164 protein-coding genes, 1 tRNA gene and 1 other RNA gene (2 of these 166 only partly in view) are annotated in these 206,401 nt (G+C 63.5%); 101 read left to right on the top strand and 65 right to left on the bottom strand.

From position 1 onward, the window contains the following. On the top strand, positions 1–597 hold the 3' portion of the coding sequence (locus tag JJ896_05680) for a PASTA domain-containing protein (GenBank protein ID MBO6779126.1). The gene continues 195 nt to the left of window position 1, outside the view; 597 of the gene's 792 nt are visible here — the last part of the coding sequence; its start codon lies off the left edge, out of view; it ends in the stop codon at positions 595–597. A gap of 22 nt (positions 598–619) precedes the next feature. Here the strand turns inward: JJ896_05680 and pyrR are convergent, their stop codons facing one another. The 4 genes from pyrR to tmk all read right to left on the bottom strand — a co-directional run bounded on the left by pyrR (position 620) and on the right by tmk (position 2,758). Further along, positions 620–1,084 carry a bifunctional pyr operon transcriptional regulator/uracil phosphoribosyltransferase PyrR gene (gene pyrR / locus JJ896_05675; GenBank protein ID MBO6779125.1) on the bottom strand — a complete coding sequence of 155 codons (465 nt, stop codon included), beginning with the start codon at positions 1,082–1,084 and terminating at the stop codon, positions 620–622. Between the two features lie 45 nt (positions 1,085–1,129). Continuing rightward, positions 1,130–1,534, bottom strand: coding sequence for a hypothetical protein (locus tag JJ896_05670; protein ID MBO6779124.1), 405 nt, complete (start codon positions 1,532–1,534; stop codon positions 1,130–1,132). A gap of 91 nt (positions 1,535–1,625) precedes the next feature. Beyond that, the gene (locus tag JJ896_05665; GenBank protein ID MBO6779123.1) at positions 1,626–2,108 is read right to left on the bottom strand and encodes a transcriptional repressor; all 483 of its coding nucleotides are present in this window, start codon (positions 2,106–2,108) and stop codon (positions 1,626–1,628) included. A 14-nt stretch (positions 2,109–2,122) separates the two neighbouring features. Beyond that, complete coding sequence (gene tmk / locus JJ896_05660) at positions 2,123–2,758, bottom strand: dTMP kinase (protein ID MBO6779122.1); 636 nt, start codon at positions 2,756–2,758, stop codon at positions 2,123–2,125. Between the two features lie 154 nt (positions 2,759–2,912). On the opposite strand from tmk, the gene JJ896_05655 reads away from it, so the two are divergent. Continuing rightward, positions 2,913–4,319: a tetratricopeptide repeat protein gene (locus tag JJ896_05655; GenBank protein ID MBO6779121.1), complete on the top strand. Its 1,407-nt coding sequence runs from the start codon at positions 2,913–2,915 to the stop codon at positions 4,317–4,319. Between the two features lie 90 nt (positions 4,320–4,409). Then, positions 4,410–5,312 carry a DUF368 domain-containing protein gene (locus JJ896_05650; GenBank protein ID MBO6779120.1) on the top strand — a complete coding sequence of 301 codons (903 nt, stop codon included), beginning with the start codon at positions 4,410–4,412 and terminating at the stop codon, positions 5,310–5,312. On the opposite strand, the gene JJ896_05645 is transcribed toward JJ896_05650, so the two are convergent. From JJ896_05645 to JJ896_05635, 3 genes are read right to left on the bottom strand one after another with little or no spacing between them, the layout of a single operon-like run. After that, the gene (locus JJ896_05645) at positions 5,236–6,567 is read right to left on the bottom strand and encodes a hypothetical protein (GenBank protein MBO6779119.1); all 1,332 of its coding nucleotides are present in this window, start codon (positions 6,565–6,567) and stop codon (positions 5,236–5,238) included. The genes JJ896_05650 and JJ896_05645 overlap by 77 nt on opposite strands. A gap of 56 nt (positions 6,568–6,623) precedes the next feature. Continuing rightward, on the bottom strand, positions 6,624–8,447 hold the full coding sequence (locus tag JJ896_05640) for a choice-of-anchor B family protein (protein ID MBO6779118.1): 1,824 nt from the start codon (positions 8,445–8,447) through the stop codon (positions 6,624–6,626). Beyond that, positions 8,444–9,997, bottom strand: a complete 1,554-nt coding sequence (locus JJ896_05635; protein ID MBO6779117.1) for a choice-of-anchor B family protein — start codon at positions 9,995–9,997, stop codon at positions 8,444–8,446. Before JJ896_05635 ends, JJ896_05640 begins: the two co-directional genes overlap by 4 nt. Before the next feature lie 7 nt (positions 9,998–10,004). On the opposite strand from JJ896_05635, the gene JJ896_05630 reads away from it, so the two are divergent. From JJ896_05630 to JJ896_05550, 17 genes are all read left to right on the top strand, one after another. Next, entirely contained in the window at positions 10,005–10,781 is a 777-nt protein-coding gene (locus JJ896_05630; GenBank protein ID MBO6779116.1) for an SDR family NAD(P)-dependent oxidoreductase, read from the top strand. Between the two features lie 232 nt (positions 10,782–11,013). Then, positions 11,014–11,199, top strand: coding sequence for a hypothetical protein (locus JJ896_05625; GenBank protein ID MBO6779115.1), 186 nt, complete (start codon positions 11,014–11,016; stop codon positions 11,197–11,199). A gap of 55 nt (positions 11,200–11,254) precedes the next feature. Beyond that, positions 11,255–12,841, top strand: coding sequence for a D-aminoacylase (locus JJ896_05620; protein MBO6779114.1), 1,587 nt, complete (start codon positions 11,255–11,257; stop codon positions 12,839–12,841). Between the two features lie 107 nt (positions 12,842–12,948). Continuing rightward, positions 12,949–15,825 (top strand): TonB-dependent receptor, encoded by a 2,877-nt coding sequence (locus JJ896_05615; protein ID MBO6779113.1) that lies wholly within the window; start codon positions 12,949–12,951, stop codon positions 15,823–15,825. A gap of 255 nt (positions 15,826–16,080) precedes the next feature. Continuing rightward, the gene (locus JJ896_05610) at positions 16,081–16,452 is read left to right on the top strand and encodes an NADH-quinone oxidoreductase subunit A (protein MBO6779112.1); all 372 of its coding nucleotides are present in this window, start codon (positions 16,081–16,083) and stop codon (positions 16,450–16,452) included. Between the two features lie 41 nt (positions 16,453–16,493). Continuing rightward, a complete protein-coding gene (nuoB, locus tag JJ896_05605; protein MBO6779111.1) occupies positions 16,494–17,114 on the top strand; it encodes an NADH-quinone oxidoreductase subunit NuoB in 621 nt (206 codons plus the stop codon). Further along, positions 17,114–17,773 (top strand): NADH-quinone oxidoreductase subunit C, encoded by a 660-nt coding sequence (locus JJ896_05600; protein MBO6779110.1) that lies wholly within the window; start codon positions 17,114–17,116, stop codon positions 17,771–17,773. Before nuoB ends, JJ896_05600 begins: the two co-directional genes overlap by 1 nt. After that, positions 17,773–19,089 (top strand): NADH-quinone oxidoreductase subunit D, encoded by a 1,317-nt coding sequence (locus JJ896_05595; GenBank protein ID MBO6779109.1) that lies wholly within the window; start codon positions 17,773–17,775, stop codon positions 19,087–19,089. Before JJ896_05600 ends, JJ896_05595 begins: the two co-directional genes overlap by 1 nt. Position 19,090: 1 nt before the next feature. Beyond that, complete coding sequence (locus JJ896_05590; protein ID MBO6779108.1) at positions 19,091–19,765, top strand: NAD(P)H-dependent oxidoreductase subunit E; 675 nt, start codon at positions 19,091–19,093, stop codon at positions 19,763–19,765. Beyond that, positions 19,765–20,433, top strand: coding sequence for a hypothetical protein (locus JJ896_05585; protein MBO6779107.1), 669 nt, complete (start codon positions 19,765–19,767; stop codon positions 20,431–20,433). The genes JJ896_05590 and JJ896_05585 overlap by 1 nt, the downstream gene beginning before the upstream one ends. Positions 20,434–20,439: 6 nt before the next feature. Next, a complete protein-coding gene (nuoF, locus tag JJ896_05580) occupies positions 20,440–21,771 on the top strand; it encodes an NADH-quinone oxidoreductase subunit NuoF (GenBank protein ID MBO6779106.1) in 1,332 nt (443 codons plus the stop codon). After that, positions 21,768–22,382: a DUF4920 domain-containing protein gene (locus JJ896_05575; protein MBO6779105.1), complete on the top strand. Its 615-nt coding sequence runs from the start codon at positions 21,768–21,770 to the stop codon at positions 22,380–22,382. Before nuoF ends, JJ896_05575 begins: the two co-directional genes overlap by 4 nt. A gap of 10 nt (positions 22,383–22,392) precedes the next feature. Beyond that, complete coding sequence (locus tag JJ896_05570; GenBank protein ID MBO6779104.1) at positions 22,393–24,108, top strand: (2Fe-2S)-binding protein; 1,716 nt, start codon at positions 22,393–22,395, stop codon at positions 24,106–24,108. Between the two features lie 15 nt (positions 24,109–24,123). After that, positions 24,124–25,155, top strand: a complete 1,032-nt coding sequence (gene nuoH / locus JJ896_05565; protein ID MBO6779103.1) for an NADH-quinone oxidoreductase subunit NuoH — start codon at positions 24,124–24,126, stop codon at positions 25,153–25,155. Next, entirely contained in the window at positions 25,156–25,830 is a 675-nt protein-coding gene (locus JJ896_05560) for a ribulose-phosphate 3-epimerase (protein MBO6779102.1), read from the top strand. Beyond that, entirely contained in the window at positions 25,827–26,711 is an 885-nt protein-coding gene (locus JJ896_05555) for an SDR family oxidoreductase (GenBank protein ID MBO6779101.1), read from the top strand. Before JJ896_05560 ends, JJ896_05555 begins: the two co-directional genes overlap by 4 nt. After that, positions 26,639–27,562: a M23 family metallopeptidase gene (locus JJ896_05550; GenBank protein ID MBO6779100.1), complete on the top strand. Its 924-nt coding sequence runs from the start codon at positions 26,639–26,641 to the stop codon at positions 27,560–27,562. The genes JJ896_05555 and JJ896_05550 overlap by 73 nt, the downstream gene beginning before the upstream one ends. Before the next feature lie 30 nt (positions 27,563–27,592). Here the strand turns inward: JJ896_05550 and JJ896_05545 are convergent, their stop codons facing one another. Then, positions 27,593–28,741 (bottom strand): trypsin-like peptidase domain-containing protein, encoded by a 1,149-nt coding sequence (locus JJ896_05545; protein MBO6779099.1) that lies wholly within the window; start codon positions 28,739–28,741, stop codon positions 27,593–27,595. A 90-nt stretch (positions 28,742–28,831) separates the two neighbouring features. Here JJ896_05545 and JJ896_05540 point away from each other — a divergent pair, with 90 nt between their 5' ends. Further along, on the top strand, positions 28,832–30,052 hold the full coding sequence (locus tag JJ896_05540; GenBank protein ID MBO6779098.1) for a M20 family metallo-hydrolase: 1,221 nt from the start codon (positions 28,832–28,834) through the stop codon (positions 30,050–30,052). Here the strand turns inward: JJ896_05540 and JJ896_05535 are convergent. The 6 genes from JJ896_05535 to JJ896_05510 all read right to left on the bottom strand — a co-directional run bounded on the left by JJ896_05535 (position 30,049) and on the right by JJ896_05510 (position 35,920). Continuing rightward, positions 30,049–31,671 (bottom strand): S41 family peptidase, encoded by a 1,623-nt coding sequence (locus tag JJ896_05535; GenBank protein ID MBO6779097.1) that lies wholly within the window; start codon positions 31,669–31,671, stop codon positions 30,049–30,051. The genes JJ896_05540 and JJ896_05535 overlap by 4 nt on opposite strands. 347 nt (positions 31,672–32,018) lie before the next feature. Next, positions 32,019–32,879, bottom strand: a complete 861-nt coding sequence (gene tatC, locus JJ896_05530) for a twin-arginine translocase subunit TatC (GenBank protein MBO6779096.1) — start codon at positions 32,877–32,879, stop codon at positions 32,019–32,021. A gap of 20 nt (positions 32,880–32,899) precedes the next feature. Beyond that, positions 32,900–33,499, bottom strand: a complete 600-nt coding sequence (locus tag JJ896_05525) for a hypothetical protein (GenBank protein MBO6779095.1) — start codon at positions 33,497–33,499, stop codon at positions 32,900–32,902. A 67-nt stretch (positions 33,500–33,566) separates the two neighbouring features. Further along, positions 33,567–34,874 (bottom strand): serine hydroxymethyltransferase, encoded by a 1,308-nt coding sequence (locus JJ896_05520; protein MBO6779094.1) that lies wholly within the window; start codon positions 34,872–34,874, stop codon positions 33,567–33,569. Positions 34,875–34,928: 54 nt separating this feature from the next. Further along, entirely contained in the window at positions 34,929–35,264 is a 336-nt protein-coding gene (locus JJ896_05515) for a DUF4359 domain-containing protein (GenBank protein MBO6779093.1), read from the bottom strand. After that, complete coding sequence (locus tag JJ896_05510; GenBank protein ID MBO6779092.1) at positions 35,261–35,920, bottom strand: DUF4159 domain-containing protein; 660 nt, start codon at positions 35,918–35,920, stop codon at positions 35,261–35,263. The genes JJ896_05515 and JJ896_05510 overlap by 4 nt, the downstream gene beginning before the upstream one ends. A gap of 108 nt (positions 35,921–36,028) precedes the next feature. Between JJ896_05510 and JJ896_05505 the strand changes: the two genes are divergently transcribed. From JJ896_05505 to bshB1, 17 genes are all read left to right on the top strand, one after another. Then, complete coding sequence (locus tag JJ896_05505; protein ID MBO6779091.1) at positions 36,029–36,457, top strand: CBS domain-containing protein; 429 nt, start codon at positions 36,029–36,031, stop codon at positions 36,455–36,457. A 38-nt stretch (positions 36,458–36,495) separates the two neighbouring features. Then, positions 36,496–38,169: an arginine--tRNA ligase gene (locus JJ896_05500; GenBank protein MBO6779090.1), complete on the top strand. Its 1,674-nt coding sequence runs from the start codon at positions 36,496–36,498 to the stop codon at positions 38,167–38,169. Continuing rightward, the gene (gene pheA, locus JJ896_05495) at positions 38,169–39,011 is read left to right on the top strand and encodes a prephenate dehydratase (GenBank protein MBO6779089.1); all 843 of its coding nucleotides are present in this window, start codon (positions 38,169–38,171) and stop codon (positions 39,009–39,011) included. Before JJ896_05500 ends, pheA begins: the two co-directional genes overlap by 1 nt. Beyond that, positions 39,011–39,745, top strand: a complete 735-nt coding sequence (locus JJ896_05490) for a class I SAM-dependent methyltransferase (protein ID MBO6779088.1) — start codon at positions 39,011–39,013, stop codon at positions 39,743–39,745. The genes pheA and JJ896_05490 overlap by 1 nt, the downstream gene beginning before the upstream one ends. Next, a complete protein-coding gene (locus tag JJ896_05485) occupies positions 39,745–40,377 on the top strand; it encodes a sigma-70 family RNA polymerase sigma factor (GenBank protein MBO6779087.1) in 633 nt (210 codons plus the stop codon). The genes JJ896_05490 and JJ896_05485 overlap by 1 nt, the downstream gene beginning before the upstream one ends. Before the next feature lie 24 nt (positions 40,378–40,401). After that, positions 40,402–41,457 carry a FecR domain-containing protein gene (locus JJ896_05480; protein ID MBO6779086.1) on the top strand — a complete coding sequence of 352 codons (1,056 nt, stop codon included), beginning with the start codon at positions 40,402–40,404 and terminating at the stop codon, positions 41,455–41,457. A 69-nt stretch (positions 41,458–41,526) separates the two neighbouring features. Next, positions 41,527–44,151 (top strand): carboxypeptidase regulatory-like domain-containing protein, encoded by a 2,625-nt coding sequence (locus JJ896_05475; protein MBO6779085.1) that lies wholly within the window; start codon positions 41,527–41,529, stop codon positions 44,149–44,151. Further along, positions 44,148–44,996 carry a DUF4249 family protein gene (locus JJ896_05470; protein ID MBO6779084.1) on the top strand — a complete coding sequence of 283 codons (849 nt, stop codon included), beginning with the start codon at positions 44,148–44,150 and terminating at the stop codon, positions 44,994–44,996. The genes JJ896_05475 and JJ896_05470 overlap by 4 nt, the downstream gene beginning before the upstream one ends. Continuing rightward, on the top strand, positions 44,993–45,703 hold the full coding sequence (locus JJ896_05465; protein ID MBO6779083.1) for a RecX family transcriptional regulator: 711 nt from the start codon (positions 44,993–44,995) through the stop codon (positions 45,701–45,703). The genes JJ896_05470 and JJ896_05465 overlap by 4 nt, the downstream gene beginning before the upstream one ends. A gap of 13 nt (positions 45,704–45,716) precedes the next feature. Continuing rightward, the gene (locus JJ896_05460; protein ID MBO6779082.1) at positions 45,717–46,796 is read left to right on the top strand and encodes an AI-2E family transporter; all 1,080 of its coding nucleotides are present in this window, start codon (positions 45,717–45,719) and stop codon (positions 46,794–46,796) included. Next, positions 46,793–47,599, top strand: a complete 807-nt coding sequence (locus JJ896_05455) for a purine-nucleoside phosphorylase (GenBank protein MBO6779081.1) — start codon at positions 46,793–46,795, stop codon at positions 47,597–47,599. Before JJ896_05460 ends, JJ896_05455 begins: the two co-directional genes overlap by 4 nt. 27 nt (positions 47,600–47,626) lie before the next feature. Beyond that, positions 47,627–47,956: a DUF3276 family protein gene (locus tag JJ896_05450; protein MBO6779080.1), complete on the top strand. Its 330-nt coding sequence runs from the start codon at positions 47,627–47,629 to the stop codon at positions 47,954–47,956. Positions 47,957–47,981: 25 nt separating this feature from the next. Continuing rightward, entirely contained in the window at positions 47,982–49,085 is a 1,104-nt protein-coding gene (gene hisC / locus JJ896_05445) for a histidinol-phosphate transaminase (GenBank protein ID MBO6779079.1), read from the top strand. Between the two features lie 23 nt (positions 49,086–49,108). Further along, positions 49,109–49,723 carry a bifunctional nuclease family protein gene (locus JJ896_05440; protein ID MBO6779078.1) on the top strand — a complete coding sequence of 205 codons (615 nt, stop codon included), beginning with the start codon at positions 49,109–49,111 and terminating at the stop codon, positions 49,721–49,723. Between the two features lies 1 nt (position 49,724). Continuing rightward, positions 49,725–51,356, top strand: a complete 1,632-nt coding sequence (gene bshC, locus JJ896_05435) for a bacillithiol biosynthesis cysteine-adding enzyme BshC (protein ID MBO6779077.1) — start codon at positions 49,725–49,727, stop codon at positions 51,354–51,356. Positions 51,357–51,391: 35 nt separating this feature from the next. After that, positions 51,392–54,085, top strand: a complete 2,694-nt coding sequence (locus tag JJ896_05430; GenBank protein MBO6779076.1) for a leucine--tRNA ligase — start codon at positions 51,392–51,394, stop codon at positions 54,083–54,085. After that, complete coding sequence (bshB1, locus tag JJ896_05425; GenBank protein MBO6779075.1) at positions 54,085–54,861, top strand: bacillithiol biosynthesis deacetylase BshB1; 777 nt, start codon at positions 54,085–54,087, stop codon at positions 54,859–54,861. Before JJ896_05430 ends, bshB1 begins: the two co-directional genes overlap by 1 nt. 4 nt (positions 54,862–54,865) lie before the next feature. On the opposite strand, the gene JJ896_05420 is transcribed toward bshB1, so the two are convergent. Then, on the bottom strand, positions 54,866–55,093 hold the full coding sequence (locus JJ896_05420; GenBank protein MBO6779074.1) for a type II toxin-antitoxin system VapB family antitoxin: 228 nt from the start codon (positions 55,091–55,093) through the stop codon (positions 54,866–54,868). A 242-nt stretch (positions 55,094–55,335) separates the two neighbouring features. Here JJ896_05420 and JJ896_05415 point away from each other — a divergent pair, with 242 nt between their 5' ends. The 9 genes from JJ896_05415 to JJ896_05375 all read left to right on the top strand — a co-directional run bounded on the left by JJ896_05415 (position 55,336) and on the right by JJ896_05375 (position 67,961). Then, complete coding sequence (locus JJ896_05415; GenBank protein ID MBO6779073.1) at positions 55,336–59,466, top strand: T9SS type A sorting domain-containing protein; 4,131 nt, start codon at positions 55,336–55,338, stop codon at positions 59,464–59,466. Positions 59,467–59,575: 109 nt separating this feature from the next. Further along, positions 59,576–60,085, top strand: a complete 510-nt coding sequence (locus JJ896_05410; GenBank protein MBO6779072.1) for a hypothetical protein — start codon at positions 59,576–59,578, stop codon at positions 60,083–60,085. Continuing rightward, positions 60,082–60,558, top strand: coding sequence for a hypothetical protein (locus JJ896_05405; GenBank protein ID MBO6779071.1), 477 nt, complete (start codon positions 60,082–60,084; stop codon positions 60,556–60,558). The genes JJ896_05410 and JJ896_05405 overlap by 4 nt, the downstream gene beginning before the upstream one ends. Next, on the top strand, positions 60,558–61,373 hold the full coding sequence (locus JJ896_05400; protein ID MBO6779070.1) for a hypothetical protein: 816 nt from the start codon (positions 60,558–60,560) through the stop codon (positions 61,371–61,373). Before JJ896_05405 ends, JJ896_05400 begins: the two co-directional genes overlap by 1 nt. Positions 61,374–61,436: 63 nt before the next feature. After that, positions 61,437–64,496: an SPOR domain-containing protein gene (locus JJ896_05395; GenBank protein MBO6779069.1), complete on the top strand. Its 3,060-nt coding sequence runs from the start codon at positions 61,437–61,439 to the stop codon at positions 64,494–64,496. A gap of 106 nt (positions 64,497–64,602) precedes the next feature. After that, positions 64,603–65,085, top strand: coding sequence for a hypothetical protein (locus JJ896_05390; protein ID MBO6779068.1), 483 nt, complete (start codon positions 64,603–64,605; stop codon positions 65,083–65,085). Between the two features lie 106 nt (positions 65,086–65,191). Then, positions 65,192–65,599 carry a hypothetical protein gene (locus JJ896_05385; protein MBO6779067.1) on the top strand — a complete coding sequence of 136 codons (408 nt, stop codon included), beginning with the start codon at positions 65,192–65,194 and terminating at the stop codon, positions 65,597–65,599. Positions 65,600–65,691: 92 nt separating this feature from the next. Further along, a complete protein-coding gene (locus JJ896_05380) occupies positions 65,692–66,081 on the top strand; it encodes a BlaI/MecI/CopY family transcriptional regulator (GenBank protein ID MBO6779066.1) in 390 nt (129 codons plus the stop codon). After that, on the top strand, positions 66,081–67,961 hold the full coding sequence (locus JJ896_05375) for an energy transducer TonB (protein ID MBO6779065.1): 1,881 nt from the start codon (positions 66,081–66,083) through the stop codon (positions 67,959–67,961). The genes JJ896_05380 and JJ896_05375 overlap by 1 nt, the downstream gene beginning before the upstream one ends. A 14-nt stretch (positions 67,962–67,975) precedes the next feature. Here JJ896_05375 and JJ896_05370 read toward each other — a convergent pair whose 3' ends face one another. The 3 genes from JJ896_05370 to JJ896_05360 are packed head-to-tail and all read right to left on the bottom strand — an operon-like array spanning position 67,976 to position 73,454. After that, the gene (locus tag JJ896_05370) at positions 67,976–69,088 is read right to left on the bottom strand and encodes a hypothetical protein (GenBank protein MBO6779064.1); all 1,113 of its coding nucleotides are present in this window, start codon (positions 69,086–69,088) and stop codon (positions 67,976–67,978) included. A 29-nt stretch (positions 69,089–69,117) separates the two neighbouring features. Next, positions 69,118–70,254, bottom strand: a complete 1,137-nt coding sequence (locus JJ896_05365) for a 6-bladed beta-propeller (protein ID MBO6779063.1) — start codon at positions 70,252–70,254, stop codon at positions 69,118–69,120. Next, positions 70,251–73,454, bottom strand: coding sequence for an efflux RND transporter permease subunit (locus JJ896_05360; protein MBO6779062.1), 3,204 nt, complete (start codon positions 73,452–73,454; stop codon positions 70,251–70,253). Before JJ896_05360 ends, JJ896_05365 begins: the two co-directional genes overlap by 4 nt. Before the next feature lie 130 nt (positions 73,455–73,584). Between JJ896_05360 and JJ896_05355 the strand changes: the two genes are divergently transcribed. Continuing rightward, positions 73,585–74,772 carry a hypothetical protein gene (locus JJ896_05355; protein ID MBO6779061.1) on the top strand — a complete coding sequence of 396 codons (1,188 nt, stop codon included), beginning with the start codon at positions 73,585–73,587 and terminating at the stop codon, positions 74,770–74,772. 19 nt (positions 74,773–74,791) lie between these two features. Here the strand turns inward: JJ896_05355 and JJ896_05350 are convergent, their stop codons facing one another. After that, positions 74,792–75,949: a hypothetical protein gene (locus JJ896_05350; protein MBO6779060.1), complete on the bottom strand. Its 1,158-nt coding sequence runs from the start codon at positions 75,947–75,949 to the stop codon at positions 74,792–74,794. 165 nt (positions 75,950–76,114) lie between these two features. Here JJ896_05350 and JJ896_05345 point away from each other — a divergent pair, with 165 nt between their 5' ends. Next, complete coding sequence (locus JJ896_05345) at positions 76,115–78,868, top strand: T9SS type A sorting domain-containing protein (protein MBO6779059.1); 2,754 nt, start codon at positions 76,115–76,117, stop codon at positions 78,866–78,868. Between the two features lie 10 nt (positions 78,869–78,878). Here JJ896_05345 and JJ896_05340 read toward each other — a convergent pair whose 3' ends face one another. From JJ896_05340 to JJ896_05290, 11 genes are all read right to left on the bottom strand, one after another. Next, positions 78,879–80,534 (bottom strand): T9SS type A sorting domain-containing protein, encoded by a 1,656-nt coding sequence (locus tag JJ896_05340; GenBank protein ID MBO6779058.1) that lies wholly within the window; start codon positions 80,532–80,534, stop codon positions 78,879–78,881. A 95-nt stretch (positions 80,535–80,629) separates the two neighbouring features. Beyond that, entirely contained in the window at positions 80,630–83,680 is a 3,051-nt protein-coding gene (locus JJ896_05335; GenBank protein ID MBO6779057.1) for an efflux RND transporter permease subunit, read from the bottom strand. 87 nt (positions 83,681–83,767) lie between these two features. After that, positions 83,768–84,961, bottom strand: a complete 1,194-nt coding sequence (locus JJ896_05330; protein MBO6779056.1) for a 6-bladed beta-propeller — start codon at positions 84,959–84,961, stop codon at positions 83,768–83,770. A gap of 113 nt (positions 84,962–85,074) precedes the next feature. After that, entirely contained in the window at positions 85,075–86,148 is a 1,074-nt protein-coding gene (locus JJ896_05325) for a hypothetical protein (protein ID MBO6779055.1), read from the bottom strand. After that, positions 86,145–87,380 carry an efflux RND transporter periplasmic adaptor subunit gene (locus JJ896_05320; protein ID MBO6779054.1) on the bottom strand — a complete coding sequence of 412 codons (1,236 nt, stop codon included), beginning with the start codon at positions 87,378–87,380 and terminating at the stop codon, positions 86,145–86,147. Before JJ896_05320 ends, JJ896_05325 begins: the two co-directional genes overlap by 4 nt. Before the next feature lie 572 nt (positions 87,381–87,952). Further along, entirely contained in the window at positions 87,953–89,812 is a 1,860-nt protein-coding gene (locus JJ896_05315; protein MBO6779053.1) for a polysaccharide deacetylase family protein, read from the bottom strand. A gap of 2 nt (positions 89,813–89,814) precedes the next feature. Next, positions 89,815–92,127, bottom strand: coding sequence for a hypothetical protein (locus JJ896_05310; protein MBO6779052.1), 2,313 nt, complete (start codon positions 92,125–92,127; stop codon positions 89,815–89,817). 44 nt (positions 92,128–92,171) lie between these two features. Then, positions 92,172–92,612, bottom strand: coding sequence for a hypothetical protein (locus tag JJ896_05305; protein MBO6779051.1), 441 nt, complete (start codon positions 92,610–92,612; stop codon positions 92,172–92,174). 162 nt (positions 92,613–92,774) lie between these two features. Continuing rightward, positions 92,775–94,271, bottom strand: a complete 1,497-nt coding sequence (locus tag JJ896_05300) for a glycosyltransferase (GenBank protein ID MBO6779050.1) — start codon at positions 94,269–94,271, stop codon at positions 92,775–92,777. A gap of 32 nt (positions 94,272–94,303) precedes the next feature. After that, entirely contained in the window at positions 94,304–98,167 is a 3,864-nt protein-coding gene (locus JJ896_05295; GenBank protein MBO6779049.1) for a tetratricopeptide repeat protein, read from the bottom strand. Between the two features lie 17 nt (positions 98,168–98,184). Further along, on the bottom strand, positions 98,185–99,417 hold the full coding sequence (locus tag JJ896_05290; GenBank protein ID MBO6779048.1) for a hypothetical protein: 1,233 nt from the start codon (positions 99,415–99,417) through the stop codon (positions 98,185–98,187). A gap of 499 nt (positions 99,418–99,916) precedes the next feature. On the opposite strand from JJ896_05290, the gene JJ896_05285 reads away from it, so the two are divergent. Further along, positions 99,917–101,929 carry a PQQ-binding-like beta-propeller repeat protein gene (locus JJ896_05285; protein ID MBO6779047.1) on the top strand — a complete coding sequence of 671 codons (2,013 nt, stop codon included), beginning with the start codon at positions 99,917–99,919 and terminating at the stop codon, positions 101,927–101,929. Between the two features lie 109 nt (positions 101,930–102,038). Here the strand turns inward: JJ896_05285 and JJ896_05280 are convergent, their stop codons facing one another. Further along, positions 102,039–102,671 (bottom strand): hypothetical protein, encoded by a 633-nt coding sequence (locus JJ896_05280; GenBank protein MBO6779046.1) that lies wholly within the window; start codon positions 102,669–102,671, stop codon positions 102,039–102,041. 110 nt (positions 102,672–102,781) lie between these two features. Here JJ896_05280 and JJ896_05275 point away from each other — a divergent pair, with 110 nt between their 5' ends. The 13 genes from JJ896_05275 to gcvP all read left to right on the top strand — a co-directional run bounded on the left by JJ896_05275 (position 102,782) and on the right by gcvP (position 118,273). Next, a complete protein-coding gene (locus JJ896_05275; protein MBO6779045.1) occupies positions 102,782–104,374 on the top strand; it encodes an aldehyde dehydrogenase family protein in 1,593 nt (530 codons plus the stop codon). Positions 104,375–104,448: 74 nt separating this feature from the next. After that, on the top strand, positions 104,449–105,018 hold the full coding sequence (gene efp, locus JJ896_05270) for an elongation factor P (GenBank protein ID MBO6779044.1): 570 nt from the start codon (positions 104,449–104,451) through the stop codon (positions 105,016–105,018). Positions 105,019–105,040: 22 nt separating this feature from the next. Further along, on the top strand, positions 105,041–105,547 hold the full coding sequence (locus tag JJ896_05265) for an acetyl-CoA carboxylase biotin carboxyl carrier protein (protein ID MBO6779043.1): 507 nt from the start codon (positions 105,041–105,043) through the stop codon (positions 105,545–105,547). Positions 105,548–105,557: 10 nt separating this feature from the next. After that, the gene (gene accC / locus JJ896_05260) at positions 105,558–106,913 is read left to right on the top strand and encodes an acetyl-CoA carboxylase biotin carboxylase subunit (protein MBO6779042.1); all 1,356 of its coding nucleotides are present in this window, start codon (positions 105,558–105,560) and stop codon (positions 106,911–106,913) included. 94 nt (positions 106,914–107,007) lie between these two features. Further along, on the top strand, positions 107,008–107,391 hold the full coding sequence (gcvH, locus tag JJ896_05255; GenBank protein ID MBO6779041.1) for a glycine cleavage system protein GcvH: 384 nt from the start codon (positions 107,008–107,010) through the stop codon (positions 107,389–107,391). Between the two features lies 1 nt (position 107,392). Further along, a complete protein-coding gene (gene guaA / locus JJ896_05250) occupies positions 107,393–108,958 on the top strand; it encodes a glutamine-hydrolyzing GMP synthase (protein ID MBO6779040.1) in 1,566 nt (521 codons plus the stop codon). Further along, positions 108,955–110,376 (top strand): ABC transporter substrate-binding protein, encoded by a 1,422-nt coding sequence (locus JJ896_05245; GenBank protein MBO6779039.1) that lies wholly within the window; start codon positions 108,955–108,957, stop codon positions 110,374–110,376. The genes guaA and JJ896_05245 overlap by 4 nt, the downstream gene beginning before the upstream one ends. 159 nt (positions 110,377–110,535) lie before the next feature. Then, positions 110,536–111,336 (top strand): outer membrane protein assembly factor BamD, encoded by an 801-nt coding sequence (gene bamD, locus JJ896_05240; GenBank protein ID MBO6779038.1) that lies wholly within the window; start codon positions 110,536–110,538, stop codon positions 111,334–111,336. A 2-nt stretch (positions 111,337–111,338) separates the two neighbouring features. Next, complete coding sequence (nadD, locus tag JJ896_05235) at positions 111,339–111,905, top strand: nicotinate (nicotinamide) nucleotide adenylyltransferase (GenBank protein MBO6779037.1); 567 nt, start codon at positions 111,339–111,341, stop codon at positions 111,903–111,905. Between the two features lies 1 nt (position 111,906). Further along, positions 111,907–113,439 carry a hypothetical protein gene (locus JJ896_05230; protein ID MBO6779036.1) on the top strand — a complete coding sequence of 511 codons (1,533 nt, stop codon included), beginning with the start codon at positions 111,907–111,909 and terminating at the stop codon, positions 113,437–113,439. Next, complete coding sequence (locus tag JJ896_05225; GenBank protein ID MBO6779035.1) at positions 113,436–114,323, top strand: serine hydrolase; 888 nt, start codon at positions 113,436–113,438, stop codon at positions 114,321–114,323. The genes JJ896_05230 and JJ896_05225 overlap by 4 nt, the downstream gene beginning before the upstream one ends. Then, complete coding sequence (gene rnc, locus JJ896_05220) at positions 114,320–115,093, top strand: ribonuclease III (GenBank protein ID MBO6779034.1); 774 nt, start codon at positions 114,320–114,322, stop codon at positions 115,091–115,093. The genes JJ896_05225 and rnc overlap by 4 nt, the downstream gene beginning before the upstream one ends. Before the next feature lie 327 nt (positions 115,094–115,420). After that, on the top strand, positions 115,421–118,273 hold the full coding sequence (gcvP, locus tag JJ896_05215; protein ID MBO6779033.1) for an aminomethyl-transferring glycine dehydrogenase: 2,853 nt from the start codon (positions 115,421–115,423) through the stop codon (positions 118,271–118,273). 636 nt (positions 118,274–118,909) lie between these two features. Here the strand turns inward: gcvP and JJ896_05210 are convergent. Then, a complete protein-coding gene (locus JJ896_05210; protein MBO6779032.1) occupies positions 118,910–119,803 on the bottom strand; it encodes a hydroxymethylglutaryl-CoA lyase in 894 nt (297 codons plus the stop codon). A 32-nt stretch (positions 119,804–119,835) separates the two neighbouring features. Between JJ896_05210 and JJ896_05205 the strand changes: the two genes are divergently transcribed. Both JJ896_05205 and JJ896_05200 read left to right on the top strand, forming a co-directional pair. Then, entirely contained in the window at positions 119,836–121,824 is a 1,989-nt protein-coding gene (locus tag JJ896_05205) for a M1 family metallopeptidase (protein ID MBO6779031.1), read from the top strand. Continuing rightward, positions 121,824–122,699: a hypothetical protein gene (locus tag JJ896_05200; protein ID MBO6779030.1), complete on the top strand. Its 876-nt coding sequence runs from the start codon at positions 121,824–121,826 to the stop codon at positions 122,697–122,699. The genes JJ896_05205 and JJ896_05200 overlap by 1 nt, the downstream gene beginning before the upstream one ends. Positions 122,700–122,875: 176 nt before the next feature. On the opposite strand, the gene JJ896_05195 is transcribed toward JJ896_05200, so the two are convergent. The 4 genes from JJ896_05195 to JJ896_05180 form a co-directional block, all read right to left on the bottom strand. After that, positions 122,876–123,094 (bottom strand): hypothetical protein, encoded by a 219-nt coding sequence (locus tag JJ896_05195; protein MBO6779029.1) that lies wholly within the window; start codon positions 123,092–123,094, stop codon positions 122,876–122,878. A 342-nt stretch (positions 123,095–123,436) separates the two neighbouring features. Further along, on the bottom strand, positions 123,437–124,912 hold the full coding sequence (locus JJ896_05190; protein MBO6779028.1) for an aminotransferase class V-fold PLP-dependent enzyme: 1,476 nt from the start codon (positions 124,910–124,912) through the stop codon (positions 123,437–123,439). Further along, positions 124,909–126,387, bottom strand: coding sequence for an RNA polymerase factor sigma-54 (gene rpoN, locus JJ896_05185; GenBank protein ID MBO6779027.1), 1,479 nt, complete (start codon positions 126,385–126,387; stop codon positions 124,909–124,911). Before rpoN ends, JJ896_05190 begins: the two co-directional genes overlap by 4 nt. 5 nt (positions 126,388–126,392) lie before the next feature. Further along, entirely contained in the window at positions 126,393–126,974 is a 582-nt protein-coding gene (locus JJ896_05180; GenBank protein ID MBO6779026.1) for a DUF3109 family protein, read from the bottom strand. A gap of 96 nt (positions 126,975–127,070) precedes the next feature. Here JJ896_05180 and ruvB point away from each other — a divergent pair, with 96 nt between their 5' ends. From ruvB to JJ896_05155, 5 genes are all read left to right on the top strand, one after another. After that, positions 127,071–128,108: a Holliday junction branch migration DNA helicase RuvB gene (ruvB, locus tag JJ896_05175; protein MBO6779025.1), complete on the top strand. Its 1,038-nt coding sequence runs from the start codon at positions 127,071–127,073 to the stop codon at positions 128,106–128,108. Positions 128,109–128,133: 25 nt separating this feature from the next. After that, positions 128,134–128,484 carry a hypothetical protein gene (locus tag JJ896_05170; protein ID MBO6779024.1) on the top strand — a complete coding sequence of 117 codons (351 nt, stop codon included), beginning with the start codon at positions 128,134–128,136 and terminating at the stop codon, positions 128,482–128,484. Between the two features lie 99 nt (positions 128,485–128,583). Then, positions 128,584–130,221, top strand: a complete 1,638-nt coding sequence (locus JJ896_05165; protein MBO6779023.1) for a peptidoglycan DD-metalloendopeptidase family protein — start codon at positions 128,584–128,586, stop codon at positions 130,219–130,221. A 71-nt stretch (positions 130,222–130,292) separates the two neighbouring features. Next, a complete protein-coding gene (locus tag JJ896_05160; protein MBO6779022.1) occupies positions 130,293–131,129 on the top strand; it encodes a PD40 domain-containing protein in 837 nt (278 codons plus the stop codon). Positions 131,130–131,235: 106 nt separating this feature from the next. Continuing rightward, positions 131,236–132,624, top strand: coding sequence for a serine hydrolase (locus JJ896_05155; GenBank protein ID MBO6779021.1), 1,389 nt, complete (start codon positions 131,236–131,238; stop codon positions 132,622–132,624). A gap of 152 nt (positions 132,625–132,776) precedes the next feature. Here JJ896_05155 and JJ896_05150 read toward each other — a convergent pair whose 3' ends face one another. From JJ896_05150 to JJ896_05125, 6 genes are all read right to left on the bottom strand, one after another. Beyond that, entirely contained in the window at positions 132,777–137,564 is a 4,788-nt protein-coding gene (locus JJ896_05150; GenBank protein MBO6779020.1) for a tandem-95 repeat protein, read from the bottom strand. A 28-nt stretch (positions 137,565–137,592) separates the two neighbouring features. After that, the gene (locus JJ896_05145) at positions 137,593–141,111 is read right to left on the bottom strand and encodes a T9SS type A sorting domain-containing protein (GenBank protein MBO6779019.1); all 3,519 of its coding nucleotides are present in this window, start codon (positions 141,109–141,111) and stop codon (positions 137,593–137,595) included. Between the two features lie 297 nt (positions 141,112–141,408). Beyond that, positions 141,409–142,110 (bottom strand): response regulator, encoded by a 702-nt coding sequence (locus JJ896_05140; GenBank protein ID MBO6779018.1) that lies wholly within the window; start codon positions 142,108–142,110, stop codon positions 141,409–141,411. Further along, complete coding sequence (locus JJ896_05135; protein MBO6779017.1) at positions 142,107–145,019, bottom strand: ATP-binding protein; 2,913 nt, start codon at positions 145,017–145,019, stop codon at positions 142,107–142,109. The genes JJ896_05140 and JJ896_05135 overlap by 4 nt, the downstream gene beginning before the upstream one ends. 83 nt (positions 145,020–145,102) lie before the next feature. Then, the gene (locus tag JJ896_05130; GenBank protein ID MBO6779016.1) at positions 145,103–146,269 is read right to left on the bottom strand and encodes an alanine racemase; all 1,167 of its coding nucleotides are present in this window, start codon (positions 146,267–146,269) and stop codon (positions 145,103–145,105) included. A 102-nt stretch (positions 146,270–146,371) separates the two neighbouring features. After that, positions 146,372–146,854, bottom strand: coding sequence for a hypothetical protein (locus tag JJ896_05125; GenBank protein ID MBO6779015.1), 483 nt, complete (start codon positions 146,852–146,854; stop codon positions 146,372–146,374). A 129-nt stretch (positions 146,855–146,983) separates the two neighbouring features. On the opposite strand from JJ896_05125, the gene JJ896_05120 reads away from it, so the two are divergent. Continuing rightward, positions 146,984–147,340 (top strand): hypothetical protein, encoded by a 357-nt coding sequence (locus JJ896_05120; protein MBO6779014.1) that lies wholly within the window; start codon positions 146,984–146,986, stop codon positions 147,338–147,340. A gap of 7 nt (positions 147,341–147,347) precedes the next feature. After that, positions 147,348–147,956 carry a hypothetical protein gene (locus tag JJ896_05115; protein ID MBO6779013.1) on the top strand — a complete coding sequence of 203 codons (609 nt, stop codon included), beginning with the start codon at positions 147,348–147,350 and terminating at the stop codon, positions 147,954–147,956. A 37-nt stretch (positions 147,957–147,993) separates the two neighbouring features. Here the strand turns inward: JJ896_05115 and JJ896_05110 are convergent, their stop codons facing one another. Further along, positions 147,994–148,680 (bottom strand): hypothetical protein, encoded by a 687-nt coding sequence (locus tag JJ896_05110; GenBank protein MBO6779012.1) that lies wholly within the window; start codon positions 148,678–148,680, stop codon positions 147,994–147,996. 188 nt (positions 148,681–148,868) lie between these two features. Between JJ896_05110 and JJ896_05105 the strand changes: the two genes are divergently transcribed. Both JJ896_05105 and JJ896_05100 read left to right on the top strand, forming a co-directional pair. Next, on the top strand, positions 148,869–149,480 hold the full coding sequence (locus JJ896_05105) for a sigma-70 family RNA polymerase sigma factor (protein MBO6779011.1): 612 nt from the start codon (positions 148,869–148,871) through the stop codon (positions 149,478–149,480). After that, a complete protein-coding gene (locus tag JJ896_05100; GenBank protein ID MBO6779010.1) occupies positions 149,477–150,478 on the top strand; it encodes a serine/threonine protein kinase in 1,002 nt (333 codons plus the stop codon). Before JJ896_05105 ends, JJ896_05100 begins: the two co-directional genes overlap by 4 nt. Positions 150,479–150,700: 222 nt before the next feature. Here the strand turns inward: JJ896_05100 and JJ896_05095 are convergent, their stop codons facing one another. The 3 genes from JJ896_05095 to atpD form a co-directional block, all read right to left on the bottom strand. Further along, on the bottom strand, positions 150,701–153,385 hold the full coding sequence (locus JJ896_05095; protein ID MBO6779009.1) for a serine/threonine-protein kinase: 2,685 nt from the start codon (positions 153,383–153,385) through the stop codon (positions 150,701–150,703). A gap of 134 nt (positions 153,386–153,519) precedes the next feature. Beyond that, positions 153,520–153,930 (bottom strand): F0F1 ATP synthase subunit epsilon, encoded by a 411-nt coding sequence (locus JJ896_05090; protein ID MBO6779008.1) that lies wholly within the window; start codon positions 153,928–153,930, stop codon positions 153,520–153,522. 2 nt (positions 153,931–153,932) lie between these two features. Further along, a complete protein-coding gene (gene atpD, locus JJ896_05085; protein MBO6779007.1) occupies positions 153,933–155,432 on the bottom strand; it encodes a F0F1 ATP synthase subunit beta in 1,500 nt (499 codons plus the stop codon). A 262-nt stretch (positions 155,433–155,694) separates the two neighbouring features. Between atpD and JJ896_05080 the strand changes: the two genes are divergently transcribed. The 3 genes from JJ896_05080 (at position 155,695) to JJ896_05070 (ending at position 160,334) form a co-directional block, all read left to right on the top strand. Further along, positions 155,695–156,453: a hypothetical protein gene (locus JJ896_05080; GenBank protein MBO6779006.1), complete on the top strand. Its 759-nt coding sequence runs from the start codon at positions 155,695–155,697 to the stop codon at positions 156,451–156,453. A gap of 198 nt (positions 156,454–156,651) precedes the next feature. Further along, positions 156,652–159,165 (top strand): zinc-dependent metalloprotease, encoded by a 2,514-nt coding sequence (locus tag JJ896_05075; protein MBO6779005.1) that lies wholly within the window; start codon positions 156,652–156,654, stop codon positions 159,163–159,165. Positions 159,166–159,209: 44 nt separating this feature from the next. Then, the gene (locus tag JJ896_05070; protein MBO6779004.1) at positions 159,210–160,334 is read left to right on the top strand and encodes a hypothetical protein; all 1,125 of its coding nucleotides are present in this window, start codon (positions 159,210–159,212) and stop codon (positions 160,332–160,334) included. A gap of 3 nt (positions 160,335–160,337) precedes the next feature. Here JJ896_05070 and thiL read toward each other — a convergent pair whose 3' ends face one another. The 7 genes from thiL to miaB are packed head-to-tail and all read right to left on the bottom strand — an operon-like array spanning position 160,338 to position 167,759. After that, positions 160,338–161,396: a thiamine-phosphate kinase gene (gene thiL, locus JJ896_05065; protein ID MBO6779003.1), complete on the bottom strand. Its 1,059-nt coding sequence runs from the start codon at positions 161,394–161,396 to the stop codon at positions 160,338–160,340. A 1-nt stretch (position 161,397) separates the two neighbouring features. Beyond that, positions 161,398–162,498 (bottom strand): anhydro-N-acetylmuramic acid kinase, encoded by a 1,101-nt coding sequence (locus JJ896_05060; GenBank protein MBO6779002.1) that lies wholly within the window; start codon positions 162,496–162,498, stop codon positions 161,398–161,400. Positions 162,499–162,548: 50 nt separating this feature from the next. After that, the gene (locus JJ896_05055) at positions 162,549–163,133 is read right to left on the bottom strand and encodes a hypothetical protein (GenBank protein MBO6779001.1); all 585 of its coding nucleotides are present in this window, start codon (positions 163,131–163,133) and stop codon (positions 162,549–162,551) included. A gap of 28 nt (positions 163,134–163,161) precedes the next feature. Next, the gene (locus JJ896_05050) at positions 163,162–164,646 is read right to left on the bottom strand and encodes a glycosyltransferase (GenBank protein ID MBO6779000.1); all 1,485 of its coding nucleotides are present in this window, start codon (positions 164,644–164,646) and stop codon (positions 163,162–163,164) included. Then, a complete protein-coding gene (locus tag JJ896_05045) occupies positions 164,646–165,125 on the bottom strand; it encodes an LptE family protein (GenBank protein ID MBO6778999.1) in 480 nt (159 codons plus the stop codon). Before JJ896_05045 ends, JJ896_05050 begins: the two co-directional genes overlap by 1 nt. A gap of 22 nt (positions 165,126–165,147) precedes the next feature. Continuing rightward, positions 165,148–166,398: a sigma-54-dependent Fis family transcriptional regulator gene (locus tag JJ896_05040; GenBank protein ID MBO6778998.1), complete on the bottom strand. Its 1,251-nt coding sequence runs from the start codon at positions 166,396–166,398 to the stop codon at positions 165,148–165,150. Next, positions 166,398–167,759: a tRNA (N6-isopentenyl adenosine(37)-C2)-methylthiotransferase MiaB gene (gene miaB, locus JJ896_05035; GenBank protein MBO6778997.1), complete on the bottom strand. Its 1,362-nt coding sequence runs from the start codon at positions 167,757–167,759 to the stop codon at positions 166,398–166,400. The genes JJ896_05040 and miaB overlap by 1 nt, the downstream gene beginning before the upstream one ends. Positions 167,760–167,934: 175 nt before the next feature. On the opposite strand from miaB, the gene JJ896_05030 reads away from it, so the two are divergent. Together JJ896_05030 and JJ896_05025 are read left to right on the top strand one after the other, a co-directional pair. Continuing rightward, a complete protein-coding gene (locus tag JJ896_05030) occupies positions 167,935–168,186 on the top strand; it encodes a DUF433 domain-containing protein (protein MBO6778996.1) in 252 nt (83 codons plus the stop codon). Further along, positions 168,174–168,533 carry a DUF5615 family PIN-like protein gene (locus tag JJ896_05025; protein ID MBO6778995.1) on the top strand — a complete coding sequence of 120 codons (360 nt, stop codon included), beginning with the start codon at positions 168,174–168,176 and terminating at the stop codon, positions 168,531–168,533. Before JJ896_05030 ends, JJ896_05025 begins: the two co-directional genes overlap by 13 nt. Here the strand turns inward: JJ896_05025 and JJ896_05020 are convergent. Beyond that, on the bottom strand, positions 168,530–169,171 hold the full coding sequence (locus JJ896_05020; protein MBO6778994.1) for a riboflavin synthase: 642 nt from the start codon (positions 169,169–169,171) through the stop codon (positions 168,530–168,532). The genes JJ896_05025 and JJ896_05020 overlap by 4 nt on opposite strands. Next, positions 169,171–170,202: a bifunctional diaminohydroxyphosphoribosylaminopyrimidine deaminase/5-amino-6-(5-phosphoribosylamino)uracil reductase RibD gene (gene ribD / locus JJ896_05015; protein ID MBO6778993.1), complete on the bottom strand. Its 1,032-nt coding sequence runs from the start codon at positions 170,200–170,202 to the stop codon at positions 169,171–169,173. The genes JJ896_05020 and ribD overlap by 1 nt, the downstream gene beginning before the upstream one ends. 114 nt (positions 170,203–170,316) lie before the next feature. On the opposite strand from ribD, the gene JJ896_05010 reads away from it, so the two are divergent. Both JJ896_05010 and ruvC read left to right on the top strand, forming a co-directional pair. Next, positions 170,317–171,063: a YebC/PmpR family DNA-binding transcriptional regulator gene (locus JJ896_05010; GenBank protein ID MBO6778992.1), complete on the top strand. Its 747-nt coding sequence runs from the start codon at positions 170,317–170,319 to the stop codon at positions 171,061–171,063. Continuing rightward, on the top strand, positions 171,064–171,618 hold the full coding sequence (gene ruvC / locus JJ896_05005) for a crossover junction endodeoxyribonuclease RuvC (protein MBO6778991.1): 555 nt from the start codon (positions 171,064–171,066) through the stop codon (positions 171,616–171,618). Positions 171,619–171,632: 14 nt separating this feature from the next. Here the strand turns inward: ruvC and JJ896_05000 are convergent, their stop codons facing one another. After that, entirely contained in the window at positions 171,633–171,986 is a 354-nt protein-coding gene (locus JJ896_05000; protein ID MBO6778990.1) for a hypothetical protein, read from the bottom strand. A gap of 135 nt (positions 171,987–172,121) precedes the next feature. Between JJ896_05000 and JJ896_04995 the strand changes: the two genes are divergently transcribed. From JJ896_04995 to clpP, 7 genes are all read left to right on the top strand, one after another. Continuing rightward, positions 172,122–172,394, top strand: a complete 273-nt coding sequence (locus JJ896_04995; GenBank protein MBO6778989.1) for a hypothetical protein — start codon at positions 172,122–172,124, stop codon at positions 172,392–172,394. Positions 172,395–172,452: 58 nt separating this feature from the next. Continuing rightward, the gene (locus JJ896_04990) at positions 172,453–173,082 is read left to right on the top strand and encodes a CIA30 family protein (protein ID MBO6778988.1); all 630 of its coding nucleotides are present in this window, start codon (positions 172,453–172,455) and stop codon (positions 173,080–173,082) included. A 38-nt stretch (positions 173,083–173,120) separates the two neighbouring features. After that, the gene (locus tag JJ896_04985; GenBank protein ID MBO6778987.1) at positions 173,121–174,047 is read left to right on the top strand and encodes an ATP-binding cassette domain-containing protein; all 927 of its coding nucleotides are present in this window, start codon (positions 173,121–173,123) and stop codon (positions 174,045–174,047) included. Next, complete coding sequence (locus tag JJ896_04980) at positions 174,044–175,339, top strand: ABC transporter permease (protein MBO6778986.1); 1,296 nt, start codon at positions 174,044–174,046, stop codon at positions 175,337–175,339. Before JJ896_04985 ends, JJ896_04980 begins: the two co-directional genes overlap by 4 nt. A 165-nt stretch (positions 175,340–175,504) precedes the next feature. Then, on the top strand, positions 175,505–178,762 hold the full coding sequence (locus JJ896_04975) for a PD40 domain-containing protein (GenBank protein MBO6778985.1): 3,258 nt from the start codon (positions 175,505–175,507) through the stop codon (positions 178,760–178,762). Between the two features lie 138 nt (positions 178,763–178,900). Then, positions 178,901–180,202: a trigger factor gene (gene tig, locus JJ896_04970; protein ID MBO6778984.1), complete on the top strand. Its 1,302-nt coding sequence runs from the start codon at positions 178,901–178,903 to the stop codon at positions 180,200–180,202. A 168-nt stretch (positions 180,203–180,370) separates the two neighbouring features. Beyond that, on the top strand, positions 180,371–180,988 hold the full coding sequence (gene clpP, locus JJ896_04965; GenBank protein MBO6778983.1) for an ATP-dependent Clp endopeptidase proteolytic subunit ClpP: 618 nt from the start codon (positions 180,371–180,373) through the stop codon (positions 180,986–180,988). 78 nt (positions 180,989–181,066) lie between these two features. On the opposite strand, the gene JJ896_04960 is transcribed toward clpP, so the two are convergent. After that, complete coding sequence (locus JJ896_04960; GenBank protein ID MBO6778982.1) at positions 181,067–181,939, bottom strand: zinc-dependent peptidase; 873 nt, start codon at positions 181,937–181,939, stop codon at positions 181,067–181,069. 629 nt (positions 181,940–182,568) lie between these two features. Then, positions 182,569–182,641 (bottom strand) — tRNA-Glu (locus JJ896_04955). Positions 182,642–182,808: 167 nt separating this feature from the next. Between JJ896_04955 and JJ896_04950 the strand changes: the two genes are divergently transcribed. After that, entirely contained in the window at positions 182,809–185,223 is a 2,415-nt protein-coding gene (locus tag JJ896_04950; GenBank protein MBO6778981.1) for a TonB-dependent receptor, read from the top strand. On the opposite strand, the gene JJ896_04945 is transcribed toward JJ896_04950, so the two are convergent. Then, positions 185,220–186,296 carry a dienelactone hydrolase family protein gene (locus JJ896_04945; GenBank protein MBO6778980.1) on the bottom strand — a complete coding sequence of 359 codons (1,077 nt, stop codon included), beginning with the start codon at positions 186,294–186,296 and terminating at the stop codon, positions 185,220–185,222. The genes JJ896_04950 and JJ896_04945 overlap by 4 nt on opposite strands. 92 nt (positions 186,297–186,388) lie before the next feature. Between JJ896_04945 and JJ896_04940 the strand changes: the two genes are divergently transcribed. Genes JJ896_04940 through JJ896_04925 form a run of 4 tightly spaced genes read left to right on the top strand, consistent with a single transcriptional unit; the run spans position 186,389 to position 189,958 of the window. Beyond that, the gene (locus JJ896_04940; protein ID MBO6778979.1) at positions 186,389–187,534 is read left to right on the top strand and encodes a cysteine desulfurase; all 1,146 of its coding nucleotides are present in this window, start codon (positions 186,389–186,391) and stop codon (positions 187,532–187,534) included. Then, the gene (locus JJ896_04935; GenBank protein MBO6778978.1) at positions 187,534–188,043 is read left to right on the top strand and encodes a DUF2480 family protein; all 510 of its coding nucleotides are present in this window, start codon (positions 187,534–187,536) and stop codon (positions 188,041–188,043) included. The genes JJ896_04940 and JJ896_04935 overlap by 1 nt, the downstream gene beginning before the upstream one ends. Then, positions 188,004–189,209 (top strand): DUF2914 domain-containing protein, encoded by a 1,206-nt coding sequence (locus tag JJ896_04930; protein ID MBO6778977.1) that lies wholly within the window; start codon positions 188,004–188,006, stop codon positions 189,207–189,209. Before JJ896_04935 ends, JJ896_04930 begins: the two co-directional genes overlap by 40 nt. Next, positions 189,191–189,958: an SDR family oxidoreductase gene (locus JJ896_04925; protein ID MBO6778976.1), complete on the top strand. Its 768-nt coding sequence runs from the start codon at positions 189,191–189,193 to the stop codon at positions 189,956–189,958. Before JJ896_04930 ends, JJ896_04925 begins: the two co-directional genes overlap by 19 nt. A gap of 24 nt (positions 189,959–189,982) precedes the next feature. Here the strand turns inward: JJ896_04925 and recG are convergent, their stop codons facing one another. Continuing rightward, positions 189,983–192,094, bottom strand: coding sequence for an ATP-dependent DNA helicase RecG (gene recG / locus JJ896_04920; protein ID MBO6778975.1), 2,112 nt, complete (start codon positions 192,092–192,094; stop codon positions 189,983–189,985). A 47-nt stretch (positions 192,095–192,141) separates the two neighbouring features. Continuing rightward, positions 192,142–193,140 (bottom strand): hypothetical protein, encoded by a 999-nt coding sequence (locus tag JJ896_04915; GenBank protein MBO6778974.1) that lies wholly within the window; start codon positions 193,138–193,140, stop codon positions 192,142–192,144. Positions 193,141–193,186: 46 nt separating this feature from the next. Between JJ896_04915 and priA the strand changes: the two genes are divergently transcribed. Next, positions 193,187–195,388 (top strand): primosomal protein N', encoded by a 2,202-nt coding sequence (gene priA / locus JJ896_04910; protein MBO6778973.1) that lies wholly within the window; start codon positions 193,187–193,189, stop codon positions 195,386–195,388. Positions 195,389–195,391: 3 nt separating this feature from the next. Here priA and JJ896_04905 read toward each other — a convergent pair whose 3' ends face one another. Further along, the gene (locus tag JJ896_04905) at positions 195,392–196,948 is read right to left on the bottom strand and encodes a hypothetical protein (GenBank protein ID MBO6778972.1); all 1,557 of its coding nucleotides are present in this window, start codon (positions 196,946–196,948) and stop codon (positions 195,392–195,394) included. A 114-nt stretch (positions 196,949–197,062) separates the two neighbouring features. Between JJ896_04905 and JJ896_04900 the strand changes: the two genes are divergently transcribed. The 6 genes from JJ896_04900 (at position 197,063) to JJ896_04875 (ending at position 201,987) form a co-directional block, all read left to right on the top strand. Then, entirely contained in the window at positions 197,063–198,130 is a 1,068-nt protein-coding gene (locus tag JJ896_04900) for a glycosyltransferase (protein ID MBO6778971.1), read from the top strand. After that, positions 198,121–199,212 (top strand): glycosyltransferase, encoded by a 1,092-nt coding sequence (locus JJ896_04895; protein ID MBO6778970.1) that lies wholly within the window; start codon positions 198,121–198,123, stop codon positions 199,210–199,212. The genes JJ896_04900 and JJ896_04895 overlap by 10 nt, the downstream gene beginning before the upstream one ends. Positions 199,213–199,272: 60 nt before the next feature. Continuing rightward, an RNA gene (gene ffs, locus JJ896_04890) (signal recognition particle sRNA small type) lies at positions 199,273–199,372 on the top strand. 74 nt (positions 199,373–199,446) lie between these two features. Beyond that, entirely contained in the window at positions 199,447–200,676 is a 1,230-nt protein-coding gene (locus JJ896_04885; GenBank protein MBO6778969.1) for a geranylgeranyl reductase family protein, read from the top strand. Between the two features lie 26 nt (positions 200,677–200,702). Next, the gene (gene yajC / locus JJ896_04880) at positions 200,703–201,014 is read left to right on the top strand and encodes a preprotein translocase subunit YajC (GenBank protein MBO6778968.1); all 312 of its coding nucleotides are present in this window, start codon (positions 200,703–200,705) and stop codon (positions 201,012–201,014) included. A gap of 1 nt (position 201,015) precedes the next feature. Further along, on the top strand, positions 201,016–201,987 hold the full coding sequence (locus JJ896_04875) for a flippase-like domain-containing protein (GenBank protein MBO6778967.1): 972 nt from the start codon (positions 201,016–201,018) through the stop codon (positions 201,985–201,987). Positions 201,988–201,991: 4 nt separating this feature from the next. Here the strand turns inward: JJ896_04875 and JJ896_04870 are convergent, their stop codons facing one another. Then, complete coding sequence (locus tag JJ896_04870; protein MBO6778966.1) at positions 201,992–202,951, bottom strand: aldo/keto reductase; 960 nt, start codon at positions 202,949–202,951, stop codon at positions 201,992–201,994. Between the two features lie 74 nt (positions 202,952–203,025). Between JJ896_04870 and JJ896_04865 the strand changes: the two genes are divergently transcribed. Beyond that, positions 203,026–204,294, top strand: coding sequence for a bifunctional 3,4-dihydroxy-2-butanone-4-phosphate synthase/GTP cyclohydrolase II (locus JJ896_04865; GenBank protein MBO6778965.1), 1,269 nt, complete (start codon positions 203,026–203,028; stop codon positions 204,292–204,294). A 41-nt stretch (positions 204,295–204,335) separates the two neighbouring features. On the opposite strand, the gene JJ896_04860 is transcribed toward JJ896_04865, so the two are convergent. Further along, complete coding sequence (locus JJ896_04860; protein ID MBO6778964.1) at positions 204,336–205,577, bottom strand: dephospho-CoA kinase; 1,242 nt, start codon at positions 205,575–205,577, stop codon at positions 204,336–204,338. Then, positions 205,565–206,401, bottom strand: the 3' end of a protein-coding gene (locus tag JJ896_04855) for a hypothetical protein (GenBank protein MBO6778963.1). The gene runs 1,200 nt beyond the window's last position; only the last 837 of its 2,037 coding nucleotides appear in the window; its start codon lies off the right edge, out of view; it ends in the stop codon at positions 205,565–205,567. Before JJ896_04855 ends, JJ896_04860 begins: the two co-directional genes overlap by 13 nt.

Genomic DNA, 206,401 nt, shown 5'->3' with positions numbered 1-206,401 from the left:
GACGTGCTGCGGCTCCCCCCGGAACAGGCAGATTCAATCCTGACGGCCTCTGGTCTGGAGATGCATCAGCAGATACTGCGCAAGATGAACCTGCCCCGAAACCAGGTCATTGACCAGCGCCCGCCCAGCGGCAGCCTCGTCAAGCCGGGTCGAAGCATCTACGTGACCGTGAATACGGGTGACACCACAACGGTGCTCGTTCCGGGGGTCGTCGGTCGCTCTCGCAGGGACGTGGACGGACTGCTCCGCGAGCAAGGCCTGCGGGCAGGCCCGCATCGCGTCGACTCCATCCGCTCCACCTTTCCCGCGGACGTCATCTCCCGCCAGTTCCCTCGGCCCCGGGTGAGGGTGCCACGAGGGTCCGTGGTACAACTATGGTATAGCGCAGGCCCGAGCGCACAGTTTGTCGTCGTTCCGGACGTTGCAGGACTCCCGGCCCCGGAGGCTATCGAGCGTCTTTCCGATGTCGGCCTGCGTACGGTGATCCTCGGCCCCCAGGATGGTGTCGTCCGCGACCAGGGCCCAACCGCGGGCACCACAGTGCGAGAGGGCTCCGAGGTCAGACTGCGCACACGCGACCCGGACCCGGAAGGCTGACCTGTCCCCCCGGCGCCGAGGCCTACTCGACCACGTCCACGGACGGCCGCTCTCCAAGCGTTACCTCCACCCGCTCCCGGTGCTTCGTGGGAATCCGGCGCCCGACAAAGTCAGGCTGGATCGGAAACTCGCGGTGGCCGCGATCCACAAGCACGGTCAGCTGAATACTGCGTGGACGACCCAGCGAAACCACGGCGTCCAGCGCTGCACGAACCGTGCGACCCGTAAAGAGCACATCGTCCACCAGAATTACGTCCCGGTCCGTCAGGTCGGGTCCGGATACGTCGCGGACCTCATCGCCCGACGTGTCATCCCGCCAGGCGGATACGTCAAGGGCGTGATAAACGACCATTGTGGATTCCCGCGCCTCAATCTCGGAGACGATGGCTCGACCTACTTCGTCGCCACGCTGCAAAATGCCCAGCACGGTCAGATTGTCCGCACCCCGATTCCGCTCAAGGATCTCGAAGGCCAGGCGCCGAACCATGCGGCGAACCTGATCAGCCTGAAGAAGCTGGGTGCGCACGCCGCGCTACTGGAACATCGCCTTGATGCTTCCCCAGGTACGGCGCACTGCGGTGCTCGTGTAGTTCACCGACTTGGTGATGACCACTTCCCGAAGCCCGTTCTGGTAGATGACCTCCAGACGATAGTCCAGCTGATCTGAAGCGGACTTGTACACCTGGTCGTCGCGGAATTCGTAGGGCACGCCGATACCGTGCGCCGACAGGGCCTGCACTTTCACGAACTGCTGGTTGCTGTACGGCGTGCGGCGTGTCAGTTCGTATTCCTGCACCTCGTCCTCGGTCTCCATCTGCCACTTCAGAATGAAGTCCTGCCCCTCCGGCGTGACGTCGAAATACTCCAGCTTGACGCCGTAGCCGAAAGAGGCGGCGGTCAAAACGAGTACCGAAACAAGTAGGGGGATCAGTCTCACAGCGGGATTGCGGACGTGCAATCTGCAATTTACGGGCCTTCTCATGAGATACAACCGGGTTCAGGGGCAATACCCAGTGTATCAGCAGAATTCATGCCCTGATAACCTCGCGGCTCCGATTGGGACAGCTTTCGCGCTGGCACCGGCCATACATATGGAGAGAATGGTGCCGAATGTCGAACTGGAAAATGTCCGATACCATCTCCTGAATGGACTGAATCCGGGGGTCGCAAAACTCGAAGAGTTCGTTGCAATCCATGCAGATAAGGTGGTCGTGCTGCCAGTAACTGTACGCCGCCTCGTATTTCGCCTGCTTGTTGCCAAACTGATGGCGGGCCACAAGCTGACATTCCACCAGCAGTTCGAGCGTATTGTACACCGTCGCGCGGCTGACCTTGACGTCCTCACCGACCAGTTGCACATAGAGCTCGTCGGCATCGAAGTGTCCCGATTGCCCGTACACGGCATCGAGCACAGCAAAGCGCTCTGGTGTCTGCCGCTGCCTGCGCGTCTTCAGGAAGTCCCCGAAGATGCGGCGCACATTCTCAAGCTGCTCTGTTCCCAGGTCCGGCATGGGCGGGCGAACCGTCAGCTTCGTCCGGCTGTTCCGCCGTCGAGCATCTGTCGCATATCCCGCCGGATGTCCGTGGCGATTAGTTCGATGGCCCGTGTGCCGTCAAGGACATGGACCCGATCCGGCTCGCGCGCCGCCAGCCAATCGTACCCTTCGGCAACCCGCTCGTGGAACGGCTCGCCGGCCGCCTCCATGCGATCGTCCTCGGAGCGCCCGCGGCGCCGGTGGGCGGCTTCGACGGGTGTGATGCGTATCAGATACGTGCGATGAGGTACCAGCCCGCCGGTAACCTTGCGGTGAAACCCGTCCAGCCATCCCGGGTCTGCCAGGCCACGCCCAAAGCCCTGATAGGCCGTTGTGGAATCGAAGAAGCGGTCGCAGAGTACAAGGGTGCCCTCGTCCAGAAGCGGCTGAACGCGCTCCGCCACCAGCTGGGCTCGTGCGGCGCTGAACAACAGCAGTTCTGCAAACGGCGAGATTTCGTTCCTGGGATCCAGCAGCATTTCCCGTACTCGCTCCGAGATGTCCGTACCTCCCGGCTCCCGCACCATTTCCACGGTGTACCCCGCTTCCCGCAGCCATTCAGCGAGAAGGCGGGCCTGCGTGCTCTTGCCGGAGCCATCAAGGCCCTCAAAGGTGATCAGGCGCATACGGGAATGACGAGATTTAAGGAATCAACCGTATAAGATATTGGCGGTTAGCGGCGGCGCGGAGGTGCGGCGGCTCGCCCCATGCAGTATTTTCCGCGAACCATCGCATCTGCGGTGTATATAAGCGCTTGACCCCCAGCGCCCGTCAACCTTCATGAGCATGCTCAATTTCGGATTCGACGAGTTCGACGAGTCCAGGAATGAAGATCGCCTCCGGGACCTGGTTGCTTCCTTCGAGCACTCCGGTGAGTCGAGTTATTTCGACTCCGACTCCCTGGAAGACATAGCCACGTTCTACTACGAGCAAAGTCGCTTTGACGACGCGCTCCGCGTCATAGACCGTGTGCTCGACGCCCAGCCTTTCTCTTCGGACGGTTGGATGCGCCGCGGGATTCTGCTCAACAACCTGGGTCGCCACCAGGAGGCGCTGGACGCTTACGAGCGCACACTGGCACTCAACCCGGCAGACCTGGAAACGCTGGTCAATCGCGGAATCACGCTCGACAGCCTGGATCGGCCCGAAGAGGCCATCGAGAGTTACCAGGAGGCTCTGCAGCTTGATCCGAGTTCGGACGAAGCGCTGTTCAACCAGGGCGTGACGCTGGAGCGGCTCAACCGCCTCAAGGAGGCAGTCGGCTCGTTCGAACTGTGCGCCGACGCCAACCCGAACCATCCGGAAGTCTGGTACGAACTCGGGTTCTGTTACGACCGTGCCAACCAGCTGGAGCAGGCCATCGAGGCCTACGACCGTCACCTGGACGTAGACCCGTATTCGCACGACGCCTGGTACAACCGGGGGATTGTGCTGAATCGGGCTGGCCGGTATCGCAACGCCATCGACTCCTATGACATGGCGCTGGTCATCTCGGATGACTTTGCTTCCGCGTATTACAATCGCGGAAACGCCCAGGCCAATCTTGGCCTGCTGGATGAAGCGATCGAAAGCTACAAGCGGGTTCTCGAACTCGAGGGCAATGACGCGGCGACGAGCTACAACATTGCGCTGGCCTACGAGGAAAAACGAGAGTACCGCACGGCCATCAAGTTCTTCGAGCAGGCTATCGAAGCAGATGACTCGTATGCCGAAGCCTGGTATGGCCTCGGATGCTGCTTTGACGCCCTGGAGCGATACGAGGAGGCCCTGGTCTTCTTCAATCGGGCCGTCGTGCTCAGCCCGAACACCGCAGACTTCTGGTACGCCAAGGGCGACTGCGCCTATAACCTGCGCCGCATCGGCGAGGCCGTTTCTGCCTATCGCACTGTGGTGCGCCTGAAGCCGGAAAATCGTGAGGCGTGGCTGGACTATGCCGAGACGCTGTACGAGGCACGCCGCCCGGAAGAAGCGCTCGACGCCTATCGCCGCGCGCTGGAGCTGAAGCCTGATTGCGCCAGCACCTATTTCCGCCAGGCGAAAGCCTTCCTGTCGCTGGGTCGTCTGGAAGACGCGCTCCGGTCCATCAAGATGTCCTTCAGCCTGGACCCGCTGCAGCGCGAAAGCATGCGGGATGCCTACCCCGAACTACACGGCGACCCGCGGGTCCGCGCCGCTCTCGGACTGTAGGCGGATCCTCTTCAGACCAACCCCGTTTTCGGCGGCGGCTCGCATTCCGGGCCGCCGCTTCTTGTTGGCACCTACCCCCCGCTCTCCTGCATGCTGCAGCACCTGGCTAATTTTGTTTACGGACTCGGCATAGGCATCGCCAACGTGATCCCCGGAGTCAGTGGTGGCACCATGGCCCTGATCTTCGGCATCTACGAGCGGGTCATCGGCGCGGCTTCGCAGGGTGTAAGGGCAGGTCTCCTGCTTCTCAAGACCGATTTCGCGGGATTCCTGAGTCGGCTGCGTCAGATGCCGTGGATGTTTCTGGGCCCGCTGACGCTGGGCATCCTGGCAGCACCCTTTCTGGGTGCTTCGCTGCTGTCCGATCTCCTGGAGCGCTATCCAGAGGTCATGCGCGGTCTGTTCTTTGGACTTATCGTCGGCTCGCTGCCCATTCCATGGCTTCGCATCGGAAATCGTGGCGCCAGAACCTGGATACTGATCGTTCTGGCCGCGGCCGCCGCCTGGATGCTGTCTGGTCTTCCTACCCGCGCGGACGCGGATCCGGGCATGCTCATGGTGTTTGGCTCCGCCGCTCTGGCCATCAGCGCCATGGTGCTGCCGGGCGTCAGTGGTGCATACCTGCTGCTCATCCTCGGCATTTACCAGGCCACTCTGAACGCTCTGGAGTCGTTCGATGTGGTCTTTATCTCCGTGTTCGCAGCCGGTGCGGGAGTCGGCCTCGCGGCATTCACCGTACTTCTGAACTGGCTGCTGAAGCATCGTCACGATGCCACCATGGCCGTGCTGGTCGGCCTCATGGCCGGATCACTGCGTGCGTTGTGGCCATGGCTCTCGACCGAGTCGGAAGTCCTGATGCCGGGCTCGGGCGATGCGGTCCTGCCGGTGGTTGCGGCTGGAGTGCTGGGACTGCTGCTTACCGGGGTACTGACGTGGTGGGAGTTGTCCCGGTCAGGGTCCGAAGGGAAACAGCCTGTCCCGGAAGCTGGATAGTGCGGACTACCTGACCGTCCACGACGACTTCCACTCCATTGTTGAAGGCCACCAGGATGCGCCCTTCCGCAGCCGCGACCCCGGTACGACGGCCGGCTTCATCCGGCGGACCCAGCAGTGGAACCGCTGTCGCGCCCGGAAGGAAGGGCGCGTACCAAAGCCCGTGCGCTTGGTCCAGGGCCACCAGCCCACCGGCCCGGTCCAGATCGGCGTCCAGCAGGGGCTGCCCCACATCCACGTGACCAGCCTGGTTCAGGGCGTCCGGACTCGTACCCTCGAGAAAGATGAGATGGCCGCTGTCTCCGCCGACCGCTATCAGACCACCGTCGTGGCTGATCAGACGCACCACCTCGTGTCTGGGACCCGATAGTCCGGCCAGACGAACGGCGCTGTCGTCGGTCGGCAGCAGAATCAGCTGATCGGCCGAACGACTGGCTACCACACCCGCAGACCCTCCCGGCAGCATTCCCGCCACCATGGTCAGCCCGAAGGCCACGTCGTAGGAATGCACACGCATGTCGCGCGTCTCCAGCAACCGAACCGGCCCCGTGGGCGAGGTCTCCGGCCTCGCAATGGCCACCCAGGATCCATCCCCTCCTGTGGCAAGCTGCCCCGGTTCCGGAACCACGGCCAAGCCAGTCAGGGTGTGAGACGCGTCAAATCGCAGTATCTGTCCGGATGCGGCCAACGCGGCGAACCACGCCGTGCCATCCGGTGTCGCCGTCACGTGGGAAGGTCTGGATCCACCGCCGAATCCCAGAGCATCGAGGTCGATGTAGCGCGCCACGGCCATGTAGACCGGGTGTACGACCGCAATCAGGTCAGCGTCAGGCAGCGCGGCGAGTACCGTCGCCGCGCTGTCCGCGTACGGAATGCTGCCGTCGTCGTGGCGTGCGCCGGATGCGATCCAGCGTTTGAGGAAGTCCACTTCCACCTGTGGCACACGCTCGGCACCGTGCTCCACCGGATGATCGAATCCGAGCCGGCTCAGAATGGCACTGCGCGCGGTGTCGAACGGCACCAGAGGACCACCGCTGGCAGAACCCGAGAGCAAACCCTCCCATGAGGTCAGGTCCAGTTCTGCCGTCTGCCCGTCATGGCAGCCCGCGCATCGTTCGTCAAACAGGACCTGCACGTGACGCACGTACGAAATGTCCTCTACGGTGCCGTAGTCGGGCAGGCTGGTATCACCCAGCAGTTCGCAGCCGGCCAGCAGGCCGGCAAGCGCTAACGCGAGCAGGAAAGGTCGAGACATAGGCAGATCCATCACTTGCAGGATCGACCACATCGCCCCCGACTCTAATTCCCGGTCTACCTTGCGACAAACAGGGGCTGCACGGCCGTGAAGTTCAGTCCGGTGAAGCGCACCCAGTAGCGACCTGCAGCGAGGCCCGCCACGTCCACATCCAGTCGCAGTTCTTCCTCCGGCTTCAGGAAGCCCCCATGCAGTTCACCCACCCGCCGACCGGCCTCATCATAGAGCTCGACCGTCACGTCCTGCGCGTTGGCTACCAACAGGGAAACGCGGGCCCTGCTGCCTGTCGGGTTGGGCCAGGGAGCGGCCACGAAGTGCGTTCCGGGGACCACAAACAGTTCGTCCTCCAGCAGCACCCGGCGTTGTCCGTCTGAAGCAACGGCTACCAGGCGAACCTGAGACCGGCCCGGCGGCAATGCGCTCGTGACCAGCGAAAAGGACTGTCGGTCCAGCGCGTCTCCTCCGCCGTCAACGGAGGCCAACATCTCGGCGCTGCCGTCTTCCCGGACCAGCTCGAATTCGTAGCGGGTTACGTCTTTCTGGCGGCGCATGGTCCATTCGATCGCGACCTCATCGCCCGAAACCCGGGTCTGGAAGGACTCCAGTCGAGAAACCAGAATGCCGGTCAGGCGCAGCAGAAAGAGCCCCTCACTTCGGCTTGAAAGCGCGACAGTGCCGTCCGAGAAGTACGGGTATACCGTCCAGGCGCCGTTGAAGCTTACCTGGCTGTCGTTCGGAGTGGTGTCGAAGTAGGCTACACGGACCGGATCCTCGGGGCTGATAATGTCCATCACCTGAAGCCCCGAGGTGTAGTTGGCCTCATACAGCAGGCCCTCATGGGTATACAGATTATGGTCGATGGCCTCCGGGCCCGGATTGAACTCCAGAACCAGGGTCGGATCATCCAGGTCGGTCACGTCCCAGACCAGCGTGCGGGTGCGCGGATTTACCCGCTCGTCCCCCTCGTCGTTCTGGTAGAAGTAGCGGTGGTCTTCCGAAAGCCAGCCCTGGTGAACGTATCGGGAGGTCGGGTAGGTGCCCACTCCCAACTGCCGTATCTGGGACTTGTCGGTGACGTCGACGATGGAGAGCGCACTCTCGTTGGAGCCGATGCAGATTTCGCGTCCCTGGTGCGTGGCATCAGGGCCCGTGTACACGACGCATTGTGCGTCATGGGTGTACCCTCGGCTGAATCGCTCATCCTGGTGGCAGCCTGCGAAGACGGGGCGCACAGGGTCGCTGACATCGATCATGTGCAGGCCCAGCGGGCAGTTCCCGGACCGGGTGCCCACCGCATAGGCAAATCCCGTCTCCTCATTCATGACCACATTGTGGGCGCTGCCGAACCCTTCGTAGACCGTCGACGCCGCAAATGTCCTCGGTGTCGTCACGTTACGCAGGCGCGTCAGATCGAACACCTGCATGCCGTGATTGCCTGCACCATCTGCCACAATGAAGGCATATTCGCCACGCACCTTGATATCGCGCCAAACGCTGGCGCGAGCGCCCTGTCGCAGCGGCAAAAGGCCCAGGTAGACCGGGGCCTCAGGGTCGGTCACATCTACAAATGCCGTGGCGTCTTCCTTGCCCTGCAGCACGTATCGACGACCGGTTTCGGGGTCTTCCCAACCCCAGAGATCATTCAGGCGTGCGCTGCCACCGCCCAACTCCGCGCGCGTCAGTCTGGAGAGCAGGTCCACGTTTTCACACGGAAACGGGCCTGCGAAACCGCTGAGGCAAGGCGTTGCCGACAGGCTCTTGTACGCTCGGTCGTCCGCCTGCTCCTCCGGCCCTGCTCCTTTCCCGTCCGGAACCTGCGCCATCAGGGGCGCAGCTGACAGGAAGAGAACTGACAGAACCCAGGCGGAGACCGATTTCATTGTCGTGTGATCAGGCGTGACTCGGTATCGCCATTCAGGGTGATGTGGACGACGTAGGTACCGGCTGCCAGCGCCGAACCATGGACCGGGATGTCGACCTGGCCTGCTGCCGACCAGGCGTCGAACGCCACCGTGACCTCACGGCCCAGCATATCGGCGACCGCGACCCGCAGCATGCCGGGTACGTCCATCTCAAGCGACAGCACGGACTGCTCGGCAAAGGGGTTGGGGTAGGCACTCCGCACCCGGAACTGAGCCGGGAGCTCAACCACCGCGTCAGTGTCGACGATCAGGGAAGGATGGGTCGCCTTGAGGACAAACAGCCCCTCTCCTATGGAGGACACGACGATCGAGCCGCTTTCGAAGTAGGGGTATACCGACCAGGCTCCGGAGAAGCCGGTACCTCGGCGTGTGGGCGTGGTATCAAAGAATGCGATCTCGCGAGGCACCTCCGGCGTGCTCATGTCCAGGATGCGCAGTCCGGCCGTGTAGTTCGCCTGATACGCGAAGTCCCCGACGATATACAGGTTGTGGTCGATGGAGCGGGTGGTGGCCAGGTAGTCGGTGACGTAAACCGGATCGTCGAGGTCGGACACATCGAAGATGATCGAGCGGGCCGGTTCGCCGCCGCGCTCGTCCAACTCGTCGCCCAGCATGAAGAACCGCTTGTCCTTGGTCAGCCAGCCCTGATGGGCATAGGCCACGCCCGGGTACTCCGCCTTCGAAAGCGCCACCGGACGACCCTTGACGGTCACATCCGAAATAGACACGGCCGTCTCGTTGGATCCGAAGCAGATTTCCTGTCCCTGATAGTCCTGATCCGGACCGTCGTACTGCACGCACTGCACATCGTGCGTGTACCCCGTTCCGGCCCGCCCGGTGCCGTCATGGGCAAAACAGCCTACGAATCTCGGCGTGTCGGGGATCTGGATGTTGATCATGTGCAGGCCGCCCGCACAGTCGTCGCCACCGGAGGCACCCACGGCGTAGGCAAAACCCGTCTCCTCATTGATCGCCACGTTGTGAGCGCTGCCGAAACCGGTGTAGTGGGCGGTCATGGCAAACTCCATGGGATCGCCCGTGACCTCACGGAGCTGGGTCAGGTCGAACACCTGCAGGCCGTGCAGGCCCGCGAAATCCGCGACCACGTAGGCATGGTTCGCGTACACCTTGACGTCTCGCCATGGCGAGGGTGCAGCGCCGGAGTGTGGCAGCCACCCTACCACGCGGGCATTCTCCGGGAATGAGATGTCCACGAAACTGGTTCGGTCGTTCATGCCGATGATGGCGTACTCGGCGCCTGTTTCGGGGTCGGTCCAGCCCCAGATATCCATGACCTCTTCGGCGCCCGGGCCCAGCTCGGCAACCGGCACGAAGTCCAGCAGGTCAATTGCGTCGCAGGGGTAGCCGTCCGCAATGCCCGCTACACACGCAACGCGCTTGTTGGTGGATGCGGACTGGGCACTCACGGTCGGCAAGCCGACCAGGACGGCCAGGAGCAGCGTCGCCAGGACGGCGGGCAGGCTATCTTCGGCGCCAGGAACACGCACCACGCGAATGGGAAATCTGACTGACAAAACGGTATTCATTACAGGAGCCTCTGCCGGGATCGGCAGGGCCTGTGCGGAGGGATTTGCTGCACGGGGGGCCCGGTTGCTCCTGTGCGCAAGGCGACCGGAGCGGCTGGAGCCGGTCGCGGAAACCCTCAAGGGTACCCACGGGGTTCCCGTGCACACCATGCAACTTGACGTGACCGACGCCTCGGCGGTGCGAGACGCACTGGGAGGGTTGCCGGCGGCATGGAATCAGGTCGACGTGTTGGTCAACAACGCGGGCAAGGCGCTGGGCCGGGACGCCTTTCAGGATGCCGATCTCGACCAGCTGGACGGCATGATCGATGTCAACGTTCGTGCTTTGATCCATGTCTCCCGCCACGTGATTCCCGGTATGGTGGAGCGCGGAGCGGGGCATGTGATCAACATCGGCTCTGTGGCGGGCAAGTGGACGTATCCCGGCGGCACGGTGTATTGCGCCACCAAAGCCGCGGTGGCCGCGCTCACGGAGGGCATGAAAATGGACCTGCACGGAACCGGCGTGCGTGTGTCTACGGTGGACCCCGGGCTGGTGGAGACCGAGTTCTCCCTGGTGCGCTTTGACGGTGACGAGGACCTGGCCCGCGCGGTGTATCGCAACCTGACCGCACTGACAGCAGAGGATGTCGCCGAAGCGGTGCTGTTCTGTGCGTCCCGTCCTGCGCACGTGAACATCAACCAGGTGGTGATGATGTGCACGGACCAGAGTTCGTCTTCCATGGTGTTCCGACACAAGGGATAGCCTGCGCCTGTCCACTGGACCAGACGGTGCCGGGGGGCAGGGCGCCTGGTGCCGGGCGCGAACAAGCACCCTTGCGCCAAGCGGCAGGCGGAGCGATATTTGGCGCTGGAATCAGCTGACCCTCCCTCTCAGCTCCTTCCCGGGCCCGATGTCGCCGCAATGCATCGGGCCCCTTTTTTTGGGTTTTCGGCATGGTTTTGGACCGGATTGGGGTAATCAACCGGGAATCACCATGCCCGACTCCAAAAAACTTACCTGCCTGGAAGTCGCCAGATTGCTGGCCGGCAACGCAGAAGAAGCCGAGCGCAAGGCCCTGTTGGCTCGCCTTGCGCTGGATCCGGAGGCCCGAGAACTGCTGCGCATGGCACTCGAGGCGCTTGAGGCCGCAGAGGCAGAGGACGACCGTCAGGCGGCCTGAGCATTCCTGAAGAAGGGATCGGACCGTACATTTTGCCGCGCAATCATCGCGGCATATGAAAAAGCCCCTTCTGTTGATACTGGCGATGGGCCTGCTGCCCCAGGCAGACGCCCAGCCGGTCTACTCGGTCATTCTTGAGAACGGCCTCGTGGTCGACGGCACGGGTAACGCCTCGTTTGAGGCGGATGTGGGCCTGATCGGAGACAGAATTGGTGCAATTGGGGACCTTTCGCGCGCCCGGGCAGCAACACGGGTCGATGCGACCGGCCATGTGGTTGCCCCGGGCTTCATCGACATCCACAGCCACGCAGTGGGCTCCGGGGCGGGCGGCCCGCTTGCCGCCCGGCCCCACGCGGAAAACCTCATTCGGCAGGGCGTCACCTCGGTCTTCGGCGGGCAGGACGGGTCCTCTCCCTGGCCTGTCGGCGAGGCGCTGGCGTTTTTTGACGTCAGTCCCGCGGCCGTAAACGTGGGCCTGTTTGCAGGCCACGGCACCCTGCGCGCTCGCATTGTCGGCATGGATGATCGCGAAGCGGACCCGGACGAACTCTCCGCCATGCGGGCAGCAGTTCGGCAAGCCATGCATCAGGGGGCGTACGGATTGTCCTCCGGCCTTGAGTACGCGCCGGGCATGTTTGCCTCCACGGACGAGTTGGCGGCCCTCTCGGAAGAAATCGCGCCGTTTGGCGGCCTCTATATCAGCCACGTGCGCGATGAAGGAGGCGCACTCATGGATTCGGTCGATGAGCTGATTGCCATCTCCCGTGCGTCGGGCGCTGCGGCACAGCTTACCCACCACAAGATCATCGGCAAGCACCGCTGGGGAGGCACGGTGGAGTCGCTGGCGCGGGTAGAGGAGGCCCGCAGGGCGGGACTGGACATCACGCTCGACGTCTATCCGTACACGGCTTCCAGCACCGGCCTGACCATTCTCTTTCCTGGCTGGGCCAAAGACGGTGGATTGAGCGGGTTGCAGGAGCGGCTGGCTGACCCGCAGCACCGCGCGCGAATCCGGCAGGACGTCATCGCCCATATCCATTCCGAACGGGGTGGCGATCCGGCCACGATTGTTGCGGCCCGCTGCGGGTTTGACGACAGCCTGGCGGGCAAATCACTTGCTGACATGGCTCGTGACGCCGGTCTGGAGACCAGCGTGGAGAACGCCGCCGACATCGCGATCGACCTCGTCGAACGCGGCAGTTGTCAGGGCGTCTTTCATTCCATGGGGGAGGAAGACGTGGCTCGCGTCATGAAATCAGAGCATGCCATGGCGGCGTCCGACGGGGGCGTGCCGGCACTGGGTGTGGGTTCTCCCCACCCACGGTCCTACGGCACGTTTGCCCGCGTTCTGGCCCACTACGTGCGCGAGTCCGGCACGTTGACGCTGGAGGAGGCTGTCGCCCGCATGACCTCCCGGCCCGCCGCCCGACTCGGCCTTCATGATCGCGGGGAATTGCGGCCTGGAGCGGTGGCCGATGTGGTGGTCTTCGACCCCGAGCGCGTCCAGGATCTGGCCACGTTCCGAGACCCCCATCGATACGCCGTCGGCGTTTCTTACGTGTACGTATCCGGAGTGGCTGCGCTGCAGGACGGGGAACCGACTGGGGCGCGGCCCGGCAAATCGCTTCGAAAGGGCCGCTAGCGGCCGGTTTTCGCGGGGTTTGCGTCCTTTCGCCGGATCGCCCTATCGTGTCGGATCCGGACGGCGAGGCGCAGATCCGGCACCCACTTCCAAGACAACTCTACCCCATGAAGCACGTGCTACTTCACCCCCCTCGTGTTGCCTTTGGTTTCCTGCTGGCACTCACACTGTTGCTGGCTCCCACTGCGCATGCCCAGACCGGCAGCATTTCCGGGACGGTGATCGACGCGGAGGACCTCTTTCCTCTGGCCGGTGCCAACGTTCGCGTTGAGGACGGATCCGGGGCCATGATCACCGGAACGGCCACCGGAGTGGACGGCAACTACTCCATCTCGGTGGCGGCCGGGTCCTACACCCTGGTCGCGTCGTTCACCGGCTACTCGGAGCAGACCCGTCCGGTCCAGGTTGTCGCCGGCCAGACGGTGACCGCTGATTTCGAACTGGGAGCAGGCATCACCCTGAACACGGTCGTCGTGTCCGGATCCCGGCGTCCGGAGAAGGTGCTGAATGCGCCGTCCTCCATCTCGGTGCTGACTGCAGAGGATCTCGCCTCGGATGTGGGGACCTCATCCATTGAAGCCCTGCGAAACACGACCGGCGTCGATATGGCCCAGACGGGCGTCGACCGTCGCGAGGTGGTGCTGCTCGGTTTCAACAATGCCTTCTCGGGAGCCACGTACGTGCTTACCGACTACCGCCAGGCAGCCGTTCCGTCCCTGGGTGTCAACATCCACTCGATCATGCCGAACATCGGTATCGATGTCGACCGCGTAGAGGTGGTTCGTGGACCCGGCTCGGCGCTCTACGGCCCGGGTGTGGACTCCGGCGTGATTCATTTCATCACCAAGAGCCCGTTCGACCACCCGGGCACCACGGTGTCGGTTTCGGGCGGGGAGCGCTCCTACATGGGCGTGCAGTTCCGCCACGCGGGTGTCGCCCCGAATGAGAAATTCGGCTACAAGATTACCGGTACCTACGGCCAGGCAGACGACTGGGAGATGAACCCCGCCGATCCCATCGATGAGGTCCAGCTTCGCGGCGACGTCGTGCCCAGGAACAACGATTTCGAGAAACTCAACGTCAACTTGAGCCTCGAGTACAAGGCGTCGGACAGAACGTCGCTCTACGCCAACTTCGGCCACTCAGCACTGACGGCGACTGTGCTGTCAGGTATCGGCACCGTGCAGGCCGACGGATTCGGCTACCAGTACGGACAGGTTCGTCTGCAGAGCGGCAATTTCTTTGCCCAGGCCTATGTGAACCAGAATGATGCCGGGGACTCGTTCGTCTACGATCAGGACTTCAACGGCGACAACGTGCCCGACCCGGTGGTTGACAACGGCAGACAGATCAACCTTCAGGCACAGTACGACTGGGCCATGTCCGAGAAGCAGAATTTCATTCTCGGAGCCGATGCGGATCTGACTCGACCGGATACCGAAGGCACCATTCTCGGCAGGAACGAAGACAACGATTCGATCAACGAGTACGGCGCCTACGTTCAGTCCCAGACAGCCGTAACGCCCAAACTCGACCTGGTCGGAGCGCTACGGCTCGACTATAACGATGTGCTCGAAAGCACCACGCTGTCCCCGCGCGCCGGTTTTGTCGTCAAGCCTGCGAACAACCACTCGTTCCGCGTGACTTATAACCGGGCGTTTTCCAGCCCCGGCACGAACTCGAACTTCCTGGATATCGTGGCCGCCACGTCTCCGCTCGTCGCCCGAGGTCGGGGCTCCGCCGGGGGCTTTACGTGGGAGCGCAACTCCGCCAACCTGGGTCTCGGCGCAATCACCGACCTGCAGGCCACCAGCCTGCTGCCGACGTCGCTCGGCCAGCTTACCGCGGTCGGTGCGGATCTGACGGAGATGTACGGACTCGTTTACGCCGGACTGTCCGCGCGAGGAACGGCGGAAATCACCGCGCTTCTCAACGCCCAGGGGCTGCCCGTGAATCAGACGACCACGGCCCAGCTGGTGGCGCTCATGAGCCCGCAGTTCACGCAGGTGTCCGGGTTCACTCCCGGCGTCATGGCCAAGTTGAATCTGACCACTGGCGCTATTGGTGAGTTCGTGGACGACCTCACCGACATCAGCCCGCTGGATCAGACGACCACGCAGACGTTCGAAGTCGGCTACAAGGGGTTCATCAACAACAAGATCTCCTTCACGATCGACGCCTACTACACGAACAAGGAGAACTTTGTGGGCCCGCTGCTTCTGGAGACGCCACTGGTCATCGTGCCCAATCTGGGCAACGACCTGACGTCGGCGCTCACCAGTGGTATCGCAGGCAATACCACGCTGGTGGTCGGCGCGGCAGCCGCCTTCGGGGCCATCCCGGATCCTTCCGTCTGGCCCGCATTGTCGGACCAGCAGCGTGCGGCCATCACAGCCCAGATCTCAAGTCAGATCGCGGGCCTGGTGGTTGCTCTGGCAGAACCGGACTTCCCGTCTGCGGTGGGCATCGTACAGCCGGCTGAAAACAACCCCGGACCGGGCACGGCACCGGAGCTGATGCTGTCCTATCGCAACTTCGGCAAGGTGGACTACTACGGCGTGGACGTGTCGCTGGACTACTTCCACAACGAGAACTTCTCGTTCTTCGCGAACGCCAGCTTCGTTTCGGACGACTTCTTCGATGCGGGCGAGCTTGACGAGGACAACGAGAACCTGGCCATCGCCCTCAATGCGCCGACCATGAAGGGCAAGATTGGTGCGAAGTACTCGGCCGACTCCGGCCTGACCGCCAACTTCTCCCTCCGTCACACCGAAGGCTTCCCGATCAGTTCAGGACCGTACGTGGGTGACCTGCCGTCATTCACGCTGGTAGACCTCGGTGTGGGCTACGACCTTTCCGAGTCCGTGCCCGGCCTGAAAGTGGATGTGGGCGTGAACAACGCGCTCAATGAGGAGCATCGCCAGTTCATCGGCGCACCGCTGCTTGGCCGCATGGTCATCGGGCGCCTCACGTACACCTTCTGAGTCCAGGCCCCCCAAGGCTGCTCGGCCCCGGCGGACTTCGGTTCGCCGGGGCTTTTTTTTGCGGCCAGCGGCCGCCCGTCCAGCGCCGCCCGCCGGTCACCGCGCGTTTGCTCAATATTCAACGCCTTACGTTGATAAGCGCGGAGCCTCCCCGTAGCTTCGTAGTTGCCTTTTTCGGCCGTTTTTGCACGGCTGCAGCCCGATTTCGTGGTCCCGCCCCGTGGGGGCCACCGTCGAACCCACCACTCTGCCGAAATGCTTTCGGACTTCCTCCCGCTCCTGCTGATGCTGCTCATCGCCACCGGACTGGCGATGACGCTGCTTAAAGCCGCTGAACACCTCGGACCACGACGTCCGAATCGCATCAAGACCAAGGCTTACGAGAGCGGCATGGATCCCATCGGGACTGCCCGCGAGCGGTACTCGGTCAAGTTCTACCTCGTGGCGATGATCTTCATCGTCTTCGACGTGGAGGTGGTGTTCCTGTACCCGTGGGCGGCGAGCTTCGACGAGTTTCTAGCCGCGGGCGCGGCCGTGCCCATGCTGGGGATCGTGTTTTTCTTCATTGTGATCCTCGCCATCGGCCTTCTGTACGATATCAAGAAGGGCGGACTGGAGTTCGACTGATCGCCCCCATCGGCGGAGTCTCCGCCACAATCCATCCCACCATGTCAGACGACATCCTCGGCGGTGAAGGCTTCCTGACCACGCGCGTAGACGCCGTAGTCAACTGGGCCCGCTCCAACTCGCTGATGCCGATGCCCATGGGGCTCGCCTGCTGTGCCATCGAAATGATGGCCTTCGCCGCGCCCAAATACGATGTGGCCCGGTTCGGCAGCGAAGCCATGCGCTTCAGCCCGCGCCAGGCAGACCTGATGATTGTGGCCGGCTGGGTCACCTACAAGATGGCTCACGCCGTGCGCCGGGTCTGGGACCAGATGGCGGACCCCAAGTGGTGCATCGCCATGGGTGCCTGCGCCTCTACCGGCGGCATGCATCGCTGCTACGGCGTGGTTCAGGGTGCCGATAACTTCCTCCCGGTAGACGTTTACATCCCGGGATGCCCGCCCCGTCCGGAGGCTGTCATCCACGCCCTGATGGACATTCAGGAGAAGGTGCGCAACCAGTACTCCGTAAGTACCGACATGCACGAAGGGAAAGGTGCCCAGACCGAGCCCGTCGCCGTTCGTCCGCGTGTACTCACCCCGTCGGGGGATCAGCGCATCAGCCCCACCACGCTCTACGACCAGGATGAGACTGGCGAAGGCGGCATTGTAAAGGGGGTCTGATGGCCAAACTCGAATTCCACTTTACGCCGGTCGACAAGCCTTCCGAAAAGGAAGCAACGCAGAACCCGCACGCCAAGGACACCACGTACAATCCGGACGTGGTCGAGGCCCTTCAGAAAGAGTTTGGGGAGGCGATCGGCGAGGTGTTCCTGTATGCCAACGAGCATACGGTCTATGTGGACAAGACACGCATCGTGGATGTGTGCACGCACCTGCGCGACACGCTCGGGTTCACCTATCTGGTGGATCTGGGAGGCGTCGACATGTTTCGCGATGAGGACAGGTACGAGGTGTTCTACAACCTGGTGAACATCCAGGCCGGCAAGCGCCTGCGCATCAAGGTGCGCGTTGACGAGGAGAGCATGACCGTGCCCAGCGTCACCGGTGTGTACCGGGCGGCCGGCTGGAACGAGCGCGAGGCGTTCGACATGTTCGGCCTCAGGTTCGAAGGGCATGAAGACCTGCGTCGCATGTACATGCCGGAGGACTTTGAATACCACCCGTTGCGCAAGGAATTCCCGCTGCTTGGGGTTCCTGGATCCCTGCCGCTGCCGCCGCAGACGCCGGAGGCCGGCCTGACGCTGGATCCCTTCCCCGCCGCCCACGGCTCCAAGCCGATCAAGAGTTACCAGGAGGCCGCCTCCGAAGACGAGGACTGATGAGCGTAATTACCACCGAGGATATCGGCGAGAAGCTCAACTTCTGGCCACGCCACAACGAAGCGATCTACCGCCGCCTCGAGTCCAAGCACTCATGGCTGGAGGAGAAGAACGGCGCTCGCGAGAAGAGCGACGACCCGCTCGAGAACGAGATGGTGCTCAACATCGGCCCGCAGCACCCGGCAACGCACGGAGTGTTGCGCTGCGCGGTCAAGCTGGACGGCGAGACCATCGACAAGTGCGTCATCGACATCGGCTACCTGCACCGCGGACTGGAAAAGGTCGCCGAGAACAAGACGTACCAGGAGTTCATGCCCTATACGGATCGCATGGACTACCTGAGCCCCTACTCCAACAACGTGGCCTGGTGTCTCGCTGTGGAGAAGGTGGCCGGCATCGAGGTCCCGGAACGCGCGCAGTGGATTCGCATGATGATGTGCGAACTGGCGCGGATCTCGGCCCACCTGCTGTGGATGGGCGTGGGGCTGATGGACGCCGGTGCGGTGTCCGTCTTCCTGTGGTGCTTCAAGTACCGCGAAGACCTGTATTCCATTTTCGATGAGGTCTGCGGACAGCGGCTGACGGTCTCGCACAGTCGTATTGGCGGCATTGCGTCCGAGCCGAGCGAACAGGGTCTTGCCATGATTCGGGACTTCGCGGAGAAGTTTCCCGATACCATCGCGGGATGGAAGAAGCTGCTCAATCGCAACCGCATCTGGATCGACCGCAACGTGGGCATCGGCACATTGACGGCCGATGAGGTCATCGCCATGGGCATGACCGGCCCGAACCTGCGTGGATCCGGCGTGGCGTACGACATCCGCCGTTTCGAGCCCTACCTCAAGTACGACGACGTGGACTTCATCATTCCGATGCGCGAGGAGGGCGATTCACTGGCCCGCTACTTCGTGCGCCTGGAGGAGATGGAGGAGTCCATAAAGATCATCAAGCAGTGCCTGGACAAACTGCCGTCGGTCCGCGGAGCCATCCGTTCCGACGACGCCAAGCAGGCCTACCCGTCCAAGGACGAGGTCTACTACTCCATGGAGGGCCTCATTCACGACTTCATGTACACCGATACCGGTGTGTGCCCGCCGAACGGAGTGTGGTCCTACCACGCCATTGAGGCTCCAAAGGGAGAACTCGGCTTCTACCTGCAGTCAGACGGCACCGGGCACCCGTATCGCGCCCGCATGAACACGCCGAGCTTCACCAACCTCCAGGCCCTCGAGCCCATGATGGAGGGCGCCATGATGGGCGACATGGTGATTCTGATCGGTACCATCGACCCGGTTCTGGGCGAAAGCGACAAGTAACATGGCCGACTTCATCAAGAACCCGGTTGTCGAGCTGCCGGATCGCAACCCGGCGCCGGCGGTGCCCGCTTCGGAACTGCACTTCACGGATGCGGAAAAGAAACAGATTGCGGACTACGTCACGCTGTACCCGACCGCGGACGGGGCCATCATGCGCGCTCTTTGGCTGGCCCAGGAGAAGTTCGGATTCCTGCCGCCGGAAGTGATCAAGCTCACTGCCGAGGAAGTGGGGATTCCCTACGCACAGGCGTATGGCGTGGCCACGTTCTATACGCAGTACTACAAGCAGAAAATGGGCACGCACGTCCTTGACGTGTGCACCTGTTTCTCCTGCCAGGTCTGCGGCGGCTACGACATGCTGCACTACCTCGAGGACAAACTGGGCATCCACAAGGGAGAGACCACGTCCGATGGGCAGTTCACCATCCAGGAAGTTGAGTGCCTTGGAGCATGCGGCTCGGCGCCCATGCTGCAGGTGACCAACGGTCGCTACGTGCACAATCTGACGCGGGACAAAGTCGATGCGCTCATCGATGCCCTGCGCGAAGGCAAGGAGTGGCCGTTCGAATCGGTCACGCTGCCTCAGGACGAAGACGAAATGGAGGGGAATCGGCGGTCCGACGTGACCGTCACCGAAACGTACCAGACGCCGCCGGTCTCCGAGACGATCGCCTGATGGTGAAAGAGCGCTCCGATATGCTCCATAACGTGGAACGGCGGGCCTCTGAGGCCTCCGCCGGGACCATACCAGCCGGCCCTGCCGAGCTGGCGGAGCCCTTCGGACGTGTTCGTGCGAATCCCGACACCATCGGGTCCCCCCGACGGGATGATGGGCTGACCCGCCGTGAACGGCGAGTCAAGGACCTGCTGTTGCGCGAGCTCAAGAAGTATTCTGACTCTCGGCTGCTCTCGTACAAGGAGGTGCAGAATCTCGAGAAGGAGCTCAACGTCGAGTGGATTGACGAGCAGCTGGCGAAGATGCAGAAGCATCTCAAGCAGGGTCCGGTTGCGTTCGGGCTGGGCAGTCTGTTCTACCTGATCCTCGGCGTCATGAACTTCCTGGACTTCCAGGGCGGTGGTTCGGGCGCCATTATCTCGATGTTCTGGATCGCCGCTGCGATTGCAGCAGGCATCATCGGGCCCATCGCGGTGCGGCGGTCTTTGCGCAGGAAGATTTTCATTTACGAAGCGCTGCGGGAGCTGGCAGGCGCGGACGAAGCCGGGGTCACTCTGGACCGGGCCGTGCGCGATGCCGATCAGCTCATTTCCCGCATCGTGGACATGGAGCTGGCGGCGGAGGACCGCATGCCGGCAAAATCCATCGGACGCCAGCGCGTCCAGTAACAGCCTATGGAAGCCAACAGCTCAAAAGCCGGAGACTGGCGCAATTTTCAGCGGGTACTGCTGCCGAAGATCAAGGACCTGCACTTGCTGGAGGTCTATGAGGCCAATGGCGGGTACAAGGCCCTGCGCGAGATCCTCAGCGGCGACAAGTGGGACCCTGTCGGAGTCACCAACGAGGTCAAGAAGTCCGGTCTGAAGGGCCGCGGAGGCGCCGGCTTCCCGACCGGACTCAAGTGGAGCTTCATGCCGCCGGTCAACCCGGACATCCCTCGGTACCTGTGCTGCAACGGCGACGAGTCGGAGCCCGGTACCTTCAAGGACCGGCAGCTCATGGAGTACAACCCGCACTCGGTGTTCGAGGGCATGCTCATCGCGTCATACGCCATGAGCCTGGCGGGCTCCTACCTGTACATCCGCGGTGAGTACGCCGACTGGATCACCCACATGGAAGTGGAGCTGAAGAAGCTCTACGACAAGGGGTACGTCGGCAAGAACATCATGGGCTCGGGCTTTTCGACCGAACTCGTGATCCACAAGGGCGCCGGCGCTTACATCTGCGGCGAGGAGTCCAGCCTGATGAACTCGCTCGAGGGCAAGCGTGCCTACCCGCGGGTCAAGCCGCCCTTCCCGGCACAGAAGGGCATCTGGAACTACCCGACCACGATCAACAACGTGGAAACCCTGGCGGCCGTGCCCTACATCATGGAGCGCGGCGGCGACTGGTTTGCAAGTGTAGGCGCCGAGAAGCATCCCGGCCCGGTGCTGTACGGAATCTCCGGACACGTCAATCGCCCGGGTGTGTACGAGTATCCAACCGGGATGCTGATCACCGACCTCATTTATGAGGTGGCCGGCGGCATGCGCGGCGGAAAGAAGCTCAAGGCCCTGGTGCCCGGCGGAAGCTCCACCCCGGTGCTGCGTGCGGACATGATTGACGGCGTCACCATGGACGCCGATTCCCTGCGCGAGGCCGGCTCTATGATGGGGACCTCGGGCATGCTGATCATGGATGAGGACACCGACATGGTCGCGTTCCTCCGTCGTATCACCCACTTCTACCATCACGAGTCGTGCGGGCAGTGCACGCCCTGTCGCGAGGGCACCGGATGGCTGGAGAACATCGTCACCCGGATTGACGAGGGAGAGGGGAACATGCGGGATCTGGACCTGCTGCTGGATCTGTGCACGGAGATGGAGGGCCGCACCGTCTGCGCTCTCGCGGACGCGGCCGCCTGGCCGGTGCGACACACCGTGACCCGGTTCCGGGACGAATTCGAAGCCAAATGCAAGCCGGGCCACGTGGCATCCGGCGTAGACCTCGCCGAGGTGACCGCATGAAATCACTGATTCCCGCCTTCCTGATCCTGCTCGCCGGCTGCGTCGGAGATCACAGTCAGGAATATGACGTGCTGACGGGCTATGACTCCTTTGGGGAAGCCATCACGCCCGAGGACGCCGTGCCGGTTTCGGCCGTCATTGCAGACGGTCCGGCCATGATAGGCCACCCGGTCAAGCTGGAAGGACGCATCTCCGAGGTCTGCGAGATGGCAGGCTGCTGGCTGTCCATGCAGGTGATCGATGGGCCCATGGTGCGCGTGGATGTTCCACGCGACGAGAACGGGGCGTATGTGTTCACTTTCCCCAAAGACGCCTCTGGCCGACGCGCCGTGATTTCCGGCGTGCTGCAGGGCGATGTCGACCACCACGGAGACGCGGCGATGGCTCATCATGACTCTGACGCTGGTGAGCACCACGCCGAGGGTGATTCCGACGCCGGTGAACACCACGACGGCGGTGACCACGATAGCGCAGGCCATCATGCCGAGGGCGACTCCGACGGTCACGACCAGGACCTTCAGGGCCATTCCGAACAGGAGACCCGCGTCCTGAACGAATCTGCTTACACGCTTACTGCCCGCGGAGCGCTCATCGAGCGCGTCCGGGCCTGATCAGCACGCTATGCCTACCGTAACCATAGACGGTCAGACTTACGAGTTCGAAGGACGGCCCGGGCTCCTCCAGTTCTGCCTGGAGCAGGGCATTGAACTGCCGCACTTCTGCTACCACCCGGCCATGTCGGCTCCGGCCAACTGCCGGCAGTGCCTGGTAGAGGTTGGCACGCCCGAAATCGACCGTGAAACGCGCCAGCCCCGGCTGGACGAGGAAGGCAATCCGGTCATCCGCTACTTCCCCAAGCTGCAGACCTCCTGCACGATGGAGGTGACCGACGGCATGGTGGTCAAGTCACATCGTTCCAGTGACCTGGTCGAGCGCGCCCAGAAGGACACGCTCGAGATGCTGCTGATCAACCACCCGCTGGACTGCCCGATCTGCGATCAGGCCGGTCACTGCCCTCTGCAGATCCAGGCCTACAAGTATGGTCCGGAAGGGTCGCGGTTCGAGTTTGAGAAGGTCTCCAAGCCCAAGCAAATCGACCTGGGTCCCCGGGTGATGCTCGACGGCGAACGGTGCATCAACTGCACGCGCTGCGTGCGTTTCACCAATGAGATCTCCAAGAGTCATCAGCTCACGATCATCGAGCGCGGGGTGCGCAACTACCCGATGACCCCGCCGGGCTTCACGTTTGACGAGCCCTACTCGATGAACGTGATCGACATCTGCCCTGTGGGCGCGTTGACCTCCAAGGATTTCCGCTTCAAGGCACGCATCTGGGAGATGAGCCGCACGGCCTCCATCACGGTCTCCGGCGCCAAAGGCAACAACTGCTACTACTGGGTCAAGGACAACCAGATCATGAAGATCACCCCGCGGGAGAACCCGGCGGTGAACGAGTTCTGGCTGCCGGATGTCGAGCGTCTTGACTACCACCGCTTCAATGACAACCGTCCGGCCGGACCCGCGGTTGGAGGAGTGACCGGAGACTGGAATACGGCCTACGATGCGGCCGCCTCCATTCTGAAGGATGCCGACGCTTCACGGATTGTGTTCCTGGGCTCGGCCCATGCCACCGTTGAGGACAACTACCTGCTTGGCAGACTCGCTGCTTCCCTTGGGGCCGATGCGCCCCGTTACATGGCGCACGCCGACGCTGGTCGCGGCGACAACTGGCTGCTGACGGACGAGACCGCCCCGAACGCGAACGGCTGTGAGCGACTGGGCATGGAGCAGGCCGATGCCGCCTGGATGGCCTGGCGCCTGGAGTCCGGTGTGGACGTGCTCTACGTGTTGGAGGATGATCCGGTGGCCGCGGGCCTCGTGGACGCAGCCGCGCTTGCAGGCGTGAAGGTGATCCTGCACGCCTACAACACCACCAACCAGACGCTGCCGCACGCAACGGTATCGCTTCCGGCCGCCACTGCGGTGGAAACGGTGGGCACCTACGTCAACAGCGATGGTCACGCGCAACGCGTGCGTCCGGCCAAAGCCATCAAGGGCATGAACCGCACGCTCATGATGGAAGTCGGCAAGAGCCGCGCCGATCTGCACGGCACGCCGTTCGACAAGTGGTTTACCGAATCCAACATGGTGGACTGCCAGCCCGGCTGGGTCAGCCTGCCGGCCGTTGCCATCCGGCTCGGCCACGGCATGGACTATCGCGGTCCCAAGTTCATCATGCGTGAGGTGGCCGACAGCGTGGACGCGCTGTCCGGCGCCACCTACGAGGCCATGGGCGAACTCGGCGTTCGCCTGGAAGACGTAGCGACAACCGCCTGAACCTGACTCCCTGACATGGAACTCGCCTGGTACTGGACGGCCGCCGTCGCCTTCCTGATCATCAACTTCCTCCTGGTATCCGCCTCGGTGCTGGTGTACGCGGAGCGCAAGGTTTCCGGCTACATCCAGGCCCGCCCGGGTCCGAACCGCGTCGGCCCCTTCGGCTTTCTGCAGCCGTTTGCGGACGTGCTGAAGCTCGTCCTGAAGGAAAACATCGTGCCCCTGACGGCCAACCCGTTTGTGCACTCGCTGGCACCGACGCTGATGGTCATCATTGCGATGGGCGCCGGAGGCCTGATCCCGTGGGCCCGCGGTGTGGTGGTCGCCGACGTGGAGGTTTCGGCGCTGGTACTGCTGGCGTTGACCTCTATTTCGGTGTACGGCGTCACACTCGCTGGATGGAGCTCCAACTCCAAGTACTCGCTTCTCGGCGGCCTGCGATCGTCCGCTCAGATGATTTCGTACGAGCTGTCCATGGGCCTGGCCGTACTGTCGGTCGTGCTGCTTACCGGCTCCCTCAACCTCGTTGAGATGGTGGAGGCCCAGAACGTGGGTGGTGGCCTGCTGGGCTGGAATATCTTCCGCAATCCCATTGGCGCTGTCATCTTCATTGTGACCGCCTTTGCCGAAACCAACCGGACGCCATTCGACCTTCCTGAGGCCGAGCAGGAGCTGGTCGGCGGATACCACACCGAGTATTCGGGCATGAAGTTCGGGATGTTCTTCCTGGCCGAGTACGTGAACTTCTTCGTGGCGTCGTTCTTCATCGCCACGCTCTTCTTCGGTGGCTACCTGCTGCCGTTCGAGCCGCTGATCCTGAATGCGTTCCCTGGTCTGGAAGGCTCCTTCCTGCTCGGCGCCATGCAGGTCATGTCACTGCTCGTAAAGGCAGGCTTCTTCGCCTTCGTCTTCATCTGGGTGCGCTGGACGCTGCCGCGCTTCAAGTATCAGCAGCTGATGACGCTCGGCTGGAAGTACCTCCTGCCCATCGCCCTTGTAAACGCCATGGTGATTGCGATCATCCTGGCGGTCCTGCACGCCATCTAGATGCCGATCCTGGCGCCTTCCATTCTGTCTGCCGACTTCGGCCGCCTGGAGGCGCACTGTCGGGCTGCCATCGAGGCGGGCGCCGAGTGGCTGCACGTGGATGTGATGGACGGTCACTTCGTGCCCAACATCACGATTGGCCCTCTGATCGTACGTGCCCTTCGGGAGTTGGCGGACGAGACCGGTACCGTGCTGGATGTACACCTGATGATCGAGAAGCCCGAGCGGTATATAGACGCGTTTGCCGAGGCGGGTTCGGATATTCTGACGGTGCACGTTGAGGCCTCGACCCACCTGCACCGGACCGTGCAGGCTATCAAGGCCGCCGGCATGAAAGCAGGGGTCACCCTGAATCCCGGCACGTCGCTGTCGACGCTTGAGGAAGTCCTTCCGGACATCGACCTGGCGCTCATCATGAGCGTGAATCCGGGCTTCGGCGGTCAGAGCTACATTCCGCAGAGCACCCGCAAGATTGCCAGGCTTCGGGAGATGCTGGACCGGATCGGCTCGGGTGCTTACCTGGAAGTTGATGGCGGCGTCAAGCCCTCCAACGTAGGCGAGGTTGTGCAGGCCGGCGCAGACGTGATCGTTGCGGGAAGTGCGGTGTTCAAAGGCTCACAAGGGGTTGCGGCAAACGTGGCGGCGTTCCGCAGGGCCTGGTCCGTTCCCGCATGAACCAGATCGAAGGCAGTACCTGCGTCATCACCGGGGCCAACTCGGGGATCGGGAAAGCAGCAGCGACCGAAATCGCGCGCATGGGTGCCCGCGTGGTGATGATCTGCCGCAACCGCGAGCGCGGCAAGCAGGCCTTGCTGGAAGTGATGAAGGACTCCGGTTCCTCCAGTGTCGACCTGATACTCACGGACCTCAGTGAACTCCAGGCGGTCAAGGATCTCGCCGCGAGGCTCGCGGACGAATACCCTCAGATCGATGTGCTGGTCAACAACGCCGGCCTCTTCCGCAACAGGCGGGAAGTCACCGCGCAGGGCCATGAGATGACCTTTGCGGTCAATCACCTGGCCTACTTCACGATCACACTCAGCCTGCTCGATACGCTGAGGAAGAGCGCTCCCTGCCGGGTCATCAACGTGGCCTCCAACGCCCACCGGCGCATGAAGCTCAACTTTGAGGATCTGCAGTCCGAGAAGCGCTACAACGGATGGAAGGCCTACGGCACGTCCAAGCTGGCGAACATCCTGTTCACCTACGAGCTGGCACGACGGCTTGAAGGTACCGGTGTCTCTGCCAACGCGCTGCACCCGGGCGTGGTCGCCACCAGCTTTGGAAGAGCCGGCAACGGCCTCCTGAGCGCCATCTGGAAAGCGGCCTCCCCATTCATGCTCACCCCTGCGCAGGGCGCACGCACGGTCGTTCACCTGGCGACCTCTCCAGATGTGGAGGGCATCAGCGGCCGCTACTTTGCGAACGAAAAACCCGTTCCATCGTCTACGGCATCGATGGATACGGAAGCTGCCGCCCGTCTATGGTCCGAAAGCCTATCGCTTGCCGGCTTCGACGAAGACCCGCTACCCCGGCGGGAGTCGGTGCCTGCCTGATTCTGCTGCTGCTCGCGGCACCGCAATACGCGGTTGCCCAGGAGGACTGTTTCGACAACGCATTCTGCCTGGAGGGCGTACGCAATCAGGACGGCCAGGTGGGGATCCGCATCACGAATCTGCTGCCGGGCTCGATTACCATGCGGCTGGACATGGAACTGGAGAACATGGCCACCAGCCACCCGCTGCCCCTGGTTCTGACTATTCCCGGAGCACACACGGTGCAGCCGCTGCGGCTGGAAATCGAAGATGAATACGAGCGGTGGGGGTACCGCTTTGACGCCCAGTGGATCATGGGCACGCTCGGTCCTCGCCACGATGATTTGGCCGATTACGCACTTCCCTTCGCCAACGGAGACGTGCGCCTGGTGGGCCAGGGCTACAACGGACGCACCACCCATCAGGGCAAGTATGCGCTCGACTTCGACATGCCGGAAGGCACCCCCGTGCATGCCGCCCGCGAGGGCATCGTCATAGAGACGGAGGACCGGTTTCGCATTGGCGGGCCCGACCAGTCTCTGAAGACCCGCGCCAACTTCGTCAAGGTCCAGCACGCCGACGGCACCATCGGCAACTACGTGCACCTCAGGCACCGCGGCGTGCGTGTGCGAGTAGGCGATTCCGTCAGGGCGGGTGCCTTACTGGGCCTGTCGGGCAATACCGGCTTCACCACCGGCCCTCACCTGCACTTCGAGGTGTACGGCATTGGTCGGGACCTGCAGCGGCGCACCATTCCCGTTCGCTTCCTGACCACCGAAGGCCGCAGCGAGCTGCGTGAGGGTCAGAGCTATGCGCACCCCGCGCTCCGGGAAGCGCGTCAGAGTCCCACACGGCGCGGGCGCGGCTGGTAGCGTTGACGCTACTCGCGTATCGGCCAGGCGCTACCGCTGGCTGCTGCCCAGCTGCATGGCCAGCTGCACCTGTCGACCGTCCCGGACCACGCTGAAGCGAAGCCGGTCCCCCGGCCGGAAGTCGTAGAGCCGAGCGGCGAAGTCGGTCTGATTGGCGATGACCTCACCCTGCACCGAAACAATGACGTCGTACGGCAGGAATCCGGCATCGTCGGCCGGCGACCCGGGCACCACGTCCTCCACGAACACGCCGGACACGCTGCTCAACCCGAGCGCCCTGGCTGCACGCGGAGTGACGTTTCTGCCTGTGAGGCCGGTGTAGTAGGAGCGATCCACGAAGCCTTTCTCCCGCAACTCGTCCACCACCCGGATCACCCGACCGACAGGTACGGCGAAACCAATCCCGACGGACCCGCCGGTTTGAGATACGATGGCCGTATTGACTCCAATGACCTGACCAAGAGCGTTGATTAGCGGCCCTCCCGAATTGCCCCGGTTGATGGCCGCATCTGTCTGGATCATGTCCCGGTACAACCGTCCTTCCTGGGGGGCCAGATCTCGACCCGTCGCACTCACCACACCCACAGTCACGGTGGGATCGCTGGCTTCGAACAGACCGAACGGATTGCCGAGTGCGATGCACCATTCACCGACGATGGGCTCAGTGGCGCTGCGCAGGTCCAGATAGGGCAGCGGATCCTCCGGATTCACCTTCAGCAGCGCCAGGTCGGAGGCCGCGTCCGTACCCACCAGATCTGCCGGGTATGAGTCGCCGTTCGGAAACGCCACGGTAATCACGTCGCCCTGACCCGCCACGTGATCGTTCGTGAGTATGTAGCCGTCAGAACTGATCACAAAGCCGGAGCCGGCACCCTGTACCTGGCGCTCTCGCATGCGCTGCCGCTGTCCTCCAAAGAAGAAATCAAAGAAGGGGTCCGCGAACGGGTCCTGATAGCGCACACGCTGGATGACGCTGATCGAAACCACGGTCGGCGAGGCCGCCTCCACGGCGCGAGTGATGGCGTTCTGCCGACTGTTGGAGATCTCATCCGTCAGGCTGCCCATTGGCCGTGGCTGGGCCGGCGGAATATCGTATTGCTGGGATTGCACCGACTGTCCGCAGCCGGTCATCGCCAGCACCATCAGTAGCACACTCGTCAGTCGAAATCCGTTCTCCATGGGTGGTCGGCTGGTTGGCAGACATGCTCCTACGACAGTTTTGCGCCCGTGATTCGCGCCCTGCAACCGGGACGAGCCGTAAACTCACGCATGCTCCGAGTGAACCGCTCACGACTGCTGGCCCGCCTGGATGACCTGGCCCGAATTGGTGCCCTTGAGGGCGGAGGCGTGCAGCGGCTGGCATTCACCGAGCAGGACCTCGCTGGTCGGCGTTTCGTGGAGCACCACCTGCAACGGATGGACCTGACCCCGCGCATAGACGCCATTGGAAATCTCTGGGCCCTGAGGCCGGGCGACCATCCCGACGCCGCGCCGGTCCTCCTGGGATCGCATACGGACTCGGTGGGCAGGGCCGGTCGGTTCGACGGATCTCTGGGGGTGTTGGCAGCCCTGGAGGTACTGGAAGTCCTGCACGAGAATGCACACAGCACGCACCGTCCCGTCGGCCTCGTCTCATTTGTGAACGAGGAAGGAGTGCGGTTCATGCCGGACATGATGGGCAGCCTCTATCTGCGGGGCGATCTCGATACCGACTGGGTTCGAGCTGTTCGTGGGACCGATGGCACCACCATCGGAGAGAACCTCGACAAACTGGGCATGGCCGGCTCCGAAGACCTCAGATCCAGTTCCGTTCACGCCTTCCTGGAGCTGCACATAGAGCAAGGTCCCGTGCTGGAAGAAGTGGGCCTGCCGGTCGCCGTGGTCACCGGCGTGCAGGGCCTGCGTTGGCTGGAGATTACCCTGAAGGGCACCGCAAACCACGCCGGTACCACACCCATGGATCGTCGGCAGGACGCCGGCCTGGTGGCCGCGCGCGTGGTGGTCGCCATGCGGGAGTGCACCCAATCGATTCCCGGTCTGCGCGCCACCGTCGGGCGCCTGGTGCCCAGCCCGAATCTCATCAATGTCATCCCGGGTACGGTCGAGCTCACGCTGGACCTCAGACACCCCGAACAGGACACCCTGGACCATGCGGTCGAGCGCATGCGTGGCACAGTTGCAGGACTCGCGGAGGCCGAAGGGGTCGGCTACGACATCCACGAAACGGCCAGCGCGCCAGCGGTGCAGTTCGACGACCTCGTGGTGCAGGCCGCGCGGGACGGCGCTGCGGCCCTGGGCCTACCTGTGCATGAACTCATCTCCGGCGCAGGTCACGATGCGCAGATTCTCGCACGGCATTGTCCCTCCGGCATGCTGTTCGTGCGGAGCCGGGGCGGCGTCAGCCACAACCCCGCCGAGTACAGTTCACCCGAGGATGTAGAAGCAGGTGCAAACGCGCTGCTTCAGGCCGCTCTCAGACTGGCCGGCTAGGTACCGAGTATCGAGGCATAGCGGTTCGACGTCAGCACCGATACGGCCTCCAGCATGGACGCATCCGAGCGCATCTGGAGTCGCGAGCGCTCATTCGGGTCCAGAAGTCGGGCGCCCACTTCATCCGCCAGGCGAGCCAGCAGTGCGGGTGCCTCTTCGGCCAGGGCCTCGTCGGTCTGTCGGGAGGCCAGCGCGCGCAACTCGGTCAGTTGACCTGTGGCCGATTCCGGTGCCACGGCCTGCAGTTCGGCCAGGGCCTCGTCGAAGGATGTCGTCAGTGCGAACCCTTCCGCATCCAGCCACAAGGCGAAGCGATCCAGGGCATCGTCCGGGAGCTCCAGCCTGCCGGACGCCGAGGTCGCGGCGCGGATCGCATCGCCCTCCGCCTGCACGAGCACACCGGCAAACCGGAAGAAAGCCGCCTCCCGAAGAAGTGCCTGCTCCAGAGGACCTGCGTCCGGCATGGGCAGCGCCACATCAGGCTCTATACCATTGCCTTCGCGAACCTCCCGACCCCTTCTGGTCCGGAACGTCTGCATCGGTTCGGCACCCTCCTCGAGGGCGTCCTTGCGGATACCGCGGCCTGAGGGCGTGAAATAGCGGGAATAGGTCAGCTTTACGGCCGTGTGATACGGCAGCGGTCGTACCACCTGGACGAGCCCCTTGCCAAAGGACGGCTGCCCGACCACAACCGCCCGATCCAGGTCCTGCAGGGCGCCGGACACGATTTCGCTGGCCGACGCCGAGGCCCGATCCACCAGCACGACCAGCGGCATCTCCAGCCAGTCGGGCTCGTCCTGATTGGCATACAGCCGGTTGGATTCCGGGCTGCGGCCGCGCGTCGAAACAACCGGCGTAGCCTTGGGCACAAACAGCCCGACCAGCTTGATGGCCTCATTCACGAGTCCTCCCGGGTTGCCTCTCAGGTCAAGCACCACGCCTTCGATGGGCCTCTCCTCATGCAGGTCCTCCAGGGCACTGTCGATCTCGAAGGCGGCACCCGGCCCGAAGGCATCCAGCTTGACCAGCGCAAGATCCGTGCCCTCGATGCGCATGGTCGTCGAAACGAAACTGATGACGGGCGGCTCGCGCTTCAGCTGGAACTCGAGCTGCCCATCGCCCGCCCGATCCACAATGACCGGTACGGTTGTATCGGGCTCTCCCCGCAGGAGCTCCCGGACCTGAACAACCGACAGGCTGTCGGCGACCTCCCCATCGACCGAATGAATGACGTCACCGGTACGCACTCCCTGCAGGTAGGCACCCGTCAACGCATCGGGTGCCAGCACCGTCACCCGGCCGCCCTTCGAACCCAGATTGACGGGCACCTCACCGAGCCCGGACTGACCACGCATCTCCATGGCCACGTTGTCGGCTTCGTCGAGAAAGTCCGTCCACGGATCCAGCGTCTGCAGCATGGCATCCATACCGGTGCGCATGAACCGCTCGGGGTCCACACGTGTCATGTACGAACCGACGATTTCCTCGTACACCGAACCGAAGAGCTCGAAATTCTTCCGCATGGCGTAAAAGTCGTCATCGCGGGCGGTCTGGAATCCGCTCCAGAAGAGTGCCGCGGCCAGCACGGGCACGGCGATCAACACGGTTGGCTTGCGCATTTCGGGCGTCGATTGGCTGGTCGGTTTCAGACGGCCTCCGGCCTGCGATGATTCAGTTTCCGGCGGCGGTACTAAAAATCGCCCTGCCCGCGGCCGATACCATGGGTTCACAGCCGCTTCCCCCCGGCGGTGAAACCGGTTGACGACAATGATGACCATCACTGTGCTAGTGGTTCTGGGGGGTGCCCTCGGCGGCGTCCTGATAGGCGCGTCCATCCACGCGCGTGCCTACAACGAGGCCATGGACCGTATGACCCGCAAAGTGGAGCAGATTCCGTCCAGGTCCAGACACGCCGGCGGTGTCTCCGACAACTCCTTCGCCGATCGAGAGCCGACAGATCTGACTTCTACGCGAGAGCCTCGTTCAACTCCCGCTCGCGCCGCTTCTCTACGCCAGCTGCGATGAAGATGGAGCCCTCATAGAGCAATAGCAGCGGCATGGCCACCAGGATCTGACTCAGGGGATCCGGCGGCGTAAAGAAGGCCGCCAGAATCAGGCACGAGATCAGGGCCCACTTACGGGACTTTCGCAGCGTGTTCGGGGTGGCGATGCCCAGCTTGGCCAGGAAATAGATCACCACGGGCAACTCAAACAGCACCCCTGCACCAAAAGCCCAGAATGTGATCATCGAGAAGTACCGGGAGATATCGAACTCGTTCGTGATCTCCGGGCTGATGGAGTACTGGGCAAAGAACTGGAGGGCCAGCGGCGTGATAATCAGATAGCCGAAGCTGATGCCAAGGATGAAAAAGAACGTCGCAAAGACGGCCGCAAAGCGTAGCCCCTTCTTCTCCCCGGGATAGAGGCCAGGCTCGATGAACTTCCACAACTGGTAGACTGCGATCGGACTGCCGATGATGATGCCCACGGCAAACACGGTGCCGATGTCCGCGAAGAACTGGCCGGTGATGTTGCGATTCTGGAGCACGAACTCGACGGCATCGATCCCGAAGACTTCGTACATGAAGAACCCGGGGTCCTTGGGTCCCAGGAGCAGCACCTCAATGATCCAGCGGCGGAAGAAGAAGGCCGCGATCGTACAGAGCAGGATTCCGATGCCGGCCTTGATGATGGCCCATCGCATTTCCTCGAGATGATCGAGGAATCCCATTTCCGCGAGCCCCGCCTGTTGCGGGAACGCGCCTTCGAGGCCTTCAGGAATGGGCGGCCCGGACTGGGTCCGTCGCCCGGAGAAAAACCGCTTCATCTTGGAAGGGGCGCCCGTTCCTAGTACGAGTCCGAACTCCCCGGCTGACTGTCGCGCAGGTTCAGATCCAGCAGCGTATCGACCCAGAGGCCCTGGGCCTCCATGCGGGCACGCCCGCCGCTCCAGGTGAAGTTAAACAGCGTCATGAGGCCGTCCACGCGGAAACCATCATTTCGCAAAAGAGCCACAGCACGGCTCGCTGTGCGGCCTGAATTCAGGATGTCGTCAACGAGGACCACGGGCCTGGATCGATCGAGGGGGCCTTCCACCAGCCGCCGCCTCCCGTGTGGCTTGCGCTGCTCACGCACGAACCCACCCAGAAACGCGGGATGAGACTCCGCAGACAGCACGGAAGTAACCAGCGGGAATGCTCCGAATCCGAATCCCACCACCTGCGATACACCGCGGCTGCGAAGCCGGGAGGCCACCACGGAACCGACCTCGCGAAACAACGCGCCATCCAGCATCGGCATGCGCGTATCCAGCAACCAGCCTATCGGCTGACCCCTGGGGTCCGTGATCAGCTCCTGCTCACGCCGCACGAGCGCCCGATCATACAGGCGTCGGCCGAGATCTAGCAGCTCGGCATAGGCGGTCGAGTTCAGGGCGGACTGGGGCATGGGGATCCAGGGATCACTACAGAGTACGAACCCAAACGCCAGATTCCATGACCGCCTGCCTTACCGGTCAGGCAACCACGAAATCGTAGAGTGGGAATCGGTCACACAGTTCGCGGACCTCGTTCCTTACGGCAGTCGCCACCGATTCGTTGCCCACGTTGGTCAGAACACGGTCCATCAGGTCCACGACAAGGCGGAATTCATCTTCGCCGAAGCCCCGCGTGGTCATGGCCGGCGTGCCGACCCGAATGCCGCTGGTCACGAACGGGCTCTGCGTGTCGAACGGCACCATGTTCTTGTTGACCGTGATCTCCGCCTGGCCGAGCGCCTGCTCTGCGGTCTTCCCGGTCAGGCCCTTGCTGCGAAGGTCAATCAGCATGAGATGATTGTCCGTGCCGCCCGACACGAGGTCGTAGCCTTTTTCGACGAACGCCGCGGCCATCGCCTGGGCATTGTCGACCACCTGGCGAGCGTAGTCGTGGAAGCTGGAGTCCAGCGCCTCTCCGAATGCGACCGCCTTGGCGGCAATGACGTGCATGAGCGGGCCTCCCTGATAACCGGGGAATACCGCAGAGTCGAGCAGTTCGGACATCTGCTTCACCCGCCCCGACTTGGGCGCCACCTTGCCGAACGGGTTGTCGTAGTCCTTGCCGATGAGAATCATGCCCGCCCGGGGACCACGCAGCGTCTTGTGTGTCGTCGTGGACACCACGTGGCAGTGTGGCATCGGGTCGCTCAGCACGCCTGCGGCGATGAGCCCCGCGGTGTGGGCCATGTCCATCCACAGGAACGCACCCACCTCATCGGCAATCTCTCGAAACGCGGGGTAGTCGAAGTCCCGGGAGTAGGCGCTGGCCCCGATGGAGATCATCTTCGGACGCACCTGCAACGCGCGCGTGCGCACCTTGTCCATGTCGATGCGGCCGGCCAGAGGGCCTTCCTTCTCCACGCCGTAGTACTCGGCGTTGTACAGGATCCCGGAGAAGTTGACCGGGCTGCCATGCGTGAGATGCCCACCGTGTGCCAGGTCCAGCCCGAGGAGGGTGTCTCCCGGCTCCATGAAGGCCAGATAGACTGCGGCGTTGGCGCTTGCACCCGAGTGGGGCTGCACGTTGACCCAGTCGCAACCAAACAGTTGCCTTGCACGGTCTCGGGCCACGTCCTCCACCTGATCCACGAACTCGCATCCGCCGTAGTAGCGTTTGCCCGGGAGACCTTCCGCGTACTTGTTCGTGAGCGGAGAACCCATCGCCTCGAGAACGGGGCGGGATACGAAGTTCTCCGAGGCAATCAGTTCAAGGCCGTCGTTCTGGCGACGAACTTCCTTCTCGAGGATCTGGAAGACCTGGGGATCGGAATGCTGGAGCTGGGACATGGCGGAGCAGGCCGGTCTTGGGTGGATACCCAAAACTAACGCCTGAGGCCGCAATCAGTCCGCATTGGGGCTCGACAACTCGACGAATTGCCCGGCAATCCCAAGGAATTTCCAGGCCTCGTCAGGATCGCCGTCGGCACCGACATCCACCGTGTACACACTGAAGATCCCGTAGTCGGAGCGCTCGCTGACACGGGCCGCGAGCGAGCCGACAATGTCGGATCCGAGGTCTGTGAGCAGTCGACCCAGCGTGCGATCGCCCGTTTCTTCTCTCAGACGCTCCTCAACCCGCTGCTGGATGAACGCCTCAAATTCCGGCGTCGCAGGATTGGTCACATAAAGGAAACCAGCCACACCCAGCACGACAATCAGGCGCAGGGTCGTCTTCATCGCATCATGGCGTAGGTGAGGATGTTGGTACCCATGCGGAGGGCCGCCATTCGGAGCTGAGGACTGTCGTTGTGCACGGCCTCCGGCTCCCAGCCGTCGCCCAGATCGGACTCAAAGGTGTAGAACAGCATCACCCGCCCATCGTCATCCAGAATACCGAAGCCCTGCGGCGGATTGCCGTCGTGCTCGTGGATCTTCGGCAGGCCGTTCGGGAATTCGAAGTGGTTGTGATAGATGTCGTGGCTGAACGGCAACTCAACCAGTTCACGGTCCGGGAATACCTTCCTGATCTCCCGGCGGAAATGCTGGTCCAGCCCGTAGTTGTCGTCCGCGTGCAGGAAGCCGCCGCCCAGCAAATAGTCGCGAAGCTGGCCCGCCTCGCGCTCGGTGAGCACCATATTGCCGTGACCGGTGAGGTACAGGTACGGGAACGTAAACAGCTTCTCGGAAGACAGCTCGACGGTTTCTGCCTCCGGGGCCACGTCGATGTGGGTGTTGGCGCGGACAAACCGCAGCAACTCCGGAAGCGACTGGGGGTCGCTGTACCAGTCACCGCCTCCGGCGTATTTGACCCTGGCTACCGTGAAGTCGTGCTCGGCCTGGGCCAGCACGGACGTCGGAGTCAGGAGAAGCAACAGGAGCAGAGTGCGCATCATGACGGCCTCATACGGAGGTTACTCCGGGAGGTTTTGCGGTTCGTTCGCCTTCCGTCGCCCCGAAACCCGGCCCGCGCCTGACGCGGCCCAATTCCGTAATTTGGCGGCATGGCTACCGTCGACGACATCATGACCCACCACGTGGTTCGCGTCAACGCGGACGATCCGCTTCACGTGGTGCGGCACAAGCTGGGCAAGGGCGGCTTCCACCACCTGCCGGTCATGGACCGGGGTGAACTGCTCGGCATCATCTCCGATCGAGACGTGCTGGGGGCCCTGAGCCCATTCCTCGACTCACCTTCCGAGCGTTCCCGCGACCTGCGCACGCTGCAGAAGAAGGCGCATCAGGTCATGACCCCCCAGCCCTACACCATTCTCTCGACGGCGTCGGTGGAATCCGCCGGACAGATGCTGCTGGCCCTGGACATCTCGGCGCTTCCGGTAATTGATCTTGAAGGTTCGCTGATCGGCATCGTGACATGGCACGATCTGCTGGATCATTTCGTAGAAAGCCCCGAAGACGAAGACGCCGCCTGACGGCCACACCTGCGGGCTCCCCGCGAACCACCCCACGCATGCGCGACTACCTGTCGGCCCAGATCCTGGCCGCCCTCGATACCATGGGCGGAGCCCCGGACGGATTCGAGGTCGAATTCCAGCAGCCCAACAATCCGGACCACGGAGACCTGGCCACCAACGCCGCCCTGCAGTTGGCGCGTCATTTCCGCAAGGCGCCGCGCGCCATCGCCGACGAGTTGGCGGCCCAGGTGGAACTGGACCCGGAGCAGGTGTCCTCCGTCGAGGTAGCCGGCCCCGGCTTCCTCAATTTCCGGTTTGCTCCGGCCTACCTGTCCAACGCGCTGCGTGGCATGCTGAAGGCCGGTTCGGGCTATGGCCGCGTCGCACCGACGGGAAAGACGGCCATCGTGGAATTCGTCAGCGCCAATCCTACGGGCCCGCTGACCGTAGGCCATGGAAGGAACGCCGTGCTGGGCGACACGCTGGCTACCCTGCTTCAAACCCAGGGCTTCGCGGTTACCCGCGAGTACTATTTCAACGATGCGGGTCGACAGATGCGGGTGCTGGGCGATTCGGTCGCTGCCCGCTACAACGCGCTCGCCGACCCCGGACATGCCAGCAAGGAAATCGAGGCTGCCGGGGGCGAAACCATCACCGTGCCCGAGTCCTTTCCGGAGGATGGCTATCAGGGCGACTACATCCAGGAGATAGCGCGCACGCTGTTCGAGACCCACGGCGCCGGCCTGGATGACGCGCACGTTTTCAGACGTGCCGCACAGGAGCGCATCTTTGAGGAGATCGAAGGCACGCTCGGCCGCATGGGTATCCACATGGACGGCTACTTCAACGAGCGCACCGTCTACGAATCGGGCGCCATCTGGGAGATCGTCGATGCGCTGAAAGACAAGGGACTGGCCTTCGAAAAAGACGGGGCCGTCTGGTTCAAGACCACCGAATTCGGCAAGGACCAGGACACCGTGCTGGTGAAGTCGTCTGGCGAGCCGACCTACCGCCTGCCCGACATCGCCTATCACATCGACAAGGTGAAGCGGGGCTTCGACCGGATTGTCGACATCTTCGGGGCCGATCACATTGCCACCTTCCCGGATGTGCTGTCCGGAGTGCAGGCCATGGGGCATGCCACGGACGGCATCCACGTGGTCATCTACCAGTTCGTGACGCTGGTTCGCGGCGGTGAACCCGTAAAAATGAGCACGCGAAAGGCCACCTACGTCACGCTGGATGACCTCATGGACGAGGTAGGGGAAGACGTGACGCGCTTCTTCTTCCTGATGCGCTCCCCTAACACCCACCTGGAGTTCGATCTGGATCTGGCCAAGGAGGCCGGAGAAAAGAACCCGGTATTCTACCTGCAATACGCTCACGCACGCATCGCCAGCATCATCCGCAAGGCGGAAGAGGTCGGCTTGCAGGCCGGCGGCGAGGCCGACCTGACCTTGCTGGTGCACGAGGCCGAGGAGAATCTCATCAAGGAGCTGATGCGCTATCCGGCCGTTCTGAAAAGGAGCGCGGCCAGCTACGAACCCCATCGGCTGGCTACCTACCTGCGTGAGGTTGCCGTGGCCTTCACTCAGTTCTACGGGAATTGCCGCATCATTGGTGAGGAGGAAGGCATCGCGGTCGCGCGCCTGCAGCTGGCCCGTGCTGCCCAGCAGGTCCTGGCTTCGGGTCTGGGTGTGTTGGGGATTTCAGCGCCGGAGCGCATGTGATGGGCGCCGGGCGACGCATAGCGTTCCAGGGGGAGATCGGAGCATATTCCGAGGAGGCGGCGCTGAAGCTCTATCCCGGCGCGGCCCTCGTGCCGTGTGCAAGTTTCGACGCGGTGTTCGAGGCCCTGGAAGGCGAAGCCGTGCACGCCGCGGTCGTGCCCATCGAAAACTCGCTGCACGGCAGTGTGCACGCGAACTACGACCTGCTGCGCGACCACGATGTGCATATCCGTGCCGAATGGCAACTGCGCATCAGGCACCACCTGCTCGGGATTCCCGGGACCACAGTTGACCAGGTGCGCACGGTGCTCTCCCATCCTCAGGCGCTGGGCCAATGCCGAGACTTCCTGAAACGGGAGCTCCCTCATGCGGAGGCCGTGCCCGCCTACGACACGGCCGGTGCCGCCAAGCGCGTGGCCCAGGATGCACAGCCTGCCCAGGCGGCCGTCGCCAGCGAAAGCGCCGCCCGCGAATACGGCCTGACGACGCTTGCTTCGGGCATTGAGAGCAATCCCAACAACTATACGCGGTTTTTGGCCCTGGAGCGGGAGGCGGGCGATGGGCGAAGGCTGTCTGATCCCAAGACGTCCGTGCTCTACGTGCCGGGCAACAACATTCCAGGCGTGCTCTTCAAGAGTCTGGCCGTCTTCGCCTTGCGGGACATCGATCTCTTCAAGATCGAAAGCCGCCCGCTTGTAGGCAGTCCGGGCAAGTACATCTTTTACCTGGATCTGGCGGGCTCTGTGGCGGACGAAACCGTCAGCAACGCCATCGGCCATCTGCAGGAGATCGCCGCTTTTGTGAAGGTGCTCGGCTCCTACGAGCGCCGGCCGGCCGGCTGATGGACAAGGCACTGCGGGACGCCCTCGCGCAGGCCGAGGACCGTCACTGGTGGTTTGAGGGCCGGCGACGCATTCTCGCCGGCATCCTCCGTGGCCTCGAGGTGCGCGGACCTTTGCTGGAAGTTGGATGCGGCAACGGAGCCAACCTGGACATGCTGGCCGATTTCGGGCCGGTGACGGGCGTGGAGCCCGACCCCCAGGATCGGGCGCGTGCCGGAGCTCGCCGCACCGCAGAGGTAGTCGATGGGGCCCTGCCGGATCTGCCGGTAGAGCCGGGTCGGTATGGCGCCGTGTTGGCGCTGGATGTGATCGAGCACATCGAAGACGACGAGGCTGCCGTGCGCGGTCTCGCCCGCGCCTGCCGCGCCGACGGAGTTGTTGTCGTCACGGTGCCCGCCGGCCCGTGGTTGTGGAGTGCACACGACACGCGAAACGGGCACTTTCGCAGGTACACGCGCCGCACGCTGCGGCAGGTGCTCGAAGCGGGCGGCCTGCACGTTCAGCGGATCAGTGCGTTCAATATGTGGCTTCTCCCACTGGTGGCCGTGGTGCGCGTGCTCGGGCGCTTCGTAGGACAGGACCACGCAGGCACCGGGCTGCCCGCGCATCGCATCAACCGCATGCTGATGAAACTGCTGGCGTCGGAGTCCCGTCTACTGGCGCGTTTCGACCTGCCCGCCGGCGTCTCGCTGTTGGCCGTGGCACGCCCCATCCCTCCCGACCTTCACTCCTGATGGCCTCACGTCCGCAGACCAATGCCGCGCTTGCGCGCCTGGTGGACCGAGCACGTAAAGGGGATCGGGATGCCGAGGCAACGCTGCTGACCTCCCTGGAACCGGTAATCCGGTCCTATTTCCGACGACGTGTCGGCGATCACGCCGAGCTGGATGACCTCGTGCAGAATACGCTGCTTCGAGTCTTTCGCGGTCTGGCAGATGTGCAGGACGGACACCGCATCCGCGGTTTCACATTGAAGGCGGCACTCTTCGAATTGCAGGATCTGTACCGCGGGCGTTACGGAAGTCGAGAGGCTACGGTGCTGGAAGATCTGCCGGAGCCCTCTGTACGGCCGGAGACGTCCGGCGTACAGCTGGATCTGGACCGCGCCCTGTCTGTGCTCACGCCCAAGGCGCGCAAAATCATCGAACTGAAAGCGCTTGGTTACCGGTACGAGGAGATCGCCGGCATGGTGGACACCACCGAAGCGGCGGTCAAGATGCAGGTCAAGCGCGCCCTGGAGAAAATGCGCGCCATCCTGGCCTCGGCGGTAGCCTGGCTCCTTCCGGCCGGACTGCTTGTTCAGCTGCTGACCGGTCTTTCATTTGCACTGTTACTTTTTGCCACTGTCATGCGGCTAGAGATCTGATGGGGACCGCCCACATCACGGACATTGCACAAGACGCACCCTGAGAACGAGCTGAACGCGCGTGATTCCGCCCTTCTGGCGGAGTTCACCGATGCGCTGCGTGACCGCATGGAAGCGGCCGCGGGCGACGGTATGCTTGTGCTCGCTGCGCTTGATGCTGCCGGTGAGCAGGAAGCGATGACACCCGAAGAGCGCGGTCACCTCGAGCAGGGGCGGACGGCCTTCGACGAAGCACGCTCCCTTCACCCCGGACTCGATGCCGCCTGTGACCAGCTGCAGGAGGACATCCGGCTGTTCAACAGCATGTGGCCGGCGGACCTGGGCAAGAACCGTCGTGGCGTGCGCTCGTCTCGCCGCTCCCTGATGCGCTGGCCTGCGCGCATCGGCCTCGGCGCTTCGGCGCTGGTGCTGGCCGGGATCTTCTATCTCACCATCATGGGTGAGGTGCAACGAACCACTGTGACCGCCCCGGTCGCAGCGTATGAAGTGGTTCGGCTGCACGACGGCACGGAGGTACGACTCTCCCCCGGCGCCTCCCTCACGTTTGCTGAAGGCTCTGACTTCGACCGCCTGGTGCGCCTGAATGGGCACGCCTGGTTCGATGTCGCCGAGGAAACCCGACGATTTGCGGTTGAGACGGCCACGGCAGTGACTACGGTGCTCGGCACCCGCTTCGGAGTCGAGAGCACGGCCGAGGCCACCGAGGTAACGCTGGTCTCCGGCCGCGTCGCCGTGGCATCACGCACAAACCGGAACGCCGTCGTCGTGCTCGAGCCCGGCGAACGCACCGTTGTTACTGAAGGGCTTCCTGAGAATCCGGCGCCCGTGGACGTCAGCGAGGAGCTCTCCTGGTCGGATCTGCTTGTGTTTCGGGAGAGCAGCATGCAGCAGGTGGTCGATGTGCTCGAGGCCCGACGCGGGACGGTGGTTGAGCTGGACCGGGGTCTGGAGACGCAGCTGGTCACCGGCACGTTTGAGCCACAGCAGACCACGCGGGAAGTCCTGGACATTCTTGCAGCCGCACTCGGTGCCACTGTGAACCAGTCAGAAGACGGCCGCCTCCTGCTGGTCGCGCAGTAGGCTCGCGCGGGAACGCCGCCGAGCGTTTCATAACACGTCAGAGCCGGCAGCCACCCCTATCTTCCGCCCATGGGGCATGAGGCGGGCCGCAATTGCATTCTGATCGTAATCATGGCGCTCCTGGGTGCCATGGCCGCGCCTGCGCAGGCCCAGGAGATCCGCCTGCAGGAAACGACGACGCCGCTGGCTGAAGCGCTGGTGCGCCTGGCCGGTCAGACCTCGGTAGACCTGGTTTATGCGCAAAGCCTGGTCCAGAATGTCACGATCAGCTGTGCCTACACCGGACCGAGTGCACTCAACGCCCTGCGCTGCCTCCTGCGTGGTACCGGGCTGGACGCCCGCACGACCCGCCCAGGCCAGATTGTGATCGTCGAAGCCGCCGAGCCCATCCGGCGGCGCACGGTCTCAGGACTGGTCAGCGACGATTCGGGCCTGCCCCTTGCAGGCGCGCACGTGTTTCTCACCGACCTGAGCAGGGGAGCGATCACCAATCGCACCGGCTTCTTCACCTTTCCGGACATGCGCAGTGGATTGCACCGAGTGCGCATCTCGTTCCTCGGGTTCGCCCCGCTCGATACGCTGATTGCGGCCAGTGATCGGCCGGCCGCGATCCGACTTCGCACCGAAGCGGTGTCGGCACAGGATGTCCTGGTCGAATCCAGTGAACCCCGCCCCGGGGATCGCACTCCGTTGCCGGGCATGGTCGCGCCGCCCATCGCCCGTCTGGAACGTCTGCCGGCAAGCCTGGGCGGACAGGATTTGCTGGAGGCACTGACCTGGATGCCCGGCATCCGGCGTGCCGGTGAAGTGACCGGCGGACTGCTGGTGCGTGGCGCAGGACCGGATCAGAACCTCTATCTCCTGGACGGGGCCCCGGTGTACCACCCGTGGCACGCCTTCAGTCTGATCTCCACCTTCCAAACCGAGACCTTTCGATCCGTGCGTGTGTTTCGAGGCGCATTTCCGGCAGAATTCGGTGGCCGCCTGTCGGCCGTGCTCGATGCGGAACTGTCTGACGGTCGCGGACCCGAGCCCCGAGCCTCAGGTGCCGTCAATACACACTCCGCACGGTTTCTCATAGAAGCACCACTGTCGGAGCGCGCCTCGTTCATGCTCGGAGGCCGGAGGTCGTATGTGGATCGTCTCATTGGCAGAGAGCACCCCGTGGAGGACGACCTCGGTAGAAAGGACACACTCAAGACCGGCTACTACTTCTACGACTGGACCGCAAAGCTCGTTTTTCGTCCGGATGACCTGAGTCGGGTTTCGATTACCTCCTACCGGGGGCGGGATGATCTCGATCTCCGCCTGCCTTTCGACGTGTCGCTGGATCTCAGTTCCTGGCTTCGACCCACCGATCTGCTGTTTGAAGTCAGCGAATGGTGGCGCAACCGTGTGGTCAGCGTGCGCTATGAGCGACTGCTCTCAACGCGCTGGTACCTCACCGCCACCAGCTACGATTCCAGGTATCAGGCCCGGGAGGGAGCGTACCTGCGACCTACGCTCGCCTCCGATGTGCGCTCCACGTATGGTGTCGACATCCGTGACGCGGGACTGCGCGTGGACATGGATTATTTCCGGTCGGACCGCCACGAGTTCCGTATGGGCTGGCAGGCCGTCTCTCGGGAATTCGACTCGGACGTGGATGCACTCATCCGGTACAACCCCGACCTGTTTGAGCGCCTTCAGGAGGAAAGCAATGTGCGCTCCGTGGAGTTGTCCGGTTATGCGCAGGACACCTGGCGGCCGAGCCGACACCTGGAGGTTCTGGCCGGTCTGCGCGCGGTGGCATTTGGTTCGGACCGGCAGATCCGGCTCGAACCCCGCCTCAGCGCTCAGTGGACGCTTCACCCGCGATTGCTGCTTGCCCGAGGTTCGTTCACGCGCAGTTACCAGTACCTCCATCGCATTCGAGACCGGCACTCGTTCCTGTACGACATCGTCAGCAGCCGCTGGATTCCGTCGTCACGGTCGGCAGATCCCGCCAGGGGCACCGAGTGGGCCGTCGGGCTGGAGACTCGGCCGCGGGCCTACACGATCCGGCTGGGCGGATATCTCCGGCGCCAGCACCGCGTGCTGCTTCCGCGCGATGTCTTCCAGTCCAAGGACGATCTGTCCGGACCGGGCATCGAAGTGGGCACCCTGCTCGGCCAGTACGAACCGGGAGAGGCCCGCGCCTTCGGTGTGGAGGCCGGGCTCGGGCATGCGGGTCGGCGCTGGATGTCTCAGCTCTCGCTAACGGCCGAGCGCTCCGATGCCAGGCCTGAAACGGGCAATCAGCCCTTCCGGCCCACGCGGTTCGACGTGCCTCTGGCGGGCAGGCTGTACGTGGAGAGACGATGGGGAGCGTGGTCCCTGGGAGGCGCCGCGGTACTGCGGTCCGGGTACCCGATTACGGTGCCGGAAGCCCGGTATGAACTGAGTGGACCCCTGGACCAGGAGCCTGTCACCTACCTCTATCGCCCGACCGTGCACAACGGACGTCTGCCTGCGTACGGGCGCATCGACATCTCGGCGGCACGGGACTTTCGCTGGCTGGACGCGGCCTGGCACGTGCGATTGCAGCTATACAATGTGCTCAACCATCGCAACGTGATCGACAGGTTCTATGAGCCAGAGGGCAGCCGTGTTGTGACACGCAATCAGCGAGGGCTGCCGATCCTGCCGCTCTTTGAACTTCGCCTGGACCTGTGACGCGCGCTCTGATCATACTGCTCGCACTGACCGCCGTCGTGGCCTGCGATACGGTCCCTTCCCAGCCGGAGGCTCTGGTTCTGGAGGGCTACGTGCAGCCCGGGCAGCCCCTGCCGGGGATTCGGGTCTCGCGGTCGGTCCCACTGCGCGCCGACCGGTCTCCTGAGCCCGTCGCGGGCGCCTCTGTGTCGACGATCATCAACGGCAGGATCGTGTCGTTTGCGGAACAGGCGCCCGGATGGTACCTGCCGCTGGATTCAACGGTCGTGCAAACGGGCGATGGGTTCTCGGTGCAGGTGACTGCAGAGGGCCGCACGGCGCGGGCATCGGGGGAGGTGCCACCCCGCTTGCGGCTCGACAGCGTGCGGGTGAACACGCCGGCAGAGCCGATCGCCGCGGTCCTGCTTGATTCGCTGGTTGTCGGACTGGACAGTCTGGCGCTGCCAGCACGTTCAGGATTCATCTATCCGGTGGAAGTCACCGTCTGGTGGCAGGCCCCTCCCGCTCTCGCAGGAAATTTCTGGGTGGAAACCAGCATTCAGCCGGAAGCGGCGTTCTCCAGCAGCCTGATTGATTTCTTTTTGCGCCCCCGGTCGGTGCTCGAAGAGCCCGCCGGCCAGGCACTCAGCTGGACCGGTATCTATGCCGTGCCAGTAGCCGGCCGGGAAGATCCGATGCCTGAGCACCAGATTCGCGTCGCCGCCGTGCGAGGCACGGTCGACTATGCACGGTTCGCCCTGTCGCGCGACCAGGCCGATCGGCGTGAGCCGGAAGGAAATGTACTGGGCGGTGCTGGCATCATCACCGGGATCGCACTGGACTCGACACGCGTCTACGTGCGATGAACCGACGTGCGCGCAAAGAACGCCCAGACCCCGTCCCGGGCACCGTGACCGGCACGTCCGTGCAGGTGCGCGATGCGAACCGCCTGTCGGTGTATGTGGACGGATCGTTCTCATTCGGCATGCCGGTCGATGCGGCCTTCGAGCTCCGCATCCACACGGGTCAGGTCCTCGATCAGGAACTGCTGGACCGGTGCCTTGCGGCAGACGAGTCCTTCAGGGCCCGCCAGCGTGCACTGGGCCTGCTGGCCCATCGTCCGCGTACGGAAACGGAGATCCGTCGCCGGCTGCGCATGGCTGACTTCGGCGAGCCCGCGATCGAACTGGCCGTCGAGCGCATGCGGTCACTCGGCTACCTGAACGATGCGGATTTTGCCAGGGCATTCGCGCGGGAGCGTCTCCTGTCCGGGCGACACGGACCGCGAAGGGTGATGGCCGATTTGCGGAAGAAGGGGATTGCGGCTGACCTGGCAGAGCAGGTAATCCAGGAGGCCCGGGCAGACCAGGATGAAGGGGCTCATGCCCTGGCCGCGGCCGAAAAGCGAGACCGTGCGCTGCCGGCGTCCCTTCAGCCCATGAAACGCAGGCAGCGACTCTACGCTCACCTGGCAAGGCGCGGATTCTCGCCGGAGGCCATCCGCGACGCTCTGGCTCGCCTCAAGGAACCGGGTGAGCGGGAGGCCGCTTCGGAACTCCGGGAGGCCACCTGACCGTTTGAGTGCCATGATTCCTGAGCAGGCCACGCCAACGGCAGTTTCCCGCATCACGCCCGAGCGTGTAGTGCGGTGGGTGGTGTATGCCGTCCTGGGCATCGGCGCGCTGCTGCTGGCCTGGTACTTCGCCCGCTTGCTGGTCTATCTGGTCATCGGAATCGCCCTCGCATACATCATGCGCCCGCTGAAGGACTGGGTGCAGAGCTTCGGGTTTTCGTCAGGCGCGTCGCTTGTACTGACGTTCGTTTCGTTTCTCGGGCTGGTCGGGCTTCTGCTCACGTACCTCGTGCCATTTGCAGCCGGCCAGATCACCGAGGTATCGCAGACGCTCAGTCCTGACAACGTGGCCCGCACGGTCGCCGAGCGCATCGCCCTCTGGCTCCCGGTGGACGCCCAGCGAGTCCGGGACGGCATGTTCTCGGCCATCGATACGCTGGTACAGGAGGATCGGTTGACGGCTATGGCCGGCAGCGTTCTCGACCTGTTCGCCAACATCTTCTACGCCGTGCTGGTGATTCCCTTCGTGGCCTTCTTCTTCCTGAAGGACGGCTCGAGGATTCGCTCCAGCCTGCTGCAGATGATCCCGAACAAGTACTTCGAGATCTCACTCGGCATCGTCGAGAAGGTGGAAACCAGCATCGGCCGCTACTTCCGAGCGCTGTTTCTGCAGAGCCTCTCGATTGCATCCATCGCCACGCTGCTTCTGTGGGTCGTCGGCCTCGACTACGCGCTGGCGGTCGGCATCTTCGCCGGACTGGCCAATACGATTCCCTACTTCGGCCCGATTATCGGCCTTCTGGCCGGAGCCGTGGTGGGAATCTCCCAGACTGGAGATTTCTCGCTCTTCCTCGGCGTATTGATTGCGATGGGCATCACGCAGCTCACGGACAACCTCGTGCTGCAGCCGCTGATTTTCTCGAAAGCCGCGCGCGCTCATCCACTGGTGATTCTGTTTGTTGTCCTGATCGGCGCCCAACTGGCCGGCATTCTTGGCATGCTCGTGGCCATCCCGCTGACCACCACATTGGCCGTGTTGGTGCGCGAGATCCTCTGGAGCATGCGCACCTACCGCAACCTGCGCGTCGCGTGACGGAGCCCACCGCCGACATCCGGGCCGCCGCTGCAGCCGTACGGGAACGTACCGACCGTGTACCGAGGCTGGCACTGGTCCTGGGCTCAGGTCTTGGAGAGCTGGCGGAGACCCTCGATGACCCGGTCATCATCCCGGCGGCAGACATTCCCGGATATCCCGCCAGCACCGTGCAGGGCCACCAGGGCAGGCTGCTCCTGGGGGACATGGAATGCTGTCCTGTGCTCTTTGTGCAGGGTCGCGTCCACATGTACGAAGGGCATGCGCTGGACCGGGTCACGTTTCCGGTGCGCCTGGCCGCGGCGCTTGGCGCTACCCATGTTTTGCTGACGAACGCGGCGGGCGGCATCAACGTGGACTTCCCGCCCGGCACGCTGATGTGGATCGATGGGCACATCGACTGGACCGGACCACGGCCGGATCTGCGATTCGAGGGCGTTGAGCGTGATCATTACGATCCCGCGTGGCTCGATGCCGCCGGGGCGGCCGCCGCGAAAGCCGGCATCACCGTGGAGCGCGGCGTCTACCTGTGGACCGCCGGCCCCAGCTACGAAACCAAAGCCGAGATCCGAGCCTTCCGGGGTCTTGGAGCCGATGCCGTAGGCATGAGCACCGTGCCGGAAGCCCGCGCGGCTCACAACGCCGGTATGCGCGTGCTGGGCCTGTCGACGATCACCAACCCGGCGGCCGGTCTGAATTCGGAGCCGCTCGGCCACGAAGAGGTCGTCGAAACCGGCCGCATGGTGCGCAAAACCCTGGAACGGCTGGTACGACTAGTGGCGCGGGGGGTGGCAAGCGTTTAAGTTGCCCGCCAGCAGAAGGCGGCGGCCATGGCGTACGACAAGGAGAACGGGTATCACGATCACCGCGGTGGGTATCGCGACGAAGTTTTCTCCCGCCGGGTGCCCGCCGGTAAACGCACCTACTTCTTCGACGTCAAGCAGACGCGATCCGGTGAGGACTTCTTTATCACCATCACCGAGTCCAAGCGCGTCGGCGAAGAGCACTACGACAAACACAAGATCTTCTTGTACAAAGAGGACTTCGGCAAGTTTGTAAGTGCGATCCTGGAGGCCGTGGACTTCGTAAAGGAGGAATGTCTCCCCGACTACGAGTTTCGCGGGCTCCCGGATGTGGAGCCGAGCTCGTACGAGCACTGACCTCTGACACCAACTGCAAGGCTGCATGGCCCGTCCCGACGCCGACGACGTGGTCCGACTGATGCGCCCGGAAGTGCGCGCCGCCCACGAGTATGTGGTGGGCTCCGCGCCCAAGGTATCGGTCAAACTGAACCAGAACGAGAGCCCGCTCGATGTGCCCGATGCCATCAAGCGGGATCTGGCTGATGCCCTCCTGGGCACCGCGCTGAATCGCTACCCCAGCGAGATCCCGCGCACGCTGCGCGCGGAGCTCGCCGCCCGGCTGGATCACCCGGAAGAGGGGATTATCATCGGTAACGGCTCGAACGAGTTGACCTACACGCTGGGCATGTGCTTCGTCGGGCCGGCGACTCCCGTTGTGCTGCCGCGCCCCATGTTTTCGCTGTATGACGCCATGGTGCGTCTGCATGGTGGCCAGGTGGTACCCGTGGCGCCTCGCCCTGACCTCTCCTTCGATGTCGATGGGCTGCTTGCCGCGATGGACCGCACGCAGGCTCCTCTGACAGTGGTCACCACGCCCAACAATCCCACCGGCCTGGCCCTGTCCCGCGAGGACGTGGTGCGCCTGATCGAGGGCGCACCCGGCGCGATCGTGGTGGACGAGGCCTATGTGGAGTTCAATCCGCACGGGACTGTTGCAGACCTCATCGCCCGATATCCGAACCTGCTGGTCATGCGCACCCTTTCGAAGGCGTTCGGCCTGGCGGGCCTGCGCCTGGGGTTTGTGCTCGGCCAGCCGCGCATTATCAGGGAAATGATGAAGTCCCGGCTGCCGTTCATGGTGGATCGCGTGGCGGAGGCCGCCGCGCTGTCGCTGCTGAGACACGTTGATCTGGTGGCGGGCCGCGCGCGTGACATCAAGCGGTGGACCGAAGAGCTGACCCTTGCCATGCAGGACGTGGACGGGGTGCAGGTGCTGCCCTCCGATACCAACTTTGTGCTGTTCCGCACGCCGCTGGAGCCGCGCGCCATGATGGATCGGCTGGCTGCAGAAGGCATTCTTGTGCGCAACATGGGTGGCTACCCGGAATTGCGGGGCTACCTGCGCGTTTCCAGCGGCACAGAAGATGAGAACAGGCTATTCCTGCGTGCGTTGCAACGGGCTATAGCCGAACCGGTAGTCGGTTAGATCCCACCGCAAGACCTCCATTCATGGATTTCATTCAGGTTGACATTATTGGTCTCTCCACCAGCCCCTCCAGCGGCGGTGCGTATGCGCTGGTCCTGGGCGAGGTGGATGGAAATCGCCGACTTCCGATCATCATCGGAGCGTTTGAGGCCCAGGCCATCGCGCTGGAGCTGGAGAAGATCCAGCCTCCGCGCCCGATGACCCATGACCTGCTGCGGGATCTGTTCGATGCGGTGCAGGGCGATGTGATCGACATCATCATCGACGAGCTGCGTGAGGGCACGTTCTTCGCCAAGATCCGCTACACGGTGGCCGGCGAAGAGGGTCAGCTGGACTGCCGGCCTTCGGATGCCGTTGCCCTGGCCGTACGTGTGGATGCGCCCATCTTCGTGGCCCCCGGCGTGCTGGATGAGGCCGGCATTCCCACGGAGGATGATGAACTGGAAGGCGCGCCGGCCGCTGCCTCCGAAGACGGAGACGAAGAGGAGGCCGTCGAGGAACAGGCCGCCACCGCCGAGGCCCCGCGCTCCCGGATTGACAAGATGACGGCCGATCTGGAGAAGGCCATCGCGGAAGAGGACTACGAGAAGGCCGCAAAATTGCGGGACGAAATCGCCCGCATGCAGGGCTCCAATTGACGTGGAAGCGGACTGTAGCGTCGCAAGCGATATCCAGCGGGTCCCCTACGGTGAGATAGCCGGCTTTTCGGACCTGTTTGTGGACTACACAGCCTCTCGCGAAGAGGCTGTTCGCTTTTACGGAGGCGGGTTTGACCGCGAGACGCTGCTGGCCCGCGCCCGGGAGACCGCCGCGGCGCCGCACGCCGACCGCGAAGCGCTGGTTCAGATCCTGAGAGATCAGCACCGGCTCTGGGGGGACGACCCGTCCGCACTTGCCAACATCGAGAAGCTCGCCGACCCCGAGGCGGCAGCCATTGTCACCGGCCAGCAGGTGGGCCTGTTCGGCGGTCCGGCCTATTCGGTGCTGAAGGCGATGACCAGCGTGCTGCTGGCACGCGAGCTGGAGGCGGCCTCCGGCCGGCCGTTCGTGCCAGTCTTCTGGCTTGGATCCGAGGATCACGACTTTGAGGAGATGGCCACCGCGCATGTGCCCGGCGGCTCCTTTACCTATCCAAAGCCTCCGGTGGATAACACCGGGCCGGTCGGCGCACTGACGTTCGGCCCGGAAATCAATGAGCTGGTCGATGCGCTCGAGGCGGCGTTGCCCGGTACCGACTTCCGCGGCCAGGTGATGGGCGCTGTGCGCAACTGCTACCGGGAGGGCGAGACCTTCCGGGACGGGTTTGCCCGCCTGATGCGCATGCTCCTGCCAGGCACAGGCCTGGTGATCTTTGCCCAGGACGACCCGCGCGTGAAACGCCTGGCGACGCCGCTCTGGCGGAAAGAAATCCGCGACTCGGCGGGGTCCGATGCGGCGCTGAGGAGCGCAACGGAGCACATCGCCCGGGAATACCACGCCCAGGTGCACATCCGGCCGAGCAACCTGTTCATGATCCACGAGGGGCAGCGGCTGCCACTGGATGTCGACGACGGGCGGTTCCACCTGCGCGGCACTGACCAGTCCTGGAGTGCTTCGGACCTGGAGGCTCTCCTGGACGCCGAACCCGAGCGGTTCAGTCCGAACGTGGTTACGCGGCCCCTGACCCAGGACTGGCTGTTTCCGACGGCCGCCTATGTCGGTGGCCCTGGTGAGACCGCCTACTTCGGGCAATACAGGGGTGTGTACGCGTGGGCAGACCTGGTCATGCCGGTCATCTTCCCGCGCGTGAGCCTGACCTTCATCGAGCCCGGCATCCGCCGCTCGCTCGACAAACTGGGCGAACCCCCGGCCCGCTTCAGCAAGGACGCCGACAAGCTGTTTGCCGAGATTGCCCGCGAGCGCCTGGAAGTGGATGTAGAGGGCACCTTCGGCCGCACGATCGGCGAGGTGAATAAGCTGATCGGCCCGCTGGCCCCGGTTGCGACCGCTGTGGACCCATCGCTCAAGAAGTCCGTGGACGCCACCCGCGCGGCCATGCAAAAAGAGCTGATTCGTCTCAAGGAGCGCGTGCTCAAGGCAGACCGGCGCAATCACGACCAGCTGCGCGCGCAGGTCGAGAAAGTGGCCGATGGGCTCTTCCCCATGGGCAAACCGCAGGAGCGCGTGCTCTCCCCGCTGTACTTCACTACCAAGTACGGCATGGATTTCTACGTCTGTCTGATGGACAGACTCGACACCGATACCCGCAGCCACCTCCTGGTGGACCTGTAGAACCCGCCGCCGCGAGCGCGGCCCCGGACCGATAGATGGCAGACTACCCGTTTCAGGAGATAGAGTCCCGCTGGCAGAAGCATTGGGAGGAGAAGAAAATCTTCCGCGTGCCGGCTGATGTAGACACCAGCAAGCCCAAGTACTACGTGCTGGACATGTTTCCCTATCCGTCCGGTGTGGGGCTGCACGTGGGGCATCCGTTGGGGTACATCGCCACGGATATCACCGCGCGGTTCAAGCGCATGAAGGGCTTCAACGTGCTGCATCCGATGGGCTTCGATGCATTCGGCCTGCCGGCGGAGCAGTTTGCGGTGGAGCACGGTGTGCATCCGCGAGTGACCACCGAGAACAACATCGCCAACATGCTGCGGCAGCTGAAGGCGCTCGGGTTGTCCTATGACTGGGACCGCGTGCTGGCCACCACCGACGTCGACTACTACAAGTGGACGCAGTGGATCTTCCTCAAGCTGTTCGACTCCTGGTATGACGCGGACGCGGGTCGGGCGCGGCCGATTGCCGAGCTTCGCGATCGCTTCGAGGCCAACGACCCGGCCTGGCGTTCGCTCACACATGCCCAGCAGGAGCAGCGCCTGGCCGAACACCGGTTGGCCTACCTGGCAGAGGTGCCCGTAAACTGGTGCCCGGCGCTGGGCACGGTGCTGGCCAATGAGGAAGTCACGAACGATGGGCGCTCCGAGCGTGGAAACCATCCGGTCTTCCAGCGGCCGCTGAAGCAGTGGATGCTGCGCATTACGGCCTACGCGGACCGCCTGGCCGACGACCTGGATGATGTGGACTGGCCGGAGCCCGTGCGGCTGATGCAGCGCAACTGGGTGGGCCGCAGCGAAGGCGCGCACGTCCGGTTTGAGGTGGATGGATCTTCGGAGATCATCGAGGTCTTCACCACGCGCCCGGACACGCTGTTCGGCGCCACCTACATGGTGCTGGCGCCGGAGCACGGGCTTGTTGATCAGCTGACCACCGACGAGCAGCGCGAGGCCGTTGAGGCGTACCGCGAGCAGGCGGCCCGCCAGACCGATCGGGACCGCATGATCGACGCCAAGACCAAAACCGGCGTGTTCACGGGCGGCTACGCCCTCAACCCAGCGAACGGGGAGCGCATTCCCGTGTGGATCGCGGATTATGTGCTGATGGGCTACGGCACCGGGGCCATCATGGCCGTGCCGGGTCAGGACGAGCGGGACTGGGAGTTTGCCGAGGTGTTCGGCCTGCCGATCATCCGCACGGTTCAGCCCTCCGAGGGTTTTGACGGCAAGGCGTTCACCGGCGAGGGTCCGGCCATCAACTCCGGATTCCTGGACGGACTCGGCGTGGTTGAGGCCAAGAGCCGCATGATCGACTGGCTCGAGGAGAAGGGCCATGGCACGCGTGCGGTGACCTACAAGCTGCGTGACTGGCTTTTCAGCAGGCAGCGTTACTGGGGTGAGCCGTTCCCGGTGCTTCATGCCCCGGACGGCACAATCCGCGCGGTGCCCGATGAGCAGCTGCCCGTGGAGCTTCCGCCGATGGACGACTTCCGGCCCACCGCTTCCGACGACCCGAATGCACCGCCGGTGCCACCGCTGGGCAGGGCAGATCAGGACTGGCGGTTTGTGGAGCTTGACGGTGTGCGGTACGAACGCGAACTGAACACCATGCCCCAGTGGGCGGGGTCGTGCTGGTACTACCTGCGTTTCATCGACAATACCAACACCGACCAGTTCGTCGATCCCGAGCAGGAGCGGTACTGGATGGGCGAGAACGGCGTTGATCTGTATGTGGGCGGCGTCGAGCACGCGGTGCTGCACCTGCTCTATGCCCGCTTCTGGCACAAGGTGCTGTACGACCTCGGTCATGTGTCGACCCCGGAGCCCTTCGGCAGACTGTTCAACCAGGGCTACATCCAGGCTTTCGCCTACCGGGATGCGCGTGGCATCGCGGTTTCGGCCGAAGAGGTCGTGGATCAGGACGGCAAGCCTGCGCTCGAGGTGCAGGACGCGCCCGGAAGGCAGTTCTTCTACCAGGGGGAGCCGGTGACTCAGGAGTACGGCAAGATGGGCAAGAGCCTGAAGAATGCCGTCTCCCCCGACGAGATCAACGATCGCTTTGGCTGCGATACGCTGCGCCTCTACGAGATGTACCTGGGTCCACTGGACGCCTCCAAGCCCTGGAATACCCGCGACATTGTGGGCGTGAACCGCTTCCTGAAGCGGGTGTGGCGCACGTTTGTGGGCGATGACGGTCTACAGGTCTCCGAAGAGGCCGCCTCGGACGATGTGCTGCGTGCTCTGCACAAGACCATCAGCAAGGTCGGCGACGACTTTGACGGGATGCGGTTCAACACCGCGATTGCCGCGCTCATCGAGCTGCTGGCCAAGCTGGAGGCGCCGGTACCACGCGACGTGGCCGAGCCATTCGTACTGATGCTGGCACCGCTGGCACCGCACATGGCGGAGGAGCTGTGGTCCCGGCTGGGTCACGGCGAATCGTTGGCCTATGAGCCCTTCCCCGAGGCGCTTGAGCAGTATCTGGTGGAGGACACCATGGCAATTGCCGTGCAGGTCAACGGAAAGCTCCGGGCCAACATCCAGGTGCCGGCCGACGCGTCCAAGGACGCCATCCTGGCGCAGGCCAGGGGCGAGGAGAACGTGGCCCGGCACATCGACGGAAAGACCATGCGCCGCGAGATTTATGTGCCGGGGCGCATCGTCAACTTCGTCGCGAACTGATGGCCGCGGCTCCCATCAGCGTCGAGCCCCTTGACGTCCTGGCGTTCGGGGCGCACCCGGATGACGTGGAGCTTTGTGCAGGCGGCACCGTGGCCCTCTTGGTGAAGCAGGGCTACCGGGTTGGCATTGTGGACCTGACCCGCGGCGAGCTCGGCAGCCGGGGAAGCGTGGACCTGCGGGCCAAGGAGGCCGCCGAGGCGGGGCGCATTCTGGGCGTACACGCCCGAGAGAACCTGGGCTTCGCCGACGGCGACATCACGAACACCGTCGAGAATCGGTGGCGCGTGCTGCGCACGATTCGCAAGTACCGGCCACACATAGTACTGATCGGGGCTCCGGACTGCAGGCATCCGGATCACCCGGCCGGTGCGCAGCTGGTGGCCGATGCCATTTTCCAGGCCGGACTGATCAAGATCACCAGCCAGGAATTCGGTCAGGATCAGGAGCCGTGGCGGCCGAGTCACGTGTTGCACTACATGCAGTCCATCGACTTCATCCCGGACTTCGTGGTGGACGTGGGGGAGGTTTGGGAGCAGCGGACACGCGCGCTGCTGGCATACTCATCGCAGTTCCATTCCGAGGACTATAAGGCGGGGGAGGACGAACCGGAGACGTTCATCTCGAACCCTGGCTTTCTGAAGTTCATCGAGTCCCGGGCTGTAGCGCTGGGGTATCGCATCGGGGCATCGCACGGCGAGGGCTTCCTGTACCGTCACGGACCCGTGGGGGTGACGGACCTGATGCAAGTGCTGGTGCGCGGGCGAGAGGTGCGGTAGGCGGTCAGGCCGTGTAGTCGCGACGTCTTGGGATCGGGGTAATGTCGGGAGAGCTGCCGCCCAACGCAGCCAGCCGGCGAGCCGCTGCTCGTTCGACAAGTGATCTCAGGCCGGCATTGAGCAGTTGCGAACGCGATTCGATTCCAGTGAGTCGTTCCGCCTCCTCCAGGAGACTCTTGTCAAGGTTGACCGTGGTGCGCATGGCACAGCCTGTCATCAATTTTGACATCATGTGATTCGTTTTGTGGTGCACTTGTTCCTCTTAACATCTGGAGGCGCACAGGTCGACTCCTGTAACGGTCTGTTGCAGTTCCGCTCAGGTCGCCGCGGGCACCGGCCGCCCATTCTGCAGGAACGGCCGCGTCTTGCCCAAGGGGGGCATGTTTTTCCTGGTGTCCGCGCCGCGAGCCGTCTTCGCACGCATCTGACCGCAGGAAGGCGCGATGGAACGTGCCTTGCGCTGCGCGTGCGAGCGTGCGTGCCCTCAATTCACATCGCGCCCCCTTTTCCCGAGAGCCCTGGCTGATTCGGGTCTGTCGACGTGTGCTCTTGCTCACGGCCGCTCTGGTGCCGTTGAGTCTCTTGACCGGGCAAGTCGGCCACGCGCAAAGCGTCTCGGTCCGCGTCAGTTCGTCCAGCGATGATGCCGAGCAGGATGCGAGCAGCGGCTCCATGTATCTGAACAGCACCGATCTGGAATTGGTCGATGACGGAGGCGACCAGTACATCGGCCTTCGATTCCAGTCGATCAGCATTCCGGCTGGGGCCAACATCACGTCCGCCACGGTGCAGTTTCACGTCGACGAGACGGAGTCGTCGACGGCGATTGAGGTCACCATCAGCGGAGAGGATATCGACGACGCGTCGACGTTCTCGAGCTCCAACAACGATATCAGCTCACGCACGGAGACGTCGGCAACCGTGGACTGGTCGATTCCACACTGGCAGTCCGTCAATGACGAAGGCAGTGATCAGCAGACGCCCGACCTGTCGGCGATTATCCAGGAAATCGTAGACCGGGGTGGCTGGAGTTCAGGCAACGACATTGTGCTGATCATCAAGAAGTCCTCCGGAAGCGGCAAGCGCACGGCCGAGGCCTATGACGGCGAATCGGGATCGGCTCCCCTGTTGGAGGTCTCATATACCACCCCCGGAGGCGGCAGCGTTTCCAGCTCGGTTTCCCAGTCCAGCGATGACGCCGAGCAGGCGGTCAGCGGGGGCTCCATGGACCTCAACAGCTCCGACCTCGAACTGATGACTGACGGTGGCGAGCAGTATGTGGGCATGCGCTTCCAGTCCATCGCCATTCCTCAGGGAGCCTCCATTTCGTCAGCGACGGTTCAATTCCACGTCGACGAGACCGAAGCCAATACCGCCATTGAGGTGACTATCCGGGCAGAGGACGTGGACGATGCCTCGACCTTCACCTCGTCGAACAACAACATCGGCTCTCGAACGGAGACGACCGCCAGCGTCAGCTGGTCGATCCCCCATTGGCAATCGGTCTCGGATGAGGGCGCCGATCAACAGACTCCAGACCTCTCGTCCGTCATCCAGGAGGTGGTCGACCGGAGCGGCTGGAACTCGGGCAACGACATCGTCCTGATCTTCAAGAGTGCGTCCGGCAGCGGAATCCGGACCGCCGAAGCCTATGATGGCGAGTCGTCCAACGCCCCGCGGCTGGATATCTCGTATCTCACGCCGCCCGGGGCACCGACCATCACCCCGCCGACAACGCCGACCACGGACATCACGCCGACGATCTCCGGCACCGGCACCGAGGACGGCGGCACCATCACTCTGACCTCCAGCCTTCAGGGCACGCTATCCCCCACCACGACCGTTTCGTCAGGCACGTGGTCCATCACCACTGGCGTGCTAATGGGCGGCACGCACACCATCACCGCCGTGCACGCCAACGCCTCCGGCGATTCTCCAACTTCCAGCGGCGTGACGCTCGAAGTCGACACGTCGGACCTGAGCTACCGCTCCGCCGCCACCGGAAACTGGAGTGCTGCGGCCACCTGGGAAGTAAATGACAACTCTACGTGGATCAGCGCGGTCGAAGCGCCCGACTTTGGCGATGGAGTCATCACGGTCCAGAGTGGACACACGGTGACGGTAGACGTCTCGACAACGTCCGACGAGACCTATGTGGCCTCAGGAGGGACCCTTAGTCTGCAGGCCGCCCTCCGGCTGACGGATGCAGACACTCCCGGTCTCGATGTGTCGGGTACTGTGGTGAATGCCAGTACGTTCGCTGTCGCTGGAAGCCCGACCATCACCATCCAGAGCGGCGGTGTCTGGCAGCACGCGCAGGACGGCGGCAACCTGCCCCCTGTCGCAAATACTACCTGGGCGTCCGGCTCGACGCTGCTCGTGACCGGCGTCACCGGCACGCTGCCGGGCAACTTTACGGACAGCTATGCTCACCTTACCTGGAATGTCACGAGCCAATCCGCCAGTCTTGACCTGAACGGCAGCCCTGCGGCCGTGTCCGGCAACCTCACGGTGCAGTCGACCGGCTCCGGCACCCTGCAATGGGGTTCGGCTGACGACCTCACTCTCGGGGGAAACCTCGCGGTCACCGGGGGCACGTTTCTCTTCTCGGATGCCGCCGGAACGCTCACCGCCGCGGACGTCTCCATTACTGGCGGTACGGTGCGCCTCACGGACGGGGCGGCGTTGCCCACCTTCAACGTTACCGGCGACTTCGTGCTCAACGGCGGAACGCTCGAAGAAATCGGCTCCTCCACGGCATCGGTAAAGTTCAACGGCAGCAGTGCGCAGGACATCACGGCCGCGTCGGGATTCAACGGAGAGATCGATCTCTATGTCGAGAACACGGGCGGCATCGTGCTGCATGCCGGCCTGGCAGGAATCAGACATCTGACCTCCACTTCGGGCGCACTGGATTTCAACAACAACGATGTCAGTCTCGCTGGATCGCTCACGGCCGGGACCGCGATCTCCAATGCCGCGACGCTGACCATGACCGGCTCCAGCGTCGCCACGCTGACGTATTCGCCAGGCACGCTGACCATTCCGACCCTGGCCGTCGACAAGTCCGGCTCGACCCTGGCCCTGGCCACGGATCTCACGGCGTCGAGCACCGTGGCCGTTCGTGCAGGGACCCTGAACGTCAACGGAAACACGCTCCAGCTGTCGCACGGCGCCACCCTGTACAATGGTGGCACCGTCTCCGGGACCATCACCATGCAGCGGACCTACTCGCAGGCTTCTGACGGGTGGCGCATGATTGCGTCACCCCTTTCGGGGGTCAACTACTCTGATCTCAATGCGGCCTTCCACACGCAGGGCGCATCGTGGGCCGACTTCAGTCAGGGCTCCGCGACCCTGCAGGCCCCGGACTTTTCCAATCAGGACTGGACCGAGCTGAGCGGCTCCGACGCGGCGTTCTCCGAGGCTGGGGGCTACATCCTTTACATGTTCAACGAGGTGAACAGCACCACCCTGCTGCCTGCCACGTGGTCAGTCACCGGGACGCTCTGGGGAGCGAGCTCCGTCAGTCTGCCCTGGAATACGCAGGAGACCGACTCCTACAGCTTTATCGGTAATCCAACACCCTCGAAGCTGGATTGGCATGCCGTGGTCGCCGCGTCTACCAATCTGGCGGCGACCTATGCGACCTGGGACCCTTCCCTCACGACGGGAGGCGGCCTGACCGGCTACAAGTTCTACAACTCGACGAGTCAGGTGGGGGCTGCCAGCCGATACATATCTCCCTTCACCGCCATGATGGTCAGGCCCACGGCGACGGGAGGCTCCATCGCGTTCCCCACGAGTGAGGCCGCGAATCTGGGCACCTCGGACTACTTCGGTAAGGGAGGCAAACCGGCCGCTTACGTGCAGCTCTGGATTGAGGGGGAGGGCGTCGCCGACTCCGAGACCTATCTCACCTTCGCCGAAGGCGCGAAGCAGGGGGCGGATTCGGGCGATACCCCGAGGCCGGCACCACTGGCACCCGATTACGTCACGCTCGCCTCCCTGGAATCGGATCGCTCACTCGCGTTCGACCACCGCGATATGTCGGGGGGTATGGCCACGTACGACATCGCCCTTCTGGCCTCGAGGCCAGGCCGCTACCGTCTCAGCTGGCCTGCGCTGGCCGACATCCCGGAAGATTGGCACTTGCGACTGCAGGATCTCAAGGACTTCCGCACGCTCGACCTGCGCATTGCCGATGGGGTCTGGGTGGTTCTCACCGACGATGAGGTCGTGCCTTCGCCCGACTTTGAGGATTACAAGCCCTCTGCCCGGTTCCGACTGGTCGTCGTGGATCCGGCGCTCGCCACGATGCCCGATCCCGAGGTCGCCTCCAACGAGATGATCCTCGCCCAGAACTACCCCAACCCGTTCAACCCGCGCACGTCCATTCGCTTCTTCCTGCCCGAGGCGGACCACGTGCAGGTCGAGGTGTTCGATCTCCTGGGGAGGCGCCTGCAGACCCTGGTTGACGGCACGCGCGAGGCAGGGTGGCATGATGTTCGATGGACTGCAGGTGGCCTACCAAGCGGTCACTACTTCTATCGCATTCATGCCGGACAGACTGTCCTTACACGAACCATGATTCTGGCCCGTTAGGGTCGCTTTTTGAGCATTTCTGCCCCCTCGGCAGAATCGGAATTGCGGTCGGTCCACTCCCTCAGTGGCGTTCGCCTCCCCCATACCCCTTATCGACGCACGACGATTCGTGCGACTTCTTGCCGCCTGCTGGTTGATTCTTCCTGCAGGGCAGACGGCCGCGGCCCAGGTTGCCCTCCCGGGAGCCGTGACCGCGTATGATGGCACGACGCTGACGCAGTCCGTCACGGTGAGCGTCTCTGCGATCAGCCTGATTTCCGTCTCCGGGAACGTCACGCTAACCATTGACGCTGCGACAGCCGGGTCCAGTCCGGATTCGGACGTGGACGCTTCAACGGTCTACCGCATCACCGTCAATCAGGCGGGGCAGAAGATTACCGGCAGCCTGGATTCCGGGTTCTCCGCCGGCCTGACCGTGCAACTGCTCCTGGCCGCGCCCTCCGGAGGCAGCGCATCCCAGGTGACGCTGAGTACCACCCCTCAGGATCTGGTCACAGGAGTCTCCAAGGTTGCCGAATCCGGCCTGACCCTGACCTACACGGCCACCGGCACCCCGTCGGCCGCACCGAACGGAGCGGGTCAGAGCCGAACCGTCACCCTGACACTGACGGCGGAATGAAAGGTCTGCTGCTGCTCATAGGGCTCATGACCGTCAGTGTCGAAGCATCCGCCCAGACCGTCAGCTTCACCGCCGGTGGCGGTGCGCTCAACCTGAGCATTACCACCGCTACCACGGGCAGCGATCCGACGGACGCAACCGACAATTCCACGGAGCTGAGCTGGGACTCACAGGGATCGGCGACCTCCAAGATCACCGTATCCACGACGTGTCCCGGTCAGTCGTTCGGCCTCTACGTCGAGTTGACCGTGACCTCCTGGGGCTCGGGCACGAGCGGAACCGAGCAGGGTGAGATTCAACTGACGGACGGCATGCTCGACACAGATCTGTTCCGGGACATTCCAACCACATCGCCCGGTGGACAGGGCTCGGGTACGCTCACGTACCGGGCCAGCGCCACGACCTCGCAGGGAGCAAGCGTCGACGAGGGCGATGATGTGCACACCATTCTGCTAACCATAGCTGCGCAATGATGCTTCGCCTCATACTGTTACTCTGCGTTCTGAGTGTGCCTGCAGCGGTTCAGGCTCAGATTTCCATTCGAACGGCTTTGTCGGACGATCGAAGGGTCGCCCCCGGGACTACCTATGACGGCGTGGTGGAGGTCTGGAACGAGACTGACGTCATCCAGCAGGCAAAGGTCTATCAGACCGACTACCGGTTCTTCGCCGACGGAACCAATGTGTATGGAGAGCCCGGATCGGAGCCAAGGTCAAACGCCCTCTGGACCCAGGTCTCGGCCGGCACCATCACCATTCCGCCCCAGCAGTCGGTACCGGTGAACTACCGGGTAGCCGTTCCCGAATCCGTGAATGGCGCCGAGCCTGAGGGTTCCTACTGGAGCATGATCATGGTCGAGGCCGTGCCCCCTGAATCACCCGAATCCACGATCAACCCGGAGAACGGAGAACCCGAATACTATGTGCTGCAGATCATGCGCTATGGCATTCAGGTCGCAACCCATATCCGGGGTACAGGCGGACCGAGCCTGAACATCACGGGGAGCGAACTCAAGCTCCTGGACGGTGGCCAGACGGCCCTCCAGGTCCTTGTCGAAAACCAGGGCACACGCATGATCCGCCCTGAGGTCTGGGTCGAAGTGTACGCGGAAGACGGGTCGGCGCTCGGAAAGCACGACGGGGTTCAGAACAGAATCTATCCCGGCACATCCGTGCGCCAGGAGATTGGTCTGGGCACATTGGCGCCGGGCCGCTACCGCGCACTGGTCATTTTCGATGGCGGCGGAGAAGACGTGTTTGGAGCAGAATACAACCTCGAAGTCAACTGAGCGGTGGCGCCGCGGGCCCATATCCCGGCTCTGCTCCTTTTGAGCTGCCTGCTGGCCGTTCCGATGGCGGCGCAAGATCTCTCGGTCGAGCTGGTGGAGCAGGACAGCCTCATCGCAAACCCCGGCGATCTGCTCACCCTGGTCTATCGGGTACACAACCGTGGGTCCGAGGATGTGGTTGCACGTGCAGCGCTGGAGCTCCCGTTGGGATGGGTGCTCGCAAGTCAGCTCACCGAGATTCCGGTCGCGACTGAGGCTTCTGCCATTGGTCTGCTCACCTTCCGCGTCGGTCATGCGGCGGCAGCCGGACGCCACGAGGTGGCCGTTCACATTTCAACCCTCGCCGATTCCGCCCGCGCAGAAGCCGGAGTGACCGTGCGCGCCACGCACCGGCTCGCCCTGCGCATGCCCATCGAAGACGAATACGTATCGGCCGGTGACACGCTCAGATTTCCTGTGGAGGTCTTCAATGAGGGCAACGTGAGTCTGGAGGTGCGGCTTTCCACTCGAGGCCTGTCCGGCGCCTCGTTGTCACTCGCCGCACAGGATCTCCGACTGAAACCCCGTTCCTCGCGCATCGTGTGGGCTTCACTTACCACGAGCGCTACCGGTGAAGAGCGGGTTGTGCACAAGCTGTACGTCTCGGCCTCCGGATCCGGAAACGCCTTCTCGGCGGCAACCGGTCGTGTGCACGTGGTGCCCGGCTTCGAGCGCACGGCGACCGAACGATCGCGAGTGCCCATTAACCTCAGCGTACAGACCGCCGGCGATGAGCGCGGTAGCGGAAGTTTGATCGGTGCCACCGGCAGCTCCTCGCTTCTCGGGGGCACGGTCCAGCTCGATGTACTGGCGGGTCCGGGTCGTAGCTCCCTTCTCGGGTCCCGTGACCGGTACCACGCGACGTGGTCGTCCCGAAATGCCATCGTTCAGGTCGGCGATCATCGTCAGTTCGTTTCGCAACTCGCCCCGCGCGGATTTGGTGGCGCAGGCGTAGGTGTGGATCTCGAGCATGGCGCTGTCCGCGTTCGCGGCACCTCGCAGGCAACGCGCCACATGTATCCGCGGCAGGGCCTCCATGCACTTTCGCTGGCCTGGACACAGGGCCCCCTCGAAGCGAGCCTCAACGGATTCCACCGAAGTGGGTTGTACGACGGCTCGTTCGCCTCCTGGCGGGGCGTAGTTCGTCCGAAGCGGGCAGACTGGGTCCTTGACCTGGAGTGCGGCGTTGGCGTCGAGTCATCCGCGCGCTCTCCCTCCTGCCTCACCTCGTTGTCGGCTCGGACCGGCAGACTCTCCCTGGAAGGACGCGTGCTCCGCGGGGCTCCCTCCTTCCCGGGTGCCATGGCAGGCAGTGAACAAGCGTCCGGCAGATTCACCTTTCAGCTGATGAAGCGACTTCGTCTGGACGCCTCGTTCCAGCAGCAGGCGCAGTCCTACGCAGGCTCTGCCTCCCGCACCTCGCTCCAACAACAGGTGTGGCTGAATTTCCATCATCGCCTCGGTGCTTCCCGCGTATTCTTGAGCGGCGGATGGTTGGATCGTAACCAGACCTATGACGGGCTTACGGCCGTCTCGGGACTGCGTGAGCGTCTGGCGCGGTTCCAGGCAGGTCTATACCGTTCGGCACTGTCCTTCAGAACCACGCTCGACGCCGGAAGCGTAGAGGGGCGGGCCTCCGGGACCTCCACGCCGTCCCTCCGAGCAAGCATCTCCGTGCAGGCCGCCCTGTCTCGGGCGATTTCCGTCTGGACCAACTGGGAATACGCTTCCGGGAGACTGAGCGACCTCACTCCGGCCTACAAGCGGCGCCTGTTCAACGGCCGCGTTGGATATCGCCGCGGAAGCACGGCGCTCTACGCCAACGCCTACTACAACGTGTACACCGGAACGTCGCGGCGTCAATCCGTGACATGGCGAGCGGAGGCACGGCGCACGCTAAGGGCAGGCCACCGGCTCTCCCTTCAGGTGCAGCGATCAGTGTTCGATGGTTCTGCCCCCATCGGGACGGATTATCGAGTCAGCTACTCCATGCCTATCGGTCTTCCCGGACCTCGGGTTCCGTCGCACAAGGACTATATCACGGGGAGAGTGTTTGACGCTGCCACGGGGGCAGGCCTCTCCGGCGTACTCATCTTTTCCGGCGACGATGTGGCCATCACGGATACCCAGGGGCGCTTCCGGCTCGCAGGATCCGGCCACGGCCATGTCTTTCTACGTGTTGACCAGCGCAGTATCGGCCTTGGCAACGTGCCGCAGTTGACCATGCCGATAGAAGCGACGACATCGGAGATCGCGGCCCCGATTGAGATTCCGATTACGCGCTCGGCTTCCCTCGAGGCCACCGTACACAAGGTCGTATTGGGGTCAGATGCGGGATTCGGTCAGGCCGAACGGGCTGATCACGAAGAGACGACGCCCGTCTCAAACATGGTGTTCGAGCTATTGGCGGCACCATTCCGGTACCGCGTGCGGTCGGATGGACTGGGGCGCGTGGTATTCAGGCATGTGGTGCCGGGCAGCTATACGCTGAGGGCCATTTCCCCGCTGCCCCCAAGACACCGGCTGGAACCTGCAACGATGCAGGTTGATCTGGAAGGTGGCGCTACGGGCGCGGTGGAGTTCCTGCTGGTGCAGGACGCACCGCGAATCAGAATGATCACCCAGGAAAATGCCGGGGATTCCCCGGCGCTGGTGCTTGGTCAGCAGTCCGTCGAGGCCTCGCCGGAGCGGTCCGCCGAGGCCGTTGCACCGAACCAGCCTGTCGAGGCTGTGCCGACCGCCACCTCTCCCCGTCCGGTGGAGGCCGAGGCCGAGGCACCTCAGGCACGAGCGAGCGCCGACGTCGCGCTGCCGACAGCGGCCTGGCAGGAAGGCGATTCCGCCCCGCCGTACACCATCGTGGTCGGCTCCACCACGACCGCCCAGGATGCCCAGCGCCTGGTGGCCCTCGTCGAGCAGCTAGGCCTGCCGGTCAAGGTCCTTGAGATGGAAGTAGAGTCCCGGTCGAGGTTCCGGATAGCGATGGGACAATTCCCCAGATTCGGGCACGCAGCCGCCGCTATCACGTCACTGGGCCCACAGTTGCCTGAGGGTAGCTGGGTCCTGCGGTACCGCGCACGGTAGGAAAAAGTCCCGGGGACTTAAGTCGGGTTGTCTGACGGCCGATGGAAAGGAGTGCGGGTTATTGCCCGCAGTGAGTCCTGTCACCCGATCCCTCTGGGCGATAACCGTGAAAAAATACTTCTACACTCTGGCGACTGTTGCGGCCTTGCTGGCTGCCGCACCCGTCTCGGCGCAAACCGCCAACCAGACGGTCACCGTTGTGGTGTCCGACATCAATTCCATTTCCGTCTCCTCCGGGTCGGTAACCCTGACCGTCAACTCCGCGACGGCCGGTAGCAACCCGGATGACGCGACCGACAGCTCGACGTCCTATTCGATCACAACGAACGGGTCGGCGAAAAAGATTACCGCTGCACTCGGTAGCGCGTACGCCACCGGCATCTCACTGGCCATCAACCTGACGGCACCTTCTGGTGGCACGTCTGCCGGTTCGACCACGCTGACGACAAGTGCACAAGAGGTGGTTACTGGCATCTCCAACCTCGCAGAGAGCGGAATCGGTATCTCGTATACCGCTTCAGCCACCCCGTCCGCGACCTCCAACGGAGCAGGTGAAGCGCAGACGGTCACGCTGACGATTACCAGCTGAGCCGCCCCTGGCGGTTTGACGCTTCTTTAAGGGCCGGGCATCTGATGATGCCCGGCCCTTTTCTGTTGCGCCGCAAAAACCGGAATTGCCATCGTTTCTGAAAGGGATGATTCCCTTTCAAAACCGATGGCCGCAGCGCGCCCTCGCTGCCTTGTGCCTGGCGCTGCTGTGCGCGGGCACTGCCCTGGGGCAGGACCGCGCCCGGCAGGTGGTGACGGTGGTCATCAAGGAGCGCCACTACCTGACGCCGGAAGCACAACGCGTGCGCATCCTGGATGGACAGGCGGAATCATTTCTCACGGTGCGATCCCACCCCAGGGCAAGGACCAAGCTCACCGCCGTGTCCGATGCCGGACTCGATCTTGACGTGCTGTCCCAGCGGTTGGATCTGGTCCCTGGACGCGCCCTGCAGCTCCCCGTGGACGTGCGAAGAGACAAGCATATTCCGATGCGCTTTGACTCCGGCTCGCTGCCCGGACGCGCCCATACCGTCCTGCTGACGGTCACCGACTGACTCGCGGCCGGGTCTTTCGCAACCCGACTTAGACCTCCTATTGACATAGGAGATAGCGCTGCGTACCATCTCCTATCCTGATAGGAGATTCCATGGCACCAGGTTCGCGAAGCATTCTGACCTCCCTCGGGGAAACCGAGATGGACATCCTCAACGCAGTGTGGCGGCTGGGTCGCGTTTCCGTTGCGGAGGTACGGGACTCACTTGAGCGGGACCTTGCGCACAACACGGTGCAAACCATCATGCGCAAGCTCTCTCGAAAGGGCTACCTGCATGCCGAGCTGGTTGGCAAAACGCATTTCTACACCCCCCGCAAGCCCGAGCATGAAGTAAAGCGCGGCATCCTCAGGCAGATGGTCGCCTCGGTGTTCGGGGGCTCTCGCAGCGAACTGGTGCGCGCACTTGCGGACGGGGTGGAACTCTCTGAGCAAGAGACGGCAACCCTGCGCAAGCTCGTCGAAGACCTCGAGGCATCGGAATGATGGCACTGGCAGATCTCGGGCAGGCGGCATGGCTTCCCCTCTGGAAGCCGATCATTGTGTGGACACTGCTGGCAGCCGCTCTGCTCGTCGTGCTTCAAGTGATGCGGCGCCGGGACTGGCAGCTCCAGATGGACGCCCGCCTGGCCATTCTGGTCGCGTTGCCGTTGACCCTCATCCTGGCCCAGATCGTGCCGGGCCTGCCCGCCCCGGTCCCCGAGCCCATGCCGGCCTTCGTTGCGGGCGAGGTGGCGCCCTCACCGGCGCCCGAACTGCCGGCTCAAGCTGCTCCGGCCCCACCACGTCAGGACCCCCTCCATCTGGCCCTCGGTCTTCTCACCGCCGCGTGTCTGCTGCTCTCCCTGTTCGGCATGACACGATTCGCGGTCTCGGCCATCCGCCTCGGTGCGTGCATCCGGCACGCGCTTCCAGACCGTCAACGATCCTTCAACTCCGGCAGACTGGTTGTGGTGTCTCCCCAGGCCGCCGGGCCGTTCGCGTTTGGCCTTCGCTCTCCGGTCGTGGTGCTGCCCGCATCGTTCCCCTACCCCGAAGAGGCCATCGCCCACGAGGATGAACACATTCGAAGCGGAGATCTCTTCCGGGCAGCGACTGCCGGTCTGATCAAAGCCGTGTTCTTTTTCCACCCGCTGGCGCACGTGCTGGACCGACAGCTTCGCGCGCTCTGCGAGCTATCGTGCGATGGGCGGCTGCTGACGCGGCAGGCAGTCAGTCGCGGCCGATACGGACGCGCGCTCCTGGCAGCGGCCGGCACCGCTCCGGCTGGAGACCTTGTCGTGCCCATGAGTTCGTTCGCTGACCTGCGAAAGCGCCTTGACCAGTGTTCTCGTGCGGCTCGGCAGTCAAGGCCCGCGACGGCGTTGGGGTTGGGCGCCCTGGTGCTTCTGGTTTCCGGATTGGCCGGAGGCTGCCTTGGTGCCCCTGCTGAACCCGCTGTGGTGCCAGGACTGGCCGAAAGGCTGGCGTTGCCCGTCTCCAGTTCCTCGGAACGATTCCGCACCACGGATCAGGTGCCCGAGTTGCCGGGTGGAGTCGACTCGCTGAATCGCACGCTGGTCTATCCCTCCGATGCCTGTCCCTCCCGATATGGCGGGATCGTCGTGGTTGAATTCATACTGGACCCCGACGGGTTCGTGCACAATCCGGAGACGCGCTTCGGGCTCACCGAGGGATGCGATGCCGAAGCCATTCGTGCGGTGAAGGAAAGCCGATGGCTGCCTGGCGTGGTCGATGGCGAACGGGTCTGGACAGAACTGTCGATTCCGGTTCGCCTGCTTCCTCCGAGAGAGGCGAAGTCCTCTGAGGCCGTCACCCGGGATCTGCGAAGAGCGCTGCTCCCCCTGGATGACACCTGGACCATCGACCACTACAGCTCCGTTGCGGAGATAAAGCGGACCTGGCTTCCCGTGTTTACCGGTCCCCCGTTCGAGCCCGAATACCTGGAAGGATTGGCTCGAATCAATAAGGCGGATGCCATCGTCGTTGGCCGGGTGGAAGATCTGGGACGCGCCATGCAAACGACCGCGGACAGCGCCTCCATGGCCATCGTCTATACCGATCACCAGTTCGACCGGTACGTGATCATGCGGGCCGGGGCGAGGGCGGATACCTCCATCGTGGAGCTTGAGCCTGCGGCCTCGACCTGGCACGCCCAACTGACATTCTTGCTGCCTCTGGCCGTGTCCATCCAGATCGACGATGCGGACGGCACCACGGTCCGATTTGAGCCCGAGTCGTCCCGCCAACCCCTGCGAACCACCGTTTCCGGAGATCTGGCTGTCACCGTGAGCGGCCCGGACGGATCCATCGTGCGTCTGCACAAGGTCGAGCAGGTGTACCTGGAGGAAGTCGGCCGCGACTAGCGACCGACGGCAGACTACCCGTCTATCTCCAATCGAAAGCGCGCCACCGTCGGCACGTCGTCCGTGGTACGCGCCCAGATCAGCGCTTCGCCGTCCGATGCCAGGACCGAACGAAGGCCGGCCGCCTCCATGGCTTCCTCCGTCCAGGCATAGAGCAGCGTGCCATCCCGGTCGTACAGATCGAGGGAGCGCGTGTACTCGATGGTTGGTCCGTCCGGACTGAACAGCCGAGGCGCCAACTCTTCGATGTTCTCCACGTCCATCGCCCAGGACGCCCCTCCCAGCCAGCGCCCCTCGGCCAGTGGAAGGGGATCGAAGCTGGACCCGAGCATGATCATCGAAGGATTGCCGTTGTGCAGGAATCCGTAGGGAGCGGGCTTGGGCACATCCGGCCGCTTGGAAATAGACAGTGTGTCCAGCTGCTGATCCATGATGATGTAGCCGTACTCGTGGATGAGTGCAAGGGCGATGCGGTCCGCGACCACTCCCATCGCCGAGCCCACAGAGATGGCCTCGATTTCCTCCCGGCTGCCCTTCTGCCTGACGCTGAGGCTGTCTACCAGGCGCAACGGATCCTCGTCGGCCACGAGGAGCAGGCGCGCGCCGTAGGCACCCGGCAGCGTGGCGCTCATCAAATAGTGCCCGTTGGCAAACACACCCTGCACCGTACCGCGCGTCAGTCCGAGCGAAGAAACGGGCCGCGAGTCTGTGTACGATCCCTCCGCGGTGAACCTGTCGAGCCGGGTGCCCGACTGGTTCGTGACCAGCAGATGACCGTCCTGGCCCAGGGTCAGGCCTCTCACGCGGTGAAGCTCTCCTGGACCCTCGCCCTGCGCAGCAACCTGCCACAGCACCTCGCCGGCCGAATCGAATGCCACCAGGCGCTCTCCGTCATGCAGATACAGCGTGCCCTGCGCATCGACGACCGCTCGACGGGGAGTATCAAGCATTTCCTCAATCGAGCCGTCCTCTCGTCCGTAGGTCTGTTCGCGCACCAGGCGAACGGCCGGCGATCCGTCGGCCATCCACTGGGGAACCGGGCCATTCTCGACAACGCCCCCTCCATTCGGCTCTGCGCCACAGCCCAGGAAGATCAGGACGAGAACGAGGATGGGGTATCTGGTCATGGCAGGGCGGTATACTCTTGAGAAAGTGCTCACGAATCCGTGCGTTCTGTCCGGTAGCGTACTACCACCGGGCTGCCATCTTCCGCCTCGAGTTCGGCCCAGATCAAGGGGCCGCGCGCGTCATAGAAGTAGGTCTTCTCGGGGAGCTTGATCCGTCCGAAGTACGTGCCGTCTCCGCCCAATACCTCAAACTCGGGGTACCAGTCCAGCCAAGTCTCCCCCTGACCGGACGAACGCGGCCGCGCCTCCGCCTCCGCGTACATGTTGAACCAGAGCCGCCCATCGGAATCGACGGACATGCGGCGGAACGCCGGCTTGGTTTCCTCTACGAAAGAAACCAGATCGGCTCCCGACCGCGAACGTTCCTCAAAACGCCTCGCGACGGATTTCCAGTACGCTACTTCTTCAGGCAGGGCCGACAGCGGCTCGTAGGGCCGCTCAAGTGTGATGGAGCCATTGGAAATGGTGTAGGCCTGGTTGTCGGCCACCAGGAGTCGCCCCTCACTTGACACGGCACTGATGGTTTCACTGGGGAACGGGCCGCGATATCCCATAGGAGTCACCAGTACGAAGCCGCGCTTCCTGGAGCGCGCCGGCACGGGGATGCGCTCAATCACGTCGCCCTGCGCATCGATCTTCAACCAGACCTTGGGAGAAGCCCCGTTCTCCTGACGCGGCGCGGCCAGATCCCTCTTGGCCACGTAGACGAAGCCCTTGGCGTCAACGCTTAGCACATCGCTGGCGTGCAGGCCGGAGTCGACCGGGAATGATCGCAGGTACTCTCCGCTGGAACTGAAGAATGTGATTCTGTGATTTCCCGGGTCGAACAGCACCATCTCATCATTGCTCGTGGACTTGAGGCCCATGATGCGCCGGTATTCACCGGGTCCCTGCCCGGGCCCACCGACATCCCGCAGGTAGTCTCCGTCTGCACTGTACAGCCTGATTTGCGGCACTGAGCCGTCAGCCACCCAGATCGTGCCGTCTGCAGAGACCGCCACATCCGCGATGCGACCGAGCAGGTGCACCTCATCCGGCCGGTCTCCGATGCGTACCTCCTCGATGACGCGGAGTCCATCGCCCCATTTCGGGGGACCGTCGACCATCACGTGCTGAGCGGAGACCAGCATCGGAACGGACAGAATCAGCAGTGCGATGTACTTCATGCGGCTTGCACCTGTTTGTTTGAGCCCATGCTGACCACGGCCACGCTTACCAGGGGCGCGAACAGGGTAGACGCGGTCAGGCCCCCGATGACTGTCACTGCGAGCCCCAGCCAGAAATCGGTCTCGGAGGGAAACACGACCATGGGCAGCATGGTGACGACACTGGTCAGCGTGGTGGTGATCATGGGACGCAACCGCTCCCGGACCGCCAGGCGCATGAGCACGGAAGCCTGACCGCCCGGTCGCGCTTCGCGTAGTTGCCGGAATCGGTCGACAAGCAAAATGCTGTCGTTGACGGCGATTCCAACCATGAGAATGGCACCAATGAAGGCGCCCTCCGCAAAGGCCGCATCCGTCCAGAGGAATCCGGTGGCTACTCCGATCAGCGCCGTCGGCACGCTCAGCAGCACAATCAGGGGCAGTCTCCAGGACTCGAACACGGCGGCTGTGATCAGGAATACCAGTGCAATGGTTGCCCACAGCAGCCACGTGAATTGGCGCTGGACCTCATCGGTGAAGAAGGAAAAGGAGGATCGCTGGATGTCGTACCCCACCGGCACGGCGAAGCCTTCGAGGGCCGACTCAATGAAGGTGTTTGCCATCTGACCGGGTCCCCGGAAATCAATCTGGATGGTGCGCACGTAGCGCTGGTCCTCGCGCCGGATGGCCGAAGGGCGTTCCTCCACCACGTAGGTTGCGAGGCCCGCCAGCCGCACCGCGCTGGTATCGGTGACCGGAAAAGGCTGCTGGATGAGCCGCTCCACGTCCAGATCGTCCACGCCCTTCACGGCGAGCCGCACGCCCATCTGGACCTCATCGCCCATATCCACATGGCCTACCGGCGTCTGAGCGCGAAAGACGGGCGACAGGCTGCGCGCCATCTGGCCCGCGGTGACTCCACTGCGGAGCTGGGAATCCGAGGTCCAGTCAAAGCGCAGGACCTGGCGCGCCTGATCGAATCCGTAGCCTCTGCTTGCATTCAACTCAACGCCTGCCACCCGCCGACTCCGGCCACTGACGTAGTCGGCGAAGGCCTGCATGAGCCGGTCGAGGTCTTCGTAGTTAGGCCCCATCGCGTCCAGACGGATGCCCGAAATGCCGGAGCCGACCCCCGAGAAATAGCCGTCCGGAATCAGACCCCCGACACTGATGCGCAGGCCTCCCGTGTTGACCGCGTGCGAGATCAGGCGCTCCCTCAGCAGGTACGGCTCGGCCTCAAGGAGAGCCTGCTCGCTGAAGGTCAGCCTGAGACTCGCGCTGGATTCATTGATATGAGTGATCGCTTTCTCGACCGACGGGGAAGCCAGCGCCTCACGCTCAAAAACCAGCATGAGAGAGTCTGCGCGGGCGATGGGGTGTCCCGGCGGAAATCCCAGGTTCACGTATACCGAGGGCCGGGGCGAATACCTCCAGCGCTCACCGAACGTGACTTCACGCTTGAACTTCCGGCTCAGACCACCCAATACCGGGTCGGTCCAGTCACGCAGATCGCGCACCCACGACCGGTCGAACGTCTCGTTGTACAAACTGGCCAGCCGCACGGTGGGAGAACGGGGATCCGCCTCCGGGTCGTTTACGACGGAAATCTGGTAGGGCAGCAACCAGACCGGGAGTCCCACCGCAAGCACGGCGGCCAGAACTGTGGTCCTGGGGAACCGGGCAACCAGCCGATAGGGGGCCGCCGCCCATCGCCTGAGCCTTCGTGACCGGCCAGGGCGCACTTCCAGCGGCTTCAGGCGTCGGCCTGCGACCGGCGCTACTACCGCCGCACTCACGAGGGACGCGGCCAGCACCACGCAGACCAGCACACCAAACGGAAGAAACAGCGCCTGCAAATCGCCCGACAGGTAAACCAGAGGCAGCATCACCACCATCGTGGAGAGGGTGCCCCCCACCAGCGGCAACCAGACGGTTTGAAGAGCCCGCTCGCCGGCATTCGGACCCCGGTGGTGCATCAGCTGCTCCACCACGACCACTGCGTTGTCCACAAGGAGGCCGAAAACCAGAACCAGCCCGGCAATGGTCAGCAGATTGAGCGACAATCCGGCCGGACCAATCATCAGAAATGCCACGGCTATCGACACCGCCACGCTGAAGAGCACCACGCCGGTCGCCCGGACGGACTTCAGCATGAAGAGAAGCACAAAGACTACCAGAATCAGCCCGAGTCCTCCTCGCCACGTGAGGTCGCGCAGCTGGGCGCGTACGTGCTCGCTGCGGTCCTGAGGGACCAGCACACGCACATCGTCCGGGAGCTCCGATCGCAGGGCCTCGATGGCGTCATACACAGATTCGGCTACGGCGACGAGGTTGCTGGCTTTGGCCCGATCCAGTCGCATGGAGACGACCGGATTCCCGTCGATCCGGCTGATGCTGCGAACGGGCGCGGGCCCGAGTTCGACCGAGGCTACGTCCCGCAGGTACACCGGCGCCGAAAGCCCCGGCGGAACGTGCACAACGAGGTCTCGATATCCGTCGACCTCCTGCTCGGGCGTGCGCATAAGCAGAGCACTCGAGCCGGCGCCGCGCAATCGCCCATAGGCTTCGTCCGCAAACAGATCGCGCACCTGCCGCTCAATATCCTGTGGACCGAGCCCGTAGGTCGACAGCCGGTCCGGATCCAGCTCGATCAGGAGTTCGCGCTCGGTGCCTCCACGAACCTCGATCTCGGCAATGCCCTGGATCGCCTGGATCCGCGGCTTGACCCGACGCTCCGTCAACTGCCGGAGCTCATCCAGGCCGCGCGGCCCGATTACCTGCAGCTCCATGAACCCCTGCTCGTCCTTCAGGGACTCCGGAATGCGCTTGGTCAGCCGAGGCCAGACGCGGTCGGGCAGCGTTTCACGGAGCACGGCCAGCTGTTCATTCAGCTGAGCCACGTACAACCCCACATCCGTCTCCTGGCTGATGCCCAATGTGACAGATGCGCTGTTCTCGGTCGAGTAACTGGCGATGCGCTCCGTGCCCGCCACGCGCGCTGCGGCGCGTTCGATGGGGGCCGTCACATACCGCTCCACCGCCCTCGGGGACGCACCCGGCCAGGTCGCTGACACGGTCACCTCCGGCAACTCGACCGTGGGTGCCCACTCCAGGGGGACCTGGGTGGCTGCCCATGCTCCTGCCAAGAGCAGCGCGGTGGACCACGCCAGCACACCGACGGGGCGGCGCTGGAGCCGGGTGATCAGGGAGGAGGCGTTCAAGGGCGTTGCGAGGGCATCGCCCAGTATTGAGCACGGCCTGTGGCAGCGCAATAGTCGTTTCGCCTTATTTCACCGGGCTGGTGGACGAGCTAGGTTGTCCGCCATGGTCAACCCAACCCCTATGCTCCCCATGCGACACACCGTCGTCCTTTGCCTCTTTCTCGCAGCGTGCTCACCTGCCGAATCCGAGAGCCCGAACTCGGGAGAAGGAATCCCCGTCGTGATGAGCAGCCTGGCGAATCCTCCCGGCACCTGTGCCATCGAATCGACGCCCCGACTGACAATCGGCGAGGAGGACTCAGAACCCGAGTACCAGCTGTATCGGGTATTCGGTGCCGCCAAGACCAGTGCAGGACAGATTGCCGTAGTCAACCAGGGGACTCAGGAACTCCGCATGTTCGATTCCGAGGGGCGGTTCCTGGGCGCAAACGGCCGCCAGGGCGAGGGACCCGGAGAGTTTCGGGCCGCCTTCACGCTGCACGTGGCCGCGAGCGGTGACTCGCTCTGGGTGGGCGACTACCGGCCCTGGGAATTCGAGGTATTTGATGCCCAGGGGACGTGGGTGCGCGGTATGCGTCCCTCTCCGGACCTGTTGAATCCTCCCTACCCGTTTGGGCTGACTGGAGCCGGGTTCTTTGTGACCTCCCCGACCGTCGCCGAGGGATTCCCGACCGACTACGAGCCGGAGATGCACAACGTCGTCGTGTACGACCCTCAAGGCAACGTGGTCGACACTCTCGGAACCTTCCGAGGGATGAGACGAGGCCTGTTGTCTGCCGAAAGCAATTTTGTCGGCGCTCCGCACTTTGAGTCCGGATTTGAGCTGGCTGCCGGTCCCGACCGTATTGCTCTTGGGCGAGGGGACCGCGCAGAGATCGAGGTGCGGGAGGGGTCACCGCCGTTTGCGCCGCTGTTCAGGTTGGCCTGGGACACCGAACCTGAGCGTGTCACTCAGCGCGACGTCGAACGGGAGCGAGAGCGCATCCTGGCGGCCTCCGCAGACCGATCGGAAGAGGAAATCCGCATGTTCGTTGAACCTCGTGTCCGCCCCAGCCGCCCTGCGGCCGATACGTTCCCCGTCTTCACGGGCATGGGCTATGGGCGGGACGGCACGCTCTGGGTCGAGATCTACCAGAAACCGGGGGAGGAAATGGATGCCTGGCTCGCCTTTGATCGAGACGGACAGCTTCTTTGCTCGCTGGAAGAGCCGGGCTACCAGATTGTGGAATTCGGAGCGGACTATGTGCTAGTGGAGGCAGAGGGGAGCCAGGGCCAGGAGATCGTCCAGGAGTTTGCACTTGGCAGACCCGGGATGTGAGGCTCCAGCGGTTGGTCGCTCAGCCGGCGGGCCGCCATTGCATGCGCCTGACCACCGGAGCGCCGTCCTCGCCGTGCGAGAAATAGATGTTTCCCAGCGCGTCCTGATGCATGACCATGGCGTGTGCCAGCGGAACGGCTGTGTGGCCCTCGCGCGAGCGTTGCAATTTGTGATAGGCGATGAGTTGCCCGTCGCGAGCGAACTCTTCGACGCCAAAGACGCCCTGACGGCCGTCGAAGATGTACGAAAAGTGCAGTATGGTACCTGCCGGGCTGAGGGCAAGGCCTCGCGACGTACTCCACACGTCGACCCTCCAACTGCCGCCCGGGCCTGCCCAGCCGGTCGGAATCGACTGCCATGGCAGATCCTCCCACTCAACCGTGTGGGGCTGATCGAGCACGCGGTAACGCCGCTCCACCGGCGTGCCCTGCCAGGTCTGCGCCCACCTCCAGGCTCCGTCTTTCCGAACAAAAAGCGTCAGGTATCCCGGATAGTATTCCTCCGAAACGAGCACGCTGTCCGCATGCAGCACCAGGGGGTTCAGGTAACGAAGCCCGCTCTTAAGCCTCGCCTCGCCCATCTCGTCGTCCGGCGAAAAGTCTTCTCCGTCAGCGAAGCTCGCCGTGCGTTCGAAGGTGGGTGCATGCACGTGCAGCACCCCCCAGTCGGACGCGGCGCCCTCGGGCTCGCCCCACCTGAACGACGATTGACTGAGCAGAAACTCCTTCTCCGACAGGTTCAGAATCTGGGATGCCCACAGCTGCCGCTCCCCATGCACTGGCGCTATGTCGTAGTGGTCGAGCCCCGGCGCAAACCACGTGAAGCGATGATTGCGCTGGTCGAGCACCACCAGGCGGCCGTCCGGGGTCATGCCGAGGGCATTGATGGTCTGAAACTCACCCGGCGCCGCACCTCGACTGCCGAGTGTAGTTAGGTATTCGCCGTCTTGAGCGTACACGCGAATGTCGCCTCCGTGGTACTCGGTGACGAAGATTCTGCCGTTGGAGTCCGTAGTGACGGACCCCACGCTTCGGTAGAAGTCCTCGGTAGCGTGATGCTCCCCCGTGCCCAGAATCAGGTCCTCCGTCAGCCGTTGCGCAGAGGCGGCGTTGGCTGCAAGGAGGAGGAGCAACCCGACAATTTGCCAGGAGCCGACATCGAGACGTTGACTGGACATTGGGTCTGGGATGGGTGATTCTGTGCAAGTACGACTACTTCGCCCCGCCTGGCAACCTTTTGGCAATCGACTCCTCGGCCCACCAAGGCGTCGCCTCGCGACAGCCCGCCAGCCGATGAGAGGGGAAACCCGGACGCCGGGCGCGCACGGCCCTATTGTGACTCCGTGCGTTGCCTGCGTCTTCCAACTCTCCTTGCACTCCTGTTCACCCTGAGCCACAGCGCCTCGGGGCAGCAGCTTCTGCTCGATATCAATACCCGTGGCGCGTCCTCCAACCCGCGTCAGGTGACGGTTCTTGGTGACAGGATCTTCTTCGTGGCCGAGGACGCCGAGGGCGAGGAGGGACTCTGGTTTTCCAACGGTGTTGTCGGCTCCGAGCAGCAAGTGCCCCTGCCCGAGGACCCGCGCATTGTGGCCGCCGACGATACGTGGCTGTACGTGAGAGCCGACAGCGACGAGTTCGGCTCGGCGCTCTGGATCACAAACGGCGACGAATCTCATCTCATAGACGAACGCGGGTGGATCCAAGTCGCCGGCCGCACGGACCGGGGGATGGTATTTGGAGACTCGGTAGACGATGAACTCTACACCGTGGTTGGGCGGGAAAAGATCGTGCTGCTGTCGGGCACGCCGCGAAGCTATCGAAACGCTGTCGCCTCGGACGGCGAACTGCTCGTCACCGCTTTTTCAAGCAATCTGTCCCAGGTGTGGAAGACGGACGGCACGGCCGAGAATACGCGGTTGGTCGAATGGGGGCACTTTGCCAACTTCACCGGAGGAGGGATTCATTTTGCCGGGCGAGACCTGGTGGTCGGCGTCCGGACAGGCATTGGCTGGCAGCTATTCGAGATTCAGCCATTCGCAGAGCCCATCGCCATCACCAGCGTGCCCTCTCCTCCGCGGGACCTGGTGATCTCGGGTGACCTGTTCTTTTTCACGGTTCGGTCCGATGACCAGACCTGGATCTACGCCTCCAATGGAACGGAGCAGGGCACCAGGCGCTTGCTCGGTCCTGAGAGTCCGCTGAACCCGGATCTCTGGGTGTGGGCGCCACTGAACGGAGGGGTGGTGTTCTCGGCGCGCCACCCCGCCCATGGACTCGAATTGTTCTTCCTGGACGCGTCCGGTGGGGAGCCCACCTTGCTCACCGACATCCACCCGGGTGACGCCGACTCCGCTCCCCGCCGCGTGGCGGCCGATGCGCAGCGCGTGTACTTCAGCGCGGACGACGGCGGCGGACGAGAGTTGTGGTCCACAGATGGGACGGCGCATGGCACCCGGATGGTGGTCGACCTCGCGGACGACCCGGCCGGGTCGGATCCGGACCGTGGCACGATTACCGCCGATGCCGTCTGCCTTCCTGCTGAAACCCGTGCGACGGGTCGTGAGGTGTGGTGTGCGAGTCACGACTCCGGGAATGCCTGGCTGGCGGCCGACGTTCAGCCCGGCGGTACCGACCCGAGTGATCCCGTGCACCTGTACTCGTGGGGAAACCGCGTCGTGTTCCAGGCAACGGATGGCTCCGGAGGGGCCCAGGTGTGGGTCACAGACGGCACGGCCGCCGGCACGCGACGCACCACAGATCTTCCGGATGGGCGATGGAGACGTTGCTGCGGAGGCTCCATGCCATGGGCCGAGTCAGAGGATCATCTGTACTTCGCCGACCGGGCAGGGCTGTTCAGACTGAGTGCCACCGGCAACGCGGAGCGCTTTGGTCCTGGCTGGTTGCATCCGGGCGATTTGCAGGTAGCCGGTGACAGGCTGTACACCACCATCGGCCGAGAATCGTCACAGGCACCTGGACTGGTCTGGTTGCCACTGTCAAATTCAGGGGATGCCATACCCCGCCGGGTACTGAGCGTGGACGGACGACCTGTCGAACCCGGAGACCTGCACCTGGCCGGAAGCCGCGTAGTCTGGTTCGGCCAAGACGGCTTTGGGAATACTGCGCTCTGGTCGGCTGATGATCAGACGGCGACGGTGCTTTGGGGCGTTGCCACCAATGGAAGGCGCATCACGTCCACCGTCAATATAGACGACCAGTTGTATTTCACCGTCGATGCGGGGGGTGCCGAGTCTCTATGGGTGACAGACGGCACTCAGGAAGGTTCGAGGCCGGTATGGACCGGGAATCCGCATCGGGATGTCTACGGCCTGACAGAGTTCGGCTCACAGATCCTCTTCTTTGCGTCCGTTGGACAGGAGCAGGGGATGCCGTTCATACTCGATCTGCAAACCGGCCAAGCCACCCAACTGGCCTCGACCGGATCCGGCTCCAAGCTCAACGATCGGCGCTTCGCGGTCGCCGGACCCCGGTTGGCGTACTTCACGACCCGCCGTGAGGTCTGGCGTACCGACGGCACGCCGACGGGTACGTGGGAGATTGCTTCTTCCGCATGGGGTGCCACCATGTTGGGAGTCGCGGGCCAAAAGGCCTTCCTGCGATACGACGATGGTCAGCACGGCGAGGAACTGTGGGCAGCAGACGACTTGGGCTTTCGCATGGTAGCCGACCTGTATCCGGGTCCAGGCTCCTCCAATCCAGGACCTGCCGCCACTCTCGGGAACGCGCTCATTTTTTCGGCAGACAACCCCTACGTCGGCCGGGAGCTCTTTGTGGTTCAGGCTTCCATGGTGAGCACGGGCGTGGATGAACCGCACCCTCAATCGGTCTCGACGCAGCCCTATCCCAATCCTGCAACCTCCATGGTCAACCTTCCGCTCGCGGCGGCGCTCCGGACGGGAGTCGTTGAGATTCAGGCGTTCGATTTGCTGGGACGCCGGGTTTGGCAATCCACAATGCAGGCTACGGGAGGAGAGCTGCAGTTGTCGGTCGAGCCCTGGCCCACCGGCCTGTACCTGATCCGCATGCAGGCCGGCGAGCATACCCAACACCAAACGCTCACCGTCTGGCGTTGAGCAGCGACACCTAGCGAACCACCGGGAGCTTCAGGGCAAAGGTGCGGCTTCCCAATTGCAGCTGAACCAGGTAGAGTCCGGGCGCGAGCCCCGACAGGTCCAGCGGGAGTTGCTGGGTCCCGACTTCGAGTCCGCGCGCAATTTCAATCTGGCGGCGCCCGAGAAGGTCGTAGATGCTCACAGAAACCACCCGCTCTTCCGGCAAGTGGTACTTCAGTTTAGCCGATCTCCCCGCGGGTACCGGGTAGACCCCAGCGGACAATACTCGCTGATCCGGCTGCTCCTGAAAAGCGGGGATAAACGGGATGTCGAGCACACCCCGATCCGCCAATTGCTGGAGAAACCGGTCGTCCTCTTTCAGTTGCCGTACAGAATCCAGGTGATCATCTCCCATCGAGGTGATGAACGCCGCCAGGAGATTTTGCCCATGCTCGGACCCAATGCGCACCGGGCCGGCACCGGACACAATTCGGCGGTCGCTCGGCGGGCTGGTGGAGCCCGCCCCGTCCGTGTTCAATTCGGACCAGAACTCGCCGGGTTCGCCCCAGAATTGCCAGTTGGTAACAGGATCGTTTCGGCCGGCTTCCGGCCTGCCATACCCGTATGAAACCAGCCGATCTCCCCTGCGGCTGCGGCCGGTGAAGTAATTGCGCACGATCTCCGGTTGGGTGCGGGTATCGATCGGCAGGATGGCCGCAGTCATCGCAATCCGTTGACCTGTCGAAGCCTCCGGATCCACCAGTGGCCCACGAAGAAAATCGAGCCCCACCGCCGGCGGGCGGGTGCCCCAGTCGCGGTCTTCGGGCCCGGAGTTGTAGTTGTACGCCAGGCCGAGCAGCGAGTCTGACCCCATGAAGTCATCGTCGAATCGGCCGAGATCGATATCGGTGTACATCCCCACGTAGGCGTCTTCAATGGGGTCGCCAGAGGGCTTGCGGATGGTGTACTCAAAGAACAGCGTGCGTCCGAGTGCGCCCGTCTCCGGGAAGGCGAAGGCCGAGATGCCGACTTCCACCCGAAGTGATGGCGGGCGGTCCGGAAAAGCGTTCTTGGCCACATCGTTCACGATCCACCAGTGCGTTTGGTCACCGCGCACGTACGGCAACTCGCCCGCCTCCAGGTCTATGACCCGCGCTGTCCGATCGGCTATGGACCCCGTGCCGGGAGGGACAAGGTTGCCGTCGGCGTCCAGCGTGGGCGCTCCCAGCCCGGTCGGCCACGAGGCCAGGTCAGTGGACACGGCGCCCGTCTCCCCATAGGCCTCCAGGTCTGCCTTCGTGACGGACCAGATCCGGTCAAACGGCGTGCAGTCAGTGGCCGGCTCTCCGTCGGGACCCAGTGGCCCGGGGAAAAAATCCTGCTGCCCCCAAAAAGACACCGAGGCACGCAAGGTCCCGCCCACCGTGCCGGAGAGCCAGATGCCGGCTCCTCCAACCAGCGACGCCCCGTCGTTCTCAAGCAAACGGTGCCGCCAGTTCACGTCTTCGCGGGGCGTTACACGGGGGTAAAAATGGAAGCCGGAGCTGAAAACACCTCCCCGCACGCCCCCACCCTGTACCACAGCGACGGCCGTTCCAAAGTCGCACCCCGGCGTGTCCTGCGCCGCGGTGGACGGCACCCCGAACAGGATCAGGGCCAGGGCGATGGGAACTGAGGCGTCTTTCACGGGAGGACCGGACGATACGTCGAGCCTGCGTTAGAGGGGATACGCACCCACTGATCCACACAACAAAGCGGGTGAACGGTGCACGCTGTCGCGAATCACCTTCCTCCTCCACCAGCCCTTGAAACAACCACGTACAAGACCGGCACGACCACCAAAGTCAGCACCGTCGCCGCCAGCAAGCCACCCGCAATCGCAATCGCCATCGGCGCCCGCAGCTCCGCTCCCGAGCCAAAGCCAAGCGCCAACGGCAGGAGCCCCAGCACGGTCGTCACCGTCGTCATGATGATCGGCCGCAGCCGGTCCCGACCCGCCGCCATGACCGCGTCGCGCACGGTGGCGCCCGCAGCCCTTCGCTGGTTGGCAAAATCGATTTTGATGATCGCGTCGTTCACCACGATGCCCACCAGCACGATGCACCCCGTGAGACTCATCAGGTTGATGCTCTGTCCTGTGAGCAGCAGTACCACCGCTACGCCCGCCGCAGCCAGGGGCACGGTCACGAGGATCACCAGCGGCTGAAGAAAGCTTTCGAACTGCGCGGCCAGGATCAGGAAGACGAGCGCCACTGAGAACAGCAGCGAGAGCAACACCGCCCGCAGACTGTCCCGAAACGCATCGGAGGCGCCACCCACACGGCCACGCACATCGACTGATTCGAAGCGGGCCACCACGGCCTCTGCCGCCCCGACAGCCGCCGTGAGATCGGCGCCGGGCGCAACGTCGGCGAGAATCCGCAGCACGGACGCCTGGTCCTGTCGAATCAGAGCCGCCGGCAACTCCACGTACTCCGCCTCGACAAACAAACCCAGGGGCAACGGACCGGAGACGGTTTCCACTCGCTGGGCAAGCAGTGCCTCCACGGTGGCGATCCCATCGCGCCGCAGAATCACCGGCACGTCCTCGTTGATCGACCGGAGTTCGGTGGCCTCCACCCCGCGCCCCGCCGCCGACAGGTAGGCTGCCAGTTCACTTGTCGTGACACGATGCCGCGCCATCGGCTGCCGTTTGAACTCCACACGATATGCCGGTACGCGCAAATCGTCCGCCACCCGCACGGCCGAAAGTGCCGGTTCTTGCGCCAGCGCAGACATCACTTCTCCCAACACGGGCAGCGCCGCCTCTCTCCGCTCGGAGACCAGGTCAATCTGCAGGTCCGCATCCTCACTGGCCAGCAGGACCTCGAGCTGAGTACGCACCGGGCGGGTCTCCAGGCTGACGTCCGCGGCAACGTGGATAGAGGCCAGCCTGCGGTCCACCTCCTCCGCGCGCGCATCGTCCTGAAGCAGGACAATCATTTCCCCCTCATAGATGGCCCGCGGATCAAGCTGCAAGCGGTTCTCATCCCGCTCGCCGAGGTCCGCCAACACGTGCGCTACACCGGGCTCCTCCAACACGGCCTGCTCGATCTGCGCCGACCGTTCGCTCAGAAGCGGCAGGTCCGCATCGGACGCCAGCGCAATCTCCATCTCCACGCGGCCCTGATCCGTGCGAGGCACCAACTCGCGAGGCAGGACGGTTCCGATCCAACCGGCCACAAGCAGTAGCAACGCCATCGCCCCCAAGACATACGGACGATGCGCAATCGACCAGGCTAGAACCCGCTCATAGCCATCGACCAAACCACCTGCGCTGCGAAGGAGCCCTCGAGCGCCTTCGTCTTCGCGTTCCGAACCCGCGGCTGACGCCACCAACGGGACCACTGTCAATGCCACCAGCAGGGAGGCCAGAAGCGCCGCGATGACAGCAAGCGATTGGTCAAGGAACAGCCGGCCGGCCAGTCCCTCGACAAACGTGATGGGCAGAAAGACCGCGATGGTGGTCAGGGTGCTGGCCGTCACGGCACCCGCCACCTCGGACACGCCTGCGACACCGGCCTCGGCGCGGCTCATGCCCTGGTCTCTGAGTCGCGCGATGTTTTCCACCACCACGATGGCATTGTCCACCAGCATGCCGACACCCAGCGCGAGCCCGGAGAGCGAGATCAGATTGAACGAAACATCGAGGGCATCGAAAATGACCAGCGTCAGGCACAACGACAGGGGAACTGCTACCGCAACGGCCATGAGCGCGCGCCGGCGTCGCAGGAACACCAGGAGCACGAGAATGGCGAGCAATCCGCCGACCAGCACGGCCTGGGCCACACCACCAATGGCCGAGCGGATGAACACGCTCTCGTCCAGAACAACGCTGAGGCTTGCGCGGGTGACCTCCGCCTCCAGCTCAGCCAGCACGCTGCGCACTTCCTCAGCCGCGCGCACGGTGTTCGCGTCTGGGCGGCGCTCGATGAGTAGCATGAGGGTTTCCCGGCCGTCGTAGCGAACCAGGCCGCGCCGCTCATCCACGCCTTCGCGGACATCGGCGATGTCCTGAAGCCGCACAGGGACCCCGTCCCGGAACCGCACGATGGTCGAGCGCACGTCGTCGACGCTCTCGAACTCGCCGCTCACCTCGACCGCGAACCGGAACGGACCCCGACGAATGGAGCCGCCCGGCTGGGCCACATTGGCGGCACCCAAGGCCGAGCGCACGCCGCCGAGTGTCAGGCCATAGGCCGACATTCGGGCGGGATCCAGGACCACATCTACGCGGCGATCGAAGCCACCGGTCACAACAACCCGGGCAACATCCGGGATCTGCTCAAGGCGCCTGGCAATCACCTCTTGTCCAAGGCGCTTCAGGGCCACGAGATCGGTCTCGTCGGCTGAGTCTTCGCTCAGCGCCACGACCATGATGGGGCGGTCGTTCGGATTCAGCCGCAACACGGTCGGACGCTCGGCCCCTAGTGGCAGGGCCGCCACGTACTTGTCCAACTGCTCGCGCACATGCAGCATGGCCAGATCGAGGCGCGTATTCCAGCCAAAGTCCAATCGGACCAGGCTCCCCCCCAGCATACTGCGGGATGTGAGGTTCCTGAGGCCGTCAGTGCCGGCAACCGCCTCTTCCACACGTTCGGTTACCGCCCGCTCAACGCGCTCCGGCGGCACATCCGGGTACGCAGTCCACACCACCAGCGTGGGATAGCGCACATCCGGAAGGAGTGTCACCGGCAGGCGCCAGTACCCCACCGCCGCGGCGACGACGACCAGGGTGTAGAACGCCGTGACCGCGACGGGTCTTCGGAAGCAGAGCCGGATGAAGGTCCTCATCGGGCCAGGCGCTTCTTTGGTTGTGTGGTTCTCCGCTTGCCTGGTGTGCTCATATTCAAGCTCGACTACAGTAGTCCCGCCGGGCCCCTACCGATCAGCGGGCATCAACCTCGCGCGAATCACCACAGGGGTGCCGTCCCGGTCCATGGCCTTACCCCAGATTCTGTCTCCCCGGATCACCGGTTCAACACCCGAGAACGCTCCGAGAGCGCCCGCGTCGGCTGTTCCGCCATAGGTCCCATCGCCCGCAAAAATGTCGAAGACCGGCCCCGTGTCGGTATCCCTTCTGACCCAAACGCCGCCCTCCGCGGTCCCGGTAATCCCGCCAATCATGGGTTTGTGGGACGGAATAATGCTCCAGTCAATATCCAGTTGACCCATGCGCTCCATCATGGATTCGTAGTTCTCGATGGCCATTGTGCGCTCGGAATCCGACACGGGGGCCGGATCAACCGAGGCCGTGATCATGAGCGTCGTGTCAGCCTCAAGATCCATGCGAACGAGCTTGTACTCCGCACTTGCTGCCATCCAGACGTGGCCTCCGGGGTCCAAATACGAGCCGCCGCCGCCTGAAAACGGAATTCCGGTGGTGCCCCTTGGGAAACGCAGATAGCTGCCCGTGTTCGAGCCCAGATACACACTCACGTCCTCCTCCTCCGTCTCCCCGAGCGATGTCAGATACGTCTCGGAGGTGCTTTCGACGACTCCCCGCTTGTCGAATTCTGCGGGATCGAGCTCCCCGGAGGAGAAATACCAGTAGCGTCCACCATGGCCCATGCCGCGCCAGCTATATCCATAGCCGCGCGCCCGCCAAGGCATCTCACGGACGATGGCCCCTTCGCTGTCGAAAAGCGTCACGCGCCGATTGCCGTGATCATTGACCCAGAGAAAGCCATCAGAGTCCAGCCGAATCCCGTTGGTCCTTCCAAGCTCACCCGGCCCCTCGCCCTTGTCCGCAAGAAGGCCGATGAACTCGCCAGTGCTATCGAACATGCGGATCTGGGCAGCCTGATAATCCAGCACGTAGATCGTGCCGTCGAGGCCGACCTCGAGGTCCCGGATGTCGCCGAATATGAACGGGTCATCGGCCGAATCGGACCCTGACCCGGCCACTCCGATCCTGAGCTCCTCGGACAACTGCAGGCCCGGGGTGTTGGCCAGAGAGCTGTGGTTCACCTCGACGGCGCCGTTGGCCAGCGTGCGTCGGGACGGTTTATCCACGGGGCCGGAGCTGCAGGCGACCAGGGTCGAGAGTACCAAACAGGGCAGAAGACTACGCATGGGTCTGGGTTGTCGGGGCCACGATCTCCGAGGCTCCCTGGCGAAAGTGCCATCGGCACGTGACACCGTTGTTTGTTGGCAGGCTGGGGCGGGTCGCTGCAATAGAACGGTCCTCATCCGCGAATCCGGTAGACCGCGAAGAACGGCTCGCCGTCGTCTGGCACCATCAGGCGGAACAGCAGGTCGTCGAACGCGCCAACGAATACGACGGACCTCGGCAGGTACACATCCTCGCTTGTGATCAACTCGCCGGTGATCCTGATGGCGTGCAGCGCGTGGCGGCGCGGAGACGTTTCGGGTTCGTAGCCGTTCTGGGCCAGGCTGACCAGCGCATCGCCCACCAGAAAAGAGCGCACTCGAATGCTGTTCAGTTTCGACACCCGGCTCATGTACTCTCCGAACGCAGTAGCGTGGGATTCAGCGTCTTGAGTCACGCCCCGAAAGAATGCGGGCGTTTCCCCGATCGCGCCGAGCGAGCGGCCGGTCGAGTCGAACACCGCATAGTCGAGACCCGTGGTCATGCCCACATAGAGCCGACCTTCAGAGGTTCTGTGGAGTCCCCCACCCGGAATGATGCCGTTCAGGTTCGGGTGGCGGTCGATGGACGTAATGGTCCGTTTGAGGACGTCTCCGTCCGCGCGTTCTTCGATTTCCAGCACCGGAGGAACCCGTCGCACGGTGATCAGGCGGTGACCCAGTGACGCGATGGCATATAGCGGGAAGAAACGGCCGTAGTCGAACCTGCCGGTGCAGGTGCCGGATGTATCGAACCAGAAGCCGGGCACTCCGCCCGACGGCATGATCAGAAAACTGCCGTCGTCGAAAACGGCGGCCTTCGTGAGTTGACCTGCGAAGCCGGGCTCGCACTCAGTGAGATCCAGCGTCTTCAGGAGCCGGCCGTCTGGCGCGAAGTACTGCGCCACTCCAGCGCCCAGATCCAGTCCGACGAATCGGCCGTCAGGTCCGAACCTGACCCCATTCCAGTCGGCGATCATGACGTCCGGTGCAAAGTCCCAGCGGCCTACACGCTCGAAGTACTGGGCAAATGCCCCGGACTCGATGTCCTCAGCCTCCGCCATGGGCGTGATGTGCGCGAGGAACGGGTTGGGGTCCTGCGCGCTTGCCGGCAGCACCAATGGCATGCACAACGCCAACCACACCAGACGCGTTTGAAGCGGCTTTCTCATTGGGCGTGCGCTACTACCTTTTCCACGCGCACAGCGGCATCGTGGGAGAGTGCGTGGTGTCCCGACACGGCCAGTGAATCGCCGGCCACGAGTGGCTCGACGATCTCCACGGCGTCGCCGGAGCGCCGACCCACCGTGACGTAGGTCCACTTGGCGCGCCCACCATCGACCAGGAAAACCAGGTCCCTGCCCTGGCGCACAAGCAAGGCCTCGGTCGGCACGACTACGCGGTCTGCGAGACGACCGGCCTCCAGTTCCACGTAGGCAAACAGCCCGGAAACCAGGCGGCCGGAAGAATTGTCGAGGGCAACCGTGATGCGCCCGGTACCCTTGTCTGGATCGACGCTTGGATTTATGGCATGGACACGGCCCTGCACGACCTCATCGTCCAGTGCGGGGATGCGAACGCGGGCCGTCCCGCCACGGCTGATACGCGCCAGGTCCGACTCCAGGACATCCACCTGGACGCGCATCCGGGAGGTCTGGAGCAGCTGCAGCAGTTCCTGTCCCGCCCCGATGCGCTGGCCCACCTCCACCTCGATGTCTGCGATGAATCCGGAGAATGGAGCCACCACCTGCATGCGCTCCAGGTTGAGGCGGGCCCGGGCGGCGCGGCTTTCTGCCTGAGCGAGCCCGGACACGACCGCTTCGACTTCCGAGCGCCTATTTCCCGCACGGAGCAAGGCGATGTCGAGAGTGCGACGAGCCTGGGTCAATTCTCGTTCGGTGATCTGACCCTCTTCGCGCGCTTGCACCGCGTTCGCGAACTGCTCCCGGGCGATGCGCACGGCGCTGGAGTCGACCTCGACATCAGAGCGAAACGCGGTGAATGTTGCGAACTCGCTCTGGGCCTTGAGTAGCTCGCTCTCTGCCTCGGCCAGCGCGATTTCCTGCTCTCTGAAGTCCATTTGCAGGAGAACGGTGCCCTGACGCACGAAGTCACCCTCCTCATGCGGTCTCGCGACTACCCGGCCGGACGCTTCGGCGCTGACTTTGGTAGCCCGCCACGGGCGCAGGTGACCGGTGGCTTCGGCACGAAGCACGAAATCGCGCGGCTCGATGATCTGCACGTCGACATTGGCGCGTCTGGAGGAGCCTTCGGATTCCGGCCGCTCCGGACCCGCCTCATCAGCCGCACCGGTCAGTTGTGGCCAGAAGCCGTACATCAGAAGGCCAAGGACTGCGACCAGGAGGACGCCGCCGGCCCACTGCCAGGGTTGGGGTCTGCTCATGCCTGAGGGTGAAGGTGCCTAACGTAGACAACGGAGAATTGCCGGGGTCTCCGACACCGTAAGATGCGCCTTCCCACGCGTCGGGCAATGGCAGTTTGACACTATTCTGGCCTGGTCCGGCAGCCATGCTCGCCGTGAGCGGCGGTCATTCCCGCCGTGAGCGGCGGCCATGAGCCCCAGTTGTGGAATCCTGGCCCGCCATTACACCCGGAACCGCCGGACGCCCGCCGTGCTTGTGGAATCAGGGCCGCTAGTCCACATCGAGCCCCAGGCACAGCCGCCAAACATGGAATCAGGGGTCGCAATTCCACTCCGGAGCGCTCGACCGGGCCTGGCCTGGCCCGAGCCGCGCCGAGTCCCCGAGCCGCCCCAGCCTGAGCCGCGCCGCGCCGCGCCGCGCCGAGTCCCCGAGCCGCCCGAACTGCGCCCGAGCCGCACCAGCCCCTCCCGCACCAACCCCCAAAAAATAGAGACGTCCTGCAATCCTTTCGGACTACAGGACGCCTCTCCCCGACGCACACGTCCCGGTTGCGAGGGACGTGTATTCAGTGCCGCCTCGCAGGCGGCGAAAATCAGAACAGGTTCAGGCTGAATCGGCTGGTTCCTGTGGGCAAACGATCGATGAGCAGCAGGTAGGTCCCGTCGAGGTCGCCGGCCACGAGGTTCGCGCCGACATCGCCTTCCAGGTTGTCGAACCCGACATCACCCAGGTGCAACTCCAGCGTCACGCCGGAGACGGACTCGTTGCCGCGGTTGGTAACATCGATGACGAACTCCTCATCCGGACCATCCGCGACGGCCACGGAGATGCCACCCATCTGGGTCCACCAGCGCAGAATGTCATTGACGGTCGCCGTCCAGGTGCCGCGCTCCTGGGCCATCGCCAGGACATCGCGCAGCTGGCCGGTGCGCACCGAACCGGCACGCTCGGACTCGGGATAGAAGGGCAGCACGTACAGGCCGCCGGCTCGCTCCACCGCGTTGAAGCGGGTCACGTAGTCCTGGGTACCGGCGTCCAGCGGCATGAGCACGGCCGGCGTAGGCTCCAGGGCCTCACGGCGAGTCGGCTCGCGCTGGGCGCGGCGGCGGGACCGCAGGAAGGCCAGGTCCACCTGCTCGGTGGCCGTCGCCTGCAGGCTGCGGTAATCCACGTCCTCCCACCAGCGAACGGTGGTCGGAGCCAGGCTGTTGGCGCCCGGCAGAAGCACATAGTTGAATCCACCCTCGACGGCCGCACGCAGCGTGTTGCCGTCATGGTAGCCGCCCGGTGGGTAGATGCCCACCTGCACGCCACCAAGGGTGTTGCGGGAGCGGGCCATGCGACCCTCCTGCACTTCGTACGGCTGGCCGAGCAGTACGTTGTCGGACTCACCGGCCACAGCCACTTCACCCAGGCGACCCATTTCGGCCACGATGTCCGGGAAGCCGGCAGCCTCTTCGGTGGTCACAAAGAAGGTGGCAGGCATGCCCTCCATGTTGAGCAGGCCCAGGAATTCCTCCCAACCGGCCAGGTAGGACAGCGGCTCAAAACCAACGGTCGGCAGTGCGGCGATGGCTAGCGCGGACTGCGCAAGCTCCGGCCAGGGACGCACAGACACGGTGCGGGCACCGGTCATGCGAGCCATGGCGTTGACCATCATGCGCTGGTAGGCGGCCTGGTGGGCACGCTCGCGAGACACGTCCTGCGGACCGAAGCGGGTCCACATCGCAAATCCGTCGCCCCGGCGATTCAGCACGGCCAGCGTGAGATCGGCCAGACGCACATCGTCCCGGCCGCTGTAGGAATAGGGCGTACCAAGCGCCATGCCCTCGATCGGGCGAGCCGCCGTCAGCGTGCCCATGGGCGCCAGGTTCAGGCGGAAGCCCGGAGGAACGCCCTGACCCACCGGCGTGGCGGTATCGATGGAATGCAGTAGACCGAACGGCTGCTCAGGCACACGGCTCACGAGCTCGGAACCAAGCAGTTCGGCAAAGAACGTATCGCCGCGATCATCCGTGGCCAGGTCACCGGAAGCGATCACCGATCCACCCCGGTCCACAAACTTCAGCAGGGCCTTGCGCTGGCGGCTGCTCAGGGCATCCGCCACCGGCATGATCAGCAGATCGTAGTCCTTGTGGGAGATCTTGGCCACGTCGCCGTCGCCCACCGTCTGGTAGGGCAGCTGCAGGCCGAGCAGGAAGACTTCCCAGTAGTAGACCGCATCGCGAGCCCGGGCCCGGGTAAGCTCATTGTCGCCGCGAGCCTGCTCAGACACGAGAAGTGCCACGCGCGGCTCGTCCACATCGAACAGATCACCGGTGAGGTGAGCCACGCCCGGTGCGGGCTGATTCAGGGTCAGCGTAGCGTCCACTGCCTGAGCCTGCGCGGCCGGAGCCGCGAAAGCGAAGACCAGGACGGCCGCTGCCAACAGAGATGTAAGGCGCTCTTTCATGCTTACTGGCCGTCGGAGACCCGGAACGGATCCGTGTTGGGTCCGAGCAGGTCAATGTGGAAGATTCGGTACTGCTGAGGCTTGAGCTCTTCGATCTCCATGACCAGCACGGTACCGTTCTCTTTCAGCTCGTAGTTCGGAATGTCCTCGCCCTCGCCGAACACCTTGAGGATGTTGATCAGCTCCGGCCGGATGTTCACCGACTCGACAGACTGACCGAGGGAGATGGAGATGGACGCGTTCTGGGCGATGTCGCCATTGCCGTTCGAGACGCGCACAAAGATTCGGGAAGGACCGCGCTGCTCAACGTCCGCTTCCAGGCCGCGGTGCAGGCGCCACCAGTGGGCCACCTCGTCACCGGAGGCATTCCAGAAGGTGCCGCCCTTCAGGCTGCGGGCCACGCCGCGCAGGACCCCACTGTTCTGGCCGAGCAGATCCTCGCTGTAGACCAGATTGAACAGACCGCCTTCATATTCGGCGCGGCGGATGCCGTCCTGGATCAGGCTGGAGGCAAGGTCCATGGAGACGGTGGCATCACCGCCCAGGATATCGCGGTCGCTTCGGGAACTGACACCGATCCGGGTCAGCGCCTCGACCGGCTTGCCCATGATTTTCGGCGTAGTACGCCGACCAATGGAGTCGGGCATGAAGTAGGTGTACACCTCTGCATCAACCAGACCGCCCAGCGTGTAGTCCTTGCTGAGTTCGCCCCGATCTGTGGCCTTGTAGCCGCGAATCGCACGGCCGTTGACGAGGCCCTCCAGCATCTGGCGACGCTCACGGAGACGACGTCCCTGCGCATCGGCACTGCCGTCGCTGCGGGTCCGCAGCGTATCGAGCACACCCACATCGCCCAGATCGTACATCCGGTTCAGCAGCGGCCGCGCGCCGTCAGACGCAGCAGGATCGACAAAGAAGGTGCCCGGGAAGTTCTCGCTCTCGAGCGTGGAAACGGCCGTTTCCAGGCCGGACGGATCGCCATTGGCGACACCGGTCATCATGCCTGCAGCCGTGTAGGGATGCGGCCAGTCATGCACCCAGATCACCGGGCGGCGACGCAGGTAGTTCATGACGTTGGCGAACACCTGGGCCAGCTGCTGCCAGTCTTCCCGGTCTTCCGGGCCGATGCCCATGGCATTCCGCTGGAAGCCCATGTAGACAAAGCGGCCTTCGCCGTACGTGCCGTAGGCCATGCCGGTGGTGTTCTCGACCGCATCGGACGATACCAGATCATCCGTAGCGAAGTCGTACCAGAACCCGGCGGCCTGCGTGCGCTGGGGCTCGGTCACGCGGACCTTTACACCCGGGTTGTAGACCTGCACCTTGACACGGTAGCCGGAAGGCACGTTGGCGGTCAGCGGCGTGTTTCCACGCAACGTGAACCGACGCACACCGGCGTTGGTGCGCGGGAAGGGGATCTCCGAGCTCGGGTCGCCCCCGATCCAGGTGAAGTAGGTGACTTTCACCGCCTGCTGATTTACCAGCTCGCCTTCGGTGTTGCGGATCGGCGCACGCACGATCTCGGCCCGGGCGTAGTCCCGCGTGGGCGGGTTGGTATTCAGGGTGTCGCTCCAGACGTAGGTACGGAGCGGCGGGAAGTCGGCGGCTCGGGCCTCTGCCCGCTGAGCCTCGCGAAAAATGAATTCGGAACCAGTCCCATTGATGGGTTCTGAGGTACCATTCTCCGCGAGGTACTCAGGCAGGTAGATGCCCTCGGGCGTGATGCCCGGGAAGGTGTCCGTGTATACTCTGTAATTCCCCACGCCGCGCTCGACGAACTCCTGGAATTCGACGCCGAACGTCTCTTCCACGAAGCTCCAGCCACGCCAGGATGCGTCCGGTCGGTATACGCCCGGGGTCCATGTGGCGAGCACGCTGCCGCCTTGCTGCATGAACTCCTGGATGCGCTGGATCTGCACATCGCTCATCGCGCGTACCGAAGGCAGGATCAGGACGTCGTAGTCGTCCAGGAATCCATTCTCCAGGTCCTGATCGCTGATGTCCTGGAAGGAGATCTGACGCTCCTTCTCCACCAGGAACCGGCGCCACGAGAGCAGGGTCTCGTCCAGCCAGGTGGTGGTGGTGTCACTCAGGTTCAGGCGCTGGTGCACCGTCTTGGTGTAGTCACTCTGCAGGAGAGCCACACTCGGGCGCGACGTCTGGCCGATGGCGGCCGGTGAGGCATCCCGGATGGAGAAGGCGCCGAGCGCAGACTCCAGGAGCAGGATGTACACCAGGATGGCCGCGGCCAGGGCCGTGACGCCAAGCGTCAGGAACCACAGCGTGTTGACTCTTTCCAGGCGTGGCAGTGCCATCGGTTCAGGTGGTCGGGGTTACAGGGATACTCGGTTGGGTCGGCTTACAGCCAGGCGTAGCCTTCGTCCTGCTGGGACTGCTGCTGCGACTGCTGGGCCTGCTGCTGCTGCTGAGCCTGAACCTGCTCTTCCTGGGGATCGACCGGGACGAAGCCCTTGTCAGTGTACTCCCAGAACAACGAGTTCGGGTTCTGGCCCTGCGGAGGAGCCTGAAGCTGCTGGCGCTGCACCTGCTGGCCCGGAGCCGGCTGATACATGGCGGCCTGCTGCGGCTGACCCTGGTACTGGTTGATGGCGATGGCCGGGCGGGAGCCTTCCGGAGCAACCAGGACATGCGGCTCCTGCTGCATGTAGGTCTGCTGCTGCTGGCTTTCGCGGGCGCGGCCTTCGCGAATCTTGTAGAGGACGTAGGCAGCAACGGCGAGAATGAACGTTGCGATCGTGCCTACGAGGATGATCGTCGAGAGAATCGGGACTAGTTCCATGGTAGTCGCGCCGGGAGGCGCACTTAGGGTTTCAATTCACCAGGACGTTCATCAAGCACTGTGCCCAAATCGCACACCCCCGTGTTTTGGCCGTTTTGAGGGTTTTTTGGGTGGGATTCAGTCTCATTCTTGCTACTGGTAATCAAAATGAGATTGGCCCGATCAGGCTTTTGAGCCACTTCCGATGCGTTCCAGCTTGCCCCAGCTCATGCCGATACCGAGGAATTCCTCCACCGTCGCGAACGTTTTACACACGTCCACAATCAGGATGAAGAAGAGGCGATAGAACAGCGAGTAGAAGACCAGACGCGCCTCTTCCTTCTCCACCGCCACGCAGTACAACGCGGCAATCAGGTCAAGAATGGTGAGACTGAGCCACCAATAGACCAGGTAGTAGCTCATGTCGAACACGAGCGCGATGAAGATGAAGTAGGCGTTGGCGAAGATGTTCATGATGGGCCAGATGAGGGCCTCAAAGGCCATCGACCACATCACAATGGTGCCGCCAAAGTTGATCGTGGGATTGAAGAACAGGTCGTTGTGCTTGCGCACAGCCTGAATGATGCCCCGCGTCCAGCGGTACCGCTGCTTCAGGAGGTCCACGATGGTGTCCGGAGCCTCGGTGTACGACTTGGCATCCGGCTCGTACTCCACACGCCAGCCGGCGCGGATGATCTTCAGCGTGATGTCCGCATCCTCGGCGAACGTGTCGCTGCTGTACCAGCCCGCATCCAGAATGGCCTGCTTGCGGAACAGCCCCAGCGGGCCCGGAATGATGTTGACCAGCTTGACGATGGACTGGGCGGAGCGCGCCATATTGAGGCCCTCCACATATTCCAGCGCCTGCAGCGTGGTCCAGACGTTGTCGCGGTTGAGCACCTTCACATTACCGGCGATGGCCCCCAGGCGGGGATCCACAAAATGCCGGATGGTCTTGCGAAGCGTGTCAGGGGACAGCTGCGAGTCGCCGTCCACGTTCAGTACGTAGTCGTACCGGGAGACCTGGATTCCGGCGTTCAGGGCCGTGGCCTTGCCGCCATTCGGTTTCTCTACCAGGCGCACCTCCACGGTGCCCTGGCGGTAGATGCCCACCACCTCGCGGGCGACGTCCCGCGTATCGTCCGTGGAGCCGTCATCCACCAGCAGGATCTCGTACTGCGGGTAGTCCATCTCCAGGAGGCTGGCCACCGTGGACTTGAGCAGTTTGCCCTCGTTGTACGCCGGCACGATGATCGACACCGGCGGCAGGAAGTTGGGGTCGTGCCCCTCCTCAATCGTGTGTTTGGTGGTATTCAGGTAGGCCATGTTCATCAGGCTGAGGTACCTGAAGAGCAGGATGACCAGGAAGAGCACCAACGCCACGATGGACGAGTACACAATGAGTCCGGCCCAGGACAGGGACACGGGTTCGCCGGTCCAGCCGCTCAGCCATCCATTCGGGTCCTCCATGAAGAACCAGATGATGCCGAAGAGGATCAGCGAGAGGAATCCGTAGACGAAGATGCGACGCACCAGGACGGACTCGTCCTCGCGCGGGCCGACCATCTCGCTGTCAGAGCGGCGCACCGGCGCGAACTGCGTGCGTTCCAGATCCGCGCGCGACTGAGCCGGCGCAGCCGGAGTCGTCTCCTGGTTCTGATTCTGGGTTTCGTTGGCCATGGGTAGTTACCTGTTTGGCTGCCTGTCCGGTCCTAGAGGGTCCAGGACAGGGCCGCCGACACGGTGAACGTGTTGTAGCGGTCGATGAAGCTGGTGGCGCCCGACCCGAGCGAGCGGGTGGACTGGCCGAGAGAGCCCGACATGTTGAAGGACCAGTTGGTCGCGAGGCGCCGGATCCAGTCCATCTCGATGCGACGGGAGACAAAACCCGACGAGCGGGAGACGATGCCCATCGCGCCGCGGAGACGGAGGTACGACTGGAACGGGACGTTCTTCTCGTACTCCAGGAAGAGGTCGTAGCTGGCGTAGTTGCGCGGACTGAAGTAGAGGTCCGTGCGGCTCCGGTAGTCGATCTGGTAGTAGGTCAGCCCGAGCCAGGTCTGCCCGAGAATCTTGTAGGAGCCTTCCAGCAGGATGTTGGTGCCGAAGTTGGTATCGCTGCTGTTGCCGGTGTTGCCAAAGTTGTCACGCACCACATTGAATGACACATTGCCGCTCAAGCGCAGCGTGGAGTCCGGCATGACGCTCGGCACGTGGCCTCGAATGTTCAGCTGCGTCAAGCGCAGGTTGTACTCGCCGCCTGCCGGTGACCAGAGTTCGATGGCGCCTTCGCTGGTGCGCAGACCCACCGAGCCGCGATAAACGCCCGGGTCCTGCCTCCAGTAGCGGATGCCGCCGAAGCCTACCGTACGGCCACCTTCGTAATCGAAGATGCCCACTTCGCCCGAAACCCGGTTGGTATACGAAGCGTGGTTGTACTCCACTTCCGGAGGCGTCAGGTCGCGGTAGCCCGCGGCAAAGATCTGGTTGATGCGTCCCCGCGTGGTCGGCGAGTTCGGAATCAGCTGGCGCGTGCCGTCTATGAAGTGGGAGTTCACACCGGCCATGAGCACCGTGCCGTAGCCCCACGGAATGGTCACGTGGGTCTGCATACCCTGCGCCCATCGGTCATACCGGGTGCCGCCGCCGCGGGCCACCACGGCCTCGGCAACGGGCACAATGATGCCGGCGAAGTCCATGCCCTGCCACTCACCGCTCTGCGCCAGACTCTGGCGCATGGAGACGTCGAGTGCGGCGCTGCGCTCTTCGATCACCTCAGAGGCATCTGCCAGACGCTGGGCATCTGCATACACAGCTTCGGCCTGGGTGAACAGACCCAGTTCGCGGTAGGCGTCGGCCATCAGGAAGCGGACCTCGAAGTCGCGCGGGTTGCGATTCGCCAGGTCCTCCAGCGTGCGCAGCGCGCCCGAGTAGTCCTCGCGGTAGATTTGGTTGCGGCCGATTTCCTTGGCCACGTCGTATTCCCAGGCCTGCTCCTGCAGGGCATTGAGAATCGAGAGGGCCGTCACGTAGTCGGCTGCCGCCGTGTGGACCTGAGCCAGCTCCTTGAGCTCTGAGCGGGAGCGGCGGCCCTGCTGCTCGAAGTAGTCCTCATAGGCGTCAATGGCCCGGTTGAACTGGCGTGCAGCGGCCAGGCGACGGGCCTCGTTCAGCATGTCCAGACGGCCAGCCTCGGCCAGCCGAATGCGCTCCCGGCTGACGAGCTGGTGTACCGTACTAATGCGAGTCGAAAACCGGGTGTCGCCCAGCGCGTCCGCCATACGCACGTAGTTGTCGGCGGCCTCCACGTCTCCGCGCAGGAGACGGTACTCGGCCAGCACCAGGAGCAGCTCCGGATCATTGCTCCCGGGGCCGTCCATGAGGTTGGTCACGTAGGCCTCGCCCAGCTGATCCAGGTCTCCCTGAGCAATGGACGCCAGCACAAAGAGGCGCTGGAATTCGGTGTTATCGGGCTGGCGATCCAGCAGGTAGTCGGCCTGCATGAGCGCCTGGTCGTAGTAGCCGCGGGACTGCAGGGCCTCGGCGAAGTCGGCGCGCATGGCGTCGTTGCCTGGCTCGATGGAAAGCAGTGCGGCGTAGGTCTCAAAGGCCTCCTCGTCACGACCCAGCACCAGGTAGTGGTCGGCGATCTCGCGGAGAGCCGCTGAATCGTTGGGATTGGCGACCAGGCGGTCTTCCAGTTCGGCCACACGCTGCTCGGCAATGGCAAAGCGCAGATCGGCGATGCGGCGCAGGCGCGACTGGTAGCCCGGATTGCCGACATCGGTGTACCGGCTGTCGGTCAGGATCTCGAGCGCCTCGGCCACGCGGCCCTCCTCTGCCAGGGCATCGACCAGCTGGAAGCGCACGGCGGAGTCCGAAGGATCAAACATCAACCGGTACGTCCACCGGTCAATCGCGTAGATCGGCGTACCGGCGCGCACCAGCCCATCGTCCACTTTGATGAAAGCACTCAGCCACTGACGGCCTTCACCGTGGCGATCCCGCAGCAGCACCAACTGGTCGTAGGCCTCAGCGTAGCGGTCGTACTTGATCAGCTGATCCACCAGCTGGAACCGCTTGGTGTCGTTGCCCGGTGTCGCCTTCAGCTCCCGGTACAGGCGGTCCACAATGAACTCCTGCTGGGGCGTGGGACGCCGGCGCTCCGCTGCACGCAAGCCGGCTTCCGCCCGCTGATTCAGACGACGCCAGTTGTTGGTCCGGCGATGGCGCGGTGCCAGCACGGCCAGGTTCTGGTCCGCCTCGAAGTAGCGGCGATTCTCAATCAGTAGCTCCACGAGCTCAAAACGCTTCTGGTCCTGATTGGGGTTGACCATCAGGTCTCGCGTGAGCACATCGATCGGATAGGTGGACAGGCGCGAGCGGCCGCCGTCATCCAGCTTGGCCAGTTCTGCGCTGACATCTTCCCAGCGTGTGCGCCAGCGCTCGCTGTTGCCGTGCTCGTTGCGCAGGTACTGCAGGTTCTGCTGCGCCTCGAAGTAGCGATCGTCCGCGACCAGCAGGTCGATGAGCTCAAAGCGCACGTCATCCTGCCGCGGATTCTGCAGCAGCGCGCGGGTCTTTACGTCGATGGGAAAGGTGGAAAGGGCACCCGGGCTGACGCGCAGGCCTTGCTCGACCACACGGTCGCGGCGCTGCCACTCTGCCTGGCCCCGATTGGCGTCCGCCAGGATGTCCAGCTGCTGGCGGGCTTCGAAGTAACGCTCGGCCTCGATCAGGAGGTCGATGAGCTGGTAGCGACGGGCACGATCGTCCGGATTGGCGCGCACATCCCGAAATGCGACGTCTATGGGATAGGTGGACGAACGGGCAATCACGTCCGGATTGCGCGCCTGCAGCTGACAGTCGCGGGACTCGGCGTTGGCCGGATTCAACAGCAGGCTCTGCTCACAGGCCTCGAGGGCACCGGCATAGTTGCCCTGCCAGAGGCGGAAGTAACCGAGACGCATCCAGAGGTCGTCGTCGGTGGTGTAGATGGCTACATACTCGTCAGCCACCGCCTCACCCAGCGCGTTGTCTCCCGGGTAGTTTGCGATGGCAATCAGATAGCGCTGTACGATGTCGGGCGTGCCCTGCGTGCGGTTCAGATAGAGTCCGTACTGGTCGGCGGCCTCCTGCCAGTAGCGCGCATCAAAAAGTGCGTCCGCGTAGCGAATCAGAAAGGCCAGGTTGTCCGGGTTGGCCTCCACCAGCCTGCGCAGGCTGCCCAGGTTGCCGGTGGCTGGAGAGCGCTGTCCGCGCAGCTCCTGGAGCCCGTCCAGGGCTTCCCGGTTCGCCGGGTCGATCTCTAGCACCGCGCGGAAATCACTCTCCGAGGCCGACTCGTTGCCCATGAGCCGATAGGCCCGGGCACGCAGCAGCAGCGCGCGTGTGTCAATGGTTCCGGGCTGGATGACGCCGTTCAGAATGCTGATGGCGTCATCGTAGCGGCCCTGTTCGATGGCCGTTTCCGCGCGTGATTGCGCAGCAACGTCCTGGGCCTGCACGGAAACAGGAGTGGCCGCCACGCACAGCGAGGCGACCAGGATGAGAAGGATATGCCGGGGATTGGTCATGGCGTCGGGGTCGGGATTTAGGCCTCGTCCAGTGCGTAGGTGAGGAATTCGTCTGCGCTCTGGAACGGACGGCCGTCGGGCACCACGATGGCGGACACGGCGTGCAGCAGGTGATCGGCCTGCTGGGGCGCGTCGGCGCGGAGCCGGTTTTTGAGGCGGGCAAAGAAGCCCTGTGCCTCTTCGGGCTTGCTGTCGGCAAGCAGTACTACCAGCCGCTCATTGATGGGGCTGATGAGCATGTCGTCCTGGGGGCGCAGGCTGTCGGCCACCAGGTCAATGATGAACTCGAAGTCCACCGGACCGCGGTCGCTGGTCTGGTCCATGCGCATGGCCAGCAGCAGGAAGGGACTCGCCACATCCTCGCGGTTGATAAAGAAGTTCTGCAGGCGATCCCGGAATGAAACGCGGTCCGAGTAGCGCTCCATGGCGTCTTCCTTCGGTGCGCTCGGCGCTTCGGGCTCCTCACCCAGGGCATCGGGTGCCACATGCGGGAAACGCGGAGCTTCCGGAGCGGGGGTCACATCCGGCATGGAGACCTCCTCCGTGATCACCGGTGCCTGGCCCGGAGTGGTCACCACGTCCGCAAGATCCCAATGGCGCACTACCTGGCGTTTGATCTGTCCGATGTGCGGAATCAGGGTCAGCCGGCGCTCCGTGCTCGTGGGCTCCTCGTCGGCTGCTTCAATGTGCACCGCGCCGGTCATCTGGCCGGCCATGAAGTCGATCACACGGCGGGACTGGGGGTTGGCCGGCTCCGGCAGCGCAACCATGACCGTGGTATCGAGGCTGTCGATCTGCTCCAGCATCCGGATGAACTCCATCCGGAAGCGATCGAAAGACCTGAACATCACGAACGGCATGAAGTCATTGATGACCAGCCGGTCCGGACGTTGTTTGCGAATGATGGTCACCAGGTCCCAGAGGGCCTTCGCCACGGCGTCGTCTCCCATGGCCTGGGGATTCATCATGGGCGGAATCCGCATCAGGCGGATCAGCCCGTCCTGCTGGGCCTGCTTCAGATCGAACCCGATCGACGCGGCCTGGATTACCAGATCCCGCGGGCGGTCCGATGCGATGAAAAGACACTTCTCGCCGCCGGTGGCCCCGGTCTGAGCAAATCGAAGTGTCATGAGGCCTCGGCCAGTCGCGGCGCGACCGAAGGCGAGATATGCACCGCCTCGGTAGAGGCCGCCCCATTCCTCATCGATCGGATCGATGCCGGAAGGGAGCATTGCTGCGAAAGAGGACATGCTTGCGGGCGTGTCTTTCATGATGAGCAGGCGAAGTATTCGGTGGAGCGTGGAGCCGCGGAGCCCTTCCTCAAAGGGCATGCCGCATTCGTCCCGCAGCCCGGGAGGCTCGGAAAACCGTCGATATTGGCTTGATTTGCCAGTTGCATCGCCTTGACTCGTGAGGGGTCGATCCCTGTTTGAGATCGGTATCGACACACCACACCCGGCCAGGGTGGTGGCATGCAAAGGTTTTGATCGGCCCTCTCGCCGAGATCTGAAGTCGATTCGGCGGGATACCTCATATATGCGGCCGTCCCCGGGCGATCGGAGCTGGCTGCACATCGGCCGCGCCCCGGATACGCACTCGCACTCGCCTGCAGCTCACATCGAGACCGGCACTCCGCTTGCAGGGCGTGTGTCAGCCGCCGGGCGCGCTCCCGTCGGTTGTCTCATTCTGATTGGCGCGAGTCCAGCTATGAGTCCATCGCCCGAACAAAAAACAGCGTTTTTGAGCCCCATGAGCCGATTCAAGGATCACACATCGAGATTGGACCGATCCTTGATGACCGATATCCACGAACCGCTCTGCGGCCTCACCGGACAACAACTCATCCGGGATCAACCCGGATCACTTGCCATCATGCGCAATACTCTTCGACTTCTGAATTCCGCCAGCCGCTCCGTGGGCGTGGTGGGCATTCTCGTCCTCTCCGTGCTCTTCTCCGGCTGCGACATTTTCGGGGAAGCCTTCGACGAACGCGCACCGCGTGTACAGCTGGATCGGCCGTTCGACGGCGCCACGCTGACCGGTGCGAACGTGATCGTCGCGGTCAACGCGGAGGCGCTAGGCGATGACAACTTCATCAGCTTCGTCAACGTCAACCTGGACGGCGCCCGTGTGGGTGAGGCCGAGTGGGACGGGGGACGCTACGCACTGAGGCTGAACTCGTTTGAGATTCCGGACGGACTGCACCGTCTCGAGGCGGTGGCCTTCGACCGCTTCCAGGCGCGCGGAGTCTCGCTTCCCATCACCGTACTGGTCGAGAACGTCTCCGCTGGTGACGGCCCCGTGATGACCATCCTCGAGCCCGAGAACGAGCGCGAGGTATCCGGCACAGTTCGCGTGCTGGCGCAGGCCGCGGCGGGCTCGCCCCCGGTCACCCGCGTTGACCTGGTGGTGGACGGTGTGCCGTTCCTGACCACATCGACGTCCATCGGCGGCGAGGCCTACGCCTTCGACTGGGATACGTCAGAGTTCACTCCCGGTGAGCACGTGGTCGAGATCAAGGCCTACTCGGGCGATGGGGTCTTCCGCCTCAACGGACCGGTAGTGGTCAATATTTCGGGCGGCGAAGAAGTCGACCCGGAGAACACCGGCTCGGCAGGCAGCCTCACCTTCCGTGGCACGGGCCTGGCCGGCGAGGTCAAGGGTTCTGCGGCCGTGGGCTTCAACGACGATATCTACCTGGGTTCATCCAACGGCAAGCTCTACGCGTTTGACAACGAGGGCACACTCAAGTGGGAGCGCGACACAAAGGGCCCGATCCGCTCCACGCCGGTCGTTGGTAACAACGAGGACGTATTCGTGACGTCCGAGGATGGCCGCCTCTGGGGCTTTACCGCGGACGGCCGTGACCTCTGGGCAACCCCCTACAACAGCGCGGCACCGCTGCGCTCTTCGCCCGCGATGGGCGTGGACGGCGTGCTCTACTTCGGTGACACGTTCGGCAATCTGCATGCGGTCAACAGCTTCAACGGGCTCTCGGCCTGGTCCAGCCCCAAGAAGGTGGTGGACGGCACCATCGTGGAGGCCCCCGTCATCACGCGTGACCACACCGTGATCGTGGCAGACTCCCAGGGCCGTCTGACCGGTTTTGACCGCCATGGATCGCAGCTCTGGCAGAGCCAGATTCGTGGCTCGGGATCCTGCCCGGGTGGCACGGCCCGCGCTCCGATGGCGCTTGCCGAGATCCAGCTCACGGTGGAACTGCCCACGGGTGAGACCCGCAGTTCTCTGGAAGCCCTGGTGTACGTCGTCGCCGACGACGGCTGCATGTACGCATTCAGCGGCTTTGACGGCTCACGTCTCTGGCACTACCCCGTCGGCGGCACCCTGGTCTCGGGCCCGGTGGTCGATGAGGGCGGCACCATCTACGTCGGGACGGAGACGGGCCTCTTCGCTCTCAATGAGACGGCCGATGCCCTCACGCCCCGCCTGCGCTACAAGTTTGTGGCGGACGATGTCGGCATGCCGGCCATCGACACCAACGGTGTCATCCACTTTGTATCGGGTCGCAACGTGATGGCCATCAATACGAACGGCACCCCGTACTGGGAATATCAGCTCAACACGGAATCAGACGGCCCGGTTACCATCAACCGTGAAGGCCACCTGATTGTGGCAGGCCGCAATGGACACCTCTTCGGGTTTGAGACCGGCTCGGCCGGGCTCGCCCGCGGGAAGTGGCCCATGTACGGACGCAACGCCCGCCACACCGGACGCCTGGGCATCGATGCCAACGACGGGTAACCCTCACCCTCGTACCCTCACCCCCTCAAAACGAAACGCCGCTCCCTGGCCGGGGAGCGGCGTTTTTCGTTGAGGGATGAGCGGCAGGGTCTCTGCTGCCGCCCGGCGCCTATCGTTGCAGGGTCACGGTTCGCGTTCGTTGCAGGAGTCGCCCGGAATCGTCGTAGGCGTCTATCCAGACGCGGCGCGGATTCTCGCCCAGGAAGCCCTGCAGACTTTCGTAGGAGACGAAAGCGACCTCGGACTCCACCTGGCCGACAACGGCGTCCTGCGCATCGTCCCACACAACCACCTGATAGGCCTCGGCATCGGCCGCCGCCTGCCACGACAGGCCTTCGAAACCTCCGGTCACCGTAACCAGGCTCGATGGATCGGTGCGCGGACCGGCAAGATTCGCGGCTCCTGCATCCACACCAACCCGGAAGGCCACCAGAATGGTGGTAACGAATGCAGTCAGGCAGACCAGCCCGACGGTTGTCCACAGCAGCACGCTCAGCTTGCGGCTGCCGGTCAGGAGCGGTTTACGTTTGGGAGGCAGGGAAACGGCGGTGAGCGTCGGGGGGCGCGTGTCCTGCCCGTCTCCTTCTGTTTCGAGAAGCTGACTGGCTGCGTAGAGCACGTCGCGCGCGTCCTCGTTGCGGGCCAGAAAGTCGGCTACCTCCCTTCGGCGTGACGGCGCCAACCGTCCAGCCAGATATGCGGCAAGGGTATACTCGTCGATGCCGCGACTGGTGAGTCGCATGGGTGAAAGCGGTGGGTGTACATCGGAACGAAGGCGCGATCCATGGGAAGCGTATCGGGCCCTAGGTACGGGTACGATCAAAACGCTCGGAGTCGCGCTATATTCGGCCCATGGACTCCGATCTCCGCTCCATCCAGCAAGCCCGCGAACTGCTTCGCGCCGCGCGGAACGCCCAACATGAGGCCAAGAAGCTCGATCAGGCCCAGGTGGACCGGATCGTCGACGCCATGGCACGTGCCGGCGCCGCCCAGGCCGACCGATTGGGCCGCGCTGCCCACGAAGAGACCGGATTCGGACGGCCCGAGAGCAAAAAGGAAAAGAACCTGTTTGCCACCCGCATGCTGCACGAGCGCATGCAGGGCATGAAGACCGTCGGCATCATCAGGAAGCTGGAGGAGGACTCCATCTGGGAGGTGGCCACGCCGATGGGTGTGGTGGCCGCGCTGATCCCGTCCACCAATCCAACATCCACGGCCATGTACAAGGCGATCATCGCGGCCAAGTCGCGATGCGCGGTCGTGATGAGCCCGCATCCCCGAGCCCGGAAGTGCACGGCCGATGCGCTGGGCGCCGTGGCAGAGGCTGCGTACAAGGCCGGGGCACCCAAAGGACTGTTCGCCTGCATGACTGAGGTCAGCCTTGCCGGCACCCAGGCCCTGCTGGAGGACCGCGAGGTGGATCTGATCCTGGCTACCGGAGGCTCGGCGATGGTCCGGGCGGCGTACTCCAAGGGCAAGCCGGCCTACGGCGTCGGCTCCGGCAACGTGCCGGTTTATGTGGACCGCAGCGCGGATGTCGGCAAGGCGGCCAAGGACCTGGTCTACGGCGCCAGTTTCGACTGGGGAACGCTGTGCTCCACCGAACGCAGCATCATCTGTGACCTGCCCGTCAAGAAGGCCCTGCTCGAGGGCCTGCAGGCCGCCGGGGCCTACCTGGTGGCCGGCAAGGAACGCACGCTCCTGGAGAAGACCGTTGTGGTCGATGGCAAGTTGAACATCGAGCAGGTGGGCAAGGCCCCCGAAGCCATCGCGGAAATGGCCGGATTCCGGGTCCCAAGGGGCACCAGGGCGCTGGTGGCGGAATCCAGCCAGGTCGGGCACGAAGACCCCCTGTCCAGAGAGACGCTGTCGCCGATCCTGACGTTCTACACCGCAGACGGCTGGGAGGCCGGTTGCGAGCGGTGCATGGAAGTGCTCGCCTACGGTGGCATGGGGCACACCCTTGCCCTCCATGCCGGCAATGAACGTGTCATCGAGGCATTCGCCCTTCAGAAGCCGGCGATGCGCATCGTGGTGAACTCCGTGTCTGCGCTGGGCTCGGTGGGCTATACCAATCGCCTTTTTCCTTCGATGACCCTGGGGCCCGGCACCGTAGGTGGCTCGATCACGAGCGACAACATCTCCCCCATGCACCTGCTGAACATCAAGCGCGTGGCGTTTGAAACGAATCCTGTGAACTCCCGGGCATCATCACCGGCGGCCAAACCGGCCACGCGCTCCGCGCCCGCACGCCCGACTCCGGCCCCGCGGCCGGCCGGCGACGGCAACTGGATTGGCCAGATTGAAGACCGGCTCCGCGCCCGTGCCGGCAACCCGGTCGTAACGGCCGGTCGGGCCCCGGCTGAACAGAGCCCATCGCCCAAAAACCCTGACGGACTCAGCGAGGCGGATATAGACGCTCTTATCCGCGAATTCAGACGCTGAGGGGCACTGCGAATTGACTAACACGGCCTTAACCGGGTAAGTTGGTGGTCTTTGCGCGAACTGAATAGCAGCACATGGCGGACACGAGCGACTTCAGAAACGGACTGACTCTGATGTGGAACGGCGATCTATGGCAGATCGTCGAGTTCATGCATGTCAAGCCCGGGAAAGGCGGCGCCTTTGTCCGCAGCAAACTGCGCAATGTGAAGACCGGCAGGGTCGTGGATAACACGTTCAGAGCCGGTGAAAAGGTGGAGACCGCACGCGTGGAGCGGCGCACCCACCAGTACCTGTATGAGGATGACCTCGGGCTGCACTTCATGAACCAGGAGTCCTATGAGCAGCTGTCGCTGCCGGCCGAAAGTGTGCCGGGTCGGGAGTTCATCAAGGAAGGCGGCACCATCGACATCCTCTTCCACGCCGAGACCAATCAGCCCCTGACCACGGAGATTCCGAACAGTGTGGAGCTGGTGGTTACCCAGACCGACCCCGGCCTCAAGGGTGACACGGCCACCGGCGCCACCAAACCCGCTACGCTCGAAAGCGGCGCGGTGGTAAACGTCCCGCTCTTCATCAACGAAGGCGATACGATCAAGGTCAACACCGACAAGGGTGACTATATCACCCGCGTGTCGACGGCCTGATCCGTCTCCAAACCCACCTCTGATGGACATCGATCGCATTCGGGAACTGCTTCAGGTCGTCGCCGACTCAGGCGTCGCCGAAGTGGAAATCCACGACGACGACTTCAAGTTGGTCGTGCGCAAGTCCGCGCCGACCGTAACGGTGCAATCCGCTCCGGCTCCCTATCCCTATCCCATGGCGCCGATGCATGCGCCGATGGCTCCGGCTCCCATGCCCGCCGCACCCGCCCAGGTGGCTGCAGCGCCGGCACCAGCGGCCGAGGCCCCGGCTGCGCCTGCCGCGCCCTCCGGAGAACAGGTCCGCGCGCCGATCGTCGGCACCTTCTACCGGGCCTCCTCCCCGGATGCCGACCCGTACGTCTCCGTAGGTGACACGGTTAAGAAGGGCGATGTGCTCTGCATCATCGAGGCCATGAAGCTCATGAATGAGATCGAGAGCGAGGTGGCCGGCACCGTGAAGGAGATCCTGGTTGAGAATGCCCAACCGGTAGAATTCGACCAGCCGCTGTTCATCGTCGACCCCAGCTAGGGGCTCCCGCATGAAACGAGCCATCAAGAAGGTTCTCGTCGCGAACCGGGGTGAGATAGCCCTGCGCATCATCCGGACCTGCCACGAGATGGGCATTCGCACCGTCGCGGTGTACTCAACGGCGGATCGGGACTCGCTGCACGTGCGCTTTGCAGACGAGGCCGTATGCATCGGCCCGCCTCCCGGCAGGGACAGCTACCTGCGTTTCGACCGCATTCTGGCAGCCGCGGAGGTCACCGGGGCCGACGCCATCCATCCAGGCTATGGTTTCCTGGCAGAGAACGCCGATTTCAGCGCCATCTGCGAGGATCACCACATCAAGTTTATCGGCCCGGATCCGGAGACCATCCGGAAAATGGGCGACAAGAGCCTGGCCAAGGACACCATGCGCGCTGCCGGCGTGCCGGTCGTGCCGGGTTCGGACGGCGTGGTCGAGACGCCCGCCGAGGCGCGCAAGTTGGCCGACGAGATGGGTTACCCCGTGATGGTCAAGGCCAGCGCAGGTGGTGGTGGCAAGGGCATGCGCATCGTACGCAAACCGGAAGATCTGGAGGCCGCGTTCACCATGGCCTCGAACGAGGCCGAGGCCGCCTTCGGCAACGGCGAGCTCTACGTTGAGAAGTTTATCTCCGCTCCGCGCCACATAGAAATCCAGGTGCTGGGTGACGGCCGTGGCAAGGTGTTGCATTTCGGGGAGCGCGAGTGCTCCATTCAGCGCCGGCATCAGAAGTTGCTCGAGGAGTCGCCCTCCCCGATTGTGGACGCAGACCTGCGCGAACGCATGGGTCAGGCAGCCATACGGGGTGCCGAGGCTGTGCTCTACGAAGGCGCCGGCACGATGGAATTCCTGGTCGATGCGGACCGGAATTTCTACTTCATGGAGATGAACACCCGCATCCAGGTGGAGCATCCTGTGACCGAGGAGGTGACCGACTGTGACCTCATCGAGTACCAGATCCGGGTGGCGATGGGCGAGGAGATCGTCTCGGCGCCGCCGCCGCTTGAAGGCCACGCAATCGAGTGCCGCATCAACGCGGAGAACCCTTTCAAGAATTTCGCACCGTCTCCTGGCAGGATCACCACGTTTCATCCGCCGGGCGGGCACGGGGTGCGTGTGGATACCCACGTGTACGCCGGGTACCAGATTCCGCCGAACTACGACTCGATGATCGCCAAGCTCATCGTGCGCGGCCGCACGCGGGAGTTGGCCATTCAGAAGGCGCTTCGTGCGCTGGACGAGTTCGTGATCGAGGGCGTGCACACGACGATCCCGTTCCACCTGCAGCTCCTCAAGGACGAGAGGTTCAGGGCGGGCGACTTCGATACCCGATTCCTCGAGACCTTTGAGCTGAAGCAGCCGGAATAGACCGCGTTGCGGCGTTTCGTGAGTTTGGGCTGAACCGTTCGACCTCCCGAGCGGCCCACGCGTATTATCCGTGGCACACCAGCATTCCCAGGAAATGAACTTCCCCGCCGAGCTCCGCTACACCAAGGATCACGAGTGGATTCGCATCTCCGACGACGGCACCACTGCCACGATCGGAATCACGGACTTTGCCCAGAACGAACTGGGCGACATCGTCTATGTGGACGTCGACACCGTGGGCGACGAGGTCGCCAAGGATGAGGTGTTCGGCACCGTCGAGGCGGTCAAGACCGTCTCTGAGCTGTTCATGCCGGTCACGGGCTCCGTGGACGAGGTCAACGAGGACCTCGAGGCCAGCCCTGAGCTGGTGAACGAGGACCCCTACGGAAAAGGCTGGATGATCAAGATCACCATCTCCGACTCTTCCGAACTCGACGGGCTGATGTCGGCGGACGACTACGCCGAAATGGCCGGGTGACATGCACCAGCGCATCGTAATTCTCGACTTCGGATCCCAATACACCCAGCTGATTGCACGGCGGGTGAGAGAGTCCGGTGTGTACTCCGAGATTTACGCATGCACGACGCCTCTTGAGGAGGTGGCCGCCATGGAGCCGGCAGGCATCATCCTGTCCGGCGGACCCAGTTCTGTCTACGATCCGGGCGCGCCGCAACTCGATCCGCGCGTGCTGGAATTGAACGGCCCGAACGGCCGCATCCCCGTGTTGGGGATTTGCTATGGCCTGCAGGCGATGGCCCATGTATCCGGCGGACGCGTTGAGCGCGCTGCACGCCGCGAATTCGGACGGGCACAGCTCCAGGTCGACGATGAGGCCACGCTGCTGGCAGGACTCCCTGAGGACACCACGGTCTGGATGAGCCATGGTGACCACTTGATCGAACTGCCCGAGGGGTTTCGCATCATTGCCCACACCGAGAACGCGCCGATTGCCGCGGTCAAGGTGGAAGGGACCCCGCATTTCGGCGTGCAGTTCCACCCGGAGGTTGTTCACACCGACCACGGCACGACCATTCTGCGCAACTTTACGCACGGAGTCTGCGGCTGCATCGGTGACTGGTCTGCTGCGTCATTCATCGACGAGAAGACCGAAGAGATCCGGCAGACCGTTGGAGACGAGCACGTGATTCTCGGCCTCTCCGGAGGCGTGGACTCCTCGGTGGCCGCTGTGCTGCTGCACCGCGCAATTGGACATCAGCTTACCTGCATCTTCGTCAACAACGGCCTCCTGCGGCTCGGCGAATGGGAGCAGGTTCAGGAAACCTTCCGGGATCACTATCACATTCGTCTCGAGGCGGTAGACGGGTCAGACCTGTTCCTGTCGCGCCTGCGGGATGTCACGGATCCTGAGGAGAAGCGCAAGATCATCGGCAACACGTTTGTCGAGGTCTTTGACCAGGCCACCGACAGCGTCGTGCAGCGCATCGGTCGCAAGCCCCGCTTTCTGGCCCAGGGCACGCTCTATCCAGACGTAATCGAGAGTATTTCGTTCAAGGGACCGTCCGCCACCATCAAGACGCACCACAACGTCGGCGGACTTCCGGAAGAGATGGAGTTCGAGGTACTCGAACCGTTCCGGGAGCTCTTCAAGGATGAAGTACGGGCGATAGGCAGGCTGCTGGAAGTGCCGCAGAGCATCATCGGCCGCCACCCGTTCCCGGGCCCCGGCCTGGGCATCCGGATTCTGGGGGCCGTCACGCGGGGAGAAGTCGAACTGCTCCAGCGTGCGGACCACATCTTCATTTCCGAGCTGCGGAAACAGGGACTCTATGATCAGGTCTGGCAGGCGTTCGCCGTGCTTCTGCCCATCCAGACCGTGGGTGTCATGGGCGATGAGCGCACGTACGAAAACGTCTGCGGACTGCGCGCGGTGACCAGCGTGGACGGCATGACGGCCGACTGGGCCAAGCTGCCGTACGACTTTCTGGCGCACGTCTCCAACCGCATCGTCAACGAGATCCGGGGCATCAACCGGTGCGTGTACGACATCAGCTCCAAGCCCCCGGCAACCATCGAGTGGGAATGAGGCGGGCCGTCATACTGACGCTGCTGCTGGCACTTGCAGGCTCCGCGTCTGCGCAGCTGGGCCGCGTGCCCGCGAATCCTGAGGCCGACTCCCTGTTTGCACGTGCCCTGCAGGCCTTCGAGGCTGAGGAGTATGCCGACGCCGCCGCGGAGTTTTCTCGCGTGGCCGCGGCGTTTCCGCTCCACGCCAATACGACGGCTGCTGCGTTCATGCATGCGCGCGCACTCTACCGGGTGGGCGCGTGGGAACGTGCCGGCGGCGCGTTTGAGAGTTTCATTCGGGAGTATCCGACAAGCCGGTACGTGACCGAGGCGGAGCGCATGCGGGGGCTGGCCATGAGCGCTCAACTCGCCATGGCCAGGAGACCTGTAACGCTCGGTATCGTGCTGTCCCTTGATCCGCAGGAATCGTCTGCCTCCCAGTCCCTCTTCAACGGCATTCGGCTGGCGATAGACGCGCACAACGGTCGCCCGGACAATCGTCAGGTCGAGATGGTCTTCCGGGATCTGCACACCATGAATGCGGACGCCGCCGTCGCTGATCTGGTGAACGCAGGGGCGGCCCTGATCGTGGGAGCCCTGTTCAGCGATCAGGCGCAGGCCGTGGGTGCCGCCGCCGAACGATACATGGTCCCCTTTGTAGCCCCGCTGGCGACAGATCCCGAAGTGAGCCAGGGCCTGGCGTGGGCCTTCCAGGCCAACCCCACCATCACTGCCCGGGGTCGCCTGATGGCCCGTTTTGCCGTGAACGGCCTGCGGCTCCGAGAACTCGGAGTCATCGCCGAAGACGACGAGTTGGGCATTTCGGAAGAAATGGGGCGCGCCTTTGCGGAGGAAGCGGAGGCGATGGGGGCCAGCGTGCGGTTCATTGAGGTACTGCCCAACAGTCAGGCCTGGTTCCGCCTCGGCAATCATGTGGAGGCTGACAGCCTGCGCAATGTGCGCGCAGTCTACGCGCCGCTCTCCGGCGCAGGTGCGGACCGCCTGGCGGGAGGATTCCTGGCGGAACTGGACGACATGCTGGGCACGGGAACGCCGGGAGACATATCCGGCCTGCGTGTGCTCGGCAACGCGGCCTGGCACGACCTACCCTTCCTGGAGCAGGCATCCCGCTACGTGGTCACCTACTCGAACGACTTCCACTTCGAACCGGAGGGCGACCAGGCCCAGGCGTTTACGAGGCGCCATCGCACACTCACGGGTCAGGCTCCCGACCGGCTGGCCGTGGTCGGCTATGACCTCTCGCGGCTGCTGGTGGATCGCATGATGGCCGGAGACGCCGAGCAGGTACGCGCCGCGTTGCTGAGTGGCGGCGACTATCAGGGACTGGGCATCCGGGTGCACTTTGCCGGTGATCAGGTGAATCGCACCATGTTCTACCACCGGTATCGCAACGGTGTGCTGGAGTTGATGCGGTAAAGGCGGCGAGACCGCCTGCGCGGCTACGCACCGCACCGACACAGCCGCCCGGAACAGCCCGTCCTGACCACGGGTTCATGTCCGCTGCCGCGACTTATTTCCGGACATACCAAGCGGCCTGCCTTCCGCGTTCTGCAAAGGCGCAACGCCATCGCCCGCATGATTCAAAGACTCACTACCCTGCTCCTCATCGTGATCCTGGCCGGATGTGCCGGATCCCGCCGCCTCTCGTATGACGGCCCTGAAGACGCCTACAACAAAGGCGTAGAGCGCATGGAGGCCGAGGACTACGAGCGCGCCGCCGAATTTTTCCAGGGCGTGTTTGACTTCGGACGCACGCACGAGTGGGCGGCCGATGCGCAGATTGCGCTCGCTCGCGCCTATCGCGCGAATGGGGAGTATCTGCTGGCGGCGAACGAGTTCACCCGGTTTACGCAGATCTACCGGGCGGACCCGCGCGTGCCCGATGCGGCGTACGAACTGGCCATGACCTACTACGACCGGAGCCCGCGGTGGTCGCTGGATCAGACGGACACCGGGCGTGCCATCACGCAATTTGAGCTGTTCATGACGCGGTACCCGAATCATCCGCTGTTCTTCGAGGGGCAGGCTCGCATTGAGGAGTTGCGCGGCAAACTGGCCCGGAAGCGGTACGAGTCGGGCAATCAGTACGCGACCCGGGGCTACAACGAAGCCGCCGCACTCACCTTCGAGTCCGTGTTCGACGACTACTACGACACCGAATGGGCGGACGATGCGCTGGTAGCGGCGGCCAGGTCCTACATCGCCTTTGCCGATCAGAGCATCCCCGCACGTCGCCCTGAGCGACTGCAGCTTGCGATCGACGCCTACGAGCGCCTCATCCAGATCTTTCCGGACAGCCCGCTGATCAAGGAAGGCGAAGAGGTCTTCCGGAGCGCCACCGACCGCTTGCGCCAACTGGACGGCACGGCCCAATAGTCATGCGCATCGGTCTGTTCGGCGGCACGTTCAACCCGCCTCATACGGGCCATCGCATCATTGCCGAGCAGGCTTTCGACGCGCTGTCGCTGGACCGCCTGATCTGGATGCCGGCTGCGCGATCTCCGTTCAAGGACGGGGCCGCCGACGTTTCAGCCGCACACCGGCTCACCATGTCGTTGCTCGCAGCCTCCGATCACGACGGCTTCACTGTCTCAGATGAGGAGATCCGTCGGGAGCCACCGTCCTACACGGTTGATACGGTGCGCGCTCTGGCCAACCGGTTTTCCGAGAGCGAGCTGATTCTGCTGATCGGGGGCGACAGCTGGCACGATTTCGATCGCTGGCGTGAACCCGAGGGCATTCGCGCGATGGCACGGATTGCCGTGTATCCGCGGCCGGGTTCCGACACGGACCTGGAAGGCGCCGACCATGTGCTGGACTCCCCCCGGATCGATGTTTCGTCCACAGAGATTCGGCAGCGTCTGGCCCAGGGTAAAACCGTTGCCGGCTTGATCGACAGGGGCGTGCTGGCCTATATCCGGAAGCACCGTCTCTACGGCACCTGAGATGCAGAAACCGGATACGCTGCGTGGGCGCGCGGCGCAGCTGATTTTCCCGCGCCTGGGCTCCAATATGCCGCCCGCTGTTTCGGTGGCGGAGGATCTGGAGCGTGCTCTTCGTCTGCTGGACGAGGTACCTGTCGGCGGCATGGTGGTCTTTCGGGGCCATCACGCATCGACTCCCCCCGCACTGCAGGCCCTTCAGCGGGCTTCACGGACGCCTCTGCTCTTCTGTTCGGACCTGGAACGCGGGGCCGGGCAGCAGGTGGCCGGACTGACCGTGTTCCCGCACGCCATGGCGCAGGGCCGGTCCGGGGCCGACGCGGTGGAGCGCGTCGCTGCCGCCACGGCTTGCGAAGCTCGTTCGGCCGGCATCGGCTGGCTGTTCGCGCCCGTCGCGGATGTGCACTCCAATCCGGTCAATCCCATCATCTCTACCCGGGCGTTCGGCTCTGACGTTTCCGAATGCAGCGCGTGTGTCCGGGCCTTCGTGCGTGGCACCCGGGCCGGGGGCGGACTCAGCACCGCAAAACACTTTCCCGGGCACGGTGACACCGATACCGACTCGCACGATGTGCTCCCGGTGGTCAGCAAGACCCGGGAGGAGCTCGAAGCGGTCGAACTTGCTCCCTTCCGTGCCGCGATCGACGCCGGAGTGGACGCCATCATGACCGCCCATGTGTCCTACCCGGCGCTGGACCCGAGCGGAACGGCAGCTACGTTTTCCGAGCCCATCCTGCGCGGTGTTCTGCGCGAAGAGCTTGGATTTCAGGGCGTGATTGTATCGGACAGTCTGCTCATGGGTGGCGCCGGCGCGGCCGTGTCGGCGCGCGCCGCAGAGATCGTCCGGGCGGGGGTGGATGTGCTGTTGGACATCTCCGACCCTGACATTGCGCTGAGCGCGCTCGTACGGGCCGTGGCGGACGGCTCCCTGGACGAACGACTGGTTCAGGAAGCGTTCGAGCGGGTTTGGACCCTGAAGCAAACCCTCATCGATCGGCCGGCTCCCGTGCCGGCGGATCCCGGCCAACTCGCGCGCAGGATTGCCCGTGCCGCCATATCCGTAGAGGGAGATGTCGCCGGCGTACTCGCAGGTCACGGACCGATCCCGCTGGCGGTGATTCGCCCGCATACCGACTATCCGGATCCAACACGAGCGGATGCCGAGGCCCTGCTGGCCGGTCACGGTTTCGAAGTCTCGCGCTTTGGCCCTGATGCGACTGCGGACGAGTACCGGGCATTTTCGGACGCAGCCGCGCAGGCGGGACGGGCCGTGGTTGCCATGATCGTGAAGCCGGCTGCGTGGCATGCCTTCGGGCTGCTACCCCACCAGGCCGCCTTTATCCGCGAGCTGACAGTGCCCTGCGTGCGCGCCTGCCTCGGAAGCCCGGACGCAGACCGCGAGCTGCCGAGACCGGCTGCACGGCTCGTCGCCCTGAGCGATGTGCCTGTCAGTGTGCAGGCAGTTGCCGATCTTCTCCACGGGGCCGGCCCAGGACCCGCTCCCAACCAACCGAGTCGCGCCGCGGCTGACGAATGAGAAGAAGTTTGCTTTCCGCAGCCTTGCTGCTGCCGCTGCTAGCCTGCACCCAGCCCGTGGACACCGACGCGCTTTCCGCCGACCTCGACCGCATCGCACAATCCCGACCGGAGGCCACTGTGGCCGTCTCCATCCGGGATCCGCACAGGGGACTCGACTTCGATCGCAACGGGGATCGCCTTTTCCATGCCGCAAGCACCATGAAGGTGCCGGTCATGATTGAGGTGTTTCGGCGGGTCGAGGAAGGTGCCTGGAGCCTCGATGATTCGCTGGTTGTCCGAAACAGTTTCAGTTCGATTGTAGACGGCTCTACGTATGCGATCGGTGACGACTCGGACGATACCATCTACGGTCTGCTGGGCCGACCAATGGCCGTTCGCGAGCTGGTGACCAACATGATCGTGGTCTCCTCGAATCTGGCGACAAACCTTCTCATCGATGAGCTCGGCGCGGAGACGGTGCAGGCCACGAGCGAAGCACTCGGAACCACACACATGCGCACGCTGCGTGGTGTGGAAGACTTGAAAGCGTTTGAGCAGGGGCTGTCCAATCAGGCCACCTCAGAGGACCTGGCCACCCTCATGCTGACCCTCATGGAGGGGCACGCCGTAAGTCGCAGGGCCGACGCCGAAATGGTGGACATACTCAAGGCCCAGGAGTTCAACGAGATGATTCCTGCCGGTCTGCCGCCAGACGCGCAGGCGGCCCACAAGACCGGGCAGATCACGGCCATTCATCACGATGCCGCCATCGTCTATCCGGAAGAGGGCGAACCGTTCGTGCTGGTCATTCTGATCGAAGGCCTTGCGGATGACACCCAGAGCGCCGAATTGGGGGCGGCCCTCACCCGTGCGGTCTATGCGCACCTGCGTGGAGACGCGTGAGCTGGCTGGGTCGCATATGGTCCTGGATCCGCCGCAACGGCGATGTGGAGCCGGCGCACGGCATCACGCCGGAGTCGGTGACGGCCGTGACCGGCCTGCCGGTCGGCGACCTGTCCCTCTACGTACAGGCCATGCGTCACCGCTCTCTGCTGCGCGGTCGACCGGGCTCCGCGATCGAGTCCAACGAGCGGCTGGAGTATCTGGGCGATGCAGTCCTCGGCTTTGTCACCGCCGAGTATCTGTACGCGGAGTACCCGGAGGAGGCGGAGGGCTTTCTGACTCGACTGCGCTCCAAACTGGTGAATGGAAAGGCCCTGGCGGCCCGTGCCCGCACGCTGGGTCTCGATCACCTGATTATGGTTTCGGACAACCTGCGGCAGCAGGGGCAGACCCAGAAGTTCACCAGCATCATGGCGGACGCGTTTGAGGCACTCATCGGTGCGATCTATCTGGATCAGGGCACGGATGCCGCACGTGCCTTCATCATGCGCACCATGCTGGAGCCCCTGGACCTGGACGCACTGATGCTGCGGGAGGACAACCACAAGAGTCTGCTCCTCGAGTTCGCACAGGCTCGTGGCTGGCCGCAGCCCGTGTACCAGCTCCAGGACGCGACAGGGCCGTCTCACAAGCGGCATTTCACGGTCGGCGTGCGAGTGCAGGGAGAGACCGCCGGAACCGGCGAAGGCGCCAGCAAGAAACAGGCGGAGCAGCGTGCTGCAGCTGAGGCCCTGAAGGTGCTTCGGGAGGCCGACGCCGAGGCGGACTAGGCTGGGGGCGGCGCGGAGTCGGCCGATGCGGCTGCGGAGGAGGCCGAGGCCGGGGCGGAGTGGGCCGATGCGGCTGCGGAGTAGGCCGACGCCGGGTGGGCTGGCGTGCACGCCGGGTAGTACGGCGGCGGACCTTTCGCACGGACCCAGCGCCCGGGCCCGCGCCGGCGCCGCACCCGCGTCCCGGAAAGCGCTTTCCACAGAAACTGAACAGCGCCCGCGGCTCCCCCCGGGGCAACTCGCGTTTGCGCATCGCCGGCCGGGCAGGAAGTCCCCTGTACCGGTTGCAACGCGTACTTTCCGTACTTCGGACCAAGCCCTTTCCCGATGGCAGTCGACCTGAACCCCACCGACCGCTTCGCCGATCGCCACATCGGCCCCTCCGCCTCGGATGTCGAGGACATGCTGACTGTTGTCGGCGCCTCCTCGCTCGACACGCTTGTCGATGAGACGGTGCCCGAGAGTATCCGCCTGGGCAGGGACCTGCACCTGCCGCCAGCCCTGACCGAGCACGAACTGCTTGCTGAAATCCAGGCGATCGCCGGGTCCAACAAACAGTATCGAAGCTTTATCGGGATGGGGTACTACGGCACCCTCACCCCGCCGGTCATCCAGCGGGGCATCCTCGAGAATCCCAACTGGTACACCCAGTACACGCCCTACCAGGCCGAGATTGCCCAGGGCCGGCTGGAGGCTCTGCTGAACTTCCAGACCATGGTGAGTGACCTCACCGGCCTGGAAATTGCCAACGCGAGCCTGCTTGACGAGGGCACGGCTGCGGCCGAGGGCATGAGCATGATTTACCGGAAGGCCCGTAAGCGCGTCGCCTTCTTCGTGGACGAGAACTGCCACCCGCAGACCATCGAGGTGGTACGCACCCGCGCCGAGCCCATGGGTATCGGGATCACGGTTGGGGACGTGGCCTCCTTCGAGATGAGCGATGCGTTCTTCGGCGTGCTCATACAGTATCCCGAGACCGACGGCCGCGTGGTAGACCACCGCGCCCTGTGCCAGGCCGTGCACGACGGCGGCGGACAGGTGGTGGTGGCCAGTGATCTCCTGGCACTGACGCTGCTCGAGGCTCCAGGCGAGTTCGGAGCGGACGTCGTGGTCGGATCCAGTCAGCGTTTTGGCGTGCCGATGGGCTTCGGCGGCCCGCACGCCGCGTTCTTCGCCACCCGTGACGAGTTCAAGCGCTCCGTTCCCGGCCGCATTATCGGAGTGACCGTGGACGCTGACGGCGGCACCGCGCTGCGCATGGCCCTGCAAACGCGTGAGCAGCACATTCGCCGTGACAAGGCCACCTCCAACATCTGCACCGCCCAGGTGCTGCTGGCCGTGACGGCGAGCATGTACGCGGTCTTCCATGGGCCCAGGGGCTTGAAGGCCATCGCCAAGCGGGTGCACGACATGACCAAGGTCCTGGCCCGCATGCTGGTCGAGGGCGGACTGTCCGTGCGCCACGCCGACTTCTTCGACACCCTGCGCATTGACGGCGCCGACGTCGACGGCGTGCGCACACGGGCCGAGCAGGCTCACATGAACCTGCGCTACTTCGACGACGGCTCGATCGGGGTCTCGCTGGATCAGGCATCGACCCAGGCGGAGATTGAGCTGCTTGCACAGGTGCTCACGGGCGGCTCAGTGTCCATCGCCCGTATTCTGGAGGCCACGGACAGCGGTTACGACGGCGCCATGCCGCGCACGACCGGCTATCTCGAGCACCCGGTGTTCAACACCGTGCATTCGGAGACGGACATGCTGCGCTACATGCAGAAGCTGTCCTCGCGTGACCTGTCGCTGACCACGAGCATGATTCCGCTTGGCTCGTGCACCATGAAGCTGAATGCCACGGCGGAGCTCATGCCCATCACGTGGGCTGGGTTGAACAGCATTCATCCGTTTGCACCGTCGGAGCAGGTGCCGGGCTACCACCGCATCATCTCCGACCTGGAGAACTGGCTTGGCGAAATCACCGGACTGCCGGCGGTCAGCCTGCAGCCCAACTCCGGTGCGGCCGGCGAATACACCGGATTGCTCACCATTCGCGCCTACCACCAGAGTCGTGGAGAGGGGCATCGGGATGTCTGCCTGATTCCGAGCTCGGCGCACGGCACCAACCCCGCGAGTGCGGTCATGGCCGGCATGCAGGTAGTGGTGGTGAACTGCGACGAGAACGGCAACGTGGACATCGCAGATCTCGAAGCGAAGGCGACCGAGCACGCGGAGAAGCTGTCGGCGCTGATGATCACCTATCCGTCCACGCACGGGGTGTTCGAGCGCGGTATTCGACAGATCTGTCAGATCGTGCACGACCACGGCGGCCAGGTGTACATGGACGGCGCGAACATGAACGCGCAGGTCGGGCTGTGTCGTCCGGGGGATTTTGGTGCGGATGTCTGCCACCTGAACCTGCACAAGACATTTGCCATCCCGCACGGCGGCGGCGGCCCGGGCATCGGCCCAATCTGTGCGCAGCCGCACCTGGGACCGTTCATGCCGGGCCACCCGCTGGTAAAGACCGGCGGCGCCGAGGCCATCGGTCCGGTCGCGTCTGCGCCGTTCGGCAGTGCCGGTGTGCTCGTCATTTCCTGGGCGTACATCGCCATGCTGGGTGCGGACGGCCTCAAGCGCAGTTCGCAGGTGGCGATTCTGAACGCTAACTACATGGCCAAGCGTCTGGAGGGCACGTACGATGTGCTCTACACCGGACCCGGCGGCCGCGTTGCCCACGAGTTCATCCTGGACCTGCGTCACCTCCGGCAGCACACCTCGCTGACTGAGGTGGACGTGGCCAAACGGCTCATGGACTACGGATTCCATGCGCCGACCATGTCGTGGCCTGTCGTGGGCACAGTCATGGTCGAGCCTACGGAGAGCGAGGCCAAGGCCGAGCTGGACCGGTTCTGCGAGGCCATGATCTCCATTCGGAGCGAGATTCAGGAGGTGGAACTGGGCATTGCCGATGCCGAGCGCAACGTGCTCAGTCAGGCCCCGCACACGGCCGCCAAAGTGCTGGCTGATGAATGGGAAATGCCCTACCCACGGGAGAAGGCCGCGTATCCCGCACCCTGGACGCGTGAGCACAAGTTCTGGCCGACGGTGCGCCGCGTGAATGACGCGCAGGGCGATCGGCAGCTTGTGTGCACGTGCCCGCCGATTGAGGCTTATCAGGACTGAGGGCTTGGCTGTGGGTGCGGAGCGGCGCGCACCGCCGGGGCGCTTGGGGCTCGGCGCCGGTTCGGGCGCGTGGGCCGGGGCGCGGGGCCGCAGCGGCACGCCGGCCGGGCACGCGGGGCCGGGCACGCCGGCCGGCCACCAACATGGAAAATCAGGGCTGAATCCCACCTCTGGCCCGATTTCAAGCGCGGCTAAGTTGAAAACGACGGCCGGATTACACAACGGGGTCTGCTACGGCCCGGCGGGAGATGGGATCGAGGGCCTCGATTCCATGTCGCCGCCGGATCGGCCCGCGTTGGGCGCGGCGGCCGCGGCACGCCGGGCCGGGGCGCGGGGCCGTAGCGGCACGCCGGGCCGGGCGCTTGGGCTGCGGGGGCCGCGAGGCCGGCCACCAACATGGAAAATCAGGGCTGAATCCCACCTCTGGCCCGATTTCAAGCGCGGCTAAGTCGAAAACGACGGCCGGATTACACAACAGGGTCCGCTACGGCCCGGCGGGAGATGGGATCGAGGGCCTCGATTCCATGTCGCCGCCGGATCGGCCCGCGGCCAGTCCCGCTTCGGCGCGCCGCAAAGGCCGGATCAGCGGCCGACAAGGCCAGATCGGCGCGCTGAACGGCCAGTCCCGCTTCGACCCTACACCAGGCGATACATGCGCCCCGACAGCGCATGCCCAACGTGATCCTCGACGGCCCGGCTGATCGCAGCGACACCCGGAACGTCCAGGCCGTGGCGCAGACCCAATCGCCCGACCAGATACGCTGTGTCCTCGGTGGCGATGTTGCCGGTAGCGCCGGGTATGAACGGGCAGCCGCCAAGGCCGCCAAGAGAGGTGTCGAACCGCCGCACCCCAGCTTCTATGGCGGCAGCGACATTCGCCATACCCAGGCCGCGCGTATCGTGCAGGTGAAGTACCAGGTCCACGCCGGGCGCCGCCGCCCGCACGGCCTCAACCGTGCGCTTGATGGTCACAGGACTAGCCATTCCGGTGGAATCCGCCAGCGATAGCGACTCCAGGTCGCGGTCAGCAAACGCTGCGACCACCTCGCGCACACGAGCCAGTAGCGTATCGTCAGGCTCCTGATAGCCCCACACGGTCTGCAGACCTAGCTGTGCGGCAACCCCGGCCTGCGCCGCCGCGTCAAGCATGGCGTGAGCAGCGTCGATGCCCTGCTGCACGCTCATGTTGGCGTTGTCCTTCGCGTGCTGCTCGTTGAGTGCGATCGAGAGATCCACCGTGCCGACGCCTGCCGCGACAGCCCGCTCCACGCCCTTCACATTCAGGGCAAGCGCGGTGAGGGTCGTGCCGTATTGCGAGGCCTCCGGGAGCAAGGCCTCCAGCACCACCTCCGCGTCTGCCATCTGCGGCACCCACTTCGGGTGCACGAATGAGGTGGCCTGTATCCGCCTGACACCCGCGGCCATGAGTCCTCGGATGACCCTCAGCTTGAACGCCGTGGGGATGGGCGTCGCCTCGAACTGGAAGCCGTCCCGCGGCCCTACCTCACAGAGTTCAACGAAATCGGCCATACCTCCCGCCCACGGATTCGTAATCTGCGGCCATGAATCGCAGGCACCCCCAAATGTTCTTGCCGGCGCTGCTGGCGGCACTGATGCTGCCGGCGACTATGGCCGTGGCGCAGACCACCTCAGACGAACCGCTGTCCGAGCGGCGGGTGTCCTACCAGATGGACGTCACGCTCGACCCGGAGGCAAGAACCGTCACCGGGTCGCAGCGCCTGACCTGGCGAAACCCGGGCAACACGCCGGTCGACGAGCTACGATTCCATCTCTATCTGAACGCATTCAAGCCGGGCTCCACCTTTCAGAACGAGAGCGGCGGTGAACACCGAGGATTCTCGGATGAGCGCAGTGATCGATGGGGCGGCGTTGAGATCACCCGCATGGAAATCGCCGGCGAGTTGCCGGCCGACCTGGCCGGTGCGCTGCCCTACTCGGGCGCTCCGCAGGACCTGACGGGCCAGATGCGATTCATCCAACCCAACGACGGCAACGCGCGGGACGAGACGGTGATGGCCGTCACTCTGCCGCAGGCCGTGCAGCCCGGCGAGACCATCACGCTGGACCTGGAATTCGAGAGTCGCCTTCCGCGCATCACGGCGCGCACGGGCTGGCTGGAAGACAGCGATGGTCGCCCCTTCTTTTTCGTGGCGCAATGGTTTCCGAAGATCGCCGTCTACGAAGTGCCCGGACAGCGCTATGTACCCCTGGACGCGGAGACAGGACAGTGGAACGCCCATCAGTTCCACGCCAACTCGGAGTTCTATGCGGACTTCGGTACATACGACGTGACCCTGCGCGTACCCCGCTCCTATGTGGTGGGCGCGAGCGGTGTCGAGGTCTCCGAGGATCTCGTTTGGGGCGAAAAGACCGTGCGTTATCTGGCCGAGGATGTGCACGACTTCGCGTGGACGGCCTACGAAGGCTATCGCGAGTACACGGAAACCTGGCGACACGTCAACCTGAGGTTGCTGCTGCGCCCCGAGCACGACACCGAGACCCAGCGGCGGCGTCACTTCGATGCAGCTATCGCATCGCTCGAACGATTCGACGATTGGGTGGGCCCGTACCCCTATACGACACTGACATTGGTCGATGGGATTGGCGGCTCGAACGGCATGGAGTACCCGACGCTGATCACCTGCGGGACCAACTACATGCTGCCCGAGTGGGTGAAGTCCCTGGAGCTCGTGACCGTGCACGAGTTCGGGCACCAGTACTTCTACGGCATGCTGGCCAGCAACGAGTTCGAGGAGGCCTGGTTGGACGAAGGCATGAACTCCTACCTCGAGAGCCGCATCATGGACGATGCCTTCGGGGGGGCCATTCAACTGCCCGGCCTCACGCTCGGTGGCAAGGACCTTCACCGTTTGGTCTACGCCCACCAGGATCCGTCGCGCGGCACGCTCGACACCTGGTCGTGGCAGTATCGCTACTCCTCCGACTACGGGCGCAACTCCTACTCAAAGCCGGCCACGGTGATGAATACGTTGGAGGGTCTCCTGGGCTGGGACACCATGCGGGAGTTTCTCCGGGCCTACTACGACGAGTGGGCGTTTCGCCACCCGACCACGCGGGACCTCCAGGCGACACTGGAGCGCACGTCCGGACAGGACATGGACTGGTTCTTTGATCAGTACGTGTACGGATCCGCTGTGCTCGACTACCGCATGGATTCGGCAACGTCCAACCAGGTTGAGTCCAGGGACTCTACGGAGAGCTGGCGCAGCCGTGTAGTGGTGCAGCGCGTTCTGGACGGCCATGTGCCGACGACGGTGCGCATGGAGTTTGAGGACGGAAGCACACGGGATTTCCGATGGGATGGTCAGGATGCCTGGCGCACGTTCTCGCACACCGGAGATTCCAGGCTTCGGAAGGCGGTGATCGATCCGGACGATGCGCTCACGCTGGAGATCAACCGACTCAACAACGGACAGGCATTGCGAGGCGACTCACCAGGCAGTGCGCAAAGACGCGCCTTCGCCTCACGCGTCCAGCAGATCCTGCTTCTCTTTTCCGGCCTGTTCTGATGATTGCCCGTCCCCTCTCCACCGGCATTCAGACTATGCGAGCGCGGCCCGGACTGGCCGTGTTGCTCTGGGCGGTGCAACTCACTCTTGCCTGGTTGATCGCTACTCCTGTGGGTGCGGCAATCGACGCCTCATTCTCCGAGTCAGGCTTTGGCGACGAGCCACTGAATGCCGTGCTCTTGGTGGACTTCTTCCTCCAGAATCGCGGCGTCGTCGCAAGTCTCCTCGGCATGCTCGTTGCCGTCTTCCCGGTTTGGTTGGTCTGGTCGGCGCTGAGTGGGGTGGGCCTGGCACACGCGCTGCGGGACGGAGGCGCGAGGAGCTTCTGGACGGGTGCGTCTTCCTGGTTCTGGCCGGGGCTGGGAGTCACGGCCATCTTTGCACTGGTCGCACTGGTCTGGACCGTGGTCATGGCGGTCCTTGGTTTGGTACTTGCAGCTGGCGGCGGCGGCGAAGTGGTCGTGTTCTGGACCTCGCTCGTGTTCGTACCGACGCTCTGGATCTTCGGCCTCGCAGCGATGGACATGATGCTCGACTATGCGCGCATCGGGCTTGCTGCGCGGGACTTGTCCGTTATCAAGGCAGTGTTCTTCGGGGTGTCGTTCCCGCTGCGGCGACTGAGCGCGCACCTGCTTTACGTGGTCTGGTTCGGCCCGGCCTTGCTGCTGGCCGTGGGCCCGGCTCCGCTTGAAGCCGCACTCGGGCTAGGCTTCCTTACGTTCCTCATTCAGCAGGTCCTTCTGCTCGCCCGCCAGTTCGTGACCATCGGCTGGATCGGCTCCGAAGTCGCCCTGCATGAGGAGGTGCTCGACTCGGAGTGGGGCGCCATCGCCCAGGCTACTGCGACCGTCTCAGCGTTCGGAGCTGAGGGGTAGGCAGGGTGCCGTGCGAGAGTCGTGCAACTCCCTGCCCCAAAAAAGAGAGAGGCCAGGCGCCGCTTCCAAAAGCGCCCGGCCTCAACGTCGAAGGGTGAACAGTCCGCATCACCCACCGTTGCGGACGTTCAAGACACACAGGAGGAGGTAGTGTGTATAGAAACCTGCTTCGACGATTAGGAATTGCGTGCGTAGCCCAGCATGTCGTTGACTTCTCCGAGCTTGGGCATACGGAGAGCTGAGGAGCCCTTTTCAGAGACCACGTCTCTGAAGTAGCGGGCCATTGCCATGCGCTCGGTCTTGCTCGCCTTGCGAGAGTCCATAATGCGCATCATGCGTTTCCACTGACGTTCGGTGATCTGCCCCTGCATGTATAGGGTCAGCAGATTCGACATCGAGGAACCGGAAGGAGTGAGATTTGCGGAAGCCATGGTTAACACCCTTGGAAGCGTGGTGGAAAGTGTTTCGCTCCAGATGAAGCGAACACCGTGCCAAAAAAACACAACGGGGCCGCAACGGGGCCACGGATGGTGTATTAACCGCCCAAAACGCGCCGCAATGACCCTTTTTAACCAGAGGCGTTTCGTCCGCGTTTTGTAACGCGGCTGTCTCGCAAACGCGGATCGCCGGAAGTAAGCGACCGATTGTCGACGTTTCAGGACGTCAGAATGAGACAGGCGGAGCGCTCTGGGTGCCTTCCGCAAACCCGGGCTCTGACAGCCTGTCGAGCGCCCGTCCTACAGCGCTGCCCCTTCCCGCTCCAGCGAGAACCACTCCTCCACCGGCAGCGCCCGCTCCTCGCGGTGCACATACTCGTTGGTGTTGGGATCGTACCGGTAGTCCTTCTCCCACTCGGTGATGTTGGCGCGCACGGCGGCGAGCGCATCGATCACGATCTCCAACTCCGCATCAGTCATGGTGGGGTGCAAGGACAGGCGCACCCACCCCGGCTTCTCAGACAGATCGCCTTCATTGATCCGGTCCGTAATCCGGTGTGAATGCTCCGGATCGACGTGCAGCAGATAGTGTCCGTACGTCCCGGCGCACGAACAGCCGCCGCGCACCTGGATGCCAAACCGGTCATTGAGCAGCTTTACGACCAGGTTGTAGTGAATGCCCTCAAAGTAGAAGGAGATCACACCCAGACGATCCCGCAGATGCTCCGCCAGGATCACGAGTCCGGGAATTTCTCCCAGCCCCTCAAAGGCCCGGTCCAGCAGCTCCTTCTCGCGGACATGGATCGCATCGCACGTGATCTCTTCTTTCAGCTTGATGCAGAGGGCGGCCCGAATGGTCTGCAGGAAGGCGGGCGTACCTCCGTCTTCGCGATCCTCGATGTTGGAGACAAAGCGGTGCTCACCCCAGGGGTTCGTCCAATCGACCGTGCCGCCGCCCGGCTCGTCCGGCACATGGTTGGGATCCAGGGCCGAGTCAAAGACCATGATTCCTGCGCTTCCCGGACCGCCCAGAAACTTGTGCGGGCTGAAGAACACCGCATCGAGGCGCGCGGCCTCATCCTCCGGGTGCATGTCGATGGGGTCGTAGGGCGCCGACGCTGCAAAGTCGACAAAACACAACCCGCCGGCCTCGTGCATGATGCGCGCCATTTCGTGATACGGCGTGCGCACGCCCGTCACGTTGGAGCAGGCCGTGAACGAGCCGATCAACCGCCGGCCCTCGTACTGCTTCACGGCCTCCCGCAGCGTCTTCATGCAGCACTCGCCGTTGGGCATCGGCTCCAGCCAATGCACATCGGCGATAGTCTCCAGCCATGACGTCTGGTTGGAGTGGTGCTCCATGTGGGTGAGGAGAATCACAGGCCGCTCGGACTCAGGCACGTTGACGTGCGGCATGAGCGGCTCAGGAATGCGCAATCCCAGGATCCGCTGGAGCTTGTTGATGACGCCCGTCATGCCGCTGCCCGTGGCAATGATGACATCATTCGGGCCCGCGTTGACGTGCCGCTTGATGATGTGCCTGGCCTCGTGATACGCACGCGTCATCGACGTCCCGGTCACCGAGGACTCGGAATGCGTATTCCCAACCCAGGGACCAAACGTGCCGTGCAGTTTGTCCTCGATCGGCCCATACAGCCGGCCCGAGGCAATCCAGTCTGCGTAGATCAGCTGCTTGCGCCCATAGGGCGTCTCAAAATCGTGGTCATGGCCAACGATCCCCTGCCGAAACCGCTCGAAGTAGGCCTCGGTGCTCACGACAACACGATTTCTTTGCGCAGCCGCGCCACAGGAATACCGAGCTGCTCCCGGTACTTGGTCACCGTGCGCCGCGCGATCTGGAAGCCCTTGTCCTCCAGCATCGTCGCAATCTTCTGATCGGAGAGCGGCTTCTGCTTGTTCTCGTCTCCGATGATCTGCTCGATGATGGCCTTGACCTCCTTGTTGGAGATCTCCTCGCCGCTCTCGGTGGACAGGCCCTCGGAAAAGAAGTACTTCAGCTCGTACACGCCAAAGTCACACTGCACGTACTTGCCGTTCACCACGCGGCTCACCGTGGAGATGTCCATGTGGATGATGTCGGCGATGTCCTTCAGGATCATCGGCTTCAGGTAGCCGTGGCCGAACTTGAAGAACTCATCCTGGATCTGCACGATCGCCTCCATCACCTTCAGCATCGTGTGCCGACGCTGGTGGATGGAGTTGATAAACCACTTGGCGGACTCCAGCTTTGACTTCAGGAAGTTGCGCGTTTCCGAGTCGAACGCGCCGGCGGTGTTGCCGCGCTTCTTTTCGGTGGTTATCTGCTCGAGCATCTGCCGGTACTGCTTCGAAACCCGCAGCTCCGGCGTGTTGCCGTTGTTCAGGCTGATGAGGAATTCCTCCTCGTCATAGCGCACCGTGAAGTCCGGCGTGATGTAATTCTGCGCAGCGGTGAACTCGCCTTCGCCCGGCTTGGGATTCAGCCGCTGGACCAGATCATACGCGTCCTTGAGCTCGTCCGGTTCGATTTCGAGCTTGCGCATGATGTGGTCAAAATGCTTCATCGTGAACTCCTTGTAGGTCCGATCAAGCATGCGATGGGCAGCAGTCCGCCCAGGCGTATCCTCGGGCATGGCCTCCAGCTGCACCATGAGGCACTCGCGCAGATCCCGCGATGCGATGCCCAGAGGCTCCAGCTTCTGGATCCGCTTGAGCACCTTCTCCACGGCGTCCTCCTCCACGAGTACACCGTAGTTGAAGGCCACATCGTCAATAATGCTCTCCAGCGGCCGCCGCAGGTAGCCGTCCTCATCGATGGAGCCGATAATCTGCTCGGCTACCAACTCCTGGTCGTCCGTCAGATTCAGGAACGACAGCTGGTCCTTCAGGTGCTCAGCCATCGAGACCCCGGCCGCCATGGGAATCTCCTTGCGCTCCTCCTCGTCCTGGGAGTCCACACGCGCTTTGTGACCGTAGAGGTCGTCTGCGTCCGGGAGCAACTCCTCCCAGTTGTAGTCTTCGTCTTCGTTCTTGGAGTCGTCCTGCTGATCCGCCTCGTCCTTGGCTTCAGCGCGTTCCTGCTGGTCTTCCTCCTCCTCGTCCAGCCCCTCCTCCAGCAGCGGATTCGTCTCGATCTCCGCCTTGATGCGCTGTTCCAGCGCGAGCGTCGGCAGTTGCAGCAGCTTGATGTACTGTATCTGCTGCGGCGACAGCTTCTGCTGCAGGGACTGTTTCTGTTGGAGATTCAGCATATGCGCTACTGACCGTTAAGAATGCGGCTTCGTTCTTCGCAGGCGTCGATGAAGAGATCGTACCAATCCTCGCCATACCTGCGTACCAACGGATCCCTGAGGAAGTTCGGCAATCGAGTCCCGGTTCGTTTCCCGTGGGGCACGGCCGGCTTGCAGATGTCCACGCGCTCGTAGTTGAGCGCCTCGTAGTCACCGAGGTCTTCGATGCGGATGGGATACAGGTGGCAGGAGATGGGCTTGGCGAATTCCAGTCTGCCCTCCTGCTGGGCTTTCTGGATGGCGCACTTGGCCACCGGGCCGTCATACGTCACAAAGACGCACTCCGCATCGCCCACACACGTGGTGGCATAATAGCCGGGACTGGTTTCCTCCCACGGTCCTTTACGGGCGATGACCTCGCGGGCTTCGGGACGCAGGGTGTGTCCGACGACTTTGAGCGCGTGTTCAATCAGGGGCAGTTCGTCCTCTTCGAGGGGCGCGCCGCTGTCGCCATGCACGCAACACGCGCCGTGGCACGCACCCAGATTGCAGGCAAACGGCGCGTCTACCACGTCATCGGAAATCAGTATGTTGCCCACAGCAAACATGATGCCTCAACGTAGGCCGAGGGGCCGGGTTTGTCAACTCGGGTGCGATGAGGCGGGCGGTGCAAAAACCGGCTCCAGAGCCTCAATTTCGGCGATATGAACGAGCGTGCAGGCGCCATGGCAGGTAGCCCCATTCGAGGCGATGAGGACCTCGAAAAAGCCCTCCGGCCCAAGAGTCTGGATGAGTTCGTGGGGCAGGCGCAGATCAAGGAGAACCTGCGCGTCTTCATGAGAGCAGCGTTGGCGCGCGGCGAGGCACTGGACCATGTGCTGCTGTCCGGACCGCCCGGCTTGGGCAAGACTACGCTGGCCTACATCATCGCCGAGGAGATGGGGGTGCGCATCAAGACCACCTCCGGTCCGGTGCTCGACAAGCCCGCTTCGATCGCAGGCCTTCTGACCAACCTGCAGGAAGGCGAGGTCCTGTTTATCGATGAGATCCACCGCCTGGCGCCGGTCGTCGAGGAATACCTCTACGCGGCGATGGAGGACTACCACATCGACATCCTGATTGACCAGGGGCCGAACGCCCGGAGCGTGCAGATCGCACTGCCGCCTTTCACGCTGGTGGGTGCGACCACTCGAAAGGGGCTGCTCACCGCCCCCCTCCGAGCCCGGTTCGGCATCGACTTTCGGTACGACTACTACACACCGGACCTGCTGCAGCGCATTGTCGAGCGCTCTGCCGGCCTGCTGGGTGTCGGGATCTCCGAGGACGGTGCTTCCGAGATCGCACGGCGCAGTCGGGGCACGCCCCGCATCGCCAACCGACTTCTGCGCCGCGCCCGGGATTTCGCAGAGGTCAAGGGCGATGGGGTCATCACATCCGAGATCGCGGATCAGACGCTGACCGCGCTCAACGTGGACCCCAGCGGGCTCGACGAGATGGATGTGCGCATCCTGACCACACTGATCGAGAAGTTCGACGGCGGCCCGACGGGGCTGGGCAACCTTGCCGTGTCCGTGGGTGAGGACGCCGGCACGCTCGAGGAGGTATACGAGCCGTTTCTGATTCAGGAAGGGCTTATGGAGCGCACGCCGAGAGGGCGCGTGGCGACGTCCAGGGCCTACCGCCGGTTCGGCAAGTCGCCGGGGGGCACGCCGGGTGGTTTATTCGAGTCCCCCCGCAACTGAGTCCAACCCAAACCCCTGGATACCCATGGCACACTCAGTCTCGTGGAGCCTGCGCGGAAACGTCAGCGACCTCGATGCCTGGCGCGAACTCATGCATGAGATGGTCGCCTCCACCAAGAACGAAGCGGGCGCCCGCACCTACGAGTGGTACATCTCCGAGGACGGCGCCACCTGTCACATCCTCGAGAGCTACGCCGACTCCGAGGCGGTGATGGAGCACCTGGGCAACTTCGGCGCCAACTTCGCCGAGCGGTTCATGGGCCTGTTTCAGCCCACCGAATTCGTGATCTACGGGCCGGCCAGCGATCAGGTCAAGGAAGCCCTCGCGGGCTTTCAGCCTTCGTATCTGGGCACTTTGGGCGGATTTCGGCGCTGACCGTGTGGCACGCGGTTGGGCCGGCTGGAGCTGCGGCCTGCACGACTGGCGGGTTGCACCTCGTAGCCGCAGCACAATGGCCGTATTGTGGGGCTCCCCATGCGTCTCCTCCCCGTTCTTCTACTCGCTCTGCCGCTCGTCGGCTGTGCCCCTCCTCATCACCAGGGAGGCGGAGTCTCGGACTCCGAGGTGGCGATCGCCGAGTCGGGCACCGAGTCCATCGCCCGGATCCCTGAGCTGATCTGGCCGCTGGGCCGCGCCGAGTGGGATGGCATTTTTCTGCAACTCGGCCCGGACACAGACCCGGCCGCCGGCACCTGGCAGGACTGGGAATGCCACGCCCAGTTCACGTACGATGGGCATCGCGGCACGGACGTGATGGCGTACAACTTCCGCATCATGGACCAGGGCGTGCCCGTGCTCGCAGCGGCCGATGGGCTGGTCACGTGGACCCAGACCGGCAACTTCGATCGCAACTACTGGACACCGTACATCGGGCTGCCCAACGGCATCAACATCCGGCACAACGACGGATCCAACTCGCAGTACTTCCATCTGCGCACGCATTCGGTGTCCGTCGTACCGGGCGATCGGGTCGAGGCGGGGCAGGTAATCGGCTATGTGGGTTCTTCGGGCTCCAGTCCGAACCCGCATCTGCACTTCGAGCTGTGGGAGAACGGGATCTCCCGGGACCCAAACCAGGGATCATGCAACTCCCGGCTGTCACTTTGGAAGGAGCCCATCGTGCATCCGGCGACGCGCGAACTCAGCATCCTGGACTGGGACGTGTTTCTGGACACGGACCTGAGCGGTTCGGAGAACAACAACTACATCGGCGACAAACGGCTCAAGAATCGCCCCTTCCGACCGCTGGAGGTAGCCCGGTCGGAGCCTGAACTCGGCATTTGGGTGCAGCTACAGGGCATGATCGGCGCCACCTATCAGGTGCGCATTCTGGATCCGACCGGCGCGGAGTTTGACGTGCTGAACAAGGGTGTGATCTTCGCCCGCAGCGTGCAGTGGCATGCGCTTTATACAGGCTGGGAGGAGCGCGTGTCGGCCATGGAGTCTCCGGAAGGCGTCTGGACCGTCGAGCTCTTGCAGGATGGTGCGCCGGTTCGCAGCAAGACGTTCACGGTCGGTGACAACACCGTCTTTCCGCTCCGGTTTTTCCCGCTTGCCGGCCGTTCGATCAAGCTGGACGGCGGCGTGAAGCGGGATACACTTCGGGTTCGGCACTCGGTGGGGACCGTGGCCTACGAACTGGTGGACGCGCCGGCGGGCGTATCCCTGGTGGATAACCACGTGCTGATTGATCCTTCAGCCGCCTTCCCTACGCGCAACGCGGAATTCCAGGTCATTGCCTCCGACGAAGCGGGTCGGACGGACACCATGTACTACCACGTGGTGTCGCCGGGCAAGCCGTTGGGCGGCACCTCCGTGTCGCGCCAAGCCCCTGAGGTGCCTCCGGCGCGCCTGCAGCTGGAGACATTCCCGAATCCGTCTGCTGGTTGGCTTTCACTGGCCGCGGACCTGCCGTCTGCAGGCCCGGTCATGATCACCGTGTATGACCTCCTGGGGCGATCGCGCCTTCAGATTGACCTCGGCCAGCGTTCGGCCGGGACGCACTCCGGGCGGCTGGATCTGCGCGGCCTTTCGGCGGGCGTATACCAGGTCAGCCTCGAGGCTGGAGGCGTGGCAGAGAGCAGGAGCGTGGTGCTTCGACCAGGCTTTTAATTGATTAAAAGCAACCCGAACGGGCGGGCTCCCGTAGGCGCCTGGGTCCTGTGCATTTTTTCGCTCCCGCCGTGGCCCGACTTCTCCCTGTCCTCGCCGTAGCCCTGCTTGCCCTGCCTGCGCGCGCCCAAACGCCAACTGTTCTCGGGGAGGGCATCATCAGCACCGACCAGATTGAGTACGGCCCGGCGTTTTCGCCGGACGGCAATACGCTCTACTTCACGCGTCGCGCGTCCTTCAGCGACGCGCCGCAGATCCTCGTTTCGCGAAGGACTGACCAGTCCTGGACCGAACCGGAAGCGGTCTCCTTTGGGCACCCCGCGGGCGATGAACTCCCGTCGCTATCGCCGGATGGGATGAGGCTGTACTTCTCCTCGGCGCGACCAGCCCCCGGCCGGGAGGACAACGGCCGCAACGACATGTGGATGGTGAGCTGGCAGGACGGCGGGTGGTCCGAGGCCGAGCATCTGGGCGGCAGCCTGAGCACGGACGACATCGACAGTCATCCGGTCGAAACGGACGATGGGCTCTACTTCCATTCCAGGCGGGGTGGCGCCGTAGACGCGTATTTCGCGGCCGGCGAAGTGGGAGCCTGGTCAGACCCCGAAGTGCTTCCATTCAATTCCGACGCCACCGACGGCGAGGTAGCTCTCCTCCCGGATGGCACCGGCGCGGTGTTCTATTCAGAGCGACCGGGTGGAGCTGGGCGTGGTGACCTGTATTTCGTCGCACGAACGGATAGCGGCTGGGGCGACCCGGTGAACCTCGGCGACACCATCAACACGGACGCCTGGGAGTGGAGTCCGGGATTCACCGCGCTGGGGAAATCGCTGGTGTTCGGAAGGCTGAACGGAGCCGGAGACGACTCGGACTTGCTGGTGGTGGAGTTCCAGGCGCCGGGACGATAGACCGTCCGCCCGGGGCGGGACTGAGGGCTTCCAGGGGCACTCCTGAGTCTCCGCATCCCGACCCGGCGAGTCCTTTATTGGGGACGGGTAACCGAATCGCCATCCGTTGAAGAGAAAAACGACCACAATGCTTGCTGCCGTGATCCTCTTGTGGGGATCGCTGGCCTGCCTTGCAAGAGGCCAGCTGGCAAGCGATCCGGTCATATCGGCGTCGCTCTATGAGCTCGTGGAGGCGCAGTACCAGGTCCAGCCTCAGACAGGTCTCGTGGTTGCCGTCGCATTCCCCGACGGCTCCGTGTGGTCGTCCGGCCACGGTTGGAGCAACCCTGCGACGGAGGCGCCCATGCGCCCCGACCACCGCATGGGGTTCGCCAGTATCACCAAAACGTTTGTTGCGGCAGTCGTGCTGCAATTGGTGGACGAGGGCGTACTCTCGCTGGATGATGCCCTCGGCCGGTTCGCCGGGCCTTACACCCATGTGAATGCCGGAATCACCATCCGACAACTGCTCGGACACACCTCGGGTGTGTACAACTACACAAATCATCCGTCACGGGTGCCGCGCCTCAGGGAGGACCTCAGCCGGGTCTGGACACCTGATGAGGTACTGCGCGAATTCCTCGCTCCCCCGCTCTATTTCGCCGGGACCGGGGCGTCGTATTCCAACTCCAACTTCCTGCTGCTCCACGTCCTCCTGGAAGCGGCGACCGGCGTACCGCTGGGCGATGAGATCCGGTCGAGGCTCCTTCGCCCGCTTGCGCTCGAAACAACCACCTTCGGAGGTGATGAACCGCCAAACGGCGAGGTGCCTTACACGTGGTCGGATCAGAACGGAGACGGCACCCTCGACGACTTTCGCGAGCTCTACCTGGCGGTATCGCACAACAGCGCCAGGGCCGCGCCAGGCTCCATGTTCTCAACAGCCGGGGATATAGCGCGATGGGCCCAGTACCTGTTTGCAGAGTCGTCTTTTTCGGCATCCACCCGTTCTGACCTGCTTGACTGGCATCCTCTGTCGGGGGTCGGCGAGGTCTGGACCGCCTACGGTCAGGGCGTGCAGCAATACCTGATCGCGGATACGGAGATGTGGGGACACTCCGGCTGGATCACCGGGTCTTCGTCCCTCATGGTGTACTCCCCCGAGTTCGGGTTCAGCATCGCTCTGGTAGACAATGACAATCGATCGAACCACGTCGCCACCGCCGCGATCGTTGTGGCGTACCTCCGTGATCTCGACCTGACCAGCACCGGAACGAAGCAGGTGCCGTCTGCTTCGGGCACACTGCGTGTGCATCCAAACCCCGTTTCCAAGGGGACTGCGCTACACATAGACGGGGCGGAGCAGGTAGCGATCTATGATCTGCTGGGGCGACAGCTCCTCACCCGAACTGTCCGAGACGGACCGGTGCCCGTTTCCGGGCTCACTTCGGGGGTTTATCTCATTCGGGGGGTATCAGGCACCCAGTGGGAGACGAAAGTGCTCATCATACGATGACAAACAGGTCGCCACCCCCTAGCCGGGAGTGGCGACCTGAACACCGCGATTTGTGCCCTTTACGAAAGAATCTATTGCGGCGAGGGGACATCTGATTTGTCATCCGATCATAGGCTGATCCGGACGGTTGGGGCATGACATGTTTCCGCCAATTACTTGATCAGAATCATGGTTTTCACTTGTGTGAACGACCCCGATGTCAGCCGATAGAGGTAGACTCCGCTCGGAAGCGTGCCCGCATCAAACGTCTGGACGTGTTTGCCCGGAGACTGCACCTCGTCTGCGAGGACAGCTACTCGTTTTCCGCGCACGTCGAAGACCTCCAGTAGGAGATGCCCGGCCTCAGGCACATCGTAGCGAATCGTAGTAGTCGGATTGAACGGGTTCGGGAAATTGGTGTGGAGCGCAAACTCCTCGGGAACGTCGTCAGAACCGGTACTGGTCAGCAGGCCTCGGGACAGTTGCAACGGAAGCAATTCCGAGTCAGATCTCGCCTCAGCGTCCGCGGCTGTCACGCCGGCCCAAACCTCGGCCACCTCGCCTGGGGTAGACGCTGCCATTGTAGCCAGCGCCCCCAACGTCACATGGAATGTCCCGCCCAAGGACTGTCCAGTCAGTTGAGGTTCCACCCTGCTGGAGTCGGGGTACACGCTCCACGTGTATTCGATAGGATCACCTTCTGGATCGACTGCTTCCCGAAACGAAAAGACCACTTCCTTGTCAGGATCCTGGCCCGGTGGATCGACCCCACCAACTTGAATCGTTTCCCGGACGCCTGGTGCCACAAATACGGGACTACCCTCGGGGAATCTTGGAGCATCGTTTACAGGAGTAATCTCGATCCGTATGTGGCCGTCGGTGTGCAAACTGTCATCGGCCACGCTGTACTGGAAAACGTCCTCTCCGAATACGTCTGGAGCCGGCGTGTAGACTACGAGCCCTCCTTCCATCAACTCAGCGGTGCCGAGGGTGGGCTGTTGTACAGCCACAATGCGGAGCGTGTCTCCGTTCGGGTCGGTGTCGTTTGCCAGCGGGCTAATGGTAATAGGCGTGTCCTCAGGGGTCGATGCCAAGTCGTCTGTGGCCACCGGAGCGGCCGCCCCCCTGACGATGTACACGGTTCCCACACTCTCGGCGCCGGGCGCATCCCTTACCACGTAGGTCAGAGAGTCGCGACCCGGAAACCCTGCTCCGGGTACATACAGGATCGACTCCTGAACGAGCGTGGCCGTGCCGAACGCCGCAGAGCCGACATCGACCAGCGACAGCATGTCTCTCTCGATATCGGTGTCGTTCGCAAGGGGAAACACCTGAACCTCTGCCGCATCAGGGCCAATCACCACGTGGTCTTCGGTTGCAGTCGGCGGGTCATTTACCGAAGCGACGGTGACCACAACTACGCCGGCACTGGATGCCTTGCCGTCGGTGACGGTGTAGCCAAACCGATCCTCGCCAGAAAAATTGGCGGCAGGGGTGAAGATGACGCCACCTGACGAGGTGCGGGCCACCAGGCCATGCTGGGCTGCAGAGATTAGCTCCAGGGTCAGGCTGGCGCTTGAATCGTCCACATCTGTGTCGTTGCTCAGCAGCGTCGTGATTGACAAGGGGATGTCCTCGTCGGTCAGAAAGTGATCCGTTTGGGCGATGGGCGGATCATTGACCGGAGTGATCGTAATCCTGATCTGCGCCGAAACTGACCCACCCTTGCCGTCTGCTACCACGTAGGAGAACGTGTCTTGGCCGAAGAAGTCGGCATCAGGCGTATAGGTCAGCGTGTGTCCGGATCGGTCTATACTTCCGTTGGCAGGGGCTGTGTAACTCCGGATTGTCAACTCGTCCATATCCGGGTCGGAATCATTGGCCAGTGGCGTGATCTGAACCGGGACATCTTCCATCGTCGCGACCAGATCCTCAGCAGCGATTGGAAGCGAATTCGCCGTCTTGGCCGGCGCGCCGGGATCCACAATAACCCCGTTTACGGTCAGGTCGTCGTCTCCGCGGCGGCCATCCCGAAAGTGGAGCGTGATTGTATTCCCGGACACCACCGCGCCCGTTTCGCCGTCGTACGCGAAATTGTACCAATGTGGGGTCGTGTTCTCCGGGGTAGGCCCAAATTTGTAGTAGGCATCAAATTCCCCGGACTCCATGTGGAGCGTGACTGTCTGCGTCTCGTTTCCAGTTCCCCCTCGCAGCTCGTAGGCCAGAAAGCCGGCCGGGAACTGGGCATCTGCAGGCGGAGGCTCACTTGCCGGGTTGTCCGCCGTAGAAGTAACGGCGAGCAATTCAGAGCCGGGCTCGGCGGCCACTGTCACGTAGTCGCCACTCGTCGCGCTTGGAAGGCTCGCGACGTGCGCCTGCTCCGCGTCCGGCACCCCGTCTCCGTTACCGTCACCTCCGTTGGGAGCGTCTGCCTCTGTCTCGACCGTCACGCCGTCGTCATCGCCGGGAATCGGCTTCACGTCAACGAAGATGCTGGCGGACGCCGTTCGTCCGGTGGCATCGGTGGCCTCATACGAGAAACTTGCCGTGCCTGCAAAGCCGGAAGGCGCCGTATACCCTACTGTGCTACCGTCCAGAACCACGGCCGTCCCGTGGTCCGGAGCTCCCACAGCCGAAACGCGAATGGCATCACCGTCGGGGTCCATGTCGTTTTCCAGCGGAAGAAAGCGGGCCACAAGTCCTTCAAACGCAGATCGCTGGTCGTCACGAGCCCGAGGCTCGTCCGGGATCGCCTGCACGGTCACGGTAACCTGCGCTGTCGCTTCCAGGCCATCAGGATCCGATATGGTATAGGCAAACAGGTCGGTCCCGTTGAAGTCTGGGTCGGGCTGGTAAACAATGGTCCCATCCGAACCGGCGCTCGCCTGCCCATGTACACCAGGAGAGACCGAAGTAATGGAAACCTGATCTCCGTCCGCATCGGTGTCATTGCTTAGCACGTCGATGGACACCTGCCCATCTTCGTCAATCTCCGCGGTGTCATCAGCCGCCACAGGTGCCACATTGATGTCTCTCACCTCCACCAGGACCACGCCTTGGGACACCAGGATTCCGTCGGTCACCCGGTACTCGAACCGGTCAGAGCCGGCAAAGCCGCGGGGCGGCGTGTACGTTACCGTCTGGTCTGCGTTGACGAAGACCGTTCCGTGGTCGGCAGGGTCCACCCCAGCCAGACTCAACGATGCACTATCGACGTCGGTGTCGTTGGCGAGCGGGTCAACAGAAGCAGGCGCTCCCTGATCGGTCTGCAGTTGATCCAGGACGGCCACGGGGGGATCGTTGACGGCACGGACCGTCACCGCCACCTGGCTGGTAGAGCGGGCACCCCGCTCATCGACCGCCTCATACGAGAAGGCATCTTGTCCCCAGAAATCCGCCTGGGGCCTATAGGTTACTGTTCCGTCGCCGTTGTCGATCGCGGTTCCGTTGACCGGTTGGCCGAGAGATCCGAGCGTCAGCGCCTCTCCGTCCAAATCCGAGTCGTTCGCAAGTGGGGCAACCCGAGCACTTGAGTCTTCGTCCAGGGTCACGGTATCCGCTTGCACAGTTGGGGGGTTGTTGTTCAGCACCGTAACGAAAACGGTGGCTTCACTGGTCGCGCTCCCATCGGTGACGGTGTAGCGAAAGCTGTCGGGGCTGCCGTCCTGATTGTGGTATCCGGCCTGCGGAGTGTAAATCAGGCGGTCGTCAGCCGCGTCCTCGGGTGTACCGCCGTCGTCGAGGGTTGTCGAGCCGTGCGACGGCTGTTGGAAAGAATCAATGCTCAGTTGATCACCCTCCACATCAGAATCGTTGGCCAGGACATCGATCGACAGGGAATTGTCCAGGGTGGTCTGGACCTCATCGTCCGTGGCAGAGGGAGGATCGTTGACCGCGTTGACGGTGATGACTACGACTCCCGTGTCCTGCCCGCCATTGCCGTCATCCACTACGTAGGTGAACGAATCACTCCCGTGAAAATCGGGGTCAGGCCGATACACGAGATCTGCGGCACCTCGCTTTGAAGCTGCGAGCCCGGGATCCTCGATGGAGCCGCTGGCAGGTGTTGTAAATGAAACCAGCGAGAGCGCGTCTGCCTCAACGTCCACGTCGTTCGAGAGCAAGTCCAACTCCAGCACCCCGTCCTCGTCCACGGTACCGCTGTCGTCCAAGGCTTCGGGGGGATCATTGACCGGGACAACTGTGATGGCCACCGAAGCGGTGGCAAGTTGTCCGTTGAAGACCGTGTACTCGAAGCTGTCGGGCCCGAAGTAATTCTCATCAGGCGCGTAGTCCACCGTTCCATCCCCGTTGTCAGCCAGGGTGCCATGGGCGGGCGTCGTTAAAGAAAACAGTTCGAGCCCATCTCCCGAGGGATCCGTGTCATTCGCGAGGAGATCTATCGTGATGGCTCCGTCCTCGTCCAACGTAGCGGAGTCGTCCAACGCGGATGGCGGCAAGGGGAGTCCGACGACGATTTCGAACGCCTTTGGAGCAGCAATCCCTGGCACGGTGGCCGGAGCAATGCTGGAGGTGCCCGTCATGTCCAGGGAGAATCCCCCGCCTCCGGGCTCCTGAAGGATAAATGACCGTCGCGCGGCGCGGAGTGCGTCGGCATCCCAAGAAACCGAGAGCGAGGTCAGGTCCTCCGCGTCGAACAGGACGCGGAAGGTTGCCGTGGCCCCTGCATCCGGTCTGGATCGCATGTCTACAAAATACTGCTCGCCGTTCCAGTCCAGTCGCACATCGAAGCCGCTCGGCGCCGGTGGCGGGGCCAGTTGGTCAAGACCAATGTCCAGGCCGTCGGAGGCAAGGTCGTCAAAGCCAATTACCAACGCCTGCGTCCGCGAGCCATCGCCGAAGAGGATGGGATACTGTTCCGATTGACGGGCCTCGGCCACACCTGCCAGGCCCAGGATCGACAAAAAAATTGCGAACGCGCGAGTATTGCTGCGTGCCATGATCGATCAGGTTGGGTTCCTGGAAGGACTATTTTGCGAGGATCACTCGCCGGACCAGCGCCCGATCGGAGACCTGAAGTCGCACGACGTATACCCCACTCGACCAGCTGCTGCCGTCAAGTCTGATCTCGTGGCGGCCTGCCGCTAGAGGCTCTCCGTTGACCAACGTGGTGACGAGGCGGCCCAGGACGTCAAAAACCTGAAGGGTAACGTGCTCTTCCGTCGGCAACTGGAATGCGACGGTCGCCTCCGGATTGAACGGGTTCGGGTAGGCAGGCTCGAGGATGTACTCGGTCGGCACCTCCTCTCCCAGGCGTATCATTGCGAGGCCCGGATCAGTGATACGGACCGGGGCTCCCGGCTCCAGGGAGAGTCGGACGAGCTCCCGGCCCGAAGCATCCAGGCCTACAGCCGTAACCGCTCGATCAGAGCGAATTTCCAGCGGCATTTCTGCATCCTGCAAGAGAATCGTTCCGGCTGCCTCGCTGACGTACCGGCCGTCCTCGAACTCTGCCGCGAAGGCCTGTCCGGCGGCGGGTGGCGGCGTTGAATAGGCGCGCCGGTCCAGCCCAGCCGGCAGGGTGCCTCCCCAGTACAGGCGCTGGATGCCTCCGCGGTCGTCTCGAAGATTGACGATGGAGAACCCCTCAAGCGGACCGGCTGCCGGGTCTACTGCGCCGGACTTGGCCGATGTGGCACAGTCAAAGGAAATGGTGCCGTCTGCAGCAGCACGGATCCAATACCCAACGCCCGGCTCGAAGCGAGATGCAGGCTGATACCCGGCACTGTAGTCAAACAGAGTCCCGGTAATCAGTATCGAGCTGGGATCCTGGACGAAACCGATACCGACGGAGCAGGCGGGGCCACCCACCATGTTCCAGCCCTCCAGCAGTGGCAGGTCGAACTGCTGACATGGCGGTCCCTGAAGGTTGGTCACACCCCCCGTGGTCATCCTGAGCCAGTACCCTTCTCCACAGGAAAATTGATCGGTTGCGGGCCGCGCGTAGAGGCCATCAAAGGCGTACCACGAACCGGGTATGGCCCCGGGGAATAGCTGCTCCGCAGTCTCCGTTCTTTCGAGAGGCAGGCTGACCATGTTCCAGGTCGACTGAAGGTTGAGAGCCACCTGCGCGACCGCTGAGAACTGGATGCGCACGGCGCCCAAATCATCGATGTCCAGGTAGACAGGGTCGCTCCGCATATCAATGTCTAGGCCACTGCCGCCTGGGTCGGTCAGGCGCCAATCGCCGCCCGGGGGAAGTGTGGTGGGGTCCCAGACGACCGCAACATCGCCTTGGCCATCAAAAGCCAGGTCCCAGGCAGCCGCGTTCCCGGCATTCGAGATCACGTCAATGATGTAGTCCTCGCCGTCCCGCTGAAAACGAGCATCGCGGGCTCCAGGGGGCGGTGGTGGCGGTGCGAAGGTGTCCAAGGGGGGGTCAAATCCATCTGTCGCTCCCATCGCCCGGCCCAATCTCACATCGGTGCAGCCAGTCGGATCACACACCGACACGAGAACCAACTCGGGCGCCTGAACGGCCGACAGATTGCGCAACCACTGCACTTCGTCACCAAACTGCAGCGCGAACACCAAGTCAGGCGCGCCGTCCCCATCCATATCGCCTGCCGAGAAGTCAAAGCCTTGCCCGCTCAACCCCTGGACGACCTGACTAGAAGTGGGAAACTGACCCTGTCCGTCGTTCTCAAAATGAGTCACATCGCCAGTGCATGCGTTGCCCAAAATCAGATCGTCTCGATTGAGTCCCCTGAAATCTTCAAGCAGGAGACCGTCGTGACAGTTCTGCACAATGGCAGGGCCCGGCGTAAAGGCCGCGCCGTCATTCACCCATGGAATGATGGCGCCGCTGGAGCAATCGTTGAGCACGAAGTCGACCAAGCCGTCTCCGTTTAGATTCCCGACTTCGAGGAACTGGACACACAGTCCGCTGACAATGGAAACAGCTGGCCCGAAATCCTGTCCAGTCAGGTTCGGAAGCCACACCGTCTCCCTGTTCTGTACGTCCTGAGCCAGAAGGTCCAGAAGCCCGTCGCCATCGACATCGCCCGGCCGAAATGCGTCGATGTACCCGGACACACCCGGCGACAGGGTGGGAGTACCGAAACTGCCGTCCGGGTCCTGGAGCATGGTCGCGGCGTGGCTGGTCCCGGTGGTGCTATTCCAAACATTAGCCACCAGGTCCGTCAGACCGTCCCCGTTCACATCAGCCGCGACACCGTTTTGCATCGTTTCCGGGAACGCGAAGTCGGCGAGACCTTCGCGAATGGAGAAGTAGCCAGATCCGTCGAAGTTTTCGTAGCGAAACACGGACCCCGTCTGATTGAATTGAAAGCCCAGGAGGTCCGGAACGTTGTCTCGGCTGAAGTCGCCCGAACCGAGCTCGGCGACGTTGACTCCTCGGTCCAATAGCCGCGGGGTGCGTCCGTCCAACACATCCAGATACCACAGTTCACTGCCGGCACCCCGTAGGGCCAGCTCATCTGCCCCATCCTGGTCGAAATCGGCTGTGACCAGATTGGCAGGCTGCCCAATTTGGGACTCCGTCAAGGGAAAGAGGAAAAAGTCCGTCCCCTCACCCAGGTTGGCATGCACCTCGACCCGTGAGTTCCCACGGGAGTAGACCACCAAGTCCGCAAAGGGGTCGCCAAACAGGCTTCCGGTCTCAAAGTCCGCGTTGGTTGGGTTGGAAAGCACCGACATGAACGGCGCAAACGCACCGCTTCCGTCGTTTGCGAACCAGCCGATCCCCGACCACTTGGCCACGATATCGAGGTCGCCGTCTCCGTCCATGTCGGCCAACTGTTCGTCGTTGCCCGATCCGATAGAGACAGGCGCCCCCAGATTTCCGGTGCCATCTCCAGGGGCCCAAGCTATCTGGCTCCCGGACAGGTTGCGGGCGACCAGATCGTCACTGCCATCACCGTTAAGGTCTCCAATGGCAAATCGATCAAGCCAGCCGGTACCGGCGACTAACGTCGACTCTACAAGGGTGCCGACGCCGTCCACATTCGTGAGGAGTACCAACCTCGACTCCGAAGGATAGGCGAACGCAACATCCATGTCCGCGTCGCCATCCAGGTTGACCCCCCGAATCGCCTGAACGTCCGACGTTGTCGCGAAGAGAATCACGGCCGGGTCGAACATCGCCGGGCCAGTTGAGAAGAAAGCCCTCAGGGTCGCCGTACACGGGTCATGCACGACCACGTCGGGAAACCCATCCCCCGAGATCTCGACCAGGCCGAACTGCCCGAAACAGAAGTCTATCTGCAGTGGCGAAGTCGCAACATCAAAGACTCCCCCAAGATTCTCCTGGTACAGATAGCCCGTGAACAGGTCCAGATCTCCGTCGCCATCGAGGTCATGCAAGGCGCCTGCGTTGTCGCTCAGTTGCTCAAAGTCCTGGGCCCCGTCTGCAAACCAGCCCGTTATTCCGGTGCCAGAGACCGCCCAGACATCGAGAAGGCCGTTGCTGTCGATGTTTCCGACTCCAACCTCGCCGAGTATGGGAACGGCGGAGATTTGAGTCACGAGGCGCTGTGGGGTGTCGGAAAACACTTGGCCCAAGGCCAAACCTGGAGCCACTAGCAAGCAAGCCGCGGCGAGGAGCTTCTTCATCTGCAGAGGGGAGCGAATGGAGGGGTAGCATTCTTCCCAAGAAGCTTGCGTATGAACCCCTGACGGGGAAACGACGGCTTTATGTCATTCCGCGCAGGCATCCGTTCGCAGCCTGGACGGTCGTATTCAGCCTATTCCTCTCCTTGCGAGGACCTCTCGACCGATACGGGTCTCATCGACACTGACGGATTCTCGTCAGTGCTCCAACCCTCAAACAATTCCCGACCGCATCGCCTTGACCACGGCCTGCAGGCCGCTGCTGACATGCAGCTTGCGATAAATCGACCGTAGATGGTTCTCGACGGTGTGCCCCGACAGATAGAGCCGCTCGGCGATCTGCGCGTGGGGCAGGCCCTCGGCCATCAGCGTCAATACTTCCAGTTCGCGGTCGGTCAGACCGAAATCGCTCCGCGAGTCCTGACTGGAAAAAAAGCCGAGCACTTTGGTCGCCACGGGGGCGGACATCAGGGTGCCGCCGGCCGCGGCCGCACGGATCGCCGCCACCAACTTGTCTATCGGCGTGTCTTTCAGGATGTATCCGGATGCCCCCGCCCGAAGGGCGGAGTAGATCACATCCGCCGAGTCCTGGATGGTCAACATCACCACCGGGGTCTGGGGAGCGTGAGCCTTGACCCAGCGCGCACCCTCGAGGCCGGTCTGACCAGGCAGACCGACGTCCATGAGAATGACGTCCGGGGTCTTTCGACCCTCGCTCCAGCCCGTGACCATCTGCTCCACCGAATGAAAGGTCGCCTCACAAGAGATACCGGTGGTATTCCCCAGGATATAGAGTGCCGTATCCCGGTACTCGCGATCGTCCTCCACCAACCAGACGCGGATATTCCTGTCATCCGATGACATGGGGGAGTTTAGTCCATTCCCATCGCCCTCCACATGGTCAGAACTTGTCATTTGGACAAGGGCGCGGTGAACGTCACTACCGTTCCCTGTCCTGGCCCGCTGGTGACAACCGCCGACCCACCCACCGCGGCGGCGCGTCGCTGCATGCTGTCGAGGCCCATGCTTCCGTCTCGTCGTGGAGCAGCCGGGTCGAATCCGCGTCCATCGTCCTCGACACGTACCTCCAGGGTTCTGCCTTGCTGATGGACCGAAATGCTGAATCTGGAGGCCTGGGCGTGCTTCGCCGCGTTGTGTACGGCTTCCTTGAAGGCCAGAAACACATGGCGCCTGAAGGATGCGCCGAGCTTGTACTCCGGCTGTTCTGCGCTCGCTTCGACGTTCCACGAACCGGGCGGCAGGACCTTGTCCACGTGTTGTCGGATCCGATCAGTCAGATCCGCCAGCCGGTCGCGTTCCGGGCTTATCAACCAGAGCGTATCTCTGAACTGGCCGGAAATCGATCGCGCTGTTTCTGACAGGGCCGACAACTCGTCGGAAATCGCTTCGCCTGCACCTCGTTGTGCCAGGAGTTCCAGCCGCAACATCAGCGCGCCCAGACGGGAGCCGAGGTCATCGTGCAGATCATGGGCGATGGACACTCGCTGAGCCTCCACAATTCGGGCCCGACGAAGGACATCGCGCTGACGGAACCAGAACGAACCAAGAGTCACCAGAATGAGCGCAACTCCGAGCCGACCCCACCAACTTTCCAGAATGCGCGGCTCAATGGCGACACGGAGCATGGCAGGACTCGCCGAGCGCACCCCGTCGTTGTTCGTCCCGTGGACCTCGATCTCCGTGACTCCGTGGCGGAGGCCGATGAGCGTGAGCTCTCGCTGCCCCTGAAGAGCCGGGGCCAACTGGTTCTGGTTCAGCCGGTACCAGAACCGGTTCTTTTCGGGCGATGCCATACTCGAGGAGGCGAACCTCACCGTAAGATTGTGCACCCCGGGAGGCAGATTCAGCTCATCACCGGTGTACGGGGCGGGAATGCCGTCCACGTCGACCTGTCGGATTTGAATCCGGGGAGGTTGCTCGTTCCGGGAGATCCGGCCTGGAATCACCGACACCAACCCCCGGAGCGAACCGAAGTGCAACCTTCCATCCGTCGATTTCGCGCAGGAGTTGCCGCCCCGGTTGAACTCCCGACTTTGCAGGCCGTCGGCTTCGGTGTAGGTGGTGACGCCCTCCGCCCGAGCCCTCGCGAAGGGGTCATCGGGCGGACCCAGCGCAAATCTCGAGAGACCGGCATCCGTGCTTAGCCACACCCAGCCCTCAGTCTCCAGGGCGCACCAGACGCCCTCACTGGGCAGTCCCTGTTCGGCAGTCAGACTGTGTTTCCCGCCGGATCCCAGATGCAGCAGACCAGAACCGTTGGTACCGAGCCATACCCCACCAAGGGAACTGGGCTGAATGCTGACCACCCATTCATCGATGCTGCGGATCGGCATCATGCCCGCGCTCGTTCCGCCAAACAGTCCGGATTCGGTCCCGACGAGTACGGAATCCCCCAACTGCTCCAGCGCCCAGATCTGCGAAACCCCAGGGACCAGGGTGTCCCCCCGGTAGAGCTCTCGACCACCCTGCCAAACGGTCCCCGTCTCGTCCACCAGCGCACGTCGAACCGGAGGAGTCAGTCGTCGCAGTGGGGTTCTGGATGGCCACTCTACGGTATCGGTGGATCCCAGCACCAGAATCTCCTCTGGCCCGGTTTCGACCAGCCCGAAGACCATCGTGATATTCGCAAGGGCGACACGTTGCGACTGGTTCCCGCTCAGGAGGTAGATACCATCCTCCCACGTCCCGACAAGGAGCACCCCCGGGCGCACTTCAGCGACCGCCTTGACGAGGGGCTCCCGGGAATCCTCCACCAGGGCCGGCAGCTCGAACGGCGAATGCCGAAGGGCAAACAGTCCCGCATCACTGCCAACCCAGACCGTGCCTTCCCTGTCCTCGGCCACTGAATTGACTGTGCCCACCCGTACGCCGAGATCGACGGTCCGTAGTCTTCCGTCCTCGACAAACCCGATCCCGGAACCCCCATCCGGAAAATCGAATCGCACCCACGGCCGGTTCTCGCGGTCCGTCGCGAGGATCCTGTAGAGTGACCCGGGCGGGAACGCCGACAGCACGGTATCTGCGCCCGTTTCGTGTGCGTAAAGCAGAGAGCGGCCGTCCGACACGTGAATGCCCTCGGATGCGAGGGACCACGTGCTCAACTCGGATTCACTCCTCAGAATGCGATGGAACCTTCGACCATCCCATCGGCCAAGCCAACCGTCAGCCTGATACCAAACCTCACCTTCGGCTGTGACTATTCCGAGGGCATCATCCGGGGCCTCGTCCGGGGAAAGCGCCTTCACCAGGACGGTCTGCTGGTCCGTTAGTTGAAAGAGACCGGCGGAAGATATCGCCATGAGCGAGTCACCCCGCACATAGACCCCGGCCGCTCCGGCAGCACGCAGGGCGTCGGCATCAGACCGGCCGCGCAATACCACCTCGGAGTGCGACAGAGGCCAGTCACCGCATGAGGAAATGGCGGCGATTCCCGACGTCGGGCTAAACCCCTGAGAATCAGGGTCGTACTGTAGTGCGTGTCCAGTTCTGCGCTCAAACGCCCAGAGCGTGTCCTCACAATCGGCCCACAGATACTCCACGTAGTTGGAGCTCCATCCGGGCAATTCATTGCCTGAGAACGTCCTGAATTCGACGCCGTCGAAGCGGACCAGCCCGCTGCCGGTGGCCAACCAGAGATATCCGTCCGAGGAGCTGCGAATCCACTCCACATGGCTCACCGGCAGTCCTTCATTGGAGGTCCAGTGCCGGATGTGGTAGCCCTCCAGGATCTGCGACGAAGCCTGACCGCACACCTCCCGGAACGGAAGGCACGCACACAGAAAGATCAGTAGCCGACGAAGCATCCCGGATGACGGTCGAGGTGCCCAAAGCTACACTTTTTACGGAGTGTGCCCGGGGCTAGCCACCTGCCCGGAGTGCGATGCCTCTAGCTGACTCGACCTCGCGAGTCCACGACCCAGGTCTCCAGCACGTGATCCCCGTCGACAAGAACCACCTCATCGAGCATGTTTGCGACCACGCAGGAGTGAGCCGGCACGACGCGCACCTGATCCCCCACCTCCAGCGTCGCGCCGCCGGATACCGACACCCAACCATGCTCTTCAGACAAGCCATGCAGCCGTGCGTGCGGAAGGGGCTCCATGACCCGGGGGTTGTAGAGTAACGTGCCGTGCAGGCCTGTGGAAGGAACCCGGTCCGAGGTGATCACCTTCTTGCCGGCATCGAGGAAAACCCGTTCGGAGCCGTCGTCGTTGCGATGCTTGGAGATCACGGTGGTATGCACCGTAAGTGCGCACTGGGCCCACTCTGCGACCCCCAGGGCCACCTGAATCGCGTCATGAAACACGTAGTTACCCGGGCGGATCTCTGTTACCCTGAAGCCGTCTCGCTCGGCATTCTCGAAGTACCGCATGGACGGCGTCGATCCGACAGAGATCTCGAACGATGCGGGGTCTGCCAGCCCCGCATGGCCGAGTGCGGAAGCGAAGGCGAGCATGTGATCGCGTTCTTCCCTTGAAACGCGCCGTAGGGCTTGCTCGGCCGTTTCATCACCATCGGGCCCGTTGTACGAATGGCCCGCGTGGGTCAGGATGCCGATCACCTTGACGCCAGGCATGGACGCAATCTCCCTGGCCACATCGACCGAATCCGGGTCGTCCCATCGCAGGCCGCATCGCCCGTAACCCACGTCCACTTCCAGCAGCACCTCCGCCGGTCGGTCCAGGGCGCCAAACCAGTTCGAAGCCAGGCGAGCGCCTCGAAGCGTGTCCACACAGAAGGTGATGCGCGCCTGATTCATCAGGCGCTGGACCCTGCCGAGTTTGTCCTCGCCGATGATGGGGTAGGCCAGACGAATGTCGGTGAACCCATGCTCGACCAGCGTCTCGGCTTCCCCCACCTTTGCTACAGTCAGTCCGCGTGCGCCGGCCTCCCGTTGCAGGCGGGCTATGCGAACCGATTTGTGGGTTTTGGTGTGCGGCCGGAGGGCCACCTCCTGCGCATCGGCCATGGTTTGCATGGCTGCGATGTTGGCCTCAAGTCGGGCCTTCTCGATCAGGACGGAGGGGGTGGGGAGCTCGTCAATCCACGTCATGCAGCGAAGATACTTCTTGCGCGACCCTACGGCCCTGAAACCAGACGACCCGGCACGCCTGGGGCATGCCGGGTTGGGAGGAAGCTCTGGATCTTGGGAGGCTCAGTTGGACGACCGGGCCGGTCCCAGGCCGATTATGCCGGCCTCGACCAGGGCGGCAGCAACCGTGTGACGGACGGGTGTGGAGCGTTCGAATGGCAGGGAGCGCTCCAGATAGTCGAGTGCCCAGGCATCCTCCGTAGCTGCGAGGGCGACCACCGCCATGCGACGCCGGTTGTCGTTCTCGTCATTGCGATAGGTCCGGGCCAGCGAAATGATGGCGCGACGGTCAAAGCTGATGTGGGTGGCGTACTGGATGACACCGCGCATGGCGGCTTCCCGAACACCGGCGTTTTGAGCAGTCAGGGCGCGAGAAATCCGCTTTCCGAATGCGTCCCACTGGGACGAGCTCATTTGGGCGATCTTGGCGGGCGGGATCGTGAAGGTCGCGGTTTCGTCGGGCAGATGCGGTTGGGCGCTGGTGGCCGGCGCAATCGCTGTCGCAATCACCAACGTCGCGATGAGGTTGTAATGGGTGCGTTTCATGGTAGCCTCTTGAGGTGGGGTTGTAAGGAATGCGTGGGTGATTCACCCTTTACCACGCATTCCTTGTCGCCATCGGGTCATTCCGGTTTCGTGCTGACGTAGTTTGAAGTCTGCCGAAGACCCATCGCCATGAAGAAGACCCCCGTTTCTGATGCCAAGAAGGCGCTTTATGACGCGCTTCTGGCCACTCACCCCGACGCGGAGCGAAAGGGAAAGAACCTGCTCTACACCTCGGTCAATGGGCACATGTTTACGATGTTTTCCACCGAGGCACGGTTTGGAATCAGACTGTCCAGGGAAGACCAGACCCGCTTCCGAGAGCAGTACGAAAGCGGTCCTTTCACGTCCTACGGTTCGACCATGAAGGACTATGTGGTGGTGCCGGAAGATCTATTGGAGCGCACGGAAGAGCTGGCGCCGTGGCTCGCGGCGAGTTATGAGTTTGTGACCAGTCTGCCGCCGAAGCCTACCAAGAAGAAGAAATAGATCGCGAATGACACGCTGCCTGCTGCTCTTGGTGCTTGTTGCTGCCTGCGCGCAACCCGAACCCTCTGTTGACTCGCCCCCTGACGAGGGCGCTACTCCGGCCATTCCTGCCTACAGCCCGCGCCTGCTAATGCCGGACGGTGGGTTGATTGCGGGGGACCCGGTCTCCCAGGTCGGCGCCTGCTGGGTCAGCCCGACATGGTCCGTGCGCGAGGGCGATGGTGTCCTGCTGATCGGCACGGCGGACCAGTGTCCCCCTAACAGAGCCGGCGCCAGGTGGGTCAGGCAGATGGCCGAGGACGAGTTCTTTGTCGGCGTGCACGGCAATGTGCTGGTGGTGGACCGGGGCACGGCTCCAGATGGACGGGAAATGGTCGTGCACCGCCTCCCGTCCGGGGAGGTGCTGTACGACGGGCCGTACCAGCATGAAGAACTTGCCGTCTCCGGCCGGATTCTGATCTTCTACCAGCCCATCGACCCACCGGCCGATGCGGTCTGCGCGGAGGACTTTGAGGCCCAGGGTCTGGGCGTGGGTTATGAGCAGGTGGCGGGGCTCCTGTTGGACTCGGGAGAGGTGTCCCCGATGCGGGGGATTACCTGCAGCCCGCGGCAGTAGGGGCGGTTACAGGGTCCGTTGGGCTGCGCTGTCGGGTCTACCTGCGATTCAAAGTTCTGCGCGTGGAATATTTGACGCCTTGAACCGTCGTGAGTGAACTGACTCCGAGTCCGTGTAGCAGAACGACCTCTCCCCCGAAGCTTGGAGCCAGGTTGTTGCCGTTGCCATCGGGCTTGCCCTCTGCCACCGCCGCTGAGTCAACGGATGGCGGAATTCTGAAGTGAAACAGCGTGGCGCCGAAATCCCGGCCGACAAAACCCAGGGCGTATCGCCCAGAATCCGGCTCAACGAAGTACCAGTCCAGTCGAATTTCGTTCGACTCGTCATACGTGCCTTCGAACGGCCCGGACGTCATTGACCCGGAAAAGGTACCCCTTCTGAGCTCGACAAGGTCGAACGACTTGGCCACGACGAGGCTGTCCCCTACTGGCAAAGCGTTCCAGCTCTCCGTCCCGACCTGCCAAGTGGCGAGCCCCTGGCCTCGTACCACTCGCTGCAAACCAGAGTCCTGGTAGACCTCGTCAAACGTCCAGACCGTGTCGGCACGAATCGGCCACCAAGACATGTGCTCGTCGAGGATGCACGATTCGAGATTAATCAGGCTGCATCCATTGCGCTGAGGAGGGTGCTCAGCAACCTGTTCGTCACTCGTGATCAACGCCGGATCGCATGTCGCCGCGAGGGAGACCAGGAGAATCGACATCGTCCGAACTGCGTCGTGCATGGCTGCTGGCTGGATACCTCAATTGTACACGGATTGGAGGCTATAGACCCACTCACTCGGGTTCCAGGCTGACGAATTCGTCAGCCTGAATGGCTCGTTGGCTGTGTTCGCCGGAGACCCTGGATCCCGCCCGACTTGCGTCCTGCCTCGCCGGTACTGTTCCTTTCGGGAAGCCCTCCCCCCCACCCGTGGGCACCGAAAACGATCAGTTAATTGCCGACCTGCTCGAGGCGACCCGTCAGGGAGACCGCTCTCGCATTGACGAGCTGTACCGGCTCGTGTATGACGAACTGCATCGCCAGGCAGGCTTCCAGCGGAAGAAATGGCAGGGTGACCTGACCCTGAATACAACGGCGCTGGTACACGAGGCGTATCTGAAGTTGGCCGGTCGACAAGAGGCCTCGTGGGAGTCCAGAGCCCACTTTATGGCCGTCGCCGCCAAAGCCATGCGACACATATTGACGGACCATGCCAGGAGGCGCAGAGCCGAAAAACGCGGTGGCGACGTGCCTCGCTTGTCGCTGGAGGAATTGGTTGCGCGCGGAGGCGTCTCGGTTCCGATGGAGGAAAAGGCCCAGGGGCTTCTGGACCTGCACGAAGCCCTGGAGTGCCTTGCCCGGGAAGATCCGCGTGCCGCACTCATCGTGGAGTGTCGGTTCTTCGGTGAGATGACGATCCCCGACATCGCCACAGCAACCGGACTCTCCGAGAGCACCGTCAAGCGCGATTGGACCCTGGCTCAGGCCTGGCTGCGAAGGGAGCTCTCAGAGGGCGACCCGCACCGCGACCATCCGCGGTGAGACCCTCGTTGCTCAAACAGCTCTTCGGGGACGCCCTCTCTCTGCCGGCATCAGGTCGCGCCGCATTTCTTGACGAGGCCTGCCGGGGAGATCAGGCACTCCGCGACGAACTCGCGTCATTGCTGCGCTATCACGAGCAGGGTCCGGACTTTCTGGATCAGGTCCACGGCGCTCTGGACAGCGTCTCCCTCATCAACGACTCTCTACTGCAGAAACGCTACGAGGGATACGAAACCGAGTCGATCATTGCAGAAGGTGGGATGGGCGTCGTTCTCCGGGCGCGTTCAGGAACGGGCGATGCGGTCGCGATCAAGGTGCAACCGCCACATCTGGCCGGTGACGCGAACACCCGGGCTCGCTTTGAGCGAGAGGCCGGCGTCACCTCTCGCCTCCAACACCCCGCACTCTGCAAGGTGCTCGAAACAGGCCTGACAGAGGATGGGTCTCTGTTTGTGGTTATGCCGCTTTACGGCGGAGAAACCCTGCGGGAGCGGTTGCGTCGGGGCCCACTTCCCCTCGCAGAGGCCATCGAAGTTCTGATGGTTTGCGCGGAGGGCCTGCTTGCTGCGCATCAGGTTGGCATCGTGCACAGAGATGTCAAGCCTGGGAATATCATGCTCACTCCGACGGGGCCGATCATTCTGGATTTCGGGTTGGCGAGACTCATGGATGCGAGCAGGCTCACCGCCACGGGCACAGTCCTGGGCACCGCGGCCTACATGAGTCCGGAGCAACTCCGGGCTCAGTCGGTGGATTGGCGGACCGACATATGGTCTCTCGGTGTCGTTGCGTTCGAGATGTTGGCAGGAACGAGGCCGTTTGGTGAGGTCGCGGCGCACGAAGTGGCCAGGGCCATCCTTGAGGAGAATCCCGATTCGTTGCCTGCGAGCGTGCCCCGCGAGCTCCAATCGGCCGTCAGCCGCATGCTCGTAAAGGAGAAAGAGAAGCGACTAGCCGGGCTGGAATTGCTTCCGAGCCTGCTCGGGCAGGGATCATAAAACACAGGTCCGACGCCGATGGCGCCGGACCTGCAGGAAGGTCAGCCCGAATGGGGCTACAGGCTGATGCGTCTTCCTAGTCGGAACTCGGGGAGGACCTGGAAACGAGTCCGGGCCCCTCACCCCTATCACGACATTCCCAAGACGATCAGGTCACGCCGCTGCGATTTTTTTGGCAGGATCCACTTGCGCCGCTGGTCCAGGACTCCGTCCTAAGAACGCTCAGGACCCTCTGGACTGAATCCAGTCCTCAACGAGCAGCGCTTGCTCGCCGTCCTTCGATGGAGGCGGGCCAAGCTCAAGCCTGCGCCCGCTCACGAACAGTCGGCTTCCTGACGGGTCCGTGGCCAATCTGAGCCCACCTTCTCCCCATGCGACGTCTTCAGGGACTCCCAGCACCCTGAATCCGGGCTCCGTCGCTACGGGGAGCCGCATGATCTGCTCCCCGGACTCGGAGGCGTGGTAGTAATACAGATACCCGTCTGCCCCCCAATGCGGGAAGTTGACCGAAGCAAGCGGAAGCGGCTGCAGGAAGCTGCCGTCGGTGGAAGCCACCCAGATTCGCGTTTGCTCCCGTTCAAAAACCGTCCAGGCAACAAATCTCGAATCGGGCGAGAACTGCCAGAAGCGTTGAAGCCGGCTGTCGACCCGTTGGAAGTTCATCTCCCTGCCGGAAGCGAGGTCTCTGATGGCCAAGACAACCCGGCTCATGCGTGGGAACGCGTCTCCGGATTCTGCCGGCTCTGCGGTGGCCTGGTAGGCGACAAACCGCCCGTCGGGGGATGGCGCGGCAAGTGGAGGATGGGCTGTTGCGATGAGACCGCCGTCGCCCCAGACTACCGACGTCCCGCTGGCACGGGCCGTCATCATCACACCTCCTTCGGGGGTCCAACGAGGATGAACATGGTTGTCGCCAACCATCGTGATCAGCCCCAGTCGGAGATCGAGTACCAGAACCTTCGGGGCTTCACCCATCGCGCTCGACACCTGGAATGCCAATCGGCGCCCGTCTTGCGAGACGGCAGGCAGATCAAAGGGGACGTCCCTGAGACCGAATTCGGCCTGCACCGGCACGGTCCTCACGCTGTCTCCGGGAAACACCTCGAACAAGCGAGTCGGTCGACGCTCTCGAATTCGTGTCGGACCCAGCAACAAGGCCCCCTGAGCGCTAACGCTCCATGCCGCACCACCCAGCGAACCCAGTGCAGGTCGGGCAACCTCCTCGGACGAACCCATTAGTCGCCCACGACGGAGATCCAGAAGGGCTGTGCGCACCGAGGCATCCACTTCAGTCTCAAAGACGATGCGATTTCCGACAATGCGGGGATGGGCGATCCCGGACTCGCCAAGAGTCAGCACCTTCGACATCGGATCCAGAAAGAAGAGGTGCGTCGAGTCGCTGATGAGGTATCTGACCCGCTCGACGTGTCCATAGGCGAGACCTGTGTCTCCCAGTTTTCCACCGGGCACATATCGAAACATCGAGGAGTCCGGGACCGCGATCAGTCGCGCACTCTCTCCCGTGTCGAGTTCGGTCTTCCAGAGGCCGTGCTGACCTGGAGTCGAAGGGCCCACCCACTGGTCTCGCATGTACAGTAGTGTCGTCTCGTCAAGCCAGACAGGATGCCGGCCGGACGGGTCGACCTGCCTGCGGTTGCCACCCAGTGCATCGGCAACCCAAACGCCCTGTTGGGCTGGGGCATAGGCGATGCGCGTTCCGCTCGGCGAGAAGTCTGCAGGATCCGACACCACGCCGTCGTGCACCCCGTGCCTGTCGCCCGTCGCCGCATCGTACACAAACAATCCAGCTCGCCCGGAAGTGTCCGCCCCGGAAAACGCCAGGTATCGGTGGTCGCCGGACAACCTCAGATTCTGCGCCTGATCCATGGCTTCCAGCACGATCGGTCGATACGAGGGCAAGTCCGGCTCGGGTGTCTGCCCTTCTCTCGTGGCCAGTCCGTATGCAACGGCAGTAAGCGCGACGACCACAATCAGGGCCACCACCTTTGTGACTCCCGCACGGGTGTCCCTTGGATTCGCAACCGGTGCCTCCGGTGCGGCGGCGACACTTCGACCTCCAACCGCCGCTTCCAGCCCCCGAATCACCGCCTCCGCCGACTGGTGGCGGTCATCAGCAGACTTGCGCAGCAGGCGTTCCACCACCTCGACCACAGCATGTGGCAGGTCCGGGCGCAAGTCATGAAGGCTCGGCGGCTCCTCATGCAGAATGTGATACACCACCGCCTGATCGTAGGCCGACGCGAAGGCCCGCTTCCCCGTCAGCATTTCGTAGATCACGACGCCAAGACTGAACAGGTCACTTCGATGATCAGGTGCCTCGCCGCGCGCCTGCTCAGGGCTGAAGTACGCCACCGTGCCCACCATAACCCCGGTTCTGGTGTGATCGACCCCGTCAACAATCCGCATCAACCCGAAGTCCAGGACCTTCGCGGAGCCGTCCGGAAGAAGCATCAGGTTGGACGGCTTGATGTCCCGATGGATCATCCCCGAGGCATGAATCGCGGCCAAACCGCGGGCCACGTCCATCGCCACGCCAACGGCCTCGTCGGTCGAGAGCGTGCCCCGCTCAAGCCTCGCCTTCAGAGTCTCACCTTCGATCAACTCCATCGCGATGAAGTCAATTTCCTCGGCGCCATCTTCCGTCGAGGCGCGGCCGACATCGTAGATGCGACCAAGGTTTGTGTGGGTCAGACTTGCACCCGATCTGGCCTCCCTGAGGAAACGCTCGCGGCGTTCCGGATCGTCGGGTTTCGTGAGAACCTTGAGCGCGACGGACCGACCCAACTGCGTGTCCACGGCCCGGTATACCACGCCCATGCCCCCGCGACCGAGCTCTTCCTCAATGCGGTAGCGGGAAAGGGTAGCTCCTACTAGACCGGGGGGCATTGCCCGGTCAATTACGCTACTGGGTGCCGCTACCGCAAACACGCAGGTTCTCACTCAGGTCGCCGAGCGTCCCGCTCAAAGAAAAGGCCGGACGCCCATCGGACGCCCGGCCTTCATATTCTCAGCAGGCAGGACTAAACCGAGCCCATCGCTGCCCGCAGCCTGTTTCTTGCCCGCTCCAGGTCTGCAGCAGCCTTCTCTTTCTCTTCTGTGGAGCCGGACTCGGCCAGGCGCTCCAGCGCCCGCTCCTCGGCCGCCTTGGCGCGCTCGACATCGATCGCGCCGACGGGCTCGGCCGACTCGGCCAGAACCGTGACACGATTGTTGAGCACTTCGACGAAACCGCCAGAAGTCACGAACTCAAAGCTCTCGCCCTTCTGGTTCTTGACCTTCAGCGTGCCGACCTCAAAGGCCGCGATCATCGGAGCATGGTCCTTGAGAACCTCAAAGGAGCCCTCAACGCCCGGGGCGATGATGCCGGAAACAGCGCCCCGAAAGACGCTGCCTGCCGGCGAGACGATTTCTACCTGCAGAGCGTCTGCCATGACTACTTCTCGTCAGCGAGCATTTTCTCGCCGGCCTCGATGACTTCCTCGATGGCGCCTTTGTAGGCGAACGCGCGCTCCGGCAGGTGATCCAGCTCACCCGAGAGGATCATCTTGAAGCCGCGGATGGTGTCGTCAATCTTGACGTACGCACCCGGCGTGCCCGTGAACTGCTCCGCGACGAAGAACGGCTGCGACATATAGCGCTGCGCACGACGCGCACGGCCCACAACCAGCTTGTCTTCGTCGGACAGTTCGTCCATGCCGAGGATGGCGATGATGTCTTGCAGTTCCTTGTAGCGCTGCAGCAGCTGCTTCACGGCCATGGCCGTGTCGTAGTGGTCGTCGCCGATGACGCGCGGGTCCAGGATCCGGGACGTGGAGTCCAGCGGGTCAATGGCCGGGTACAGACCCAGGGACGCGATCTGGCGCGACAGCACCGTCGTGGCGTCGAGGTGGGCAAACGTGGTGGCCGGTGCCGGGTCGGTAAGGTCGTCAGCCGGCACATAGATGGCCTGCACGGACGTGATCGAGCCCTTCTTGGTGGAGGTGATGCGCTCCTGCAGGGCACCCATCTCGGTGGCGAGCGTGGGCTGGTAACCCACGGCCGAAGGCATACGTCCCAGAAGGGCGGACACCTCGGAACCGGCCTGCGTGAACCGGAAGATGTTGTCGACGAAGAGCAGCACGTCACGACCACCCAGATCGCGGAAGTACTCGGCAATGGTCAGGCCGGACAGTGCCACACGGGCACGGGCCCCAGGCGGCTCGTTCATCTGCCCGAACACCAGGGCGATGTTCGAATCCTTGACCTTGTCCATGTCGACTTTGTCGAGGTCCCAGCCGCCCTCCTCCATGGAGTGCCGGAAGGCCTCGCCGTAGTCCATCACACCGGCCTCGAGCATCTCGCGCATGAGGTCGTTGCCCTCACGCGTACGCTCGCCGACGCCGGCAAATACCGACAGACCCTCGTGGGCCTTGGCGATGTTGTTGATGAGCTCCATGATCGTCACGGTCTTGCCGACACCGGCACCACCGAAGAGACCAATCTTGCCACCACGTGCGTAGGGCTGGAGCAGGTCAATCACCTTGATACCCGTCTCGAGCATCTCGACCGACGTAGCCAGCTCGTCGTAGCCCGGCGGGTCGGCATGGATCGGGCGATCGCCTTCCGATGCGGGCTGCGGCAGCCCGTCGATGGCGCGACCCACCACGTTGAACAGACGGCCTCGTACCTCGGGGCCGGTCGGCATGGAGATGGCCTGACCGGTATTGACCACGGTCGTGCCGCGGGTCAGTCCATCGGTCGAGTCCATGGCCACCGTGCGCACACGGTTCTCGCCAAGGTGCTGCTGCACTTCAAGCACCAGCGTGGAGCCGTCCTCACGGTCAATCGTGAGGGCGTCCAGAATCTCCGGCACGGAGTCGGCCGGGAACTGCGCATCGACCACAGGGCCGACAATCTGTACAACTTCGCCGGTGGCGGTGGCTACTGCTTCCATCGAAATGGGAATTCGCTTTAGAACGGGGAAGACGCAAATATTACGATGCGCCTCGGGGGTGGGCGTCGATCAACGGTGAACATTCGTCCCAGATCGTTAAGGCCCGTTGAATAAACGCCGGTGCCTCATTCTGCGTCGTTGGAATGCCGGGCGCAAGGCGCCGCGACGACGCGTAGCGGAGCTACTCGGAGGAGGGGCAACGCGGCAGAGGGTATTCTGCCACTGCGCCAATTCTCCCGACGGACCTTCCGCCCCAGCCCCAATGAGAGCCTTCTCAGCCCTGATGGGCCTCGTCACGACGGTCGCGGTGTTACTCGGTGCCCCGTGGGGTCCTGAAAGGCAGCATGAGGTCACGCTGGAGGAGGTGCTCGTGCTGGGCGCCGATGAAAGTCTGCCGACAGAATACCTGCTCGGCGTGCCCTGGCAGGTCGCCGCCATGGCAGACGGCCCCATCTACATCGCGGACAGGTCCATTTTTGGTATCAAGGCGTTTTCTCGCGACGGCACCTATCTGCGGACAATCGGGAGCCGCGGCGTCGGCCCTGGCGAGTTCCGGGACCTGACGGCCATGAGCCTGTTGGGAGATGGCCTCCTGGTGGCGGACGGTTCGAACAAACGGGTAAGCATGTTCTCGGCGGAGGGACTCGTGATTTGGGACGAGCCCATGGACGTGCGAGACATGGTCTATCCGAGACGCGTGCGGGCCTCCCCGGAAGGGGAGCTCGTGTTTCTGTACAAACTCCCGGGTGTTGTGGAAGGTCGAGGCGTGGTAAACGCCGACAGCAACGCACTATTTCACTTCTACGACGCCCCAATGGGCTCGAAAACGCGTGTTCTTGGGCGATGGGACACGGTGCTCGGCTCCGGGTCGCTCGCTGATGTCTTGAGCAGCTTTGCGCCGGGCAGCTTTGACATCTCTGCTGGCGGGGACATCGTATACGCCCCGCCTGTGCCGACCGGCGACCTGTTCCTGTTCGGCGGCGCAAACGGGAGGGAGTCCTCGAGGCGAACGACGTTGTGATGGAAGACGTGCCCGCCGGCCCATCGGTAGCCCCGCCGGTATCGGTCAGTTGGAAAGACTCCGATGACCTCTTTTACATCATCGACAATCGGGAGGTACCGGTCGTCCGAGTCTGCAGACTCCTGATCTCCTAGTCGCTCCAGAGCGGAATTCGGCCGCGGTCGTTCATATTCTTCCGACAGCTGAACACCCGGTCACATGCGCCTCGCTTCCCTCCTCCTGCTCTCCCTCCTCGTGGCTGCGCCCGTCGCCGCCCAGGACCTGCCCACCATCGAGTCCAAGACTGAAAACCTGGATCATCGACCGGGCTTCTTTGATCTCTACTGGGACGACGACCAGGGCAAAGTCTGGCTGGAAGTAGACACCCTCGACGCGGACTTCCTCTACGGCGTCGCGCTGGCCCGTGGCCTGGGTTCGAACGATGTGGGGCTGGACCGCAATCAGCTTGGCGGCAGTCAGGTGGTGCGATTCGAGCGTGTGGGTCGCAAACTCCTGCTGGTCACGCCCAACCTGCGCTACCGGGCCATCTCCGACAACGCGCTGGAACGGGCCTCGGTCGATGAGGCCTTCGCTGAGGGCGTGGTCTGGTCATTCCCAGTTGCCGCGCGCACGGACAATCGCTTCCTGGTGGACGCGACGGACTTCATTCTGCACGACGCCCATGGGGTAGTCAACCGTCTCAGGGGTTCGAATCAGGGCACGTTCCGCATCGACGGCGGCCGCTCTGCGCCCAATCCGGAGGTGCAGAAGTCCTTCCCGGACAACACCGAAATGGAAGGCCGCATCACATTCGTCTCGGACCGTCCGGGTGGGTGGGTCCGCTCGGTCGCAGCGGATCCGAACGCGGTCACGCTCAACATTCGGCACTCGTTCATCCGCCTTCCGGATGACGGCTACCAGCCCCGCGAGTTCGACCCTCGATCTGGATACGGCGCGCTCTCCTACATGGACTACGCGACGCCCATCGGCGACGACATGACCAAGCGGTTCATCCGCCGCCACAGGCTGGAGAAGAAGGACCCCACCGCCGAGCGTTCCGAGCCCGTCGAGCCCATCGTCTACTATCTGGATAACGGCACTCCGGAGCCGGTGCGTAGCGCGCTCCTGGACGGCGCCCGCTGGTGGAATCAGGCCTTTGAGGCTGCGGGCTATATCGACGCCTATCGCGTGGAGATCCTGCCGGACGACGCGGATCCCCTGGACGTTCGATACAACATGATCAACTGGGTGCACCGCTCGACCCGCGGGTGGAGCTACGGGTCCAGCGTAACCGACCCCCGCACCGGCGAGATCATCAAGGGCCATGTCCTGCTCGGCAGCTTGCGCGTGCGTCAGGACTACCTGCTGATGGAAGGCCTGATGGCACCCTACGTCGCCGACAGCATTCCCGCGAACCCCGACCCCATGCTGGATGTGGCCCTTGCCCGCATCCGCCAGCTTTCCGCGCATGAGGTGGGCCATACGCTGGGTATCTCGCACAACTTCTCGAGCTCCATGAACAACAGGGCTTCGGTCATGGACTACCCGGCGCCCCTGGTGGAAATCGACGAGGAGGGTAACCTCAGCTTCGACAACGCCTACGACACCGATATCGGGGAATGGGACATCGTCACCATTCTGTACGGCTACTCCGATTTCCCCGAGGGTGTGGACGAGAAGGCGGCCCTGGACGACATCCTGCAGAGTGCCTACAACCGGGGACTGCGGTACATCACCGATTCCGATGCGCGACCAAGGGGGGCGGCTAACCCGGCCTCAAACCTCTGGGATAACGGCAACAACCCGACCGACGCGCTCCGCCATGCGCTGGAGGTTCGCAGAAAGGGCCTCGAACAGTTCGGCGTTTCCACCATCCGGCAAGGTGAGCCTCTGACCACCATGCATGAGGTGCTGGTCCCGCTGTATCTGCACCACCGTTTCCAGATCGATGCGGCAGCAAAGATGCTCGGCGGCGCGGCCTACACGTACGCCCTTCGCGGCGACACCAGGGAGCTGCCCACTCCCATCCCGGCCGGCCAGCAGGAAGCTGCCCTGGCTGCGCTGCTCGAGGCCCTGACGCCGGATGACCTGTCTGTTCCGGCCTCGGTGCGCAACCGGATTCCTCCGCGCGTGCCCGGATACGGCAACAACCGCGAGCTCTTCGACAGCTACGCCGCACCCCTGTTTGATCCCTACGTGCCGGCGGAGGTGGTCGCCAACATGGTCATCGATCAGATCCTGGCGCCCGAACGCATGACGCGCCTGATGTATCAGGCCGACGCAGACGCGGACCTTCCGGGTTTGAGCGATGTGCTCGCTGCCATTTCGAACCTTGTCTGGGACGGGCGCACAAGCGGGGATTCTTATGAGGCAGAGCTGCAGCGCATCGTGCGCACGGTCTGGACGGATGCGCTCATTGAGGCCGCCTCCAACCAGCGGGCCGCACCTGGCGTGCGGAGTCGGGTCTGGAGCCACTTGCAGGACCTCGCCGATTGGCTGGTCGAGAACGACGGTCGCGGATACGAGGAGACCGCCCATCGGGGCCACACGCTCGCACAGATCGAGCGGTACCTGGCGCGTGAGTACACACCGACTGAGCAGCCCGCACGCACGACAACGCCCCCCGGCTCGCCGATCGGTTCCGGAGAAGACGCGATAGCCCGGCAGGAAGCACGCCGTGCATGGCTTGCGGCCTGGTCGCACGATCCCGAGGAATGTTCGCACGACTGGTAGCCCGACCGGACGCTCGAGCAGCTAGGATCGCGGTTGCTGGCCTCGTGTTGTCGTGCGTTGTGTCAGAGCGCGCTGCGGGACAGGGCGCCGACGATTTGCTTTCGCAGTTGAGGGACGCCAATTCGTCGGTCTCAATCGAGCGATGGGTCGTCGATGCAGGCGGCACGCCGCTCCTGGCGTCAGATGAATGGATCTTTCTTGCACGAGGTGCTCCCGATGACCCGCCGCACGTTGTCGGCGACTTTAACGACGGCGGCTATGCCGCTGCACCGCCTTTCGACGACGGGCGTATGCAGCCGCTTGAGGGGACCGACTGGTTCTATCTCCGCACCCCGGTTGTAAATGATGCGCGCTTCGAATACCTGATTCGCACAAGCGGGGGTGCAAGGCGAGATCCTCTCAATGAGGCGGAAGCCACCACCTTCGGGACCTTGCGTAGCGTGGTTACCGGCAGCAGCACGCCCTCGGTGGCGGGCAAGCCCTCGCCAGAGGTTAAGAGCTTCGTGTTCACGAGTGCTGAGCGCGGGAATACCCGAAGCGTGTCGGTCTACCTCCCGGAGGCGTATCACAAGGACGGTCCGCCGCTGCCTACCCTGTACGTACATGACGGCAGCACATTTCGCGACCAGGTGGGAATAGTCAACCTGATTCGCATCATGACGGCCATGGGACGCATGCCTCCCGTTGTAACGGTGCTGATCGATCCGGTCAATCGGGGTCTGGAGTACGGGACCGCGGAGTCCTACCGAAGGATGTTCCTGAACGAACTGATTCCTGAAGTGGAGCGTCGGTATTCAACCGGCGGCACCCCGGAGCGCCGTGCGATCCTGGGAGCTTCTCGCGGTGCCCTGGCTGCGCTGGATCTTGTGGTAGGCCACCCCGATGTCTTCTCCTACGGCGCACTCGTGTCCCCGGCGCTCTCCCCATTGCCGATTGTCACCCGGATAGAAACGCTGGCGGCCATACCCGCCCGATTCGCCGTGTATCCCTCTCGATTCGACACCCCGAGTCTGCGCGCCGACGGGCGTGCGCTGGCGACCGCGCTAACCGGTCGGGCGACCGGGCTCAAGCACCGGGAATTGCCGGTGGATCATTCTCCCCACGGCTGGGCCCTCTGGATGGATATCGTCCTGGAAGACTTGGCCCACCATCTGACGCAGCCGAGGTAGACGTCAGCCCGCGGCGCCGTCTCCGCCGGGCTCAAAATGATCATACCCGCTCGCATTGAGCGGAATGGCATGCCCGTCCTCTCCCCGGACTGAGACCCCTTCCTCAAGGGGCACGAACTCCCCGATCACAGAGAATAGCTCCTGATCCAGGCGATCGAAGTGCTCCGGTTCAATGGCGAACAGCAGTTCGTAGTCCTCGCCGCCGAACAGGGCAAAGGTGTCCAGATCCGCCATGCGCTCTGCTGCCGCAGTCCGGGTCTCCGGGTGCACCGGCAGCGCCGTCGCATCCACAATGGCCCCGCACTGACTGGCCGCGCACAGGTGGTGCACCTCGCTCGCCACACCGTCCGACACGTCGATCAGCGCGCGAGGCCGGATTCCAGCCGAGCGCAGCGCCTGCTGGGCGTCCATGCGGGCCCTCGGCGTGAGCTGTCGGGCGATGACGTAGCGCCAGGCCTCGATGTTCGGCTCAAACTGCGAGCCCAGTTCCTTCATTTCCCGTCGCTGGTCGAGCAACACCTGAAGGCCCGCAAAGGCAGCCCCCACATCGCCCGAGACACAGAGCAGATCTCCGGGATTTGCGCCGCGGCGGAAGATCACGTCCTCGGTGCGGGCTTCTCCGATCACCGTGATCGAAAGCGTTAGCTGCGGGGCTGCGGTCGTGTCCCCGCCGATGATCTCCAGACCGTACTCCTCGCAGGCGGCGGCCATGCCGGCGTAGAGCGTCTCGACCATCTCGACCGAGAGGTTTCGCGGCATGCCAATGGCTACCGTCGCAAACCGCGGGCGGGCATTCATCGCCACCACGTCCGACACGTTCACCGCGATCGCCTTGCGACCCAGGTGACTGAGCGGAGCAAAACCGCGGTCAAAGTGCACCCCCTCCACCAGGGCATCCGTCGTGACGACATGGCTCATCTGGTCGGAGACTCGATACACGGCGGCATCGTCCCCGATGCCCGTAATCAGGTCCGGGGAGGTGGGCAGACCCAACTGCTGCCCCATGCGATAGATGAGACCGAACTCGCCCACGTGGGCAACCGGCGTGAACTGATCAGACATATCAAGGCCAGGAAATAGAGCCGAGCACCGCTGCACGGGACGCTCCCGTGACGCTCGGCAGGCCCGTGGCAACGCCTCCCACGGCCTCGTGTGCCAGAATGGCGAAGGCCATGGCCTCCTTGAAGTGCGCATCCACGCCGAATTCGTGCGATGTAGTAACGCCTGGCAATCGGTCGGCGAGCCGCGCCATCAGAAACGCGTTGCGCGTCCCGCCGCCCGAGGCAATGATGCGATGCGGCTCGCTGGGAAGAAAACTGCGCATGGCGCGAGACAGGGAGACCACGGTCACCTCCACGGCCGTTGCCAGCATGTCCTCCGGCGTAGCATCACCACATGCCTGAACAAATCTGTCCGCGAACCCTCGTCCGAACCCCGCATCGCCCGACTGACGCCCGGCGGACTTGGGCGGCCGTCGCGCAAAGAAAGGATGACCCAGGGCCCGTTCGAGAGCTTCCGGCAATACACGACCCCGAGAGGCGGCGGCCCCCGCATCGTCAAACGGCACGCCGAGTGCCTCTTGCGCGACCGCATCGATCAACATGTTTGCCGGACCCGTGTCGAAGGCGAGAATGTCCGTCGCAGCACCGCCGGCCGGCAACCAGGTGACGTTCGCGATACCACCCAGGTTCAGGGCGACCCGCTGCTCCGTGTCGTGCCCGAAAAGAATCCAGTCCACGTAGGGTACCAGCGGAGCGCCCTGCCCGCCCAGCGCCACATCGCCCTCCCGAAATCCGGTGACTACCGGCACGCCGGCGTGCACAGAAAGCGCGGCACCGTCCACGACCTGTAGCGTGGCGCTTACCTGAGCACCGGCAAACTGCGCGGGATCCGGCTGGTGACGCAGGGTCTGGCCGTGGCACCCGATCAGCTCCGCCTCCGTGTCGGCAAGCGCCTCGGCGTACGCCCTGGCCAACCGGGGCCCCAGCCTGCAGAAGCTGTCCACAGGGTACTGCGCGTCTTCGGCGGCAGCCAGCAGTTCATCCCGCAAGGCAGGTTCAAATGCGTGCGATGCGGTCTGAAGCAGCTCCCAGCGTAACTCCCGGCCGTGGCCCTCCAGCCGCATCACTGCTACGTCGATTCCGTCCAGCGAGGTGCCTGACATGACACCTGCCACCGTGCGGGGCCCGTCCTGGAACAGAGTGGCCCAGCGATTCAAGAGGCCTGCTGGCGAACCTCGGCGGCCTTCTCCAGGAACTCGTCTCGGCGATCGACCTGTTGGTTGGCCAGCTTCTCGTACACCTGGGCGGCCTCCTCGTAAAACTTCTGGTTCGCGTAGATCCGGGCCAGCGTTTCGGAGGCCACGTCATCCACGTCTGATTCGAGCCGGGTGGACTCTACCGGCTTCACCTGTGGGTCCGGTACAATCCGGGCCTCCTCCAGCTCCTTGATCAGCTCATCCAGTTCCTGGTCCGGCTGGTCTTCCGGAAATGAAGGCTCTTCCGACGACACGGCGCGCCGAGCTCTGACCTCGCGGGCGGCTGCCACGGCGACCGAGGCCGACAGTCGGCGCAGTTCGTCGCGCACGGTTGGACTGTCGGGACACAGACTGTATGCAGCCCGCCACGCCCGCAATGCCCGTACGGGATCTCCGATGGTCTCCAGCCCACGCGCAAGGACTACCAGGCACGCCACATGTCCCGGTTCGGATTTGATGGCCTCCGACAACTCGGCCACGACGGCCTCGCCGTCTCCGGCGGCAAGCCGATCGCTCAGTGTCTTCAGGTCGGGTCGGGGCATGCGCTGTGCTTTTATCGGGGCAAAATAGTCAGGCGCGCAGGAATTTCCCCACGAGACCGGCGTCGCGCAGTGTCAGGCCCACGACCATCCACGTGCCCGCGACGAACAACAGCTGGAAGGGCACCGAAGCCCAGGCGCCCACCCAGACCAGTAGGAACAGACCAACGGTCAGGTAGACCGCGAGCATGACTTCGGCGAAGCTCACAGGACCCAGACGGGCAACGGCGTACGCCGATCGCCACCAGGGGCTTGATGCGTTGTCGAGGCTGTTGAACTTGGGTGTGCGCACGAAAGGTGACCTGCGACCAAGGAGCGCCTCCGCCACCGCGATGGTGTTGGAGAGCGACATGCCAATGGAAGCCGCAAGGAACAGGGGGAAACGAACCAGCCGGCGCGCCCAGTCTCCATACAACGAGCGCTGGGCGAGGAGATGGGCCAGGAAGAAGCCGGCGAAACCTGCGATTCCAAGTGTCAGGAGCGCAAAGAACGCCTCGCTTGGACCGGCACCCGCCGCCTTGCGCAGCGAAACCGGCGCATGCAGCAGCGCGACCACCAGCATAAACGGGAAACCCAGCGTAGCGGTCAGATGCAGGGTGCCCTGGGTGCGGAAACCTACCCCGGAGCCGCCCTTGCGGACTCGGCGCACCAGCTTCATTGCTGTCTGCATCGCGCCCTTGGTCCAGCGATGCTGCTGCGCCCGAAAGCCACCCATCTCGACCGGCAACTCTGCAGGCACCGCAAGCTCCGGCAGGAAGGCCATGCGCCAGCCTCGAAGCTGAGCTCGGTAGCTCAAATCCAGATCTTCGGTAAGCGTGTCTGCACTCCAGCCGCCTGCGTCCTCGATGCACGCCAGTCGCCAGATTCCGGCCGTGCCGTTGAATCCGGCCGGATATCCCGAACGGGCGCGCGCCTCCTGCTCCAGCGCAAAGTGCGCATCGAGTCCCACACTCTGCATGCGCGTCAGCAGGCTGTTGGAATCGTTGAGATGCGCCCATCGGGCCTGCACAAAGCCCACCTGGGGGTCCGAGAAGCGCGGCATCATGCGCCGCAGAAAATCGCGAGGCGGCACGAAGTCGGCGTCGAACATTGCGATGAAGCCGCCGCGGGCCGAGCGCAGCCCTGCGGCCAGGGCACCGGCCTTGAAGCCATTCCGATGCGTGCGGTGCAGATGCACCATTTGCATGCCCTGGGCACGCCAGAAGCGAACCGCCCGAGCCACGACGCCCGTCGTCTCGTCCGTGGAGTCATCCAGGACCTGGATCTCGAGACGATCCCGCGGCCAGTCCAGACGTGCACACGCGGCAATGACCCTATCGGCAACCAGCGATTCGTTGTACAAGGGTATCTGCACGGTGACCATGGGCACGGGCCCATCGCCCGCAAGGGTCGCCGCCGGATCCGGCACGGGCCCCGGGACAAGCGCGCGGGTTTTAGCCCACCGCCATGACAGCCAGAAGTGATTTAGGCCGTAGAGGGTGACCACGGCCAGTGCGATGGCGTAGAGCGTGGCCACTACCAGTTGGAGGTGGCCGCCGTGAAAACGTCGTCCGCAATTTTCTCCAGGGCAGCGATGGCCGCTTCCTCCTCGTCGGACGGATTCAGTGGGTCGTACTCTTCAAACGAGGAAAACGTGCGCGCGAGGATTTCCTCGTTGCGGGTGGCATCGACATACAGCACGTTCAGCGTCAGACTTACACGGTTGCGCGTTGCGCGCTCGTTGCCGGCCACAGAGGTGGGCTGGTTCTGGTAGGCGTCGATGCTGACGGTGAGAACGGCGTCGGCCTCCTGCGCGACCGGCTCGAGACTCAGTCGGGTCTGGCCGACAAAGCGGTCCACCAACAGCGTGGTAATGCGCTCGTCCAGTCCATTCACCGTCGAGATGGAGTTGTCCTCGGCCAGCGGAATCGCGATGGTCGACAGGTGGGACGGAATGGTGGCGCCGCTGAAACTGTAGTACCAGCAGGAGACAGGCATCAAGGAAACGACGACCATCAGGAGCGCGGAGCGTGGAAGGCTATGCGCTCGCATCAGCGTCCTCGAACTCCTTGATCTTGCGATACAGCGTGCGTTCGGAGATACCGAGAGCCTGAGCGGTCTGCCGACGATTCCCCTCGAAGCGTTCCAACGCTTCCATGATCAGGCGGCGCTCGGCATCCTCCAGCGACGGCAGGGGCGTGTCCCCGTCGGCAGTCTCAAACCCGCCGTTGTGCTGCAGATCACCATCTGACTCGATTTCGAAGGCTGCGTCCTCTACCAGTTCCCTGATTTCCTCTCGCACTGTGTCCCGGTGCAGCACCATCGCGGCGGGTGCGGCCCCGCCCCGCAACGTGGCCATGAGCGCAGCAAGTTGGTCCTTCATCCCACGCATCTCCATGCGCAGTTCCAGGAGCGCCCGGTAGATCAGTTCGCGCTCCCGGTCCGTCTCCTCCCTGCGCCGGTCTCCGGAGACGACGGGAAGGAAGCCCGCATCCTCATCGCCCGCCGAAACTCCACGCAGGAATCCTCGCAGGTCACCGGCCTGAATGGTATCGCCGTCCAACAGCACCGCGCTCTGCTCTGCCACATTGCGCAGCTCCCGGATGTTGCCCGGCCAGCGATAGCGCAGTAGCAGACTGCGCGCATCTTTGCTCAGCCGAAGTGTGCCCGTGTTGTACTGCTGGGCAAACCTGTGCTGGAAGTGCTCGAACAGCTGGACGATGTCCTCTTTGCGCTCCCTGAGCGGGGGTACCCGGATGATGACTGTTGAGAGGCGGTAGTAGAGGTCCTCGCGAAAACGACCCGCCGAGACTTCCCGGCCGAGGTCCTTGTTGGTCGCGGCAATGACGCGTACGTCCGTCTTGATCACCTTGGACGAGCCGACCCTGGAGAACTCACCATTCTCCAGCACGCGAAGTAGGCGTACCTGGGCCGTCAGCGGCATTTCGCCGATCTCGTCCAGGAAAATGGTGCCCCCGTTGGCCTCCTCGAAGTAACCGGTGCGACGCTCAACGGCGCCCGTGTACGCTCCCTTTTCGGCACCGAACAACTCGGACTCGATCAGGCCCTCCGGGATCGCGCCACAGTTGACAATCTGAAGCGTTTTGTGGCGGCGTTCCGAAAGCTGGTGCAGGGCCTGCGCAATCAGCTCCTTGCCCACACCACTCTCGCCCTGGATCAGGACGGTGATGTCGGTGCGTGCGACCTGACGCACGCGGTCGAGCACCTGCCGGACCGCGTCAGAGCGACCGATGATGCCGAATCGTTCCTGAAGACTGGCGCGATCCATCAGGCGGTCACCAGGGCTCTTCCGATCAGGGTGGCGGAGGTGCAATCATCCACGACGACCGAGAGATAGTCCCCCTTGCCAATGCCGGGCACGCGGTCGAACACCACCATCTTGTTGGTATCCGTGCGGCCGCGGAGCTGATCCTCGCTGCGACGGCTCGTGCCTTCTACCAGAACCACATGCTCGGTGCCGACATCGGCCTGATTGTTCTCGGCACTGATGCGGGATTGCAGCGCGATGATCTCGTTCAGGCGACGCTTCTTGACATCCTCGGGCACATCGTCCGTGTACTTGCGAGCCGCGTAAGTGTCCGGGCGCTCTGAGTACATGAACATGTAGGCGTGGTCGTAACGCACCGCCTCCATGAGACTCAGGGTGTCCCGATGCTCTTCCTCGGTTTCGCCGCAGAAACCGGCGATGATGTCCGTGGAGAGGCTGATTCCGGGTACGATGCTGCGGGCGCGATCCACAAGGTCCAGGTACTGCTCGCGGGAGTAGGTGCGCCGCATGCGCTGCAGCGTGTGCGTATTGCCGTGCTGGACTGGCAGGTGGATGTAGTTGCAGACGTTGGCCCGCTCTGCGTGCACGTGCAAGAGCTCGTCCGAGCAGTCCTTGGGATGACTCGTCGAGTAGCGGATGCGCAGATCCGGACTGATAAGGCTGATCCGGTAGAGCAGCTCCGCAAAACTGACGGCCGCGCCGTTGTCGTCGTAGCGGTAGGAGTTCACGTTCTGACCCAGTACGGTGACCTCCCGGTACCCTGCGTCGACAAGCTCGCGGCACTCTCCCAGGATGCTGGAGACCGGCCGGCTGCGCTCACGGCCCCGCGTGAACGGCACGACGCAGAACGCGCACATGTTGTCGCACCCGCGCATGATGCTCACAAAAGCGCTCACGCCATTTGTGTCGTAGCGCACCGGGGCGATGTCGGCGTAGGTCTCTTCCCGCGAAAGCTGCACGTTCACGGCAGCCTGTCCACTTTCGGCGGACTCGTCCAGGAGTCGCGGAATGTCGCGGTAGGCGTCGGGGCCGACGACCAGATCGACCAGCTTCTCCTGCTCGAGCAGCTTGTGGCGGAGTCGCTCAGCCATGCACCCCAGCACGCCCAGCTTGAGGTCCGGCCGGTTGCGCCGCTTGTCTGCGCGCAGCGTGTCCAGGCGGCGTCTCACCTTTTGCTCTGCGTTCTCCCTGATGGCGCAGGTGTTCAGGAGTACGATATCGGCCTGGCTCTCGTCATGAGTAAGGCCAAACCCGGCCTCGCGCAGCACAGCCGCGACGATCTCCGAATCGGAGACGTTCATCTGGCAGCCGTAGGTCTCCAGGTAGACGGCCTTGTGCCCGGCCGTCTCGGATCCCGCCATCTTCGGCGCGTCCAGATCCTCGGTCTCCCCGAGCACGGGAATGTCAGTCAGCAGATTCTGCATCGGCATAGTCAAGTCAGCCGATACCAACTCCGGTCCGGGGTGCGGGTTCGGGGAGTTGTGACAAATTGTCAGGGAAGGGACTCTATAGGGTGAACCATTCATCGGAACAAGCATGCAGGAACTCGTTCACCGTGGGATGGACTGGCGAGAGCACATCACCGTCGATCCCGACATTTGCCACGGAAAAGCACACTTTCGAGGCACACGTATTCCGACCACGGTGGTCCTTGACCTACTGGCGGAGGGTCACACTCAGGAAACCATCCTTGCAGAGTACCCCTCGTTGAGCGCTGAAACGATTCGTGCGGCGCTATCCTTTGCCGCCGAGTTGGCCTCTGAGCGGGTGGTTACATGGCACTCCTGAAGCTGAAACTGGACGAGAATCTTCCAGCAAGCGCGAAAGCCATCTTCAGGGAGCAGGGTCACGATGCCCGAACGGTGCATGACCAGGGACTGGAAGGAATAAAGGATCGCACACTCTCCGTGGTTTGCCGAGCGGAAGGCCGCGTTTTGGTTACCCTGGATTTGGACTTTGCCGATATCCGTCGGTATCCACCTCACGAAACGCCGGGCACCATCGTCCTACGTGCTGGGAGGCAGAGTCTGAGGCGGCTGCGCCGGATGTGCAGCTTTGCCTCAGAGAGAATGACCCGATTCGATCCGAGCGGCCAGCTCTGGGTGATCGACTCTACCGGCCTGCGAACGCGCTAAAACCCCTGCTCCCGTAGCCAACTCGCAGTCATCCCCGGCGTGGGCGGCGACTTCTGCTGCTCCAGAAAGCGCACCACGTACTTGCCGACCATGTCGAACTCCATGTTCACGGTGCTGCCGGGTTTCCAGTTGGAAATGGTCGTGTTCTCCCAGGTGTGCGGGATCACGGCTACCGTGAGCCGGCTACCCTCCAGGCGAGCCACGGTCAGGCTGATTCCGTCCAGACAAATGCTGCCGACGGGAATCACGTAGGGCCCGAACGCATCGTCAAACTGCACGCTGCACAGCCAGGACGTCTCCAGTTGCTGGACGTCGGTCACGGTTCCAGTCGTGTCGACGTGTCCCTGGACCAAATGGCCGTCCAGCCGGCCGCCCATTTTGAGTGCGCGCTCCAGATTCACCGGGGACCCGGCCTTGAGACTGGCCAGATTCGTCTTGGCCAGCGTCTCTTCCACGGCAACGACCTCGAAAGACGTCGCGTCTTGCGCCACCACGGTCTGACAGGCACCAGACACGCAGACGGACTCATCCACACGCAGCTCGCCGGCAAATGGTGTATCGATCCGCAGCCGCACGCCGCCGCCCTGAGGGGTAACCGCAGCAACCCGTCCTACGGTCTCCACAATTCCTGTAAACACTACGGGTGTCTGAATACGATGGTAGTCAACATGTCTGCGCCCACTTGCTCGTAGTGGACGTCCTTCGCACGCAGGGCGTGCTCCAGCGTTTCGCGAGCCGGATCAAGAAACGAGGGTTTCCCGCCGCCCAGCAGCAGGGGCGCTGTGAACATGTGCAGTGTATCCACGAGACCGGCGGCCAGGAAGGCTGAGGCCAGGGTTGGGCCCGACTCCACGAGCACGTACAGCACCTCCTCAGGCAGGCCCTCAAGAGCCGCTCGGAGGTCGATGCGGCCCGAGGCGTCCACGGGGCCCGAGACGACCTGGGTCGGGCCGCCGTCCGTAAGGACTCTGGCATTGGCCGGTATGCGTCGTTTTGCGTCGAACACCAGGCGCAGCGGGTTGGGGCCCTCGATGTGGCGCACGGTGAGGCTGGGATCATCCTCCACCACGGTCCCGCTGCCCGTGATGACTGCGTCCACCTCAGCACGCATCCCGTGAACCCGCTTCCGGGCCGCATCGCCCGTAATCCACTGCGATGAGCCGGCGCGGGGGGCCACGAAACCGTCGAGCGACTGGGCAAGCTTCAACGTCACGTGCGGACGGCCCAGGGTCATGCGCGTCAAGAATCCGGCGTTGAGGGCGCGGGCCTCAACTTCCATCACACCCGGCCGCACCGCGATGCCGGCCTGCTGCAGCCGCTGCATGCCGTCTCCGGACACGCGCGGGTTGGGGTCCAGACACCCGATGACCACCGTGCCCACGCCCGCAGCAATCAACAGGTCGGCGCAGGGCGGCGTTTTGCCGTGATAGCTGCAGGGCTCCAGATTGACGTACGCGGTAGCCTGGCTCAGGTCCATCCCGGTCAACCCCTCGAGTGCGTTGACTTCCGCGTGCGGACCGCCGAACTGCTGATGCCAGCCGACTCCGAGCACCTCTCCGACTGAGCCGACCACGACGCACCCCACCTGGGGGTTCGGTCGCACGTCGCGCCCGCCTCGTCGGGCGAGCTCGATCGCGTGCGTCATCCAGTGGATGTCGTCGTGAAGCATGGGGGAGTCAGGGGATGGAGCAATAAAGCACTCCCGCGCACCGCTGTCCAGCGATCACCAGCAACCCGAACGCGGCTCGGGGGTTCTTCGGGCGTCTCAACAGCGATCCGGGGTATGGCAGGCCACAATAAATGGTCAAAGATCAAGCGTCAGAAAGCCGTCACTGACGCGCGGCGCTCCAAAGTCTGGGCACGCATTACGCGCGACATCATGGTCGCCGCACGAGAAGGTGGCGGCGATCCCGGGATGAATGCGCGCCTTGCGTTGGCCGTCGAGAAGGCCAAACAGGAGAACATGCCCAAGGACAACATCACCCGGGCCATCAAGCGCGGCACGGGTGAGATTCAGGGGGCCGACTACGAGGAGGTGGCGTATGAGGGGTACGCGCCCAATGGAATCGCCGTCTTCGTGGAGACGCTGACCGACAATACCAACCGCACTGTGGCTGACCTGCGCGCCATGTTTTCGAAGGCCGGCGGGAGTCTGGGTAACTCGGGCTCGGTGGCCTTCCTGTTTGACCGGAAGGGCATTTTCGAGATCAAGTCGGAAGGTCTGGACGAGCTGGAGCTGTTCGAACTGGTCGCGGAAGCGGGGGCCGAGGACCTCACCGGAGATGAGGACCAGTTTGTGGTCACTACACCGGTTGAGTCATTCGGCGCCGTGCAGTCTGCGCTGGACGAGGCCGGTATCACCCCCGAGGAAGCCAGCCTGCAGCGCATCCCGACCATGACGAAGCAGCTCGAGATGGGCGAGGCCCAGAAAGTGGCCGCCCTGCTCGAGAAGATTGAGGAGCACCAGGACGTACAGGCAGTGTACTCGACGCTTGAATTCGACGACGAGCTCGTCGAGGCGCTCGGCTAGATGATCATTCTCGGCGTCGACCCCGGATCACGCGTCACCGGCTACGGGGTGATCAAGGTTGTCGGCGGCCAGGAGGAAATGATCGAGTACGGCGTGCTCAGTCTCGCCGGCACCGACAGCCATCAGCTACGCCTGAAGCAGATTCACGATCGCCTGCTGGCGGTGATTGACCGCTGCCTGCCGGACGTCTGCGCCATCGAAATGCCGGTCTACGGCAAGAATGCGCAGTCCATGCTGAAGCTGGGGCGTGCTCAGGCTTCCGCCATGCTTGCCGCTTTGAGCCGGGAGATACCGGTGATCGAGTACACCCCAAAAGAGGTGAAGAAGTCCGTGACGGGCAATGGCGCCGCCACCAAGGAGCAGGTCTGGTACATGGTGCGCGCCATGCTCCGGGTGACGGACGAATCGAAGGAGATGGGCATGGACGCCTCCGACGCGCTCGCCGTCTCACTCTGTCACGCCCATCGCGGAGAGAAAAGCCAGGGAGCGCGCTACTCCAGTTGGTCGCAGTTTGTCAAGCAGAATCCCGGACGCGTGGGGCTCCAGGGTCGCTGACTCTCGTCGCGGGCTTACTCTTCCTCTCCGGAGTCCTCATCGGCGTTCTCGCCGTCCTGATTGCCGCTCTCGTCTTCCTCCTTGTCCGGCAGCGGACCCCAGCCGCGTTCTGCGTCCCGCAGCCGCACGATCTCAGCCACCTCATCCACGTCCAACATGCCCTTGGACATCTTGAACACCAGGTTGGACACCTGACGATCCTTGCTGGGCGCGTGATTCCACTCGGGGTGAGCCTGCTCGATGATGCTTACCAGAATGCGCAGGTGCGGGTAGCGCTCCTCCTTGGATTGCAGCTCCGCAATGGACTGAGCGAATAGATCCGAATTTCGGCCGACCTGTTTGTCGACAATCTTGTCGTTGTACACCATGGAAAGTGCCCCTTGGGGCGCGCGTGGGTGGGGGCGCGGGTCTCGAAAGTGAGACGGTCCGCCTGGACCATTGACCGAATCGGTCGCGAAAGGATGGCGTGAACCTTGCTTTGAGGGGTAACGTTCCAGCCGACCATGTTCAACCTTTCGATCCCATATCGCCTTGAGCTTTTACCCGTGGTCCCGGCATTCCACCGGCGCGCGCGGCGAAGCAAGGAATTTGGCACCGGCCAACTGGTCTACTACGGGCCAAGTCCGGCGTACTATGGCATCGGGGAGGTGAAGCAAATCGTTGACGGGTTTGTAGCCGTCGATTTCCGCGGGACCGGCCAGTTCGGCGTGCACGAAGATGTGTTCAAGCCCGAGTATCTCATGCCGATCCCTCAGAGGACACTGAGTCTGCTTTGAATCCTGACGGGGCATTCTCCCGTACCCGACGCTCCGGCGTCACCGGCACTCCTCCCACATGCATCTGGTTCGTTTCCCGGCACTCGCGCTGGGCGTTTTTCTGGCAGCCTGTTCCGATTCCCCACGTTCCGTTCCGCTGGTCAGTGGGACCGTGGACACGTTCGAGGACGGCAACCACATCAATACCGCCAACCATCCGTGGCAGGCCATTGCAGACGGTGCCGGAACCAGGTCGAGTCTCGACATCGTGCCTGGCGGCTTCTACTCGGTGTCCACGCACTTCATGGAGGTTGCCGGGGTGCGCCCATCCGACGCTACCGGGTCCCGCGTGGTGGGCGTGCGGTCCTCCATCGCGGAGTTTCCTCCGGCGGCGGACCCATCGCGCGCAACCATCCCCCGGGATGCCTCCGGGTTCGATGGGCTGAGTCTCGCTTTGCGCGGAACGCCGGGCACCTACATCGTACAGATCGGGACCGCATCGATCACCGATTTCGATTTCTACAATGCCTACGTAGAGGTCGGCCAGGAATGGAGCGAGTATCGACTGCCGTTCTCGGCCTTTCGCCAGGAGGGGTTCGGCACGCCCGTTCCCTGGTCCGGCGAAGACATCACTCACGTAGCCGTTTTTGTCAACCTCGACGGGTATTTCACCTTCGGGGTTGATGATGTGCGCTTCCATCAGGATTGACGCTTCCAGTCTGATTTTTCTGCTTCCAACACCCTCCGATGCCTCTTCTACATGTTGACGAGGTCACGAAGCGATACGACAAGGTCCTCGCAGTAGACCGCGTATCCTTCAAGGCCCAACCCGGGCGGATTCTCGGCATTCTCGGCCCCAACGGGGCTGGCAAGACGTCGACCATCCGCATGATCACCTACATTACCATTCCGGATTCCGGAAGGATCACGCTGGACGGAAAGCCGGTTGGCCCGTGGAGTCAGCGCCGCATGGGCTATCTGCCCGAGGAGCGCGGTCTCTACCGGAAGATGAAGGTGGGCGAGCAGCTCAGCTACTTCGGCGAACTCAAGGGGCTGACCCGCAAGGAGGCGCTCAAACGCTCCAGGAAGTGGCTGGAGCGATTCGAGGCGTCGGACTGGGTGAATCGCAAGACCATGGAACTGTCCAAGGGGCAGCAGCAAAAGGTCCAGTTCATCGCGACCATCCTGCACGAGCCGGAACTCCTGATTCTTGACGAGCCGTTCGGAGGCCTCGACCCCATCAACGCGGACCTCTTGACCGACGTCATCATGGAGCTGAAATCCGGTGGCCGCACGATCCTGTTTGCCTCGCACCGGATGGAGCAGGTGGAGCAACTCTGCGACGACATCTGTATGGTTTCGGGCGGCCGCATCGTGCTCGACGGCACGCTGCGCGACGTCAAGCGGCAGTTCGGTAAAGACACCCTGCAGGTGGATTACGAAGGCAGCGACGCGTTCCTGGAGGCTCTGGAGCGCGATGGGCTGGTTACGGTCTCCCTGCGCAGCAAGGCCCACGCAGAGATGCGACTGCTGAACGGTGCATCGCCTCGCGCGGTGCTCGAGCGCATCATCGGCACAGTCGATGAGATCTTCCGATTTGAACTGGTAGAACCGCCGCTGCGCGACATCTTTGTCCAGGTGGCCGGCAAGCGAGACGAGGAGGTGGCGGCATGAACCGGACTTTCATTGTAGCAAAGAACGAGTTCCTGACTCGGGTCAAGAGCAAGGCGTTCATCATAACCACGCTGCTGGGGCCCATCATCTTGATCGGCTTCTTCGCCGTTGTGGGCCTGGTGACGGTGCAGTCCATGGAGGGCACACAGCGCACGGTCTCCGTGGTCGACGAGACGGGCTTGCTGTATGATCGGCTTGAAGCCCGCGAATCCGATTCGTACCGGTTTGTCGAGGCCACTGAGCCGGCGGATTCCGTTCGTGCCGATGTGCTCCGGGGCTCCATCGACGGCTACCTCGTCATTCCGTCCGGCATTCTCGACGGCGCAGGAGAGGTCGAGTATTTCACGGTCGATGGGGGAATTGGCTCGGTGTTCCAACGCGGCCTGGAGCGCGCCGTGGAAGGCGTGGTCGAGGACGCCAGACTGGACCGTGCCCAGATCACCCCGGAGGTTCGGGAGATCCTGAACAATCGGGTCCGGGTCAACACGGTCATGCTTACCAGCGAAGGTGAGGAAGCCGGAGATGCTGGCGCGTATGCCATCATCGGCTTCATTCTCGGCTTCCTGATCTACATGGCCATGCTGATCTACGGCTCCGTCGTCATGCGCGGCGTGATCGCAGAGAAGAGTACGCGCGTCGTCGAGATCATCGTGTCGTCGGTCAGGCCTTTTGAGCTCCTGATGGGCAAGGTGCTGGGTATCGGGGCGATGGGGGTTGTGCAAATGGTGGTCTGGGCCGGCATGATGGCGGCAGGTACCATCGGCGCCGGAGCGATCGTGGCCCTGTTCGCGGACCCGGCCAGCCTCAACCTGCCGGACACGGCCACGCAGGAGGAAGTGCTGGCGGCTGTTGATTTCCAGCCGCCGCAGCTGAATCCGGAGGTCTTCATCTGGTTCGTGCTCTTCTTCCTGGTCGGCTATCTGCTGTATGCCTCCCTGTTTGCGGCCATTGGTTCGGCGGTCGAGCACGAGCAGGAGGCCCAGGGTTTTCTGATTCCGGTGATGATGCCCATCATCATTTCGATCATGTTCATCAGTCCGATTGTGGAGGAGCCAAACTCCACCCTGGCGCTGGTGCTCTCGATGCTGCCCTTCTTCAGCCCGGTGCCGATGGTGGTCCGAGTGGCGGTGACCGATGTGCCCTTATGGCAAGTCGGGGGCAGCTTCCTGTTGATGGTTGGCGCGTTTCTCGGCGCCATCTGGCTGTCGGCGCGGATCTACCGGGTTGGTGTGCTGATGTACGGCAAGAAGCCGTCCATCAAGGACATCATGAAGTGGATCCGGTACGCCTAGATCCGGAGGTCTCCAGGACGGAACGCGCAACCGCTGAGGGTACGCAGTCTGGGGCGGGGCACCTCGCAGTGCCCCGCCAATTCCGGAACCTGAGTCGTTTCCCTATTTAGGAAATGTCCTGGCGTCGTTCCCTCGTGGCGCCGACTCCACCCGGACCCATCCAACATGCTGCGTCGCCTGTCCATTCTCCTGAGTCTGGCAGCGGTGGCCCTTTGCGCTGCCGCTCCGGCAGCGGCGCAGTACTTCCGGTATGGGAAGAACAAGGTGCACTACGACAGCCAGCCGTGGTACTACCTGCGTACCGAGCACTTCGACGTTTACTACTACGAGGGTGGCAAGGAACTGGCGGATTTCGCGGCACACGCTGCGGAAGAGGCTTATCTGAAGGTAGCAGACCTCTTCGCGTACGAGCCGACCGGCCCGATTCCGATGCTGGTGTACACCAGCCATAATGCGTTCGCGGTTACGAATGCGGTGGAATTGCCCACGTTCTCCGATGGCATCGGCGGTGTTACGGAGCTGTTCAAGAATCGGATCGCCGTTCCCTTCACGGGAGACTATGCCGACTTCAGGCATGTCATTCACCACGAGTTGGTGCACGCCGTCATCAACGACATCTATTACGGCGGCTCCATCCAGTCCATCATCGCCAATAACATCCAGACGCGGATCCCGCTCTGGTTCAACGAAGGGCTGGCCGAATATTCCGCTGCCGATGGGTGGGACAGCGAGTCGGACATGTACCTGCGGGAGGCCATCCTGGAGGATCACCTGCCGGAAATAAACCGCCTCGGAGGATTCTTCGCCTACCGTGGCGGCCAGGGCGTTTGGGACTACATCGGCGAGCAATACGGCCGTGAGAAGATCGCGGAGATCCTGAATCGGCTTCGGCTGTCCCGATCTGTCGACGGCAGCTTCAGGCGGGCCATAGGTCTGGATGTCGAGCAGTTGAGTGAGCGCTGGCAGCGCAGTCTCCGGGAAATCCACTTCCCGGAAGTTGCTGCCCGCGAGGACCTGAGTGAGATCGGCCGAGCCATCGTGACGCGCGAGGAGGGCTTCTACAATACCAGCCCGGCGCTGTCGCCCCAGGGTGACCGGGTCGCGTATATCTCGACCCGAAGCGGCCTGTTTGACGTCTACATCGCATCGGTGGCGGACGGAAGGGTCGAGAAAAGGCTGATCCAGGGTCAGACCAGCACCGGGTTCGAAAGTCTGCGACTGCTTACCCCGAGCCTTGCCTGGAGCCCTGACGGGTCGACCCTTGCTCTGGCCGTCAAGCAGGGTGAAGCGGACGCCGTCGCACTGGTCGATGTCGAAACCGGCTCATCCCGGCACATCCGGGTCGGCGACACCGAGCAGATTTTCTCAGTGGCCTGGCACCCCGAAGGTCGTCGCCTCGCCGTCTCGGCAGCCGATGGGCCACAGTCCGACATCTACGTCGTGGACGCGCAGGGTCATCGGGCCGTCAATCTGACGAATGACGCTTTCAGCGACCATGAGCCGGTCTGGTCTCCGGATGGTCGGTTTCTGGTGTTTCAATCCGATCGTGGAGAGCGGCTGCTGCTCGGACAGGAAACCGTGCGCATGCTCGACCACAACTTTGAGCAGAAGAGCCTCTACCGCCTGGTGCCCGGCCGAGGCTACGTGGACCGGCTCACCAATTCTGGCCGATGGGAAGACGGTCGGCCGCAGTTCGGACCGGACGCCAACAGGTTGCTGTTCATTTCTGACCGCAATGGCGTACCGAACCTGCACCTCAAGGACCTGGAATCGGGACTGGAGCGCGCCGTCACCGACCTGACCATAGGTGCGATGGGCATGTCCGTGGCCGCGAACGGCCAGCGCGCCGCGGTCGTGAGTTTGAAGGACGGAACGCCGTCCATTTTTGTGCTGCGCACGCCATTTGAGCGCACGCCGCCGGACGCGCTTCGTCCCAATGTGTGGGCCCAACGCATGGATCCTACCTCGACGGTGGACGCCCCTGCCCTGGCCCTGGCCGGATCGGCCCAGCGGCGGAGCAATCCTTTTCTGCGCTCGGCCGCTCACGCGCCCCAGCCTCAGGTCGCGCCCGAGTTTGAAATCGCCGGACTTGGAGGTGATGATGACCCCATCCGGCTCGCGCCGGACTCGCCCGTCGTCGATTCCATCCTGGCAGACATCCAGGTCGACTTCCGCAACTACACGTTCAGCCCGGCCTTCTCAGAGGCGGCGCGTGATCTGGTGGGACGCCCGTCACTCCTGTCGTCAGACTATCTGCCACGAGCCGTGGTCGACGACGACGGCGAATATGCGCCTCGCAAGTACAAGCTCGACTTCTCGCCGGACATCGTACACGGTGCGGCCGGGTACGATGCACTTTACGGCGTGCAGGGACTGACCCAGATGATTTTCTCCGACATGCTGGGGAATCACCGCATCACCGTGGCGACGAACCTGCTGATCGACCTGCGGAATTCGGACTACCTGCTTTCCTATGAGTACCTGCCCCGGCGCGTGGACTGGACCACCTCCGGTTTCCACGTGTCGCGACTGCTTGCCAACTTTGCGGATAATCGGCCCACCTATTACCGCTACCGGCAGTACGGTGCTTCGCTGTCGGCAAGCTACCCGTTGTCCAAGTTCCGACGGGTCGATGCAGAGATATCCTTGATCGGCGTAAACCAGACCGACATCACGGATGCCCTGCAGCCCTCCGCCACTCGGTCCCTGATCGTGCCGAGGCTCACGTTCACACGAGATGTGACGACACCCGGCTACCTGCATCCTGTGGACGGATCCCGGATGGCGATGAGCCTGTCAGGGAGCCCGTTCGGCCTGGGGGGACAGCCGACACGCTTCATCACCGCACTGGGCGATATCCGCACCTACCACTCCTTCCTGGGTGGTGCCTATACCTTCGCAGTTCGTGGGTCTGCAGCCGCGAGTCTGGGGCCGGAGCGCCAACTGTTCTACACATCAGGCGTCTTGAACTGGATCAATCGCACCTTCGACGACCTGAACGGACTGCCCATCGATGATGCCAGCGACTTCATCCTCGCAACGCCCATCGTCCCCCTGCGCGGCTTCGACATCAACGCCAGAAACGGATCCTACTTCGGCCTGGTCAATGCCGAGTTTCGTTTCCCGCTGGTCGCCGCCATGCTCCCGGGGCCCATGCCTTTTCTGCCGCTCTACAACATTCAGGGGCAGGTCTTCGCCGACGCCGGCATGATCTGGGGTGGCCGCAACGATGGTGACGGCCTGTCGCTGCGCACCCACCACCCGGACGGATACATGGTGTTCGATGATCTGCTGACGTCGGCAGGGTTTGGTGTACGCACCATTTTCCTGGGCTACCCACTCCGCTTCGACTTTGCCTGGCCGTTCGATGGACGCGGCTTTGGAGACCGGCGCACGTATATCTCACTGGGTCTCGACTTCTGAGAGGCTAACCGGGGCATGAGTCCATCGCCCGCCACCACGGCCGCCGACTGGGGAAAGGGCGTGAAATGAGGAGCCGGGGTTGAACCTGCTGTGCCGGGCCGGGGTTTGTGCGGGCTAGAACTTTCCGAGCCGGCTTCCATGCCCCACACCATCACCAAGATCAGCGACGTCGAGTTCGAGCTCGAGGTCGAGGCCTCCGCGGAGGACATCGCCCCCCAACTGGATGAGGCCGTGCGGCGGCAGCGCGCCCGCACATCCATGAAAGGCTTCCGCCCGGGCAAGGTGCCGGCTCAGCTGGTGCGCAAGATGTACGGCAAGGCACTCGCCTATGGCGTGGCCGAGGACAAGGTTCAGAAGACCTACAAGGAAGAGGTCCTGGACAACGAGGCGTACCAGGTGCTGGGCCAGCCAACCATTACCGAGCTCGACTACGAGTATGGTGGAGACCTGAAGGCCAAGGTGCGCTTTGGCGTGCGGCCGGAATTCGAGATCGTATCGCTGGACGGCGCCGAGGTGTCGCGACTTGAGCACACGATCTCGGATGAGGAGGTCGAAGAAGAGCTGGAGCGCGTGCGCGAGCGTAATGCCGATTTGTCACCTGTGGAGGGGCCGAGCCGGGAAGACAGCTTCATCCTGACCGACATCTACGAAGTGGATGAGGAAACCGGAGAGCTGACGGGCGATCACCGTCACGACGTGGCCTTTTTCCTCGGCAGCGACGAGTTGACGGATGAGACGCGTAAAGCCCTCATCGGACTTGAGCCCGGCGGTATGGCGCGGGTACAGCTCGTGCGTCAGGAAGACGACACCGAGGCCGAATTCGAGGTCCGTCTCAAGGAGGTCAAGAGCCGCGAACTGCCCGATCTGGATGATGACCTGGCCAAGGCCGCTTCAAAGGGATCGATCGAGACGCTGGATGAATTGCGCACGCAGCTCCGGGAGCGCATGCAGCAGTCAGTGGATCAGACGAGTCGTGAACTGTTCGAGGGTGCCCTGATTCGACAGGTCCTGCAGCGTCACGAATTCGAAGTCCCTGAGTCCGTCGTCGACATGTACGTGGAAGGGCGCCTGGAGAACTTCAAGAAGCAGGCCGGTGATCGCCTCCCGGAGGATTTTGACGATGCGGCCTTCATGGAAGCCGGCAGGCCGGATGCTGAAAAGCAGGCCCGCTGGATGTTCATTCGGGATCGCGTCTCGAAGAACGAAAGCTTTGAGGTGTCCGATGAGGACCGCGTGGCATACTTCGAGCAGAATGCGATGGGCGATGGGCTCACGCCCGACTTCATGATGCAGTACTATCGCTCCATGCCGCAGATGATGCAGCAGCTGGACGACATGCTGCTGACCCGCAAGGTGCTGGACTTTTTTGCCGATCAGGCCACCGTGGTCGGAAAAGACCGCGAGGCCATGCAGAAAGAAGCGGCCGAAGAACGCGCCTAGAAGGGCCAATCCCTTGACGGCATGACCCTTGCAAGGCCGGAACCGGCCCATTAGGGTCCGGTTATCCGACGCCAAACCACGCCAGAACACAACATGGTCGACCAGTTCCTCAAGTTCGCCAAGGGGGTAGACGTTCCCTCGGACATCCACAGCGGCCCGCTTGGGTCCATGAACACCCTCGTTCCGATGGTGGTGGAGCAGTCGTCTCGCGGTGAGCGCGCCTACGACATCTTCAGCCGCCTGCTGAAAGAGCGCATCATCATGCTCGGAACGGCCGTGAATGATGCGGTGGCCAACTTGATGGTGGCCCAGCTGCTGTACCTGACGTCCGAGGATCCGGATCGGGACATCAACATCTACATCAACTCGCCGGGTGGCTCCATCGACTCAGGTCTGGCCATCTACGATACCATGCAGTACATCCAGCCGCACTGCTCCACCATATGCGTGGGCCTGGCGGCGTCGATGGGTTCTGTGCTGTTGGCTGCCGGCGAGAACGGGAAGCGTGCCGCACTGCCGAATTCCCGCGTCATGATCCATCAGCCCTGGATGGGCGGTGTGCAGGGTCAGGCCTCGGATATCGAGATTCACGCCCGCGAGATCCTCAAAATGAAGCAGAACCTCTACCAGATCCTGGCCGACCACACCGGTCAGACCAAGGATCAGATTGAGGCAGATGGCGACCGCGACCACTGGCTGAGCGCAGCCGAGGCCAAAGACTACGGTCTTATTGACAACGTGCTCACGCCCAACTCTCCGAAAGCCAAGGATTCCGAAGACGGGTAAGCCCCTCCTGGGCGTCTTTCGCTTTTTTGGCCCGGCTTCTTTAAGGGGGAAGCCGGGCCTTTTTTTTGGGCGCTGGAATCAGCGCACCGTAGTGCCCGCCCGGGGGTCCAAATTGAAGAGTGCCTTGAGCGCGCCAAACAACTCGGCGTGATGTCGAGCAAGGCGAGACGGCTCCACGAAGAAGCTCTCCACCGCGCAGGCAAAGAACTCCGCGGGCTCGGTGGCGCCGTAGTCCCGGATGATGGAGTCCCCGCGCTCTATGCGATCCATTTCCCGGTCAACCAGGTCTGCCCAGGCGTCGGCTGAACGCGCGTCCACCAGGGCCGGCATGCCGTCCGCAAACTCGGTCTTGTAGTCCAGAAGGTGCGCTAGTTCATGGAGCACCACGTTTCCGTCACCTGGCCGATTCCAGGCGGTGTCCAGCGCCCGAATCGATAGAATTATCGGGCCCTGCTGATGTGCCATACCGTCAAAGTCGGCATGAGCCTCGATGTCGTAGTCGTCATCAAAGTGGTCCGGGTAGAACAGCACGCCCTGTCTGTACGGTAGCTCCCACTCGGGATGACCGTGCATGAGCAGGGCCGCACCGGCGGCTACCGAGAGGCGGCGTGCTTCTGTGGGCTGAGCGCCGTTCACACCCTCAAAGCGCCACTCGTTCAGAACAATCTGTACGTCGACATCGAACCGGCCCCGATCGGTCTGAGACAAGCTGGTGTACAGCGGGAGGTGCGTCGCCAACCATTTCCGTTTCCACTCCGGTAGGGGGGCGCGGGTTGTGCGCCATCGGCGCAGCGACTTTCGCTGCAGGAGAACGACCATCGCCGCGAACGCGATCAACCCGGGAAACCAGCCCGCCTCCAGGCCCAGCGCGGACATGGTGCCAATGCCGACGCCGATAAGGGTGGCAAGGACCAGCGTGTAAGCAAGATGTGATCGGGTCAGGATGCGCATCGGCGTCTTTGGGGACGGTCGCGGTGGGCCGTTTGGGGGATACTACGGCGAAAGGCTTCGGCCGGGAGGGCCGCGGCTGTGCGGTCGTGGCGGCCGCCGGGGGCAGCGGCCTGGCGGGTGCCTGTGGCTGCTCCTGGCCGTCGGGGGCTGGACGATGCCTGTGGCCGCGCCTGGCCCGCCGCGCGCTGGGCGGTGGAATCGCGGGGGCGATTACACGTGGCGCCGCGCGCGGGCCGGCCGCGAGTGGAATCGAGGGGGGGTGATTACACACCGCGCCGCGCTCGCGCCGGCCGCAAGTGGACTCGCGGGGGGCGATTACATGTCGCGCCCCGCGCGGGCCGACCGCAAGTGGAATCGAGGGGGGCGATTACATGTCGCGCCCCGCGCGGGCCGGCCGCAAGTGGAATGGCGGGGGGTGATTACATGTCGCGCCCCGCGCGGGCCGGCCGCAAGTGGAATCGAGGGGGGTGATTACACACCGCGCTCCGCGCGGGCCGGCCGCGAGTGGAATCGAGGGGGGCGATTACACATGCCTCGCCGCGCTCAGGCCCCGGGGCCTGGCTTCAAATCCCCCCATTCCCCGACATAGCAAGCCCCGATTTGCGTCGAGGCAAATCGGGGCTTTTTCGTACCGCGTACGGGATTTGAACCCGTGTTACCGGCGTGAGAGGCCGGCGTCCTAGACCCCTAGACGAACGCGGCGGTTTTCCCGAAGGGTGGCGCATAACGCGAATGCCGTCTGCCATGTTTCGCATCGGGATGTGCCCGCAGGGCGACTTTCACCCGCTCTCCCTCCTTTATCTAGACTCAGTCTAAATAACAATTGTACATTCGGGCCGAATCCCGCCATCCAGCCCATCGTCTCCCCTATGCGCGCAACTGCTCTGGCCTTTCTGCTGCTCGGCACGGTCACAACGTCCCATGCCCAGATCTCGGGTACCATCTCGGACGCCGAAACCGGCGCGCCGCTGGCTGGGGCTACCGTGCTGGTGCTGGAAACCGACAGCGGCACCACCGCGGATGCCTCCGGCCGTTTCAGCCTGGACTCCAATCGGAGTGAGCTCACGCTACTCGTTTCTTACGTGGGCTTCGCGGAACAGACGCGCATCCTGCGGCCGGAATCGGGCGCAGCCCGAGCCGACTTTCGCCTTGTCCCCCAGGAAGGGGTGTTGGAGGAGATCCTGATCGAACAGGCCTCGATGACAGGGGGCCTGCTTGGGATCAAGGGGCATCCTGGCTCGGCCCACCTGGTCACGGCCCGCGGATTGGCAACCTTCGAGACGACCGACATCCACCGGGCCCTGCGCACGGTCCCAGGGGTCTCCATCCAGGAAGAGGACGGGTACGGCCTGCGGCCTAACATCGGCCTGCGCGGCACAGGCTCTGAGCGATCCTCCAAGATCACGGTTATGGAGGATGGCATTCTCATCGCCCCTGCCCCGTATGCGGCTTCTTCGGCCTACTACTTCCCCACTACCGGCCGCATGAGCGGCATCGAGGTCGTCAAGGGCTCCAGCCAGATCAAGTACGGACCGTTCACGACCGGCGGCGCCATCAACCTCCTTTCTACTCCCATTCCGCAACAGACCTCGGGGCACCTCACCCTGCTGGCCGGGGACGATGCCAACCGCCTGGTGCACGTGCACGCCGGCACCAGCAGAGAGCGTATCGCATTCCTTCTGGAGACCCACAGGCAACAAACTGACGGCTTCAAGCAGCTCGATTCCGGAGGATCCACGGGCTTCGAAAAGAGTGATGTTCTGGCCAAGCTGCGATTCTCCAGCCGCGCCTCCGCCCGCGTTCAGCAGAGCCTGCTCTTCAAGGCCTCCTTCACGGACGAACTCTCTGACGAGACCTACCTGGGCCTCACTCCCGGAGACTTCGGCTTGAACCCGTTGCGCCGGTACTCGGGCTCCCAGCAGGACGAAATGAAGACCGATCAGCGGCAGCTTCTGGTTCGCCACCGCATCCAGCCCATCGCCGGCCTGAACGTGATCACCACGGCCTACACGACGCGCTTCAATCGCAACTGGTACAAGCTCGACAAGGTTACAGCCGGAGGAGAAAAGGTTGGAATTGCCTCTCTGCTTGCCGACCCGATTGGCAACTCGGCCCAGTACGCCGTGCTGACTGGAGACGACGCATCCGGACTCCTTTCGGTCAAAGCGAACAACCGCGCCTATCGAACGATGGGCCTGCAGACTGAGACGACCGTAGTGCTCGGTGCCCATCGGGTAGAGGCCGGTGCGCGCATGCATTATGACGAGATGGATCGTTTCCAGTGGGTGGACGATTACAGCCTGGAAGGCACTGCCATGTCCCTGTTCAGGGAGGGCACTCCCGGTACGGAGTCCAACCGGATCGAGAGCGCAAACGCCGTGGCCGGCTGGGTGCAGGGTTCACTGGCGATGGGCTCGCTGACATTCCGACCGGGATTGCGGTTTGAGTCGGTCGTTCAGCGACGCGAGGATTTTGGCAAGGCGGACCCGGAACGCACCGGCGCATCAGTGACGACCCGGCGTAACGCCACATCGACCCTTCTGCCCGGACTGGGCATGACCTGGGAAGCCTCGCCGTACCTGACGGCCTTTGCAGGACTGCACCGGGGCTTTGCGCCGGGAGGGACCACGGAGGGAGCGCGTCCCGAGGAGAGCCTGAACTACGAATTGGGCACCCGCTACGGTCGTGGCGCCATCGGTTTTGAGGCCGTGCTCTTTGCCTCCGACTACACCAACCTTCTGGGATCGGATCTGGCGGCCGCCGGCGGTACCGGATCCACGGATTTGTTCAACGGTGGCGCCGCACTGGTGCAGGGTCTGGAGTTCAGCGGTACCTACAATCTCGGCCGCCTGACCGACTGGAGGGCGTCCGTGCCGGTGACCGTTGCCTACACTCGGACAAAGGGCTCGTTTTTGAGTGACTTTGAATCATCATTCGATCCCTGGGGGACCGTCAGGGTAGGAGACCACCTGCCCTACCTGGCTGAAAACCAGCTCAATACCACGGTTGCGTGGGAGCAAGACCGGGTAAACGTGGCCTTGTCTGCCTTCTGGGTGGGCCAGATGCGCACGCGCGCAGGATCCGGTAGCCCGAATGCGGACGAGCGCATCGACAGTCACCTCACGCTGGACCTCTCGGTGGACGTCGAACTGCGCTACGGCGTGAGTGCGTTTGCCGTGATGAAGAACCTGACCGACGAGGTGTACGTGGCCGCCCGCAGACCGGCCGGCCTGCGACCAGGCCTGCCCCGTTCCCTGATGGCCGGACTGCGCGCGGACTTCTAGTTGACCAGTGGCCTCAGAAACTCGGCGGTCCGATCGAAGGCGAAAGGCAGCGTGATCGGATTGTGCTCGCCATTGTCGTAGAGAAATCCCTCGAAGTCCGGGGGGCGCTTGCCGGCTGAGTCCATGGCCCGAATGAGCAGGTCGGCCTGACTGACCGGCACGACGGTGTCTGCGTCGCCGTGGTGGGCCTGCAGGGGTGCAATCTGGTCCACAAACAGTACGGCCGACCGCATCACCAGCTGCGGACGCAGAGAGGCCGCCGAGACCTCCCCATTGGCAAGGGGAATCAGGTAGTTCTCGTTCATGAAGTCCACGCCCGGAAGGTCGCGCGGCATGCCCTGCATGGTCTCGATGGCGACATCCTGTACGAACGGACCGAAGAAGTCGGTGGGGCCGAAGAATTCCACCACGCGATCCACCCGGCGATCCCGCGCAGACATGAGCATGGCGACCGCCCCCCCACGACTGAACCCGACAGAAGCCACCCGGCTGGGGTCGATTTCCGGCACGGTCTCAATGGCCACGCTCAGCAGGGCCATGGCGTCGTCCACGTCGTAGTTCCAGGGCGAGGCGGGCCCATCCGAACGCCACGATTGTCCATTGTATCGCAGCGGCTCGTCCCTGAAAGACGGAACGACCACGACCCAGTCATCCTGGAGCGCTCCGAAGAACTGAAGTACAAAAGCAACTTCGCCGTCCAGGGAGACTCCCCCGTCACCGCCATGCAGGTAGAGCAGGACCGGCATGCTTCCCCGTGCCGAACCCTCCGGCACGACGATGCCGCCGTAGTGGGTGGTGCCCCCGACACGGTGCGAAACAATCTCCACGCGCATGTCTGTGGAGTTGAACCGACGCTGCTCGGCGAGGACGAGGTTGTAGTCGTACACCCCCGTGTCTCGGCTGGCCCAGTCGGCACGAATCGCCTGTACTTCGGCGACGGTCGGGGGCGCAAACAAGGGATCCAGATCGATGCCGTTGACTATGCCCGGGCCCTCCGGCTCGATCTCGGCGTAGGTGTGGTCGCAGGCCGCGATAACCAGGGCGGCTGCGACCGGCAGAAAGAGGTGCTTCATGGTGTACCGAAAGTGGGTGAACAATCTATGTGCTCCCCAGGGCCGAAACCGCCCTCAAAGCGCACCGTTCGAAGCCCACAAGCCTTTGTGCCGTGAGTGCTTCGATCTACCTGGACAACAATGCCACTACACCGGTCGACCCGGACGTGGTGCAGGCCATGCTGCCGTATTTCGGCACGCAGTTCGGCAACCCCTCGAGCAAGCGGCACGCATACGGATGGACGGCCGATGAGGCCGTTGCGATCGCCCGCGAACAGGTAGCAAGTCTGGTCGGCGCTCGTCCGGACTGGGTGCATTTCACCGCCGGGGCCACCGAGGCCATCAACTGGGCCATCAAGGCCTGGTGCTTCGGAAACGAGGGGAAAGGAAAGCACATTATCACGGTAGCCACGGAGCATCCCGCCGTGCTTCGCTCCTGCGAGTGGTTGGAACGGCTCGGATGGTCCGTGACCACACTGGCTACCGATCATCGCGGTCTGGTAGCTGCGGAGCAGGTGGAAGAAGCCCTCACGCCTGAGACCGTGCTGGTCTGCGCCATGTGGGCCAACAACGAAATCGGCACGGTTCACCCCGTCGCTCGGATTGCCGACGTGGTCCAGCCTCATCAGGCCGCCCTGTTGGTAGATGCCACGCAGGCGTTGGGCAAGATTCCGGTGACGATGGGCTCGGTGGACTTCCTGGCCTGTTCGGCCCACAAACTCTACGGCCCTAAAGGTGTGGGCGCCCTGTTGATCAACGGCGACAAACCCCGCCTCCGGTTGGAACCGTGGATGCATGGAGGGGGGCAGGAGTTCGGGCGACGCGCCGGTACCCTCAACGTGCCGGGCATCGTGGGCCTTGGAGCCGCGGCCGAAAAGGCCGAAGGCCTGCTGGACCAGGAAGGCCCACATCTTGCCCGGTTGCGGGATGGCCTCGAGGCAAAGCTGAAGGAGAGCACGGTGGTCGTCATAAACGGCGAGGGTGCCGAACGGCTGCCCAATACATCCAGCGTGACATTCCCAGGTGTGGATACCGCCAAGCTGATCGGTGCCGTGCCGGAGCTGGCGGTATCGACCGGGAGCGCTTGCTCCACGGGAGCCGGCAAGCCCAGCCATGTGCTTCAGGCCATCGGATCGGACCTCGAAAGTGCGACACTCCGGCTCAGTCTCGGACGGTTCACCTCAGAAGAGGCGGCGCTCCGGGCGGCAGCGCTCCTGTCGGAGGCCGTTTCACAACTGCAACCCGTCCCGCTTGACTGATGGAGCCCATCGTCAATCGTGTTGCCCAATCCGGAATCCAGGTGCTTGACCTGGCCGAAGTGCTCGGAGACCCGGCCGTCGCTGTGGTCGACCTGGTGCCCTTCCTCTACGGAGGAATGATCCTGCGTGAGAAGCATTTCCGTGACGAAGTCGCTGCGCACGACTGGCACGCCTATGCCGGAAAGCACGTCGGCATCGTTTGCACCGAAGACACGATCATTCCCACATGGGCCTATATGCTGATTGCCTCCCGACTGGAGGGGGTGGCTGCATCCGTCACGGTGGGCAACGAGGTGGCCGTGCGGCGCGAGCACACGCAGCGTGCACTGGCCAGATACGACTGGTCGCGGCATGAGGACGCGATCGTGGTCGTCAAGGGCTGCGGCACCGGGTCGGTGCCGGACTCGGCCTTCGTGCAGGCAATGAACCGCCTTCAGGGCATGGCGCGAAAAATCATGTTTGGCGAACCTTGCTCCTCCGTGCCGCTCTGGCGGAGGCCCAAGAGCTGATGGAGCCGTCGGATGGCGGAGCGCCGGCCACGCCGGCGCTGCCCGCACCGCGCAGGCGAGGCCCGCTGGAGCGGGTGCTGAGTACCCGGGTCGCACAACGTGCGCTTTCTCTGCACGAAGCACACCCCCGCCGAGCTGCCGCCACACTGTTCCTTGCCGGCGTCGGATGGGACGCGGCGACCATCTTTCGCATCGACTCGGTGATCGACAACGCGCTTATCCTGCTCTATCTGGGGGCGCTCTGCGTGTTGTATTTCGCCGCGACGCTGCATGACGCGGGAAAGCTGGAGAACCCGACGCTGCTGCGCTTTGTGCGGTGGTATCCCATGGCCAGCCAGTTTCTCATGGGCGCCCTCTTCAGCATGTTCGTGTTCTTCTACTCGCAGAGTGCGTCGTGGTCGGAGACGTCCGTCTTTCTGCTCGTACTGGTAGCGCTGCTGGTCGCCAACGAGGTGTTGCATGACCGCATGTTCTCGGCCCGGCTGAGACTGGTGCTGCTCTACTTCGTGCTCGCGAGCTACCTCATCTACGCCGTACCCATCGTAACCGGCGTGATGAACCACCTGACGTTTACCGTCGGACTGCTGCTGGCTGCCGGGATCATCAGCCTGCTCGGGCGCATGCTGTGGAACCGTGGTTTGTTCCGGGAGCGCTCCCAAATGGCTTCCATAGCCGTAGCCATCCCGCTGCTCGTCGGTTTCCTGGAAGTCGCCTACACCCTCAACTGGATCCCCCCGGTACCGCTCGCGGTCCGGGACGCGGGCGTCTACCATACCGTCAAGCGAGACGGCGATGTTTACCGAATGCGCATGGCCAAGCCGCCCTGGTTCCGCTTCTGGAAACAGACGGAAGACCCGTTTCGGTACAGTCCGGGGGACACGGTGTATGTCTACACGGCCGTCTTTGCGCCGACCCGGCTCCAGAAGGGCATTGTGCATGTCTGGGAGCAACACGACGGTACCGAATGGGTCGAGACGGATCGCATCGGCTACCTTGTGAGCGGTGGGCGCGATCACGGGTATCGCGGGTACACCATGAAGCGCCTTGTCGAACCGGGCAGATGGCGGGTGCGGGTCGAAACTGAACCGGGACGGCTGCTGACCCGCGTTCGCTTCGACATCGAACCCGGGGAGGTCAATCGGTGGAAATGGATAACCGACACATGACGTGCGATGGGCTCAACGTGCTGGTAACTGGCGCCAGCCGGGGAATCGGGCGAGCCTGCGCAGTGGCCCTGGGCCGGGCCGGGGCCCGGGTGGCGGCCCACGGATTCGCCAACGCGGAACGCGCTCGAGAGGTCGCCGAAATGGCCGGCAACGGATCGCAAGCGTTCCTGGCCGACCTCTCGGACCCGCACGCACCGGGGCGCCTGGTGGACGAGGTACTGGAATCCTTCGGCGGGCTGGATGTGGTCGTCAACAATGCGGGCGTCTCTCTGGAGATGCCGCTGGACCTGGACGAAGACGCCTGGCTATCCCGATGGGAGAAGACCATGGCCATCAACGTGCGCGCGGTCGAGGCTATTAGCCGACGCGCGATTCGGCACTTCAGCGCTCGGGGCGGCGGACGCCTGATTCACATTGCGTCGCGCGCTGCATTCAGGGGGGACACCCCGGACTACGTCGCCTACGCGGCGTCAAAAGGAGCGGTGGTGGCGTTGTCCCGCACCCTGGCACGCGGTTTGGGCAAACTCGGTATCACCTCCTTTGTAATCGCCCCGGGGTGGGTGCGCACGGACATGGCCGCGGAGTTCATTGAGAAACACGGGGAAGAGCCGGTTTTGAACGAGATCGCGCTGCCGCGCCTGACGGAACCGGAAGACGTAGCGCCCATGGTGGTTTTTCTCGCCTCCGGACTTGGCGATCACGCCACGGGCACCTCGATCGACATCAACGCGGCGAGCTACGTGCGCTAGGAGCTTCGATCGCGCGCCAGAGGCCTAGCCAACCTGCGCCATCGCGCCCTGCTCATCCTGAAAGAACCGCCTGTAGTGTGCGCCCAGCGCCCGCGCCTCCGCTTCCTTGAGATCCGGGTCACGGGCTACGATGGTTGACGCCGCTTCCCGTGCTTCCGCCAGAATCTCCTGATCCCGTGTCACGTCCGCGATGCGCAAATCCGGCAAACCACTCTGACGCGTGCCGAAGAAGTCTCCGGCACCACGCATCTTCAGATCGATCTCCGAGATCTTGAATCCGTCATCGGTCTCGACCATGGCTTCCATGCGCTCCTCACCCTCTGCGGACCGTTTGAAGTCTGCCATGAGGATGCACCAGGCCTGATCCGCGCCACGCCCCACGCGCCCTCGTAGCTGGTGCAGCTGACTCAGTCCGAACCGTTCCGCATGCTCGATCACCATCATGGAGGCATTGGGCACATCCACGCCCACCTCAATTACGGTGGTCGATACCAGCACGTGGGTCAGGCCTGCCTTGAAGCGCTGCATGATTTCGTCCTTCTCGGACCCCGCCATGCGGCCGTGCACCACAGCCACTTCGTACTGGGGAAAGACCTCCCGCAGTTTTTGGTAGCCCGACTCTGCGTCTTTCAGATCCAGCTTCTCCGACTCCTCCACGAGCGGATAGACAACGTAACACTGGCGACCTGCCTTCAGCTCTGCTCGGATGTCCTCATACACGGCGGACCGATCTCTCTCAAAGCATAGGCGGGTGATCACCGGCTTCCGGCCGGCCGGCTTCTCGCGAATAACGGTGACATCGAGATCGCCGTAGACGGTCATGGCCAGCGAGCGTGGGATGGGCGTGGCCGTCATGAGCAGGGTGTGGACCGCGTCGCCCTTGTCTGTGAGACGAGCGCGCTGCATCACTCCAAATCGGTGCTGCTCGTCGACGACCGCGAGCCCCAGACGCGGAAACTCGACGCCGTCCTGTATGAGAGCGTGCGTGCCGACCACAATCTGCACCTGGCCGTTGGCAATCTCGGCCAGGATCTCGCGGCGCAACGCCTTGCGCTGCCCGCCCACCAACAAGCGGACCTGGATGCCCAGCGGGTCCAGAAACTGCATCAGGCTGCGGTAGTGCTGCTCGGCCAGGATCTCGGTGGGGGCCATGAACACGGCCTGAAACCCGTGATCGACCGCGTGCAGCATGGCGGCTACTGCGACCACCGTCTTCCCACTGCCGACATCGCCCTGAAGCAGCCGGTTCATGGGTCGCCCTGTCCGGGTGTCCGCAACCACCTCCCGGATTGCTTGAGCCTGGTCGCCCGTCAGCATGAAGGGCAGCACCTCGCTTTCAAGGCGGGCACTCAGTCCCCCTCGGGGTCCGAACACGTGGCCTTTCTCCTCAGCCCGCCGGCTGCGCAGGCGAGCCAAGAGCAGCTGAATGAAGAAGAACTCCTCGAAGATGAGTCGCCGCCTGGACTGGCCCAACTCCTGCTGGGATTTCGGAAAGTGGATGGCCCGCAGTGCGACGCGGCCGTCGATCAGGTCATGGTCTTTCCGAAGCGTTTCCGGAAACGGATCACGAAGACGCAACCCGTGCTCCTTGAAGAGCCCCCAGATGACCTTGCGGAAGACCCGGCTTGTCAGGCCCACACGCTGAAAGGCGGCCGTGCCCGGATACAACGCAATGATGCGGCCGGTGTCCAAAGAGGGTCCGTCCTCGTCCAGCTTGTCGAAATCCGGGTGGGTGAGGTTGACGCTTCCCCGGTAGGTGTTCGGCTTGCCGTGCAGCGCAACCGAGTCGCCCACCTTGAACAGCTTTGATATCCACACCGCGCCACGGAACCACACGCACTTGATGCGTCCGGAGTCATCTCCGACGACCATCTCGAACCTCCGCTGTCGTCCTCTTGCGGGCGGGGACCCGGCAACCAGCACCTTGCCTACGATGGTGACCGAACCCTCGGCGCGACCCACATCCCGGATGCGCGTGACGGTCGAACGATCCAGGTAGCGCCTCGGGTAGTACTGCAACAGGTCCCGCACCGAGCGGATGCCGGCCTCCTCCAGCACATCGGCACGCCGGGGCCCGACGCCCTTCAGGTACCGAATGGGCTCGACCAGGAACTCGTCGCCGGTGGCTGCTTCCATGGGCAGGTATACCCCGACTCTACGGGGAGGCTCCCCGATTCCACGGGCTAGCGCAGTCGCGCCCGGTACCTGCGCACGCCGGGGTCCGGCTCGGTGATGGTCACGGCGATCTCGGCAGTGCCGTCTTCGCCGGCCTTAACCGCAATGTCCGTTGGATAGAACTCCTTTCCGAAAGCAGGATCAGGCTCCACCAGGATCTGCATCAGCCGGCCGTCGGCGTCATATACCTCCACGCGCAGCCAACCAGGCCGCACGTTGATGACAAAGAGCGCATCGCCCAGATAGGCGGCCGATGGAGTGAGTAGCGGTGGTTGATTGGCTGCGCCAAGCACAAACGCCCGGCTTCGCGGCAGCATCGGAGAGTCGAATCCGAACAGAGCCAGGGAGTCGAGTCCCGCCTCAAACGTGTATACCTGCGGCCGATAGCCCGAAAGACTCACCGGATGGCCGTCCTGGAGCCGCAGGGGCCCGGCCCATCGCCAGAACGGTGCCTCCAGCGCGAAACGCTGCAGGGTGGATCCGTCTTCCGCAAGGCGGGACAGGTGACCTTCAAAGCCTTCTGCGGCAACTTTCACCCAAATGCTGGTGTCCGAGACCGCCGCGTACTGCAGCACGCGCTCCGGCAGGTCGGATGGCATCGGCACATCGAGCGTACCGCTCAGGCCCACGATGCGGCCGGCAGCCGGACTGAGAACGGCGGGGTGTCCATCGCGGAAGCCCACCAAATACGGGTACTCCAGGGTGTCGAGCTCGGTCACCGCAACCTCGCCGGCATGGTCGATGCGCACCAGTTGATGATCTCCGGTGTCGGAGATCCAAAGCGAACCGTCCGGAGCAAAGGCAAGCGTGCGCGGATAGCGCATCTCCGGAAGTTCGGGCACCATCAGCACCTCCAGCGTGTCCACCGGCAGCTCTTCAGACCACGCTCGGGCCAGCGAGTCTGCCGGCAACAGCAGACGGGACTCCGTGCGGTTGCAGGAATACGGAAAACAGCCGGCCAGAAGAACGGCCAGCACGGCCGGAAACCAGGAAAGTCTCGAATGCATCACGGGGCCGCCGAACGCCCGGGGCCATGGGGTGTTCTACGGCGCCATGGTTCTGGTAAACGTCATCCTTCCTTTGCCGCTGGACTCGGCCTACACCTACCAGGTGACGTGCGATGTGCCCGCGCATGACCTGACCGGTTTCAGGGTCCGCGTTCCGTTTTCGGGTCGCAGTCTGATCGGAGTGGTGAGCAGCATGGCGGATCGCCCGCCCGAAAAGGGGCGCCTGGCAGTTGTTCAGGAGATACTGGACGAGCGTGCCGCACTGCCGGAAGAACTCATGCGGCTCACCCGATGGCTCAGCCGATACTACCTGTGCTCATGGGGAGAGGCCGCCCGGGCGGCCCTGCCGCCGGAGGGACAGGCACGCACACGCCTGTTTGTCGCGCTCGCGCAGCCCGATGTGGTGGTCCGTGGCGCAAAACAGCAGGCCGTCCTGGAGTATCTCGTGCAGTCCGGGGGCACCCGGGCTGCGACCGAGGTCCTTGCGGAGACTGGAGCCAGCCATGGCACACTGCGAAGCCTGGAAAAGCGGGGCCTCGTGACGATCATGGAGTCAGACGCACAGCCGCATGCGCAGCGGGTGACCGGTGATACCATCGGAGAGGAACGCTTCCACCCCTCTCAGCGCGCGGCGGCCGACGCCCTCAGGTCGGCCCTGGCGCAGGGGGACTATCGCACGTACCTGCTGCACGGTGTCACCGGAAGTGGCAAGACCGAGGTGTACATCGATGCGCTGCAGCACGCCGTGGCAGCGGGCCGCAGCGGGATCGTGCTGGTCCCGGAAATCGCACTCACTCCCCAAACGGTGCGGCGCTTTCAGTCGCACTTTGGCAGCAGCGTGGCCGTGCTGCACTCGCGGCTTTCAGCCGGGCAGCGGTACGACACATGGCGGCGCATCCGCCGGGGCGATTTTCGCGTGGTCATAGGCCCCAGATCAGCGGTTTTTGCCCCTGTCCAGGATCTCGGGTTGCTCGTCGTGGATGAAGAGCATGAATCCTCGTACAAGCAATTCGAGCCGGCTCCCCGTTACAACGCACGGGACGTCGCCGTCATGCGCGCGTCCCTGAACGGTGCCGTCTGTGTGCTTGGTTCTGCCACCCCCTCTCTGGAAACCATGCATAACGCACGGTCTGGCAAGTACCGGCTGCTTTCCATGCCTGACAGGGTGCCGACCACCGACGGGTCGCGGGCCCGGCTGCCCGAGGTGCGCATCATCGACATGCTGGCCGAGCGCTCGCCGGACAGGCCAAACCCCATCGTATCGAACGCGCTCCGTGTGGCAATCCAGAAGCGCCTGGAGCGGCAAGAACAGATCATACTGCTGCAGAATCGCCGCGGATTTGCGCCGGTGCTGTCCTGCGACACCTGTGCTCATACGCCGGAGTGTCCGGACTGCTCGGTGTCCCTGACCTGGCACAAGCAGCGCGGGCAGCTGCGCTGCCACTACTGCGGACGGGCGTTTCGATCACCGTCTGCCTGCGCGTCGTGTGGAACCGGCACACTCGAGCCCGTGGGTGCCGGCACGCAGCGTGTTGAAGAAGTGCTGGGTGACTTGTTTCCCGCGGCTCGAGTCTTGCGCATGGATATGGATAGCACCTCCCGAAAGGACGCTCATCATGAGATTCTGAACGCCTTTGGCGCCGGCGAGGCAGATGTACTGGTAGGCACCCAGATGGTCGCCAAAGGGCTCGATTTCAGCCGCGTGACCCTGGTCGGCGTGGTGGATGCCGATGCCGGACTGCTTTTTCCGGATTTCCGCGCCGACGAGCGCACATTCCAACTCCTGACGCAGGTTGCCGGCCGGGCAGGCCGCGCGGATCTGCGGGGAGAGGTGCTTTTCCAGACCCGCAACTCACGGCATCCGGTCATTCTGTGGGCTCGACGCCACGACTACCTCTCCTTTGCCGATGCGGCACTCGCCACCCGGGAGGCACTGGGTTATCCGCCCTTCACCCGGGCTGTGCGTGCGGAATTCCGCGGACCGGATGAGGCAAAGGTCAAGGCTGCGGCAGACCGTTTCGCCAAGGTCTTTCGAGCGACAGCCACCGGGATGGAGCTCGTCGGACCCTCCCCCGCATTCATCGTTCGGGTGCGGCGCCACTGGCGCTATCTCGCGCTGGTCAAGGCACCTCGATCCGTGAGTGCGCAGCGCATGAAACAGGTGTTCGATCACGTGCTCGGTGGCGTGGGACGCCTGCCCAAGGGCGTGCGCATAAACGTGGACGTCGACCCGCTCGGCATGCTCTGAGCGCTAGGAGCCCGTACCCTCCAGGCGCCGCAGCGCGAATCGCGCGCGCTGCTCGTTGGTCCCCCGATAGTCGTACGACCCGGAGTAGTCCACGACCTGTTGGTAGAGCTCTCGGGCTTGCGCGAACCGGCCGGCATCTTCCATGATGCGACCCTGGTAGTACAACCCGTACGGCGCCCATTTGGCCTGGGGGTCACCCGGGCGGTGAACGGCCATCGCGTAGTGATCAAAGGCGGGGCCGTCCTGCCCGGATTCGTCCAGCGTGCGGCCGTATCGATAGGCCCATTCCGCCTGAAGCTCGTCCGATTCGAGCCTGCCTCGGAGCGTAGTCAGCACAGAATCGGCGATGCCGTACGCCCCACGATCGTGGGCCATGCGCGCGCGAAACAGGTCGCGCTCCGTCTCGAGCATGGGTGCCGCAAGTCGGCGGCGAGCCTCGCGGGCTGACGCCTCGTCCGAATCAAAATCACGCGTGGCGGCCACTTGCCGATACGCCATCTCGGCGCGTTGCCTCCGTCCGTCCATCTCCAGCGCAACGCCCTGACGCAACGCCGCCACGGCCATGAACGCCGTGCCGTCATGGCGGGCCCGATAAGCGGCATATCGGCGCGCCGCTTCCTCCCAGCGTTCGTTGCGCAGCGCCGCTTCGGCCCGGAAATATTCCAGATAGTCGAGGTCGATCTGACCCGGTCGGGGTTGCTCGACTTCGTTCAGAACCCGCTCGGCCTGTGCCACGCGGCGACTGCGCATGAGCGCGTCGATGACCACAAGGGCGATGAGCGGGCTGCCCTCATATTCGGCGCGCAGCTGCTCCAGAGCGACTACGCCATCGATCCGGCTCGGCAACTCGAATGAGTCGAGAATGGCCATGTACAGCAGCGATTCCTCGCGGCCCCAGGCTGATTCCTCCACGGCGCTCACCAACTGGTCCAGGCCGGCCTCTATTTCGGTCTCGAAACCAAAGATGGCCAGAAAGCGCCGATACCTCCGGGGCAGGGTGCCCAGAGTGGCATGCACGATGCCCAGGGATTTGTCTGCCTCCCTGAATCCCGAATAGTCCTCACGCAGCTCGCTCAGCGAACGATAGGCGCTGACGCCTGCCATGGCCGCCCGCACATACCCGCCCTGTTTGGCCCATGCCATGGAGCGCTGGAAGTCCGATTCGCCCGAAAGAAACTGGCGGCCCAGCCCTCTGGGGGCGTCGGCGAGTCCGTCCCGCAGCGAGTCGGAGCGTGAAAAGAAGGCCTCGTAGTCCTCGGGGCGATCGTAGAGCAACACCCTCACGAGCGACACCGTGGCCAGGTGGTGCAATGCCGCCGGCAGTCCGTCGGGACGCCGCATGAGCGTGCGGAAGGTGCTTTCGGCCCCCTCCAGGTAGCCCGCCAGGAGCTGGTGGCGGCCCTGTTGGAGGAGTTCCAGCGACTGTGGCGCCGTCAACAGCATGGCTGCCGCAGCGGAGGAGTCGTCCGGCGCCGCGTGACGACCGGCCCACTCCGCCTGCTGCACATCGTGCCCACCGGCTGCCTGCCCATCGCCCGGATGCATGGCCGTCAGCAGCACAATCCAAAGTGCCGCGCCTCTGAACCAACAATCCTTGCCGATCCCCAACTCTTGCGCTCCTTTTTGCTCAAATTCTGACCGCCTTAACCGCCGCGCGCAAAAGCGTTCCGCGACCTGCTCTACGTCACGGTCATCATCTGTTCTGTCTACGGGTTTGCCATCGGGGCGACCCTGCTCGGGCTCCGACGCTCCGGTGCGGCTGTTGCGACCCTCCCGAACTCCCGGCCTGATGCCGTTGTCATCGTCGCCGCCCACAATGAGGCGTCCTGCATCGGGGCGTGTGTGCGTGCGTTGCTCGAGCAGGATGTCGCGGACCTTCCGGTGGTTGTGGTCGACGATGGTTCTTCCGATGGGTCGGTCGCCGAGGCCCACAGGGCTGCCAACGGGGATCCGCGGCTGCGCGTGCTCTCCGTATCCCGACGCGGAAAGAAACGCGCTGTCATGGCCGGTATCGAGGCCACGACCGCGGGCCGCCTGCTGTTCACCGATGCCGACTGCGTTCCACCCCCCGGGTGGGCCGGGGCCATGCTGGGCGCGCTGGAGCAGGCCGACTTCGTGGCGGGGTACGCGCCGCTGGTGCCCAGAACCACGCTTCTGGGCAAGGTCGCGGCCCTCGAAGCAGCCGCGAACGCCGTCACGGCAGAGGCGATGGTTGGCCTGGGCAATCCCCTCATGTGCTCGGCGCGCAGCATGGGCTACAGTCGCCGTGCGTACGAGGAGGCGGGTGGTCTTGAGCCTCATCTGCATGAACCCAGCGGCGACGACACGCTCATGATGCAGGCGGTGCATCGGAGCGGCGGACGAGTACGATACGTGCCGCAGCCGGCCGTCCCCGGACGCGGTCCGTCGACCCTGGCCGAATGGACGCGTCAGAAGCGTCGCCACCTGTCCACCTGGAGACGGTTCTCGATACCTGCGACTGTTGCAGGCCTCGTGGTGCGCAGCATGGATGTTCTCGTGGTGTTGGGCGTTCCGGCGGCACTGCTGGGACTGGTCGGAGCAGCCCCGCTTTGGGCGTTTGGGTTCAAGGTGGTGGTCGACGGCGCCGGTTTGACCTGGGGGCTGGGACGCCTGGGCGAACGGTCGCTGCTCACCGCGCTGCCGCTCCTTGAGCTGGTGCACTCTCCGCTTGTCCTCGTTTCCGCGGTGCGCGGTGCATTCGGAGTTCCGCCGTGGAAGTAGTGCTCGGACTTGCGTTCGTGGTCTATGCAGCCGGCCTGCTGCGCATATTTGTGGGCCTGGGCCGTCTCAGACCTGGAATGAGCGATGAGCGTCCGGCCGCAACCGTGCTGGTCGCCGCCAGAAACGAGGAAAAAAACATTGTGGCGTGCCTGAATGCGCTGCAGGAGCAGGACTACCCGGCACCGTTCGAAGTCCTGGTGCTGAACGACAGCTCCACGGACCGTACCGCCGAGCGCGTCGCAGAATTCTCCAGCCGCGATCCGCGCATCCGGCTGCTCAACGTGCCGCCGGCTGTGGACGACACCGCGCCCAAGAAACACGCGCTCCTGTGCGGTCTGCAGGCCTCCAACGGGGAACTGGTGTTCGTGACGGACGCCGACTGCGTGGTGCGTCCCCGCTGGATGTCGCATCTCGCCTCCCACTTCGAGCCCGGGGTGGGACTGGTCACCGGGGCGGTTTTCTTCCCGACCGAGCGCAGCCTCATCGCGCGCATGCGGTCCCTGGATTTTGCGGCCTATACATTCTGCGCTGCCGGAGCCATGGCGTCGGGGTGGCCACTCATTGCCACCGCAATGAACCTGGCCTATCGGCGGGAGGCCTTCGAAGAAGCCGGCGGATTTGGGCGAGATGCCCACATCCGGTCGGGCGATGACGACCTGCTGCTCCACACAATCGTGCGCGAGACCGACTGGCGTGCGGCGTTCGCGCCGGAAGAATGGGTGCTTACGAAGCCCGAGCGCAGCGTCGGCGGCTTCCTGAACCAGCGCATGCGGTGGGCCTCCAAGGCATTTCGATACCCGCCCGGCATGACCGCTTTTCTGGTAGCCGCTTTTGTGCTGTACGGAACCCTGCTCGCCGGGCTGCCGATGTGGCTCTTCGGGGCTTGGCCGGGCGTAGCCATCCCCGCGGCCGCCGCCGGAAAAGTGCTGGTCGATGCACTCGTCATATGGCGGGGAGCCCGCGTTTTTCACAAACGGGAGTTGCTGGGCGCCTTTCTCCCTGCTGAGCTGGTCCACCTGCCGTACATCCTGCTCGCGAGTGTGGGCGGGGCGATGGGGCTTTTCCGCTGGAAGGGACGATGACGCATGACATGCGCATGAAGCCGGAACCGGGGTGGCGGGGGCTCGTTGGGGGCGGCCAAGGGGCAAGTCCCGTACGGCCAGCTCCCTCTGAACTCCGTCAGGGCCGGAAGGCAGCAGCGGTAGGAGGTCGTAGCGGCGCGATACGGATCGCTTGCCCCTTATTATTTTGCGCGCCCGTGAGCAGCTCCCACCACCATCCTTCGCTGCTCTCCAAGCATCAAGTCGCAGTATTTCATGGTTGAATCGTTCGATGCCATCGTAGTGGGCGCAGGCCCAGGCGGTGCCACCGTCTCCGCCCTGCTTGCCCGAAAAGGGCAGCGCGTCCTGGTCCTCGACAAGAGTGAGTTCCCAAGGGACAAGATTTGCGGCGACGGGATTTCCGGAAAGAGCATGGACGCCATCCGGGAGCTCGGCCTTGAAGACCAGCTGCGCACTCGGGAAAGCCTTGGAAGCTGGGGTGTAACGTTCAGCGGCCCATACGGCGACCAGGTGTCGATCCCATTCGGAAAACAACTCGCCGGCAAGATCGCGCCGGGCTTTGTCTGCGCACGGGAGGTGTTCGATCAGGTGCTGTTCGACGCCGCCCTGGATGCCGGCGCCGAGATCCGCCTCCGAACCAGCGTCACCGGACTCCTACGGGACGGCGACCGAGTGACCGGCGTACGGTATCGCACCGAAGACAAGCAGGTCGGCGAGATCCATGCGCCGGTCGTCATCGGCGCTGACGGTGCCTATTCCATCGTAGCCCGGGAGCTCGGCATGGACCAGCTCGACGAGAAGCACTACGTGGCAGCCGTGAGAGCCTATTTCGACAACGTAGACGGCTTCACCGACGGCTACTTCATCGAGCTTCATTTTGTCGATGAGGTCATCCCCGGTTACTTCTGGATCTTTCCGATGGCCGAGGGCCGGGCGAACGTCGGCGTGGGCATGCTGAGCGCCGAGATCAAGAAGCGCGATGTCAAGCTGAAGCCCCTGCTCGACCAGATGATCGCGCATCCGCGCTTCCGGGAGCGGTTTCGGAATGCGACGCAGCTGACGCCTACAAAGGGCTGGGGCCTTCCTGTCGGCTCGAAACCGCGCACCATGGCGGGAGATGGGTGGATGCTGATCGGAGACGCGGCGAGTCTGATCGACCCGTTTACCGGTGAGGGCATCGGCAATGCCATGGTCTCCGGAATGAAGGCAGCCGAGTGGCTGGAACGCGCAGCCGCAAAAGGAGACTACTCGGCGCGTTTCCTGGGAGGCTACGAACAGGAAGTGCTGGGAATTCTGCGAAACGAGTTCCGCCTGAGCCACATGATGCAGAAGCTTGGCCGCTGGAAGTGGCTGCTGAACACGGTGATCGCCAAGGCGTCCCGCTCTGGCGAGCTCGCTGACGCCATCAGCTGCATGTTCGACGACCTGTCCGAGCGCAAAAAACTGCTAACCCCCGGCTTCTACTGGCGGGTCCTGACCGCCTGAAGCGGTTCCCCTAATCCCCAAGAGACGTGACGCTACTCACCGTTCTGGCATTCGCCGCTCCCCAGGCCCAGCAAGGCAACCCTTTTGCCATGCTGTTGCCGATGATCCTCATTTTCCTGGTGATCTACTTCCTGATGCTGCGCCCGCAGAAGAAAAAGGAAGAGAAGCGCCAGGCGATGATCTCCGCCGTCAAGAAGGGCGACAAGGTCGTTACCATCGGCGGCATCCACGGCTCCGTCACCCAGGTCGACGAAACCAGTCTGCTCCTGCAGGTGGACGCGAACGTGAAACTGCGCGTCGAAAAGAGCGCCATCTCCAACGTCGCAGGCAAGGAGTGACATGACTGCGGAGCCGCGCCGGCCCCGGTGGCTGGGCGGACTGCTGCGACTTTTCGAGTCACCCGTCACCCGTTTGGTGGCGGTGACGACGCTGCTGGTCCTGATTGTGCGTGCGGTCGATTCCGCCGCGATGCGCGATGCTGCTCAATCTGCGAGCTGGGACCTGGTTGTGCCGGCGTTTCTGCTGATGCCTGTTCAGGTCTGCTGGGGGGCCGCACTCTGGCGCCGACTGGCCCGAGCCGTTGACCCGCAGGCTCGCTTCCTGGAGAGTCTCCGGGCGCTGCTTGGCTCGCTGGCGGTGTCCATCTGGACGCCGGCCCGTGCAGGCGACTTTGCCGCCAGACCCACGCTCATGCCACGGGGGAGTCGGCGCACCCTGGCGGTCGCCGTTGCTGCAGAGAATGTGCTTCGGCTACCGGTGCCACTGGTAATTGCCGCTCCGGCGGCGATGGTCGTTGGATTTACTGCGTACGGACTGTTCGCCGGCGCTGCCATCGCCGTGGCTCTACTGGCGGTCGGTCTGATCTGGGCACCAGGCGCCGCTACGCGCATTGCCGGCCGTTTTGGCGCCGAGCGTCACGTCGAGTTTCTGCACGGGCTGTCGGGCGGCGAGCGCCTCCGGCTCATTGGCGGGCACGGTGCTCGCTATCTGCTGCTGGTGGCCCAGTTCATGCTGGTAGCCTTGGCCATGTCGGGTCCAGCCGAGGTGGGTCTCCTGCCCATGGCCGCCGCCTGCACGGTGGTTTTGGCCGCCAAGCTCATGGCGCCCCTCCTGAACTTCGCCGAGCTGGGCATTCGGGAGGGCGCCTCGGTTGTCGCCTTCGGTGCGGTCGGCCTTTCTGTCGAGCAGGCCTTGCAGGCCTCCCTGTTGCTCTATGGCATGAACGTGCTGGTGCCGGCCGCCGTGGGGGCCTTCTACTGGTTACGCAGCTCCCGTCGCGACGGCCAGGACCCTCCGGCGGCCAACGCCTGACGCTTCAGTCCAGCTCCGAGAGCAGCATCTCGATCTCAGACACGGCAGTCGCGTCGAGTACGACCTCCGCCGCCGGTGCTGTGCGCTCGATCTGGTCCGAGGTCCTTGCGCCCACGATGGCCGCGGTTACCACATCGTCGCGCAGCGTCCAGGCCACGGCCAGCTGAGCCAGCGTGCATCCCAGCCGGTCGGCGATGGGCCTGAGCCCCCCGACCAGGTCCAGATTGCGGGAGAAGCGCGGCTCCTGGAAGTGGCGGTTCTTTCGCCGCCAGTCATCGTCAGGCAACCCGGCCAATCGTTCCTGACTGAACGCTCCGGTGAGCAACCCCGCCTGCATGGGACTGTACGGCACGACGCCGATCCCCTGCTCGCGGCAAAATGTATTCAGCTCCCCCTCAAAGCCACGCTCGAGCATTGAATAGGGTGGTTGAAGCGACGCAATGGGGTGAATGGACTGCAGCCTGCGCATCTGCGCGACACTGAAATTGGAGACCCCGATGTGGCGCACCTTGCCCTGCTCCTTGAGCATGGCCATCGCCTCCCAGGCCGCCTCAATGTCCTCTTCCGGATTCGGCCAGTGAATCTGGTACAGATCGATCACATCGACTGCAAGGCGGCGCAGGCTGTCCTCGGCCTCCTGCAGCACCGACTCCCGGGTCAGCCGACCGTACACCTTCAGCGTGGAGGGGTCGTCCCATACCAGCCCGCATTTGGTGGCGATGTACACCTCATCCCGACGCAAGGCGACGGCACGCCCCACGACTTCCTCCGAGTGGCCCAGCCCATAGCAGGGAGCGGTGTCCAACCAGTTGATTCCCAGATCCAGCGCGCGATGGATGGTTCGGATGCTGGTCTCATCGTCCTGAGGGCCCCAGCCCCAGTCCCAAGGGCCGCCGATGGCCCAGGTGCCCAGGCCGACGGTAGTCAGTTCGAGGTCGGTTTTGCCGAGTCTTCGGGTCTTCATGGTGTGCGTAGGTTGCGGCCGGGTGAACCTGACTGATGCCGCTCGGTTCAAGCGCGCCGAGCAAAACCCGACCCATGCCCAAAGAAGCTCCTTCAGACGTTCAGTTCGACTCCATCGAGTCCGCCCTCGAGGATATCCGCAACGGCCGCCTGGTGGTTGTGGTTGATGACGAGGATCGCGAGAACGAGGGCGATTTTGTCGGCGCAGCCGAACTGGTCACCCCGGAGCAGGTCAACTTCATGGCCACCCATGGGAGAGGCCTCATTTGCGTGCCTGTCACGAGGGAGCGCTCCGTGGCGCTGGGCCTGGACATGATGGTCGATGCCAACTCGGCCCTGTACGACACCGCGTTCACGGTTTCGGTGGACTACGCGATTGGCACGACGACGGGCATCTCCGCGCAGGACCGGGCGAAGACCATTCGGGCATTGGCCGACCAGAGCGCGAAACCGGCCGATTTCGGGCGCCCGGGCCATGTCTTCCCGCTTCGGGCGCAGCCCGGAGGCGTGCTCCGCCGCGCGGGTCATACGGAGGCTGCCGTAGACCTGGCCCGACTTGCAGGCCTCCAGCCTGCCGGCGTGCTCGTCGAGATCATGAATGAGGACGGGTCCATGGCCCGCGTGCCCGATCTGGTTGGCGTGGCCCGCCGGTTCGGCATGAAGCTCATTACCATCAAGGACCTCATCGCCTACCGCATGCAGACAGAGGTGCTGGTACGGCGTCTCGTCGAAGTCGACATGCCCACGAGATTTGGGGACTTCCGTTTGATCGCGTTTGAGGAGCGGCTGTCCGGCGATAACCACCTTGCCCTGGTCAAGGGGACCTGGGAAGAAGACACTCCGGTCCTGGTGCGGGTACACTCACAGTGCGTCACCGGAGACATCTTCGGGTCAAAGCGCTGCGACTGTGGAGACCAGCTAGCCCGCGCTCTCATGCAGGTGGATCGGGAGGGTCGTGGAGCGGTCCTCTACATGAAACAGGAAGGCCGCGGCATCGGACTCATCAACAAGCTGCGGGCTTACAAGCTGCAGGAAGAGGGCATGGACACCGTGGAAGCCAACGAGGCGCTCGGCTTCCGCATGGACCACCGCGACTACGGCGTGGGCTGCCAGATACTCCGCGACCTCGGCATCCGAAATCTCCGGCTGATGACGAACAATCCTCAGAAACGGGTCGCGCTGTCCGGCTACGGGCTGGAGATCGTAGAGCGCGTCCCGATTGAAATCGCGCCCAATGAAGTCAACGCCCGCTATCTGGAAACCAAGCGGGACCGCATGGGCCACATGATTCTGGGCGATGAGGTTGCCGGCCACGACGAGGACGTGCTGCGACATATCCTCTGAGCCCGAGAGAGGCACCGAGCACATCGCCCGGATGCCGGGTCCTACCGCACGTTGAAGTTTTCCGGGTACTTGCCCTCGACGCCGCGATAGCGCTCCTGAATGAGCGCCATGTCCGACTCGAGATCGCCGCTGGGGAAGAAAACGGTTTCGATGCGCAGTTCGCGGCGGGCGAAGTCGATCATGCCGAGTACAATGGGAACTTCGGCCGACACGGCGATGCGATAAAAGCCGGTCTTCCAGCGCTCTGTGAGCTTGCGCGTCCCTTCGGGAGATAGTCCGACAATCATGCGATCAGCCGTTCGGATCGCCGCCGCCGCCTGTTCCACGATACCCCCCGGCTCGTTGCGATCTACCGGCACACCTCCCATCCATCGCATGAACCGGCGAAACGGCCAGCGGAAGATGGTGTGCTTTCCAATCCAGTTGACCCGCAGTCCCAGCGCGAACAACAGGGCCATTCCAAGCACGAAATCCCAGTTCGTGGTGTGTGGGGCCCCGATCAGCACAAACTTGCGATGCGGTGGGAAATTGCCGGCAAAACGAAAGCCCAGCATACCCAGTACGAGCCGGCCGAAGGTGCGCATCAGACCGTTGCCCCAGCGCGGCAGCTCTGGATGAAGCTCCGGCCAGGCTTTGCCGTCGGTGCGCGGAGCAATGGGCTCGAATCGGGCTTCGGACGTCGTGTTCATACCGGTCAAAGTATCGAATACTCGACGCGCCTCGCGCTCCAGCTGCTCCAGAGTCCCGGAGTTTTCAATCACCAGATCCCCGGCGGCCCTGAAGGCAGCGTCGCTGCGTTGGTGCCGCATGCGGGCCCGTGCCTGTTCCTCAGTCATTCCGCGCGCGACGGCTCGCCGCAGTCGCTGCTCCAGCGGGGCATCGACCACCACTACGCGATCCAGATCGGCACGCGCAGGTCCCTCCGGCATGAGCGCCGACTCCCGCACCACCAAGCGCGCCCCCTGCGCGACAGCCTGCTCGACAAACAGTCGAAACGCGCTGAATACCCTGGGATGCACGAGGGCGTTCAGTTGGGCGAGTGCCTCATCGTCCTCGAATACGTTGGCAGCAATGTGGGCTCGATTCAGGGAACCGTCGGCCAGGTATGACTCGGGACCGAACAGATCTCGAATGGCGGCCCGGAGCACACCATCCTCGGTCATCAGTCGCTTGGCCACGGCATCCGAATCAAAGACGCGGGCGCCCCACCGCTTCCAGAGCGCGCACACTGTGGATTTGCCACTGCCGATGCCTCCGGTGATCCCGACGATTACAGGGTCCATTGCATCGAAAGGGCAAGGTTCGGAATGATGGTTCGTTCGCCCAGGCGGGCGGCCTCACGAATGGCGGCAGCCGAGGCTTCCGGCAGGTCGCCGTACAGGTCCCGGGTAATGCGCTGCACGGTATACCAGCCCTCAAACCTGAGCATGCCGCTTCGAAGGGGCCAGGTGAGCGCACAGGTCGGGCCAATCTGGGCGATGCGCTTTCTGCCGGGCCGGGAGATGGTCGTTGTCAGCGGCATCCCGGCGTTGTCAACCACCGGCGATCCGTCTTCTTCAAGTCGCGGGTACCGCACCGTGGACGAGCGATCGTAGTCCGTGCGGATGAACACTCTGAGACCGATTTCGGCCGTGACTCGGGAGCCGGACTGGAGACGCACCCACCCGCCATAGGTTTTGAGGGTATCGAACGGGATCTCGGCAAAGGTGTCGTTCAGGAACCTGCCCAAACGCAGATCGCTGAACCGCGCCTCGGCCAGCAGACGCAGATCCGGCGCCAGCGCATGTTCGATCTCGAGATCCTGTCGCAGTTCGCGAGCCGCCTGATCTCCCGGCCGTCGGCCCGGAAGCACAAAGTCGTCGATGGTGTAGGTGGCCCTGACCTCGGACCCCAGCGAGATTCTTGTCCCGTCCCGCGGACGCCATCGCACAGCCGGCCGCAGCCGCAGTCCCTGCTGCACGTTGTTTTCGGCAGATCGGGCCGACTTCAAATAGACGGTGTGGTAGTGGGAGCCGAACAGCTGTACGTCTGCTTCCAGCGTACGGGAGGGACGATACAGGAGCGCCAGCCGACCGTTGAAAAAGATCTCGTCCCGGTCGTCAGGGTT

This window comes from Rhodothermales bacterium, from assembly GCA_017643395.1.
Taxonomy (GTDB): domain Bacteria; phylum Bacteroidota; class Rhodothermia; order Rhodothermales; family UBA10348; genus JABDJZ01.
This window is presented reverse-complemented; position numbering and strand designations above follow the sequence as displayed.

Bases quoted from the DNA above. Each gene is read 5' to 3' on its own strand.
- JJ896_05640 (MBO6779118.1), bottom strand. From the start codon at position 8,447: ATGAAATCGGTCTCCGCCTGGGTTCTGTCAGTTCTCTTCCTGTCAGCT.
- JJ896_05310 (MBO6779052.1), bottom strand. From the start codon at position 92,127: ATGGCACTGCCACGCCTGGAAAGAGTCAACACGCTGTGGTTCCTGACG.
- miaB (MBO6778997.1), bottom strand. From the start codon at position 167,759: ATGGCGGGATCCGAGACGGCCGGGCACAAGGCCGTCTACCTGGAGACC.
- JJ896_05140 (MBO6779018.1), bottom strand. From the start codon at position 142,110: ATGACAAGTTCTGACCATGTGGAGGGCGATGGGAATGGACTAAACTCC.
- JJ896_05575 (MBO6779105.1), top strand. From the start codon at position 21,768: ATGAAATCACTGATTCCCGCCTTCCTGATCCTGCTCGCCGGCTGCGTC.
- JJ896_05180 (MBO6779026.1), bottom strand. From the start codon at position 126,974: ATGTTTGCTGTGGGCAACATACTGATTTCCGATGACGTGGTAGACGCG.
- JJ896_05060 (MBO6779002.1), bottom strand. From the start codon at position 162,498: ATGTCAGGCACCTCGCTGGACGGAATCGACGTAGCAGTGATGCGGCTG.
- JJ896_05075 (MBO6779005.1), top strand. From the start codon at position 156,652: ATGCGCCTCGCTTCCCTCCTCCTGCTCTCCCTCCTCGTGGCTGCGCCC.
- efp (MBO6779044.1), top strand. From the start codon at position 104,449: ATGGCGGACACGAGCGACTTCAGAAACGGACTGACTCTGATGTGGAAC.
- nuoF (MBO6779106.1), top strand. From the start codon at position 20,440: ATGGAAGCCAACAGCTCAAAAGCCGGAGACTGGCGCAATTTTCAGCGG.
- JJ896_05450 (MBO6779080.1), top strand. From the start codon at position 47,627: ATGGCGTACGACAAGGAGAACGGGTATCACGATCACCGCGGTGGGTAT.
- JJ896_05490 (MBO6779088.1), top strand. From the start codon at position 39,011: ATGGACAAGGCACTGCGGGACGCCCTCGCGCAGGCCGAGGACCGTCAC.
- JJ896_05195 (MBO6779029.1), bottom strand. From the start codon at position 123,094: ATGTCGAATCTGCTGACCCTATACATGCAGGGGCAGATCACCGAACGT.
- JJ896_05120 (MBO6779014.1), top strand. From the start codon at position 146,984: ATGAAGAAGACCCCCGTTTCTGATGCCAAGAAGGCGCTTTATGACGCG.
- ribD (MBO6778993.1), bottom strand. From the start codon at position 170,202: ATGCTTCACGACGACATCCACTGGATGACGCACGCGATCGAGCTCGCC.
- JJ896_05245 (MBO6779039.1), top strand. From the start codon at position 108,955: ATGAGGCGGGCCGTCATACTGACGCTGCTGCTGGCACTTGCAGGCTCC.
- JJ896_05525 (MBO6779095.1), bottom strand. From the start codon at position 33,499: ATGCCCCAGTCCGCCCTGAACTCGACCGCCTATGCCGAGCTGCTAGAT.
- JJ896_05265 (MBO6779043.1), top strand. From the start codon at position 105,041: ATGGACATCGATCGCATTCGGGAACTGCTTCAGGTCGTCGCCGACTCA.
- JJ896_05535 (MBO6779097.1), bottom strand. From the start codon at position 31,671: ATGCGCAAGCCAACCGTGTTGATCGCCGTGCCCGTGCTGGCCGCGGCA.
- rpoN (MBO6779027.1), bottom strand. From the start codon at position 126,387: ATGCTGAATCTCCAACAGAAACAGTCCCTGCAGCAGAAGCTGTCGCCG.
- JJ896_05420 (MBO6779074.1), bottom strand. From the start codon at position 55,093: ATGATGTCAAAATTGATGACAGGCTGTGCCATGCGCACCACGGTCAAC.
- hisC (MBO6779079.1), top strand. From the start codon at position 47,982: ATGGCCCGTCCCGACGCCGACGACGTGGTCCGACTGATGCGCCCGGAA.
- JJ896_05540 (MBO6779098.1), top strand. From the start codon at position 28,832: ATGCTCCGAGTGAACCGCTCACGACTGCTGGCCCGCCTGGATGACCTG.
- thiL (MBO6779003.1), bottom strand. From the start codon at position 161,396: ATGTCTGATCAGTTCACGCCGGTTGCCCACGTGGGCGAGTTCGGTCTC.
- JJ896_05365 (MBO6779063.1), bottom strand. From the start codon at position 70,254: ATGAAGTACATCGCACTGCTGATTCTGTCCGTTCCGATGCTGGTCTCC.
- JJ896_05430 (MBO6779076.1), top strand. From the start codon at position 51,392: ATGGCAGACTACCCGTTTCAGGAGATAGAGTCCCGCTGGCAGAAGCAT.
- JJ896_04875 (MBO6778967.1), top strand. From the start codon at position 201,016: ATGACTGCGGAGCCGCGCCGGCCCCGGTGGCTGGGCGGACTGCTGCGA.
- JJ896_04950 (MBO6778981.1), top strand. From the start codon at position 182,809: ATGCGCGCAACTGCTCTGGCCTTTCTGCTGCTCGGCACGGTCACAACG.
- JJ896_04870 (MBO6778966.1), bottom strand. From the start codon at position 202,951: ATGAAGACCCGAAGACTCGGCAAAACCGACCTCGAACTGACTACCGTC.
- JJ896_05500 (MBO6779090.1), top strand. From the start codon at position 36,496: ATGCGCGACTACCTGTCGGCCCAGATCCTGGCCGCCCTCGATACCATG.
- JJ896_05205 (MBO6779031.1), top strand. From the start codon at position 119,836: ATGAATCGCAGGCACCCCCAAATGTTCTTGCCGGCGCTGCTGGCGGCA.
- JJ896_05305 (MBO6779051.1), bottom strand. From the start codon at position 92,612: ATGGAACTAGTCCCGATTCTCTCGACGATCATCCTCGTAGGCACGATC.
- JJ896_05040 (MBO6778998.1), bottom strand. From the start codon at position 166,398: ATGGATCGCGCCAGTCTTCAGGAACGATTCGGCATCATCGGTCGCTCT.
- JJ896_04990 (MBO6778988.1), top strand. From the start codon at position 172,453: ATGCATCTGGTTCGTTTCCCGGCACTCGCGCTGGGCGTTTTTCTGGCA.
- JJ896_05370 (MBO6779064.1), bottom strand. From the start codon at position 69,088: ATGACCAGATACCCCATCCTCGTTCTCGTCCTGATCTTCCTGGGCTGT.
- JJ896_05135 (MBO6779017.1), bottom strand. From the start codon at position 145,019: ATGCTTCGTCGGCTACTGATCTTTCTGTGTGCGTGCCTTCCGTTCCGG.
- JJ896_05395 (MBO6779069.1), top strand. From the start codon at position 61,437: ATGGCGGCGCAAGATCTCTCGGTCGAGCTGGTGGAGCAGGACAGCCTC.
- JJ896_05295 (MBO6779049.1), bottom strand. From the start codon at position 98,167: ATGACCAATCCCCGGCATATCCTTCTCATCCTGGTCGCCTCGCTGTGC.
- JJ896_05315 (MBO6779053.1), bottom strand. From the start codon at position 89,812: ATGAAAGAGCGCCTTACATCTCTGTTGGCAGCGGCCGTCCTGGTCTTC.
- JJ896_04995 (MBO6778989.1), top strand. From the start codon at position 172,122: ATGTTCAACCTTTCGATCCCATATCGCCTTGAGCTTTTACCCGTGGTC.
- JJ896_05125 (MBO6779015.1), bottom strand. From the start codon at position 146,854: ATGAAACGCACCCATTACAACCTCATCGCGACGTTGGTGATTGCGACA.
- JJ896_05325 (MBO6779055.1), bottom strand. From the start codon at position 86,148: ATGAGAAAGCCGCTTCAAACGCGTCTGGTGTGGTTGGCGTTGTGCATG.
- JJ896_05300 (MBO6779050.1), bottom strand. From the start codon at position 94,271: ATGGCCAACGAAACCCAGAATCAGAACCAGGAGACGACTCCGGCTGCG.
- JJ896_05440 (MBO6779078.1), top strand. From the start codon at position 49,109: ATGGATTTCATTCAGGTTGACATTATTGGTCTCTCCACCAGCCCCTCC.
- JJ896_04885 (MBO6778969.1), top strand. From the start codon at position 199,447: ATGGTTGAATCGTTCGATGCCATCGTAGTGGGCGCAGGCCCAGGCGGT.
- JJ896_05335 (MBO6779057.1), bottom strand. From the start codon at position 83,680: ATGAGGACCTTCATCCGGCTCTGCTTCCGAAGACCCGTCGCGGTCACG.
- JJ896_05225 (MBO6779035.1), top strand. From the start codon at position 113,436: ATGAGAAGAAGTTTGCTTTCCGCAGCCTTGCTGCTGCCGCTGCTAGCC.
- JJ896_05210 (MBO6779032.1), bottom strand. From the start codon at position 119,803: ATGGCCGATTTCGTTGAACTCTGTGAGGTAGGGCCGCGGGACGGCTTC.
- ruvC (MBO6778991.1), top strand. From the start codon at position 171,064: ATGATCATTCTCGGCGTCGACCCCGGATCACGCGTCACCGGCTACGGG.
- JJ896_05585 (MBO6779107.1), top strand. From the start codon at position 19,765: ATGGTGAAAGAGCGCTCCGATATGCTCCATAACGTGGAACGGCGGGCC.
- JJ896_04975 (MBO6778985.1), top strand. From the start codon at position 175,505: ATGCTGCGTCGCCTGTCCATTCTCCTGAGTCTGGCAGCGGTGGCCCTT.
- JJ896_04865 (MBO6778965.1), top strand. From the start codon at position 203,026: ATGCCCAAAGAAGCTCCTTCAGACGTTCAGTTCGACTCCATCGAGTCC.
- JJ896_05485 (MBO6779087.1), top strand. From the start codon at position 39,745: ATGGCCTCACGTCCGCAGACCAATGCCGCGCTTGCGCGCCTGGTGGAC.
- JJ896_05460 (MBO6779082.1), top strand. From the start codon at position 45,717: ATGATTCCTGAGCAGGCCACGCCAACGGCAGTTTCCCGCATCACGCCC.
- JJ896_05115 (MBO6779013.1), top strand. From the start codon at position 147,348: ATGACACGCTGCCTGCTGCTCTTGGTGCTTGTTGCTGCCTGCGCGCAA.
- JJ896_05510 (MBO6779092.1), bottom strand. From the start codon at position 35,920: ATGATGCGCACTCTGCTCCTGTTGCTTCTCCTGACTCCGACGTCCGTG.
- tatC (MBO6779096.1), bottom strand. From the start codon at position 32,879: ATGAAGCGGTTTTTCTCCGGGCGACGGACCCAGTCCGGGCCGCCCATT.
- guaA (MBO6779040.1), top strand. From the start codon at position 107,393: ATGCACCAGCGCATCGTAATTCTCGACTTCGGATCCCAATACACCCAG.
- JJ896_05555 (MBO6779101.1), top strand. From the start codon at position 25,827: ATGAACCAGATCGAAGGCAGTACCTGCGTCATCACCGGGGCCAACTCG.
- gcvP (MBO6779033.1), top strand. From the start codon at position 115,421: ATGGCAGTCGACCTGAACCCCACCGACCGCTTCGCCGATCGCCACATC.
- JJ896_05465 (MBO6779083.1), top strand. From the start codon at position 44,993: ATGAACCGACGTGCGCGCAAAGAACGCCCAGACCCCGTCCCGGGCACC.
- JJ896_04960 (MBO6778982.1), bottom strand. From the start codon at position 181,939: ATGCGCATCCTGACCCGATCACATCTTGCTTACACGCTGGTCCTTGCC.
- ruvB (MBO6779025.1), top strand. From the start codon at position 127,071: ATGAACGAGCGTGCAGGCGCCATGGCAGGTAGCCCCATTCGAGGCGAT.
- JJ896_05110 (MBO6779012.1), bottom strand. From the start codon at position 148,680: ATGCACGACGCAGTTCGGACGATGTCGATTCTCCTGGTCTCCCTCGCG.
- JJ896_05600 (MBO6779110.1), top strand. From the start codon at position 17,114: ATGGCCAAACTCGAATTCCACTTTACGCCGGTCGACAAGCCTTCCGAA.
- JJ896_05625 (MBO6779115.1), top strand. From the start codon at position 11,014: ATGCCCGACTCCAAAAAACTTACCTGCCTGGAAGTCGCCAGATTGCTG.
- JJ896_05645 (MBO6779119.1), bottom strand. From the start codon at position 6,567: ATGTCTCGACCTTTCCTGCTCGCGTTAGCGCTTGCCGGCCTGCTGGCC.
- JJ896_05630 (MBO6779116.1), top strand. From the start codon at position 10,005: ATGGGAAATCTGACTGACAAAACGGTATTCATTACAGGAGCCTCTGCC.
- JJ896_04945 (MBO6778980.1), bottom strand. From the start codon at position 186,296: ATGAAGCACCTCTTTCTGCCGGTCGCAGCCGCCCTGGTTATCGCGGCC.
- JJ896_04860 (MBO6778964.1), bottom strand. From the start codon at position 205,577: ATGGACCCTGTAATCGTCGGGATCACCGGAGGCATCGGCAGTGGCAAA.
- JJ896_05080 (MBO6779006.1), top strand. From the start codon at position 155,695: ATGAGAGCCTTCTCAGCCCTGATGGGCCTCGTCACGACGGTCGCGGTG.
- nuoB (MBO6779111.1), top strand. From the start codon at position 16,494: ATGTCAGACGACATCCTCGGCGGTGAAGGCTTCCTGACCACGCGCGTA.
- JJ896_05095 (MBO6779009.1), bottom strand. From the start codon at position 153,385: ATGCCCCCCGGTCTAGTAGGAGCTACCCTTTCCCGCTACCGCATTGAG.
- tig (MBO6778984.1), top strand. From the start codon at position 178,901: ATGCCCCACACCATCACCAAGATCAGCGACGTCGAGTTCGAGCTCGAG.
- JJ896_05590 (MBO6779108.1), top strand. From the start codon at position 19,091: ATGGCCGACTTCATCAAGAACCCGGTTGTCGAGCTGCCGGATCGCAAC.
- JJ896_05620 (MBO6779114.1), top strand. From the start codon at position 11,255: ATGAAAAAGCCCCTTCTGTTGATACTGGCGATGGGCCTGCTGCCCCAG.
- JJ896_05650 (MBO6779120.1), top strand. From the start codon at position 4,410: ATGCTGCAGCACCTGGCTAATTTTGTTTACGGACTCGGCATAGGCATC.
- JJ896_05355 (MBO6779061.1), top strand. From the start codon at position 73,585: ATGCGACACACCGTCGTCCTTTGCCTCTTTCTCGCAGCGTGCTCACCT.
- bamD (MBO6779038.1), top strand. From the start codon at position 110,536: ATGATTCAAAGACTCACTACCCTGCTCCTCATCGTGATCCTGGCCGGA.
- recG (MBO6778975.1), bottom strand. From the start codon at position 192,094: ATGGAAGCAGCCACCGGCGACGAGTTCCTGGTCGAGCCCATTCGGTAC.
- JJ896_05570 (MBO6779104.1), top strand. From the start codon at position 22,393: ATGCCTACCGTAACCATAGACGGTCAGACTTACGAGTTCGAAGGACGG.
- JJ896_04985 (MBO6778987.1), top strand. From the start codon at position 173,121: ATGCCTCTTCTACATGTTGACGAGGTCACGAAGCGATACGACAAGGTC.
- JJ896_05045 (MBO6778999.1), bottom strand. From the start codon at position 165,125: ATGGTCGTCGTTTCCTTGATGCCTGTCTCCTGCTGGTACTACAGTTTC.
- JJ896_05170 (MBO6779024.1), top strand. From the start codon at position 128,134: ATGGCACACTCAGTCTCGTGGAGCCTGCGCGGAAACGTCAGCGACCTC.
- JJ896_05280 (MBO6779046.1), bottom strand. From the start codon at position 102,671: ATGCGACTCACCAGTCGCGGCATCGACGAGTATACCCTTGCCGCATAT.
- JJ896_05285 (MBO6779047.1), top strand. From the start codon at position 99,917: ATGAGCCGATTCAAGGATCACACATCGAGATTGGACCGATCCTTGATG.
- JJ896_05615 (MBO6779113.1), top strand. From the start codon at position 12,949: ATGAAGCACGTGCTACTTCACCCCCCTCGTGTTGCCTTTGGTTTCCTG.
- accC (MBO6779042.1), top strand. From the start codon at position 105,558: ATGAAACGAGCCATCAAGAAGGTTCTCGTCGCGAACCGGGGTGAGATA.
- JJ896_05400 (MBO6779070.1), top strand. From the start codon at position 60,558: ATGCTTCGCCTCATACTGTTACTCTGCGTTCTGAGTGTGCCTGCAGCG.
- JJ896_04915 (MBO6778974.1), bottom strand. From the start codon at position 193,140: ATGCATTCGAGACTTTCCTGGTTTCCGGCCGTGCTGGCCGTTCTTCTG.
- JJ896_05610 (MBO6779112.1), top strand. From the start codon at position 16,081: ATGCTTTCGGACTTCCTCCCGCTCCTGCTGATGCTGCTCATCGCCACC.
- JJ896_05665 (MBO6779123.1), bottom strand. From the start codon at position 2,108: ATGCCGGACCTGGGAACAGAGCAGCTTGAGAATGTGCGCCGCATCTTC.
- JJ896_04925 (MBO6778976.1), top strand. From the start codon at position 189,191: ATGGATAACCGACACATGACGTGCGATGGGCTCAACGTGCTGGTAACT.
- JJ896_05405 (MBO6779071.1), top strand. From the start codon at position 60,082: ATGAAAGGTCTGCTGCTGCTCATAGGGCTCATGACCGTCAGTGTCGAA.
- JJ896_05330 (MBO6779056.1), bottom strand. From the start codon at position 84,961: ATGCGTAGTCTTCTGCCCTGTTTGGTACTCTCGACCCTGGTCGCCTGC.
- JJ896_05230 (MBO6779036.1), top strand. From the start codon at position 111,907: ATGCAGAAACCGGATACGCTGCGTGGGCGCGCGGCGCAGCTGATTTTC.
- JJ896_05550 (MBO6779100.1), top strand. From the start codon at position 26,639: ATGGTCCGAAAGCCTATCGCTTGCCGGCTTCGACGAAGACCCGCTACC.
- JJ896_05520 (MBO6779094.1), bottom strand. From the start codon at position 34,874: ATGTCCCAGCTCCAGCATTCCGATCCCCAGGTCTTCCAGATCCTCGAG.
- JJ896_04980 (MBO6778986.1), top strand. From the start codon at position 174,044: ATGAACCGGACTTTCATTGTAGCAAAGAACGAGTTCCTGACTCGGGTC.
- JJ896_05150 (MBO6779020.1), bottom strand. From the start codon at position 137,564: ATGGCACGCAGCAATACTCGCGCGTTCGCAATTTTTTTGTCGATCCTG.
- JJ896_05320 (MBO6779054.1), bottom strand. From the start codon at position 87,380: ATGAGCAGACCCCAACCCTGGCAGTGGGCCGGCGGCGTCCTCCTGGTC.
- JJ896_05515 (MBO6779093.1), bottom strand. From the start codon at position 35,264: ATGAAGACGACCCTGCGCCTGATTGTCGTGCTGGGTGTGGCTGGTTTC.
- JJ896_05385 (MBO6779067.1), top strand. From the start codon at position 65,192: ATGATTCCCTTTCAAAACCGATGGCCGCAGCGCGCCCTCGCTGCCTTG.
- JJ896_05595 (MBO6779109.1), top strand. From the start codon at position 17,773: ATGAGCGTAATTACCACCGAGGATATCGGCGAGAAGCTCAACTTCTGG.
- bshB1 (MBO6779075.1), top strand. From the start codon at position 54,085: ATGGCCGCGGCTCCCATCAGCGTCGAGCCCCTTGACGTCCTGGCGTTC.
- pheA (MBO6779089.1), top strand. From the start codon at position 38,169: ATGGGCGCCGGGCGACGCATAGCGTTCCAGGGGGAGATCGGAGCATAT.
- JJ896_05055 (MBO6779001.1), bottom strand. From the start codon at position 163,133: ATGCCCCGACCCGACCTGAAGACACTGAGCGATCGGCTTGCCGCCGGA.
- JJ896_05380 (MBO6779066.1), top strand. From the start codon at position 65,692: ATGGCACCAGGTTCGCGAAGCATTCTGACCTCCCTCGGGGAAACCGAG.
- priA (MBO6778973.1), top strand. From the start codon at position 193,187: ATGGTTCTGGTAAACGTCATCCTTCCTTTGCCGCTGGACTCGGCCTAC.
- JJ896_05475 (MBO6779085.1), top strand. From the start codon at position 41,527: ATGGGGCATGAGGCGGGCCGCAATTGCATTCTGATCGTAATCATGGCG.
- JJ896_05290 (MBO6779048.1), bottom strand. From the start codon at position 99,417: ATGTCCTCTTTCGCAGCAATGCTCCCTTCCGGCATCGATCCGATCGAT.
- pyrR (MBO6779125.1), bottom strand. From the start codon at position 1,084: ATGGTTCGGCGCCTGGCCTTCGAGATCCTTGAGCGGAATCGGGGTGCG.
- JJ896_05545 (MBO6779099.1), bottom strand. From the start codon at position 28,741: ATGGAGAACGGATTTCGACTGACGAGTGTGCTACTGATGGTGCTGGCG.
- JJ896_05030 (MBO6778996.1), top strand. From the start codon at position 167,935: ATGCAGGAACTCGTTCACCGTGGGATGGACTGGCGAGAGCACATCACC.
- nadD (MBO6779037.1), top strand. From the start codon at position 111,339: ATGCGCATCGGTCTGTTCGGCGGCACGTTCAACCCGCCTCATACGGGC.
- JJ896_05505 (MBO6779091.1), top strand. From the start codon at position 36,029: ATGGCTACCGTCGACGACATCATGACCCACCACGTGGTTCGCGTCAAC.
- JJ896_05025 (MBO6778995.1), top strand. From the start codon at position 168,174: ATGGCACTCCTGAAGCTGAAACTGGACGAGAATCTTCCAGCAAGCGCG.
- JJ896_05165 (MBO6779023.1), top strand. From the start codon at position 128,584: ATGCGTCTCCTCCCCGTTCTTCTACTCGCTCTGCCGCTCGTCGGCTGT.
- JJ896_05200 (MBO6779030.1), top strand. From the start codon at position 121,824: ATGATTGCCCGTCCCCTCTCCACCGGCATTCAGACTATGCGAGCGCGG.
- JJ896_05655 (MBO6779121.1), top strand. From the start codon at position 2,913: ATGAGCATGCTCAATTTCGGATTCGACGAGTTCGACGAGTCCAGGAAT.
- JJ896_05375 (MBO6779065.1), top strand. From the start codon at position 66,081: ATGGCACTGGCAGATCTCGGGCAGGCGGCATGGCTTCCCCTCTGGAAG.
- JJ896_05000 (MBO6778990.1), bottom strand. From the start codon at position 171,986: ATGGTGTACAACGACAAGATTGTCGACAAACAGGTCGGCCGAAATTCG.
- JJ896_05350 (MBO6779060.1), bottom strand. From the start codon at position 75,949: ATGTCCAGTCAACGTCTCGATGTCGGCTCCTGGCAAATTGTCGGGTTG.
- tmk (MBO6779122.1), bottom strand. From the start codon at position 2,758: ATGCGCCTGATCACCTTTGAGGGCCTTGATGGCTCCGGCAAGAGCACG.
- JJ896_05275 (MBO6779045.1), top strand. From the start codon at position 102,782: ATGGACTCCGATCTCCGCTCCATCCAGCAAGCCCGCGAACTGCTTCGC.
- JJ896_04935 (MBO6778978.1), top strand. From the start codon at position 187,534: ATGGAGCCCATCGTCAATCGTGTTGCCCAATCCGGAATCCAGGTGCTT.
- JJ896_05130 (MBO6779016.1), bottom strand. From the start codon at position 146,269: ATGACGTGGATTGACGAGCTCCCCACCCCCTCCGTCCTGATCGAGAAG.
- JJ896_05010 (MBO6778992.1), top strand. From the start codon at position 170,317: ATGGCAGGCCACAATAAATGGTCAAAGATCAAGCGTCAGAAAGCCGTC.
- gcvH (MBO6779041.1), top strand. From the start codon at position 107,008: ATGAACTTCCCCGCCGAGCTCCGCTACACCAAGGATCACGAGTGGATT.
- atpD (MBO6779007.1), bottom strand. From the start codon at position 155,432: ATGGAAGCAGTAGCCACCGCCACCGGCGAAGTTGTACAGATTGTCGGC.
- JJ896_05090 (MBO6779008.1), bottom strand. From the start codon at position 153,930: ATGGCAGACGCTCTGCAGGTAGAAATCGTCTCGCCGGCAGGCAGCGTC.
- clpP (MBO6778983.1), top strand. From the start codon at position 180,371: ATGAACACCCTCGTTCCGATGGTGGTGGAGCAGTCGTCTCGCGGTGAG.
- nuoH (MBO6779103.1), top strand. From the start codon at position 24,124: ATGGAACTCGCCTGGTACTGGACGGCCGCCGTCGCCTTCCTGATCATC.
- JJ896_05560 (MBO6779102.1), top strand. From the start codon at position 25,156: ATGCCGATCCTGGCGCCTTCCATTCTGTCTGCCGACTTCGGCCGCCTG.